The sequence below is a fragment of the Thalassovita mangrovi genome (assembly GCF_009857745.1).
Classification (GTDB): domain Bacteria; phylum Pseudomonadota; class Alphaproteobacteria; order Rhodobacterales; family Rhodobacteraceae; genus Thalassobius; species Thalassobius mangrovi.
On the sequence record NZ_WWEN01000003.1, the window covers coordinates 561,863 to 786,126 of the forward strand.

At 64.0% G+C, this 224,264-nt stretch carries 210 protein-coding genes and 3 tRNA genes (1 of these 213 cut by a window edge); 116 read left to right on the forward strand and 97 right to left on the reverse strand.

The features are described 5' to 3' along the window. The 3 genes from GR167_RS09230 to GR167_RS09240 all read right to left on the reverse strand — a co-directional run. Window positions 1-4,446 carry the 5' portion of a type I polyketide synthase gene (locus tag GR167_RS09230; RefSeq protein WP_160973177.1) on the reverse strand. Its footprint begins 1,935 nt before the window's first position, so only the first 4,446 of its 6,381 coding nucleotides appear in the window; the start codon lies at window positions 4,444-4,446; the stop codon falls past the left edge of the window. A gap of 124 nt (window positions 4,447-4,570) precedes the next feature. After that, complete coding sequence (locus GR167_RS09235) at window positions 4,571-5,929, reverse strand: oligosaccharide flippase family protein (protein ID WP_160973178.1); 1,359 nt, start codon at window positions 5,927-5,929, stop codon at window positions 4,571-4,573. A gap of 28 nt (window positions 5,930-5,957) precedes the next feature. Next, the gene (locus GR167_RS09240) at window positions 5,958-6,782 is read right to left on the reverse strand and encodes a glycosyltransferase family 2 protein (protein ID WP_160973179.1); all 825 of its coding nucleotides are present in this window, start codon (window positions 6,780-6,782) and stop codon (window positions 5,958-5,960) included. 200 nt (window positions 6,783-6,982) lie between these two features. Here GR167_RS09240 and epsE point away from each other — a divergent pair, with 200 nt between their 5' ends. Then, window positions 6,983-8,182: an exopolysaccharide biosynthesis GT4 family glycosyltransferase EpsE gene (gene epsE, locus GR167_RS09245; protein WP_160973180.1), complete on the forward strand. Its 1,200-nt coding sequence runs from the start codon at window positions 6,983-6,985 to the stop codon at window positions 8,180-8,182. 9 nt (window positions 8,183-8,191) lie between these two features. On the opposite strand, the gene GR167_RS09250 is transcribed toward epsE, so the two are convergent. Genes GR167_RS09250 through GR167_RS09260 form a run of 3 tightly spaced genes read right to left on the reverse strand, consistent with a single transcriptional unit; the run spans window position 8,192 to window position 13,730 of the window. Beyond that, window positions 8,192-10,987: a calcium-binding protein gene (locus GR167_RS09250; protein WP_160973181.1), complete on the reverse strand. Its 2,796-nt coding sequence runs from the start codon at window positions 10,985-10,987 to the stop codon at window positions 8,192-8,194. Beyond that, on the reverse strand, window positions 10,984-12,336 hold the full coding sequence (locus GR167_RS09255) for a glycosyltransferase family 4 protein (protein ID WP_160973182.1): 1,353 nt from the start codon (window positions 12,334-12,336) through the stop codon (window positions 10,984-10,986). Before GR167_RS09255 ends, GR167_RS09250 begins: the two co-directional genes overlap by 4 nt. A 2-nt stretch (window positions 12,337-12,338) precedes the next feature. Then, window positions 12,339-13,730, reverse strand: a complete 1,392-nt coding sequence (locus GR167_RS09260; RefSeq protein WP_160973183.1) for an O-antigen ligase family protein — start codon at window positions 13,728-13,730, stop codon at window positions 12,339-12,341. A 200-nt stretch (window positions 13,731-13,930) separates the two neighbouring features. On the opposite strand from GR167_RS09260, the gene GR167_RS09265 reads away from it, so the two are divergent. Then, window positions 13,931-15,121, forward strand: coding sequence for a glycosyltransferase family 4 protein (locus tag GR167_RS09265; protein WP_370741274.1), 1,191 nt, complete (start codon window positions 13,931-13,933; stop codon window positions 15,119-15,121). A gap of 6 nt (window positions 15,122-15,127) precedes the next feature. Here the strand turns inward: GR167_RS09265 and GR167_RS09270 are convergent, their stop codons facing one another. From GR167_RS09270 to leuS, 5 genes are all read right to left on the reverse strand, one after another. Beyond that, window positions 15,128-15,757: a sugar transferase gene (locus tag GR167_RS09270; RefSeq protein WP_370741275.1), complete on the reverse strand. Its 630-nt coding sequence runs from the start codon at window positions 15,755-15,757 to the stop codon at window positions 15,128-15,130. 1,212 nt (window positions 15,758-16,969) lie between these two features. Next, a complete protein-coding gene (locus GR167_RS09275; RefSeq protein ID WP_160973185.1) occupies window positions 16,970-17,557 on the reverse strand; it encodes a glutathione S-transferase family protein in 588 nt (195 codons plus the stop codon). A 72-nt stretch (window positions 17,558-17,629) separates the two neighbouring features. After that, window positions 17,630-18,655, reverse strand: coding sequence for a DNA polymerase III subunit delta (gene holA, locus GR167_RS09280; protein ID WP_160973186.1), 1,026 nt, complete (start codon window positions 18,653-18,655; stop codon window positions 17,630-17,632). Beyond that, on the reverse strand, window positions 18,652-19,146 hold the full coding sequence (gene lptE / locus GR167_RS09285) for an LPS assembly lipoprotein LptE (RefSeq protein ID WP_160973187.1): 495 nt from the start codon (window positions 19,144-19,146) through the stop codon (window positions 18,652-18,654). Before lptE ends, holA begins: the two co-directional genes overlap by 4 nt. After that, window positions 19,133-21,688 carry a leucine--tRNA ligase gene (leuS, locus tag GR167_RS09290; protein WP_160973188.1) on the reverse strand — a complete coding sequence of 852 codons (2,556 nt, stop codon included), beginning with the start codon at window positions 21,686-21,688 and terminating at the stop codon, window positions 19,133-19,135. The genes lptE and leuS overlap by 14 nt, the downstream gene beginning before the upstream one ends. A 147-nt stretch (window positions 21,689-21,835) precedes the next feature. Here leuS and GR167_RS09295 point away from each other — a divergent pair, with 147 nt between their 5' ends. Next, a complete protein-coding gene (locus GR167_RS09295) occupies window positions 21,836-23,095 on the forward strand; it encodes a glycosyltransferase family 4 protein (RefSeq protein WP_160973189.1) in 1,260 nt (419 codons plus the stop codon). 60 nt (window positions 23,096-23,155) lie between these two features. Here the strand turns inward: GR167_RS09295 and GR167_RS09300 are convergent, their stop codons facing one another. After that, window positions 23,156-23,668 carry a DUF3576 domain-containing protein gene (locus GR167_RS09300; protein WP_160973190.1) on the reverse strand — a complete coding sequence of 171 codons (513 nt, stop codon included), beginning with the start codon at window positions 23,666-23,668 and terminating at the stop codon, window positions 23,156-23,158. A gap of 286 nt (window positions 23,669-23,954) precedes the next feature. Between GR167_RS09300 and GR167_RS09305 the strand changes: the two genes are divergently transcribed. Next, window positions 23,955-24,839 (forward strand): porin, encoded by an 885-nt coding sequence (locus GR167_RS09305; protein WP_160973191.1) that lies wholly within the window; start codon window positions 23,955-23,957, stop codon window positions 24,837-24,839. Between the two features lie 97 nt (window positions 24,840-24,936). On the opposite strand, the gene GR167_RS09310 is transcribed toward GR167_RS09305, so the two are convergent. Continuing rightward, window positions 24,937-26,685, reverse strand: a complete 1,749-nt coding sequence (locus tag GR167_RS09310) for a tetratricopeptide repeat-containing sulfotransferase family protein (protein WP_160973192.1) — start codon at window positions 26,683-26,685, stop codon at window positions 24,937-24,939. A 131-nt stretch (window positions 26,686-26,816) separates the two neighbouring features. Between GR167_RS09310 and GR167_RS09315 the strand changes: the two genes are divergently transcribed. Continuing rightward, window positions 26,817-27,470, forward strand: a complete 654-nt coding sequence (locus tag GR167_RS09315; protein ID WP_160973193.1) for a YggS family pyridoxal phosphate-dependent enzyme — start codon at window positions 26,817-26,819, stop codon at window positions 27,468-27,470. Window positions 27,471-27,509: 39 nt separating this feature from the next. Here the strand turns inward: GR167_RS09315 and GR167_RS09320 are convergent, their stop codons facing one another. From GR167_RS09320 to GR167_RS09330, 3 genes are read right to left on the reverse strand one after another with little or no spacing between them, the layout of a single operon-like run. After that, complete coding sequence (locus GR167_RS09320) at window positions 27,510-28,634, reverse strand: CaiB/BaiF CoA transferase family protein (protein ID WP_160973194.1); 1,125 nt, start codon at window positions 28,632-28,634, stop codon at window positions 27,510-27,512. Further along, window positions 28,634-29,290, reverse strand: a complete 657-nt coding sequence (locus GR167_RS09325; RefSeq protein WP_160973195.1) for a DsbA family protein — start codon at window positions 29,288-29,290, stop codon at window positions 28,634-28,636. Before GR167_RS09325 ends, GR167_RS09320 begins: the two co-directional genes overlap by 1 nt. 17 nt (window positions 29,291-29,307) lie before the next feature. Continuing rightward, entirely contained in the window at window positions 29,308-29,820 is a 513-nt protein-coding gene (locus tag GR167_RS09330) for a DUF721 domain-containing protein (RefSeq protein WP_160973196.1), read from the reverse strand. A gap of 108 nt (window positions 29,821-29,928) precedes the next feature. Here GR167_RS09330 and mutY point away from each other — a divergent pair, with 108 nt between their 5' ends. Together mutY and GR167_RS09340 are read left to right on the forward strand one after the other, a co-directional pair. Then, window positions 29,929-30,990 (forward strand): A/G-specific adenine glycosylase, encoded by a 1,062-nt coding sequence (mutY, locus tag GR167_RS09335; RefSeq protein ID WP_212769893.1) that lies wholly within the window; start codon window positions 29,929-29,931, stop codon window positions 30,988-30,990. A gap of 39 nt (window positions 30,991-31,029) precedes the next feature. After that, on the forward strand, window positions 31,030-32,166 hold the full coding sequence (locus tag GR167_RS09340) for an alkane 1-monooxygenase (RefSeq protein ID WP_160973197.1): 1,137 nt from the start codon (window positions 31,030-31,032) through the stop codon (window positions 32,164-32,166). Window positions 32,167-32,460: 294 nt separating this feature from the next. On the opposite strand, the gene GR167_RS09345 is transcribed toward GR167_RS09340, so the two are convergent. The 3 genes from GR167_RS09345 to GR167_RS09355 all read right to left on the reverse strand — a co-directional run bounded on the left by GR167_RS09345 (window position 32,461) and on the right by GR167_RS09355 (window position 34,814). Beyond that, entirely contained in the window at window positions 32,461-33,555 is a 1,095-nt protein-coding gene (locus GR167_RS09345) for a site-specific DNA-methyltransferase (RefSeq protein WP_160973399.1), read from the reverse strand. Window positions 33,556-33,669: 114 nt separating this feature from the next. After that, window positions 33,670-34,287 carry a ribonuclease HII gene (rnhB, locus tag GR167_RS09350; protein ID WP_160973198.1) on the reverse strand — a complete coding sequence of 206 codons (618 nt, stop codon included), beginning with the start codon at window positions 34,285-34,287 and terminating at the stop codon, window positions 33,670-33,672. A 41-nt stretch (window positions 34,288-34,328) separates the two neighbouring features. After that, window positions 34,329-34,814 carry a hypothetical protein gene (locus GR167_RS09355; RefSeq protein ID WP_160973199.1) on the reverse strand — a complete coding sequence of 162 codons (486 nt, stop codon included), beginning with the start codon at window positions 34,812-34,814 and terminating at the stop codon, window positions 34,329-34,331. Between the two features lie 182 nt (window positions 34,815-34,996). On the opposite strand from GR167_RS09355, the gene GR167_RS09360 reads away from it, so the two are divergent. Together GR167_RS09360 and GR167_RS09365 are read left to right on the forward strand one after the other, a co-directional pair. Beyond that, entirely contained in the window at window positions 34,997-35,290 is a 294-nt protein-coding gene (locus GR167_RS09360; RefSeq protein WP_160973200.1) for a hypothetical protein, read from the forward strand. Further along, window positions 35,262-35,966, forward strand: coding sequence for a winged helix-turn-helix domain-containing protein (locus tag GR167_RS09365; RefSeq protein ID WP_160973201.1), 705 nt, complete (start codon window positions 35,262-35,264; stop codon window positions 35,964-35,966). Before GR167_RS09360 ends, GR167_RS09365 begins: the two co-directional genes overlap by 29 nt. Before the next feature lie 94 nt (window positions 35,967-36,060). Here GR167_RS09365 and GR167_RS09370 read toward each other — a convergent pair whose 3' ends face one another. Then, window positions 36,061-37,086 carry a LacI family DNA-binding transcriptional regulator gene (locus tag GR167_RS09370; protein ID WP_160973202.1) on the reverse strand — a complete coding sequence of 342 codons (1,026 nt, stop codon included), beginning with the start codon at window positions 37,084-37,086 and terminating at the stop codon, window positions 36,061-36,063. Window positions 37,087-37,180: 94 nt separating this feature from the next. Here GR167_RS09370 and GR167_RS09375 point away from each other — a divergent pair. Both GR167_RS09375 and GR167_RS09380 read left to right on the forward strand, forming a co-directional pair. Continuing rightward, window positions 37,181-37,257: transfer RNA gene (locus GR167_RS09375), tRNA-Arg, on the forward strand. A gap of 283 nt (window positions 37,258-37,540) precedes the next feature. Further along, entirely contained in the window at window positions 37,541-38,908 is a 1,368-nt protein-coding gene (locus GR167_RS09380) for an aminotransferase (protein WP_160973203.1), read from the forward strand. Between the two features lie 13 nt (window positions 38,909-38,921). Here the strand turns inward: GR167_RS09380 and GR167_RS09385 are convergent, their stop codons facing one another. The 4 genes from GR167_RS09385 to pncA form a co-directional block, all read right to left on the reverse strand. Further along, a complete protein-coding gene (locus GR167_RS09385) occupies window positions 38,922-39,593 on the reverse strand; it encodes an NnrU family protein (protein WP_160973204.1) in 672 nt (223 codons plus the stop codon). Window positions 39,594-39,595: 2 nt separating this feature from the next. Continuing rightward, the gene (pncB, locus tag GR167_RS09390) at window positions 39,596-40,888 is read right to left on the reverse strand and encodes a nicotinate phosphoribosyltransferase (RefSeq protein WP_160973205.1); all 1,293 of its coding nucleotides are present in this window, start codon (window positions 40,886-40,888) and stop codon (window positions 39,596-39,598) included. Window positions 40,889-40,982: 94 nt separating this feature from the next. Beyond that, window positions 40,983-41,315: a TfoX/Sxy family protein gene (locus tag GR167_RS09395; RefSeq protein WP_160973206.1), complete on the reverse strand. Its 333-nt coding sequence runs from the start codon at window positions 41,313-41,315 to the stop codon at window positions 40,983-40,985. Continuing rightward, window positions 41,315-41,911 (reverse strand): bifunctional nicotinamidase/pyrazinamidase, encoded by a 597-nt coding sequence (pncA, locus tag GR167_RS09400; protein WP_160973207.1) that lies wholly within the window; start codon window positions 41,909-41,911, stop codon window positions 41,315-41,317. The genes GR167_RS09395 and pncA overlap by 1 nt, the downstream gene beginning before the upstream one ends. A 90-nt stretch (window positions 41,912-42,001) precedes the next feature. Between pncA and GR167_RS09405 the strand changes: the two genes are divergently transcribed. The 4 genes from GR167_RS09405 (at window position 42,002) to trhO (ending at window position 44,872) form a co-directional block, all read left to right on the forward strand. Continuing rightward, a complete protein-coding gene (locus GR167_RS09405; protein WP_160973208.1) occupies window positions 42,002-42,256 on the forward strand; it encodes a hypothetical protein in 255 nt (84 codons plus the stop codon). Continuing rightward, window positions 42,249-42,629 (forward strand): hypothetical protein, encoded by a 381-nt coding sequence (locus GR167_RS09410; protein ID WP_160973209.1) that lies wholly within the window; start codon window positions 42,249-42,251, stop codon window positions 42,627-42,629. The genes GR167_RS09405 and GR167_RS09410 overlap by 8 nt, the downstream gene beginning before the upstream one ends. Window positions 42,630-42,691: 62 nt before the next feature. Then, window positions 42,692-43,927: an Hsp70 family protein gene (locus tag GR167_RS09415; RefSeq protein WP_160973210.1), complete on the forward strand. Its 1,236-nt coding sequence runs from the start codon at window positions 42,692-42,694 to the stop codon at window positions 43,925-43,927. Window positions 43,928-43,957: 30 nt separating this feature from the next. Further along, the gene (gene trhO / locus GR167_RS09420; RefSeq protein WP_160973211.1) at window positions 43,958-44,872 is read left to right on the forward strand and encodes an oxygen-dependent tRNA uridine(34) hydroxylase TrhO; all 915 of its coding nucleotides are present in this window, start codon (window positions 43,958-43,960) and stop codon (window positions 44,870-44,872) included. Between the two features lie 74 nt (window positions 44,873-44,946). Here the strand turns inward: trhO and GR167_RS09425 are convergent, their stop codons facing one another. The 7 genes from GR167_RS09425 to GR167_RS09455 all read right to left on the reverse strand — a co-directional run bounded on the left by GR167_RS09425 (window position 44,947) and on the right by GR167_RS09455 (window position 51,323). Beyond that, window positions 44,947-46,158: an MFS transporter gene (locus GR167_RS09425; RefSeq protein WP_160973212.1), complete on the reverse strand. Its 1,212-nt coding sequence runs from the start codon at window positions 46,156-46,158 to the stop codon at window positions 44,947-44,949. Window positions 46,159-46,222: 64 nt separating this feature from the next. Further along, complete coding sequence (gene arfB / locus GR167_RS09430; protein ID WP_160973213.1) at window positions 46,223-46,642, reverse strand: alternative ribosome rescue aminoacyl-tRNA hydrolase ArfB; 420 nt, start codon at window positions 46,640-46,642, stop codon at window positions 46,223-46,225. Between the two features lie 252 nt (window positions 46,643-46,894). Further along, window positions 46,895-47,518: a queuosine precursor transporter gene (locus GR167_RS09435; RefSeq protein WP_160973214.1), complete on the reverse strand. Its 624-nt coding sequence runs from the start codon at window positions 47,516-47,518 to the stop codon at window positions 46,895-46,897. A gap of 68 nt (window positions 47,519-47,586) precedes the next feature. Further along, window positions 47,587-48,504 (reverse strand): esterase-like activity of phytase family protein, encoded by a 918-nt coding sequence (locus tag GR167_RS09440; RefSeq protein ID WP_160973215.1) that lies wholly within the window; start codon window positions 48,502-48,504, stop codon window positions 47,587-47,589. Continuing rightward, window positions 48,477-49,403: a penicillin-insensitive murein endopeptidase gene (gene mepA, locus GR167_RS09445; RefSeq protein ID WP_160973216.1), complete on the reverse strand. Its 927-nt coding sequence runs from the start codon at window positions 49,401-49,403 to the stop codon at window positions 48,477-48,479. The genes GR167_RS09440 and mepA overlap by 28 nt, the downstream gene beginning before the upstream one ends. Continuing rightward, entirely contained in the window at window positions 49,376-50,722 is a 1,347-nt protein-coding gene (locus tag GR167_RS09450; protein WP_160973217.1) for an MFS transporter, read from the reverse strand. The genes mepA and GR167_RS09450 overlap by 28 nt, the downstream gene beginning before the upstream one ends. A gap of 64 nt (window positions 50,723-50,786) precedes the next feature. Next, window positions 50,787-51,323 (reverse strand): acyl-CoA thioesterase, encoded by a 537-nt coding sequence (locus GR167_RS09455; RefSeq protein WP_160973218.1) that lies wholly within the window; start codon window positions 51,321-51,323, stop codon window positions 50,787-50,789. 131 nt (window positions 51,324-51,454) lie between these two features. Between GR167_RS09455 and GR167_RS09460 the strand changes: the two genes are divergently transcribed. The 5 genes from GR167_RS09460 to pbpC all read left to right on the forward strand — a co-directional run bounded on the left by GR167_RS09460 (window position 51,455) and on the right by pbpC (window position 62,318). Continuing rightward, window positions 51,455-51,739 carry a YggT family protein gene (locus GR167_RS09460; RefSeq protein WP_160973219.1) on the forward strand — a complete coding sequence of 95 codons (285 nt, stop codon included), beginning with the start codon at window positions 51,455-51,457 and terminating at the stop codon, window positions 51,737-51,739. Window positions 51,740-51,855: 116 nt separating this feature from the next. Beyond that, complete coding sequence (gene recQ / locus GR167_RS09465) at window positions 51,856-53,895, forward strand: DNA helicase RecQ (protein ID WP_160973220.1); 2,040 nt, start codon at window positions 51,856-51,858, stop codon at window positions 53,893-53,895. Between the two features lie 33 nt (window positions 53,896-53,928). Continuing rightward, window positions 53,929-54,708 carry a peroxide stress protein YaaA gene (yaaA, locus tag GR167_RS09470; RefSeq protein ID WP_160973221.1) on the forward strand — a complete coding sequence of 260 codons (780 nt, stop codon included), beginning with the start codon at window positions 53,929-53,931 and terminating at the stop codon, window positions 54,706-54,708. A 144-nt stretch (window positions 54,709-54,852) separates the two neighbouring features. Beyond that, window positions 54,853-60,288: an alpha-2-macroglobulin family protein gene (locus GR167_RS09475; RefSeq protein WP_160973222.1), complete on the forward strand. Its 5,436-nt coding sequence runs from the start codon at window positions 54,853-54,855 to the stop codon at window positions 60,286-60,288. Continuing rightward, complete coding sequence (pbpC, locus tag GR167_RS09480; protein WP_160973223.1) at window positions 60,285-62,318, forward strand: penicillin-binding protein 1C; 2,034 nt, start codon at window positions 60,285-60,287, stop codon at window positions 62,316-62,318. Before GR167_RS09475 ends, pbpC begins: the two co-directional genes overlap by 4 nt. Here the strand turns inward: pbpC and rsmD are convergent, their stop codons facing one another. Both rsmD and GR167_RS09490 read right to left on the reverse strand, forming a co-directional pair. Then, entirely contained in the window at window positions 62,319-62,876 is a 558-nt protein-coding gene (gene rsmD, locus GR167_RS09485) for a 16S rRNA (guanine(966)-N(2))-methyltransferase RsmD (RefSeq protein WP_160973224.1), read from the reverse strand. Next, window positions 62,873-64,084: an NAD(P)/FAD-dependent oxidoreductase gene (locus GR167_RS09490; protein ID WP_160973225.1), complete on the reverse strand. Its 1,212-nt coding sequence runs from the start codon at window positions 64,082-64,084 to the stop codon at window positions 62,873-62,875. The genes rsmD and GR167_RS09490 overlap by 4 nt, the downstream gene beginning before the upstream one ends. A 92-nt stretch (window positions 64,085-64,176) precedes the next feature. Here GR167_RS09490 and GR167_RS09495 point away from each other — a divergent pair, with 92 nt between their 5' ends. From GR167_RS09495 to GR167_RS09505, 3 genes are all read left to right on the forward strand, one after another. Then, window positions 64,177-64,662, forward strand: a complete 486-nt coding sequence (locus GR167_RS09495) for a peroxiredoxin (protein WP_160973226.1) — start codon at window positions 64,177-64,179, stop codon at window positions 64,660-64,662. 250 nt (window positions 64,663-64,912) lie between these two features. After that, a complete protein-coding gene (locus GR167_RS09500) occupies window positions 64,913-65,992 on the forward strand; it encodes a hypothetical protein (protein WP_160973227.1) in 1,080 nt (359 codons plus the stop codon). Window positions 65,993-66,141: 149 nt separating this feature from the next. Then, a complete protein-coding gene (locus tag GR167_RS09505; RefSeq protein ID WP_160973228.1) occupies window positions 66,142-67,029 on the forward strand; it encodes an EF-hand domain-containing protein in 888 nt (295 codons plus the stop codon). An 81-nt stretch (window positions 67,030-67,110) separates the two neighbouring features. Here the strand turns inward: GR167_RS09505 and GR167_RS09510 are convergent, their stop codons facing one another. The 7 genes from GR167_RS09510 to GR167_RS09540 all read right to left on the reverse strand — a co-directional run bounded on the left by GR167_RS09510 (window position 67,111) and on the right by GR167_RS09540 (window position 73,866). Beyond that, a complete protein-coding gene (locus GR167_RS09510) occupies window positions 67,111-67,956 on the reverse strand; it encodes a mechanosensitive ion channel family protein (RefSeq protein WP_160973229.1) in 846 nt (281 codons plus the stop codon). Then, a complete protein-coding gene (locus GR167_RS09515; protein WP_160973230.1) occupies window positions 67,953-68,249 on the reverse strand; it encodes a 4a-hydroxytetrahydrobiopterin dehydratase in 297 nt (98 codons plus the stop codon). Before GR167_RS09515 ends, GR167_RS09510 begins: the two co-directional genes overlap by 4 nt. After that, window positions 68,246-69,433: a GNAT family N-acetyltransferase gene (locus GR167_RS09520; protein WP_160973231.1), complete on the reverse strand. Its 1,188-nt coding sequence runs from the start codon at window positions 69,431-69,433 to the stop codon at window positions 68,246-68,248. Before GR167_RS09520 ends, GR167_RS09515 begins: the two co-directional genes overlap by 4 nt. 49 nt (window positions 69,434-69,482) lie before the next feature. Further along, the gene (locus GR167_RS09525) at window positions 69,483-70,250 is read right to left on the reverse strand and encodes a glycerophosphodiester phosphodiesterase family protein (RefSeq protein ID WP_160973232.1); all 768 of its coding nucleotides are present in this window, start codon (window positions 70,248-70,250) and stop codon (window positions 69,483-69,485) included. Next, window positions 70,247-70,711, reverse strand: coding sequence for a RidA family protein (locus GR167_RS09530; RefSeq protein WP_160973233.1), 465 nt, complete (start codon window positions 70,709-70,711; stop codon window positions 70,247-70,249). The genes GR167_RS09525 and GR167_RS09530 overlap by 4 nt, the downstream gene beginning before the upstream one ends. Before the next feature lie 105 nt (window positions 70,712-70,816). Then, window positions 70,817-72,136 (reverse strand): HlyD family type I secretion periplasmic adaptor subunit, encoded by a 1,320-nt coding sequence (locus GR167_RS09535; RefSeq protein ID WP_160973234.1) that lies wholly within the window; start codon window positions 72,134-72,136, stop codon window positions 70,817-70,819. After that, on the reverse strand, window positions 72,133-73,866 hold the full coding sequence (locus GR167_RS09540) for a type I secretion system permease/ATPase (RefSeq protein WP_160973235.1): 1,734 nt from the start codon (window positions 73,864-73,866) through the stop codon (window positions 72,133-72,135). Before GR167_RS09540 ends, GR167_RS09535 begins: the two co-directional genes overlap by 4 nt. A 195-nt stretch (window positions 73,867-74,061) precedes the next feature. On the opposite strand from GR167_RS09540, the gene GR167_RS09545 reads away from it, so the two are divergent. Beyond that, window positions 74,062-74,871, forward strand: coding sequence for an MlaA family lipoprotein (locus tag GR167_RS09545; RefSeq protein WP_235915891.1), 810 nt, complete (start codon window positions 74,062-74,064; stop codon window positions 74,869-74,871). Then, window positions 74,861-75,466 carry an MlaC/ttg2D family ABC transporter substrate-binding protein gene (locus GR167_RS09550; protein ID WP_160973236.1) on the forward strand — a complete coding sequence of 202 codons (606 nt, stop codon included), beginning with the start codon at window positions 74,861-74,863 and terminating at the stop codon, window positions 75,464-75,466. The genes GR167_RS09545 and GR167_RS09550 overlap by 11 nt, the downstream gene beginning before the upstream one ends. Window positions 75,467-75,532: 66 nt before the next feature. Here GR167_RS09550 and GR167_RS09555 read toward each other — a convergent pair whose 3' ends face one another. Continuing rightward, window positions 75,533-77,713, reverse strand: a complete 2,181-nt coding sequence (locus GR167_RS09555; RefSeq protein WP_160973237.1) for a transglycosylase domain-containing protein — start codon at window positions 77,711-77,713, stop codon at window positions 75,533-75,535. 259 nt (window positions 77,714-77,972) lie between these two features. Between GR167_RS09555 and GR167_RS09560 the strand changes: the two genes are divergently transcribed. The 7 genes from GR167_RS09560 to GR167_RS09590 all read left to right on the forward strand — a co-directional run bounded on the left by GR167_RS09560 (window position 77,973) and on the right by GR167_RS09590 (window position 88,658). Further along, on the forward strand, window positions 77,973-78,311 hold the full coding sequence (locus GR167_RS09560) for a P-II family nitrogen regulator (RefSeq protein WP_160973238.1): 339 nt from the start codon (window positions 77,973-77,975) through the stop codon (window positions 78,309-78,311). A gap of 29 nt (window positions 78,312-78,340) precedes the next feature. Further along, entirely contained in the window at window positions 78,341-79,678 is a 1,338-nt protein-coding gene (locus GR167_RS09565) for an ammonium transporter AmtB (protein ID WP_160973239.1), read from the forward strand. Between the two features lie 264 nt (window positions 79,679-79,942). Continuing rightward, window positions 79,943-82,255, forward strand: coding sequence for a Tex family protein (locus GR167_RS09570; protein ID WP_160973240.1), 2,313 nt, complete (start codon window positions 79,943-79,945; stop codon window positions 82,253-82,255). A 190-nt stretch (window positions 82,256-82,445) separates the two neighbouring features. Then, the gene (gene ade / locus GR167_RS09575) at window positions 82,446-84,140 is read left to right on the forward strand and encodes an adenine deaminase (RefSeq protein WP_160973241.1); all 1,695 of its coding nucleotides are present in this window, start codon (window positions 82,446-82,448) and stop codon (window positions 84,138-84,140) included. Between the two features lie 149 nt (window positions 84,141-84,289). Then, complete coding sequence (locus GR167_RS09580) at window positions 84,290-86,389, forward strand: 3-hydroxyacyl-CoA dehydrogenase NAD-binding domain-containing protein (RefSeq protein WP_160973242.1); 2,100 nt, start codon at window positions 84,290-84,292, stop codon at window positions 86,387-86,389. Between the two features lie 3 nt (window positions 86,390-86,392). Continuing rightward, window positions 86,393-87,580, forward strand: a complete 1,188-nt coding sequence (locus tag GR167_RS09585; protein ID WP_160973401.1) for an acyl-CoA dehydrogenase family protein — start codon at window positions 86,393-86,395, stop codon at window positions 87,578-87,580. 4 nt (window positions 87,581-87,584) lie between these two features. Beyond that, the gene (locus GR167_RS09590) at window positions 87,585-88,658 is read left to right on the forward strand and encodes an acyl-CoA dehydrogenase family protein (protein WP_160973243.1); all 1,074 of its coding nucleotides are present in this window, start codon (window positions 87,585-87,587) and stop codon (window positions 88,656-88,658) included. A gap of 222 nt (window positions 88,659-88,880) precedes the next feature. On the opposite strand, the gene curA is transcribed toward GR167_RS09590, so the two are convergent. The 10 genes from curA to GR167_RS09640 all read right to left on the reverse strand — a co-directional run bounded on the left by curA (window position 88,881) and on the right by GR167_RS09640 (window position 97,959). Continuing rightward, complete coding sequence (gene curA / locus GR167_RS09595) at window positions 88,881-89,924, reverse strand: NADPH-dependent curcumin/dihydrocurcumin reductase (protein WP_160973244.1); 1,044 nt, start codon at window positions 89,922-89,924, stop codon at window positions 88,881-88,883. Between the two features lie 23 nt (window positions 89,925-89,947). Next, the gene (locus tag GR167_RS09600; RefSeq protein WP_370741283.1) at window positions 89,948-90,367 is read right to left on the reverse strand and encodes a PaaI family thioesterase; all 420 of its coding nucleotides are present in this window, start codon (window positions 90,365-90,367) and stop codon (window positions 89,948-89,950) included. 15 nt (window positions 90,368-90,382) lie between these two features. Beyond that, window positions 90,383-91,417: a phosphotransferase gene (locus tag GR167_RS09605; RefSeq protein WP_160973245.1), complete on the reverse strand. Its 1,035-nt coding sequence runs from the start codon at window positions 91,415-91,417 to the stop codon at window positions 90,383-90,385. Between the two features lie 9 nt (window positions 91,418-91,426). After that, the gene (locus GR167_RS09610) at window positions 91,427-92,095 is read right to left on the reverse strand and encodes a histidine phosphatase family protein (RefSeq protein ID WP_160973246.1); all 669 of its coding nucleotides are present in this window, start codon (window positions 92,093-92,095) and stop codon (window positions 91,427-91,429) included. Window positions 92,096-92,159: 64 nt separating this feature from the next. Next, a complete protein-coding gene (locus GR167_RS09615; protein ID WP_160973247.1) occupies window positions 92,160-93,362 on the reverse strand; it encodes an acetyl-CoA C-acyltransferase in 1,203 nt (400 codons plus the stop codon). A 24-nt stretch (window positions 93,363-93,386) separates the two neighbouring features. Then, the gene (locus GR167_RS09620; protein ID WP_160973248.1) at window positions 93,387-94,316 is read right to left on the reverse strand and encodes an SDR family NAD(P)-dependent oxidoreductase; all 930 of its coding nucleotides are present in this window, start codon (window positions 94,314-94,316) and stop codon (window positions 93,387-93,389) included. Continuing rightward, the gene (locus GR167_RS09625; RefSeq protein WP_160973249.1) at window positions 94,313-94,792 is read right to left on the reverse strand and encodes a MaoC family dehydratase; all 480 of its coding nucleotides are present in this window, start codon (window positions 94,790-94,792) and stop codon (window positions 94,313-94,315) included. Before GR167_RS09625 ends, GR167_RS09620 begins: the two co-directional genes overlap by 4 nt. 1 nt (window position 94,793) lies before the next feature. Next, window positions 94,794-95,612: an SDR family NAD(P)-dependent oxidoreductase gene (locus tag GR167_RS09630; protein WP_160973403.1), complete on the reverse strand. Its 819-nt coding sequence runs from the start codon at window positions 95,610-95,612 to the stop codon at window positions 94,794-94,796. 17 nt (window positions 95,613-95,629) lie between these two features. Further along, complete coding sequence (locus tag GR167_RS09635) at window positions 95,630-96,751, reverse strand: acyl-CoA dehydrogenase family protein (RefSeq protein ID WP_212769894.1); 1,122 nt, start codon at window positions 96,749-96,751, stop codon at window positions 95,630-95,632. Window positions 96,752-96,762: 11 nt separating this feature from the next. Further along, a complete protein-coding gene (locus tag GR167_RS09640) occupies window positions 96,763-97,959 on the reverse strand; it encodes an acyl-CoA dehydrogenase family protein (RefSeq protein WP_160973250.1) in 1,197 nt (398 codons plus the stop codon). A gap of 133 nt (window positions 97,960-98,092) precedes the next feature. Between GR167_RS09640 and GR167_RS09645 the strand changes: the two genes are divergently transcribed. From GR167_RS09645 to GR167_RS09670, 6 genes are all read left to right on the forward strand, one after another. Beyond that, a complete protein-coding gene (locus GR167_RS09645; protein WP_160973251.1) occupies window positions 98,093-99,331 on the forward strand; it encodes a branched-chain amino acid ABC transporter substrate-binding protein in 1,239 nt (412 codons plus the stop codon). Between the two features lie 72 nt (window positions 99,332-99,403). Continuing rightward, window positions 99,404-100,336 carry a branched-chain amino acid ABC transporter permease gene (locus tag GR167_RS09650; protein ID WP_160973252.1) on the forward strand — a complete coding sequence of 311 codons (933 nt, stop codon included), beginning with the start codon at window positions 99,404-99,406 and terminating at the stop codon, window positions 100,334-100,336. Continuing rightward, a complete protein-coding gene (locus GR167_RS09655; protein WP_160973253.1) occupies window positions 100,333-101,613 on the forward strand; it encodes a branched-chain amino acid ABC transporter permease in 1,281 nt (426 codons plus the stop codon). Before GR167_RS09650 ends, GR167_RS09655 begins: the two co-directional genes overlap by 4 nt. Continuing rightward, window positions 101,610-102,383: an ABC transporter ATP-binding protein gene (locus GR167_RS09660; protein WP_160973254.1), complete on the forward strand. Its 774-nt coding sequence runs from the start codon at window positions 101,610-101,612 to the stop codon at window positions 102,381-102,383. Before GR167_RS09655 ends, GR167_RS09660 begins: the two co-directional genes overlap by 4 nt. Continuing rightward, window positions 102,380-103,087 (forward strand): ABC transporter ATP-binding protein, encoded by a 708-nt coding sequence (locus GR167_RS09665; RefSeq protein WP_235915892.1) that lies wholly within the window; start codon window positions 102,380-102,382, stop codon window positions 103,085-103,087. The genes GR167_RS09660 and GR167_RS09665 overlap by 4 nt, the downstream gene beginning before the upstream one ends. Window positions 103,088-103,538: 451 nt before the next feature. Next, on the forward strand, window positions 103,539-104,273 hold the full coding sequence (locus tag GR167_RS09670) for a hypothetical protein (RefSeq protein WP_160973255.1): 735 nt from the start codon (window positions 103,539-103,541) through the stop codon (window positions 104,271-104,273). A 4-nt stretch (window positions 104,274-104,277) separates the two neighbouring features. On the opposite strand, the gene GR167_RS09675 is transcribed toward GR167_RS09670, so the two are convergent. Continuing rightward, window positions 104,278-104,712 (reverse strand): PaaI family thioesterase, encoded by a 435-nt coding sequence (locus tag GR167_RS09675; protein ID WP_235915893.1) that lies wholly within the window; start codon window positions 104,710-104,712, stop codon window positions 104,278-104,280. 136 nt (window positions 104,713-104,848) lie between these two features. Here GR167_RS09675 and GR167_RS09680 point away from each other — a divergent pair, with 136 nt between their 5' ends. Further along, entirely contained in the window at window positions 104,849-105,337 is a 489-nt protein-coding gene (locus tag GR167_RS09680; protein ID WP_235915894.1) for a MarR family winged helix-turn-helix transcriptional regulator, read from the forward strand. 34 nt (window positions 105,338-105,371) lie between these two features. Here GR167_RS09680 and GR167_RS09685 read toward each other — a convergent pair whose 3' ends face one another. Next, a complete protein-coding gene (locus GR167_RS09685) occupies window positions 105,372-107,003 on the reverse strand; it encodes a long-chain-fatty-acid--CoA ligase (RefSeq protein ID WP_160973257.1) in 1,632 nt (543 codons plus the stop codon). 292 nt (window positions 107,004-107,295) lie between these two features. Between GR167_RS09685 and GR167_RS09690 the strand changes: the two genes are divergently transcribed. Continuing rightward, window positions 107,296-108,261 (forward strand): NADPH:quinone oxidoreductase family protein, encoded by a 966-nt coding sequence (locus tag GR167_RS09690; protein WP_160973258.1) that lies wholly within the window; start codon window positions 107,296-107,298, stop codon window positions 108,259-108,261. Window positions 108,262-108,532: 271 nt separating this feature from the next. Here the strand turns inward: GR167_RS09690 and GR167_RS09695 are convergent, their stop codons facing one another. From GR167_RS09695 to GR167_RS09705, 3 genes are all read right to left on the reverse strand, one after another. Next, window positions 108,533-109,360 carry an IclR family transcriptional regulator gene (locus GR167_RS09695; RefSeq protein WP_160973259.1) on the reverse strand — a complete coding sequence of 276 codons (828 nt, stop codon included), beginning with the start codon at window positions 109,358-109,360 and terminating at the stop codon, window positions 108,533-108,535. Window positions 109,361-109,455: 95 nt separating this feature from the next. Beyond that, window positions 109,456-111,144: a long-chain-fatty-acid--CoA ligase gene (locus GR167_RS09700; protein WP_160973260.1), complete on the reverse strand. Its 1,689-nt coding sequence runs from the start codon at window positions 111,142-111,144 to the stop codon at window positions 109,456-109,458. An 18-nt stretch (window positions 111,145-111,162) separates the two neighbouring features. After that, complete coding sequence (locus tag GR167_RS09705) at window positions 111,163-111,939, reverse strand: SDR family NAD(P)-dependent oxidoreductase (protein WP_370741291.1); 777 nt, start codon at window positions 111,937-111,939, stop codon at window positions 111,163-111,165. Between the two features lie 217 nt (window positions 111,940-112,156). Between GR167_RS09705 and GR167_RS09710 the strand changes: the two genes are divergently transcribed. Beyond that, window positions 112,157-113,119: a class 1 fructose-bisphosphatase gene (locus tag GR167_RS09710; protein ID WP_160973262.1), complete on the forward strand. Its 963-nt coding sequence runs from the start codon at window positions 112,157-112,159 to the stop codon at window positions 113,117-113,119. Between the two features lie 51 nt (window positions 113,120-113,170). Next, window positions 113,171-113,854, forward strand: coding sequence for a ribulose-phosphate 3-epimerase (gene rpe / locus GR167_RS09715; RefSeq protein WP_160973263.1), 684 nt, complete (start codon window positions 113,171-113,173; stop codon window positions 113,852-113,854). A 45-nt stretch (window positions 113,855-113,899) separates the two neighbouring features. On the opposite strand, the gene GR167_RS09720 is transcribed toward rpe, so the two are convergent. After that, window positions 113,900-114,457 (reverse strand): PAS and helix-turn-helix domain-containing protein, encoded by a 558-nt coding sequence (locus GR167_RS09720; protein WP_160973264.1) that lies wholly within the window; start codon window positions 114,455-114,457, stop codon window positions 113,900-113,902. 131 nt (window positions 114,458-114,588) lie between these two features. Between GR167_RS09720 and GR167_RS09725 the strand changes: the two genes are divergently transcribed. The 5 genes from GR167_RS09725 (at window position 114,589) to GR167_RS09745 (ending at window position 119,900) form a co-directional block, all read left to right on the forward strand. Beyond that, on the forward strand, window positions 114,589-115,053 hold the full coding sequence (locus GR167_RS09725) for a hypothetical protein (protein WP_160973265.1): 465 nt from the start codon (window positions 114,589-114,591) through the stop codon (window positions 115,051-115,053). Window positions 115,054-115,066: 13 nt separating this feature from the next. Continuing rightward, on the forward strand, window positions 115,067-115,807 hold the full coding sequence (locus GR167_RS09730; protein ID WP_160973266.1) for an SDR family oxidoreductase: 741 nt from the start codon (window positions 115,067-115,069) through the stop codon (window positions 115,805-115,807). A gap of 84 nt (window positions 115,808-115,891) precedes the next feature. Next, window positions 115,892-117,070 (forward strand): MFS transporter, encoded by a 1,179-nt coding sequence (locus tag GR167_RS09735; RefSeq protein ID WP_160973267.1) that lies wholly within the window; start codon window positions 115,892-115,894, stop codon window positions 117,068-117,070. Window positions 117,071-117,142: 72 nt separating this feature from the next. Then, a complete protein-coding gene (locus GR167_RS09740; RefSeq protein ID WP_160973268.1) occupies window positions 117,143-118,165 on the forward strand; it encodes an aspartate-semialdehyde dehydrogenase in 1,023 nt (340 codons plus the stop codon). 106 nt (window positions 118,166-118,271) lie between these two features. Then, the gene (locus GR167_RS09745; protein WP_160973269.1) at window positions 118,272-119,900 is read left to right on the forward strand and encodes a DUF4139 domain-containing protein; all 1,629 of its coding nucleotides are present in this window, start codon (window positions 118,272-118,274) and stop codon (window positions 119,898-119,900) included. A 6-nt stretch (window positions 119,901-119,906) separates the two neighbouring features. Here the strand turns inward: GR167_RS09745 and GR167_RS20125 are convergent, their stop codons facing one another. Together GR167_RS20125 and GR167_RS09750 are read right to left on the reverse strand one after the other, a co-directional pair. Next, a complete protein-coding gene (locus GR167_RS20125; protein WP_212769926.1) occupies window positions 119,907-120,344 on the reverse strand; it encodes a hypothetical protein in 438 nt (145 codons plus the stop codon). Between the two features lie 46 nt (window positions 120,345-120,390). Then, a complete protein-coding gene (locus tag GR167_RS09750) occupies window positions 120,391-121,041 on the reverse strand; it encodes a carbonic anhydrase (protein ID WP_160973270.1) in 651 nt (216 codons plus the stop codon). Between the two features lie 165 nt (window positions 121,042-121,206). On the opposite strand from GR167_RS09750, the gene GR167_RS09755 reads away from it, so the two are divergent. The 3 genes from GR167_RS09755 (at window position 121,207) to GR167_RS09765 (ending at window position 123,895) form a co-directional block, all read left to right on the forward strand. Next, complete coding sequence (locus GR167_RS09755) at window positions 121,207-121,587, forward strand: hypothetical protein (RefSeq protein WP_160973271.1); 381 nt, start codon at window positions 121,207-121,209, stop codon at window positions 121,585-121,587. A gap of 66 nt (window positions 121,588-121,653) precedes the next feature. Further along, entirely contained in the window at window positions 121,654-123,039 is a 1,386-nt protein-coding gene (locus tag GR167_RS09760; protein ID WP_160973272.1) for a leucyl aminopeptidase family protein, read from the forward strand. A 4-nt stretch (window positions 123,040-123,043) separates the two neighbouring features. Continuing rightward, window positions 123,044-123,895 (forward strand): C40 family peptidase, encoded by an 852-nt coding sequence (locus GR167_RS09765; protein ID WP_160973273.1) that lies wholly within the window; start codon window positions 123,044-123,046, stop codon window positions 123,893-123,895. A gap of 93 nt (window positions 123,896-123,988) precedes the next feature. On the opposite strand, the gene GR167_RS09770 is transcribed toward GR167_RS09765, so the two are convergent. After that, window positions 123,989-124,333, reverse strand: a complete 345-nt coding sequence (locus GR167_RS09770; RefSeq protein ID WP_160973274.1) for a DUF2794 domain-containing protein — start codon at window positions 124,331-124,333, stop codon at window positions 123,989-123,991. Window positions 124,334-124,436: 103 nt separating this feature from the next. After that, window positions 124,437-126,458 carry a phenylacetic acid degradation bifunctional protein PaaZ gene (gene paaZ, locus GR167_RS09775; RefSeq protein ID WP_370741284.1) on the reverse strand — a complete coding sequence of 674 codons (2,022 nt, stop codon included), beginning with the start codon at window positions 126,456-126,458 and terminating at the stop codon, window positions 124,437-124,439. 113 nt (window positions 126,459-126,571) lie between these two features. Between paaZ and paaI the strand changes: the two genes are divergently transcribed. From paaI to GR167_RS09800, 5 genes are all read left to right on the forward strand, one after another. Beyond that, window positions 126,572-127,000: a hydroxyphenylacetyl-CoA thioesterase PaaI gene (gene paaI, locus GR167_RS09780; protein ID WP_160973275.1), complete on the forward strand. Its 429-nt coding sequence runs from the start codon at window positions 126,572-126,574 to the stop codon at window positions 126,998-127,000. Between the two features lie 36 nt (window positions 127,001-127,036). Beyond that, window positions 127,037-128,347, forward strand: coding sequence for a phenylacetate--CoA ligase PaaK (gene paaK / locus GR167_RS09785; protein ID WP_160973276.1), 1,311 nt, complete (start codon window positions 127,037-127,039; stop codon window positions 128,345-128,347). Continuing rightward, window positions 128,348-128,923 carry a TetR/AcrR family transcriptional regulator gene (locus tag GR167_RS09790; protein ID WP_160973277.1) on the forward strand — a complete coding sequence of 192 codons (576 nt, stop codon included), beginning with the start codon at window positions 128,348-128,350 and terminating at the stop codon, window positions 128,921-128,923. 278 nt (window positions 128,924-129,201) lie between these two features. Next, complete coding sequence (locus GR167_RS09795; RefSeq protein ID WP_160973278.1) at window positions 129,202-130,332, forward strand: S-(hydroxymethyl)glutathione dehydrogenase/class III alcohol dehydrogenase; 1,131 nt, start codon at window positions 129,202-129,204, stop codon at window positions 130,330-130,332. A gap of 130 nt (window positions 130,333-130,462) precedes the next feature. Continuing rightward, window positions 130,463-131,173 (forward strand): NYN domain-containing protein, encoded by a 711-nt coding sequence (locus GR167_RS09800; RefSeq protein ID WP_160973279.1) that lies wholly within the window; start codon window positions 130,463-130,465, stop codon window positions 131,171-131,173. A 9-nt stretch (window positions 131,174-131,182) separates the two neighbouring features. On the opposite strand, the gene GR167_RS09805 is transcribed toward GR167_RS09800, so the two are convergent. Further along, the gene (locus GR167_RS09805) at window positions 131,183-131,809 is read right to left on the reverse strand and encodes a TetR/AcrR family transcriptional regulator (protein ID WP_160973280.1); all 627 of its coding nucleotides are present in this window, start codon (window positions 131,807-131,809) and stop codon (window positions 131,183-131,185) included. A 116-nt stretch (window positions 131,810-131,925) separates the two neighbouring features. On the opposite strand from GR167_RS09805, the gene mbfA reads away from it, so the two are divergent. From mbfA to GR167_RS09840, 7 genes are all read left to right on the forward strand, one after another. After that, on the forward strand, window positions 131,926-132,900 hold the full coding sequence (gene mbfA / locus GR167_RS09810; protein ID WP_160973281.1) for an iron exporter MbfA: 975 nt from the start codon (window positions 131,926-131,928) through the stop codon (window positions 132,898-132,900). Between the two features lie 310 nt (window positions 132,901-133,210). Next, window positions 133,211-134,134 carry an AEC family transporter gene (locus GR167_RS09815; protein WP_160973282.1) on the forward strand — a complete coding sequence of 308 codons (924 nt, stop codon included), beginning with the start codon at window positions 133,211-133,213 and terminating at the stop codon, window positions 134,132-134,134. Between the two features lie 64 nt (window positions 134,135-134,198). Continuing rightward, on the forward strand, window positions 134,199-135,029 hold the full coding sequence (gene fghA / locus GR167_RS09820; protein ID WP_160973283.1) for an S-formylglutathione hydrolase: 831 nt from the start codon (window positions 134,199-134,201) through the stop codon (window positions 135,027-135,029). Continuing rightward, a complete protein-coding gene (locus tag GR167_RS09825) occupies window positions 135,026-135,478 on the forward strand; it encodes a YaiI/YqxD family protein (protein ID WP_160973284.1) in 453 nt (150 codons plus the stop codon). Before fghA ends, GR167_RS09825 begins: the two co-directional genes overlap by 4 nt. Next, entirely contained in the window at window positions 135,475-136,095 is a 621-nt protein-coding gene (locus GR167_RS09830) for an HAD family hydrolase (RefSeq protein WP_160973285.1), read from the forward strand. Before GR167_RS09825 ends, GR167_RS09830 begins: the two co-directional genes overlap by 4 nt. Next, complete coding sequence (locus GR167_RS09835) at window positions 136,092-137,009, forward strand: ornithine cyclodeaminase family protein (RefSeq protein WP_160973286.1); 918 nt, start codon at window positions 136,092-136,094, stop codon at window positions 137,007-137,009. The genes GR167_RS09830 and GR167_RS09835 overlap by 4 nt, the downstream gene beginning before the upstream one ends. After that, window positions 137,006-137,926 carry an alpha/beta fold hydrolase gene (locus GR167_RS09840; protein WP_160973287.1) on the forward strand — a complete coding sequence of 307 codons (921 nt, stop codon included), beginning with the start codon at window positions 137,006-137,008 and terminating at the stop codon, window positions 137,924-137,926. The genes GR167_RS09835 and GR167_RS09840 overlap by 4 nt, the downstream gene beginning before the upstream one ends. Before the next feature lie 25 nt (window positions 137,927-137,951). On the opposite strand, the gene GR167_RS09845 is transcribed toward GR167_RS09840, so the two are convergent. Beyond that, on the reverse strand, window positions 137,952-139,190 hold the full coding sequence (locus GR167_RS09845) for an MFS transporter (RefSeq protein WP_160973288.1): 1,239 nt from the start codon (window positions 139,188-139,190) through the stop codon (window positions 137,952-137,954). Window positions 139,191-139,339: 149 nt separating this feature from the next. Between GR167_RS09845 and zapE the strand changes: the two genes are divergently transcribed. Continuing rightward, window positions 139,340-140,395 carry a cell division protein ZapE gene (gene zapE, locus GR167_RS09850; RefSeq protein ID WP_160973289.1) on the forward strand — a complete coding sequence of 352 codons (1,056 nt, stop codon included), beginning with the start codon at window positions 139,340-139,342 and terminating at the stop codon, window positions 140,393-140,395. Window positions 140,396-140,486: 91 nt separating this feature from the next. Here zapE and GR167_RS09855 read toward each other — a convergent pair whose 3' ends face one another. The 5 genes from GR167_RS09855 to GR167_RS09875 all read right to left on the reverse strand — a co-directional run bounded on the left by GR167_RS09855 (window position 140,487) and on the right by GR167_RS09875 (window position 145,293). Further along, window positions 140,487-140,873 (reverse strand): DUF302 domain-containing protein, encoded by a 387-nt coding sequence (locus GR167_RS09855; protein ID WP_160973290.1) that lies wholly within the window; start codon window positions 140,871-140,873, stop codon window positions 140,487-140,489. 347 nt (window positions 140,874-141,220) lie between these two features. Then, window positions 141,221-142,492, reverse strand: a complete 1,272-nt coding sequence (locus tag GR167_RS09860) for a bifunctional folylpolyglutamate synthase/dihydrofolate synthase (RefSeq protein ID WP_160973291.1) — start codon at window positions 142,490-142,492, stop codon at window positions 141,221-141,223. Then, window positions 142,489-143,427: an acetyl-CoA carboxylase, carboxyltransferase subunit beta gene (gene accD / locus GR167_RS09865; RefSeq protein ID WP_160973292.1), complete on the reverse strand. Its 939-nt coding sequence runs from the start codon at window positions 143,425-143,427 to the stop codon at window positions 142,489-142,491. The genes GR167_RS09860 and accD overlap by 4 nt, the downstream gene beginning before the upstream one ends. Window positions 143,428-143,491: 64 nt before the next feature. Further along, a complete protein-coding gene (locus GR167_RS09870; RefSeq protein WP_160973293.1) occupies window positions 143,492-144,391 on the reverse strand; it encodes a CPBP family intramembrane glutamic endopeptidase in 900 nt (299 codons plus the stop codon). A gap of 8 nt (window positions 144,392-144,399) precedes the next feature. Next, window positions 144,400-145,293, reverse strand: coding sequence for a CPBP family intramembrane glutamic endopeptidase (locus GR167_RS09875; RefSeq protein ID WP_160973294.1), 894 nt, complete (start codon window positions 145,291-145,293; stop codon window positions 144,400-144,402). Window positions 145,294-145,478: 185 nt separating this feature from the next. Between GR167_RS09875 and GR167_RS09880 the strand changes: the two genes are divergently transcribed. From GR167_RS09880 to GR167_RS09930, 11 genes are all read left to right on the forward strand, one after another. Next, complete coding sequence (locus GR167_RS09880) at window positions 145,479-146,357, forward strand: hypothetical protein (protein WP_160973295.1); 879 nt, start codon at window positions 145,479-145,481, stop codon at window positions 146,355-146,357. Between the two features lie 49 nt (window positions 146,358-146,406). Continuing rightward, window positions 146,407-147,183 carry a DUF6478 family protein gene (locus tag GR167_RS09885; RefSeq protein WP_160973296.1) on the forward strand — a complete coding sequence of 259 codons (777 nt, stop codon included), beginning with the start codon at window positions 146,407-146,409 and terminating at the stop codon, window positions 147,181-147,183. A gap of 12 nt (window positions 147,184-147,195) precedes the next feature. After that, entirely contained in the window at window positions 147,196-147,573 is a 378-nt protein-coding gene (locus GR167_RS09890; protein WP_160973297.1) for a hypothetical protein, read from the forward strand. Between the two features lie 116 nt (window positions 147,574-147,689). Further along, the gene (locus GR167_RS09895) at window positions 147,690-148,022 is read left to right on the forward strand and encodes an ArsR/SmtB family transcription factor (protein WP_160973298.1); all 333 of its coding nucleotides are present in this window, start codon (window positions 147,690-147,692) and stop codon (window positions 148,020-148,022) included. A gap of 19 nt (window positions 148,023-148,041) precedes the next feature. Next, on the forward strand, window positions 148,042-148,524 hold the full coding sequence (locus tag GR167_RS09900; RefSeq protein ID WP_235915895.1) for an arsenate reductase ArsC: 483 nt from the start codon (window positions 148,042-148,044) through the stop codon (window positions 148,522-148,524). Between the two features lie 49 nt (window positions 148,525-148,573). Next, the gene (locus GR167_RS09905) at window positions 148,574-149,080 is read left to right on the forward strand and encodes an arsenate reductase ArsC (protein WP_160973300.1); all 507 of its coding nucleotides are present in this window, start codon (window positions 148,574-148,576) and stop codon (window positions 149,078-149,080) included. After that, a complete protein-coding gene (locus tag GR167_RS09910) occupies window positions 149,077-149,766 on the forward strand; it encodes an aquaporin (RefSeq protein ID WP_160973301.1) in 690 nt (229 codons plus the stop codon). Before GR167_RS09905 ends, GR167_RS09910 begins: the two co-directional genes overlap by 4 nt. Then, the gene (gene arsC / locus GR167_RS09915; RefSeq protein WP_160973302.1) at window positions 149,763-150,185 is read left to right on the forward strand and encodes an arsenate reductase (glutaredoxin); all 423 of its coding nucleotides are present in this window, start codon (window positions 149,763-149,765) and stop codon (window positions 150,183-150,185) included. The genes GR167_RS09910 and arsC overlap by 4 nt, the downstream gene beginning before the upstream one ends. Then, window positions 150,178-150,894 (forward strand): arsenical resistance protein ArsH, encoded by a 717-nt coding sequence (arsH, locus tag GR167_RS09920; protein ID WP_160973303.1) that lies wholly within the window; start codon window positions 150,178-150,180, stop codon window positions 150,892-150,894. The genes arsC and arsH overlap by 8 nt, the downstream gene beginning before the upstream one ends. Before the next feature lie 26 nt (window positions 150,895-150,920). After that, on the forward strand, window positions 150,921-151,223 hold the full coding sequence (locus GR167_RS09925; protein ID WP_160973304.1) for a monooxygenase: 303 nt from the start codon (window positions 150,921-150,923) through the stop codon (window positions 151,221-151,223). 140 nt (window positions 151,224-151,363) lie between these two features. Continuing rightward, the gene (locus tag GR167_RS09930; RefSeq protein WP_160973305.1) at window positions 151,364-153,388 is read left to right on the forward strand and encodes an NADPH-dependent 2,4-dienoyl-CoA reductase; all 2,025 of its coding nucleotides are present in this window, start codon (window positions 151,364-151,366) and stop codon (window positions 153,386-153,388) included. Between the two features lie 71 nt (window positions 153,389-153,459). Here the strand turns inward: GR167_RS09930 and GR167_RS09935 are convergent, their stop codons facing one another. Both GR167_RS09935 and GR167_RS09940 read right to left on the reverse strand, forming a co-directional pair. Then, window positions 153,460-153,798 (reverse strand): antibiotic biosynthesis monooxygenase family protein, encoded by a 339-nt coding sequence (locus GR167_RS09935; protein WP_160973306.1) that lies wholly within the window; start codon window positions 153,796-153,798, stop codon window positions 153,460-153,462. Beyond that, the gene (locus GR167_RS09940) at window positions 153,795-154,118 is read right to left on the reverse strand and encodes an NIPSNAP family protein (protein ID WP_160973307.1); all 324 of its coding nucleotides are present in this window, start codon (window positions 154,116-154,118) and stop codon (window positions 153,795-153,797) included. Before GR167_RS09940 ends, GR167_RS09935 begins: the two co-directional genes overlap by 4 nt. 74 nt (window positions 154,119-154,192) lie before the next feature. On the opposite strand from GR167_RS09940, the gene GR167_RS09945 reads away from it, so the two are divergent. The 3 genes from GR167_RS09945 to GR167_RS09955 all read left to right on the forward strand — a co-directional run bounded on the left by GR167_RS09945 (window position 154,193) and on the right by GR167_RS09955 (window position 156,950). Then, window positions 154,193-154,885 (forward strand): ArsR/SmtB family transcription factor, encoded by a 693-nt coding sequence (locus GR167_RS09945; RefSeq protein ID WP_160973308.1) that lies wholly within the window; start codon window positions 154,193-154,195, stop codon window positions 154,883-154,885. 62 nt (window positions 154,886-154,947) lie between these two features. Beyond that, complete coding sequence (locus GR167_RS09950; RefSeq protein WP_160973309.1) at window positions 154,948-155,856, forward strand: AEC family transporter; 909 nt, start codon at window positions 154,948-154,950, stop codon at window positions 155,854-155,856. 188 nt (window positions 155,857-156,044) lie between these two features. After that, window positions 156,045-156,950, forward strand: coding sequence for a LysR family transcriptional regulator (locus GR167_RS09955; protein WP_160973310.1), 906 nt, complete (start codon window positions 156,045-156,047; stop codon window positions 156,948-156,950). A 167-nt stretch (window positions 156,951-157,117) separates the two neighbouring features. On the opposite strand, the gene GR167_RS09960 is transcribed toward GR167_RS09955, so the two are convergent. Next, window positions 157,118-157,531, reverse strand: coding sequence for a c-type cytochrome (locus GR167_RS09960; RefSeq protein WP_160973311.1), 414 nt, complete (start codon window positions 157,529-157,531; stop codon window positions 157,118-157,120). A gap of 239 nt (window positions 157,532-157,770) precedes the next feature. Here GR167_RS09960 and GR167_RS09965 point away from each other — a divergent pair, with 239 nt between their 5' ends. Further along, window positions 157,771-158,907: an acyl-CoA dehydrogenase family protein gene (locus tag GR167_RS09965; protein ID WP_160973312.1), complete on the forward strand. Its 1,137-nt coding sequence runs from the start codon at window positions 157,771-157,773 to the stop codon at window positions 158,905-158,907. Window positions 158,908-158,919: 12 nt separating this feature from the next. On the opposite strand, the gene ureG is transcribed toward GR167_RS09965, so the two are convergent. Genes ureG through GR167_RS09980 form a run of 3 tightly spaced genes read right to left on the reverse strand, consistent with a single transcriptional unit; the run spans window position 158,920 to window position 160,725 of the window. Continuing rightward, entirely contained in the window at window positions 158,920-159,540 is a 621-nt protein-coding gene (ureG, locus tag GR167_RS09970) for an urease accessory protein UreG (RefSeq protein ID WP_160973313.1), read from the reverse strand. Then, a complete protein-coding gene (locus GR167_RS09975; protein WP_160973314.1) occupies window positions 159,537-160,181 on the reverse strand; it encodes an urease accessory protein UreF in 645 nt (214 codons plus the stop codon). Before GR167_RS09975 ends, ureG begins: the two co-directional genes overlap by 4 nt. Next, on the reverse strand, window positions 160,171-160,725 hold the full coding sequence (locus GR167_RS09980) for an urease accessory protein UreE (protein ID WP_160973315.1): 555 nt from the start codon (window positions 160,723-160,725) through the stop codon (window positions 160,171-160,173). Before GR167_RS09980 ends, GR167_RS09975 begins: the two co-directional genes overlap by 11 nt. Before the next feature lie 109 nt (window positions 160,726-160,834). Here GR167_RS09980 and GR167_RS09985 point away from each other — a divergent pair, with 109 nt between their 5' ends. Further along, the gene (locus GR167_RS09985) at window positions 160,835-161,158 is read left to right on the forward strand and encodes a hypothetical protein (protein WP_235915897.1); all 324 of its coding nucleotides are present in this window, start codon (window positions 160,835-160,837) and stop codon (window positions 161,156-161,158) included. Window positions 161,159-161,306: 148 nt separating this feature from the next. Here GR167_RS09985 and ureC read toward each other — a convergent pair whose 3' ends face one another. From ureC to GR167_RS10005, 4 genes are read right to left on the reverse strand one after another with little or no spacing between them, the layout of a single operon-like run. Next, window positions 161,307-163,016 (reverse strand): urease subunit alpha, encoded by a 1,710-nt coding sequence (gene ureC, locus GR167_RS09990; RefSeq protein ID WP_160973316.1) that lies wholly within the window; start codon window positions 163,014-163,016, stop codon window positions 161,307-161,309. Next, window positions 163,016-163,321 carry an urease subunit beta gene (locus GR167_RS09995; RefSeq protein ID WP_160973317.1) on the reverse strand — a complete coding sequence of 102 codons (306 nt, stop codon included), beginning with the start codon at window positions 163,319-163,321 and terminating at the stop codon, window positions 163,016-163,018. Before GR167_RS09995 ends, ureC begins: the two co-directional genes overlap by 1 nt. Before the next feature lie 10 nt (window positions 163,322-163,331). Continuing rightward, window positions 163,332-163,634, reverse strand: coding sequence for an urease subunit gamma (locus tag GR167_RS10000; protein WP_160973318.1), 303 nt, complete (start codon window positions 163,632-163,634; stop codon window positions 163,332-163,334). A 1-nt stretch (window position 163,635) separates the two neighbouring features. Next, a complete protein-coding gene (locus GR167_RS10005) occupies window positions 163,636-164,496 on the reverse strand; it encodes an urease accessory protein UreD (protein WP_212769896.1) in 861 nt (286 codons plus the stop codon). Window positions 164,497-164,883: 387 nt separating this feature from the next. Between GR167_RS10005 and urtA the strand changes: the two genes are divergently transcribed. The 15 genes from urtA to GR167_RS10080 all read left to right on the forward strand — a co-directional run bounded on the left by urtA (window position 164,884) and on the right by GR167_RS10080 (window position 180,812). Further along, window positions 164,884-166,161 (forward strand): urea ABC transporter substrate-binding protein, encoded by a 1,278-nt coding sequence (gene urtA, locus GR167_RS10010; RefSeq protein ID WP_160973319.1) that lies wholly within the window; start codon window positions 164,884-164,886, stop codon window positions 166,159-166,161. Between the two features lie 66 nt (window positions 166,162-166,227). Next, window positions 166,228-168,183, forward strand: coding sequence for an urea ABC transporter permease subunit UrtB (gene urtB / locus GR167_RS10015; protein ID WP_160973320.1), 1,956 nt, complete (start codon window positions 166,228-166,230; stop codon window positions 168,181-168,183). Between the two features lie 102 nt (window positions 168,184-168,285). Continuing rightward, window positions 168,286-169,518, forward strand: coding sequence for an urea ABC transporter permease subunit UrtC (gene urtC, locus GR167_RS10020; RefSeq protein ID WP_160973321.1), 1,233 nt, complete (start codon window positions 168,286-168,288; stop codon window positions 169,516-169,518). Next, entirely contained in the window at window positions 169,515-170,255 is a 741-nt protein-coding gene (gene urtD, locus GR167_RS10025) for an urea ABC transporter ATP-binding protein UrtD (protein ID WP_160973322.1), read from the forward strand. The genes urtC and urtD overlap by 4 nt, the downstream gene beginning before the upstream one ends. Before the next feature lie 3 nt (window positions 170,256-170,258). Beyond that, entirely contained in the window at window positions 170,259-170,954 is a 696-nt protein-coding gene (gene urtE / locus GR167_RS10030) for an urea ABC transporter ATP-binding subunit UrtE (protein WP_160973323.1), read from the forward strand. 92 nt (window positions 170,955-171,046) lie between these two features. After that, window positions 171,047-171,123: transfer RNA gene (locus tag GR167_RS10035), tRNA-Met, on the forward strand. Between the two features lie 498 nt (window positions 171,124-171,621). Beyond that, window positions 171,622-173,226: a methyl-accepting chemotaxis protein gene (locus tag GR167_RS10040; RefSeq protein WP_160973324.1), complete on the forward strand. Its 1,605-nt coding sequence runs from the start codon at window positions 171,622-171,624 to the stop codon at window positions 173,224-173,226. Window positions 173,227-173,309: 83 nt separating this feature from the next. Beyond that, on the forward strand, window positions 173,310-173,603 hold the full coding sequence (locus GR167_RS10045) for a hypothetical protein (protein WP_160973325.1): 294 nt from the start codon (window positions 173,310-173,312) through the stop codon (window positions 173,601-173,603). Window positions 173,604-173,630: 27 nt separating this feature from the next. After that, window positions 173,631-173,996, forward strand: coding sequence for a response regulator (locus GR167_RS10050; RefSeq protein WP_160973326.1), 366 nt, complete (start codon window positions 173,631-173,633; stop codon window positions 173,994-173,996). Then, entirely contained in the window at window positions 173,996-175,987 is a 1,992-nt protein-coding gene (locus GR167_RS10055; RefSeq protein ID WP_160973327.1) for a chemotaxis protein CheA, read from the forward strand. The genes GR167_RS10050 and GR167_RS10055 overlap by 1 nt, the downstream gene beginning before the upstream one ends. Next, entirely contained in the window at window positions 175,984-176,481 is a 498-nt protein-coding gene (locus GR167_RS10060) for a chemotaxis protein CheW (RefSeq protein ID WP_160973328.1), read from the forward strand. Before GR167_RS10055 ends, GR167_RS10060 begins: the two co-directional genes overlap by 4 nt. Before the next feature lie 109 nt (window positions 176,482-176,590). Continuing rightward, window positions 176,591-177,097: a chemotaxis protein CheW gene (locus tag GR167_RS10065; protein WP_160973329.1), complete on the forward strand. Its 507-nt coding sequence runs from the start codon at window positions 176,591-176,593 to the stop codon at window positions 177,095-177,097. A gap of 13 nt (window positions 177,098-177,110) precedes the next feature. Then, window positions 177,111-177,947, forward strand: a complete 837-nt coding sequence (locus GR167_RS10070; protein WP_160973330.1) for a CheR family methyltransferase — start codon at window positions 177,111-177,113, stop codon at window positions 177,945-177,947. Further along, window positions 177,947-179,083 carry a protein-glutamate methylesterase/protein-glutamine glutaminase gene (locus GR167_RS10075; RefSeq protein ID WP_160973331.1) on the forward strand — a complete coding sequence of 379 codons (1,137 nt, stop codon included), beginning with the start codon at window positions 177,947-177,949 and terminating at the stop codon, window positions 179,081-179,083. The genes GR167_RS10070 and GR167_RS10075 overlap by 1 nt, the downstream gene beginning before the upstream one ends. A 4-nt stretch (window positions 179,084-179,087) precedes the next feature. Continuing rightward, complete coding sequence (locus GR167_RS10080) at window positions 179,088-180,812, forward strand: methyl-accepting chemotaxis protein (RefSeq protein ID WP_160973332.1); 1,725 nt, start codon at window positions 179,088-179,090, stop codon at window positions 180,810-180,812. Window positions 180,813-180,915: 103 nt separating this feature from the next. Here the strand turns inward: GR167_RS10080 and GR167_RS10085 are convergent, their stop codons facing one another. Further along, entirely contained in the window at window positions 180,916-183,828 is a 2,913-nt protein-coding gene (locus GR167_RS10085) for an ATP-binding protein (protein WP_160973333.1), read from the reverse strand. Between the two features lie 324 nt (window positions 183,829-184,152). After that, a complete protein-coding gene (locus tag GR167_RS10090; RefSeq protein WP_160973334.1) occupies window positions 184,153-185,097 on the reverse strand; it encodes a LysR family transcriptional regulator in 945 nt (314 codons plus the stop codon). Between the two features lie 99 nt (window positions 185,098-185,196). Here GR167_RS10090 and GR167_RS10095 point away from each other — a divergent pair, with 99 nt between their 5' ends. After that, window positions 185,197-186,420 carry a urate hydroxylase PuuD gene (locus tag GR167_RS10095; protein ID WP_160973335.1) on the forward strand — a complete coding sequence of 408 codons (1,224 nt, stop codon included), beginning with the start codon at window positions 185,197-185,199 and terminating at the stop codon, window positions 186,418-186,420. Window positions 186,421-186,502: 82 nt separating this feature from the next. Next, the gene (locus GR167_RS10100; protein ID WP_160973336.1) at window positions 186,503-187,615 is read left to right on the forward strand and encodes a THUMP domain-containing class I SAM-dependent RNA methyltransferase; all 1,113 of its coding nucleotides are present in this window, start codon (window positions 186,503-186,505) and stop codon (window positions 187,613-187,615) included. A gap of 183 nt (window positions 187,616-187,798) precedes the next feature. Here GR167_RS10100 and GR167_RS10105 read toward each other — a convergent pair whose 3' ends face one another. Continuing rightward, window positions 187,799-188,620, reverse strand: coding sequence for a metallophosphoesterase (locus GR167_RS10105; protein WP_160973337.1), 822 nt, complete (start codon window positions 188,618-188,620; stop codon window positions 187,799-187,801). 194 nt (window positions 188,621-188,814) lie between these two features. Here GR167_RS10105 and mutL point away from each other — a divergent pair, with 194 nt between their 5' ends. The 4 genes from mutL (at window position 188,815) to GR167_RS10125 (ending at window position 192,885) form a co-directional block, all read left to right on the forward strand. Next, the gene (gene mutL / locus GR167_RS10110; RefSeq protein ID WP_160973338.1) at window positions 188,815-190,680 is read left to right on the forward strand and encodes a DNA mismatch repair endonuclease MutL; all 1,866 of its coding nucleotides are present in this window, start codon (window positions 188,815-188,817) and stop codon (window positions 190,678-190,680) included. Beyond that, complete coding sequence (locus GR167_RS10115; protein ID WP_160973339.1) at window positions 190,677-191,849, forward strand: DNA recombination protein RmuC; 1,173 nt, start codon at window positions 190,677-190,679, stop codon at window positions 191,847-191,849. Before mutL ends, GR167_RS10115 begins: the two co-directional genes overlap by 4 nt. A gap of 76 nt (window positions 191,850-191,925) precedes the next feature. After that, a complete protein-coding gene (locus GR167_RS10120; protein ID WP_160973340.1) occupies window positions 191,926-192,252 on the forward strand; it encodes a DUF3775 domain-containing protein in 327 nt (108 codons plus the stop codon). A 333-nt stretch (window positions 192,253-192,585) separates the two neighbouring features. Beyond that, on the forward strand, window positions 192,586-192,885 hold the full coding sequence (locus GR167_RS10125; protein WP_160973341.1) for a hypothetical protein: 300 nt from the start codon (window positions 192,586-192,588) through the stop codon (window positions 192,883-192,885). A 70-nt stretch (window positions 192,886-192,955) separates the two neighbouring features. On the opposite strand, the gene GR167_RS10130 is transcribed toward GR167_RS10125, so the two are convergent. The 7 genes from GR167_RS10130 to GR167_RS10160 form a co-directional block, all read right to left on the reverse strand. Beyond that, the gene (locus tag GR167_RS10130) at window positions 192,956-194,098 is read right to left on the reverse strand and encodes a saccharopine dehydrogenase family protein (protein ID WP_160973342.1); all 1,143 of its coding nucleotides are present in this window, start codon (window positions 194,096-194,098) and stop codon (window positions 192,956-192,958) included. Between the two features lie 16 nt (window positions 194,099-194,114). Next, a complete protein-coding gene (locus tag GR167_RS10135; RefSeq protein ID WP_160973343.1) occupies window positions 194,115-194,363 on the reverse strand; it encodes a SemiSWEET family sugar transporter in 249 nt (82 codons plus the stop codon). A 2-nt stretch (window positions 194,364-194,365) separates the two neighbouring features. After that, complete coding sequence (locus tag GR167_RS10140; protein WP_160973344.1) at window positions 194,366-195,415, reverse strand: saccharopine dehydrogenase; 1,050 nt, start codon at window positions 195,413-195,415, stop codon at window positions 194,366-194,368. 29 nt (window positions 195,416-195,444) lie between these two features. Further along, window positions 195,445-196,104 (reverse strand): histidine phosphatase family protein, encoded by a 660-nt coding sequence (locus GR167_RS10145; protein ID WP_160973345.1) that lies wholly within the window; start codon window positions 196,102-196,104, stop codon window positions 195,445-195,447. A gap of 99 nt (window positions 196,105-196,203) precedes the next feature. Further along, entirely contained in the window at window positions 196,204-196,443 is a 240-nt protein-coding gene (locus GR167_RS10150; protein WP_160973346.1) for a WGR domain-containing protein, read from the reverse strand. A gap of 64 nt (window positions 196,444-196,507) precedes the next feature. Next, window positions 196,508-197,209: a response regulator transcription factor gene (locus tag GR167_RS10155; protein WP_160973347.1), complete on the reverse strand. Its 702-nt coding sequence runs from the start codon at window positions 197,207-197,209 to the stop codon at window positions 196,508-196,510. Continuing rightward, a complete protein-coding gene (locus tag GR167_RS10160; RefSeq protein ID WP_160973348.1) occupies window positions 197,206-199,128 on the reverse strand; it encodes a hybrid sensor histidine kinase/response regulator in 1,923 nt (640 codons plus the stop codon). Before GR167_RS10160 ends, GR167_RS10155 begins: the two co-directional genes overlap by 4 nt. Before the next feature lie 201 nt (window positions 199,129-199,329). On the opposite strand from GR167_RS10160, the gene GR167_RS10165 reads away from it, so the two are divergent. The 10 genes from GR167_RS10165 to GR167_RS10210 all read left to right on the forward strand — a co-directional run bounded on the left by GR167_RS10165 (window position 199,330) and on the right by GR167_RS10210 (window position 210,516). Further along, entirely contained in the window at window positions 199,330-201,303 is a 1,974-nt protein-coding gene (locus tag GR167_RS10165; RefSeq protein ID WP_160973349.1) for an AMP-binding protein, read from the forward strand. Next, a complete protein-coding gene (locus tag GR167_RS10170; RefSeq protein WP_160973350.1) occupies window positions 201,300-202,115 on the forward strand; it encodes an ABC transporter ATP-binding protein in 816 nt (271 codons plus the stop codon). The genes GR167_RS10165 and GR167_RS10170 overlap by 4 nt, the downstream gene beginning before the upstream one ends. Before the next feature lie 40 nt (window positions 202,116-202,155). Continuing rightward, window positions 202,156-203,157, forward strand: coding sequence for a branched-chain amino acid ABC transporter permease (locus GR167_RS10175; protein WP_160973351.1), 1,002 nt, complete (start codon window positions 202,156-202,158; stop codon window positions 203,155-203,157). Between the two features lie 3 nt (window positions 203,158-203,160). Beyond that, window positions 203,161-203,418, forward strand: a complete 258-nt coding sequence (locus GR167_RS10180) for a hypothetical protein (protein WP_160973352.1) — start codon at window positions 203,161-203,163, stop codon at window positions 203,416-203,418. Window positions 203,419-203,443: 25 nt separating this feature from the next. Beyond that, entirely contained in the window at window positions 203,444-204,520 is a 1,077-nt protein-coding gene (locus tag GR167_RS10185; RefSeq protein WP_160973353.1) for a branched-chain amino acid ABC transporter permease, read from the forward strand. A gap of 77 nt (window positions 204,521-204,597) precedes the next feature. Further along, entirely contained in the window at window positions 204,598-205,881 is a 1,284-nt protein-coding gene (locus GR167_RS10190) for an ABC transporter substrate-binding protein (protein ID WP_160973354.1), read from the forward strand. Window positions 205,882-205,957: 76 nt separating this feature from the next. Then, a complete protein-coding gene (locus tag GR167_RS10195) occupies window positions 205,958-206,782 on the forward strand; it encodes an ABC transporter ATP-binding protein (RefSeq protein ID WP_160973409.1) in 825 nt (274 codons plus the stop codon). Window positions 206,783-206,880: 98 nt separating this feature from the next. Next, window positions 206,881-208,101, forward strand: coding sequence for a phenylacetate--CoA ligase family protein (locus GR167_RS10200; protein ID WP_160973355.1), 1,221 nt, complete (start codon window positions 206,881-206,883; stop codon window positions 208,099-208,101). Between the two features lie 30 nt (window positions 208,102-208,131). Further along, entirely contained in the window at window positions 208,132-208,854 is a 723-nt protein-coding gene (locus GR167_RS10205; RefSeq protein WP_160973356.1) for a peptidoglycan-binding domain-containing protein, read from the forward strand. 258 nt (window positions 208,855-209,112) lie between these two features. Next, window positions 209,113-210,516, forward strand: a complete 1,404-nt coding sequence (locus GR167_RS10210; RefSeq protein ID WP_160973357.1) for a peptidoglycan-binding domain-containing protein — start codon at window positions 209,113-209,115, stop codon at window positions 210,514-210,516. A gap of 37 nt (window positions 210,517-210,553) precedes the next feature. On the opposite strand, the gene GR167_RS10215 is transcribed toward GR167_RS10210, so the two are convergent. The 3 genes from GR167_RS10215 to GR167_RS10225 form a co-directional block, all read right to left on the reverse strand. Then, on the reverse strand, window positions 210,554-212,401 hold the full coding sequence (locus GR167_RS10215; RefSeq protein WP_160973358.1) for a PHA/PHB synthase family protein: 1,848 nt from the start codon (window positions 212,399-212,401) through the stop codon (window positions 210,554-210,556). 205 nt (window positions 212,402-212,606) lie between these two features. Then, the gene (gene ykgO / locus GR167_RS10220; RefSeq protein WP_012177066.1) at window positions 212,607-212,732 is read right to left on the reverse strand and encodes a type B 50S ribosomal protein L36; all 126 of its coding nucleotides are present in this window, start codon (window positions 212,730-212,732) and stop codon (window positions 212,607-212,609) included. Between the two features lie 71 nt (window positions 212,733-212,803). Further along, window positions 212,804-212,878: transfer RNA gene (locus tag GR167_RS10225), tRNA-Val, on the reverse strand. Window positions 212,879-213,028: 150 nt separating this feature from the next. Between GR167_RS10225 and GR167_RS10230 the strand changes: the two genes are divergently transcribed. Next, window positions 213,029-213,889, forward strand: coding sequence for an N-formylglutamate amidohydrolase (locus tag GR167_RS10230; RefSeq protein WP_160973359.1), 861 nt, complete (start codon window positions 213,029-213,031; stop codon window positions 213,887-213,889). Here the strand turns inward: GR167_RS10230 and GR167_RS10235 are convergent, their stop codons facing one another. Beyond that, window positions 213,890-215,143 carry a DNA polymerase IV gene (locus tag GR167_RS10235; protein WP_160973360.1) on the reverse strand — a complete coding sequence of 418 codons (1,254 nt, stop codon included), beginning with the start codon at window positions 215,141-215,143 and terminating at the stop codon, window positions 213,890-213,892. Between the two features lie 38 nt (window positions 215,144-215,181). Here GR167_RS10235 and GR167_RS10240 point away from each other — a divergent pair, with 38 nt between their 5' ends. Beyond that, window positions 215,182-215,613: an NUDIX hydrolase gene (locus GR167_RS10240; RefSeq protein WP_160973361.1), complete on the forward strand. Its 432-nt coding sequence runs from the start codon at window positions 215,182-215,184 to the stop codon at window positions 215,611-215,613. Window positions 215,614-215,644: 31 nt separating this feature from the next. On the opposite strand, the gene pyrF is transcribed toward GR167_RS10240, so the two are convergent. Together pyrF and GR167_RS10250 are read right to left on the reverse strand one after the other, a co-directional pair. Further along, window positions 215,645-216,361 carry an orotidine-5'-phosphate decarboxylase gene (pyrF, locus tag GR167_RS10245; RefSeq protein ID WP_160973362.1) on the reverse strand — a complete coding sequence of 239 codons (717 nt, stop codon included), beginning with the start codon at window positions 216,359-216,361 and terminating at the stop codon, window positions 215,645-215,647. 54 nt (window positions 216,362-216,415) lie between these two features. Further along, a complete protein-coding gene (locus GR167_RS10250; protein ID WP_160973363.1) occupies window positions 216,416-216,685 on the reverse strand; it encodes a hypothetical protein in 270 nt (89 codons plus the stop codon). A 219-nt stretch (window positions 216,686-216,904) separates the two neighbouring features. Here GR167_RS10250 and clpB point away from each other — a divergent pair, with 219 nt between their 5' ends. After that, the gene (gene clpB, locus GR167_RS10255) at window positions 216,905-219,523 is read left to right on the forward strand and encodes an ATP-dependent chaperone ClpB (RefSeq protein WP_160973364.1); all 2,619 of its coding nucleotides are present in this window, start codon (window positions 216,905-216,907) and stop codon (window positions 219,521-219,523) included. Between the two features lie 93 nt (window positions 219,524-219,616). Here clpB and GR167_RS10260 read toward each other — a convergent pair whose 3' ends face one another. From GR167_RS10260 to GR167_RS10270, 3 genes are all read right to left on the reverse strand, one after another. Beyond that, window positions 219,617-220,195 (reverse strand): rhodanese-like domain-containing protein, encoded by a 579-nt coding sequence (locus GR167_RS10260; protein ID WP_160973365.1) that lies wholly within the window; start codon window positions 220,193-220,195, stop codon window positions 219,617-219,619. 261 nt (window positions 220,196-220,456) lie between these two features. Next, a complete protein-coding gene (locus tag GR167_RS10265; RefSeq protein WP_160973366.1) occupies window positions 220,457-221,566 on the reverse strand; it encodes a helix-turn-helix transcriptional regulator in 1,110 nt (369 codons plus the stop codon). Window positions 221,567-221,749: 183 nt separating this feature from the next. Further along, complete coding sequence (locus GR167_RS10270; protein ID WP_160973367.1) at window positions 221,750-222,193, reverse strand: DUF302 domain-containing protein; 444 nt, start codon at window positions 222,191-222,193, stop codon at window positions 221,750-221,752. Between the two features lie 226 nt (window positions 222,194-222,419). Here GR167_RS10270 and msrP point away from each other — a divergent pair, with 226 nt between their 5' ends. The 3 genes from msrP to GR167_RS20130 form a co-directional block, all read left to right on the forward strand. After that, on the forward strand, window positions 222,420-223,316 hold the full coding sequence (gene msrP / locus GR167_RS10275) for a protein-methionine-sulfoxide reductase catalytic subunit MsrP (RefSeq protein ID WP_160973368.1): 897 nt from the start codon (window positions 222,420-222,422) through the stop codon (window positions 223,314-223,316). A gap of 12 nt (window positions 223,317-223,328) precedes the next feature. Continuing rightward, on the forward strand, window positions 223,329-223,928 hold the full coding sequence (gene msrQ / locus GR167_RS10280; RefSeq protein WP_160973369.1) for a protein-methionine-sulfoxide reductase heme-binding subunit MsrQ: 600 nt from the start codon (window positions 223,329-223,331) through the stop codon (window positions 223,926-223,928). Window positions 223,929-224,047: 119 nt separating this feature from the next. Beyond that, a partial coding sequence (locus GR167_RS20130) for a hypothetical protein (RefSeq protein ID WP_212769897.1) occupies window positions 224,048-224,264 on the forward strand: 217 nt, incomplete at its 3' end.

Sequence of the window (224,264 nt, forward strand, 5' to 3'; positions counted from 1 at the left end):
ATCGGCGCTCTGGATTTCCACCTCGTAGCCCTGATCGCTGCGCGGCAGGCGCAGGCGCATCTGCCGCGCGCCCTGCGCGGCGACCTGCATCGGCGACAGGAAGAACAGATCGCGGAGCTCGTACGGCCCCGTTTCGCCCTGTGCCTTCAGCGCCTCGTTGATCAGCTCCAGATAGCCGGTGCCGGGCAGCAGGATATCGCCCTGTTTGGTGCGGTGTTCGTTCAGCACCCAGCACTCGCGGGCGTCGAGCGTGCTGGTGAAGATCCGGGCGCCATCGCTGTCGAAGCTTTTCAGGTCCAGCAGGGGTTGGCCCGCCGGTTTCGGTTCCGCCTGCTGCGCCGTGCCGGTGCGCGCGGCCATCGCATCGGCGGCCATGCCGGTATCGGCCCAGATACCCCAGTCGATCGCCAGAACCCGCGTCCGCCCGCCCGCGCGCGATTTGGCGAAGGCGTTGAGGTATTCGTTGGCGGCGACGTAATCGACCTGTCCGGCGGGCGCCGTTGCGGTGGAGGAGGAGGAAAACAGCACCATGAAATCCAGCGATCCGTCGGGGAACAGCCCGTCCAGCACCTGGGTGCCGTGGATTTTCGGGGTGAACACGTCCTCGATATCGGACAGGGATTTGCCCAGGATCGGCGCGTCGGCGATGACGCCAGCGGCATGGATGACGCCGTTGATGTCGCCGAACAGGTCCTTGGCCGTCTGCACCGCGCCGCGCATGTCTTCGACATTGCTCACGTCTGCGGGCAGGACCAGAACCTGCCCCCCGGCCTGTTCCAGGCTCTGCACCGCCCGGATGCGGCGCACCAGCGGATCGGTCGGCGCGGTGTTGTTCACGATCGCGTCCCATTCGACCCTATCGGGCAGCGGGGTGCGCGCCAGCAGCACGATATTGGCGTCCGCGCGGGTGATCAGCGCCTCGGCCAGCGTCGTGCCGATGCCGCCGAACCCGCCGGTGATCATGTAGGTGCCGCCCTGCCGGATCGGCAGGTCCTCGGCCGCGTTGAGCGGGGTTTCGTCGAAATCCAGTTCGAACCGCTTGTCGCCCCGGATCGCGGCGACGGTGTTGGCGGGGGTGGACAGCGCTTCTTCAAGCAGCTGATCGGCGATCTTTCCGCCTTGGCGTTTGCCGCCGCCCTGCGCCATGTCCAGCACCGCACAGGTGATGCCCGGAAATTCGCGCGGGATCACCCGGGCCGGGCCCATCACCGTGGCCTTGTCGGGGTAGCGCAACGCCTCATCTCGTACCTGCGCCGCGTCCGAGGTCGCCACCGTGATATGCAGCGGCGTGGGCGCGTTCTGTTCGCTGATCGCCTGCGCCAGGAACAGCAGCGAATAGAACCCGTGTTCCTGATTGCGGTGGAAGAAGCTGGACCCGGGGCGGAAGCTTTCATCCCCGGTCAGCAGCCACAGATGTAGGATGCGCGTGGGCAATTCGCCCCGCGCCGACAGGTCCTGCAGCAACTGGTCGTAACCGATGCGCCCCTGTTCGGGCGGCAGGACATAGCCGGTATCGGTGCGCGCAAAGGCATCGCCGGGCCGGACCGAGGTCACGGTGTGCCCCGCCATACGCAGGCGTTTGGAAATTTCCGCCCCCGCGCCGGTATCGTCTTCGAAGATCAGCCAGGTTTCCTTGGCGGCCTCGGACAGATCGCCCGCCACATCCACTGCGCAATCGGCATAGCGGGGCTTCCACACCGGGCGATAGGCCCAGCTTTCCATGTCGTCGCGCCGCATCAGCCAGGTGTCGGCGGGGGCGTCGCCCGCCACGGCCGGTTCGATGAAATATTCCTGCCGCTGGAACGCGTAGGAGGGCAGCACCACGCGGTTGCGCTTCGCCGCGCCCCAGATCTGGTGCCAGTCGAAATCGACACCCACGGCCCATGTGCGGCCCAGCATCGCGGCGAAATAGGTGTCGTCGGCGATATCGTCCTGCGGATGGCGCAGGGTGCCGATCACCTGGTTCGGGGTCACGTCGGGGTGCTGCCCGGTGAGCGATGACAGCGCCTTGCCTGGTCCGACCTCGATGAACACCTTGTCGCCGGTTGCGGCCAGCGTGCCGATGCAGTCGGCGAACATCACCGTGTTGCGCAGGTGGCCGACCCAGTAATCGGGATCGGTGGCCTGATCGGCGGTGATGAAAGCGCCGGTCCGGTTCGAGGTGAAGGGGATTTGCGGGGCGTTGAGTTGGATCGATTGCAGGTAGGCGCGGAAGCGGTCGAGGATCGGGTCGAGCATCCGGCTATGCGCCGCGACGTCGATTAGGATGCGCTGGCAATCCACGTCGCGCGATTTCAGCTCGGCTTCCAGCCGGTCCAGCGCCGCCTGCGGGCCGGAGGCAACTGAAAGCCCCGGCGCGTTGACGCCCGCCAGATCGAGGTCATCGCCCAGCAGCGGCTTCAGCTCCTCTGCGGGCAGCGACACGCTCAGCATCCCGCCTGCGGGCACCGTGTCGAACAACTGCCCGCGCAGATGCACCAGTCCGATGCAATCCTCGAAGCTCATTACGCCGGCCAGACAGGCGGCGGTGTTCTCGCCCATCGAATGGCCGGTCAGCGCCGAGGGCTTCACGCCCCAGCTGATCCACAGCTGCGCCAGCGCGTATTCCACGATCATGATCAGCGGCAGCTGGACCGAGGGCGTTTTCAGCTTTTCATCCGCCGCATCCTCGGTTCCCGGTTCGGGCAGCCACAGCGCGCGGATGTCGTAATCGATCTTGCCCTGCAGAACCTCCAGCCCGCGATCCATCCATTCGGCGAAGACCGGTTCGGTTTCATAGAGGTCATGCGCCATCCCGGCATATTGCGCGCCGCCGCCGGGGAACATGAACACGACATCGGGCCGGTCGCCCACCACCTGGTGGGTGAAAACCCGGCGGGGATCGTTCGCCTCCAGCAATTCGGCGGCTTCTTCGTGCGTTTCGGCCACGACCACGCGGCGGCGTTCAAAGGCGCGGCGGCCTTCCTTCAGGGTCCAGGCGACATCCGCAAGCGGCTGTTCGGGATGCGCGCGCAGATGGGTGGCGAGGTTGGCGGCATTGGCCTCCAACGCGGATTTGGTGCGGCCCGATATGGTCAGGATCTGGAACGGCCAGTCGCTTTCCTCCGAGGCCGCCCGTTCGGGGGCTTCTTCGAGCACAACATGCGCGTTGGTGCCGCCGACGCCCAGCGAATTGACCCCGGCCCGGCGCGGACCCTTATGCGACACCCAGTCGGTCAGACGGTCGTTCACGATAAACGGCGAATGGTCGAAATCAATCGCCGGGTTGGGTTTTTCGAATCCCAGGCTCGGCGGCATCTGCCGGTTATGCAGCGCCAAGCTCGCCTTGATCAGGCTGGCCACACCGGCGGCGGTGTCGAGATGGCCGATATTGGTCTTCACAGATCCGATGCGGCAGAACCCGGTCTCGTCGGTGGTTTCCTGAAACGCCTGGGTCAGCGCGGCAACCTCGATCGGGTCGCCCAGATAGGTGCCGGTGCCGTGGCATTCGATGTAATCGATGGTGTCGGCGGTGACATCCGACAGCGCCTGCGCATCGGCAATCGCCGCCGCCTGCCCGTCGACCGAGGGCGCCAGGTATCCGGCCTTGGCCGCGCCGTCATTGTTGACCGCCGATCCCTTGATCACGGCCCAGATGTGATCGCCGTCGGCAATCGCATCCTCCAGCCGCCGCAGTACCACGACGCCCGCGCCGGACCCGAAAACGGTCCCCTGCGCGCGGTGATCGAAGGCGTGGCAATGGCCGTCGGGCGACAGGATTTCGCCCTCCTTGTAAAGATACCCGCGCGCATGCGGCAGCTCGATCGTCACGCCGCCCGCCAAGGCCATGTCGCATTCGCCATTGAGCAGCGATTGGCAGGCGTAATGGGTCGCCACCAGAGAGGTGGAGCAGGCGGTCTGTACGTTGACCGACGGGCCTTTCAGGTCCAGCACGTGGCTGAGGCGCGTGACCATGAAATCCTTGTCATTGCCGGTATGGCGCAACAGGAACATGCCGGTGCTGTCGACCAGATCGCGGTTCGAACAGATGTTGAAATAGAAATAGCTGCCCATGCCGCAGCCGCCGAACACGCCGATGGGACCGGTGAAATTTTCCGGCATGTGACCGGCGTTTTCCAAGGCTTCCCACGACACTTCGAGGAATTGCCGGTGCTGCGGGTCGAGGATCGCCGCCTCTTTCGGGGAAAAGCCGAAGAATTCGGCGTCGAATTCCTTGAACCCGTCCAGAATCGCGGCGGCGGGGACGTAGTCGTCCCGCTCGATCAGGTGGGGCGCTTCGCCTGCAGCGAGTAAGTCTTCCTTCGACAGGGGACGGATGGATTCGATGCCGTCGCGCAGGTTGACCCAATAGTCCTGCACCGATTGCGCACCCGGAAGATGCGCTGCCATGCCAATAATGGCGATGTCCGCCGCGTGGGGCGGAGCAGGGTCCATTGTTTCCGACATTCAAACAAACTCGTTTCTTATAAACACTTATACTAACGATACGGGCAGATTTGGGTAGTTTTGAGGCGCGCGACCGGCTTTTTGGCCTCAATCACCGTGAATCAGGGATTCATTTGGCAACAATTCAGGGCAGAAGTTGCTGTACCTCCCCCCAATGCAGCCACAGGATGAACCCCGCCGCCACCAGGGCGGTCAGTGCGAAGATCGTGTCGTGCAGCGGGTCCCACGCGCCCTGATGGCGCGACAGCCACACCACGACCGGGTAGGCGCAGACATAGGCCGCCCCCAATCCCAGCAGCGCCCCCAGCATCCCGGCCAGTTCCAGCCCGATCAGCAGCCCGGCGAAGATCAGCACCCCGCGCGCCGCCGCCAGCACGAAGAACCGTTTCGAATCCCCCGCCGCCAGCGCCGCCTGATCGTAGGTCAGCACGATGATCTGCGGCATCTGCATGCAGGCCAGCACCACCACCACGGCGCCGGCGCTCTGATAGCGCGGGTCATAAAGCAGATCGACCAGCCACACGCCCAGCAGCGCCAGGGCGATCACCATCGTCATCAGGAAGGCGGTGGCGTAGATTCGCATCTTGCGCAGCCGCAGGAAGTTTTCGGCGGATTCCCGCGGCGGGTTTTCGCGGTAGATCGGGATCAGCACCTTGCGCGTCACCACCCCGCCCAGCAGCAGCGGGAAGGAGGCCAGGAAGAAGCCGATATTGTAGACGCCGAATTCGTCCAGCGACAGGTATTTGCCGATCACCAGCTTGTCGCTCTGGCCGATGAAGAAGCCGCAGATGGTGGACAGGAAAATCCATTTGCCGAAATGGATCAGTTCGTCCGCCGCGCGTTTTTCCCACCGCAGCCGGTTCGGCGCGCCGGGCAGGAAGGCGCCAAGGAACACCACCTGCGCGATGGCGCTGGCGATGCCGCTGATCACCAGCGCCCAGACCGACCCGGTGATCCAGGCGGCGGTGACGGCGACGATCAGTCCGACCACCTGCACGGCGATTTCGATCACCGTGACCCGGCCCGCCCGCAGGTGCCGGTTCGCGGTTTCCAGCTTGGTCGGGTTGAAGCCGTTGATCAGCAGCGTCAGCCCGGCCACCGGCAGCAGGTGCAGCAGCTGCGGTTCCTGGTAGAACAGCGACATCGGATAGGCCAGGAAGCAGGTAGCGATCCAAAGCCCGGCGCCGCGGATGATCTGGATCGTCCAGGCGGTGTTTAGGAAATCTTCGTCGTCGCCGCGCTCGGATTGCATGATCGACGGGCTGACGCCGACATCGGAAAACATCGCCAGCCCCATCATCACCACCGATACCAAAGCCATCAGGCCGAAGGCTTCGGGGAACAGGATGCGGGTCAGGATCAGGTTTGAAAGCAGCCGCAGGAATTGATAGGTGACAAACCCCATCGTGGTGATCGCCGAACTGCGCAGCGCGCGTTCGGTCAGGCTGCTGCCGAGGCTGAAGCGGCGAAACGTGTTGATCATGTGCGGGGAACCTTCGAACGGGGCGCTGTCATCTTCCACGGCTCCAGGCGGAATTGTTTGGGCCGATTTTCACCATCAGCGCAACCAGCGCGTAGACGGCAAAGCCCAGCGGGTGGCGCAGGATATTCGCGATCAGCCGGGCCAGTTCATAGCGCCGCTTGTCGTCATTGCGCAGAAGATCGGGGTATTTCGCGGCGATTTCGGCAACGCCGATATTCTGCCGCCGCCGCACTTTGACAAGGTTACCTAACCCTTCGACCAGCGGCCAGTCATAGGGCGCGGGCACCAAGACCCGTTCTTCGGGCGTGAAGGACAGGCGGGCGAAGGTATCGTCGGATATGATGTCGGGGAAGGCCTCCCAGCGGGCGCGCCCCGCCGCGTTCATCGCGAACAGCCCGCAGCCCGGCACGCCGTCGGTCATGAAGGGCACGGTCAGGTAAAAGGCGCGATAGGCGCGGCTGGCCCCGCTTTCCGGCACCGGGATATGGACCTCGCCGCTGGCATAGCGCGGCGCGTCGGTTTCAAGCGCCCCGGCGATCTGGCGCATCAGCCCGGGGCTGACCGTGACATCGGCGTCGAGATAGGCGCGGCTGGTCCCGGTGGCGACCAGATCGCCCGCGTTGAGCGCGCCGAGCTTGCCGCCCTCGGTCAGTTCGATCACCTCGAAGCCCCAGCCCTTTTCCTGCGCCTTATCCGCGAAATCGCGGGCGCGGTCGGCGGTGTCGTCGTCGCAGCCATTCGCGACGACAATGATTTCCATCCCGCCCGGCTGCATGTCCGAAGCCAGCAGGCCGGACAGGCAGGCGCCGATCAGCGCGCCTTCGTTATTGGCTGGGATGATTATTGAAATCATCGGTTTACCTAAACAATCTTTCAAATGGCCGCGGGTGCCCCGAGGCGCGGCGGAAGTTGATTCAATATTGCAACAGCGCCCCGTCGATTGCCAGCGTCGCCGATGTTCAACAACACTTTGTGGTTTAACTTTGACCCTGTCGTGGATTTCTTTGTTTTAAGTAATCGTTCATGAAGGTTTAACGCAGAAAGGGATCGGACGTGCCGCCTATTTCCAAGCTTGGATATCTTGTGCCGCAATTTCCGGGGCAAACCCATATCTTTTTCTGGCGCGAAATCCTGAAGATCGAAGAGGCCGGGGTGGAGGTCTGTCTGTTTTCCACCCGCCCGCCGCCGCCCGGTCTGATTTCGCATGCCTGGTCGCAGGCGGCGATGGAACGCACCGAATACCTGGCCAGCACCTCCGTCCCGTCGCTTCTGGCGACCCTGCTGCGGCTGCCCTTGGCGGAACTCTTGCGTGACGGGCTGGGCCGCGATTTCTGGCGCGACGTGTTGATTTCCCTGCCCGCCGCGCGCCGTCTGGCGCAGCAGTGCAGGGCGCGGGGCATTCCCCATGTCCACGCCCATTCCTGCGGCCGCGCGGCGTTGATCGCGGCCCTGGCGCACCGGCTTTACGGGATCAGCTACAGCATCAGCCTGCATGGCGCTCTGGAAGATTACGGGCCGGGCCAGCGCTTCAAATGGCGCGGGGCGAAATTCGCCGCCGTGATCACCGAGGCGTTGCTGGCCGACATCCGTCCCAAGCTGGGCGATGCCCTGCCCGACAGGGTGGTGATCCAACCGATGGGCGTCGATACCGACCGCTTGCGCCGCGATGCGCCTTACGAGCCGCCGCGCCAAGGTGAGACCCTGCGCCTGTTCACCTGCGCGCGGCTGCACATGGTGAAGGGACATCAGGACGTGTTGCAGGCGGTACGGATGATGCTGGATCAGGGGATCGACGTGCAGTTGGAAATCGCAGGGGAGGACGATGCGGGCGGCGGCGGTTTCCACACGGTTCTGGACGAAAAGATCGCGGAACTGGGATTGTCCGGTCACGTGACGCTGCTCGGCGCGGTGCCGGAAGAGGTCGTTCGGGACAAGCTGCTGGCGGCGCATATCTTCGTGCTGGCGAGCTGGCACGAACCGCTGGGCGTGGCCTATATGGAGGCGATGAGCTGCGGGGTGCCGACGATCGGCACCGATGCGGGCGGGGTGCATGAATTGATCAGCGACGGGCAGGACGGCGTCCTGGTGCCGCCGAAATCGCCCGAGGCGCTGGTCGGTGCGATCAAGGCGCTGGCGGAAGATCCCGAAACCTGCCGCCGGTTGTCGGCGGCAGGGCGGCAGACCGTGGTCGATCGCTTTGGCGCGGGACGGGGGGCGGAAACGCTGATCCGCGAAGCGTCGCGGGATTTGTAAGGCGGGGCCTTACCCCTTCGGCGTCACCGCGTAGAGCTGCCCCGGATCGCTGTCGAATTCCAGCCGTTCCACCGACAGCATCCGCACTTCGCCTTCGGGCCCATCCGCCATCAGGAACGGCCCGTCCCAGCTCAGCCGGTAATCGCCGGGGGCGCCGGGCAGGATGGCCGTGTCGGTGCCGTCGCCGCCATGCAGCGCATCTGACCCGCCCCGACCGGCCAGCCAATCGTCGCCCGCCCGCCCAACCAGGACGTCACGCAGCGGCGTGCCCTCCAGCAAGTCGTCACCGGGCAGCCCGCCAAGCACCAGCCCGTTCTGGAACTCGGTGACCGGGCGCGGATCCCAATCGGCTTTCCGTTCGCGGTTGTAGCGCATCAAGGCGTCCCAGCGGGGATTGCGATCGCCAAGGTAGCGCCGCGCGCCCCAGCTGCCCCATTGCGACGCGTTGGCGACATCGACGAACGCGTTGAACAGGGTGCCGCCGGCTTCCGTCCAGGCCGTCATCACCTCGCCGTAAATCGCCGCCATTTCCGGGGTGTAGTTGAAGCGGGTGTAGAAGCCGGTCAGGTCTTCGTCATTGATCCATTGGCCGTGCCCCACCACATGGGTGCCGCCCTCGTACATCACCAGGTCGAGCCCGTGTTCGCGGGCGACCTTGGCGTGATAGGGAAACAGCTCTTTGGTCAGTTCCCGCACCGATCCGCCCCTCAGCGCCTTGGCGACCTGTTCGATCGCTTCACCCTCGCCACGCTTCAGCCAGTCCTTGATGCGCGGCGCGAAATCGTCGCCACCCATCTCGAACCCGAAATACCCGGTCACCGCATAGGCATCGAAATGATCCGCGGGCGGGGTGTCGCCCTTGCCTTCCTCCAGCCAAAGCGGCGCTTGCAGCAACGCCTCCTCCAGCCCCGGCCATCCGGTATGGGTGGCGATCACCCGCACCAGCCGGTCCTTGGCCGCGTCGCCGTAAACCTCCGTCCAGATATTGGCCACCTGCGCCGCGCGCATCCCGGCGAATTGCATCCAGGCATCCTGAGCCTTGGTCCCCGGCCAGCGTTCACCCGCCCGTTCCTGCGCCCAGCGTGTTTGCGCGAAACCGAAATTCCACAGCTCGTTGGAATATTCGACATAGGCCTTCAGCCCCGGTTTCAGCCCCGCCTTGACCGTTTCGGCGAAGCGGCGGACAAAGCCGTCATCGGCCATATGCGGCATGTTGAACCACGGATCGGCGCCGATTTCATTGGCAAGCCGCAGCATCATTTCCAGCGGCACGCCGCGGCGCATGAAGGAATAGTCGGACATAACCGGACGGTCGTCCCACGTGGCGATGGGCGAGCCGTTGGTCCCCATCCAGTCCATGAACCGGACCGCGCGCAGGTCGCGGATCAGGGCGATCCAGTTCGGGTTGAACACCTCGCCCAACTCGTGAAACGGGATGTGGTTTTCATGGATGACCTGGATATCGCGGATCGGGTCGTCCGGGTCGATATCGGTCAGTGAAATCGCAACGATCCCTTCGCCCGGGGTGAAGGAAAACCAGACCTCGCCGGGCTTATATTCCACGTCCTTGGCCCGGCCCAGCAGTTCGAACCTGGCCTTGCCGTTGTAGGTCAGCCGGTAACGGCCGCGAAAACTGTCCGCCTGTTCCGGCAGGTCGGACAGGATGAAGCTTTCCAGCCGGTTGACGCCTTCGGGCATCCGCAGCGGCCAGCCGTTTTCATCCAGGTATCCTTCGGCCTGCAACCGGTCGGCATCCCAACCGCCCCATTGGTCGGGCAGATGGCCGATCCAGGGGCGGGCGGTCTTCATCACGTCGATGAAGGGATATTGGGTCGACCAGTCGGCAATCCCGTTGAGCCCCATCGCCAGCGCGGGCGCTGTGAGGGCCGGAACGGGCGGCGGCGGCACATGGGCGGGGCGCACCGCGGCGGATTTCCCGTCGGACAAGAACGCCGCGATGTCCCGGTAATTCTGCCGCACCAGCGGGTGGATCGTATCGGGCAGCGGCATCGCGCCCGGCAGGCTGTCCTGAAACAGCGGGCCATAGGTGATCAGCGCGGCGAGGAAATAGAGCGTCGGCGTCCCATGCGGCGCGTCGTCGGTGAACAGATCCTGTGCGCTCAGCCCCGACAGCGCGGTGTCGTTCAGCAGATCGGCCAGGGTCGAGGCGACCGGGATCAGCGTCAGGTCCAGGTCGGGGCGGGCCTTCTGCACTTCGCGGGCGTAGTCTTCGTACCAGTCGTGGTAATCACCCTTGTTGGCCCGAAGATAGGTCCGCAGTCCCTTTTCATCGGGCGGGAAAGACACCTTGCCGGCCATTTCCGTCCAGCCTTCGTAGATGAAGAACCGCGCCTCGGGGGCTTGTGCTGCGGCCCAGTCGAACACGTTCAGGGTCGCGCTGACCGGGGTTTCGCGGCGGGGATTGTCGCCATCGAACCGTTTGGTGGGGCGCTGGTATTGGATGAAATTCGCGGTGTTGATCACCACTGCGCCGATCCCGGCCTCGGCAAAACTCTGGCGTTCCGAATTCCACGCATGGGGCAGCGATTTGAACGACCAGTTCGGTTCCGGGGGCAGGTTGGCGCTGAATTGCTGCAAGAACCCCCATGTGCCGTCGGCGGCGAAGCCCCGGCCGCGCGCCTGTGCGATTTCATGCAGCCAATGCGGGACCGAGGTTTCGGGGCTGTCGCTGAGATGCTGAATCAGGGAATTGCCGAAGAAGAACGCCCTCAGGTCCGCCTGCTGCGCCCGCAGCGGCGCGGCGATCAGCAGGAAAAGCAGGCTGAACAGGGGGATAAGTTTCATCCGGTGTCGGGTCCCGTGCTGGCGTCATTGTCGAAAGGGTCCGGTTTGTCGGCGCGTTTGCCAAGGACCCAGTCATAGACTGCCAAGACCTGAGCGGCTTTTCTATCCCATGTGAAATATTCTTCGACCTTGCGGCGGGCATTTTCGCCCATTGCGGCCAGCGGCGCGGGGTCATCGGCCAGTTCGGTCAGCTTGGCGCGGAACCCCTGCACAATGTCATCGCGGCTGCCGATCGGGATCTTGAAGCCGGTATCGCCGGTCACCAGTTCCCCGGGGCCGGCGTAATCGACGATCAGCGGCACCAGGCCAAGCGCCATCGCCTCCAACACCACGCCGCCGCCGAATTCGCGCACCGAGGGGAAGGCCAGCAGTTGCGACCGGGTCGCCACGTCCTGCACCTGGGTGTGATCCAGCCAGCCGTGGAAGGTGACGGCATCGGTGATCCCGTGGCTTTCGGCGAAGAATTTCAGCTCGGGCATCAGGGGCCCGTCGCCGATCAGGTCCAGCTGCAGCTTGCCCGCCTGCAGCAAAGGCAGCGCCGCCTTCAGCAGCATGTCGGGCCCCTTGTAGGGCACCAAACGGCCAATGAAGCAGGCGCGCAATACGCCGTCCGCAGGCGCGGCGCGGGTGTTGAACCGGGCCGGGTCGATGGCGTTTTCGGGGATATAGACCACCTTGCCCTGAAACCGGGACGGGATTTCCGAGCGGGTATGGCGCGACCCGGTGATGATCGCGGCGGCATGGCGCAGCATCGCCTGCCGCCCCGGCAGCAGCTTGTAACCCGCGCGCAGATAGGACAGCCATTCGCGTTCGCGCCGACGTTCCGCGTCAAAACCCTTCGGCCAGGGCACGCCGCCATTCAGCGGGCCCACTACGAAGGGCACCCCTGCCTTGGCGCATTTGCGGGCGATCGGGCTGGAAATCGTCGGGCTGAGCGGGGTGACGCGGTGCACGATGTCATAGGACCCCGCGCGCAAATCGGCGCCGAAGCGTTTCCAGATCAGGTGCTCGAAATAAGGATAGGACAGCGCGTTGATCAGCTGCAGCGCGGTCCATCCCTTGCCTTCGCCCATCCGCAACAGCTTGCCCAGCGACCACAGGGGCCGGGCGATGGCTTCGGAATCCACGGCGGTGAAATCGCGGCCCTCGACCAGCCCCGCGTTCAGGAAGGACTCGTGGTTGCGGATCTGGGTGACGATATGGACCTCCACCCGACGGCCGATGGCGCGGGCCAGCGACCAGCCCACCAACGGCACGCTGACCCATTCGGGATTGGCGGCTTCGGCGATGATCAGAACGCGCAGGGGGCGGTCGGTTTCGCGGTCGGTGGGGGGCGGGGCGGGCGTCATCGCTACATCACGCTTTGCAGTTTCATCTTGGCGGCCTTCGGCGCCTCACGCTGCACCACGCCCTTTTCGGCATAGCCCAGCAGCGCCCCGGCCAGCAGCCAGGTGATCGGCGTCAGCGTCGCGTTGGGCAGCAGGTCCAGCACGTTGATGCCCAGCACCAGGCACATGCCGCCCACATAAGGCGGGATCAGCGCGCCCTTGTCGCCGCGGTGCCTTGCCCAGACCAGGAAGATCGGCGAGGTCAGCAACAGGAACTGCGCCAGGAACCCGACCCAGCCGTAAACGCCGAAGGTGATGACCCATAGACCGTCGGTCACGGTTTCGATCCGGCCGGTCACCGGGTCCAGGATGTGGTTGCGGCCCCAGCTGCCCCAGCCGAAGACGGGCCGTTCCAGCGCGCGGTCCAGCAGGATGTTTTCGTTTTCGAGACGGAACCCCAGCGACCCGGCGCGTTCGGGGTCGATCTTTTCGGCCTGGTGCAGGATGGCCTGTTCGGGCACCAGATCGACGGTTTTCAGAGTCGGGTAAGCGATTGCCAGCAGGGCCAGCACCACGGCGATCCTGATCTGCAGCCCGTTCGGTACGAACAAAAGCAGCGGCAGCAGGAACATCGCGTAAAGGATCGACCCGACCGATTTGCACAGCACCAGCACCAGCGCCATGTAGATCATGGTGATCAGCAGCAATCCCTTCCGGCCGCCCCGTTCCGACCGGAACAGGATCGCGGTCGAGGTCAGCGTGACCAGCGCGAAAAACGCCACCCATAGCCCGTGATACAGGAACACGATGGGCCGGAAGCCGCCATAGCGCACCATCTGGTCGAAATTGTGCTGGAAATAGCCATAGATCCAGAGGTTCAGCTGCGGGCTCAGCCGGACCTCCAGCAGCATCGGCAGGGAATAGACCAGCCCGGCGATGACCAGGGCATAGAGCAGCTCCTTCATGTCCTGTTCGTTGGCCAGCAGGGCGCGGGCCAGCAGCATCGGCGTGGCCAGCAGGATTTGCTGCAGCAGCAGCGACACGATGTCCTTGATCCCCATCCCCGGCAGCCCGACCTGGCCGTAGGAAACCGGGTCGAGATTGGCGAGCCCGGTCGGAATCGGCGCCAGGACGAAGACTACAAGCGCCCCGGCGGCCAGTTTGCTTTCAGGCAGCAGACGCAGCTTGCCCTGATACATCACCAGGCAGATCAGCAGAACCGACAGGCTGGGCAGGGTTTCCTTAGTCATCGGCGGCATCAGCGGTATATCCAAACCGGCGGGCGGCGGCGGCAGGAACAGGTAGGCGACGATCAGGCTGGCCAACAGCGCGCGCCAGGCGGGCAGGCTGCGGAACAGCCCGACCGATACCAGCGGCCACAGCGCCAGAACCAGCAATGCAAACGTGTTTGGCATTCAGCGCCTGTTCGTTCCCTCGGGCCCGATGTCACATTCTGACCCAGTTTCTTTCATATCTATTACGTGATCCGTTTATAGTCACGTTAGGGCAGAATGATGGCGTCGCAGCGGTTTTTCGGAAAAATTTCGCATTTTCCGCTGCTTTGCCGTCAGGATGATATCTACACTCGAATGACGGAACGTCGTAGAAAAGCCAGGTGATTTTGGACAGCCCCGCCACGATACGCCCCCTGAGGATCGCATATCTCTGCGATGCCGATCCGCGTGACCGGAACCTGTATTCGGGTGGGAACGCGCGGATTTTCGACGCGCTGAGTGGCCAGTTCGACGATATCCATATCATGCCGCTGAGCTGGGGATTGGCCGAACCGCTGCGCCGGCTGGTGCTGTCGATGCCCGAACCGATCATCCTGCGGGCCAAGTGGCGGCTGCATCTGCTGTTTTCCCGGGTGATTTCGCGGGCGGTGGCGAAGGAACTGAAGCGGCAACGCTTCGACGTTTTGTTCTGCGCCTACAGCCTGCATTCCCTGCACGGGCTGAAACCGCCCTATCCGATCATCACCGTGTTCACCTCGGACGCGACGCCGACGGTTTATAAGCATTCCGAGGTGGGGCAGGTGTTCGACAGTTTCTTCAGCCTGTCGCGCCGGTTCGACCCGCTGATCCGGCGGGCGGAATCCGAGGTGTTGCGCAACACCGACCTGCTGCTGTGGCCGTCGAAGTGGCTGAAGGCGGAAACCGAAAGCTGGTTCGGGCTCGATCCCTCGCATGGGCAGGTGGTGCCCTGGGGCGCGAATATTCCCGACCCCGGGACGGGCGGGACCGCGCCGCGGATCGGGGCGGGCCAGCCGGTGCGGATCCTGCTGGTGGGGCGCGATTGGTTCGCCAAGGGCGGCCCGGTCACCGTCGAGGCGGTGCAGCTGCTGCGCGACGCCGGCATCGATGCCCGGCTGACCGTTGTGGGCTGCACCCCGCCCGAAACCGGCCTGGGCGAGGCGCTGACCGTTTTCCCGTCGCTGGACAAATCGATCCCCGAGGAACTGGCCCTGTTCCAGGATCAGTACCGGCAGGCGCATTTCATGATGATGCCGTCCTTCGAATCCTACGGCTTCGCCTTCTGCGAAGCCTCGGCCTTCGGCCTGCCGTCGCTTTGCACCGATGTGGGCGGGGTGCCGGTATGCGACGGGGTGAACGGGTTCGCCCTGCCGCCCGATGCCAGGCCGCAGGATTTTGCCGATATCGTGCAGGACCTTATCGCGGCGCCGGAACGCTATGACGCGCTCAGGGCGTCGACCCGGCGCGAATACGAAAAGCGGCTGAACTGGGAAGCCTGGGCAAAAACGACCGCGGCCCTGATCGAGGCGGCGGTCGCTCAGCGCGGGGTATAGCGGCGGTTACCGGCCGGTTGCGGCCAGCACCACCGATACGGTCGCCAGGATCAGCTTGATATCGGTCGTCAGAGACTGGTCGCGGTGATAGGCAGTGTCGAAGCCGGCGCGTTCGCTGAAGCTGCTTTCGTTGCGGACCGAGGTCTGCCAGTAGCCGGTGATCCCCGGGCGCATGTCGTAATATTCGCTTCCGGGATACATCGCGCGCTGTTCGCACATCATCGGGCGCGGACCGACCAGCGACATTTCCCCCTTCGCCACGTTCCACAGTTGCGGCAGTTCGTCCAGCGAGGTGCGGCGGATGAAGCGGCCGAAACGGGTGATCCGGGGATCGTTGCTGAGCTTCTGGTCGCGGTCCCATTCGCGCCGCGCTTCGGGATTTTGCTGCAGGTGCTGTTCCAGCGCCTCTTCGGCGTTGTGGATCATGCTGCGCAGTTTCCACATGCGGAACACCCGGCCGTCGCGGCCGACGCGGTTCTGGGCGTAGAAGGGCGATTTGCCATCCAGCGCGACGCATGCGGCCAGTACGGCGACCACCAACAGGACGCTCGGGGCCATCAGGAACACCAGGACGAGGTCCAGGGCACGTTTGCCGATCGAGCGATACAGGCTGACCGGCGCGGTTTTGACCGACACGCGTGTGGGTGCTTTGACCGACACGCGTGTGGGTGCCGTATTCGCCGGAATCAACGTCGACATATCGATCCGGGCAGCGTCCATGGCTGCATTGACATGTATGTTCATCTCGCACCCTCCCCAGGGTCGTCAGAGCATCGGATGCGGTCTTGCCGTTTTCGGCAGAATGAATATTCCCACCCCGTTGCCGGGCAGTACGGCAACGAGCGACATGACCAATTTGTATTTCTGGACCGCGGGCAGTTAGGCAGCAGCTGCCCGGCAGCAAATCTTCCGGAGGCCAATCCGTAGCCGCCCCCGTTCCCGGAGGCTGTTTCACCCTCTTAATTCGAGTGAAGACTGGCGATAAATTTCAACGAATTTGAACCAATCGGTAAGGCTATTTATGCCCAGCAAACCGGTTTCAGTCAACGTGATCAGAGTATTTGCAACTCAGGGGATACCTTAGTCGGAAAGTACTATTTATCCTTAGATTGTACTATTTTACGGCGGGCCGGCAGGCCGCGGTTTCGCGGCTTTCAGGGCCATTTCGCGGCCTGTATCGCCCCCTTTTGGCCGCCCCTGGAACGGGTGAATGACCGAAAATTGACAGCCTTAACTTGGTTAATGTTGCCGGTTTGAAAACAATAAAGCTGCCGCAATAATTATTGGTAGAGCCAAGAATACAGTCGCGTTGCTTTAGGGTCGGGAAATTGTATGGCTGGGTATACGGGGGAAGGGGCGAAGTATTGACGGGAAATGTCAAAACGTCGTGGCGCGCCGAGCGGGGTGAAACGGCTTTCGCCGATCGGGCTAGGCCAATGGTGCAGCCTCAAGCACGACAAAATTGTGCCAAATTTCGGAAAAAAACAACTATAAGTCTATGAAAACCGGGAAACAGTGGCCTTAATTTCTCCCGATTGTCCGAAATGCGGGGCTGATTTTCTCGAAAGGTGATTCGAAAAACATCCAAAAGTGTAGATTTTGGGGCGGAAATCTGGCCTGATTCTCCCTGTTTCCGGCTATGTGGCGGAAGTGTGGCGACGACCCGGCAAATGTGGCGAAATCGGCCCAAATGTGGCGGCGGAGGCGGGTTCGCGCAGGACGCGCACGCGGTCAGGCCGAAGCGGGGGGGCGGATCGGGCAGATGGGGGTGAGGCTGCCCTTTGTCCGGGGCAAAGGCAGCCCGGGAGACCTGACCGCGTGGCGGCCCCCCGGGCGCTGGTGGGCCGGTCAGGATTTCCCGGTGGCCCGCTTATAAGCGTCGCGCGACCGCATCGCCTTGGCATAGGCGGTCAGCTTTTCGGGGGCGGCGGGGAATTTCGCCGCGAAGGCCCAGTTCAGGCAGTTGGTCAGGATGATGTCGGCGATGGTCATCTTGTCGCCCATCACGAAGGGGCCGACGAAACGATCGGCGATATGGCCGATATTGCGCTCGTATTCCCATTTCAGGCTGTCGATGACGGCGGGCACCCGGCGGTTTTCGGGGTGGATGATCTTGTGCCGTGTCGCCGTCCACAGCACCGCGTCCAGCTCGTCGATGATCTGATGGGTCACAGCATCCTGTTGCGCCCGTTCGATTGTGCCCGCCGGATAGGTCAGCTGCCCGTGCTTGTCGGCCAGATAGGTGACGATCGCGGTGGAATCGGTGATCACCTGACCGTCGACGCGCAGCGCGGGCACCTTGCCCGACGGGTTGCAATCCAGCGCCTCGGGCGAATGCGGCTTGGCGGGGATAAGGGTATAGGCTTCGCCCATTTCCTCCAGCATCCACAGCACCCTGAAGGCGCGGCTGGATGGATGTCCGATCACTTCATACATTTTGTTTCCTCCCTGTTGGGGATCAGCAGACCGTATCCGGGCCGCGAAATCCACCGGAACGCTTCGTTATAGTCAGCGCTTGGCCAGCATCGCCAGCCGGATCAGCATCCGTTCGACCAGGGCCATCGCCGGGGCGCGTTGCCCGGCGGACCGCAGTTGCAGGTCGGTGTCGGTCAGAAGCGTCAGCGCCGTTTCCAGCTTCGGCGCGCCCCAGGCCTGGGCCTGCCGGATCATCCGATCGCGGCGCGGGCCATAGATCGGCGGGCGCATCCGCGCCACGCCCTGCGCCGCGCCGCCAGGATCGGCGGCAGCTGCGTAAAGTGTGCGGAAATGTCGGGTGGCGTTGATGCACAGGCTGACCGCGTTGACGCCCTGCGCCTGCAGCTTGGTCAGCACCGGGCCGATTTCGCCCGCGCGCGCCTCGGCCACGATGTTGAGGATGTCGTCCAGCGCCGCTTCGGTCGTGGCGGGGGCGCAGGCGGCGACATCGTCGGAATTGGCGGGGCTGGAATCGTTCAGCTTGTACAGCGCCAGCTTTTCCAGCGTCTGGCGGAAATCGCCCGGCGACAATTCGCGCGACAGGTTGGTGAGGTCGGTCATCGCCTGCGGATCGACCTGGGTCAGGCCCGACCGGGCCAGTTCCGCCTCGATTTCCTCGCGGGTGGGCGGATCGTCGTAGAGCCCCACCGCATAGGCGTTGGGATGGCCCTCGAACAGCTTGCGCAGTTTCGAGGTGGCCTTGAGCTGCCCGGCGGTGACGATCACCTGTGCGTCGCCCGGCGCCCAGTCCTGCAGCGCGTTGGCGATGGCGGGGGCCACGGCGTCGGTCGCGGTTTCGACAAAGGCCACGCGCGGGCCGGGGAAGAAGCTGATCGACTTGACCGCGTCCAGCAGCATCGCCGGGTCCTTGCGCAGATCGCCCGCCGGAATGCGGGCCAGGCGCATTTCCTCTTCGCCATTGGGGCCAAGAAGAGCCTCGATCACCTCTTGCCGTTTCAGCGCCACCCGCATCGCGTCGGCGCTGTAGATCAGAAGGCCCGTGCGCGACGCATCGGGCTTGGCGAAATAGCGGTTGGCATCGCGGCCGGTCAGTTTCATGGCGTCAGGCCTGGCGAGGCTGCGATCAGCCGGGTCACGATCTGATCGGCCAGGATCTTCGCCAGCCGTTCATGCGCGTCGCGTTCGGCGGCCAGTGTTGCCACCGTGGTGCCGGTGGCGGAATAGCCGGTGAACTGTTCGACGCTGCCCTGGGTCATGACCAGGCCCGATCCCGCATCAGTCAGGGTGAATTGCGCCCGGCCCACCAGGTTGAAACGTGTAGTGATGTTGGTGGCCGAAATCGCCATCCGTTCTTCGCTGATGTCGAGCGTGTAGCCCAGCTGATAGCGGGTGACAGAAGGCCGCCCCAACCGGGTTTCGATTTCGCGCACCAGTATCTGTTCGTCGCGGGTTTCCGGCGCGTCCACCGCGATGGTGCCCAGCAGCGCGTTGCCTGATCCGCTCGGGGCGTAGACCGGCGCGAAGCCGCAGCCCGTCAGGGCCGCGGCGCCAAGCGTCAGAAGGAAATGTCTTCGGTCAGACAACCACATTCACGATCCGTCCCGGAACCACGATCAGCTTTTTCGGCTGGCCCCCGTCGAGGGCCTTTTGCACAGCTTCGTGTTCCAGAACCAGCTTTTCAACCTCTTCCTTCGGCATATCCTTGGCCACGCTGATTTCCGCGCGGCGCTTGCCGTTGATCTGGATCGGCATGGTGACGGTTTCGTCGACCATCAGCTTCTCGTCGGGAACCGGCCATGCGGCCTTCGCGATCAGGTCTTCGCCGCCCAGGATCTGCCAGCATTCCTCGGCCAGGTGCGGGGTCATCGGCGACATCAGCTGCGCCAGGGTTTTGGCCGCTTCTTTCTTCGCCGTCGCACCGGCGTTGGATTTCGCCAGGGTGTTGGTAAAGCCATAGAGCTTCGCGATCGAGGTGTTGAAGCCGAAACTGTCGATGCCGACGGTCACTTCGTGGATCGCCTTGTGCATCGCGCGCAGCAGCGCGTCGTCTTCCTTGGCGTTATCGGCGGCATCGCTGGCCGCGATTTCGGCGCAGATGCGATAGACGCGGGCCAGGTGCTTGCTGGCCGCTTCGGCGCCGCTCGCGGTCCATTCCACGTCGCGTTCCGGCGGGCTGTCGGACAGCACGAACCAGCGCGCGGTATCGGCGCCGTATTGTTCGATGATCTGCACCGGGTCGACGACGTTGTTCTTCGACTTCGACATCTTGGCCGAGGGGATGATTTCCACCTCGGTGCCGTCCTTCAGGAAGCCCTTGCCGTCGCGCAGGTCCACGTCTTCGGGGTAATGATAAACCGGACGGCCATCGGCGCCCTTGGTCTGGTAAATCGCGTGGGTCACCATGCCTTGGGTGAACAGCGCGTTGAACGGTTCCTTGGATTTCTCCGGCAGGTGGCCGCAGATGTGCATCGCCCGCGCGAAGAAGCGCGAATAGAGCAGGTGAAGGATCGCGTGTTCGATGCCGCCGATATACTGGTCGACATTCATCCAGTATTCGGCCTCGGCCGGATCGGTGGGCGTCTCGGCATGGGGCGCGGTGAAGCGGGCGTAATACCACGACGAATCGACGAAGGTGTCCATCGTGTCGGTTTCACGCAGGGCGTTGTCGCCGCATTTCGGGCAGGTGCAATGGCGCCAGGTAAGATGCCGGTCCAGCGGGTTGCCGGGCGTGTCGAAGCTGACATCGTCGGGCAGGGCGATCGGCAGGTTTTCCTTCCTCTCGGGCACCACGCCGCAAGTATCACAATGGACAACCGGGATCGGGCAGCCCCAGTAGCGTTGGCGCGACAGGCCCCAGTCGCGCAGGCGGAACTTGGTCACGCCTTGGCCGATGCCTTTCGATTCGCAGAAATCGACGGCGGCGTTCACCGCGTCTTCGCCTGTCTGGATTTCCTCGCCGGCGAAGCCTTTGGTGTAGCGCACCTTTTCGGATTTCAGCGGCACGTAGGCGGCGCCTTCGGGATAGTCGCCCTCGACCGGTTCAAAGGTCGGGGTGATCGGCAGGCCGTACTTGGTGGCGAAGTCGAAATCGCGTTCGTCATGTGCCGGGCAGCCGAAGACCGCGCCGGTGCCGTAATCCATCAGGATGAAGTTGGCGATGTAAACCGGCAGTTCCCAGCTGTCGTCGAACGGATGGCGCACTTTCAGCCCGGTGTCGAAGCCGAGCTTTTCGGCCTTTTCCAGCGCTTCCTCGGTGGTGCCGCCCTTGCGTGCCTCGGCGCAGAAGGCGGCGACGTCTTCGCGCTCGCGCTCCAGCGTCTTGGCCAGCGGGTGGTCGGGCGAAATGCCGACGAAGCTTGCGCCCATCAGGGTATCGGGGCGGGTGGTGTAAACCTCGACCCGGTCGGCGCCATGAGGGCCGTCGATCAGCGAGAAGGCGAATTGCAACCCGCGCGATTTGCCGATCCAGTTGGCCTGCATCAGCTTCACCTTGGCGGGCCAGTCATCCAGCCCATCGAGCGCGTCAAGCAGTTCCTCGGAGAAGTCCGAGATCTTGAAGAACCATTGCGTCAACTCGCGGCGTTCGACCTCGGCGCCCGAGCGCCAGCCCTTGCCGTCGATCACCTGTTCGTTGGCCAGCACGGTCATGTCGACCGGGTCCCAGTTCACCACCGCGTTCTTGCGATAGACCAGGCCCTTTTCGATGAAGTCGATGAACATCGATTGCTGCTGGCCGTAATATTCCGGGTCGCAGGTGGCGAACATGCGCGACCAGTCGAGCCCGAAGCCCAGCGGCTTCATCTGCGCGACCATCGTGTCGATGTTGGAATAGGTCCAGTCCTTGGGGTGACCGCCCGACGCCATCGCGGCGTTTTCGGCGGGCATCCCGAAGGCGTCGAAGCCCATCGGGTGCAGCACGTTATGGCCGGTGGAAATCTTGTAGCGCGCGATCACGTCGCCCATCGTGTAGTTGCGCACATGCCCGATATGGATGCGGCCCGACGGATAGGGGAACATTTCCAGCACGTAATATTTCGGCTTGTCCGCGCTGCGCACGGCTTTGAAGATTTCAGCCTTTTCCCAGGCCTCTTGCCACTTGCCTTCGATTTCGGCGGCCGAATAGCGGGTCATGTCGTATTCCTTGGCATTATGCATCGCGTCGTCGCTCAGGGTGATATGCGGGCTTTTTCTTGCGGTCCAGTGGGTAAAGGCAAAAATGCGGGTCTTTGCCGTGGCAAAAGGCGCGGTATAAAGGACAAAAGCATTGCAGGCGAGCAGATGAAGATCCTTTTCATTCACCAGAATTTTCCCGGCCAGTACAAGCATCTTGCCCCCGCGCTGGCGGCGGCCGGTCATCAATGCGTCGCCCTGACCCTGCGGGTGAAGGAACCCCAGACCTGGAAAGGGGTGCGGGTGCTGCCCTATGGCATCCGGCGCAAGCAGGGCAGCGGCACCCACCCCTGGGTTCTGGATTTCGACACCAAGGTGATCCGGGCCGAGGCCTGTTTCCACGCCGCCTGCGAATTGCGCGACCGCGGCTTCAGCCCCGATATCATCGTCGGGCATCCGGGCTGGGGCGAAACCATGTTCTTGCGTGATGTCTGGCCCGAGGCGCGGATCGGGCTCTATTACGAGCTCTATCACCTGTCCGATCCGGCCCATCTGGGATTCGATCCGGAATTCCAGGCCAAGACCGGCGAGACCGAAAAGCTGCGCATCCGGCTGAAGAACCTCAACAACCGGATACATTACAATGTCGGCGATATGGGGATCAGCCCGACCGAATTTCAGGCCGGGACCTTCCCGCCGGAATTCCGCGAAAAGATCAGCGTGATCCATGACGGGATCGACACCAACCACGTGGTGCCGAACCCCGACGTGGTGCTGGACCTGCCCGACGGGTCGCGGGTGACCCGCGAGGATGAGGTGATCACCTTCGTCAATCGCAACCTGGAGCCCTATCGCGGCTATCACATCTTCATGCGCGCGCTGCCGCGACTGCTGAAGGAACGGCCCAACGCCAAGGTGCTGATCGTCGGCGGCGACGAGGTCAGTTATGGGTCGAAGCCGCCCAAGGGGCAGACCTGGAAGCAGATTTTCATCGACGAGGTGCGTGGCCGAATCCCGACGCCGAACTGGGAAAGGGTGCATTTCCTGGGCCGCATTCCCTATGACACCTTTATCTCGCTGTTGCAGGTCAGCCGTGTGCATGTCTATCTGACCTATCCCTTCGTGCTCAGCTGGTCCTTGTTCGAAGCGATGAGCGCGGAGGCCGCCATCGTGGCCAGCGACACCGCGCCGCTGAAGGAAGCGATCCGGCACGGCGAAAACGGCCGGCTGGTGGATTTCTTCGACGGCGACGCCCTGGTCGATGAGGTTTGCGGCTTGCTGGAAGACGCCGAAATGCGCGCCGAGCTGGGCCGCAATGCGCGCCAGCACATCGTGCGCAATTACGACCTTCAATCCATCTGCCTGCCGCGCCAGATGGAATGGATCGGCAAGCTGGCGGATATGACCGCCGGGGTGGTCGGGGATTGAAAAAAGGCGCCGGGGTGCGGCGCCTTTTCTAATGCAATCTGAAATCCAACCGGTTGAGGATCAGTATTTTCCGGCCTTGATGCGCAGCTGGCGCGCGCGGGCCAGGATCGCATCCTCGACGGCGCGTTGGGTGTCGGCGCTGACCGGACCGCCGCCGCGGGTCTGCATCGCCACCACGAGCGAGCGCGCTTCCAGCGCCGGATCCTTGATATAGACGGTGGCGCGATAGGCCCGGCCGCCGCCCGGGGGCGTGCCGTATCCCATCACGATCACGCCGGTGAAGGGATCGACCGATTCCACCGGCAGGAAATTCAGCGTTTCGAGCGACGCATCCCAGATATAGCGGTTCACCGAAACCTGCAGGTCGCCGTTCTTCTTCTTGAAGACATCCCAGATGGAATTCGACGTGTCGGGGCGTTCAATCGGGTTCCCGATATTTTCGCGCTTATTATAGGCCTCGATATCGCCGGGAATCAGAGGGTCGCCCGGCGCGCGATTGCGATTGCCACAGGCGGTAACCGCGGCAAGCGCCATGCAGGCGATAATGATCTTTGAACTACGCTTGATGGTCATGCAGCCACCCGGTTTTTTCATTCGTATCCGTCCTACCGAAGGGGAGGAACAGGAGCAAGGGTTTTAGTCTTTTAAGCCCGGGCAGGGCGGCTTCCTCGCGGGATGTTCAGCTTCCTGTGCCGGGTGCAGCCCTGTCACTGTGGCAAAGCTGCATCATCTTCGGCGCGCTTTGCCGATAATCCGGCCGCATTGCTTGCAAACACACCCCGAAAAGAGCGAGAGAAACTGCATACCCAAATCGGATTCCCCGTTTTGGGGGCTTGATTGGAAAACCGAGGGAAAAACTATGAAAAAAGTTCTCTTCGCTACGACTGCTCTGGTCGCAACCGCTGGTGTTGCAGCAGCAGACGTTTCGTTCGGCGGCTACGGCCGTTTTGGTGCCTACTACCAGGAAAACGCAGCTGACGAAATCACTCTGGATTCGCGCTTCCGCCTGATCGTGACCGCAACCGCGGAAAGCGACAACGGCCTGAAGTTCGGTGCACAGACCCGCGTTCAGTTCGACGAAATGGAAGACTCGTACCAGGGCAACGGCGGCTTCAACCCCGTTCGTTTCTGGGTTTCGACCGGTGGTCTGGAAGTCTCCGTGAACCACGTTCAGGGCGCGATCGAATTCATGCCCGGCATGTATGACGGTTCGGTTGGTCTGACCGGCCTGGGCTATGCCAACGTTGTGTACAACTTCGGCGCCGACGCCTACACCTCGGGCAGCACCGGCCGTCAGGGTGTTGACGTTAAGTACTCGTCGGGTGCTTTCGGCGCTCACCTGTCGCACTCGTTCGACAACGCGTTCAACGGCAACGTTTCGAAAACCGCTCTGTACGTTTCGTACAGCATGAACAGCTACGAAATCGCTGCTGGCTTCCAGGACAGCGACGTTGCTGGCGACACCGAATGGGCCCTGACCGCATCGGGCAGCTTCGGCCCCGCAAAAGTGACCCTGCAGGTTGCTGACAACGATGGCGACATGAAGTACGGCCTGGCCGCTTCGGGCAAAATCGGCGCAGCCACCGAAATCCTGGGCTACGTCAACCACGACGAAGCCATCGACGACGAAAACTACGGTCTGGGCGTTTCGCACAGCCTGGGCGGTGGCACCTCGATCGTCGGCGGTGTTGCATCGCTGGCCGGCACCACCCGCGCCGACCTGGGTCTGAAGTTCAACTTCTGATCCCAGAAGTCAGAACGATCCAAAGAGGGGCAGGTCTTCGGACCTGCCCTTTCTTTTTGTCTGCGACTGATCGGGCAGAGGGACGATCCGCTTCGGGTCAGTCCTGCAATTCGGGCCAAAGGGCGGGGTCCAGCCCAGCGATGAACTCTGCCAGCATATCCTGATGTTTTTCCCAGCCGCCCAGCGAACGGGCATGCACGCCTTCGCGCACCTGCGCGGCGCTGGCTGTCAGGACCGGCGCGGTGTTCTTTTCCGGCAGCGCCATTTCGGGAAGCCAGTCGACTCCGCAGGTATTGGCCAGTTTCCGGCTCATCGCTTCGATATCGCGCACAAGCGCCCCGTACGGAACGTCGATCAGGCGATCCTGATACAGCCCGCCCCAGAAATCCATGTAGCGGCGGTACAGGTTTAACTGCGCCGCCATTGCCTTTTGATCGCAGGTAAAGGACATCGCCGGGCTGGAAAAAAAGGTGCGCCACATGGACAGGGCCACGTCGCGCGGATCGCGGGTGACGTGGAGGATGACCGCGTTCGGAAAGGCGGGCAGCAGGAAGCCGACATAGCGATAGTTCGCAGGCATCTTGTCGACGAAGGCGACCGTGTTTTCGGGCATCGGCGGCAGGGTCTTGCGGTAATCCTCGGCGAATTGCGCAGGGTCCAGGTCTTCCGGCGCGATATCCGCTTCGAGAAGATTACGGACGATGCGCCCTGCGGTGGCGAGTTCGCCGCAGCCGAAGATGCCGGGATGCGAGGTGATGATCTGTTCGGTCAGCGTGGTGCCTGAGCGCGGCAGGCCCAGGATGAAAATGGGCCGCGGCTCCGCAGGGTCGGCAGGATCGGGAAGCGATTGGAAAAGATCGGTGATCCGGTCGAATTCGCGTTCCGCCTCGGCGGTGTCGAAGGGGCGTTGTTTGGCCAGTGCCGCGTTGCCGGTCTTGAACCAGCGCGCGGCGTCCTCGCCCTTCCCCAGCTTGGTCAGCAACTGCGCTTTCGCTAGCGCCAGGAAGGGCAGGCCGGGCGCTGCCTTGGCGGTGTGCGACAGCGCGGCGTCCACCTCCGCCAGCAGGGCCTCCCTGTCCTGAGCCGGGGCGATCAGCGATAGGTCCATCATCGCCTCGGCATCCCCGGGGGCGGCCTCCAGCAACCGGCGATAGGCCGCGACGGCGTCGGATTGGCGGCCAAGTTCGTTGAGCAGAACCGCGCGCCGCTGCAGGGCGGCGAGATGCCGGGGATTGATCGACAGGGCGGTTTCGACCGCGCGCATCGCGTCATCCATGCGGTGCAGCCGGGTCAGGACCAGCGACATGTTGGTCAGCGTATCCGGAGCCTTAGGGTCCAGCCGCAGCGCCGCCTCGTAATCGCTCAGCGCCCCTTCTTCATCGCCATGATCCGCGCGCAGCATGCCGCGCAGGGTCAGCGCGCGGGCGTTGTTGGGGGTAAGGCTTAGGGCTTCGTCAAGCGCTGCCATCGCCGCGTCGGGATGCCCGGCATTCATCAGGGCCAGCGCCTTGAAATGCAGCACATTGGGGCGGTCGGGCCGTTTCGGCAGTATTTTCCCGATCAGCTCCAGCGCCTTTTTCGGCTGGCCGATGGAAATCAGCGCCTGGACGAGATTGTTTTGCGCATCCGGATTGTCCGGGTTCAGCCGCAGCGCCTTCTGAAACCAGGTGATGGCTTCGCGTTCGTTCCCCTGCTGCGCCAGGGCCGTGCCGGCGAGGTTGGCGAAAAAACTTTCCCGCGGATAGGACTTAGTCGCCGCCTTCGCCGCTTTGAAAGCTTGCTTGAATTGCCCCTGGTTCAGCAGGGCCAAGATCTTGTCGGCATCGGCGCGGGGGTTCAGGGCCATGATCGTCCTCGTGTTTTGCCGGACTATAGGCAGGCCAGATTGCGCCTTCAATGGCGCTTGCGCTTCTGCGGGGCGGGGTTTTCTTTTTCGGCGCAGTGGTGTTCTGTGCGGACAGGAACAAGAGGATTGCCATGTCTCTGAGTGAAATCAAAAACCGCATCGCCAAGGCCGAGAAAGACTCCGGCCGCGCCCCCGGCAGCGTCAAGCTGATCGCTGTTTCCAAGGTGCAGCCCAACGAGCGGGTCGAGGCGGTGCTGCAAGAGGGCCAGCGGCTGTTCGGCGAAAACAAGGTGCAGGAAGCGGCCGGGAAATGGCCCGATTTCCGCGAACAGTTCGACGGCGTCGAGGTGCATCTGATCGGGCCGCTGCAGACCAACAAGGCGCGCCAGGCGATGGAACTGTTCGAGGCGATCCATTCGTTGGACCGTCCGAAACTGGCCAAGACGCTGGCGCGGCTGGCGGAAGAACTGGGCCATTGCCCCGATCTGTTCATTCAGGTGAATACCGGCGAGGAAGAACAGAAGGCGGGCGTGATGCCGGGGGAGGCCGACGCCTTCATCGCCGAGTGCCGCGACCTGGGCCTGCCCGTTGTCGGGCTGATGTGCATTCCGCCGGTGGACGAGGAACCGTCGCTGCATTTCGCGTTGCTGGCCAAGATCGCCGAGCGCAACGGGCTCAAGGGCCTGTCGATGGGGATGAGCAGCGATTTCGAAAAAGCGATCGCCCAGGGCGCGACCCATGTACGGGTCGGGTCGGCCATCTTCGGCGAACGCGATTACGGTTGAGACGGCGAATTCCGGGGCGGACTTCGCCCCGGAACTGCGTCATTTTCCGCGCGCGTCATCCTCGCCGAGCTTGGGCGACGGGTGATCGAGCTTCAGCTCGGCATCCGAGAACCGGAACGGTGAGCGGATACCGGGCACCCCATCCAGTTCCACCTGCATCCCGCGTGCCTGCACATGCGGATCGGCAAACACTTCGGACATGTCGTTGATCGGCCCGGCCGGAATGCCGCGTTCCTCGCAGCCCGCCAGAAGCTCGGCCTTGCTGCGCTTGCGGGTTTCCCCCATCAGCAGATCGATCATCTTCGGCCGGTTGGCAACCCGGTCGGCGTTTTTCAAAAATTCCGGCGCCTCGGCCATCCAATCCAGCCCCAGCAACCCGCAAAGCCGCTGATACTGGGCGTCGTTGCCGGTGGCGATGATGATGTAGCCGTCGGCGCAGTCGAACACCTGGTAGGGCGTCAGGTTCGGGTGATAATTGCCGGTCCGGCCCGGCGGCGTGCCGGTGGACAGGTAATTCATGCCCTGGTTGGCGGTGACCGAAACGGCCACGTCCATCAGCGCCATGTCGATATGCTGGCCCCGCCCGGTGCGTTCGCGCTGGTAAAGCGCGGCCAGGATGCCCGCCACCGAATAGACGCCGGTGAAGATGTCCGTCACCGCCACGCCGACGCGCTGCGGCTGGCCGTCGGGATCGCCGGTGATCGACATCAGTCCCGACATGCCCTGAATGATGTAATCGTATCCGGCGCGGTGGGCATAGGGCCCGTCCTGACCGAAGCCGGTGATCGAGCAGTAGATCAGCCGCGGGTTCACTTCTTTCAGGCTGTCGTAGTCGAGCCCGTATTTCTTCAGCCCGCCCAGCTTGAAATTCTCGATCAGGATATCGGCGTCCTTGACCAGATCGCGCACCCGCTGCTGGCCCTCGGCCGTGCGGAAGTCGACGGTGATCGAATGCTTTCCGCGGTTGCAGGAATGGAAATAGGCGGCCGTCTTGTCGTCGCCCCGTTCGATGAAGGGCGGGCCCCATTGGCGGGTATCGTCGCCCGCCGGGCTTTCGACCTTGATGACGTCTGCGCCCAGGTCGGACAAGGTTTGACCGGCCCAGGGGCCGGCCAGGATACGTGCGAGCTCAACGACTTTGAGCCCCTCAAGCGGTGAGGTCATTACATTCCCAGTTCTTGGTCCAGAATCTTCTTCAGATCCTCATAGGACATATTGGAATACTTTTCACCGTTGATGATCAGGCTCGGCGTGCCGGTGATCCCGTCCGCGTCGGCATGTTCCTGCGACCAGGTGTAAAGCGTCTGCGCCTTGACGTTGTCCTTCAGGCAGACATCGAGCTGTTCCTTGGTCAGCCCGGCCACCAGCCCGATCTTGCGCAGGTTCTGTTCGATCGTGTTCAGGTTGCCCTTGCCGATCCAGCTGCGCTGATCGGCATAGATCAGATCGGCGATGCCGAAGAACCGGTTCGGATCGCAGCGCGCCACCATCGAGGCCCACAGGCCGGGTTTGTCGAAATAGACGTCGCGATAGATGAAGCGCACCTTGCCGGTGTTGACGTATTCCTGCTTCACCCGCTTCATCGGGCCGTTGTTGAAGTTGGCGCAATGCGGACAGGTGAAGGAAGCGTATTCGATCAGCGTGACCGGCGCGTCTTCGGCGCCCATCGTCATTTCGAGAACGCTCGAGGTATCCACCTTGGCGCCTTCCGCATAGGCGGCGCCCAGATCGCTCAGGCCCGAAGACCGGGGCAACAGCGACAGTGCGCCGGCGGAAAGGGTGGCGGCCCCGATGAGGCCCAAGGCGTATCTGCGGTTCATGTCGAACACCTTTCTTATTATCGTTTCGTCTTGGATAGAACGTTCTGTGCCAGCGCTTCAAGGGCGGCCCGCAAGGCCTGGTCCTCGGCGCCATGGGCGATTGCGGCTGCTTCGCGCCGGATTTCGGGATCGGGCCGCGCCGGTTCCGGCGCCGCTTTTTGCGCGTAGCTGAAATCGGCCTGACCTTCGGCAAAGCCGATGGGCGCGGTCTGGGTGATGCGAATGCGCGAAATCGCGCTGTAGCCATAGACGCTGTTGACCTTCTCGCGCAGCTGTTCCTTCTGCATCTCGACCATCGGGGCCTGGGCGCCGGTGGTCAGGATGGTCAGCGTCGCGCCAAATCCCTGGCGGCCATATTTGACCTCGACCGGGCGGGCGATCCCGGCCAGGTCCTCGCCGACGATTTCGGGCCAGTGGGTCAGCAGCCGGGTGACGGCGAACCCACGCGATTCCCCCGCCTTTCGAATCTGCTTTTGCAGAAGCGAGGCGGTGCGGGAAAATCCCTTCGTGGTGCTGCGTCTCGGGGTCATGGGTTGCATCCTGGTTTCGCGACCTATTCTAGTAGGGCGCGGGCAGGACGCCAGCGAATAGGACATGACAGGAAATAAAGTTTGCGTGACGCGGGAATGAATGGGGAAATGATCCGGGCCGAAGCCGGTGATCTGCTGGACTGGTACGATGTCCATGCGCGGGAAATGCCCTGGCGGGTGGGCCCGTCGGCGCGGCGCGACGGTATCCGTCCCGATCCCTACCGCGTCTGGCTGTCCGAGGTGATGCTGCAACAGACCACCGTGGCGGCGGTCCGGGATTATTTCCACCGTTTCACCGCGCGCTGGCCCACGGTCGCGGACCTGGCCGCGGCGGCGGACGAGGACGTGATGGGTGAATGGGCCGGGCTTGGTTACTACGCCCGCGCCCGCAACCTGCTGAAATGCGCCCGGGCGGTGGTGGCCGATCATGGCGGCGTGTTCCCGGCGACGCGCGAGGGGCTGCTGTCCCTGCCGGGCATCGGCCCCTACACGGCCTCGGCGATCTCCGCCATTGCCTATGACCTGCCCGAAACCGTGGTGGACGGCAATGTCGAACGGGTGATGGCGCGGCTGCACGACCTGCACGTGCCGCTGCCCACCGCCAAGCCCGAACTGACCGAAATGGCCGCCCGCCTGACGCCCGACGCGCGGCCCGGCGATTACGCCCAGGCGGTGATGGATCTGGGCGCCACGATCTGCACCCCGAAATCGCCCGCTTGCGGCATCTGCCCCTGGCGCGACCCCTGCGTGGCGCGCAGCAACGGCACCGCGCCGGAACTGCCGAAGAAACTTCCGAAGAAACCAAAACCGATCCGGCTGGGCATCGCCTATGTCGGGCGGCGCGCCGACGGCGCCTTCCTGCTGCAGCGTCGTCCCGACAAGGGGCTGCTGGGCGGCATGCTGGGCTGGCCCGGATCGGACTGGGCCGAAACCGTGCCGCAAGACACCCCGCCGGTCGCCGCCCAGTGGCGCGACGCAGGCGCGGAGGCGCGCCACACCTTCACCCATTTCCACCTGCGGCTGGCGATCCGGGTGGCGGACCTGCCGATGGGGGCCGAACCGGATACCGGCGAATTCCTCGGCCCGGATCGGTTCCGCCCGTCGGACCTGCCGACGGTGATGCGAAAGGCGTTTGACCTCGCCCGCGCTTCGTTCAAAGATGGCTTCTGACGCGCGAAACCCTGTTTTGATCGGGAAGGACATGCCCGGATGATCGCCGCCGAAAACCTGAGCCGTTTCCGCAATGCCCTGCCATTCTGGCTGTCGCTGAGCCTGGTGCCGGTGGCCGTGTTCAGCGCCGGCATGGGCGGATACTGGGCCATCCTTCTGCCGCTCTGGGCCTGGTGGCTGTTCACGCTGCTGGACGCGGTGCTGGGGCTGAACTTGGAAAACGCCGATCCACAGACGCCCGATGCCGATCTGTTCTGGTACCGGCTGATCACGCTGATCTGGTTCCCGGTGCAATTCGCGGTGATCTACGGGATGATCTTCTATGCCACCCGTGCGGACCATCTTGGATGGACCGAAAAGCTGGTGCTGTTCTTCGGGGTCGGGGTGATTTCCGGCACGGTGGGTATCGTCTACAGCCACGAACTGATGCATCAGAAGAACCGTTTCGAACGCTGGCTGGCGGACCTTTTGCTGGCCTCGGTGCTCTATTCGCATTTCCGTTCCGAACACCTGCTGGTGCATCACCGCCATGTCGGCACCCCGCGCGACGCGGTGACGGCGCGCTATAACGAAGGGTTCCACCGGTTCTTTATCCGGGTGCTGCGGGACTGCCCGGGATCGGCCTGGGCGGCGGAAAAGGCGATGCTGGCGCGGCGCAAGCTGCCCGTTCTGCACCGCTCGAACCCGTTCTGGCGCTACGGCGCGCTGCAACTGGCGGCGATCTTGCTGGCGCTGGCGGTCGGCGGCTGGGAAGGGGTGGTTCTGTTCGCGGTGCAGGCTTTCAGCGCCATCTGGCAGCTGGAGCTGACCAATTACGTCGAACATTACGGGCTGACCCGCAAACATCTGGGCGACGGCAAATACGAACATGTCAAACCGCATCACAGCTGGAACGCGGCGCATAAGGCGACCAACTGGCTGCTGATCAACCTGCAGCGCCATTCGGACCACCATTACAAACCCGACCGGCGCTTTCCGCTGCTGCAGAATTACGCGGAAACAGAGGCGCCGCAATTGCCCTACGGCTATCCTCTGATGGCGCTGATCGCGATGGTCCCACCGCTGTGGCGGCGCCGGATGAACCCGAAGGTGCGAGACTGGCGGCGGACCTTCTATCCCGAGATCGAGGACTGGGCCCCCTACAAGGCCGGCACCCTGCCGCTGCCGCGGCTCTGACCGGGAGGTTGCCAGATTGTCTGCGCCAGGGCGCAGTCATGATATGTCACGAATTCGCCTGCGCCGAATTCGCTCCGGTTTTGCCTCCGGCGGGAGTATTTGGACCAAGAAGAAACAAGGAATGGCCCTGCGTTTCCTCTGTTTAAAAATATCCCGGGGGGAGTCGTGGCTTGCCACGATGGGGGCAGCGCCCCCCTGACCCACCAAGAAAAAAGCCCCGCCGGAAGGGCGGGGCAAGTGAGTGCCATGCGTCAGGTCACAGGCACCGGCGGTAACTTTTGATTTCGGAATGCCTCAGTGGCCCATTTCCGACCGGATCTGCTGGCGCAGCAGGTCGATGGGCACTTCCTTGTCGTCGCGCTTGATGCTCCAGTAGGTCCAGCCGTTGCAGCTGGGCGCGCCTTCCAGCGCCGCGCCGACCTGGTGGATCGAGCCGCGGGTTTCGCCGGAGATCAGCGTGCCGTCGGCGCGCACCTTGGCGGTCTTACCGCGCGGATTGACCAGGGTTTCGCCCGGGCGCAGCATGCCGCGTTCGACCAGCTGGCCGAAGGGGATGCGCGGCTGGGCGCGTTTGCTGGCGGTCACCTGCAGCGCGTCGCGGTCGTATTTACGCGTCGCCGCCAGGCGTTTTTCGGCCACCTTGCGGTAAGCTTCCTCGCGTTCGATGCCGATGAAATCGCGGCCCAGCATCTTGGCCACGGCGCCGGTGGTGCCGGTGCCGAAGAACGGATCCAGGATGACGTCGCCCGGGTTGGTGGTGCCCAGGATCACCCGGTGCAGCAGAGATTCGGGTTTCTGCGTCGGATGCGCCTTTTCGCCGTCCTCGTTCTTCAGCCGCTCGCCGCCATTGCAGATCGGCAGCACCCAGTCGGACCGCATCTGGATGCCTTCGTTCAGCGCCTTCAGCGCCTCGTAGTTGAAGGTGTACTTGGCGCCTTCCGATTTCGACGCCCAGATCAGCGTTTCATGCGCGTTGGTGAAGCGCTTGCCGCGGAAATTCGGCATCGGGTTGGATTTGCGCCAGACCACGTCGTTGAGAATCCAGAAACCCTGGTTCTGCAGCTCGGCGCCCATGCGGTAAACGTTGTGATAGGATCCGATCACCCAGATCGCGCCATTGGGTTTCAGGATGCGGCGCGCGGCGGCCAGCCAGTCGCGGGTAAACTGATCATAAGCGGCGAAGGACGAAAACTGGTCCCAGTGATCGTCGACCGCGTCCACCTTGGAATTGTCGGGGCGGTGCAAATCGCCCTTCAGCTGCAGGTTATAGGGGGGATCCGCGAAGATCAGATCGATCGAGTTCTCGGGAAGACTGTTCATCCTCTCGATACAGTCGCCATCAAGAATCGCGTTTAGAGGGAGCGCTGGCGCGCCCTTTTCATTGTTCATCGGTTTCATTCTCTGCCTCAATACCCGGCGCATTTTTGCGCTCTGTGGTTGGGGACAAAGATGAGTCAAACCGGATTCCGGGTCAATTTCTTTTTTGAATCAGAGGGTTACGATTTACTCTTGATACAAGATATTGTGTACCGGCTTGAAGGAACGCCTATGATGTGGGGTCACGCCCAGATTTCGCAGCGCATCGGTATGCGCTTTGGTCGGATATCCGGCGTTTGTTTCCCATCCATAACCGGGGAACTGTTGCGCCAAATCCCACATCACCTGATCGCGCCTTATTTTCGCCGCAATTGAGGCCGCCGCGATCGACAGCGACAGCGCGTCGCCCTTGACCACCGCGCGCGACGGCAGGCTCAGACCCCGGGGGATCATGTTGCCATCGATCAGGGCGAAATCGGGCGGCACCTTCAGCCCCTCCAGCGCGCGGACCATGGCGATATGGCTGGCGCGGAGGATGTTGTGCTGATCGATCTCCTCGACCGTGGCATGGGCGACCGATATGTCGGCCCGTTCCAGCAGTTGTTCCAGCAGCGCCTGCCGTTTCTTCGCGGTCAGCTTCTTGGAATCGTTCAGCCCCACGGGGATTTGCGCGGGGTCCAGCACCACGGCGGCGGCGGTCACCGGCCCGGCCAGCGGCCCGCGCCCGACCTCGTCAACGCCGGCAACGCGCAGGTATCCCTGCGCGTGCGCCTCTTGTTCGATCGTGTAATCCGGTTTGCTCATGGCTTGGTGAAAGCCTGTTGCAATGGGATTTGCAAGCGCGATTAGTTGCGGGCGATCTCGAAGCCGTTCCGTTTCAGGCAGGGGATCGAATAGCCGCGGCGCTTGTGATCGGCTCCCTTGCCGACGGTGATCCGGCATTGTTGCGGCAGGTCGCGGGCCTGGGAATAGTTTTGCCGCAGGCAGCGCCCGTCGAGGAAACGCTGACGCCCCTGATCGGTCCAGACCGAAGACCGGCAATAGCCGGGCAGCGGGGCGTTGTAGGCGTGGCGCTGCCGGTGCTGGTATTCGTGACGGCGATCACCGTCATACGGGCGGGTGTATTCCGGGCGGGTGTAATCGTAGTTGCGGCTTTGCGGTGCGGCGGCGCGCGCCGGTTTGTCGTTGATCGCCTTACCGATGATGAAAAGCGCAGTGGCACCAGCCAGCAGTTTGACCAGGTCATCCTCCCCGGCCCGCGCCGGGGCGGCGGAAATCGAGGTCACGGCAAGAGAGGCGGCAAGGACGGTTGCGATGAATTTGCGGGACATGGGGCAGTTCCTTTGCTGTATCATGTTGCATGCGCATCGGGCGGGAAGGCCGCGATGGTTGTGCCGCCACGATCGGGCCGGGGCCGCAAGACAGGCAATAACGCTTGGCTGTTATCGGATAACACCACGCGCAAACCCCTTTGGTTATTGAATAACGCCGCCACGGGGCGCATGTTGGCGGCATGAAACAGATCGTCTTTACATCCCTGATCGCATTGGGCTTTGCCCTCGCCGCCCCGGTGCAGGCGCGGGCGGAATGCTATGCCGATTACAAGGCCAAGCAGGACGCGCCGCTGCGGCTGCATTATGGCGTGGCGCAGATCCGCGGCGACTGCAGCAAATCCGCCGCCAAGGCCGAACTGAAGCCGAGGCTGGCCGCCGAGGGCTGGACCCTGCTGAACGTGTTGTCGGTCTTCGGGGCCGAAGGGCTGGAGGAAAGGAAAGGCAGTGCCGGACAATACTTCCTCCGCTACTGAGATACGCCGCTCGGGCAGCCGGGTCGTCACCCTGGGTATCGCCGCCATCGTCGGGCTTCTGCTGGCGGCGGCGGTTTTGCTGTTCTTCACCCTGCCGGACGCCAATGCGTTCAACGCGCGGGTGGAACGGATTTTCGTTGAGAACGACGACCTGACCACGGCCGCCGAAATCAAGCTGCTGGAGATTCTGGCGCAATCGGGTACCGCTTTTGCCGATACGCTCACCAGCTACCGGATGGTGATCTTCGTGTTGCTGATCTTCGCCACCGCGATGCTGATCGCCGCCCTGGTGTTCCTGGTCATGCTGGTGGGCATGAACCGGCGCATGGCGCAGATCGAACAGGCCGGGATTCAGGTGTCGTCGCTGCTGATCAGCCGCGATGAGAACACGGTCTATCTCAACAACATGGGCTTCAAGCTGACCGCCGCCGCGATGGAAACCCTGTCGGTGCTGGCCGAGGCGCGGATGGACGAGGACGTGCTGTCGGGCGCCGAGATCGAAGCGATGGTATCGGGCCGCGACAGCGCCGATTGCGAGGAAGCGGCGGGCGCGACGCGGATCAAGCGGCTGCGCGACACGCTGGGTAACCAGATGGTCAGCGAGCTTCTGGTCAAGAACATCACGCGCAAGGGTTACATGCTGGCGGTCGACAAGGACGTGATCCGGATGATCTAACCGCGCTCCCGCGGGATTCGCTCATCCGTTTCTTCTTGGTCCAAATACTCCCGCCGGAGGCATCCCCGGCCGCCGCAAAACGCAGGCCGCGCTGTCAGCCGCGCCGCAGCGTATCGCCATAGCTGATCGTCGGGGTCAGCTCGATCCGTTCCTCGATCTCCACGTTGGGGTCCTCGGTCCGCGCCACGATGATCTCGGCGGCGCGGCGGCCGATTTCCGACCGGCAGGCATCCATCGTCGCCAGCTTCATCGGCAGCCCTTGCAGCAATTCGACCCCGTTGAACCCGGCCAACCCGATCTGCGTCGGGATGTCATAGCCCTTTTCGATCAGGTAAAGCAGCCCGCCCGCGCCGATCATGTCGTTGGAGTAATACAGGAAATCCAGGTCCGGGGTGCGTTCCAGCATGGCTTGCGTCATTTCACGCCCCTTGGCCAGCGCCGATCCGCCGGAATAAAACTCGTGATCGGCCACTTCGATGCCGCCCTTGGCCAGCGCCTGGGTCATGCCCTCGAACCGTTTGCGGGCGCGGTGATCCAGCGGCATCTTGGTGCCCATGAAACCGATCCGCTTGTAGCCGGCCTTCAGGATCGCCTCGCCGATCTCCTTTCCCGCGCGGCGGTGCGAAATGCCCACCACCGCGTCGACCGGATCGCCGTCTGTATCCATGATCTCGACCACCGGGATACCGGCGGCGCGCAGCATGGCGCGCGACGCCTCGGAATGTTCCAGCCCGGCGATGATCACCCCCGAGGGCCGCCAGGACAGCATTTCGTAAAGAACCTTCTCTTCCTTCTCGGGAAGGTAATCGGTGATGCCCACGACCGGTTGCAGCTCGGTGTTTTCCAGCACCTTGTTGATGCCGGTCATCACCTCGGGGAACACCATGTTGGACATCGACGGGATGATCACCGCGACCAGGTTCACCCGCTGGCTGGCCAGCGCGCCGGCAATCTTGTTGGGCACGTAGCCCAGTTGCTTGGCCGCCCGCAGCACCTTTTCCCGCGTCGCCTGCGATACGTCGCTGCGGTTGCGCAACACGCGGCTGACGGTCATTTCCGAAACGCCCGACGCTTCGGAAACATCGCGCAGGGTCAGGGGGCGGGGGGGCGTGCGGCTCAAATCCGGTGTCCTGAAATGGGAAAGAATGTCTAACAGTTAGCGCGAAGCGCGGGGCTTGTTCAAGTCAGACGACCGGGCTAAGACGAAAGCGCGCGGCCCCGTGGCTCAACTGGATAGAGCAGCCCCCTCCTAAGGGGCAGGTTACAGGTTCGAATCCTGTCGGGGTCGCCAGTTCTTCCATACATGCAGGTCAGAGCGGTGACGCACGGTCGCCGCGGCTTCGTCGAGGGGCGAATGGCACGCAGTTCAAAGCGGCTTGTGTCCGCAAACAGAAACGTGTCAGATTTGATCATATTGTGTTCATGTCCCGTGCAAGACGGCGGGGCAACGACGATCCGCAAGTTGCCGGGGACCTCGAGCAAGGTGCTATCAGTCCCTTGGAAATTGACTCCGCAGGCGCAGCGGCGCGGCTCACCGGAACACGGCAGGTAGGTCAGAAACAGGATGAAACGTCATGACGAATAATGCCAGCGAACATACGCAAAGCTTGCAGTGCAAGGACCGGCATTTCCTGCATCCCTGGGAGGACGTCACCGCGACCGGAACCGCTGCGCGGACGGTGATAGCGAAGGGGGACGGCATCTACATCACCGACAGCGATGGCAAGCGGATGATCGACGGGCCCGGCGGCATGTGGTGCGTGAATGTCGGTTACGGGCGCGAGGAAATCGTTGCCGCCGTCGCGGCGCAGATGCGTGACCTGAGCTACTTTTCACCTTGGTCCGTCACCGCGGCGCCCGCGGCGATTCTGGCCGAGCGGCTGGCCGCGCTGGCGCCCGGTGATCTCAACAATGTGTTTTTCACCACTGGCGGTTCGACCGCGGTCGACTCGGCTCTCCGCTTCGCGTTCTTCTACAACAATTGCCTTGGCCGGCCGGAGAAAAAGCACGTCATCGCCCGGGTCGGCGCCTATCACGGCAGCACCTATCTGAGCGCCTCGTGTTCGGGCAAGATGCTGGAAAAGGCCAACATGGACATGATCGAGGACCGGGTTCACCTGATCCCCAATCCCAACCCCTCGCGGCGTCCCGCGGGCATGTCGGTCGAGGATTTCTGCGATGCGAAGGTTGCCGATCTCGAAAACAAGATTCTGGAACTTGGCCCCGACAAGGTCGCGGCTTTCATCGCTGAACCGGTTCTGGCATCGGGTGGCGTCATTATCCCGCCAAAGGGCTATTTCGAACGTTGCCATGCGCTGTGCAGGAAATACGATGTCCTGTTCATCGCCGACGAGGTGGTGACCGCCTTCGGTCGTTTGGGCAGCTACTTCGCCAGCAAGGATGTTTTCGGGGTCGAACCCGACATGCTGACCACGGCCAAGGGGTTGACCTCGGGCTATTTGCCTCTGGGGGCGCTGTTCATTTCCGATCGGCTGCTGGCAGAGATCAAGGCCGCGGGTAATTCCGCCAAGCCCTTCTTCAGCGGGTTCACCTATTCCGGTCATCCGGTCGCGGCGGCGGCCGGGCTGGCCAATCTCGACATATTTGAAAGCGACGGCCTGCTTGATCACGCCCGCAGCGTAGCCCCCCATTTCAGGAAACGCCTGCAAGAGCTTGCCGATCTGCCGGTGGTCTGCGACGTCCGGGTGGCGGGGTTGATGGGTGGGGTTGAATGCAGTCTCGATACCGACCAACCGAACGAGGAGCGCGACATGAATTTCCTGCTCAAGGTCGACAGGATCTGTCAGCAGAACGGTCTTCTGTTGCGGCCGATCTATGCCACTGCCGTGATGTCTCCGCCGCTGACGATCAGCAAGGCGCAGATCGACGAGATGGTCGATATTCTCAAGCACGGTCTGCAGGCTGCCGCGGCCGACTTGTGACGGCGTGCCGGTGTCATCCCAGATAGGGTGCCACGCCGAACAAAGCCGGGTGCAGATGCAGTAGCGCCGCATAGGTCAGGATGCCGAGGATCACCCGGATTGACAGGTCGAGAAGCGATGCGGGGCTGTGGAACGGCGGCCCCGCCCGCAGCTCTGAGCGCAGCCGGTCCCACTCCGCCCCTATCTCGCGCCGCTTGCGGCGGTCGATCAGGCGCATTCCCAGAAAAGCGAAGCCTGCGAAGGTGCCAAACAGGATCACATGGGCCAGATCGCCATTGGGCACGATATGCGCGACGGCCCAGATCGCCAGCGCGGCCAGGATCGGGTGGCGGGTCCAGCGGATCAGGCCGGGGTGGTCGGTGGAAAACCTGTCATTCTGCGCCCCCCCGAAGGAAAACGGATTGGGCCGGGCGATGGTGAGCGCCAGGATGGTGCAGGCGATCCCCATCGCGATCAGCGGCACCTGGTTCTGCCACGGCGCCCAGTCCCACAGGGGCACGACCGGCGCGCGCCCTGCCGCCATTAGCAGCCAGTAGAGCACCGCCAGCGACAGCATCGAATAGGCGATGGTGTAACCGCGCGCGCCGATCGCGGCGGTCAGCCGCGATTTCACCCCGGGCCGGGTCGGCAGGCTGTGTGACAGGAAGAACACCGCGAAGGCCGCGATGAATTCCAGCCAGCCCATTTTCAGACCTCGACCTTCATCGCCTGTTGCGCGCCCACTTCGAACACCCGCTTGTAGCGCTCGATCTCATCCGCCGGGCCCATTGCCTTGTTGGGATTGTCCGACAGTTTCACCGTCGGCCGCCCGTTCGCCGACACCGCCTTGCAGACCAGCGAAAACGGCGCCAGCGCGTCATGCGGCGTCAGCCCGCGGAAATCGTTGGTCAGCAACGTGCCCCAGCCGAAGGAGGGCCGCACCCGGCCCGCGAACTGGGTCTGCAATTCCTCGATCTTGTCCACGTCCAGCCCGTCGGAGAAGATCACCATCTTCTGGCGTGGGTCTTCGCCGCGCGATGCCCACCAGTCGATGGCGGCCTCGGCGCCCTGCGCCGGGTCGCCGCTGTCGATCCTGATCCCGGTCCAGCCGGCCAGCCAGTCGGGGGCATTTTCAAGAAACCCTTCGGTGCCATATGTGTCGGGCAGGATGATGCGCAGATTGCCTTCGTGTTCTTCGTGCCAGTCGGCCAGCACCTGATAGGGGGCCTGCGCCAGTTCCGCGTCACTTTCGGCCAGCGCCGCGGTGACCATCGGCAATTCATGCGCGTTGGTGCCGATCGCTTCGAGGTCGCGTTTCTTGGCGATCAGGCAGTTCGATGTGCCGACGAATTTGTCGCCCAGACCTTCGACCATCGCCTGCACGCACCAGTCCTGCCACAGGTAGGAATGCCGCCGGCGGGTGCCGAAATCGGCGATCTTCAACCCGTCGATCTGGCGCAGCCGTTCGACTTTTTCCCACAGCTTGGTCATCGCCCGGGCATACAGCACCTGCAGTTCGAACTTCTTCATGTGGTTCAGAACCGCGCGACCGCGCAGTTCCATCAGTACCGCCAGCGCCGGGATTTCCCACAGCATCACCTCGGGCCAGTTGCCCTCGAAGGTCAGCTCGTACTGGCCGTCTCGTTTTTCCAGGTGGTAATCGGGCAGGCGGAGGTTTTCGAACCATTCCATGAAATCGGGGCGGAACATCTGCCGCTTGCCGTAAAAGGTGTTGCCGCGGAGCCAGGTGCTTTCGCCGCGGGTCAGCGACAGCGACCGGATATGGTCGAGCTGTTCGCGCAGCTCGCCCTCGTCGATCAGATCGGCCAGGCGGATATCGGTGGTCCGGTTGATCAGGCTGAAGGTCACCTGGGTGTCGCGGCTGTTGCGGAACACCGACTGGCACATCAGCAGCTTGTAGAAATCCGTGTCGATCAGCGACCGGACGATCGGATCGATCTTCCATTTGTGGTTCCAGACGCGGGTGGCGATATCGACCATTCCGGGGCTCCTCACTCGACCGGTTCGGGTTTACGGGACGGCGGCCGGGCTTGGCAAGCGCCCGTCAGTAAGACGTTGGGTCCTGAATAAAGGGCTACAGCCCCTGCAGGCGTTTCGGGATTTTCTTCGGATCGGGCCGCGCGGCATAGGTCGCCCGGACCAGCGGCAGCAGGGTGTCGGGGTCTTCCAGCGCTTCTTCGTCGACCAGGAAATGCGGTTTCGCGCCGGGATAGGGCGGGGCCTGTTCCAGCCCGGCATCGCGGGTGTCGTCGGTGATCTTCAGATACAGCCGGTCGTCGCAGACCAACCCGATCAGCCGCACCCCGCAATACAGCCCGTATTCGCCGAACATCGGCAGGGCGCGGATCGGCCCAGCCGGGGCCAGGATATCGGCGAGGTGGTCGATGGTCGATTGCGCGGTGGCCATCAGCCGATCCTCACCCCGGCGTCCTGCATCCCCGCCATCGCCGCCGCCAGCGATCCGTCGAGGTCTATGGCGCGGCAAAGATCCGTGCGGACAGTGACGTCGAAACCCAGCTTCGCAGCGTCCACGGCCGAAAAGTTGACGCAGAAATCGGTGGCCAGCCCCACCAAGGTCAGCTTTTCGATGCCGCGCGTGCGCAGGTAGCCCTCCAGCCCCGTCGGCGTCGTTTGGTCGTTTTCGAAGAACGCCGAATAGCTGTCGATGGTGCGGCGGAATCCCTTGCGAAGGACCTGATCGGCCCGGTCGGTGTTCAGCCCGGCATGAAACGCCGCGCCTTCGCTGCCCTGAACGCAGTGATCGGGCCACAGTACCTGCGGGCCGTAAGCCATGTCGATCATCTCCAACGGCGCCTTGCCTGCGTGTTGCGAGGCGAAGGAGGAATGATCAATGGGATGCCAGTCCTGGGTCAGCACCACCGCGTCGAAATCATCCATCAGCGCGTTGATGCCCGGAACGATGTCGTCGCCACCGGGAACCGCCAGCGCGCCGCCGGGGCAGAAATCGTTTTGCACGTCGATCACGATCAGGGCTTGGGTCATGGGCGTCTCCTTTGCTCAAGGGGTAGCAGGCTGCGGCAGCGGGTCAAGCGGCGGATTGACTTGTGAATGGTACCAAGGTACCCAAATAGTATGAAGAGAATCGAGAGAGTACAAACCGGGCTGCGGTTGGAAAAGCGCATGCTGAAGGTTCTGAAGGGGCTGGCCGAGCATCTGGACATCAGCATGGCGGAACTGGTCGAGGGCATCACGCTGCACGCGCTGGAGGGCAAGGCACCGCCGTTCAGCTCGACCGTGCTGGAGAAGATCGAGATGTTGAAGCAGGTCTATGATCTGGACCTGACCTCGGAGGATGCCCACAAGATCGGGGAGGCGGAAGATGAGTGATTACGCAGCAAAACTTGCCGCGCTGGATGACGGCACGCTGAACCCGGCCGAGTTTTCCCATCGCGATCATGTCGGCGTCGCCATCTTGGCCCTGCAGCAGGGGGATTTCTACGACGCTCTGGCGCGGATTTCGCGGGGATTGCGTGATCTGACCAGGGCGGCGGGCGTGCCGGAGAAGTTCAACGCAACGCTGACCTTCGCCTTTGTCAGCGTGATCGCCGAGGCGCTGCCGGAAGAGATCGGCGATATCGACCGGGTGATCGACGCCCACCCGGAAATGACGACGCCCGGCGCGATTTCCGCCCTTTACGGGGCCGAGCGGATGCGATCTGATATCGCCCGCAAACTGCCGGTGCTGCCACTGGCCGGCTGACCCCTTGCCGGGCGCGCGGGATTTGCCTAGAACCGGCTCTTTCGCAACAAGGGGTAGGGCACATGGCCGTCCTGGCAATCGACTTCGGAACCTCCAACACCGCTGCCGGGGTCTGCGTGAACGGCGCGCCCTACCTGATCCCGCTGGAGCCGGGCGAAACCACCCTGCCGACGGCGGTGTTTCTGGATTTCGCCACCCGCAAGACGGTCTATGGCCGCCAGGCCGCGCGCGCGATGATGGAGGGCAGCGATGGCCGCTTCATGCGATCGCTGAAATCCGTGCTGGGCACGCCGCTAGCGCGGGAAAAGCGGCAGTTCATGAACGAGAAGCTGACCCTGATCGAAGTGATCGCGCGGTTCCTGCGGGAAATCCGGACCCGGGCCGAGGCGGCGACGTATCAGAGCTATGACCGCGCCCTGTCGGGCCGCCCGGTGCGGTTTCATTCCAGTTCCGATGCCCGCGACGCGCAGGCGCTGGTCGACTTGACCGAGGCCTATCACCTGGCCGGGTTCAAGGACGTGTCCTTCCTGCCCGAACCCGAAGCGGCGGCGCTGGCGGTGGGCGGCGAGGGGCGCAACCTGATCGTCGATATCGGCGGCGGTACGTCGGATTTCACGCTCTGCGACCGGCAGGGCGGCGAAACGCGGATCATCGCCAGCCAGGGCGTGCGCATCGGCGGCACCGATTTCGACAAGGCGCTCAGCCTGTCCCACGCGATGCCGCTGCTGGGCTATGGCGCGCAGATCGGCAATGAAATGGGGCCGGGGCATCATTCAGCGCCGCGGGCGCTGTTCCAGGACCTGGCGACCTGGGAAAAGATCACCTTCGTCTATGGCGCGCCATTGCTGCGCGACGTGCGCAAATGGGAACGGTTGGCGCCGCAGCCCGAATTGTTCGCGCGGCTGGGCGAGGTGCTGGAAATGCACCTGGGCCATGACGTGGCCTATGCGGTCGAGGCGGGCAAGATCGGCGCGAACGGGGCCGAGGACGGCACGATCCGGCTCGACGCGATCGAACGCGGGCTGGCGGTGCCGCTGCCGCGCGGCGACATGCGGGCGGAGCTGGCGGAGTTCGCCGATCAGATCGGTGCATACGCGGTGCAGACGGTGGTGGACGCCGGTTGCGATATGTCCTCGGTGGACCGGATCGTCTATGTCGGCGGGTCGAGCCTGATGTCGGTGATCCGCGATAAGGTCGAAGCGCAATTCCCCGACGCCACCCCGGAAACCTCGGAAGTGTTCACCGCCGTGGTCGACGGGCTGGCGCTGGCGGCAGACGGCGCTTTCGCGCGCTTGTAGGAAAGCGGCAGAAGGCTTAGATCATCCGTCATGTATACCGTTTGCGCGCTCTATCACTTCACCCGGTTTCCCGATCCGGCGGCGTTGAAACCCGCCTTGCTCGACCTTGCCCTGTCGCAGGATGTGACCGGATCGCTGCTGCTGGCCCAGGAAGGGATCAACGGCACCATCGCCGGGTCGCGGGCGGGCATCGATGCGATGCTGGCCCATATCCGGGCGCTGCCGGGCTGCGCCGATCTGGAATGGAAGGAAAGCACGGCGTCTGAACCGCCGTTTCCGCGCATGAAGGTGAAGCTGAAGCGCGAAATCGTCACCATGGGGCAACCGGACGTCGACCCAAAGGCACGAGTGGGCCATTATGTCGAGCCGCAGGACTGGAACGACCTGATCCGCAGCCCCGACGTGGCGGTGATCGATACCCGCAACGATTACGAGGTGGCGATCGGCACCTTCGAGGGCGCGGTCGATCCGCATACCGAAAGCTTCCGCGATTTTCCCGCCTGGTGGGAGGAAAACAAGCAGCGTTTCCACAACAAGCGGATCGCGATGTTCTGCACCGGCGGCATCCGCTGCGAGAAATCGACCAATTTCCTGCTCGGCCAGGGGGTGGAGGATGTCTATCACCTCAAGGGCGGTATCCTGAAATACCTTGAAGAGGTGCCGCAGGAAGACAGCAGCTGGGAAGGCGAGTGTTTCGTCTTCGACGGCCGGGTGTCGGTCGGGCATGGATTGAAAGAAGGCCCGCATCTGCTGTGTCACGCTTGCCGCAGGCCGATCCTGCCGCAGGATCGGCAGCGTCCCGAATACGAACACGGTGTGTCCTGCCATCACTGTATCGGTGAGACCAGCGAGGGTGACAAGGCGCGGTTCCGTGAGCGGCAGAAGCAGATCGAACTGGCGCGAAAGCGCGGCGAATCCCACATGGGCGGATCGCGCGGGGTCTGAGCGGGTTCGGGGGCGCTGCCCCCGCCGCCCGTGTCGGGCGACTCCCCCGGGATATTTTTGAACAGAAGAAGCGCTCAGGCGGGCAAGGGCGTCGGGCGGATCGAACGGAACAGGATTGTCAGCGCGATCATTATGTTCAACAGGTTCCAGCCGATGCCGTTCCAGAAGGCCAGTTGATAGCTGCCGGTCATGTCGTAGATCCAGCCCGACATCCAGCCGCCAAGCGCCATGCCGATCACCGTGGTCATCAGCACGAAGCCGACCTTGCTGCCGGCATCTTTCGCGGGCAGGTATTCGCGCACGATCACCGCGTAGCTGGGCACGATGCCGCCCTGGGCCAGGCCGAAGATGGTCGATACGACATAAAGCGATATCAGCCCGTCGAAGGGCAGGTAGAGAAACAGCGCCATCATCTGCAGCGCCGATCCGATCAGCAGCGTGCGCAGACCGCCGAACCGGTCGCTGAGCAGACCCGAAAGCAGCCGTGACGCGACCCCGCCCAGCAGCATCAGCGACAGCATTTCCGCCCCTACCGCCGGACCGTAGCCGAGATCGACGCAGAAGGACACGATATGGACCTGCGGCATCGACATCGCCACGCAGCAGCCGATCCCCGCGAGGCCGAGCAGGACCACCAGCGCGCCGTTGCTGAAACCGCTCGACCGTGCCCGTTCGTTCGACACCGCGTCGGCGCGGGCGGTGGCCTCGACCGGCACGCGGCGGCGCAGCAGCTGGGCCAGGGCGAGCACCGAAACGGTGCAGATCACCGCCAGCAGCAGGTAGGTGGCGCGCCAGCCATGCGCGGCCTGGTAATCCGACAGCACCACAGGCCAGAACGCGCCGGACAGGTAATTGGCGCTGGCGGCAACCGCCACCGCTATGCCGCGGCGTTTGAGGAACCATAGCGATACATCGGCGATCAGCGGGCCGAAACTGGCCGCGGTGCCGAGTCCGATCAGCAGGTGCAGCGCCGACAGCAGGAACATCGTCGGGCTGATCGCGGCCAGGGCGAAACCCGCCCCGATCAGCAGGGCCGATCCGCTGAGCGCCAGGGTGATGCCGAGCCGGTCGACCACGGTGCCGATCAGGTAATTGCCGAGCGCAAAGCCGATCATGGTCAGGATATAAGGATAGGAGGCCTCGGCCCGGTCCAGCCCGAAATCCGACTGGATGCTGGGCATGACCGTGATGACCATCCACATCCCGGCGCTGCCGATGATGCCGATCAGCAGGGACAGGCCCAGCCGGGCCCAGGAATAGCGGCTGTCGAGTGCGTTTTCTCCCATGCCGGGACTATTGCCCGGAATGCCAGCGGGCGGAAAGACCGTAGTAACCCCGTATCGCCTTTGGTTAGTCGTCGCTGATCTTGCCGCGCAGCGCCTTGACCTCGCCGCGCTGTTTCTTGGCCTCGATGCGGCGGCGCTGGCTGCCCTTGGTGGGTTTGGTGGGGATACGCCGCTTCGGCCTTTCCAGCGCCTTCAGGATCAGATCGGCCAGCCGTTGCCGGGCGATGTCGCGATTGCGCGCCTGGCTGCGGGTTTCGTCGCATTGGATCACCAGCGCGCCTTCCTTGGTCCAGCGCCGCCCGGCCAGCCGTTTCAGCCGCGCCTTCACCGGGCCGGGCAGGGACGGGCTGCGATCTGCCTCGAAGCGCAGTTCGACCGCGGTGCTGACCTTGTTCACGTTCTGCCCGCCCGGCCCCGAGGCGCGGACGAACTGTTCGGTCAGTTCCCAATCGGCGATGGAGATTTGATCGTTGATCCTGAGCATGGCGGGACTCTAATGCGCGGGGGATAAAAGAGTAAGGGCCGCCCGGTTTGGGGCGACCCTCAAGAGAAAAGGAGGTGGGCCGGTTAGGCGCTCACCAATCCGGGAGATTTGCACCCAAGGGCTGCCTCAGATGCTAGCCTTCCGAACTGTTCCGACACCTCTCTCCGCTATCCCATTAGACACTAGAGCACCTCCTTTCTGAGTTTTCGATAGGAGAATCGTGCCACAGAATTCCGATATGTCAAAACAAAATCATGTGGCAGGTGCTGTAAGTTTCCCCACGATGATGCGGAAAGGCACAAGTGCTATCAAAGCGAGCGAAAGTTTCACCAACCAGTCGGCAAAGCCCAGGCTGACCCAGAGCGGCACCATCGGCCCGGCGCCCAGAAGCGGCAGGGCCTCGTTGGCCCAGGACACGTCGTTGGCGGGTTCGATGAAGCTCAGCCCGGACGCAAAAGCGATGCTGAAGAAGATCGCCGTGTCGAGCGAGGACCCGAACAGGGTCGAGACCAGCGGCGCGTGCCACCATTTGCCACCGCGCAGCCGGTCGAATACCGCCACGTCGGTCAGCTGCGCGACGAGGAAGGCCAGGCCCGAGCCGATGGCGATGCGCAGGGTGACCAGCGGGCCGAATTCGCCGATGATCTGGGTGCCGATCAGCGAACAGATCACGCCGGTGACGAAACCGGCGACGACGACCTTGCGCGCGGGGCCTGCGCCATAGACGCGGTTCATCACGTCGGTCACCAGGAAGGCGAAAGGATAGGTGAACGCCCCCCAGGTCAGCCATTGGCCGAACAGGAACTGGACGAGGATATTGGAGGCCAGCACGATGGCGGCCATGGCAAGGATGCCAGGAATATGTGTGCGGTTCATTTTCTCGATCCGTTTTTACATGGTAGCGGCGACATGGTTCCCTTTGCGCGGGAACGAACGGGCGGGCTTTAATGGCTCAATGGGGCTTTGGCAAGCGTTTCCGTCAGGGCGTATTCGACGATCTCGGTGCGCTGGAAGAATTTGAAATTGTCGTCCGACACCATGGTCAGGCGGATCTGTCCGGTCCCGTCGCGCCAGACCGACAACCCTTCGAGATTGTCGTGCTGGCCGAGAGCGGAGGTGAACAGCACCTCGCCCTTCGGGTCGAAATCGGCCAGATCGAAGCGCCGTACCCGGCTGCGAAACCCGATGCCGCCGAAGTTCCGTTCCAGCAGGTAGAATAGCCCGTCGGGCCCGAAATCGGCGCCGACCGGAGCGAAGCGGTCGGACGGTGTGATGTGTTGCACGATGCGCCATTCGGTTCCGTCATAGCGGTAAAGCGGCAGGTCTTCGGAACGGCGCAGCGGCGCTTCGGGAACGGTGTACAGGTGCCCCCGGGCGTCGATGGCCAGGGCTTCCAGTGCCGCATTGCCGGGCATGTCGTTGAAATCGGGATGGTCCGGCAGCCGGGTGGCCGGGCCTTGCGGGTCGGGATAGGCCCAGACCTTGGCCCCGGCTTCGAAGCTGACATAAAGCAGCCCGTCGCCGCGCAGCGCCAATCCTTCGGAATCGCGGCGCCAGCCGGTCAGCGGTTTGCCCGCGGGAGTCAGCAACTCATGCGATCCGGTCAGGGTCACGCCGGTCACCTCGCCACTGTCGCCGCGCTGCAACCGGCCCTGCAGCAGCAGGGTGCGGTCGGTGACGGCGAAGAAGCTGCTGCCGTCGGGGCCAAGTTCCAGCGCCGAAATGCCGCCGAACCCGTCCAGCTCTTCGCTCCAGCCATAGGCGGTCAGCAGGCGCGCCTTTTCCGGCGGCCGGGCGCTGCCCGATACGGTCAGGCCGAAGGCGGCGAGCGCCGTTATTGCGATTGCAAGACGGATACGCATTGGTTCGGCAGGTCGGCCATGGTCAGTTCGCGGCGCGGTTTCGGCGGCGGCGCGTTGGGATCGGGCGGTTTCGGATGCAGGATGTCGTCGACCCAGTCTTCGGCGTCCTTGCAGCCGTCACCGGGCGGCGGCGCGTCCTGATCGACGCAGCCGGTCGCGCCTGCGGGGCAGTTCAGCCGCACATGGAAATGGTAATGATGCCCCCACCAGGGCCGGATTTTGCGCAGCCAGGCGCGATCGCCCTTTTCGTCCTTGCACATCTGCACCTTGGCGCCGGGGAAAACGAAGATGCGCGACACGCGCGGGTCCTGGGCGGCGGCCTTGAGGATTTCGTGATGCTGGCGGGTCCAGTTTTCGTTCACATAGGCGCCCTTGGCGCGGCGCATCGAAATCGACGACAGGTTTTCGCGCTCCTGCGCGGTCAGGTTCAACCGCTTGGGCGGCAGCATCCAGATATCGACATCCATGCCGATCTGGTGGCTGCGATGCCCGGTCAGCATCGGCCCGCCGCGCGGCTGGCTCATGTCGCCGACATACAGCCCCGCCCAGCCGGGTTGGCTTGCTGCCTTGGCCGACAGGTCGCGGATGAAATCGACGGTTTCGGGATAGCCCCAGTTGCGGTTGCGGCTGAGCCGCATCGCTTGCCAGGTCGGCCCAGTTTCGGGCAGCTGCACGGCGCCCGCAAGGCAGCCCTTGGAATAGCCGCCATGCGGTTCGGGCCGCTGCGCCGATCCGTGATCATGCGCGCCGAACAGCTGCTTGGCGGGGACGCCGACCATGGCCTTCGGGATCGCCTGCTGGGTGGAAACGGCAGGTGTCGCGTTGTCGGTCTGCGGGCTGCTTTCGCAGCCCGCCAGGAGCAGCGAAAGCGCTACGAATTTGAGGAATCGTCCTGCCATGCCTTCGGGTCCCCTTCCGGTTTGACCCAGCGTAGCAAGATCAGCCCGATAAGGAAAAGCGCGATCAGCGGAGAAACGCCCAATTGCTGGCTTTGGGTGATCGCGGTTGCCACCCCGATCAGCAGCGGCGCCAGGAAGGACGTCGCCTTGCCCGCCAGCGCATAGAGCCCGAAGCTTTCGGCCATCTTGTGCGGATTGGCCTGGCGCACCATCATCGTGCGACTGGCCGACTGGATGATCCCGCCCGCCGCGCCGATCAGCGCGCCGAGGACATAGAACACGATATCGGGCAATTTCGAATCCGCCCCGACCGGGATGCCATAGACGCTGTCGCGCGATACGAGGACGATGGAGATGCCGACGAAGGTCAGCACCAGGATGCAGACGGTGATCACCGGCTTGGGCCCGAAGCGTTCATCCGCATGGCCGCCGAGCCAGGCAAAGATCGCCCCGGCGATGATGGCGATGATGCCGAAGATGCCGGTGTCGACCACGCTCCAGCCCAGCACGCCGGCGGCGTAGATGCCGCCGAACACGTACATCCCGTTCAGCGCGTCGCGATAGAACATCGACGAGATGAGGTAGGCGAAAAGCGACGGCGTCCGCGGCAGCCGGGACAGGGTGTGCACCACTTCGTTCAGCGCTTGTTTTACCGCACCTTTCGGCGCCCCGGCGGGTTTCGGATCGCGCACCCACAGGAAGAAGGGGATCATGAACACCGCGTACCAGATCGCGGTCAGCGGGCCGACGAAGCGGGTGCCCTCGCGCATTTCGGGGTCCAGCCCGAACAGCGGCGACAGGCCGACGAATGTTTTGCCGGTCGCGGCGCTTTCGGCGAAGAAGACCAGCATCAGGATCAGCGTGATCAGCCCCCCGACATATCCGAAGGCCCATCCATTGCCGGAAATCCGGCCGATTTCTTCCTTGGTCCCGAGGTCGGGCAGCATCGAATTGGTGAAGATGGTGGCGAATTCCATCCCGATCAGCCCGATCGCAAACAGGATCAGGGTCAGGGTCAGGTTGAAATGCCCGGGCGCGGCGATCCACAGGCCCGCGGCGCCGACCACATACATGACCGAAAACAGCCAGATCCAGCGCAGCCGGTTGCCCGACGTGTCCGCCATCGCGCCCAGGATCGGCGCCAGCAGCGCGATCACGATTCCCGCCGCGCCGATGCCGAAGCCCCAGGCCGATTGCGCGGCGGTGCCGTCGCCCATCATTTCCTTCACATATGGCGCGAAGATGAATGTCAGCAGCAGCGTGTTATACGGCTGGCTGGCCCAGTCGAAGAAAAACCAACCCCAAATACGTTTCCGCATCCCTGTCCCCAAATCTCTTATCTCTTGCAATGTGTTATGACAGGCGAATTAACCGTGAGGCAAGTCAATCCTGAATTGGGGGCCATGGACGTGCCTTTTCGGCCTCGATCCATTTCAGCACCCAATCGGGCAATTCCATCGCGACGCCCTCAACCCCAAGCGCGCGGCGCACCCTGTCGGTGCCGACAATACCATCCGTATCGGTGACGGCGGCGCGGTACACGACGTGGTTGGCGCAATCGCCGTTCTTCTTCCACATCGTCTGATCGATATAAAGAAACCGGTCGTCCCAGCCCAAGGCGCGCGACCGCATTTCAAAGCGGTCGAACATGCGGATGCGGCGGCGGTATCGCACGCAGGACCCGGCCATGGTCATGCCCCAGCCTTCGCGCTTGAGCGTGGCGATCAGCCCGACCCGTTTCGCCAGTATCAGCCGGCCCAGATCGAACAGGGTCAGGGTGCGGCCGTTATTGAGCTCCATGAACGGATCGATATCCCAGGGCAGGCACATATGCTGCGACACATGGGTGCCGTCATAGGGCAGGGCGGGGGCGTTGCGGAATTTGACGAATTCCTTGCCCAGGCGGATCAGCGGAAACATTGCGGGCTCCTGTCAGACCGGGCCTGTCTGTCGCCGCACTGCGGCAGGGTCAACAGAAACCCCGCGTCAAAGCTTGCGTCTTGGCCGCGCCGCGCTTACCTGTTGAGCGACCCAAGAAAGAGGTGCCGTCGATGATTTCGCTGATCCAGATCCTGATGCTTGTGCTGGATGTCGTTTGGTTCTTCGTGATCGCCCATGTGATCATGAGCTGGCTGATTAATTTCCAGGTGCTGAACCTGCATCAGCAATTCGTGGCGCAGATCTGGTACGGGCTGAACCGTCTGCTGGAGCCGCTGTATTCGCGCATCCGCAAGATCCTGCCGCCGATGGGCGGGATCGACCTGGCGCCGCTGGTGGTGCTGCTGGGCATCATCGCGATCCGCATCGTGGTGCAGAACAACTTCGGTTACTACTGATCCCCGTCTGACGATCCTGTTCGCAAGCCCCGCGCGTCGCCGCCGGGGCTTGTTTACCGATTCTTAGTGTGGGACAACTCCTGTAAGAGCAGAAACAAACAATCTTACAGGTCCTCATGCCAAGCGCTGCCACGCTTCTGAGCGATGTTTTCGGTTACGACGCCTTCCGCCCCGGGCAGGAAGAGGTGGTCGAGGCTGTCGCGGCGGGCCGCAACGTGCTGGCCATCATGCCGACCGGCGGCGGCAAATCCCTGTGTTTCCAACTGCCCGCGCTGATGCGCGAGGGCGTGACGGTGGTGATTTCCCCGCTGATCGCCTTGATGCGCGACCAGGTGCGCGGCCTGCGCGAAGCGGGGGTCGAGGCGGGCGCGCTGACCAGCGGCAACACCCCCGAAGAAACCGATGCGGTCTGGCAGGCGCTGGAGGAAGGGCGGCTGAAGCTCTTGTACATCGCGCCCGAACGGTTGGGCGCGGGATCGGCCCTGGGGATGCTGCGGCGGATCGGGGTCAGCCTGATCGCGGTGGACGAGGCGCATTGCGTCAGCCAATGGGGCCACGATTTCCGCCCCGATTACCTGCGCATCGGCGAATTGCGCCGCGACCTGAACGTGCCGCTGGCTGCCTTCACCGCAACGGCGGATGCCGAAACCCAGGCCGAAATCGTCACCCGCCTGTTCGACGGGCAGCAGCCCGAAACCTTCCTGCGCGGTTTCGACCGGCCCAATATCCACCTCGCCTTCGCCGCCAAGAACAATCCCCGCAGTCAGATCCTGAACTTCGCCGCCGCCCGCAAGGGCCAGTCCGGCATCGTCTATTGCGGCACGCGGGCCAAGACCGAAACGCTGGCCAAGGCGCTGCGCGATGCAGGCCACGCCGCCTGCCATTATCACGGCGGGATGGAGGCCGAGGATCGCCGCCTGACGGAACAGCGCTTCCAGCAGGAGGACGGGCTGATCGTCGTGGCGACGGTGGCCTTCGGCATGGGGATCGACAAGCCCGATATCCGCTGGGTCGCCCATGCCGACCTGCCGAAATCGATCGAAGCCTATTATCAGGAAATCGGCCGCGCCGGGCGCGACGGGGCGCCGGCGGAAACCCTGACCCTTTTCGGCGCCGACGACATCCGCCTGCGCCGCGCCCAGATCGACGAAGGGCTGGCGCCGCCCGAACGGCGCATGGCCGATCATGCGCGGCTGAACGCCTTGCTGGGCTTGGCCGAGGCGCTGAAATGCCGCCGCGAAACCCTGCTGGGCTATTTCGGCGAGACTGAGGTCACTTGCGGCAAATGCGACCTGTGCGACAGCCCGCCCGAGGTGTTCGACGGGACCCAGCCGGTGCGCATGGCGCTGTCGGCGATCCTGCGCACCGGGGAATGGTTCGGGTCGGGCCACCTGATCGAGATTCTGCTGGGCAACACGAACGACCGTATCCGCGCCAAGGGGCATGACGACTTGCCGACCTTCGGGGTGGGCAAGGAGTACAGCCGCCCGCAGTGGCAGGCGATTTTCCGGCAGATGATGGGCCATGACCTGATCCGCCCCGATCCCGAACGCCACGGCGCATTGCGGATGACGGACACCGCCCTGCCGATCCTGCGCGGCGAGGACACGATCATGCTGCGCAAGGACACCATCGTTTCCGCGCAGCGCCGCCCGGCGGTCAAGGCATTGGTCAGCGACGAAGACGCGCCGCTGCTGTCCGCGCTCAAGGCCAAGCGCCGCGCGCTGGCCGAGGCGGCAAGGGTGCCGGCCTACGTGATCTTCAACGACCGCACCCTGATCGAAATGGCCGAAACCCGACCCGCGACGCTCGACGACATGGCGCGGATCAGCGGCGTGGGGGCGAAGAAGCTGGAACGCTACGGCGCCGATTTCCTCTCCGTGATCACCGGCGCGGTCGAGGAAATGCACCCCACCCGCCGCAAGCTGGCGGGCCGCGATGCCGGGGCAGTTTACGACCGTCTGCTTGAGGTTCAGGCAGATCTGACCCGCGGCAGCGACGGGTCGGAAAAACCGCTGAGCTGTTCGGCGTCGCTGCTGGCCAAGGTGGCGCAGGTCCGGCCCGGCGACGAAGGCACGATGGCGCGTCTGCTGGGCGAAAAGCGGGCCGACCGTTTTGCCACCGCCTTTCTGGACGTCCTGCGCGAAGCAGGTTAGAAACGTTCTAAACAACATTTCTGAGGACCCGTCATGCTGATCGTCGTTTCCCCGGCCAAGAAGATCGACACCACCCCGGTTGAGGGCATCACCCCCACCCAGCCGCAATTTGCCGACAGGGCCGAGGAACTGGCGGGCGTGGCGCGCGACCTGACGGTCGATGACCTGATGAAGCTGATGCATATCAGCGAAAAGCTGGGCAAGCTGAACGCCGAGAGGTTCCGCGATTTCGGCGAAATGGAGGCCAAACCCGCCGCGCTGGCCTTTGCCGGTGACACTTACGTCGGGCTGGAAGCGGGAACGCTGGACGACGACGAAATGGCCTGGGCGCAGGATCATTTCCGCATCCTGTCGGGGCTTTACGGGCTGCTGCGGCCGCTGGATAAAATCCAACCCTACCGGCTGGAAATGGGCAGCCGTTTGCAGAACCCGAAGGGCAAGAACCTCTACGATTACTGGGGCGGTGACATTGCCGAGGCGCTGAACGCGCAGGCGACAGACATCGGCACCGACACGCTGATCAACTGCGCCAGCCAGGAATATTTCGGCGCGGTGGATCTGGGCGCGCTGAAGCTGCGTGTCATCACCCCGGTCTTCATGGAAGAAAAGGCGGGCGTGCCGAAGATCGTCAGCTTCTACGCCAAGCGCGCCCGCGGCGCGATGGCCCGCTTCATCATCCAGCGCCGCCTGACCGATCCCGAGGGGATCAAGGATTTCGACACCGGCGGTTACCGCTTTAGCCCCGACCTGAGCGAAGGCGACCGTTGGGTGTTCCTGCGCAGCGCCGAGGCGGCGGAGGCTGCCGCGGCCTGATCCCGGCCACGCCCCGTAAACACGCGCCCCGTAAATAGGCGCAATCCTTCGCAATCCCCCGCAGCGGCGGGGGGTGTTGCCCTTGCCGAATCCTCGGCCCGCGTGTCACCATCACGGCAATTGATTTGATCAGGAGCCGTTTTGATGCGCCGCGTTCTTTCCGCCGTTTTCGCCGCCCTTTGTCTGTTGTCGCCCGCCGCCGCCGAAGAGGCGGTGCCGCAGCGCCATTACATCCTGACCCGCGATGTGGATTTCTACGGCTCCGACCTGCAGGCGCTGTTCGATACCGATTTCGACGCCTGCGAACGCGCCTGCCTGGCCGATCCGAACTGCAAGGCCTTCACCTTCAACGAAAAATCCAACGCCTGTTTCCCCAAATCCGACATCACCGACCGCCAGCCCTATGCCGGCGCCTGGTCGGCCGAAATCGTCGAGAGTCCGGCGGGTCTTGGCGCGGATGCGGCGGCGCGCGCCGCCGCGGCGCCCTTCCTCGGGGACAGCGACATAAAGGCGGCGCGGGATCAGGCGCAGCGGATCGGCTGGACCCACCCGGCCGGGCAGTATTCGCTGGAAGCTTTGCTGAACGCGGCGCAGGACCGGCGCCAGCAAAAGGACTGGATCAACGCAATGCGCTGGATGGGCGGGGCGGTATCGCATAGCGATGCGCCCGATCAATGGCTGGAATATGCCCGCCTGTCGTTGCTGGCCGCCGAGGCCGACAAGAACAACAAGTACCGCTATCGCAGCCGCGCGCTTTCGGCGGCGATCAACGCCTATCTGCGGGCCGCCAACCCGGCGCTTGCCGCCAACAGCCTGCAGCTGATGGCGCAGGCCTTCGAGGCCAATGATCGCGGCCGCGACATGATCCCGGCGCTGCGTCTGGCGCTGGACAGGCAACCGAACTGGGCCGAGCTGAGCGATGCGTTGGACGACGCCATCGGCAAATACGGCTTCCGCATCACCGAACATGTCGCCGAAAGCGACAGCGCCGCCCCGCGCATCTGCGCCGAATTTTCCGACCCGCTGGTGAAATCCGGGGTCGATTACACGCCCTTCGTCAAGCTGCCTGCCACCGACATGGCGGTGACGGTCAGCGGCAACCGGCTTTGCGTCGACGGGCTGGATCACGGCCAGCGCTACAGCCTGACCTTCCGCGAAGGCCTGCCTGCCGCCAGCGGCGAAACCATGGCCAAGGATGTCACCATCACCCAATACGTGCGCGACCGCAGCGCTTCGGTTCGCTTCTCGGGCCGCGCTTACGTGCTGCCGAAATCGCCCGACGCGGCGCTGCCGGTGGAAACGGTGAATGTCGATGTGCTCGACCTGACCCTGCGCCAGGTCAGCGATCGCAACATGCTGCGGGTGTTCCAGTCGCACTATTTCGGGCGGCCGCTGAATTACTGGGAGGAAACCGATTTTGGCGCCCTGATCGGCGAACAGGTCTGGACCGGCAAGGGTGAGGTTCAGAACGAACTGAACCGCGACATGACCACCCGCCTGCCGCTGGGCGATATCATCGCCGACCTGCCCGCCGGGATCTACGCGCTGTCGGCCGAGGTGCCCGGCGCGGACCCCTACGAGGACCCGCTGGCGACGCAATGGTTCGTGCTGTCCGATCTGGGCGTGACCACGCTGAGCGGCGTGGACGGGCTGCATGTCTTCGTGCGCGGGCTGGGGGACGCCGAACCGGTGACCGGGGCCACGGCCACGCTGATTTCGCAATCGAACCGGGTGCTGGGCGAGGTGCAGACCGACGCCGAGGGCCACGCGCATTTCGATGCCGGGCTGACAAGGGGGCTGGGCGCGGCGGCGCCCGCGCTGCTGACCGTGGCGCAGGGGGATCGGGACCTGACCTTTCTGTCGCTGAAGGACCCGGCGTTCGACCTATCGGATCGTGGCGTCGAGGGCCGTGAACCCAGCCCGCCGATCGACGTCTTCCTGACCACCGATCGCGGCGCCTACCGCGCTGGTGAAACCATCCACGCCACCGTTCTGGCCCGCGACGGCACCGTGGCGGCGATCGGCGGCCTGCCGGTCACCGCGATCCTGACCCGGCCCGACGGGGTGGAATATGCCCGATCGCTGTCGTCGCAGGACAAGGCGGGCGGTCATGTCTTTGCCTTCGGTCTTGGCGACAGCGTGCCGCGCGGGTCGTGGCGGCTCGATATCAAGGCCGACGTGGATCAACCCGCGCTGGCCAGCCAGACCGTTCTGGTCGAGGATTTCCTGCCCGAGCGGATCGATTTCACCCTGTCGCTGCCCGATTACGACCTGCGCCCCGGGGACGAACCGCCGCTGACGGTAGAGGCGAAATACCTCTTCGGCGCGCCGGCGGGCGGGTTGTCGGTCGACGGGTCGGTGGTGCTGTCCGAGGCGGAGGAGCTGAAGGGTTATCCCGGCTATCGCTACGGGCGGCAGGATGAAAGTTTTTACAAACGCACCGAATTCTTCGGTGGCGGCGAAACCGACGATCAGGGCGTCGCGGTGATGCCCTTGCCGCTGCCCGCGATGGAAAATGCCGACCGGCCGCTGACGGCCGAAGTGCGGGTCAACGTCGCCGAAGGATCGGGCCGCCCGGTCGAACGGCGGCTGAAACGCGACCTGGCGCCCGCGAACCCGATCATCGGCATCAAGCAGATGTTCGACGGCGTGGTGCCCGAGGGCGGCGAGGCGCAGTTGCAGGTGATCGCGCTTGGCCCCGACTTGAGCCAGATCGACATGCCGGTGCGCTGGACCCTGAACCGGGTCACCCATCGATACCAATGGTATCAGCAATGGGGCAGCTGGAACTGGGAACCGATCACCACCCGCAAACCGATCAGCAGCGGCGAAGCGATGCTGGGCGCCGATCCCCTGACGGTCAGCGTACCGGTCGAGTGGGGCAATTACGAATTGGTGGTGGAACGGCAGGGTGGCGACTACGTGTCGGCCAGCAGTTCCTTCTATGCCGGATGGTACGCACCCGCCGATGTCAGCACCACGCCCGATACGTTGGAACTGTCGCTGGACAAACCGGCGTATGGAAGCGGCGAGGTCGCGCAATTGCGGCTGGTGCCGCGCTATGCGGGCAAGGCGCTTGTCACGGTGATGTCGAACCGGGTGATCGCGATGAAGGCGGTCGAGGTCAGCGAGGGCGAAAACCTGATCCCGCTCGACGTGACGGATGACTGGGGCGCGGGGGCTTACGTGACGGCCTCGGTAGTCCGGCCGATGGATGTGAGCGCCGGGCGCAACCCGGCGCGGTCGCTGGGGCTGAGCTATGCCAAGGTCGATCCCGGCGACAAGCAGTTGCAGGTGCGCCTCGACGCCCCGGCGGAGGCCGATCCGCGCGGGACGCTCGCCGCATCGGTGCAGGTCGAGGGCGTGAAGGAGGGCGAAACCGCCTATGTCACCGTCGCGGCGGTCGACGTGGGCATCCTGAACCTGACCGGATTCCAAAGCCCCGATCCGTTCGGCCACTATTTCGGTCAGCGCCGTCTGGGCGTGGAGATCCGCGATCTGTATGGCCGGTTGATCGACGGGATGAACGGCGCGATGGGGCAGGTGCGCTCGGGTGGTGATGCCGGGATGGGCGCCGGGTTCCAGTCGCCGCCGCCGACCGAGGAACTGGTCGCCTATTTCACCGGCCCGGTCGAAATCGGCGCGGATGGCAAGGCAAGCGTCAGTTTCGACTTGCCCGCCTTCAACGGCACGGTGCGGCTGATGGCGGTGGCCTGGTCGCCAACCGGCGTGGGGCAGGCCGAGGCGGATGTTCTGGTGCGCGACCCGGTGGTTGTCACCGCCAGCCTGCCGCGCTTCCTGTCGCCAGGCGATGAAAGCCGTCTTCTGCTGGAAATCGTCCACGCCACCGGCCCGGCGGGGCGGATGGGGTTGGACGTGACCGCCGATGGCGTTGTGCTCGATCCCGCCTCGGTGCCGTCGGGCGTGACGCTGGCCGAGAAGGGCAAACAGGTGCTGAGCCTGCCGGTCACGGCGGGCGAGGTCGGCGATCACGCGATCCGGGTGGCGCTGACCACGCCGGAGGGGCGGCAGTTGATCAAGGACCTGACCATCGGGGTGCGCAACAACGATCCTGAGGTGTCGCTGACGCAGCGCTTCACGCTCGACGCGGGCGATACCTTCACGCTGGACGGCGATGTCTTTGCCGGGCTGCGCCCGGGCAGCGGATCGGCGGTGGTGACGGCGGGGCCGTTGGCGCGGCTGAACGCGCCGGCGCTGCTGGCCTCGCTCGACCGCTACCCCTATGGCTGCACCGAACAGGTGACCAGCCAGGCGATGCCTTTGCTGTATCTCAGTCAGCTCAGCGACGCCTTGGGGTTGGGCAATCGCGATCGCATCAACAAGCGGGTCGATCAGGCGGTGGAAAAGGTGCTGACGCGGCAATCCTCCAACGGGGCCTTCGGGCTGTGGCGGGCCGGGTCGGGGGATTTCTGGCTCGACGCTTACGTGTCCGATTTCCTCAGCCGGGCGCGCGCCGAAGGGATCGCGGTGCCCGATACCGCCTTCCGCATGGCGATGGACAACCTGCGCAACCGGGTGAATTACAGCCCCGATTTCGACGAGGGCGGCGGCGACCTGGCCTATGCGCTGATGGTGCTGGCGCGCGAAGGCGCGGCGGCGATGGGCGATTTGCGCTACTATGCCGACGTGAAGGGCGATGCCTTCACCACGCCCTTGGCGGCGGCACAGCTCGGTGCGGCTTTGGCCTCCTACGGGGATCAGACAAGGGCCGACGCGATGTTTGCCCGCGCGGCAAGGATGCTGCAGCGCCTGCCGGATGAAGGCGCGCGTGTGCTGCGCGCCGATTACGGCACCCACTTGCGCGATGCCGCCGGTGTTCTGTCGCTGGCGGTCGAGGCGGGCAGCATGGCGGTGGATCGCGACGCGCTGGTGCAGCGTGTCGGGGCCGCCGGGAGGGCGATGTCGACGCAGGAAGCGTCCTGGTCGCTGTTGGCGGCCAAGGCGCTGGTGCAGGACCCGTCGATGACCGGGCTGGAAATCGACGGGCAGCCCGCGACAGGCCCCTTCGCCCGGATGTTTGAGGATCGGGTCGGCGCGCAGCCGATGGCGATCCGCAACGTGTCGGGATCGGCCACGCCGATCACCCTGACCACCACCGGCGTGCCCGAGGGCGGCGTGGATCAGGGCGGTTATGGCTTCCGCATCGACCGCAGCTATTACACGACAGAGGGCCAGCAGGTGACGCTGGATCAGGTCGAAACGGGGATGCGGCTGGTGACGGTGCTGAAGGTGACCCCGTTCGAGGATGGCGGCGCGCGGCTGATCGTCAACGACCCGCTGCCGGCGGGGTTCGAGATCGACAACCCGAACCTGCTGCGACAGGGCGATATCGGGGCCTTGGATTGGCTTGACCCGGCAGACACCGAATACAGCGAATTCCGCGCCGACCGGTTCCTTGCGGCGGTGGATCAGGACGGCAAGGATGCGTTCGAACTGGCCTATATTGTGCGGGCGATTTCGCCGGGCGAATTCCATCACCCGGCGGCCACGGTCGAAGACATGTATCGCCCGCAATACCGCGCCAATACCGCATCGGGCCGGGTGCGGATCGCGGAATGAAACGGCTCTGGCCGGTCCTTCTGGTGGCCCTGCTGCTGGGTGGGGCGGGCTTGCGTGACGGGTTTGACCGCTGGGTGGACCGGACCGAGCTGCCGCCCTTGATAGTCGACACCTCGGCCGAGGCGCGTGATCGGAACGGCGTGCTGCTGCGCGCCTATACGGTGGCGGATGGTCTGTGGCGGCTGCCGGTGGCGCGGGGTGGGGTCGATGACGGCTATATCGCGATGCTGCTGGCCTATGAGGACAAGAGGTTCTGGACCCATCGCGGCATCGACCCGCGCGCCCTGGCGCGGGCCGGGGCGCAGGCGCTGTGGAACGGGCGGATCGTGTCGGGCGGATCGACCCTGACGATGCAGGTGGCGCGGTTGCTGGAGGATGGCAGCACCGGGTCCTGGGCGGGCAAGCTGCGGCAGATGCGGGTGGCGCTGGCGCTGGAACGGCGGGTCGGCAAGGGGGCGATCCTGGACCTTTACCTGCAACTGGCGCCGTTCGGCGGCAATATCGAAGGAGTGCGGGCGGCGTCGCTGAGTTATTTCGGCAAGGAACCGGGGCGGTTGACCCCGGCCGAGGCGGCGTTGCTGGTGGCCCTGCCGCAATCGCCCGAGGCGCGCCGCCCCGACCGCCATCCGCAAGCGGCCGAGGCTGCGCGGGGCCGGGTGCTGGCGCGGGTTCAGCAGGCGGGGGTTTTGGGCGCCGAGGATGTTGCCGCTGCGGTTTATGACCCGGTGCCCCGGACCCGTCGCGCCTTCCCGGCGCTGGCGGCCCATGCGGCGGACCATGCGCGGGCCTTGCTGCCGGATCGCGGACGGATCGACCTGACGCTGGATGCCACGTTGCAGGCGGGGTTGGAGGAGCTGGCCGATCTGTCGCTGCGCGGCAAATCCGAGCGGTTGTCGATCGCGATCCTGGTGGCCGATCACCGCAGCGGCGAAATCCTGGCATCGGTCGGGTCGCGCCGCTTCGCGCCGGGGCGGGGGCAGGGGTTCGTCGACATGACAAGCGCGATCCGCTCGCCCGGATCGACGCTGAAACCGCTGGTCTATGCGATGGGGTTCGACCGGGGGCTGATCCATCCCGAAACCCTGATCAACGACCGGCCCGTCGCCTTCGGGTCCTACGCGCCGCAGAATTTCGACGGGCGGTTCCGGGGCGAAATCAAGGTGTCGGCGGCGTTGCAGGAATCGCTCAACATTCCCGTGGTGCTGCTAACCGATGAAATCGGGCCGGGCCAATTGATGGCGGCGCTGCGCCGGTCGGGCGCCGATCCGGTGATCCCGGGCGGAAAACCGGGGCTGGCGGTGGCGCTTGGCGGCGTCGGGGTCACGCTGCAAGACCTGGTGCAGCTTTACGCCGGGATCGCCAATGGCGGGCAGTCGGTGGCGCTGCACATGACCGGGGGGGCGGATGGCGGCGAGAGGATCGTCAGCCGGTCGGCCGCCTGGCAGGTCGGGCATATCCTGTCGGGGCTTGTCCCGCCTGACGGCGCGCCGCGCAACCATCTGGCCTACAAGACCGGCACCTCTTACGGCCACCGCGACGCCTGGGCGGTGGGGTTCGACGGGGCGCATGTGATCGGGGTCTGGATAGGGCGGCCCGACGGCACGCCGGTGCCGGGCGCCTTTGGCGGCGATCTGGCAGCACCCGTGCTGTTCAAGGCGTTCCAGCGGCTGAAGCCCGCGCTGGACCCGCTGCCGCCACCGCCGCCCGAAACGCTGATCGTCAGCACCGCCGACCTGCCCCAGCCGCTGCAGCGGTTCCGTGGCCGCCACGCGGTGTTCGAGGCGGAACCGGACGCACCGAAGCTGGCCTTTCCGCCCGACGGGGCGCGGCTGGCGCTGGACGGTGGCGGGCTGGTGCTGAAGCTGCGCGACGGGGCGCCGCCCTTTACCGTGCTGGCAAACGGAGCGCCGGTGCTGACCGGGTATCACCAGAGGCAGGCCGATCTGGGGCAGGTCGGCAAGGGGTTCCTGCGGCTGTCGGTGATCGACGCGAAGGGCCGGTCGGACCGGGTCGACCTGCTGGTCGAATGATCAGGCTTCCAAGAGCGTGATCGTGGTGTCGCCGTATCTGCGCGCGTCGATCTGGGTCAGGCCCTCGGGCACGGTCACGGCGGCGCTTTCTTCCCAGACGATCAGAGCGCCCTCGGCGATCCAGTTGCCCCGCAGCGCCGCTTGCAGGGCGATTTCGCCCAGACCCTTGCCATAGGGCGGATCGAGGAAGATCAGGTCAAAGGGATCGCCCGGGTTTTCCGGCAATTTGCGCGCATCACGGCGGATCATCTTGGTCTGCTTCTGCGCCCCGCAGATCGCGATATTCTGCTTGATCAGGCTGCCCGCCTTGGTGCCGTCATCGACGAAGGTGACGTGGGACGCGCCACGCGACAGCGCTTCCAGCCCCAACGCGCCGGTGCCCGCGAACAGGTCCAGCACCCGCGCATCGGTCACCGGATCGCCGAAGCGCCCGCCCATCAGCATGTTGAACAGGCTTTCGCGGGTGCGGTCGGTGGTCGGGCGCAGATGCGCGCCGGGGTCGCCCTTGCCGACCGAGGCCAGCGCGCGGCCCTTGAAGGCGCCGGCGACGATCCTCATGCCTGCATCAGCGCCTTGAGGTCGGTTTCCGGGTCGGCCACCAGATCGGGCGCGGGCGATTTGCCGCCGTCGATCAGCCGCTTGCCGACCATATAGGCGCGCGGATCGTTGGCGGCGTCCACCGCCAGCAATTCATCGCCCTTGTAATACCAGAAGGACACCGATCCGTCCTTATCGCCGGGCCGCGTGATCACCCGGTCATAGCCGGTGTTCAGTCCGGCGATCTGCAGTTTCACGTCGTATTGGTCGGACCAGAACCAGGGTTTCGGGACGTAGGTCTTGCCCGCGCCCATGATGTTTTCGGCGATGCATTCGGCCTGGTCGATCGCGTTGGGCACCGATTCCAACCGGATACGCGCGCCCTTGTAGGGGAAGGAGGCGCAATCGCCCGCCGCCCAGACATGCGGATCGCTGGTCTGGCCCAGTTCGTTCACCTTGATGCCGTTTTCGATCTCGATCCCCGCCGCTTCGGCCAGGGCGGTGGCGGGGCTGATGCCGACGCCGACGATGACGAAATCGACGTCCAGCTCGCTGCCATCCGACAGTTTCGCGCCCGAAACCCGGCCCTCGCCGGTCAGGGTGTCCAGCCCGACGCCTTCGAGGATGTTCACCCCGTGCGATGTGTGCAATTCGCGGAAGTAATCCGAAGTTTCGGGCGACGCGACCCGCTGCAGGATGCGGTCTGCCATTTCCACCAGCGTCACCTGCAGCCCCTTCTTGGCCGCCACCGCCGCCGCTTCCAGCCCGATATAGCCGCCGCCGACGATCAGCACCTTGGCGCCTTCGCGGAATTCCGGCGCCATCGCATCGACGTCCTTCAGCCCGCGCACCACGTAAACGCCGTCAAGTTCGCCGCCGATGGCGCCGGGCAGGCGGCGCGGCACCGACCCGGTGGTCAGCACCAGTTCGTCATAGGGGATTGCTTCGCCCCCCGCGATCACCACCTTGTCCTTGAGGTCGATCGCCTGCACGGTTTCGTCGAGATGCAGGGTGATGCCGTTTTCCGCGTAGAAGCTTTCGGGCCGCAGATACAGCCGTTCCAGTTCCATTTCGCCCAGCAGGTATTTCTTCGACAGCGGCGGGCGCTGATAGGGGGGAACGTGTTCTTCGCCGATCAGGGTGATGGAACCGGTGAATTCCATATTGCAGAGCTTGGCTGCGAGGGCAGCGCCCGCCTGTCCGGCGCCGACGACAACGACCTTTTTCATGATGGTTCTCCCGGTGAGAAATTGCTGGCTGGTCTTGCGGCGAACCCTATATGAGCGTCTGTAGGAAACGCAATCAGGGACATAAACAGACAATGACCATTTCAGTAGGCGATCACCTGCCCGAAGCCGTTCTGTCGCGGCTGGGCGACGAGGGCCCCGAAACCGTATCGCTGGCCGACAAGACCAAGGGCCGCAAGGTGGTGATCTTCGCGGTGCCGGCGGCCTTTTCGTCGACCTGCCAGACGGCGCATATGCCCAGCTTCATCCGCACCAAGGACCAGTTCGCGGCGAAGGGCGTGGATGAAATCATCTGCGTCGCGGTGAACGATCTGTTCGTGGTGAAGGAATGGGATCAGGCCACCGGCGCGGGCGCGGCGGGGATCACCCTGCTGGCCGATGCCGACGGGTCCTTCACCAAATCCATCGGGATGGAATTCGACGCCCCCGCCTTGGGGTTCTTCGGCCGCTCGAAGCGTTACGCGATGCTGGTCGAAGACGGCGTGGTGACCCTGTTCCAGCCCGAACAGACGCGCGGTTGCGAAACCTCCAGCGGCGAGGCCTTGCTGGCCGCGATGTGACGATGACCGCCCGCAGACCGGAATGGCCGGTTTGCGGGCGATCCCGGACCGGGGCGCGAGCGCCATCGCAAGCCCGTCGAAAATTCAATTAAAGATTTCAGAATAAATACCGTTGCTCGCCCATAGGTAAACTTGTCGGGCTTTCAGCGATCCCCTAGCCTTTCAATTCAATATCCTTTTCCGGCTCCGCTTGCGGGGCCTGCCCGGTCTTTCAGGGGCTTGCATGTCTATTTCAAAAAGGAAAATTCCAATGTCATACATTTCGAAACTCCTTTCGCTTTCCACCGCTGCCGTGCTGTCGCTGCCGACGCTCGCCCAGGCCCAGGATTGGCTGACCATGTCGGACGCGGATTTCGCGATGGCCTATGTCGATCAGGCTTTCGGCGGCAGCCCGGAGGAACGCTACGAGGTGGCCTGGATGCTGTTCGCCCGGGTCAATCAGCAGATCGAAAGCGGCGGTCACACCCTTTCCACTTGGGAAACCTGGCCCAGCGATCCGGACACGTTCCAGCCATCGCCGAAATTCGTCCTGGGGCAGGTCAAGCGCGAAAGCCCCGCCTTCGTGACCAGCAAGGCGGTGCGGTCCGGCATGGTCGACACCAAGGATGTCGGCGTCGGCAAGGAGGAAGTGACCCGCAACATGCTGGGATACGATTACATCGTCGGGCACGGGCTGAACGCGGCGGCGGGCGTGACCGCCTATCTGTCGGCGGGTAACATGGTGCAGATGCCGATCGGGTCGGTCGAGATCAAGGCGCGGTGGGAAGCCGCGAACACCCCCGAAACCGAAGGGGCCTACCTGTTCTACAGCGGGCAATACGCGCTGACCGGCCTGCATATCATGGTGAAGATGCAACAGACCCCGGAAGCGGTCTATACCTCGGACGATCCCAGCTGGTTCTGGACCACCTTCGAATTCGACAAGAACCCGGGCCTTGCCCATGCCCGAACGCTGATCGACCAGCCGCATGACAGCGCCACGGCGGCGCGGGCGGCGATCCTGCAACAGGCCGGGCTGGGCGGGTCGCCGTTCGAGATGTATTCGCCCAACGGTACCCAGATCACCTTTGAAGAAGATGGCGCGTTCAAGGTGCTGGGCCATACCATGATGGAAGATTTCGCCGGGGTGCCGCAGGGGCCGGTGGTCGATTGGACCTCGTGGAATTCTTCCTGCCATGCCTGCCACGCCACCGCGTCCTGGGACATCAAGACCAGCAAGGGCAACGACATGCCCGAACCGGTGGGCAAGCTGACCGCGCAGGACCTGGAGAATCTCGAAGGCTACACGCCGCTCGATTTCATGTGGCCGATTGCATTCAACGCCAAGTGACAATCTGAACCTGCATGGCGAAAGGGGCGGGCGCGCCCCTTTTTTTACTTGGCGATAGGGGGTTAGGGGATCGTCCGGAAATTGACCTAAACTCACCCCGCGTCAGCGCCGTTAGCCTGACTCGTAAGGTTTACGGTGAGGGTTTAACGATGAACATATCGATTTCGGTGTCTATGCCCACGATGATGCGGCACGGCCATTCGCAGGGGCGCAGCGAAGACGCAGCGGCGACGACGATCGGCGACAAGCTGGTGTCGAAACTGGATCAGGATCAGGATGGCGGTCTGTCGGCGTCCGAACTGGAAGGCACCAAGCTGGGCAAGAAGCTCAGCATCGACCAGTTTTCCAAGATCGACGGCGACGGCGATGGCAAGCTGACGGCGGACGAGCTGAATTCCAACCTGAAGGAGGCCGGGCTGCCGGGCCGCCGCGAAGGCTGGGGACGGCACCCGCATTGGGGTGGCGGCCGGCATGGCGGCGATACGGCGAACGCGATTTCGCAGCTTGCCGATCTGCAGGCCGCAACGACGGAAACGACCACCACGGTGGTGGCGTTCGAACAGACGGTAAGCGACGGGACCAGCGAAACGACGACGAGCTTCGTCGCGATCCAGTCCACCACCACCACGACCGGCGCCGCGGGTGACACGGTCGAGGGCACCGCCGTTGCGGCGGATGAACCGGCAGAGACCAGCGACGCCATCGAACTGGCCAACGCGATCGATGCGACGGATGAGCCCGACAACGCGGTCGAGCTGGCTGAGGAAGTCGAAGCGGAAGCCGCGGCTGCAGCGGCCACCGAGGCCGAAGGCGGCGAGGCGGTCGCGGACCCTGCAGTGGCCGAGGTTCTTGCCGAAGCCGCGGCCGAAGAGCTGGGCGATGAAGCGGTGGTTGCCGATCTGGTCGAGGATCTTGCCGAGGACGACAGCGGCGCGGAGACCACGTCCACCGCAGCCACCGCCGCCGGAACCACGACCGTGACGACCAATATCCTGGCGCTGTCGGTCTATTCCAAGACCACTGCCGCCGCCGCGTAAGCGGGCAGAACGGACTGGCGCAAAACAAAACCCGCCCCGGATGCGTTCCGGGGCGGGTTTTTCGTGTCTGTCAGGGTGTCTTTACGATTGGATGACGGTGCGGGTGGGGAAGGGGATGTCGACCCCGGCCTCGTCCAGCGCTTCCTTCACCTTGCGCTTCATATCGGCCTGATAGGCGAAGTAATCCGACGATTTCACCCAGGTTCTGGCCAGGAAATCGACCGAAAAATCGCCCAGGTTGTTGACCTGCAGGAACGGCGCGGGATCGCTCAGCGAGCGGGGATCGTCCATCAGCACCTTGCGGATCGTGTCCTCGGCCAGTTTCAGATCGGCGCCGTAGCCGACACCGAACACCCATTCGGCGCGGCGGGTGTCATAGACCGAATAGTTGGTGATCGTGTTGCCCCAGACCGCGGCGTTGGGGATGATCGTCTGCACGTTATCGGGGCTGGTCAGTTCGATATAGTTGAGCGAGATGTTCTTGACCGTGCCGGTCTGGCCACCCACCACCACGAAATCGCCCAGCTTGATCGGGCGGAACAGCACGATCATCACCCCGGCGGCGACGTTGGAAAGCGTGCCCTGCAGCGCCAGGCCGATGGCCAGGCCGGCGGCACCGATCACCGCCACGATCGACGTGGTCTGCACCCCGAAGGTGTTCAGCACGAACAGGACGGCAAAGCCCATGATCGCGTAACGGGTCAGGTTGCCAAGGAAGTTGAAAAGCGTGTCGTCCAGGTCTTCGTATTTTTCGCCCAGATGGATCAGCCGCCGCCGGGCCCAGCCCGACAGGATGCCCCCCAGCACGAGGATCGCGATGGCGGCCAGCACCGACCCCGCGACAGAGGCGAGGAAGTCGATGGTCAGAAAATCGCCGAGGGTCTGGCCGTTCCAGACCTCGACATTCAAAATATCGGAAAAGGTCATTCTGCGAGTTGATCCATTTTGCGTGCAAGTTTCGCGTCAAGCGCGCTGAGCCCGCCGACATCGTGGGTGGATAGCGTCACTTGAACCGTCTTGTAAACATTGAACCATTCCGGATGGTGCCCCCATTTTTCCGCCCAAAGCGCGGCGCGGGTCATGAAGGCGAAAGCGGCGGTGAAATCGTCGAAGGTGTAGGTCTTTTCGATCGCGTCGCGCCTTTCGACCATCGCCCACCCGGCCTCGAACAGCGGTTCCAGCATGGTCTTGCGACCGGTATCGCTCAGCAATTCACTCATTCCTGTTCCTCCCCTTGTGTCTTGCGAAACGGGCCATAGGCGGTGAGGATCTCGATATCCTCGGCCACCGCGGCCCGTTCGGCCTGCAGATATTGTTCGACCGCCTCGGCAAAGCCGGGGTCGGCGAACCAGTGCAGCGAATGGGTGGTCGCCGGCAGATAGCCGCGCGCCAGTTTGTGTTCGCCCTGTGCCCCCGCCTCGACCCGTTGCAAACCGGCGTCGATGGCGAACTCGATGGCGCGATAATAGCACGCTTCGAAATGCAGGCAGGGGTGATCTTCGATACAGCCCCAGTAACGGCCGAAAAGCGCTTCGGCCCCGATGAAATTCAGCGCCCCGGCGATCGGCACCCCGTCGCGGTTGGCGATCACCAGCAGGATGTCGTCGCGCATGGTGTCGTGGATCAGGTCGAAGAAGGATCGGGTCAGGTAGGGCGATCCCCATTTGCGCGCGCCGGTGTCCTGGTAGAAGGTCCAGAACGCATCCCAATGATGCGGCTGGATGTCGTCGCCGGTCAGCATCTCGATCGTGCCGCCGAAATCACTGGCGACGCGGCGTTCCTTGCGGATGGTCTTGCGCTTGCGCGAACTGAGAGAGGTGAGGAAATCGTCGAAGCTATGATAGCCCCGGTTGACCCAGTGGAATTGCTGGCTGGTGCGGTGCATCAGCCCCATGCGTTCGCCCGCCAGCGCCTCGGCCTCGGTGCAAAACGTGATGTGGAGCGACGACAACCCGTTATCCGACGCCACCTGCACCGCGCCCTGGATCAGCGCTCCCATCCCTGCCGCGTCGAAACCGGGGCGGGTCAGGAAGCGCCGCCCGGTGGCGGGGGTGAAGGGCACCGCGATTTGCAGTTTCGGGTAATAGCGCCCGCCGGCGCGTTCGTAGGCATGGGCCCAGTTGTGATCGAAGATATATTCGCCCTGGCTGTGCGATTTGGCGTAAAGCGGCGCGCAGGCGATGACCTGACCTCCGGCGCGCGCGACGAGGTATTGCGGCTGCCAGCCGGTGCCGGGGCCGACCGATCCGCTGTCTTCCAGCGCTTTCAGGAAACGGTATGTGGTGAACGGGTCCCTCGCCCGCCCGCCTTGGGCGGTCTCGGGGCAGGCGCAGGCATCCCAATCGGCCGGATCGATCTGATCCAGCGATCCAATCAGTTGAATTTCCACGGTTTGATCCGTCATGCCCCGACCCTTTGCGCCCGATCACTATCTGGGGCGGGTGGGGTTTGGATCAACCCGGGATTTCCGCAGCGTAGCCTTCGAAGGTGATATTGTCGGCGATTTTGCGCGCCTCTGCCTCGGCTTCGGGCGACCGGATGGTCCAGCACAGCAGGTCCGCGCCGCGCCGTTTCAGGTCCGTTACCCGGGGCCGGTCCAGATCGCAGGCTTCGTGGCTGATGAAGCAGCAGCCCAAGGCGTCGTAATCGGGAATCTCGCGCAGCCGGTCGCGGGTGCCGCCGGGCAGCAGTTGCCAATCGTCCGACCGGTAGGCCGAGGTAGTCAGCCCGCGCGGAATGTCGGGGCAAAACCCGGCCATCTTCTGTATCGAATGCGGGTTGAAGGACATCAACGCGACCGGGCCTTCGTAGCCCTGCAGCGCGCGCGCCGTGGCCTCTTCGAGCTTGCCGACATTGCCGCCCATCTGGCCGTCCTGATCCTTGATTTCGATCAGCAGCGGTGAGCGGCCCGCGACCTGTTCCAGCACCTGCGCCAGCGTCGGCACGGTGTCGGTGCCGCCCAGCAGGGCGATCTGTCCCAGCTCGTCGGCGCTGCGGCGCTGGATCGGGCCTGTTTCGCCGGTCAGCCGGCCCAGGTCGTAGTCGTGAAACACCATCGCCTGGCCGTCGGCGGACAGTTGCAGGTCGATTTCGATCCCGTATCCGGCCGCGATTGCGGCATGAATGGCCGCCGGAGAATTTTCCGGCCGGCCCTGGGCGATGTCGTGCAACGCCCGATGGGAAATCGGGCGCTGCAGGAAAATGTCGGGAAGCCGGGTCATTTGATCTGGAAAATCGCTTCGATTTCCACCGCGACGTTCAGCGGCAGCGCGGCGGCGGACACGGCGGAACGCGAATGGCGGCCCTGATCGCCAAGCGCTTCGACCAGGAAGTCGGAACAGCCGTTGACCACCTGCGGCTGTTCGGTGAAATCGGCGGTCGAGTTGACGAAGCCGGTCAGCTTGACCACCCGCACCAGACGGTCCAGATCGCCCCCGCAGGCCGCCTTGCATTGCGCCAGCAGCGCGATGGCGCAGGTCTTGGCAGCGGCGGCGCCGTCGGCGGTGGTCATGTCGGCGCCCAGCTTGCCGGTGATCAGCCCGTCGGGGCCGTTGGAAATCTGACCCGAAACGAAGACCAGATCGCCGACCTGGACGAAGGGCACGTAATTGGCGGCGGGCGCCTGGGCCTCGGGCAGTGTGACCCCCAGTTCGGCGAGGCGGGATTCGATTTGTCCGGTCATGATCTTTCTCCTGTCAGGGAATTTCTGGCGGCGACGCTAACGCGCTCAGCCGCGAATGCAACGCCAAACCGGGCGTAACCGGGCCCGGTTCGCGTTGCAGGGGTATCATTCGCGGAAGGCCTTGGCGAAATAGTCGGTCACCGGCTTCAGGAGATAGGCCAGCGGTGTGCGGTCGGCGGTGCGGATGAAGCTTTCCACCGGCATGCCGGGCACCAGAGTAACCCCTTCGGGAAGCTTCTCGATCTCGCCGTCTTCCATCACGATTTCCGCCCGGTAGTAGGAATGCCCGGTTTTATCGTCGGTGAAGGCATCGGCGGACACCTTCGACACGTGGCCCTTCAGTTCCGGCGTCGTGCGCTGGTCCAGCGCCGGGAAGCGCAGCACCGCTTCCTGGCCGGGATAGACCTGGTCGATATTGATCGTCTGCACCTGGGTCGCGATCACCAGCGGGCGGTCCTGCGGCACCAGGTACATGACCGGATCGGCGGGCCGGATCACCGAGCGCGGGGTGTAGAATTGCAGCCCGTAGACCACGCCGGAAACCGGCGCGCGAATGTCCAGCCGGTTCAGCCGGGTCAGCAGCGCCCGGCGCCGTTCGGCCAGTTCCAGTTCCTGGTATTGCAGGTCGCGCAGCCGGGCGACCGCCTCTTCGCGCCGCGCGGTGTCGAGCTTCAGGATTTCGATCTGGGTTTCGGTGATCCGCCCTTCGGCCTGCGCCGACTGGGCGATCAGGTTGCCGACCTGGCCGCTGAGCCGGGCCTCTTCGCGTTGCAGCGACAGCACGCGGGACGCCTGGGCAAGCCCGCGGTCGAGCAGCGATTGCTGGCTGGTCAGTTCTTCCTCGATCAGCTCCAGCTGCCGCGACAGCGCCACGCGCTGCGCTTCCAGCCCTTCGATCTGGCTGCGGATCTGCGCCACGCGCTTTTCAAGCTGGTCGGTTTCCTGCCGTTCGGAATCGTCGCGCGCGCGCAGCAGCCGTTCCTGACCCTCGATCAGGTCCTGTACTTCTTCGTTGTCCTGCGCCGCCTGCAGCAGCACCGGGTCGAAATCGATTTCCGAATTGCCTTCCTGTTCGGCCTCGAGCCGGCCGCGCCGCGCCATGAGTTCGAACAGCTGGCCTTCGACGATGACCAGTTCCGATTTGAGCTCGGTCGGGTCGAGCCGGATCAGCAGCTGGTCGGCCTCGACGAAATCGCCCTCGTCGACCAGGATTTCCTGGATCACGCCGCCATCGGGGTGCTGCACGACCTGGCGGTTCTGGTCGACCTCGATCTGGCCGCTGGCGACGATGGCGCCGGCGATCTGGGTCACCACCGCCCAACCGCCGAAGCCGCCGACCAGCAGGGTCAGGGCCAGCAGGCCGATGAAAAGCGGCCCGCTGACGGGAAAGGTTTTCGGGGTCTTGTTCGGGGTCTGGGCGGTCATTGCACGCCCCCCTGTCCGGCGGTTTTCTGGATCTGCTGGGCGTTTCTCACCACTTCGTTGAGCACTTTATCCTTCGGGCCGAAGGCCTTGACCGCGCCGTTTTCCAGCACCAGCAGCAGGTCGCATTCCTGGATCGCCGCCGGGCGGTGGGCCATGATGATCACCGATTTTCCTTCGGATTTGAGCGTCTTGATCGCCGAGTTCAGGGCCTTCGATCCTTCGTTGTCGAGGTTGGAATTGGGTTCGTCCAGCACCAGGATCACCGGGTCGGAATACATCGCGCGGGCCAGGCCGACGCGCTGAATCTGCCCGCCCGACAAGCGGCCGCCCGAAGCGGTGACGCGGGTGTCATAGCCGTTGGGCAGTTTCAGGATCATGTCATGCGCATCGGCGCGCTTGGCGGCGGTGACGATCTTGTCGGGGTCGGGTTCGGGCGCCAGCCGGGCGATGTTTTCGGCGATGGTGCCGTCGAACAGTTCCACCCGCTGCGGCAGATAGCCGATCAGCTGGCCCAGCACCGTCGCGTCGTATTGATCCAGCGTCGCGCCATCCAGCCTGATCTTGCCGCCCGCCGGGCGCCACAGCCCGGTGATGGCGCGCGCCAGCGACGATTTGCCGGCGCCCGAGGGGCCGATCACGCCCAAGGCGGTGCCCGGCGGCAGCATGAAATTGACCACCCGCAGGGTCGCCTGCGCCTCGCCCGGGGGCACCACGGTCAGGCCCTGGACTTCCAGCTTGGCCTTGGGCGCGGGCAGCGGCGTGCGCGGAACCTCGGCCGGGACCATCGACAGAAGCTCGGCCAGGTTATTCCACCCCTTCGAGGCGCGCTGCACCACCGACCATTGGTTGATCAGCATCTCGATCGGCGCCAGCGCCCGGCCCATCAAGATCGACCCGGCGATCATCGCGCCCGGGGTCATTTCCCCGTGCAGCACCAGATAGGCGCCAAGCCCCAGCATCGCCGATTGCAGGAACTGTCGAAACACCTTGGAGGCGACCGAAAACCCGCCGCCGGAATCATTGGCCGAGATGAATTCGCGCAGCGCCTTGTTGCGGCTTTTCTGCCAGCGGTGGAAGGTCGCGTCGCGCATCCCCATCGACTGCACCGATTCCGCCTCGGCCTGCAATTGCGCGGCGATATGTTCGGATTGCACCACCGCCTGGTTCGCCTGCGCCATCGGCCGCCGGGTGAAGGCCTGGTTGGTGACGGTGATCAGGATCAGGACGACGCCGCCGCTGATCGCCAGATAGCCCAGCCACGGGTGGAAGATCATGATGCCGAACAGGAAAAACGGCGTCCACGGGATGTCGAAGAAGGCGGTCAGCGCCGGGGAGCTGATCAGCCGCTGCACCGATTCCAGGTCGCGCAGCCCGGTGGCGGAATGTTCGTCCGGCTTCACCGCCGCCTTGCGAATCACCGCGTCGAACACCCGCCGGTCCAGCTTTTGCTGAAACCGGGCGCCGACCCGCGCCATGATCCGGGTTCGGGCGATGTCCAGCATCCCCATCATCAGGAACAGGAAGGCGACGAGAAGCGTCAGGCTGAACAGGGTTTCGACCGAGCGGCTGCCCAGAACGCGGTCATAGACCTGCAGCATATAAAGCGGGCTGGTCAGCATCAGAAGGTTTACGAAGAAGCTGAATAAAGCGACGATCCAGTAAAGTCCGCGGCTTTCGCGCCGTGCTTCCAGAAGTTCCTGCCTGCCTTTTTCGGTTTGTCGTTGCTGCATCCGCGTCATTTCGCCATTTTTTCAAAATACTCTCGTTCGCCTCATGGTCGGATAAGACCCACTAGGATATAAAGCGTGCGAAGTATCCCGATGTCTCTAATCTGCCACAGAGGTCGGTTAACCGCTTGAGGCGGGCTGAGATCGGAATATGCATGAATTACAAACGCGTTCAAAGATCAGAGTTTGGTTGAACAATTGACTATTGATAGCAGCAAACACAAGCGTTCCTTTGCGGTTAAGTCGATCCTGTTGTGTTTCGGCTTGGCTGTGGCGGGATGCACCCCGATAGACCCGGCCGAACTGAAGGCTGGTGGCGTGTTCGATCCCTATGAGAAGGCGAACCGCCAGACCCATGAATTCAACCGCGCGATGGACCGCGCCCTGATCCGGCCGGCGGGCAAGGGCTATGCCAGCGTGGTGCCGGACGAAATTCAGACCGCGGTCGGCAATTTCGCCGACAACCTGTCCGAACCCAGCATGGCGGTGAACCATCTGCTGCAGGGCGATCCGAAAGGCGTCGGTGTCAACCTGTACCGCTTCCTGGTCAATGCCACACTGGGCTTTGGCGGCTTGTTCGACGTGGCCGCCGATTTCGGCGTGCACGAGGGCGATACCGATTTCGGCGAAACCCTGCATGTCTGGGGCGCGCCCGAAGGCGCCTATGTCGAATTGCCGCTGCTGGGGCCGTCGAACGAACGCGACGCGGTGGGCAAGTTTGTCGATCTGTTCACCGACCCGCTGTCCTATGTGATTCCCCGTCCCGAGAAATATTACGGCACCGCGGCGCGGGTGGTGGCCAAAGTCGGCGATCGCGGCCGTTATGCCGATACGGTGGATTCGATTCTGTATGAAAGCGCCGACAGTTACGCGCAGGGCCGGCTGATTTATACGCAAAATCGCCGCTATGAACTTGGCGGCGGCGGGGCGGATACCTATGTGGATCCGTATTCGGACCCTTACTCTGACCCCTATTCCGATCCGTATGAGGACCCCTATGCTGAATAAACCGTCTCGCCGGTCGTTCCTGTCGCAGATCAGCGCCGTCGCGCTGGCCGCAGCGATCCCGATGCCGGCCTTCGCGCTCAGCCCCTCAAACGCCAAATCGCTGGTCGACAAGCTTGTCGCTGAAATCAACGCGGTGATCGATTCGGGCAAACCCGAATCCGCGATGCTGCGGGATTTCGAAGGCATCTTCGCCCGCTATGCCGACGTGCCGACCATCGCGCGCTACGCGCTCGGCGTCGATGCCCGCAGCGCCAGCCCTGCGCAGATGCGGGAATTCACCGGCGTGTTCCAGCGCTATATCTCGGTCAAATACGGCAAGCGTTTCCGCGAATTCATCGGCGGTCGCATCGTGGTGGATTCGGCGCAGGCGATCAAAAGCTTCATCGAGGTGAAGACCACCGCCCATCTGCGCGGCGAGGAACCGTTCGAAGTGATCTTCCTGGTGTCGGACCGCAGCGGATCGCCGCGGTTCTTCAATATGTTCATCGAAGGCATCAACATGCTGCTGACCGAACGCACCGAAATCCAGGCGATGCTGGACAAGCGCCGGGGCGATCTGAACGCGGTGATCGCGGATCTGCGCAATACCGTCTGATCCGGGATATACAGGACATGATAAGGGGGGCTCGCGCCCCCCTTTTTCATGCCACGATGGCTTTTCTTACCGATCGCGTGTTCCCAGCAGGTCGCGCAACAGCTGGTTGATCCCGTTGCGCGTGTCGCCGCCGCCCGAAGTGCGGCCATTTCTGGCCGGTGCGCCGTCGCGCAGCATCGGCAGCGGCTTGGGGTCGATCCCTTCATGTACGCGGGTCATGGTTTCGTGCCAGATTTCCGCAGGCAGCCCCGATCCGGTGACCCCGGTCAGCGGCGTGTTGTCGTCATAGCCCATCCAGACCCCGGCGACGTAATCGGCGCTGAAGCCGATGAACCAGGCGTCCTTGGCGCTGGACGAGGTGCCGGTTTTGCCCGCGACCTCGCGGTCGTCCAGGTTGGCGCGGCGGCCCGACCCGCGGGTCGCCACGTTATACATCATCCAGGTCAGTTCGCGCGCAGCGTCTTCGCCGATCACCCTTTCGCGGATGCCGCCCGTCGCGGTCATCAGCGGATCGGCGTCATCCTGCATCCGCAGTTCGACCAGCCCGTAGGGCACCACCGAACTGCCGCCGTTGAGGATGCCGGCATAGGCGCCGGTCATTTCCAGCAGCGTGGTTTCCGACGCGCCAAGCGCCAGCGCCGGGCCCTGCGCCAGGTCCGACTTGATGCCGAAACCTTCGGCCACCCGGCGGACGTTATCCAGCCCCACCGCGCGCGCCACCTTGACCGCCGGGATGTTGAGCGAACTGCGCAACGCCTCGGTCAGGGTGACCTCGCCGTGGAATTTCCGGTCGTAGTTCTGCGGCGTCCACGGCCCCGATCCGGGAATGTCGATGGTCAGCGGTTCGTCCATCACCGTGTCGTTCGACGACCAGCCCAGTTCCAGCGCGGTGGCATAGACGAAGGGCTTGAAGGCCGAGCCCGATTGCCGTTTCGCGGTGGTGGCGCGGTTGAACACGCCCGCGACCTTGGTTTCGCGCCCGCCCACCATGCCGCGCACCGCGCCGTCGGCCGACATCACCACGATGGCGGCCTGCGCCTTGGATCCTTCCTTCACCTTCTCGGTGAAGATGTAGGTCATCGCGTCTTCGGCGGCTTTCTGGATGCGCTGGTCCAGCGTGGTGCGGATCACCACGTCGGAGCGGGTGTTGCGGGTGAAATATTCCGGCCCCGAGGACATCACCCAGTCGGCGAAATAGCCGCCCGCCCGCGCTTCGGCGGCGGAAGACAGTTCGGCAGGGTGGTCCAGCGCGTCCTGCGCAGCAGAGACCGACAGGTAGCCCTGGTCACGCATCAGCCCGACCACAACGGCGGCGCGGTTCTGCGAGCGTTCCAGGTTGTTGGTCGGCGCCAGCGAGGTCGGCGCGGTCAAAAGCCCCGCCAGCATCGCGCCCTCGGCCGGGGTCACAGCGGCGGCGGGTTTGCCGAAGAATCGCTGCGACGCGGCCTCGGCGCCATAAGCGCCGCCGCCCATATAGGCGCGGTTGAGGTAGATCGAGAGGATTTCGTCCTTGCTGTACTTGGCTTCCATCGCCATGGCGAAGATCGCTTCCTTGATCTTGCGCCACAGCGATCCCTGGCGGCAGTCGGCCTCATAGGCGGCTTCGCTTTCCCATTCGTCGGCATCGTATTCGACGCCCAGGCACAGCAGTTTCGCGGTCTGCTGGGTGATGGTCGACCCGCCATGGCCCGACAACGGGCCGCGGCCTTCGCGCAGGTTGATGCGGATCGCGCTGGCGACGCCGCGCGGGGAAATGCCGAAATGGCTGTAGAAACGCTTGTCCTCGGTGGCGACCACGGCGTTTTTCAGATGCGGTGACACCGACGACGCTGTGACAACGCCGCCGAACTGATCGCCACGCCAGGCGAAGACCTCGCCGTTGCGGTCGGTCATGGTGACCGATCCGTTGGCGCGCCCGTCCAGCAACGTGTCAGCGGCGGGCAGGGTGGAATAGATATAGCCCACCGACAGCGCGATGATCAGCGCCGTGACCGTGCCGACGCGCCAGCTGAAGCCCCAGACGATGCGCAGGATCAGACCGATGAGCCGCTTGAAGAAGCGCGTGACCATGTTGCCGCCGCTCTTGGCCGCCGGTTTGCGCTTGGCCGCGCTGCGCTTCGGCTTGGCGGTTTTCGCCGTCTTCGCCTTCGCGGGTTTTGCCTTCGCCGCTTTCGGCTTGGTCCGGGAAGATGCCGGATACCGTCGATCGGCCACAAGGGGCGGCCTTTTGCGACCTGAATCACTCATGCTCTCGTCCTGCTCGGCTCGTCGTTTTGGTCATGATACAGGCCGCGCCTTGGAATGTTGAAGCCCTCAATTCGCCCTAATCGTGTTTTCAGAATGATTGAAAATTGTGCAATTTGCTGTTATCGTCTAAATATTAATCATTGGGCCGCGAGTTTTGACGAAAAATCGGGCTAGTAACTTCACGCAACGCCCCGGACCCGTCTTCCTTGGCCCTGCAATCTGGCGGGTACTCCCGCTGCATAAGGACAAGGGGATCAAGGTGAAACTCATCATTGCAACAATCAAACCGTTCAAGCTGGAGGAGGTCCGCGAGGCGCTGACCGATATCGGCGTGCGCGGCATGATGGTGACCGAAATCAAAGGTTTCGGTTCTCAGTCGGGTCACACGGAAATCTATCGCGGTGCCGAATACGCGGTGAATTTCGTGCCGAAGGTCAAACTGGAAATCGTCGTGGGCGCCTCGATGGCCGACCAGGTGGTCGAAACCATCACCAACACCGCCCGCACCGGCAAGATCGGCGACGGCAAGATTTTCGTGTTGGACGTGGCGCAGGCCGTTCGTGTCCGCACCGGCGAAACCAACGAAGACGCGCTGTGAGTCGCGGAGAGGGGAATAAGGAAATGCAAATGAACCGTATCACGAAACTTGGTCTGGCGGCGGCGCTGATCGCACTGCCCAGCCTTGGCCTGGCCCAGGACGAAGGTCCGGTCCCGGGTGTCAATCCCTCGACCGACATGGTCTTCATCATGAACTCGCTGCTGTTCCTGGTCGGCGGTTTCCTGGTGTTCTTCATGGCGGCAGGCTTCGCCATGCTGGAAGCGGGCCTGGTGCGTTCCAAGAACGTGACCATGCAGCTGACCAAGAACGTCGTTCTGTTCGGCCTGGCGTCGATCTTCTACTACCTGATCGGTTATAACCTGATGTACCCGCTGGGCACCTGGTCGATCGAAGGCGTTCTGTCGGGCGTCTGGGGCCCCGGTGTCCTGGAAGCCGTCGGCGTGACCGCGGATGCTGTTGACGACTACTCCTACGCAGCGACCGGTTCGGACTTCTTCTTCCAGCTGATGTTCTGTGCCGCAACCGCATCGATCGTTTCGGGCACCCTGGCCGAGCGCATCAAGCTGTGGCCGTTCCTGATCTTCACCATCATCCTGACCTCGATCATCTACCCGCTGACCGCGTCGTGGAAATGGGGCGGTGGTTTCCTGGACGAAGCTGGCTTCCTGGACTTCGCAGGCTCGACCGTTGTGCACTCGGTCGGTGGCTGGGCGGCTCTGACCGGCGCGCTGATCCTCGGCCCGCGTATCGGCAAGTACAAAGACGGCAAAACCATCCCGATGCCCGGTTCGAACCTGACCCTGGCAACCCTGGGTACGTTCATCCTGTGGCTGGGTTGGTTCGGCTTCAACGGCGGTTCGCAGCTGGCCATGGGTTCGATCGGTGACGTTGCCGACGTGTCGCGCATCTTCTCGAACACCAACGCTGCTGCTGCAGGTGGTGCCGTGGCTGCCATGATCCTGACCCAGCTTCTGTACAAGAAGCCCGACCTGACCATGATCCTGAACGGTTCGCTGGCAGGCCTGGTGTCGATCACCGCAGAACCGCTGACCCCGACCCTGGGTTCGGCAACCCTGATCGGTATGGTCGGCGGCGTGATCGTGGTCTTCGCGGTTCCGATGCTGGACAAGCTGAAGATCGACGACGTTGTCGGCGCGATCCCGGTTCACCTGGTCTGCGGTATCTGGGGCACTCTGGCCGTGGTTCTCACCAACGGTGACGCAACCATCGGTGCGCAGCTCTACGGTATCGTGGTCGTCGGTATCGCCACCGTGGTCATGTCCGCAGTGGTCTGGTTCATCCTGAAGGCCATCATGGGTCTGCGGGTTGACGAAGAAACCGAGATCAACGGTCTGGATATGGCCGAACTGGGTATGGAAGCCTATCCCGAATTTTCCAAAGGCTGATATCTCCTTCCTATTCAGTCTTTTATCACCTGGCCCGGGCGACTTGTTCGCCCGGGTTTTTTCTGTCCGGGGCTTGTCGAATTGTGCGCCTGCGGCGCGCAGGATGAGCGCTGGCGCGCGGGTGCGAGGCGCTGCCTCGCGCTCCGAGGTATTTGAGCCAAGAAAAAGCGGAATGCGCCGTCAAGAACGGGTGGTTTTCGGTCTTGCGCGGGGAGACGGTAAGGCTATGGTGGCGATCCCTTGTTGCAATATTTTGGGGTTTCCATGGCCACAGCACCCGCGTCGCGCATCCATCGTACCATCGCCACCGACATCGGCGCCCGTCCCGAACAGGTGGGGGCCGCGGTGCAATTGCTGGACGAGGGCGCGACCGTGCCCTTCGTGGCGCGCTACCGCAAGGAAGTCACCGGGGGGCTGGACGATACCCAGCTGCGGCTGCTTGCCGACCGGCTGTCCTACCTGCGCGAGCTGGAAGTACGGCGCGCCGCGATCCTCGAATCGATCAAGGGGCAGGACAAGCTGACCGAGGAGCTGGCCAAGTCGATCGCCGGGGCCGAAACCAAGGCGCAGCTGGAAGACCTTTACCTGCCCTACAAGCCCAAGCGCCGCACCCGGGCGATGATCGCGCGGGAAAACGGGCTTGGTCCGCTGGCAGAGGCGATCCTGGCTGATCGCACTGCCGATCCCGAGGCGTTGGCGCAGGCCTATGTCACCGATGAGGTGCCCAGCGTGAAGGACGCGCTGAACGGCGCGCGCGACATTGTTGCGGAATCCCTGAGCGAGGATGCCGACCTGATCGGGCGTCTGCGCGACTTCATGCAGAAGGAAGCGGTGCTGAGCGCGAAGGTGATCGAGGGACAGGAACAAAAGGGCGCGAAGTTTTCCGACTATTTTGACCATCGCGAAAAATGGGCCGACGTGCCCAGCCACCGGGCCTTGGCGATGATGCGGGCCAGCAACGAAGGCGTATTGAGCGTCGATATCGCCCCCGATCCCGAAACCGGCGCGGCGCGGGCCGAGGCGATGGTCGCCGCCGTGTTGCAGGTATCTGGTGACGGCCCCGGCGATCAATGGCTGCGCAAGACCGCCGGCTGGACCTGGCGGGTGAAGCTGAGCCTGTCGATGATGCTCGACCTGATGGGCGATCTGCGCAAGCGGGCGCAGGATGAGGCGATCAAGGTCTTCGCTCGCAACCTGAAGGACCTGCTGCTGGCCGCGCCCGCCGGGGCGAAGGCGACTATCGGGCTCGACCCGGGTATCCGCACCGGGGTGAAGGTGGCGGTGGTCGATGCCACCGGCAAGCTGCTGGATACCGACACGGTCTATCCGTTCCAGCCGAAGAACGATCTGCGCGGCGCGCAGGCGACCTTGGCGGCGCTGATCCGCAAACATGACGCGGCGCTGATCGCCATCGGCAACGGCACTGCCAGCAGGGAGACAGAAAAGATGGTCGCCGATCTGCTGCGCGACCTGCCCGGCGCCAAGCCCACCAAGGTAGTGGTGTCCGAGGCCGGCGCCTCGGTCTATTCCGCCTCGGAACTGGCGGCGCGGGAATTCCCCGATCTCGATGTGTCCCTGCGCGGCGCGGTGTCTATTGCGCGGCGTCTGCAGGATCCGCTGGCCGAACTGGTGAAGATCGAACCGAAATCCATCGGCGTCGGCCAGTATCAGCACGATGTCGACCAGTATCAGCTGGGCCGTGCGCTGGAAGCGGTGGTCGAGGACGCGGTGAACGCGGTGGGGGTCGATCTGAACATGGCCTCGGCGCCGCTTCTGGCGCGGGTGTCGGGGCTGGGCGAATCTCTGGCCGAGGCCATCGTCGCCCATCGCAACGCCAACGGCGCGTTCAGGACCCGCCAGCAGCTTCTCGACGTGGCCCGCCTCGGCCCGCGCGCTTTTGAGCAATGCGCGGGCTTCCTGCGGATCAGTGACGGGAACGAACCGCTCGACGCCTCCGCCGTGCACCCCGAAGCCTACGACGTGGCGCGCCGCATCGTTGCCGCCTGCGGCCGCGATCTGCGCAGCCTGATGGGCGACGAAAAGCGGTTGCAGGGCCTCGACGCGCAGGACTTCACCGACACCACTTTCGGCCTGCCCACCGTGCGCGACATCCTGTCGGAACTGGCCAAGCCCGGCCGCGACCCGCGCCCCAGCTTCAAGACGGCGAGCTTCGCCGAGGGGGTGGAGGACATCAAGGACCTCAAACCCGGCATGTCGCTGGAAGGCACGGTCACCAATGTCGCGGCCTTCGGTGCCTTCGTCGATATCGGCGTGCATCAGGACGGGCTGGTGCATGTCAGCCAACTGGCCGACCGTTTCGTCAAGGACCCGCATGAGGTGGTCAAGGCGGGCGATATCGTCAAGGTCCGGGTGACCGAGGTCGATGTGCCGCGCAACCGGATCGGGCTGTCGATGCGCAAGGATGGCGGCAAATCGGCCCCGGCGCGCGGCGGCGACGGGCGTGGGCGCGACAAGTTCTCCGGCAAGTCGTCGGCCAAGCCGCCGCAGCGCAAGGCGGAAAGCGCATCGAACGGCGCGCTCGGCGCGGCGCTGGCGGATGCCTTGAAAAAACGCTGAGGGCCCAGGCGGCCCCCTGCCGTTTCTTCTTGGCCCAAATACTCCCGCCGGAGGCGTACCCGAGCGAATTTGGCCCGGCCAAATTCGTGAGACATAAAGCGCGCGCATTTGCGCGCACCTTTTGATCGCGCCTCGCCTCCCCTCCGGTTCCGTGGCATCCTCGGCGCGCAACCGCAGACAGGAGAGCATGATGGCAGAACTGGACCAGCTGATCGATCAGGGGCGCGGCGTGGAGCCCGCCGATATCGTGCTGCGCGGGGGCAAGGTGCTGGACATGGTGACCGGCGAATTGCTCGACGGTGACGTGGCGATCTGCGGCGACACCATCGTCGGCACCTGCGACGCCTACGAGGGCAAGCGGGTGATCGACGTGTCGGGGCAAATCCTGGTGCCCGGTTTCATCGACACCCACCTGCATATCGAAAGCTCGCTGGTCACGCCGTTCGAATTCGACCGCTGCGTGCTGCCGCGCGGCGTCACCACCGCGATCTGCGACCCGCATGAGATCGCCAATGTGATCGGTCCAGACGGTATTCGCTATTTCCAAGAGGCTGCGCTGCGCACGCTGATGAGCATCAAGGTACAGCTCAGCTCCTGCGTGCCCTCGACCGAGATGGAAACCGCAGGTGCCCGCATCGAAGCTGCCGATCTGGCGCCGTTGATGGACCATCCGACCGGCATCGGGCTGGCCGAGTTCATGAATTTCCCCGGCGTGCTCTACAAGGACCCGGGGGTGATGGAAAAGCTGACGCTTTTCCGTGGCAAGCATATCGACGGCCATTGCCCGCTGCTGTCGGGCAAGGACCTGAACGGCTATATCGCCGCCGGGATCCGCACCGAACACGAAGCGACAACGGCCGAGGAAGCGCTGGAAAAGCTGCGCAAGGGAATGCGGGTGCTGATCCGCGAAGGATCGGTGTCCAAGGACATGCATGCGCTGGCCCCGGTGCTGACCGACCGCACCGCGCCTTACCTGTGCCTGTGCACCGACGACCGCAATCCGCTCGACATCGCCGAATACGGCCATCTCGATTACATGATCCGCAGCCTGATCGGGCTGGGCGCGCCGGTGCTGGCCGCCTATCGCGCCGCCTCCCTGTCGGCGGCCGAAGCCTTCGGTCTGAAGGATCGCGGGCTGATCGCCCCGGGCAAGCGCGCCGATATCGTGGTGCTGACCAGCCTCGAGGACTGTGATGTGCAGCAGGTTTTCTGCGGCGGTGTCGAGGTGAGAGAGGAAGCCTTCGCCGCGCGCGACACGATCCCGCCGGTGGGGCGCCATTCGGTCAAGGCGCCCACCGTCGCCGCACAGCATTTCCGCACCGCCGGAAACCGCGAAGATACCGACGTGATCGGCATCATCGAGGGCAAGATCATCACCGAGCACCTGCACGAGGTGATCCCGATCGAGGACGGCGACAAGCGCCCCGATCCGGCCCGCGACCTGATCAAGATCGCGGTGATCGAACGGCACGGCAAGAACGGCAACATGGCCACCGGTTTCGTGCGCGGCTTCGGGCTGCAGCAGGGCGCCATCGCCTCGACCGTCTGCCACGACCACCACAATATCGCGGTGGTGGGCGCCGATTACGATGACATGGCGCTGGCCGCCAACCGGCTGGGCGAGATCGAGGGCGGTTTCGTGGTGGCGCGTGACGGCAAGGTGCTGGCCGAACTGGCGCTGCCGGTGGCCGGGCTGATGAGCCTTGACCCGTTCGAGGCGGTGAAGGAAAAGCTCGAACACCTGCGCGCGGCGGCGCAGTCTTTGGGCGTCACGTTGGAAGAACCCTTCCTGCAGCTGGCTTTCCTGGCGCTGCCGGTGATCCCGAATCTCAAGATCACCGACCGCGGCCTTGTCGATGTGAACCGGTTCGAGATCATTTCGTAACCTGACGTCATAGCTGTCTTCTGCACTGCAAAACTATATTCCACGCGTTGACGCGCCCGCCGCTTGGCTTTAGCTTGGCGGCGAAGGAGGAGAAGGCTGCATTGCGGCCTGCATTCCTCTGTACGACTGCAGGATAGTGAGACAGCCAGATGACCGACGTCACCCAGGTGAATGAAAAGATTTCCATCGAAACCCAGGGCGATATTGCCCTGATCATCATCGACAACCCGCCGGTGAACGCCACCGGGCAGGTGGTTCGGCAGGGGTTGCAGGATGCGATCACCAAGTTGAACGACGAAGGCACCGCCAAGGTCATCGCGATCTATGCCGAGGGCCGCACGTTCGTTGCCGGCGCGGACATCACCGAATTCGGCAAACCGCCGCAGCCGCCGGCGCTGCCGGACGTCTATAACGTCATCGAAGACAGCGAAATCCCGGTGATTTCGGTCATGCACGGTACCGCGCTTGGCGGCGGGTTCGAGCTGGGTCTGGCGACCCATGCGCGGATCGGCATCAAGGGGCTGCGCGTCGGCCTGCCCGAAATCCTGCTTGGGCTGCTGCCCGGCGCGGGCGGCACGCAGCGGCTGCCGCGCCTTGCCGGTATTCCCTTCACCCTCGACATGGCGCTGTCGGGCCGTCAGGTGAAGGCCGAGGAAGCGCTGGAAAAAGGCGTGATCGACCGGCTGGTCGACGCCACCCCGCGCGAAGCCGCGCTTCAGGCCGCGCAGGACGTGCTGGACGGTAAGCTGGCGACCCGCCGCACCTGCGACGTGGATGTCGAAGCCGACGACAAGGCGCTGGAAGACACCGCCGCGATGCTGAAGGCGAAGCAGGCCCATCTCTATTCGCCGCACAAGATCGTCGAAGCGGTCGCCGCCTCGGCCCTGCCGCGCACCGAAGGGCTGAAGATCGAACGCCAGGCCTTCGTCGATTCGATGCAGACCCCGCAGCGCGCCGGTCTGATCCACGCCTTCTTCGGCGAACGCGCCGTGTCCGGCATCCCCGAAGCTAAGGGTGACACCCGCGAGATCGCCAAGATCGGGGTGATCGGCGGCGGCACGATGGGATCGGGCATCGCCACTTCCTGCCTGCTGGCGGGTATTCCCGTGCGCCTGGTCGAAGTGGCGCAGGACGGTCTGGATCGCGGCGTTGCGACCATCACCAAGAACCTCGAAGGCGCGGTGAGCCGCGGCAAGATGAGCGCCGATCAGAAAGACACGGCGCTGAAAATGCTGGAACCCTCGCTGGGTCTCGATGTGCTGTCCGATGTCGATCTGGTGATCGAGGCGGTGTTCGAACAGATGGACGTCAAGAAGGACATCTTCGGCAAGCTCAACACAGTCTGCAAGCCGGGCGCGATCCTGGCGTCCAACACCTCGTACCTGGACGTCAACGAAATCGCCGCCTGCACCGACCGTCCGCAGGACGTGCTGGGCCTGCACTTCTTCAGCCCGGCCCATGTGATGCGGCTGCTGGAAATCGTGCAGGGCGCGAAAACCGCGCCCGACGTCATTGCCACCGGTTTCGCGCTGGCGAAGAAGCTGAAGAAGGTCGGCGTGCTGGCGCAGGTCTGCGACGGCTTCATCGGCAACCGCATCCTGGCGCATTATTCGAAAACCGCCAGCTACCTGGTGCTCGACGGCGCCTCGCCGCAGCAGGTGGATGACGCTTTGGAAGGCTTCGGTTTCGCCATGGGCCCGCACAAGGTGGGCGATCTGGCCGGGCTCGACATCGGCTGGATGACCCGCAAGCGCAAGGCGGCGACCCGCGACCCCAACGAACGCTATGCCGGCGACGTGGCCGATAAGATCTGCGAAAACGGCTGGTTCGGCCGCAAGGCGGGACAGGGCTACTACATCTACGGTCAGGGCGCGCCGGTGCCCAACCCGGAAGTGGCCAAGATCATCGACGACGTGCGCGCCGAGAAGGGCATCACCCCGCGCGCGTTTAGCGATGAGGAAATCGTCGAACGCTACATGACCGCGATGATCGTCGAGGCCACCCGCGTGGTCGAAGACGGCACTGCCAAGCGACCCGTAGATGTCGATATGGTGTTCCTGTTCGGCTACGGCTTCCCGCGCTTCCGCGGCGGGCCGCTGCACTATGCCGACACGATCGGCGCCAAGGACCTGGTCGCCCGCATCACCGAATACGCCAAGGAAGACGCCAATTACTGGCAGGTGCCGCCGCTGCTGCAGAAGATGGCGGACGAAGGCACCACTTTCGCCGATCTGAACAAGGGAGCCTGAGTGATGGATCTGAGCTTTTCCGCAGAAGATATCGCGTTCCGCGACGAGGTACGCACATATCTTGCCGAAAATCTGCCCGCCCATATTTCCGACGCGGTGCGCGCCGGGGGTGAGCTGACCAAGGAAATCATGGAAGAATACCATGCGATCCTGAACGCTAAGGGCTGGCTTGCCACCACCTGGCCCGCCGAATTCGGCGGCCCCGGCTGGACCCCGGTGCAGCGTCACATCTTCGAGGAAGAATGCTGCCGCGCTTACGCGCCGCGCATCGTGCCCTTCGGGCTGTCGATGCTGGGGCCGGTGCTGCAGAAGTTCGGCACCAAGGAACAGCAGGATCACTACCTGCCGCGCATCCTGGACGGCACCGACTGGTGGTGTCAGGGCTATTCCGAACCCGGCGCAGGGTCGGACCTTGCCAGCCTGAAAACCAAAGCGGTGCGCGACGGCGACGAATGGGTGATCAACGGGCAGAAAACCTGGACCACCCTGGGTCAGCACGCCGACTGGATCTTCTGCCTGTGCCGCACCGATCCCGAGGCAAAGCAGCAATCGGGCATCAGCTTCATCCTTGTGGACATGAAAACGCCCGGCATCGAGCTGCGCCCGATCAAGCTGATCGAGGGCGGCCACGAGGTGAACGAGGTGTTCTTTACCGACGTCCGCGTGCCGTATGAAAACCTGGTGGGCGAGGAAAACAAGGGCTGGACCATCGCCAAGTACCTGCTGACCCATGAACGCACCGGCATCGCCGGGGTGGGGTTCTCGATGCAGGCGCTGGAAGAGGTCAAGGCGCTGGCCCGCAAGGTGCAGCGTAACGGCCGCCCGCTGATCGAGGACCCGCTGTTCGCTGCCCGCGTGGCGCAGGCGGAGATCGACCTGGAAGCGATGAAGATCACCAACCTGCGGATGCTGTTCAAGGCGCAGCAACAGGGCGCGCCGGGGCCGGAAACCTCGATCCTCAAGATCAAGGGCACGGTCATCAACCAGGAACTGAAGGACCTGGCACGCCGCGCATTGGGCCCGGCCGCCGCGCCCTTCCCGGGATACGTCAACGACGGCAACCTGATGTTCGGCCCGGCCGACACCGCCAACAACGCGGCGCGGTATTTCAACAACCGCAAGACCTCGATTTTCGGTGGATCGAACGAGATCCAGCGCAACATCCTGACCAAGACCATGCTGGAGCTGTGAGACGATGGATTTCAATCTGACCGAAGACCGCCAGATGCTCAGCGATACGTTGAACCGCTACCTGGCCGAGCAATACCCGGTGGAGCACCGCAACAAGGTCGCCTATGAGGCGCCGTTCCACGATCTCGCGAAATGGGATGAATTGGCCGAACTGGGCGCGCTTTTCGCGCTGGCCCCGGAAGAAGCGGGCGGCTTCGGCGGCACCGGTTTCGACATCTCGGTGGTATTCGAAGCGATGGGCCGTCAGTTGACCCCGGAACCGCTGCTGGGCGCGCTGATGGCTTCGCGCCTGCTGGCGGCGGCGGGCGAAGACCAGGAAGCGCTGCTGTCTGGCGCCACGAAATACGCGGTGGGTGTCACCGAGATCGACGCGCCCTATGAGCTCGACCAGATCGCCTGCACGGCGACGGCGAAGGGCGACGGCTACGCCCTGTCGGGCCGCAAGAGCACCGTCTATGGCGGCCAGGCCGCCGACGTGCTGCTGATCGCGGCCAAGCTCGACGGCAAGCTGGCGCTGTTCGAGGTGCAGGCGTCGGACGCCAACGTGACCGGCTACGCCATGATGGAAGGCGCCGGCGCGGCCGAGGTCCTGCTTGACGACACGCCGGCGCGTCTGCTGATCGCAGACGCAGGCGCTGCCCTTGAGGACGCGATTAATGCCGGCATCGTCGCGCTTTGCGCCGAAGCTGTGGGCGCGATGGATGTGACCCACGCGACCACGGTCGATTACCTGAAGCAGCGCAAGCAGTTCGGCGTTCCGATCGGCAAGTTCCAGGTGCTGCAGCACCGCGCGGTCGATATGCTGACCGAGATCGAACAGGCCCGCTCGATCACCATCAAGGCGGCGGCGGAACTGGGCGGCGACGACGCCTCGCGCTATGCCTCGATGGCCAAGAACATGATCGGCCGCGCCGCACGGCTGGTGGCGGAGGAAGCGATCCAGATGCATGGTGGCATCGCGATGACCTGGGAATACCCGATTTCGCATTACGCCAAGCGGCTGGTGATGTTGGACGCGCAGCTGGGTGATACCGATTATCACCTGTCCCGGGTGATGGCCGCAAACCGCGCCGCCTGACCGGAATTGTGCGCCCTTTCAGGGCGCGCAGTTTTCGCTTCGCCCAAGGGCGAAGCAGATGGGGGCGCTGCCCCCAAACCCCCGGAGTACTGGGGCCAAGAAGAAACGGGAAGATAGTCTCTGTTTCTTCTTGGTGAAAATACTCTGGGGGGTGAATTGGCCAGAGGCCAAGAGGGGGGCAAAGCCCCCCTTTCTCCCGCCCGCGGCACGCGCAGGCGGATTTTAATCCGCCACTTTGACGATCTGCTTGCCGAAATTGCCGCCCTTGAGCATGTTCATGAAGGCGCGCGGGGCGTTTTCCAGACCTTCGGCAACGTCCTCGACCGTCTTGATCTTGCCGCTGGCCACGCGCGGGCCGGCATCGGACAGGAAGTCCGGGAAACGGGCAAAATGGTCGGAGATGATGAAGCCGTGCACGTGCAGCCGGTTGACCAGGATGGTGCGCCACATCTTCGGTAGCTGATCCTTTTCGCCCTGCTGATTGCCGCCGAGCGCCCCGGCATTGTACCAGGCGATCATGCCGCAGACCGGAATCCGGCCGCCGACATTCATCAGCGGCAGAACCGCTTCCAGAACCTTGCCCGCGACGTTTTCGAAATAGATGTCGACGCCGTTCGGGCAGGCCTCCTGCAGTGCCGCGCGCAACGCCTTGGCATTGGCATAGGCACGGTGATCTAGGCACTCGTCGAAGCCGAAAGTGTCCTTAGCGAGCTTGCATTTCTCGGCCCCCCCGGCGATGCCGACGACGCGCAGGCCCAGATCCTTGGCCATCTGGCCGACCATCGATCCGACCGGGCCAGTGGCGGCGGCTACGACCAGGGTTTCACCCGCTTTGGGGCGGCCGTATTCCATCAGCCCGAACCAGCCGGTGAAGCCGGGCATGCCCAGCACTCCGAGCGCGTTGGTCACCGGGCCGTGGGCCGGGTCTAGCTTGCGCAGCTCCTTGCCCGGCAGGCAGCCGTGGCTGGCCCAGCCGAACATACCGAAGGCGAAATCGCCCGGCGCGAAATTGGGGTGGTTGGAGGCGATCACCTCGCCCACCGCGCCGCCTTCCATCGTGTGATCGATCTCGACCGGCTTGGCATAGGATTTGGCGTCGTCCATACGGCCCCGCATATAGGGGTCGAGCGACATGTTGGTGACGCGGACCAGCACCTCGCCGTCGCCGGGGGTGGGCATCGGCGCCTCTTCGAGCCGGAAATCTTCGTCGACCGGTTCGCCCTGCGGGCGGCGGGCCAGCACGATTCTTTGCATCGTTTCTGTCATGGGTCTCCTCCTGTTTTGCGGGCTTAATCCTGCCTTGCGCGGTATCTGAATACGCCGGTTCCCGTCGCGATCAGGGTGCCCAATTCGTCGGTCACCTTGGCTTCGGCGAAGAAGGTCTTGCGGCCGCCGCCGGTGCGGACCCCTTCGCAGATCAGCCGTTCACCCTTCAGCTGGCCGACGTAGTTCACGTTCAGCGACAGCGTCATCGCCAGCTGTTTTTCCCCCGGCACCCCGGTATAGCAGCCAGCGAACCCCATCGCGGTATCCAGCAGCGTCGCGTGCACCCCGCCATGCGGGATGCCATAGCGGTTGCCCAGGTGATCCTGCATCGGCAATTCGACCCGGGCGTAATCCTTTTCCCAGCCGGTGATCTCAAACCCCAGGTGCTTTTGCAGCGCATAGGGGGCTTCGGCCAGGGCGGGGTCGATCTGACTGTCTCTCACATCCGTTCCTTTTCGTTACACGGTCTTGGCGGCGGCCAGCCCGTTTTCGGCGAAGGTGGCAACGTAGCTGCCCAGCGTCTTCGCCCGTTCCGGGTTGGAGGCGTTGCCGTCCAGCGCGCGTTTGTAGACGCCCTGGATGATGCCAGCCATACGGAAGAAGGTGAAGGCCAGGTAGAAGCCGAACTTGTCGATGCCGGGCAGGTCGCGGCGGGCGCAATAGGCGTCGACGAAGGCTTCGTCGCTCATCAGCCCCTGCGCGGCGCGGTCGACGCCGCCCAGCCCGCGGCCTTCGGGGCCCGGCGGCATTTTCCATTGCATGATCACCGCGGCCAAGTCGGCATAGGGGTGGCCGATGGTCGACAGTTCCCAATCCAGCACCGCTGCGCATTCGGGGCGGTCGGCATGGAACAGCATGTTGTCGATGCGGTAATCGCCATGCACCAGCGTGCGCTGGCCGTCTTCCTCGGGGATATTGGTGTCGAGCCAGGTGATCAGCTCCTCCATCGCCGGGATATTGTCGGTTTCCGAGGCGCGGTATTGCTTGGTCCAGCGGTCGATCTGGCGACGGTAATAATTGCCCTGCGGGCCGTAGTCGGACAGCCCGGTGGCGTCGAGATCGACATTGTGGATCGCCGCCAGCACCCGGTTCATTTCATCGACGATCGGCAGCCGGTCTTCCATCGCCAGGTCCGGCAGGCGCGGGTCGTTGAAATGGCGCCCGACGATTTCCTCCATCACGTAGAAGGCCGATCCGATCACACCGTCGTCTTCGCACAGCAGGTACATCTTGGCGACCGGCACGTCGGTGTTCTGCAGCGCGCTTTGCACCCGGAATTCGCGGTCCACCGCATGGGCCGATTTCAGCAGCACCCCCGGCGGTTTGCGGCGCAGCACGTAATTCTTCTTTGGGGTGCGCAGCCGGAAGGTCGGGTTGGATTGGCCGACGTCGAATTTTTCCGCCTCGATCGGGCCTTCGAACCCGTCGAGGTGATCACGCAGGTAAGCGGCGATGACATCGGTATCCAGCTTGGTGGGATCGGTTTTTGTCATGATGGGTTCTCAGCTATAGGTCAGCAGCGGGTCGGCATTGGCGGCGGTGATATGCGGGGTTTCATTGAACCCGTGCAGATAAAAACTGCGGGTCGAAAAGACGAAACGGTTCACCGCACAGTTCTTCATCTGCAGTTGCAGGCGGATCTGTTGTTCGGCCGGGGTGTTCAGCGTGGCCGCGATCATCTGGCCGATGGCGCCGCCGGAACTGACCGCGATGATGGTCTTGGCGCCGCTGTCGACCATCGCCTGGCGGGCGGCTTCGACCCGGCCGGTGAAATCGGCCCAGGTTTCCGGCGGGTCGGTGATTTCGTCGCGCTGCCAGGCCAGCACCGTGTCGCGCAGGGTGCGGAAATGGGATTTGCGTTCGCTGTGCATGTTTTCCGGCGCCGGGCGGTCGCGGTAATGGGCGTCTAGCAGGTTCTTGAAATCGAATTCGTTCAGCCCTGCGTGCATCTGCACATCGGGCAGGTCGCGGCCCAGACCCTTGAAAATGCCTTCCAGCGTTTCGCGGTGGCGGCGCTGCGCCCCGATGAACAGCGTGTCCGGGTCCACCCCTTGCAGGGCCAGCGCCTTGCCCAGGGCCTCGGACTGGTCATGGCCAAGATCGGACAGGACATCGTAATTCGCCGCGCCGAAGGACGCTTGGGCGTGACGGATCAGGTAGAGTTCGGGCATGGCGCTTTCTTCTTGCTGACGGGACCGCACAGGATGCGGCCCCGTATGTTTCTGGTCTTTGGGATCAGAGCACTTCGAACAGGCCTGCGGCCCCCATGCCTCCGCCGACGCACATGGTGCAGACGACGTATTTGGCACCGCGGCGCTTGCCCTCGATCAGGGCGTGGCCGACCATGCGGGCGCCCGACATGCCATAGGGGTGGCCGATCGAGATCGCGCCGCCATCGACGTTGAGCAGTTCATTGGGAATGCCCAACACCTTGGCCGATTGCAGCACCTGGCAGGCGAAGGCTTCGTTCAGTTCCCACAGGCCGATATCGTCCATCTTCAGCCCGTGCGCTTCCAGCAGCTTCGGCACCGCATAGACCGGGCCGACGCCCATTTCATCGGGTTCCAGACCAGCGGCCATCACGCCGACATAGCGGCCCAGCGGCTGCAGCCCGCGCTTTTCGGCTTCCTTGGCTTCCATGATCACCGCGGCAGATGCCCCATCGGACAGCTGCGACGCGTTACCGGCGGTGATGTATTTGCCTTCCTTCACCACCTGGCCGTCCTTGAAGACCGGCGACAGCGAGGAGAGGTTTTCCAGCGTGGTGCCGGGGCGGTTGCCTTCGTCCTTGGAAATGGTGATTTCCTGGTCGGACACTTCGCGGGTTTCCTTGTTCACCACTTTCATCACGGTGGTCAGCGGCACGATTTCATCGTCGAACTTGCCCGCCTCCTGCGCCGCGGCGGTGCGCTGCTGCGATTGCAGGGAATAGGCATCCTGGTCCTCGCGCGACACGCCATAGCGTTCGGCGACGATTTCGGCGGTTTCCAGCATGGACATGTACAGCTCGGGCTTATGTTCCATCGTCCAGCTGTCGCGCAGCCAGTCGGTGCGCATCTTGTCGTTCTGCACCAGGCTGATCGATTCGACGCCGCCGCCGATGACGATATCCATGCCGTCATGCACGACCTGCTTGGCGGCGGTGGCGATGGCCATCATGCCGCTGGCACATTGGCGGTCCATCGACATGCCGGCGATGGTCACCGGCAGCCCGGCGCGGATCACCGCCTGACGGCCGATATTGCCGCCGGTCGATCCCTGCTGGATCGCGGACCCGATGATGCAATCCGAGATTTCGGACCCGTCCAGACCGGCGCGGCTGACCGCGTTGGACACGGCATGGCCGATCAGGGTCTGGGCCGAGGTGTTGTTGAAGGCGCCGCGAAAGGCCTTGCCGATCGGGGTGCGGGCGGTCGAAACGATAACTGCGTCACGCATTTTGAAATTCCTTTTGGTCAGGGGTTATTCGCCGGGCAGGGTGACGCCGCGCGCCGCCGCTGCATTCCGGACGTATTTATTTGTTTGGTCGAAGGCGTTGCCCATCACCTGCTGATCGGCCGGGTCGCGGATTTCCGCCATCCGGGCCAGCACGGTTTCGGGGCTCAGGTCTTCGTCCTGCAAGGTGATGCCCGCGGTTTCATAGACCTTGGTTTCGGTGAAACAGCCCGCACCGGCGCCAAGGATCATCTTGGTCGGGGCATCTTCGCTGACCAGCGCCAGCAGGCCCGGGGTGATGGTTTCGGGCTGCAGCAGCGCCAGCAATTCGGCGGGGATCAACCCTTCGGTCATCCGGGTCGCGGCGGTGGGGGCCAGCATGTTGGCGCGCACGTTGTATTTCGCGCCCTCGATGGACAGCACGTTCATCAGCCCCAGCATCGCCGCCTTCGCCGCGCCATAGTTCGACTGGCCGAAATTGCCGTAAAGCCCCGAGGCCGAGGTGGTGAAAACGATGCGGCCGTATTCGCGTTCGCACATATGCCGCCAAAGCGCATGGGCGGTGTGCACCGATCCCATCAGGTGCACATCCATCACCATCTGGAAATCTTCCAGCGACATCTTGGCGAAGGTTTTATCACGCAGGATGCCCGCGTTGTTGACCAGGATATCGACGTGGCCGAATTCGGCGATCGCTTCATCCACCATCGCCTGTACCTGCGCGGCGTCGGCGACGTTTGCGCCGTTGGCGATCGCCTTGCCGCCGCCTGCGCGGATTTCATCGACCACCGCGCGGGCGGCGTCGGACCCCGACCCGCTGCCGTCGGTGGCAGCGCCCAGATCGTTGACCACGACCCTGGCGCCACGGGCGGCAAGGCCAAGCGCATGGCTGCGGCCCAGACCGGCACCGGCGCCGGTGACGATGGCCACCCGGCCGTCAAAACTTACTTCGCTCATGATTCTCCTCCCATGTAGCGGCGGCCCAGCCACTGGGCCACGAGCGCGGGTTTTTCCTGTCCTTCGATTTCGACGGTCACATCCATCGTGGTCTGGAATTCGCCGGGCTTCAGTTCGTCGAACTTGGCCAGAGCGAAGCGGCCGCGCACCCGCGCGCCGACCTTCACCGGCGATACGAAACGGACCTTGTCGAACCCGTAGTTGACGCCCATCGCGATGCCCTCGATCGAGGGCATCTGGTAAACCATGGCCGACAGCAGCGACAGCGTCAGGAACCCATGCGCGATGGTGCTGCCGAAGGGGCTTTTGGCGGCCGCTTCGGGATCGACATGGATGAACTGATGGTCATGGGTGCAATCGGCGAACTGGTTGATCTGGTCCTGGGTGACGGTGAACCAGCTGGACACCCCCATTTCCTGACCCAGCAGCGCCTCGAATTCGGCGCGGGGCAGCTTTTTGCCTGAAGGAAGCGTCATCTTACAGGTCCTCGTTGAACAAGGACCCCGGCGCGTTCGACTGCATCCCGCCCGACAGCGGCAGGATCGCACCCGACAGATAGGCACCGCCCTTGCCGCAGAGATATTGCAGCGTGCCCGCGATATCCTCAGGGCGGCCGACGCGGCCCAGCGGCACGCCTTGCGCCGATTTCGCCTGGCCTTCCTCGGTACCGATGGCGAAGGCGGTCATTTTCGACACGAAGGGACCCGGCGCGATGGCGTTCACGGTGATGCCCTCGGGCGCCAGATCGTTCGACAGCACGCGGGTCATGTGATGCACGGCGCCTTTCGACACGGCATAGGAATAGGTGCGGGTGCCCTTGGGAATTTCGCCCATGACCGATCCGACATTGATCACGCGGGCCGGATCGTCCGGCGTGCTGGCAGCCTTCAAGAGCGGCAGCAATTGCTGGGTCAGGTGGAACATGCCGGTGACGTTGAGACGCAGCAGCTTGTCCCAGGCCTCGTAGGGGTGTTCACCCATCGCCGCGCCCCAGGTGCGGCCGGCGTTGTTCATCAGGATATGCAGCTTGTCGGTGCGCTTGCCCACTTCGGCGACCAGCGCGTCGATGCCTTCCTCGGTGGCGACATCGCCGCCGAAGCCTTCGGCGCTGCCGGCATAGCCCTTGCCGTTCAGCTCCGCCGCCACAGCTTCGCAGGCGTCGGCCTTGCGGCTGGCGATCAGCACCCGTGCGCCCGCGGCGACAAGCCCTTCGGCAGCCATGCGGCCGATGCCGCTCGACCCGCCAGTGACCAGCGCCACCTTGCCGGTCAGATCGAAAAGATCACTCGGTTTCATCATGTCTTAATTCCCCCTCAAAATCCACGTGCCGCAGCGACCTGCGCGGCGTGATATCCGTAATCGCCCAGCCATTCGGCCCCGACACGGGCGCGCTTCATGAAGAAGCCCATGTCGAATTCATCGGTCATGCCGATGCCGCCATGCATCTGCACCCCTTCCATCACCGCCAGTTTCGCGGTGGCGGTGGCGCGGGCCTTGGCGACGGACACCGCCAGTGTGGCCTGATCCGGCGCCTCGTCCAGCATCCGCCCGGCATTGATCACGGCCGAGGCGGTGACCTCGATTTCGCTCCACAGATGGGCGGCGCGGTGTTGCAGCGCCTGGAAGCTGCCGATGGTGCGGCCGAACTGCTGGCGTTCCTTCAGGTAGCTGACGGTCATCGCATAGGCGCCGCCGCTCAGCCCGGTGAGTTCGGCGGCCAGCGCCGCCTGACCCGCCTGCAGCCCGTGACGCAGCGTCGCCAAGCCGTTGTCCAGTTCGCCGACGACATCTTCGCCGGTGGCTTCCAGCCCGTCGAAGGTGAACCGCGCGTGATCGCGCGAATCGACCGTGCCGGTGACGTCGCGCTGCAGCCCGGCGCGGGTTGCGTCGATATCGAACAGGGTCAGCCCGTCGGCTTCACCCGCGGCCCCGGCGGTGCGTGCCAGCACCAGAACCCGGTCGGCCGATGCGCCGTCGGCGACGAAGGTTTTCGCGCCTGACAGCCGGAAGCCGTTGCCGGATTTTTCTGCCTTCAGAGCGGTTTTCAGCGGCGCGTGCTTGGCCCCTTCATCCACCGCGACGGCATAAATCGCATCGCCCGAGGCGATCTTTTCCAATCCGCCATTGCCCGACCCGCGAAGGGCGGTGGCGGCGATGACGGCGGTGGAAATGAACGGCGAGGCGGCCAGAACGGTGCCCATTTCCTCGGCCAGGATGCCCGCCGCGCGGTGGCCCATATCGGCGCCGCCCTGTTCTTCGGGCACCAGCACGCCGGTCCATCCCATCTGCGCCATTTCCCGCCACAGGGCCGGGTCGAAGGCGCGGCCCTGATCACGGTTGGCGCGCAGGGCGGAAACGGGGGAGGCTTCGCTCAGAAACCCGCGCGCTGAATCGCGCAGCAGGGTTTCGTCTTCGGTTTCAAGAAGACTTGTCATCTGTCAGATCCCTATTTCGACGGCAGTTCGAGGACACGTTTGGCGATGATGTCGAGCATCACCTCGGACGTGCCGCCCTCGATCGAGTTGGCCTTGGTGCGCAGCCATTCCGCTGCCAGCGATCCGTAAGGGCTGTCCCATTCGGCGCCTTCGCTGCCCGAGGCCGACATCAGCAGTTCGTAGCGGCGCTTGTTGATCTCGGTGCCGTAGTATTTCAGCATCGCGCTGGCATTGCCGACGCCGCGCCCCGATTGCGCCTGGTCCTTGTAACGGTCCAGAGTCATGCCGAAGGCCAGCGTGTCCACTTCCAGTTCCATCGCCTGCGACCGGATCACCGGATCGGCCAGCGTGTCGGCGTCGAGATTGCCGAGGAATTCACCGGTGGAGCGGCCCCCCAGCAATCCCTGCGCGCCGCCGCTGATCATTTCGCGTTCATGGGTCAGCAGGTGTTTCGCCACATCCCAGCCGCGATTGATTTCGCCGACCTGCGAAGGAATGCCCTCGCCATAGGATTTCGGCACTTTGACGTTGTCGAAGAAGGTTTCGCAGAAGGGCGACTTGCCGGAAATCAGCCGGATCGGCTTGGTCGTCACGCCGGGCGAGGTCATGTCGATCAGCATGAAGGAAATGCCCAGATGCTTGGGCGCGTCGCGGTCGGTGCGGACCAGCGCGAAGATCCAATCGGCCTTGTCCGCATAAGAGGTCCAGATTTTCGACCCGTTGACCAGCCAGTGATCGCCCTTGTCCTCGGCCCGGGTCTGCACGCTGGCCAGGTCGCTGCCCGCGCCGGGTTCGGAATAGCCCTGGCACCAGCGGATTTCGCCGCGGGTGATCTGCGGCAGGAAATGCAGTTTCTGTTCCTCGGTGCCGAAGGCCAAGAGCGCCGGACCCAGCATCCACAGCCCGAAGCTTTCCAGCGGGCTGGGCGCTTTCAGGCGGGTCATTTCTTCGCGAAAGATCTTTTCCTCGGCCCGGCTCAGCCCGGCACCACCATAGGTTGTGGGCCAGCGCGGCGCGGTCATGCCACGGGCGATGGCGCTTTCCATCCAAGCCCGCTGATCTTCGTGTTTGAAGGTCCAGTTACGGCCACCCCAGACGATCGAATCCTCGTCGATCGGGCGCTTGCGCAGCGACTCGGGACAATTCTCGGTGATCCATTTCGCGATATCCTCGCGGAAGCTGGACAGCTCCGTAGGCTCGTCGGTCATTCAACCCTCCCTTGTTGAATGTTTCGCATTGCAGAATAGAGTTTCACAAAATGATTGACAAGAAGCGAGTAGCCCATTTTGATCGGGGTCGGAAATGACGTTGCGGCGTCATCCACTGACGGGAGGAAAATCTATGAAACGTATTACGTCGGCTGCTTTGGCGGCCGCTATGAGCATGATTGCCGTGTCGGGCGCTTCGGCCGAGACATTGAAAATCGCCTTCATCGACCCGCTTTCGGGGCCGTTCGGTCCGTCGGGGCAGGCAGGTCTGAACGAATGGATCTATGCCGCCGATCAGATGAACGCCAAGGGCGGCATCAACGGCAACCAGGTCGAAGTCACCGGTTACGACAACAAGATCAACCCGAAGGAATCGCTGGTCCAGCTGCAGAAAGCGCTCGACAGCGGTGTGCGGTATATCGCGCAGGGCAACGGGTCCTCGGTGGCCTCGGCGCTGATCGACGCGATCGAAAAGCACAACAAGCGCAACCCCGGCGAGGAAGTCATGTTCCTCAACTACGCCGCGGTCGATCCGTCCTTCACCAATGACCGCTGCACCTTCTATCACTTCCGCTTCGACGCGGATGCCGACATGAAGATGGAAGCCGTCACCAACTGGGTGAAGGGTCAGCCGGACATCAAGAAGGTCTATATCATCGGCCAGGACTATTCCTTCGGTAAGGCGGTTGCCGCCGCAGCCGTCAAGGGCCTGACCGAAAAGCGCCCCGATATCGAAATCGTCGGCAACGAACTGCACCCGCTGGGCAAGGTGAAGGATTTCACCCCCTATGTGCAGAAGATCATCAGCTCGGGCGCCGATGCGATGATCACCGGCAACTGGGGCGCCGACATGGTGCTGCTGATCAAGGCGGCGGTCGATTCGGGCTTCGAAGGGCCGATCCTGACCTATTACGGCGGCTCCAAGGGCGCGGCCACGGCAATGGGTGAAGCGGCGGTTGGCCAGGTCAAGGCGATCGTCGAGAACAACACCAACCTGCCGATGTCGGACGAACAGGCGGCCTATGTCGACGGCTATGAGGCCAAGTACACCGAAGACAACTACTACTATCACCGTATCCACAACGCGATGCACATGCTGGCGATGGCGGCCGAAAAGGCCAACAGCATCGACCCGACCGATGTCGCATTCGCGATGGAAGGCCTGGAATACGAAAGCCCCAACGGCGTCGTCACCATGCGTGCGGACAACCACCAGATCCTGCAGCCGATGTTCATGTCGACCTTCTCGGACGACGTGACCCGCGGCGTCGAGCATCTGACCTTGGGGTGGAAATCGGGCCCGAACGACCGCATCGAAGCGGAAGACACCCGGACCGAAACCACCTGTAAGATGCAGCGCCCGAAGAAATAAGGCCGCCTGAATCTTATTCCAAGAACGGTGCCGCGTGAAACCCGCGCGGCACCTTACTGCTAAGAGGTTTTCATGGAAACGATCGTATTTTCACTCCTCAACGGGGTGATTTACGGGCTCCTTTTGTTCATGCTGTCGAGCGGTTTGACCCTGATCTTCAGCATGATGGGCGTTCTGAACTTCGCCCATGCCAGCTTTTACATGCTGGGAGCCTATTTCGCCTACACCATCTCCGAAGCCAGCAGCTTCTGGCTGGCGCTGGTCTTTGCCCCGATCCTGGTCGGGCTGGTCGGTGCCTTGGTGGAAAAATACGGATTGCGGACCGTTCACGTGAACGGACACGTGGCCGAATTGCTGTTCACTTTCGGGCTCGCCTATCTGATCGACGAGGTGGTCAAGATCGTTTGGGGCCGCAATGCAGTTGACTACCGGGTTCCCGAATTGCTGGATTTCCCGCTGTTCGAATTGTTCGGGGCGCAATACCCGGCTTACCGGATTTTCACCCTGTTCGTGGCGTTGGCCATGCTTGCGGGGCTTTGGTTCATTCTCAACCGCACCCGCTGGGGCCTGATCATCCAGGCGGCGCTGAGCCATCCGCATATGGTGGGCCATCTGGGCCATGACGTGCCGCGCATCTTCATGACAGTGTTCGGCGTCGGCTGTGCGCTGGCCGGGCTGGCGGGCGTGATCGGCGGCAACTACCTGGTCACCGATCCGGCCATGGCGGTGCAGATGGGGCCGATCGTTTTCGTTGTCGTCGTCGTGGGCGGCTTGGGCAGCCTGATGGGGGCCTTTCTGGCCGCCATGCTGCTGGGCCTGCTGCAGACCTTCGCGGTCGCCATCGACGCCCGCTTTGCCGATATCTTCGGCTGGCTGGGGCTGAGCGAGACCACCGAACTCGGGAGCATCACCATCGCTTCGCTGGCGCCGATGATTCCCTTCCTGATGCTGGTGCTGATCCTGATGATCCGCCCGCGCGGCTTGCTGGGGGACCGTGAGCTATGAGCAATGTTGCAACCAATTCCGTAAACGTGCTGGGCCCGACCGGTAGCGAAAAATTCATGCGCCGGATCATGCCGCTGATCGCGCTGGCCGTGGTGCTGGCGGTGATCCCGGTCTTCGGGCCGTCGCGCACGGTCTATTCGCTGCTCAACGCAATGGGCGTGAATATCGTCTTCGCCATGTCCTATAACATGCTGCTGGGCCGGGCCGGTCTGCTGTCCTTCGGGCATGCGGTCTATTTCGGGCTGGGCGGTTACGCCGCCGTGCACGCAATGGGCGCAATCGAAGCGGCATCCTATGGCGACGGCGGGTTCTGGGCGTCCTACCCGGTCTTCTTCCTGCCGGTCGTCGGCTTTGCCGGCGGCGCGCTGGCGGGGGCCGTGATCGGCTGGCCGTCCTGCCGCCGCGCGGGCACGCCCTTCGCGATGATTTCGCTTGGCGTGGCCGAGCTGATCGCGGCGGCCGGCTTCATGTTCGGATCGATCTTCGGCGGTGAAGAAGGCGTGTCGGGCGACCGGATGAACGGGCCGGAACTGTTCGGCCTGTCGCTGGGCCCGATCGAGGAAGTCTACTGGTTCATCGCCTTCTGGACCTTCATCGGCGTGCTGGGCACCTATGCCTTTACCCGCACGCCCTTGGGCAAGATGTCGGAAGCGACCCGAGACAATCCCGAACGGGTGGAATTCGTCGGCTACGACCCGCAGAAGGTGCGCTATCTGGTGTTCATCTTCTCGGGCGGGTTCGCCGGTCTGGCCGGTGGTATGGCCGCGGTCAACTATGAGATTTTCACCCCCGAGGCGCTGTCGCTGGCCCCGTCGGGCATGGTTCTGCTGATGGCTTATATCGGCGGTATCCGGTATTTCGCCGGGCCGATCCTGGGTGCCATTCTGCTGACCTATATGCAGTCGATGATGTCGGATTATTCCGAAGCCTGGCTGCTGTATCTGGGGCTGCTGTTCATCGTGATCGTGATGTTCGCGCCGGGTGGTCTGGCCGGGATTTTCGTCGGGCTGTTCAGCGGGTTGCGCGGCGAAGACGCGGGGGAAAATTTCCGCCGCTGGGCCGTTCAGGTCGCCGGGATCGTGCTGATGATGATCGGTATCATCACCCTGGTCGAAGTTTCGGTGCACTGGTCGAACAATTACGGCGAAGTGTTCCATCCCTTCGGCGTGCAGCTGCCGCATGACGGCGTGCTGACCTGGGCCGTGATCTTCATCCCCTTCGTTGCCGGTGTCGGCATCCTGCGCATGGCGCATAAAAACAAGGAGGGCCAGGCATGAGCATTCCGGCGCTTTCCATCAACGACCTGCACAAAAGCTTCGGCCCGGCGCATATCATCCGGGGCGTGACCCTGGATATTGAACCGGGCGAACGCCACGCGATCATCGGGCCGAACGGGGCGGGCAAATCGACCCTGTTCAACCTGATCTCGGGCGGCTACCACCCGAGCAAGGGCAGCATCAAGCTGCGCGGCGAGGAGATCGGCGGCATGAAGCCGTTCAAGATCAACCGCAAGGGATTGTCGCGCAGTTTCCAGGTGTCGAACATCTTTTCCAACATGACCGTTCGGGAAAACGTGCGCTGCGGCGTGCTGTATTCGATGGGCTATGGATACGGGTTCTTGCGCAATGTCGGAAACCTGCATGACGTGCAGCGCAAGACCGCGGAAATCCTTGAAAGCGTTGATCTTCTCGATAAGGCCAACCTGCCTGCGGCGCTGCTTCCCTATGCCGATCAGCGGACGCTTGAGATCGCGATCACCATTGCGGGGGGGGCGGATGTGATCATGCTGGACGAACCCACCGCCGGCATGTCGCATTCGGAAACCGAACGCGCGGTGGCGCTGATCAAGCAGGCCACCGAGGGCAAGACGCTGCTGATCGTGGAACACGACATGGGCGTTGTCTTCAACCTGGCCGACCGGATCAGCGTGCTGGTCTATGGCGAAATCATCGCCACCGGCAAGCCGACGGAAATCCGCGGCAACGAAAAGGTGCGCGAGGCCTATCTCGGCGACGAGGCGGACGCGATCGAAGGAGATGCGGCATGACCCAGGCGATGCTGTCCGTGAAGGACCTGAACGCGTTTTACGGCAAATCCCACGTGCTGCGCGGGGTGAACATGGAAATCATGCCGGGCGAGGTGATCGCGCTTCTGGGCCGCAACGGGGTGGGCCGGTCCACCACCGCCAAGGCCATCATGGGCGAGGTGCCGCCCAAGGGCGAGATCCTGTTCAAGGGCCAGCCCATTTCGGGCATGGAAAGCCACCAGATCGCGCGGCTGGGGCTGGGATACGTCCCCGAAAGCCGCGATATCTTCCCCTCGATGACGGTGCGGCAGAACCTGATCCTTGGCATCAAGGATATGCGCCATCCTGGAAAATACACGGTGGATCAAATGCTTGACATGTTCCCCAACCTGCGGGCCCGGGCCGATAACTTGGCCGGCGTGTTGTCGGGCGGGGAAAAGCAGATGCTGACCATGTGCCGGACCCTGATGGGCGATCCCGACCTGATCATCATCGACGAACCGACCGAAGGTCTGGCTCCGAAGATCGTGCATCAGATCGGCGACATGATCGCCGAGATCGCCAAGACCGGGGTGGCAATCCTGCTGGTCGAACAGAAGCTGTCGATCGCGCTTCGGATCGCCGATCGGGTCTATGTGATGGGGCATGGCGAAATCGTCTATTCCGGGACCCCGGAGGAGTTCAAGACGCGCGATGACGTCCGCGCCGAGTGGCTAGAGGTCTGAGGCGAGGGCCATCCGAACACGTCAGAAAATTGGCATCGCGTTTTCGCTCCTAAATTTTCGTTGCAATGTGACACTTTGACCTTAAGGTGTGGGAAATTCTGCGGAACGAGGATTTGGGAGGAGACTCGTTTCGCCTTCCCCCATCTTGGGGAATACGCCCGGCTGGTTGAGGGGCCAGCCGGGCGTTTTTACGTCTTGTGACCGGGGCGCGCTTAACCAATTCACGATACAGAAGTTTGTCGGCATTTGCGGGATTTGTATGGCGAAACGGTACGGATGCCCGGGGGTGGCGAATCGGGGGTTTTATTCGTTTCGGTTTGTGCAGGAACCCGGCCCGGAACAGCGGCATCAGCGGCCCGGGCAGTAACCCACCCGCGGTCGGGTGCTGCCCTCTGTTGTGGCCGTGGTTCCGGGCGGGTAGCGTGCGTTCAGCGAAAAGGGGGGCCGGATCATGGCGCTTTGCAGCGACGCGGCGATGGTGCTGTTCTACGACATCGAGGGCGACACGGCCGATCACGACGATTGGCACAGTTATGAGCATTTTCACGAACGGCTGTCGGTGCCGGGGTTCCTGCGGGCGACCCGTTGGGTGGCGACGGATGGCGCGCCGAAATATATGGTCACCTACGAGGTCAGCGGCGTCGAGGTCGCGACCTCGGACGGATACCTTGAGCGGCTGAACGACCCGACGCCCTGGACCAGCGAGATGATGCCGCGTTTCCGGGGCATGATCCGCGGGTTCTGCGGGGTCAGGGCCAGCGCCGGGTTCGGCTTCGGCCGGGCGGCGGTGGCGTTGCGGTTCCTGCCGCAGGACGGGGCGGAGGAACGCCTGTCTGACTGGATCGCGCGCGATGTCCTGCCTGCGATGGCATCACGGCGCGGGATCGTCGCGGCGCATCTGCTGCAACCGGCGCCGCCGCCGATGACCCGCGAACAGGCGCTGCGCGGCCGGGATCAGGCAATGCCGTGGCTGGTGATCGTGTCGGGCTATGACGCGGCGGCGCTGGGCCGGGCCGCGGAGGCGCATCTGGACCCGCAGGCGTTTGGGGACAACGGGGCGGCGGGTGACATGACCCTTGGCCATTATGCGCTGGATCACACCGCGAGCGCGGACGAGGTGGCGCGCACGGCCAAGCCACCGGTTCTGGTACCGGAGGGGCGCAGGGAGGACGGGCCGCGCCGGTAGCCTGTCAGCTGGCGATCTGCAGCGGCTGGATGAAGCAGCTCGTCGTGGCGAGCGCAAGGACCCGGCCTTTCTGATCCTCGATCCGGCCCTCGGCATGGGCGATGCGGCGGCCGCGCGATTGCAGCTTGCCCAGGGCGCGAACCTGCCCGGTATGGGGCGTGATCGGGCGGAGGAATTTCACGCTGGTATCCAGCGAGGCATAGCCTTCGCCCAGTGCCATGACGGTATGGACCGCCGAGCCCAGGGCCGAGTCGAGCAGGGTCATCGCCCAGCCGCCATGCACCTGCCCCATCGGGTTGAGGACGCGGGCCGAAGGTTCGCCGCGAAATTCGGCTTCGCCTTCGGCCACGGCATGCAACCAGAAATCCAGCGCCTGTGCCATCGAGGGGGCGGGAAATTCGCCGCGCAGCAGGGCTTGCAGCTGTTCCAGGCCGGTCATCTTGGCAGCCTGTTCGATGGGCGGGAGTCCGATCGGGAGGTCGGGTCTTGGCACTGTGTCGAACATGACGTAGTCTCCAGGTCGATGCATATGCATGCATAATCCATGCATATGCATGGAGTCAACAGGAGGCCGTATGACGTCGCGTGAAATGCCGCAGGAAATGTCGGAGGACATGTCGCCCGAACTGGCCGAGGTTCTGGCCGGGAACTGTTACTGCCTGGCGATGCGGCGGGCGTCGCGGCGGCTGATCCGGCTGTATGACGCGGAGCTGGAAGAGCAGGGTTTGACGATAACCCAGTTCGCGACACTGGCCTGGATCAAGGCGTTGCGGCGGCCGACGGTGCAGAAAATCGCGGATTACATGGATATCGACCAGTCGGCGCTGTCGCGCGGGTTGGTGCCGCTGGAACGCAAGGGGTTCATCGGGTCGAAGCCGGATGAAACCGACGGGCGCAAGCGGGTTCTGCTGCTGACGCAGGAAGGCGAGGCCAAGCTGGAGGCCGCGTCGAAATCGTGGAAACGGGCGCAGTTGCGGGTGGCCGAGGAACATCCCGATATCGACATGAAGCAGTTGCTGGCGGGTTTGCAGGACATATCGGGCGGCATAGAAAAGGGCGCCTGACGGCGCCCTTTGTCGTTCCCGGTATGACCGGCGCTCAGCGCAGGTCGGGCAGTTTGTAATCCGCGAATTGCTGGCGCAGGGTCAGTTTCGAGGTCTTGCCGGTCGCCGTCATGGGCAGCGCCTCGACCCAGATCACATCGTCGGGCAGCTGCCACTTGGCGAAATGTTCCGACATGTGCTCGTGGATGTCCGCCAGGCTGGGCCGTTCGTCGCCCGAGGGCACCGCGATCAGCACCGGGCGTTCGTCCCATTTCGGGTGCGGCATGGCGATGGCGGCGCAATTGGCGATGGCCGGGTGCGACATGGCGGCGTTTTCCAGGTCGATCGAGGAAATCCATTCGCCGCCCGACTTGATCAGGTCCTTGGAGCGGTCCTGGATCGACAGGAAGCCGCTGGGATCGATGCTGGCGATGTCGCCGGTGCCGAACCAGCCTTCGGAATCGATGGCCTTCTCGGAAGCCTCGGCATTGTTGAAATAGCCGCCGACGATGGTGTTGCCGCGCACATAGAGTTCGCCGATGGCCTTGCCGTCATGCGGCTGGCGGTTGCCGTGATCGTCGACGATCTTCAACTCCACCCCGAAGACGCGGCGGCCCTGCAGCGCCTTCTTGTCGATCATCTGGTCGAAGGGCAGTTCCTTGACCCAGGTCGGCATCACCCCGTGGGTGCCGATCGGCGACATTTCGGTCATGCCCCAGGCATGGCCGACCTCGACGCCCATCTTTTCGAATGCCTCGATCATCGAGCGCGGCGCGGCCGAACCGCCGACCACCACGTCGGCGAAGCCTTCGGGTTTCTTGCCCTGCGCCTCGATTTCCGCCAGCAGGCCCATCCAGACGGTGGGCACGCCCCAGGCCGAATGGACCTTTTCGTCGTTCATCAGTTTATACAGGCTGGGCCCGTCCAGCGCGGGCCCGGGCATCACCATGTTCAGGCCGAGGATCGGCGCGGTATAGGGCAGGCCCCAGGCGTTGACGTGGAACAGCGGCACCACCGGCAGCACGCCCGACCCTTCGGGCAGGGTGCAGCCCATCACCGAGGTCACCAGCAGCGCGTGCAGCACGGTGGAGCGGTGCGAATAGAGCGCGCCCTTGGGGTGGCCCGTGGTGCCCGAGGTGTAGCACAGGCCCGAGGCGGTGTTTTCGTCCAGCAGCGGCCAGTCGAAGCTTTCCGGCTGGCCGGTCAGCAGTTCTTCGTAGCACAGCGCGTTCAGGCTGTTTTCCGGCATGTGGTCGCGGTCGGTCATGATCACATAGACCATGTCCTTGGGCAGTTCGTCCTTCACCGCTTCGAGCACCGGCACGAAGGTGGTGTCGGTGAACAGCAGCTTATCCTCGGCATGGTTGACGATATAGATCAGCTGTTCCGCCGACAGGCGCGGGTTGATCGTGTGGCAGACCCCGCCGACGCCGGAAATCGCGTAATAGAGTTCGACATGGCGGTAGCCGTTCCAGGCCAGCGTCGCCACCCGGTCGCCGAGCCGGACGCCGTGGCCCTGCAGCGCGTGGGCCAGTTGCGACACCCGGGCCAGGGTTTCGGGATAGGTCTGTCGGTGGATGTCGCCCTCGGTCCGGGCGGAAACGATTTCCGCTTTTGGATGCGCCTCGGCGGCATAGGTCAGAATATCGCTGATCATCAGCGGACGATGCATCATCATGCCAAGCATGATCTCCTCCCGAATTGTAAAATCTCCCTGGGCGGAGACTAGCGCGGGGCTTGGGTTTACAAAAGCAGATTCGTCAGGGCGGTCTGGAATTCCGATTTGCGCTCAAGGGATTGTGAGAAAACGGAAAATTATTCCGCAATTGGGTTTGGCGGTGCCAAGGGGCTGGGGAAGTGCCGCACCGTCACTTTGGGCGGCAGCGGCGGAATGATTGCCGGGGCGGGGCGGCAGGCCTAGACTTGCGCCCAGGAAAATCGCCCGGGAGGGGGCGTTTTGCGATCCGGAGGACCCCTGAATGAAAGCCATTATCTGCAACGATTTCGCCCCCTTGGAGCAGCTTGAGTACGGCGACATGCCGGACCCGGAGGCCAAGGGCAGCGAGGTGGTGATCAAGGTCGAGGCCGCCGGGGTGAATTACCCCGACGGGTTGCTGGTGCAGGGGCTGTACCAGTCGAGACCCGAACGTCCCTTCGTGCCGGGGATGGAAGCGGCCGGGGTGGTCGAAACTGTCGGGCCGGATGTGAAGGGGCTGAAGGTGGGTGACCGGGTGGCGACGATTTGCCAGCTCGGCGGTTATGCCGAAAAGGTGGTGGCCGACGAGGGCCGGGTGTTCCCGATCGGCGACATGGATGGCGGCGACGCCTGCGCGCTGATGGTGGCCTATGGCACCTCGCATCACGCGCTGAAGCAGCGGGCGGACCTGAAGGCTGGCGAAACCCTGGTGGTTCTGGGCGGTGCGGGCGCGACCGGCGTGGCGGCGATCCAGATCGGCAAGATCATGGGCGCGCGGGTGATCGCGGTCTGTTCCAGCGACGAAAAGCGCGCCATCGCGCTGAAGGCCGGGGCGGATGAGGCGATCGGGTACGAGAACCTGAAGGACCAGCTGAAGGAGATGACCGGCGGCAAGGGGGTCGATGTCGTGTACGACGTGGTCGGCGGCGAGGCGTTCGACGCCTGTTCGCGGTCGATGGCGCGCAACGGGCGGTTGCTGATCATCGGGTTTGCCAGCGGCACCATCCCGAAATTCCCGGTCAACCTGGCGCTGGTCAAGGAATACGCCGTGGTCGGCGTGTTCTGGGGCAATTTCACCCGGGCCGAACCGGAGGTCTATGCCGACAACATGAAAGAGCTGATCGGCTGGTATCAGAGCGGCAAGGTCAAGCCGGTGGTCGAGGGGCGTTATCCGCTGGCGGAGGCTGCGGAGGTGCTGAAGCGCGTGCTGGGGCGCGGGGCGACGGGGAAGCTGGTGCTGGAGCCGTAAGCTCTCCGGTTGGGAGTGCCCGACCGCGCGGTCGGGCGGGCGCCCGGCGCGCGCCGGGCGTTTTGCTTAGGTCCGGGATTTTGCTTTAGCCCGGAACAAGGCCGTCAGGCCGCCGGGCCAGCGCCAGTCCGCCCGGACGGGCTGGCGCTTTCGAGGGGGGGCGTTCTGTAATAGATGGGGCGCATGAGCTTGGCTGGCATAAACTGCCATGCTCAGAGGCGCGCAGCGCCATCCCGCGGACTGGCACTGGCCCGGCTTGCGCTGGTTTGGCTCAGACGCCCGTTCTGGCGATGTTGTCGCGCATCTCGACCAGTTTCGGGCCCAGTTCGTTTACCAGCCGTTCGCGCGGCAGAATGTAACCCGGACCGCCGAGGTTGAAGGCCAGCATCGGCGTGTCGCCATGCATCGAGCGATAGGGCACCGACACCGCGTGCACGTCGGATTGCCAATTACCCAGGCTGACATAGAAGCCCTGTTCGCGGATCTGTTCTTGGGCCTCGTAAATCTCGTCGCGGATTTCCGGCCATTCCTCGGGGCCGTAGCGTTCCTCGGTCAGGTCCATGATCTGCTTGCGCTCGGCCTCGTCGGTGCCGGCGATATAGGCGCGGCCCATCGCCGAGCGGGCCAGCGAAATGCGCGACCCGACATTGAGCTGCAGCGAAATCATCCCCTTGGCGGCGCGGGCGCAGGCGATATAGGTCATCGCGGTGTCGTCGCGCCCGCCGAGCGCCACCAGAACCCCGTCGCCGCATTCGTCGGCCAGCCGCTGCATGAAGGGCTGCGCGGTTTCGCGGATCTTCATGCCGCCGAGGCAGGCATAACCGAGGCTGAGCACCGGCACGCCCATCTTGTAATGGCCGGTGCCTTCGTCATAGGCGAGATAGCCCAGTTTCAGCAGCGTGTAGGTCAGCCGCGACACGGTGGAATTTGGCAGGCCGGTGCGTTCGGCCAGTTCGCGGTTGCCCAGCCCGTGGACATCCGAGGGCCGGAAGGCGCGCAGGATTTCCAGCCCGCGATGCAGGGCGGTGACGAATTGGCGGTCGCCGCTATGTTCGTTCTCGGACAGCTCGGCTGCCGTATCCGCTGTTCTCTTTCTCACGCTGCTTCCCCGATCTGGCTTGTTTTCATGGCCTTTTCTACCGGCTGGGTGCTCCTACTTGACCGGGTGCGCGCCGGTCAAGCGGGGTAAATGTCTCAGCCCGCTGCTTTTTGTCCGTTCTGCTGCATTTCCAGTTCCTGCTGCTGCAATTCGCGCCACAATACCTTTCCGCTGCCCGATTTCGGCAGGCTTTCGGTAAAGGCGATGTCGCGCGGGCATTTGTAGGCGGCCATTTCGCCGCGGCACCAATCGATGATCTGATCCGCGGTGGCGTTGGCCCCTTGGGCGCTGCGCACCACGTAGGCCTTGACGGTTTCGCCGCGGCGCGGATCGGTGGTGCCGATGACGCAGGCCTCGGCCACGTCGGGGCATTTCAGCATCAGCATCTCGACCTCGGCGGGCCAGACCTTGAAGCCGGCGGCGTTGATCATCCGCTTCACCCGGTCGACCATGAAGAAATAGCCGTCTTCGTCGTAATAGCCGAGGTCGCCGGTGCGCAGGAAGGTCTTGCCGTCATGTTCGATGAAGGCTTCCTGCGTGGCCTTTTCGTTGCGCCAGTAACCCTGGAAGATCTGCGGGCCCGACACGATGATTTCGCCGGTTTCATTGGGGCCCAGTTCGTGGTGGTCGCTGACCGCGATCACCCGGCAATCGACGTCGAAGACCGGGATGCCGAGGCATTGCCGTTTCGGTGCCTGCTGCGGGTTGATATGGGTCGCGGCGATGGTTTCGGACATGCCGTAACCTTCGAGGTAATCGAGCCCGGTCATGTCCTTGAGCTTCCTGGCGATCGCGTCGGGCATCGCGGCGCCGCCGCCGCCGATGGCTTCCAGGCTGGACAGGTCGTAGCTTTCGATATCGGGATCGTTGACCAGGTCGATCGCCATGGTCGAGATCGAGCGCCAGCGGGTGATCCGGTAGCGTTCGATCAACTTGGCGGCCACGGCGCGGTTCCAGCGGGTCATGACCACTATGGTGCCGCCCGACAGCAGCGGCCCGTTCATCGAGGCCTGCATCCCGGTGACGTGGAAGAAGGGCAGCACCGACAGGCTGAGGTCGTTGCCCTCCATCGGGTTCCATACAATGCCGCCATAGGCGGTGACCAGCAGGCTGCGATGGGTATGAACGCAGCCCTTGGGTTGCCCGGTGGTGCCGGAGCTGTAGGGGATCACCGCCAGATCATCGAGCGTCGCCTGCATGTCGCCGGGGATCAGCCCTTCGGCGATCGCATCGGACCAGCGGGTCACGCCGGGGCCCGCGATGTCGGCGGGGTCGAGGGTGCCCAGCGGGTCGGGCAGCGCGATGTCGTAGCCGGGATCGGCCAGTTCGCCGTAATGGGCGGCGATGACCGTCTTGATCAGCCCTTCCTCGACCACGGGGATCGCGAAGGGCAGCAGTTCCTGCCCGGTCAGCATCACCGTGGCGCCGGAATCGCGGGCGTAATGCTGCAGCTCGGCGTGGCGGCTCATCGGGTTGACCGGGATCACCACCGCGTCGGCGCGCAGGATGGCGTAATAGGCGATCACGTATTGCGGCGCGTTCTGCATGTAGAGAAGCACGCGGTCGCCCTTGGCCACGCCGCAGCGCTGTTGCAGGTACCCGGCCATGCGGTCGACCTGATCCCAGAATTCGTGGTAGCTGATGCTGCGGCCGTGATAGACGATCGCCGGGTGATCGCCCTGTTCCGCGGCCTTGTCGGCGACCAGCCGGACCATGGTTTGTTTCGGCAGGTCCAGGTGAAGCGGCACCCCTTCGGGCCAATGTGCGAAATGTCGGTCGAACATGTCTCCCCCCTTCAATGTTCAGAATTTCATGCCGGGCATGTTCAGCGAGGCGGTATTGCCGCCATCCGCCGCCAGCGCCTGACCGGTGACGAAGCTGGCGTCGTCGGAAGCGAGGAAGGCGATGACAGAGGCGATTTCGCTCGGCTTGCCAAAACGGCGCAACTCTGCGCGCGATCCCAGCTTGTGTTCCTTGCCCTTATCGCGGGCATAGTCGAACACTGGCTTGGTCATGCCGGTTTCCACCAGACCGGGGCAGACCGCGTTGACCCGGATGCCGTATTGGCCCAGGTCGCAGGCGGTGGTCTGGGTCAGGTTGATGACCCCGGCCTTGGAGGCGGAATAGGCATTGCCGCCCGCGCCCGAGCGGATGCCCGCGACCGAGGCGGTGTTGACGATGGCGCCGCCGCCCTGATCGATCATCGGCTTGGCGCCGTGCTTGATGAAATACATCTGGCCGAACAGGTTGACCTCGAACACGCGTTTCATCCGGTCGCTGTCCAGCTCGGTGATCGGATCGTGGGTGCAGACCATGCCGGCATTGTTGCAGATCACGTCGATCCGGCCGTAACGATCCAGTACCGTATGGATGCAGTCCTTGACCGCCGCCTCGTCGGCGACATCGCAGCGGATCGTCATGTGCGGTCCGCCGGTCGTGGGCAGGGCCTGTTCCAGCGCCTGTTCGTTGATATCGACCAGCACCACCGATGCGCCCTCGCTGGCCAACCGCTGCGCGGTCGCCTTGCCGATGCCGCTGGATGCACCGGTCACGATGGCGGTCTTGCCCGCAAATCTCACCAAATTGTCCTCCCTATTGCAACGAAGAGTGGCACAAAGATATGGGCCGATCAATAGAGTGCGGAAGTTAGTTCCGCATTGTGGGAATTGAAAAGCGCCGGGACGGGCGCAAAAGCCGGGCAATAAGGTCGCAAAAGCCAAATGAGGCATTCAAATTTGCGCCAATCTCTGAAATAGCCTTTGGGGTAAGTTTTTCCTGCCCGGAGCGGACATCCACATGACCACGCAAGCCACCGTAATCGCCCCCGACCTCATCCCCGAAGCGCTGTACCCGACGCTGAACGCACTGTGCGCCGTGTCCATCGACGTGGCCGGGGTGATCGCGCGCGGCGCGCTGGGCGGGGCGCTGGCGGCGCAGGTGGGTGAAAACACCGATGGCGACCAGCAGAAGGCGCTGGACGTGATGGCCGACGAGATGTTCGAGGCGGCCCTGCGCGGCGGCGACGTGCGCTGGTACGCGTCGGAGGAACAAGAAGAGGCGCTGAAGACCTCGGAAACCGGCCGCTACGCGCTGGCGATCGATCCGCTGGACGGGTCGTCCAACATCGACGTGAACGTGTCGATCGGCACGATCTTTTCGATCTTCGACGCAAAGGAAGGCGCCGAGGAAAGTTTCCTGCGCCCGGCCAGCGAACAGATCGCGGGCGGTTATGTGCTTTACGGCCCGGCGACCTGCCTGGTGGTGAGCTTCGGCAACGGCACGCAGCAATATGTGCTGGACCCGGCGAAGCGCGAATTCGTGCTGGTCGCAGAGGCGATGCAGGTGCCCACGACGTCGAAGGAATTCGCCATCAACGCGTCGAACGAACGGCACTGGACCAAGCCGGTGAAGGCCTATATCGACGGCTGTCTTGCGGGCAAGGACGGCCCGACCGGGATGGAACACAACATGCGTTGGGTTGGATCGCTGGTGGCCGAAACCCACCGTATCCTGACCCGGGGCGGGGTGTTCCTGTATCCGGGCGATTCGCGGCCGGGCTATGAAAACGGACGGCTGCGGATGGTCTATGAATGCGCGCCGATCGCGATGGTGATCGAACAGGCGGGCGGCAAGGCCACCGATGGCGCCACCCCGATCCTGGAGCGGCAGGCCGACGGGCTGCATGCGCGGGTGCCGCTGGTCTTCGGCAGCGCCGAGATGGTGCAGCAGGTGACCGATCAGCACGTGATGGACCACTAACGGACGGCGTTTTCTGATTCAGAAAACGCGCTCTCAACCGGAGAAACAGACATGACTTTCGACCGTTCCCTCAAGATCGCGCCGTCGATCCTGTCCGCCGATTTCGCCAATTTCGGCAAGGAAATCGAAGCCATCGAGGCGCAGGGCTGCGACTGGGTGCACGTGGACGTGATGGACGGGCATTTCGTGCCGAACCTGACCTTCGGCCCGCCGCTCTGCGCCGCGATCCGCAAGCACATCAACACGGTGATGGACGTGCACCTGATGATTTCGCCGGTCGATCCCTATATCGAGGCCTTTGCCGAGGCCGGCGCCGACGTTCTGACCGCGCATCTGGAAGCCGGGCCGCATATCCACCGCACGCTGCAGGCGATCCGCGGCGCGGGCTGCAAGGCTGGGCTGGCGCTGAACCCGGGCACGGGCGTGGAAGATATCGACTACCTCTTGGACATGGTGGACCTGGTCTGCGTGATGACCGTGAACCCCGGCTTCGGCGGGCAGAAGTTCATCCACAGCCAGATCGAGAAGGTGCGCAAGCTGCGCGCGATGATCGGCGACCGGCCGATCCATATCGAAATCGACGGCGGCGTGACGCCGGAAACCGCCCCGCTGGTGGTGGAAGCCGGGGCCGACGTTCTGGTCGCCGGGTCGGCGGTGTTCAAGGGCGGGTCGGTGGAAAACCCGGCGCCCTATGGCGACAACATGCGGGCGATCCGCGAAGCCGTTAAGGGCTGATCAGCCCAAGCAGACAGAGGGGCGGCGCAAACGCAATGCGCCGCCTCAGGCCGTTCCGCCTTCGCCGAAACCCGACAGCCGGGCCAGCAGGACGGCCACGTTTTTCACCTTGAATTTGCGCAACAGCCGCGCGCGCACGTCTTCGATGGTGCGCGGCGACAATTCCAGCAGCTGGGCGATTTCCTTGCTGGTGCGGCCGCGCGACAGCCAGGTCAGCACCTCGCGTTCGCGCGGGGTCAGGCTGGGCCCGGCGGGGGTGTTGTCGATCGGGGTGAAGCTCAGCACGATGCGCGCCAGCGGGTCCTCGGGGGTCAGGGTGCGGGCGCGGAAGCGGCACCACAGATGGCCGCCATCGGCGGTCAGCATCAGACGTTCGTCGCTATAGGGCAGGTCCTGTTTCAGCGGTTCCAGCCCGATATCGCGGATCTGGTGGAATTCCTGGTCGGTGCCGTAAAGCAGCCGGAAGCTTTGCCCCAGAAGCTGCGATTTCTCGAATCCGAACATTTGTGCGAACGTGTCGTTGCAGGCCCGGATCACCCGGTGTTCGGTCAGCGCCAAACCCATCGGCGCGTTTTCGAAGGCAAGTTGGTCGAGGTCGTGCATGTGTCACCGTGATCCTACGGTATTGGAACCGTAACGGGACTGGAGCATGGTTTTGCTCCGATATGCAAGCGGTGACCCCCGGTCAGGCTGGGGCGCTGCATTGGAACAGAGTAACAGCGGGGGCGGTTGCTATGGGGGGAGGCAGACAGGGGATCGCGACGGTCGTGGTCGACGCGCGCTTGCGCGATCTGACCGGGCGGGTGCGGCAATTCCTGGAACCGCGCTGGACGGCGTGGCTGCGGAGCCAGGGCTGCCCGAAGATGGTCACCCCGAGTCAGGGCACCTGCGGCCGGTCCAGCCTGTTCCTGAGCCGGGTGTTGCAGGACAACGGTTACCCGGCGGAATTCGCGGCGGGCCACCCGGCAGAGGGGCGCAAAGGGTTCCTGACCTCCGAGGGCTGGAAGGGCCATGCCTGGGTGGAAAGCGGCGGTTTGATCCTGGACGTGACGGCGGATCAGTTCGGCCTGCCGCCGGTGGTGATCACCGGGGCGGGTGATCCGCGCTTTGGCCGGGGCACCGACTGGACCGCGCCGGAATTCATTTCCAGACGCCAGCGCATGGTCGAGGAGCTGCTGGCCGACTGGGCGCAGCAATAGCGGGAGGGAAAAGATGAGACTCAAGGGCAAGAGCGCCATCGTTACCGGCGGCGCATCGGGGTTCGGCGCCGGGATCGCGCGCAAATTCGCGGCCGAGGGCGCGCGGGTGATGGTGGCGGACCTGAATATCGACCTGGCGCAAGAAGTGGCCGGGGATATCGGCGGCATCGCCTATCACGTGGACGTGTCGCAAAATGGCAGCGTCGCCAACATGGCGGCGGATGCGAAGGCGGAACTGGGCACGCCCGACATCCTGGTCAACAATGCCGGGATCACCCATCTGCCGACGCTGATGGAGGATGTGAGCGAGGCGGATTTCGACCGGGTCTTCGCGGTGAACTGCAAATCCGTCTACCTGATGGCGCGCCATTTCGTGCCGGTGATGAAGCAGGCGGGCAAGGGGGCGATCCTGAACGTGGCCTCCACCGCCGGGATCAGCCCGCGGCCGCGGTTGAACTGGTACAACGCCTCGAAGGGATGGATGATCACCGCGACCAAGGCGATGGCGGTGGAACTGGCGCCTGCGGGCATCCGGGTCAACGCGATCTGCCCGGTGGCGGGGGAAACGCCGCTGCTGCCGTCCTTCATGGGCGAGGATACGCCGGAGATGCGCGAGAAATTCCTGTCCACCATCCCGCTGGGCCGGTTTTCCACCCCCGAGGACATGGGCAACGCCGCCTGTTTTCTGTGTTCGGACGAGGCCAGTATGGTCACCGGCGTCGCGATGGAGGTCGATGGCGGGCGCTGCATCTGATCCCACCATGCGGTAACGCATGGTTCGGGGCTTGCCGGGCGGGGCGGTTTTGCCCTAGCTGGCCCGGTCTGAGGGAGGAATGAGATGCGGGTCGGATTGGCGCTGCTTTGCGCGGCTTATGTGCTGAGCCAGTTTTACAGGTCGTTTCTGGCGGTATTGACCGAGGCGCTGAAGACCGATGTGGGCGCCAGCGCCGAGGATCTGGCCAATGCATCGGGCCTGTGGTTCCTGGCCTTCGCCCTGATGCAGATCCCGGTGGGTGAGGCATTGGACCGGATCGGGCCGCGCCGCACCGCCGGCATCCTGCTGCTGATCGGCGGCGCGGGGGGCGCGGCTTTGTTCGGCTTGGCGACGACGCCTGCGCATATCTCGGTGGCGATGGTGCTGCTTGGCATCGGGTGTTCGCCGGTGCTGATGGCGAGCTATTTCATCTTCGCACGGGTCTATCCGGCGGCGGTCTTCGCCACGCTGGCGGCGGTGCTGCTGGGGGTGGGCAGCCTGGGCAACCTGCTGGGCGCGCTTCCGATGGCGATGGCGGCCGAGACGTTCGGCTGGCGCGGCACCCTGTTCGGGCTGGCGGCGGTCAGCGGCGTGGTTGCGGTTGGATTGCTGGTCACGGTGAAGGACCCCGAACGGGTGGTGCATGATCTGCGCGGGTCGGTTCTGGACCTGCTGAAGATGCCCGCCCTTTGGCTGATCTTCCCGCTGACGCTGGTGCAATATGCCCCGGCGGCGGGGCTGCGGGGCTTGTGGATCGGGCCCTATATGGCCGATGTGTTCGGCTTCGACACCACGGCGATCGGCAATGTCACCCTGATCATGGGCGTTGCGATGATCCTGGGCACCTTCGCCTATGGCCCGCTGGACCGGCTGCTGGGGACGCGCAAATGGGTGATCTTCGGCGGCAACGCGGCGGCGATGGTGGCGCTGGCGGGGCTGTGGGCGCTGCCCGCGGGGCATGCGTGGCTGTCGGTGGCGCTGTGCGCGGCGGTAGGGTTCTTCGGCGCCAGCTACCCGATGATCATGGCGCATGGGCGCAGTTTCGTGCCCGACCACCTTGTCGGGCGCGGCGTGACGCTGATGAACCTCTTTGCCATCGGCGGGGTCGGGATTTTCCAGGTGGTCACCGGTCGGCTGCACGCGGCGGTGGCGGAAGGGGCCGGAACGGCGGCAGCGCCCTATGGCGCGCTGTTCGGATTTTTCGCGGCGTTGCTGATCGCGGGTTTGTTACCCTATCTGTTTTGCCGCGACCGCACGGATTGACGCGAATCCCCTTTATTTCCTTGGGGCGCTCATGTATGTGCACGTCGTCTTAAGGAAAGGAGACGACCCAAAATGGGCTATAAAGTCGCTGTAGTCGGCGCCACGGGCAATGTGGGCCGCGAAATGCTGAACATCCTGGCCGAACGCCAGTTCCCCGTCGATGAGATTGTCGCGCTGGCAAGCCGCAAATCTCTCGGCACAGAAGTTAGCTTTGGCGATGAGACACTTAAGACAAAGGACCTCGACACTTTCGATTTCACCGGCTGGGACATGGCGCTGTTCGCCGTGGGCTCCGAGGCGACCAAGAAATATGCCCCGAAAGCGGCCGCTGCCGGTTGCGTGGTGATCGATAACTCGTCGCTCTACCGCTATGACCCGGATATCCCGCTGATCGTGCCGGAAGTGAACCCGCAGGCGATCCACGGCTATGCCAAGAAGAACATCATCGCCAACCCGAACTGTTCAACCGCGCAGATGGTCGTGGCGCTGAAGCCGCTGCACGACCGCGCCAAGATCAAGCGCGTCGTGGTGTCGACCTATCAGTCGGTGTCCGGTTCGGGCAAAGAGGCGATCGATGAGCTGTGGAACCAGACCAAGGGCATGTATGTGCCGGGTCAGGAAGTGGAACCGAAGGTGTATCCCAAGCAGATCGCCTTCAACGTGATTCCGCATATCGACGTCTTCCTCGACGACGGGTCGACCAAGGAAGAATGGAAGATGGTGGCCGAAACCAAGAAGATCGTCGATCCGTCGATCAAGCTGACCGCGACCTGCGTTCGGGTGCCGGTGTTTGTCGGCCATTCCGAGGCGATCAACATCGAGTTCGAGGACTTCCTCGACGAGGACGAGGCGCGCGACATCCTGCGCGAGGCGCCGGGCATCATGGTGATCGACAAGCGCGAAGACGGTGGCTACGTGACGCCGGTCGAATGCGTTGGCGATTTCGCCACCTTCATCAGCCGCATCCGCCAGGATTCGACCATCGACAACGGTCTGAACCTGTGGTGCGTGTCCGACAACCTGCGCAAGGGCGCGGCGCTGAACGCGGTTCAGATCGCCGAGCTGCTGGGCCGCGAGGTTCTCAAGAAGGGCTGATTTCCGCCCAAAGCTGAGGTCACGGAGGGCGCCCCTTGGGCGCCCTCTTGTGTTTTGCACCCATTCGGCGAAATGTTGGGCAACTGATTTTACCGGGAGGAATTTCATGCACCGTTTTGCCGCCATCTGTGTCATCCCCGCTTTTGCCCTGATCCCGCTGGCCGCCGCGGCCGATGTGATCCGCGTCGACAGCCGGATCACCGATGTGACCGTCTATCCCGAAGGGGCCAAGGTGACCCGGGTGGCCGCTTATTCAGTTCCTGCCGGCGAACACCGGCTGCGGCTGCTGGACCTGCCGGATACGGCGCTGCTGGACATGGTGCGGGCCAAGGTCGAGGGCGCGCGGATGGGCAGCGTGACGATGCGCGAGGATTTCGTGCCGCCGCGGGGCGATCAGGACAGTGACGTGGTGAAGGCCGCGCGGGCCGAGGTCGAGCGGGCCGAGGATGCGCTGCGCGGCAAGCAGGACGAGGCGGCGGCGCTGCGGCTGGCGCGGGACGCAGCCGAGACGCGGATCGGGTTCCTGAAACAGCTGGGCCAGGGCGAAACGCTGGACGGCGTGTCGGCGGAAACCCTGCGCGACATGGCGCGGATGGTGGGCGAGGAAACCCTGGCCGCGCGGCAGGCGGTGCTGGAGGCCGAGGCCAAGGCGCGGCTGGTCGACCGCGAGATCGACGATCTGCAACAGGCGCTGGACGAGGCGCGCCAGGCGCTGGCGGCGCTGGAAACCGGCGGTGACGATTACAACCTTGTCGAGGTGTCGGTCAGCGCCGAGGCCGCGACCGAGGGCGTGCTGAGCGTGACCTATTTCACCCGCGACGCCGGCTGGGCGGCGGTCAACGACGCCTATCTGTCGCTTGGCGATGCGCCGGGGCTGCGGCTGGATCGTGGCGCAATGATCTGGCAGGGGTCGGGCGAAAACTGGGACGACGTGGCGCTGACCCTGTCGACCAGCGAACCCAGCGGCCAGTTCGAACCGAGCGAGGTGCATCCCTGGCGGCGCCGGATCGAGGAACCGTTCCAGCCGGTGCTGAAGCGCAGCCTGGCGATGGACATGGCCGAGGCGCCGATGGCGGCGCCCGAGCCGATGATCGAGGAAGCGCGCGTGATGTCCTTTCACGGGCTGATCTTCAACTACGCCTATCCCAAGCCGGTGTCGCTGGCCTCGGGCGCCGACGGGGTGCGGATCGCGCTCGGCGCGCTGGACTTCGCGCCGGAGATCAAGGCGGTCGCCGCGCCGCTGTGGGACAGCACCGCCTTCCTGACCGCGGGGTTCACCAACGGGTCGGGTGAGCTGCTGTTGCCGACGCAGGCGACGCAGCTGTTCCTTGAGGGTGAATATGTCGGATCGATGGCGACCGACCAGGTGGCGGCGGGGGCCGAGGCCAGGCTGCCCTTCGGGGCGATCGACGGGCTGCAGGTCAGCCGCGTGGTGACCCGCAACGAGGGCGATACCGGCATCCTGAGCAAGTCCAACGAGGAGAAGGAAACCGCCAGGATCGAGGTGGAGAACCTGACCGGGCGGGCCTGGCCGGTGCGGGTGCTGGACCGGGTGCCCTATTCCGAGCAGGAAGACCTGGTGATCACCTGGCAGGCGCGGCCGACGCCGAGCGTCACCGATGTTGACGACAAGAAGGGCGTTTTGGCCTGGGATTTCGACATCGCGCCGGGCGCGTCGCGGCAGATCGAGCTGAGCCACCGGATTCAGTGGCCGCAGGACATGGAACTGCGCTGAGCCGGGTCAGTGTCGCGCGGGCGGGTTTGACGGCGACAGCCAGTGATGCGGGTGGCCGGGAAAGGGCGCGTTGAGACGGCGCATCAGTTTGAGATAGCTGAAGCCGAGTTCGGACGCCTTGCAGACGCGGCGATTACCGCGCAGCGTATGCAGCGCCAGCCCGCCGCCGGCGGCGCGCAATGCAAAGTCATGTGCGGCAAGCGCCCTTTGCATTTCGTCCCAGGTTTCGGCCTTGGCCAGGATCGGCGCGAGTCGCGCCCGCAAGGGAGCGACGAGCCGCTCATCCGCCCGGCTGGGCGGCCTCGCTTGTCTTGCCTTGGAAATCTCGCGCGCCAGCAGGTCGCGCACCAGTTGCCCCACGGTGATGTCGCGGTCGCGCGCCAGCGCCGCCGCGGCGCGCAGCATTTCAGGATGGAGTTTGAGTTCGACGGGAGTCATGGCCATGCGTCCAGCCTGTGGACGCATGGTTAAGATCGCATGAACGGCAGCGTCAGACCGCTTTGAACACGCCTTCCTCGGGCAGGTAATGTTCCAGGCTGCCTTCGCCGATATTGTGCCAGACGCCGTGCAGCGACAGCTGGCCGCCCTCGACCGCCTGCTGCACGAAGGGGAAGGTCATCAGGTTTGCCAGCGAGGTCAGCACCGCTTCCTTTTCCAGTGCGCGTTTGCGTTCGCTTTCGTCTTCGATGTGCTTCACCTTCTCGTAGCCGGGGCGCAGGATGTCCATCCAGCGGCCCACGAAGGAAGATTTCTCCTCCAGCTCGGGCGCCTTGCCGGAGCACATGTCATGGCAGCCCTGCACACCGCCGCAGCTGGAATGGCCCATCACCACGATATGGGCGACCTTCAGCGCGGTCACCGCGTATTCGACGGTGGCCGAGGTGCCGTGCCGGTCGCCATCGGGTTCATAGGGCGGCACCAGGTTGGCGATGTTACGGTGGATGAAGAATTCGCCCTGATCGGCGCCGAAGATCGAGGTCACGTGGACCCGCGAATCGCAGCAGGAAATGACCATGGCGCGCGGGTGCTGCCCCTCTTCCGCCAATCGGCGGTACCAGCTTTCGTTTTCCTTGTAGGAGGTTGCTTTCCAGCCTTGATAGCGCTGGACCAGGTAGCTGGGCAGGGGTTTGGCATTTTGCATGTCATTTTCCTTGCGTTTGCGTCGTTGCGACGGGGTCATTAGCGGGGGTCATTAGCGCGGATTTAAGCAGCTTTCGAGGGAAAACAACGAAAGCCTCAACCTTTTAAGAACCTGTCGCAGCCTAACCTGCCCCTGCGGGAGGCGTCGATGTCCGGGAATGCCAGCATGAAACAGGTCGTTTTTCTGACGCCGGAGGAAGGTGTCCGGATGAACCGGGACCGGTTGTCGGAGCTTTCTCGCCGCTTCGGCGACAGCGGCGCGGAGGATGTGATCGCCCGCGCGGCGGAGGCCCTGGTGCTGCGGATGGGCAAATGCCAGCGGCTGTACCAGATCGGCGCGCGGGCCGAGATGCGCCGCAACCTGCGTTCGCAGATCGTGATTTCCGAACGGATCGGCATGGTGTCGCTGGCCGAGGCGGCGGACAATGTTCTGCTGTGTCTGGACCGCGACGATCCGGCGGCGCTGGCGGCGACGATGGCGCGGCTTTTGCGGATCGGGGAACGGTCGGTGTCGGAGCTGTGGGAATTGCAGGATCTTTCGGTCTGATCCCCTTGCAGGCGGCGATGGTTGGCGTAGGCTATGGCGGACGATCCGACAGAAAGGCCCGATCCGATGACGCCCCGATTTGCCAATTCCAGCGAAGCCCCGATCCCCGTGCATGTGGTCGACAAACATGCGTTGCAGGATTGGATCGACCGGCAGCCCGCCCGGGTCCAGACCTGGGTGCATGGCAGCGGCTTCAAGCCCGCGATCGGCAAGACCCTGTTGATCCCCGGACCCGAGGGCATGCCCGAGGCGGTGCTGATCGGTTACGGCTCTGAGGCGGAGCGCAAGCGCGGTCGGTTCCACCTGGCCGCCGCGGTGCCGTCGCTGCCCGACGGGGCTTATGAGATTGCTTCGGGTCTGCCCGCCGAGAAGGCCGAGGAAGAGGCGTTGGGCTGGCTGCTGGCGGCCTATGCCTTCGATCGCTATGCCGGCAATGGCGGCGCCAAGGCGCTTCTGCTGCCGCCCGAGGGGGTCGATGCGGCGAAGCTGGAAATCATCGCGGCCGGCGAATGCCTGACCCGCGACCTGATCAACACGCCCGCCTGCGACATGGGGCCGGAAGCCTTGGAAGCGGCGGCGGCGCAGCTGGCCGCCGAGCATGGCGCGCGCTTCGCGGTGGTGCTGGGCGAGGACCTGCTGGACCGTAATTTCCCGATGATCCACGCGGTCGGCCGGGCCAGCGACGAGGACCCGCGCCTGATCGAACTGACCTGGGGCGAGAGCGGCCCGAAGCTGACCCTGGTGGGCAAGGGCGTGTGTTTCGATACCGGCGGGCTGAACCTGAAACCGGGCGCCAGCATGGGGCTGATGAAGAAGGATATGGGCGGCGCCGCCACGGTTCTGGGGCTGGCCCATATGATCATGGCGCTTGGCCTGCCGATCCGGCTGCAGGTGCTGATCCCGGCGGTGGAAAACGCCGTGTCGGGCAATTCCTTCCGGCCGCAGGATATCCTGATGTCGCGCAAGGGGCTGACGGTGGAAATCAACAATACCGACGCCGAGGGCCGGTTGGTGCTGGCCGACGCGCTGGCCTATGGCGCCGAGGGCGAGCCGGACCTGATGCTGTCGATGGCCACCCTGACCGGCGCGGCGCGGGTCGCGGTGGGGCCGGACCTGGCGCCTTATTTCACCGATGACGATGCGATCGCTGCGGCGCTGGATGCGGCCGCGCGCAAGGTGGCCGATCCGGTCTGGCGGATGCCGTTCTGGGACCCCTACGAAAAGGATATCGAACCGGGCATCGCCGATCTGGACAACGCGCCGTCGGGCGGCTTCGCCGGTTCGATCACAGCGGCGCTGTTCCTGCGCCGCTTCGCCGGGGACAAGGCGCGGTACACCCATTTCGATATCTATGGCTGGCAGCCGAAACCGGCGCCGGGGCGGCCCAAGGGCGGCGTCGGCATGGGCGCGCGGGCGCTGCTGGAGGCGTTGCCGGGCGTTTTGGGGCTGTAAGACAATGGACAAACGTCTGATCCCGGCCAATTCGCGGGTGGCCGCCGCATCCTTGCGCGGGCAGGTCGAGGCCCCGCTTTACACCGAGGGCGAAAGGCGGCTGGTGGCGCGCGCGGTGGTCGATATGCTGAACGCGCCGCTGGGGCGGCGCGAGCGGCAGCTGGTGATGGGCGAGGCGGTGCAGCGATTCGAATCGCGCGACGGCTGGGCCTTCGTGCAATGCGAACGCGACGGCTATGTCGGGTACCTGCGGGCACAGGACCTGGAGGATCGCCGCCCGACCACCCACAAGGTCACCGCGCGCTCGACCCATGTCTATTCGGCACCGCATTTCAAATCGCCCGAGCGGCTGTCGCTGAGCCTGGGGTCGAAGCTGCGGGCCACCGGCGAAGAGGACGGGTTTTTGGTGCTGGCCGAGGGCTATGTCCCGCTGCAGCATGTCCAGCCGCAGGATCATTTTGGCTCGGACCTGGTGGAAGAGGCCGAGGGCTATATCGGCGTTCCCTATCTGTGGGGCGGCAACAGCATCTGGGGCATCGATTGTTCCGGGCTGGTGCAGGCGGCCTGCCTGGCCTGCGGCATCGATTGCCCCGGCGACAGCGATCAGCAGGAGGCCGGTCTGGGCCGGTTGCTGCCCGCAGGGACCAAGCCGCGGCGCGGCGATCTGTTGTTCTGGAAAGGCCATGTGGCGCTGGTCGCCGGGCGCGGGCAGATCCTGCATGCCAATGCCTATACGATGACGGTGGCCTATGAGGATTTGGAGGCCGCGATCGTGCGGATCGAGCAACAGGGCGACGGGCCGGTGACGGCGCATCGCCGGTTACCGAAGCCGAAAGGGGCGCAGGGCGAAGGCTAAGCGCCGTTTCGGGTTTGAGGGGCAAGGATTTTCGAAAATCCTTGCTCAAGCGCCTTTGAAGGCACTTTCAAGCCGTTTCGAAACGGCTTGGGTTCATTCCACCGCGCGGATCAGCTTGCGTTCCAGCACCCGCAGCACCGATTTCAGGTCCTGGCCGCGTTTGAGCACCTGCCCGTCGATGCCGACGACCGAATACTGCCCCTGCTTGTTGCGCAGCTTGGGGCGTTTTTCGATCCGGTAGAGCGGGTTTTCGGCGGTGCGGCGGAAGATCGAGAACACCGCCATGTCGCGCAGGCAGGAAATGCCGTAATCGCGCCATTCGCCGGCGGCGACCATGCGGCCGTAAAGGCCGAGGATGATGCCCAGTTCCTTGCGGTCGAAGGCGACTTGTTCGGGAATGCCCTGTCTGGGAAAGGGCGTGGGGTTCTGCACCGTCATACAGACAGATTTGCGCCAAAGCGGGCGCAAATCAAGGGGTTTGGGCCGGGGCGGGGGGTGGCCGGGCCTGAACGGCCCGGCCAGCGTTGTTCTTTGTCGCGCCTCAGCGCTCGTAGCTGACCATGGTCAGCAGTTCGTATTCGGCGACCTGATCACCGTCCTGGTTGGTCAGCGTCACGTTCCAGGCGACCTCGCCATAGGCGTCGGTGCGCTTGGTCTTGCGCTTGCAGGTCAGGCGGACCTTGATGCTGTCGCCGGGGCTGACCGGTTTCTGGAAGGACAGGCCATTGAGGCCGGTATTGGCCAGAACCGGACCCGGATCGGGCTGCACGAAGAGCCCCGCCGCGAAGGACAGCAGCAGGTAGCCATGCGCGACCCGGCCGGGAAAGAACGGGTTCGCCTTGGCCGCTTCTTCGTCCATGTGGGCATAGAAGGTGTCGCCGGTGAAATGGGCGAAATGTTCGATATCGTCGAGCGTGACCGTGCGCGGATCGGTGTGGAGGGTTTCACCGATGACGATCTCATCGAAGGTGCGCTGGAACGGGTGCTGCGGCCCGGTGGTTTCCGCCGCGCCCTTGATCCAGGTGCCGGTGATGGCGCTGATCATGTCGGGGCTGCCCTGGATCGCGGTGCGTTGCATGTAATGCAGCACGCCGCGCACGCCGCCCAGTTCCTCGCCGCCGCCCGCGCGGCCGGGGCCGCCGTGGACCATGTGGGGCAGGGGCGAACCGTGGCCGGTCGATTCGTCGGCCGAGGCGCGGCCGTTGATGTAGATGCGGCCGTGCCAGGCGGCGCTGCTCAGCGTGACGTCGCGCGCGACCTGCGGTTCATTGGTGAACAGCGAGCTGACCAGCGACCCGCCGCCGCGATTGGCCAGCTCGGCGGCATGGGCCAGGTCGCGATAGGGCAGCAGGGTGGACACCGGGCCGAAGGCTTCGACCGAATGCACCACCGTGGCCGCGTCGGGATCGTCGCAGGCCAGCAGGGTCGGCGGCAGGAAGGCGCCGTTCGCGAGGTTGTCCGACAGCGCATCGGGGCCGCCGCAGATCACACGCGTTTCCGGCGCGAGCTGGGCGAGCTTTTCCAGCACGTCCGCTTTCTGATCCAGCGAGGCCAGCGCGCCCATGCGGGTTTCCTTGGACGAGGGATCGCCCAGCACGATATTGCCGAGCTTGTCCGACAGCGCCTTGGCCACCGCTTCCAGCTGCGATTCGGGCACGATCAGACGGCGCATGGCGGTACATTTCTGCCCCGCCTTGGCGGTGATTTCGCTGGTCGCTTCCTTGATGAACAGCGCGAATTCCGGGCTGTCCGGATCGGCATCGGGGCCGAGGATCGCGGCGTTCAGACTGTCCTGTTCGGCCAGGAACCGGGTCGAGTTCTTCACCAGATTCGGGTTCGACCGCAGCATGGTCGCGGTGTCGGCGGAACCGGTGAAGCTGACCACGTCCTGCGCGCCCAGCCGGTCCAGCAGGTCGCCGGTGCGCCCGACGATCAGCTGCGCCGCGCCCTCGGGCAGCAGGCCCGATTCGATCATCATGCGGAAGCAGGCCTCGGTCAGGTAACTGGTCTGGGTCGCCGGTTTGACGATGGCGGGGACGCCCGCCAGCAGGGTCGGGGCGAGCTTTTCCAGCATCCCCCAGACCGGGAAGTTGAAGGCGTTGATATGCACCGCGACGCCCTGCAGCGGCACCGCGATATGCTGGCCCAGGAAGGTGCCCTTGCGCGACAGCTGTTCGACCTCGCCGTCGATATAGACATGGCCGTCGGGCATTTCGCGCCGCCCCTTGGAGGCGAAGACGAACATGGTGCCGATGCCGCCGTCGATGTCGATTGCGCCGTCGCGGCGGGTGGCGCCGGTTGCTGGGTTGAGCGCGTAAAGTTCTTCCTTGCGGGTATCCAGATAGGTGGCCAGCGCCTTGAGCATCTTGGCGCGTTCGTGGAAGGTCATCGCACGCAGGGCCGGGCCGCCTTTGGTACGGGCGTGATCCAGCATTTCTTGCATGTCGAGCGCGGCGCCGCCCGCCACGGCGATCGGTTCACCGCTGACCGGGCCGATGATGGTGGTGGCGGTTTCGCCCGGCGCGATCCAGCGTCCGGCGGCGTAGCTTTCGGGTTTCAGCATATTCAGCTCCTCCTGTTGGCGCGCATCCTGCGCCAAAGCGGAGAGGATTTCAACACTATTGACCGACCGGTCGGTTATGTGTCAGGGTTGCCCCGGGAGCGAGGAGGAAAGCCATGACGCCGCAAGAACGCGCCGAGCGCAGTGCCGAACAGATGTGGTCGACCGACAAGGCGACGCAATTTCTGGGGATGGAGATCACCCATATCGCCCCGGGCGAGGCGGTGATGACCATGCGGGTGCGCGACGAGCACCTGAACGGGCACCATATCTGCCACGGCGGCTATATCTTCACCCTGGCCGACAGCGCCTTTGCCTTTGCCTGCAACAGCTACAACACGCTGGTCGTGGCGCAGCAAAATTCGATCACCTATCTCAGCCCCGGCAAGGCCGGCGAGCTTCTGACCGCCACTGCGACCGAAGTGTCGCGCACCGGCCGGTCGGGCGTTTACGACGTGGTGGTGACCGGCGAGGACGGCCGCAAGGTTGCACTGTTCCGGGGGCTGTCGCGGCAGATCTCGGGCCAGCATTTCGAGGAAGACTGACGCCTGCCGAAGGGCGGCGTTAAGGGAGGAATTCACATGGAAGACCTGTCACCCAAACCGGGCGATCTGGAACATATCGAAACCGCGTCGCGCGACGAAATTTCGGCGCTGCAGCTGCAGCGGATGAAATGGTCGCTGAAACACGCCTATGACAACGTGCCGTTCTACAAGGAAAGCTTCGACAAGGCCGGGGTGCATCCCGACGACCTGAATTCGCTGTCGGACCTGGCGAAGTTTCCCTTCACGGTGAAGCAGGACCTGCGCGACAACTATCCCTTCGGCCTGTTCGCGGTGCCGCGCCAGCAGATCGCGCGCATCCATGCGTCGTCGGGCACCACCGGGCAGCCGACCGTTGTCGGTTACACCAAGAACGACCTGGATATGTGGGCCAGCGTGGTGGGCCGGTCCTTGCGCGCCTCGGGCTTGCGGCCGGGCGACGTGTTGCACAACGCTTACGGTTACGGGCTGTTCACCGGGGGCTTGGGCATCCATGGCGGGGCCGAACAGATGGGCCTGACCGTGGTGCCGGTATCGGGCGGCATGACCCAACGCCAGGTGCGGGTGATCGAGGATTTCGGCGCCACCGGCATCACCGTGACGCCGTCCTACGCTTTGTCGATCCTCGACGAATACGCCAAGCAGGGGCTCGACCCGCGCAAGAGCCCGCTGAAAGTGGGGATTTTCGGCGCCGAACCCTGGACCAACGCGATGCGGCTGGAGATCGAGGACGCCTTCGACATGCACGCGGTCGACATCTACGGCCTGTCCGAAGTGATCGGGCCCGGCGTGGCGAACGAATGCGTCGAAACCAAGGACGGGCTGCATATCTGGGAAGACCACTTCTACCCCGAAGTGATCGACCCGGAAACCGGCGAGGTCCTGCCCGATGGCGAGCTGGGCGAGCTGGTCTTCACCTCGCTGAGCAAGGAAGCCTTCCCGATCATCCGCTACCGCACCCGCGACCTGACCCGGCTGTTGCCCGGCACCGCGCGAAGCATGCGGCGGATGGAAAAGGTCACCGGGCGCAGCGACGACATGATCATCCTGCGCGGCGTCAACGTGTTCCCGACCCAGATCGAGGAACAGCTGATGACCGTCGAAGGCCTGGCGCCGCATTTCCAGATCGAACTTGCACGCCCCGACCGGATGGACGAAATGACCGTCCATGTGGAACTGTCCGATGGTGCGTCGGTCGATATCGTCGAAACCGCCGCCAAGGACCTGAAGGGCAAGGTCAAATCCAACGTGGGCATTTCGATCAAGGTCAACGTGGCCGAGCCGGGCAAGGTGGTGCGCAGCGAAGGCAAGGCCGTGCGGATCATCGACAACCGCCCCAAGGAGAGCTGAATGGCGCGCGGACTGGCACGCGATCACGATGAAAAACGGGCGGCGCTGAGAAAAGGCGCCGCCGCCTATTTCGCCACGCATGGGTTCGACCGCGCCTCGATGACCGGGGCGGCGAAATCCTGCGGCGTGTCGAAGGCGCTGATCTATCATTACTGGGCGTCGAAGGAAGACCTGCTTTACGACATCCTGGACGAACACCTGACCGAGCTTGCCGAGGTGGTCGAAGCGGCGCGGTCGGAGGGAATGCGCGGGCTGATCCGGGTGATCCTGGAAGCCTACGCCGATGCGGATGCCGAACATAAGCTGCAGCTCGACGCGCTGAGCGTGCTGCCCGAGGACAAGCAGGTGCCGCTGATCGGGGCGCAGCGCCGGCTGGTCGAAACCATGTCCGACGCGGTGCTGCAGGAAGCGCCGCAACTGGGCGATGATCCCGACCGTTTGCGCGCCGCGACGATGAGCGTCTTCGCGGTGCTGAACTGGTTCTACATGTGGCACCGCCCGGGCAAGGGGCTGAGCCGCGAAGCCTATGCCGAACTGGCGGCGGATTTCGCCATCGGCGGGCTGAAGGCGCTTTAAGCATCGGAATTCGGACGGAGGAAGCCCCGGCGCGCGGCGGGGCACTGCCCGAGCGCGCGCTCGGGCGTCCCCCCGCGGCGCAATCCGCCGCTTGATGTCGGGTTTGACCCTTGCCGCGCCCGCCGCGTCCTCTAGGTTGCCTCCGAGAACGGATCGATCAATCCGAAGCGCCCGGCCTGGTTCATCGACAAATTCGATGGACCCCATCGAAGACGCTTTTGTTGATCCTTCACCGTATCTGGGGCAGTTTGCCCGCAGCAATTATTGGAGGACGCGAGATGCGCACTACAGCAGCCGTCGCACTTGAAGCAGGCAAGCCGCTTCAAGTGATGGAAGTGAACCTCGAAGGCCCGAAAGCGGGTGAGGTTCTGGTCGAAATCAAGGCCACCGGCCTGTGCCACACCGACGAATTCACCCGTTCAGGCGCCGACCCGGAAGGGATTTTCCCCTGCATCCTCGGCCATGAGGGCGCGGGCGTGGTGCTGGAAGTGGGCGAGGGCGTCACCACGCTGAAGCCCGGTGATCACGTCATTCCGCTTTACACGCCCGAGTGCCGCGAATGCCCGTCCTGCCTGTCGGGCAAGACCAACCTGTGCACCGCGATCCGCGAAACCCAGGGCAAGGGGCTGATGCCCGACGGCACCACCCGTTTCTCGATGCTCGACGGCACGCCGATCTATCACTACATGGGCTGCTCGACCTTCGCCAATCACACCGTGATGCCGGAAATCGCGCTGGCCAAGGTGCGCGAAGACGCGCCGTTCGACAAGATCTGCTATATCGGCTGCGGCGTCACCACCGGCATCGGCGCGGTGATCAACACCGCAGGGGTCGAAATCGGGTCGACCGCGGCGGTGTTCGGTCTGGGCGGCATCGGTCTGAACGTGATCCAGGGCCTGCGCATGGCGGGCTGCGACATGATCATCGGCGTCGACCTGAACGACGACAAGGCCGAGATGGCGAAGAAATTTGGCATGACCCATTTCGTCAACCCGTCGAAATCGGACGTGCCGGTGGTGCAGCAGATCGTCAACCTGACCAAGCGCGGCGCCGACCAGATCGGCGGGGTGGATTATTCCTTCGACGCCACCGGCAACGTGCAGGTGATGCGCGACGCGCTGGAATGTTCGCATCGCGGCTGGGGCGTGTCGGTGATCATCGGCGTGGCGCCGGCGGGGGCCGAAATCGGCACCCGTCCGTTCCAGCTGGTCACCGGCCGGGTCTGGAAGGGCACCGCCTTCGGCGGCGCCAAGGGCCGCACCGATGTGCCGAAATTCGTCGACTGGTACATGGACGGCAAGATCGAGATCGACCCGATGATCACCCACAAGCTGACGCTGGAGGAGATCAATCACGGCTTCGAGCTGATGCATGAGGGCAAGTCGATCCGCGCCGTGGTGGAATACTGATCAGGTAGCTGATAGCGGAACGCGGCGGCCCCCCGGGCCGCCGTTTTTCTTTGCGGGAAAGCGATCGGTTTCTGCCGGGCGGTTTTTGCCCTAGTGTGGCACACTGACAAAGCGGAATGGGAGGACCCCGATGGAAGACAAAAGCGCAAGCCAGTTGCTGGCGGTCCTGATCGACGCCGACAACACATCGCCGAAATGGACCAAGGCCATTTTCGATGAAATCGCCACGCTGGGCGAAGCCTCGGTGCGGCGCTGCTATGGCGATTTTTCCAGCCAGCAGATGAGCGGCTGGAACAAGGTGCAGGCCGAATTCGGTCTGGTGCCGCATCACCAGCCGGCCAACACGGTGGGCAAGAACGCCAGCGACATTGCGCTGGTGATCGACGCGATGGACCTGCTGCATTCGGGTCGCTTCGACGGCTTCGTCCTGGTGTCGAGCGACAGCGATTTCACCCGCCTGGCCAGCCGCATCCGCGAACAGGGGCTGAACGTCTACGGCATCGGCGCCAAGAAGACGCCCGAAGCCTTCCGCAAGGCCTGCCGCCGCTTCATCTTCCTGGAAAATATCGGCGAGGCGCCGCAGCAGGCCGGCGCGGCGGTCTCGAAGGCGCCGGCATCGGCCGATGCGCGCGACCTGATCCTGAAAGCGATGGATGCGATCGGGCAGGAAGACGACTGGTACACGCTGGGCCAGCTGGGCCAGTATATCACCCAGGCCAATCCCGATTTCGACGTCCGCAGCTATGGCAAGAAGAAGCTGAGCGACCTGGTGGCCGAATTCCCGATTTTCGAAGTCAAGAAGACCGGCGGCAACCAGTTGATGGTGCGGCGCCGGGATTGAGGCCGGTAATCAGGCCTCGGCGCCGTAGCGGGCCATGAACATGTCGACCGCGCCGTCCACCACCCGGTCGATTTCATCTTTCGAAAATTCGGTGTCGATGCCGAAGATCAGGCGCGGGAAGATGTCGACCTTGCACAGTTCGATGAACTGGTCGGCGGCGAGATCGAAATCCTCGATCCGCAATTCGCCGCGGGCGCAGCTGCCGCGCAGGTAGTCGCCCAGCCGCTGCCGCCCCATCATCGGGCCGGTCTGGTAGAATTCGCGGCCCAGTTCGGGGAAGCGTTCGGATTCGCCGACGCAGATCCGGAAGATGCGCTGCGAAAACTCCGAGATGAGGATTTCGATCATCTTCTGTCCGGCGAGGTGCAGGATCTTGCGCGGCGGCGCGTTGAAATCGGCCAGGTCCAGCGCTTCGTCGGCCTGCCTGTCGCATTCGCAGCGCGCCACTTCCATGAACAAAAGCCGCTTGTCAGGGAAATAGCTGTAAAGCGTCGCCTTGGACACGCCCGCGACCTTGGCGATATCGTCGACGCTGGCGCCTTCGAACCCGTCGGTCATGAACACCTGCCGCGCCCCCTGCAGGACCTGTTCGAACTTGCGTCCGGTGCGGATGACGGCTTTGGTAGTGGTGGTCATGGGCGTCCTTTGCTTGGAAGAGCGACTATAAACTGATCGGTTCAGTTTCAGCAAGGCGCGACTTGCAGGCCAGACCGGAACCGGATAACTTAGAATCGTTCTAAAAGAGGTGAGCCATGCGTTTTTCCATTCAGCGGCGGCATTTCAAGGATCTGAGCGAACAGGAAATCCTGGCCCTGGCGATTTCGTCGGAGGAAGACGACGCGCAGATCTATCGCAACTATGCCCAGCGGCTGCGCGCCGAATATCCCGATTCCGCGAAACTCTTCGATGCGATGGCGGCGGAAGAGGACGAGCACCGCCAGCTGCTGATCGACCTGCATGATCAGCGGTTCGGCCCGGTCATCCCGCTGATCCGGCGCGAACACGTGGCCGGCTATTACGCCCGCCGCCCGGTCTGGCTGATCGAAAATCTCGGCCTCGACCGGATCCGCGAAGAGGCCGAGGCGATGGAACACGACGCCGAACATTTCTACCTGGCGGCGGCCAAGCGCACCACCGACGCGGCGACGCGCAAGTTGCTGGGCGACCTGGCGGCGGCCGAGGCGGGCCACGCGCATCACGCCGAGGGTCTGGCGGAGGAAATCCTCGACGAAGACACCCGCGGCGAGGAAGACCGCGCCGCGCACCGGCAATTCGTGCTGACCTGGGTGCAGCCGGGGCTGGCGGGACTGATGGACGGGTCTGTGTCGACCTTGGCGCCGATCTTTGCCACCGCCTTCGCCACCCAGGACACATGGACCACCTTCCTGGTCGGGCTTGCCGCGTCGGTCGGCGCGGGGATTTCCATGGGCTTCACCGAAGCGGCCTCGGATGACGGCGAATTGTCGGGCCGCGGCTCGCCGACCAAGCGCGGCTTTGCGTCGGGCATCATGACCATGGTGGGGGGCTTGGGCCACGCGCTGCCCTATCTGATCCCGGATTTCTGGACCGCGACGGTGACGGCTTTCATCGTGGTCTTCCTGGAACTTTGGGCGATCGCCTGGATCCAGAACAAATACATGGATACGCCGTTCTGGCGCGCCTCGATGCAGGTGGTGCTGGGCGGGGCGCTGGTCTTCGCCGCCGGTGTGCTGATCGGATCGGGCTAGGGGGCGCTGCCCCCGTCGCGGCAAGCCGCGACTCCCCCGGGATATTTGAAAACAGAAGAAGTGATAGGATCACCCCCTGCGCTGGAAACGAAACGCAGGGGGCTTCTCCTGTTGCGGTCATCGGCGTCCCCGCCTGTACCGCCTGTCTTGCCTAGCGCATTAACGTTAATGCTTCGTTTCTTCTTCTGTTCGGAAATATCCTCGGGGGTGAATTGGCCGGAGGCCAAGAGGGGGCAGACAGCCCCCTTTCCCCGCCCGCAACAAGCGCAATGGGATTTGACCGGGCGCCAAGCCGTGCTAGGCAGTCGCCATGATTGAAATCTTTCTCAAGACGCTGCCGTTCTTCCTGATCATCGGATTGGGCTATGGCGCAGGGCGGATGCGGTTTTTCCCCGAGGAGGCCACCGCCTGGCTGACCCGCTTCGTGTTCTATTTCGCGCTCTCGGCGATGCTGTTCCGGTTCTCGGCCAACCTGTCGCTGGGCGAGATCTACGATACCGGTTTCGTGCTGGCCTACCTTTGCGGCACGGCGGCGATTTACCTGCTGGCCACCGCCATCACCCTGCTGCGCGGGCGCGGGATCGAGGAGGCGGCGGTCGAGGCGCAATGCGCGGTGATCGGCAATGTCGGGTTTCTCGGCGTGCCGATGCTGGTGCTGCTCTTGGGCGAACAGGCGATCGGGCCGGTCATGCTGGTGCTGGCGGTGGACCTGATCGTGTTCGGCAGCCTGATCGTGATCCTGATCACCGGGTCGCGCGACGGGCGGGTATCGCTGGGCGTGTTGCGCACCGTGGGGCTGGGGCTGCTGAAGAACCCGATGATCGTGTCGATCGCCGTCGGGCTGAGCTGGGCGGCGCTGCAAATCCCGATCCCGGACCCGCTGAACGAATTCGTGTCGATCCTGGGGGCTGCGGCGACGCCGGGGGCGCTGTTCGCGATCGGCGCTTCCTTGGCATCGAAATCGGCCGAGCGGCTGACCACGGCGGGCTGGCTGTCCTTTTGCAAGCTGGTGCTGCATCCGGCGGCGGTGGCCGTTGCGGCGCTGGTCCTGTTCGAGGTGGAGCGCTATGCGGCGGGCGTGATGATCGCCGCCGCCTCGCTGCCGGTGGCGGGCAACGTCTATATCCTGGCGCAGCATTACGGGGTGGCGCCGCACCGGGTGTCGGCGACGATCCTGATTTCCACCGCTTTGAGCATTTTCACCGTTTCGGCGGTGATTGCCTGGATCGGCTAGCGCATAAGCTTGCCGCGCGCCCGGTGCTGGGTTAGCCATGGGGCAAACCGGATCGGAGGGCGCGATGGAAACCATTTCTGAAAACAAATGTTTCGGCGGCATGCAGGGGGTTTACAAGCACCCGTCCAAGGCCACGGGGTGCGACATGACCTTCGGGCTGTTCCTGCCGCAGGAGGCCGAGGATCATCCGGTGCCCGTCCTGTGGTACCTGTCGGGGCTGACCTGCACCCATGAAAACGCCATGGTCAAGGCGGGCGCGCAGGCCTGGGCGGCCGAGCAGGGGATCGCGCTGGTCTTCCCCGATACCTCGCCCCGGGGCGAGGGCGTGGCGGATGACGACGCCTACGATCTGGGTCAGGGGGCGGGGTTTTACGTCAACGCCACCCAGGATCCCTGGGCGCCGCATTTCCGCATGTGGGATTACGTCGCCGACGAACTGCCGCGCCTGATCACCGCGAATTTCGATATCGACGAGGATCGACAATCGATCACCGGCCATTCGATGGGCGGGCACGGGGCGCTGACGCTGGCGATGTCCTTGCCGGGGCGGTTCCGCTCGGTGTCGGCCTTTTCGCCGATCTGCCATCCGACGGCCAGCGATTGGGGTAAGAAGCAGCTGGGCGCCTACCTGGGCGCGGATGAAAGCAAATGGGCGACGCATGACGCGACGCTGCTGATGCGCGACAAGGGGCTGGATATCCCGCTTCTGATCGATCAGGGCACCTCGGATCAGTTCATCGACCTGCTGATGCCCGAAGCATTGGCCGAGGCCGTCGCCGCGCGCCGGGTGCCTGCCGATCTGCGGCTGCAGAAGGGATACGATCACAGCTATTTCTTCGTCTCCACCTTCATGGAAGACCACGTGACCTTCCACGCCGAGGCGCTGTACGAATGACCGTCTACATCGACGCCGATGCCTGCCCGGTGAAAGCCGAGGCCGAACGGGTCGCGACCCGGCATAAGGTGAAGATGGTTCTGGTCAGCAATGGCGGTATCCGGCCACCGGCGAACCCGCTGGTCGAAACGGTGATCGTGCCCGAAGGCCCGGACGTGGCCGATATGTGGATCGCCGACCGGGCGGGGCCCGGCGACGTGGTGGTGACGCAGGACATTCCGCTGGCGGCGAAATGCGTGGGCAACGGGGCGCTTGTGCTGAAACCCAATGGCGAGGCGCTGACCGAGGCCAATGTCGGTAACGCGCTGGCCACCCGCGACCTGATGTATGACCTGCGCGCCGCCGATCCGTTCCGGCAGGGCGGCGGCAGGGCCTTTTCCAAGGCGGACCGGTCGCGGTTTCTCGATGCGCTGGAACGGGTGCTGCGCAAGGCGAAGGGGGCGGGATGATGCCCAAGGCGGTGGTTTTCGATATCGGGCGGGTGTTGATCGAATACGACCCGGAACGGTTCTATGACGCGGCCATCGGGCCGGAGCGGCGCAAGGCGCTGTTCGATGCGGTCGATCTGCATGGATTTAACCTGCGGGTGGACCGGGGAGAACCGCTGCATGACACGATCGGCGAGGCGGCGCGGGCGCATCCCGAGTTCGGCGAGGAAATCGGTCTTTGGGCCAGCCGCTGGATCGAAATGGCCAGCCCCGAAATTCCGCACTCGGTGCGGGTGCTGCGGGCGTTGAAGGCCAAGGGCATCCCGGTTCTGGCGCTGAGCAATTTCGGCACTGAGACCTTCGAAATCGCGCGGGCGCATTACCCGTTCCTGGACCTGTTCGATCAGCGCTACGTGTCGGCGCATCTGAAGGAAATCAAACCCGATCCGGGCATTTACCACGCGCTGGAACAGGGTAGCGGGTTCGCGCCCGGGGACTTGCTGTTCACCGATGACAGGCCCGAAAATATCGATGCGGCCAAGCGGCGGGGTTGGCGGGTGCATCTGTTCGAACACCCGCAGGGCTGGGCCGATTGCCTGGTCGATCATGGATTACTGAGCAAGGAGGAAGCGGCATGAGCATTCCCATTATTCCCTTCGACGAGGGCGAGGCGCTGCTGGACTGGCTGGATTTCATCGAGGCCCTGGCGGCGGGTCACAAGCTGCCCAAGGCCGAGGTGGCGGACAGTTTCCTCTATCGTGGCGAAGACACGCTGCTGAACCGGGCGGCCTGGATCGATGGGCTGGGTCTGGCGGTGAAATCGGCCACCGTGTTCCCCGGCAATCCGAAACAGGACAAGCCGATGGTCAACGGCGGCATGGCGCTGTACGGCGATCGCGACGGCATGCTGGAGGCGATGGTCGATTTCCACCTGGTGACCAAGTGGAAGACCGCCGGAGACAGCCTGCTGGCGGCGACCCGGCTGGCGCGGCCCGACAGCCGCAACATCCTGATCATCGGCGCGGGCACCGTCGGGCGGTCCTTGCGGCAGGCTTACGGTGCGGCCTTCCCGATGGCCGAATTCACCGTCTGGAACCGGACCGCGGCGAATGCCCGGTCGATGGCCGAGGATTTCCCGGGCATGACAGTGGCCGAGGATCTGGAACACGCGGTGCGCCAGGCCGACATCATCACCAGCGCCACGATGAGCACCGAACCTAATCTGAAGGGTGCATGGCTGCAGCCGGGGCAGCATGTCGACCTGATCGGCGCCTATCGCCCCGACATGCGCGAGGCCGACGACGAGGCGCTGCAGCGCGCCCGGGTCTTCGTCGACAATTTCGGCACCACGATCGGCCATATCGGCGAAATCGAGATTCCGCTGAAAACCGGCGCGATCAGCCGCGATCACCTGGTGGCGGATTATTACGATCTCGATGCCTTCAAACGGCAATCGGATGACGAAATCACCCTGTTCAAGAATGGCGGCGGCGCGCATCTGGACCTGATGACCGGGCGCTATATCCTTGACCGCTGGCAGGCGGCGCGGTGACCTGGGTCCTGATCCTTGTCGCGGTCGTGCTGGCCGCGCCCTTCTTGCGCGAGGCGCTGCGCCCGCGCATGGGGGCGCAGGCGCGGCAATCGGCACCGGGGCAGTTCGCGGAGCTGTCGCAGGGCGTCACCCATTACATCTGGCAGGGGCCTGAAAACGGCCCGGTCGTGGTGCTGGTGCACGGGCTGACCACCCCTGCCTTCGTTTGGGGTGGTGTCGCCGAAGGGTTGGTCGAGCAAGGATACCGGGTGCTGAGCTACGACCTCTATGGGCGCGGCTATTCCGACCGGCCCGGTGGCGCGCAGAACCGCGCCTTCTTCCTGCGCCAGTTGCAGGACCTGCTGAAGGATCAGGGCGTCGCGGACGGGTTCACGCTGGTCGGCTATTCCATGGGCGGGGCGATTTCCGCCGCCTTCGCCGCCGCCCATCCCGGCCGGGCCGGGGGGCTGATCCTGCTGGCCCCGGCGGGGACCGAACCCTTGCTGGACCCGACGGCGCGCTTCGTGCGCGGGGTGCCGGTGCTGGGCGACTGGTTGATGCTGACCAGATTCCCGAGCGGCCATCGCAAGGCGACCGAGGCCGAACGCGACCTGCCGACATCGGTGCCCGGCATCGTCGATCTGCAACAGGCCGAGCTGCGCTGGCGCGGCTTCATCCCGGCTGTCCTGTCATCGCTGCGCCACATGCTGGGCCAGGTGCAGGAGGAGGATCATCGCGCCATCGCGGCTTCGGGCCTGCCGGTGCTGGCGATCTGGGGCGCCGAGGACGTTACGATCCCGATCCGCGCCAAGGCGGCGGTGGAGCGCTGGAACCCCGCCGCGCAACACGTGGTGGTCGCGGGCGCAGGCCACGGCGTGACCTATACCCACACGGGCGAGGTGATGGCGGCGATGCAGGCGTTTCTGGCGGAAAGCTAGGGCGCGGCCCTTCGTTGCGCCTGCCTCAGGCCACCGCTGCCGCCCGCTTTTCCCGCACCGGCAGGTGAATGAGCGCCGAAAACGCGCCGACGCCGACCCCGATCCACCAGACGGCCTCGTAAGAGCCGTAAAGGTCATACATCCGCCCGCCCAGCCAGACGCCCATGAAGCTTCCCAGCTGGTGGCTGAAGAACACGATGCCGTAAAGCGTTCCCATGTAGCGCAGCCCGTAGAGATGCGCGATCAAACCGGATGTCAGCGGCACCGTCGCCAGCCACAGCGCCCCCATCGAGACCGAAAACAGGATCACCGTCGCGGGCGTCATCGGGGTCAGGATGAAGGCGGCGGCGACGAAGGTGCGCAGCGTGTAGATCCCCGCCAGCAGGTATTTCTTGGAATAGCGGTTGCCGAGCCAGCCGGCGAACAAGGTGCCGCCGATATTGGCCAGACCGATGAGCGAAATCGCCACCGCGCCAAGCGCCGAGGTCGAGGTGATGCCGACCGAATGCAGCACCCCGCCGGGCAGGATCGGGCCGCACATTTCGGTCACGAAGGCGGGGAAATGCGCGGTGATGAAGGCCAGCTGATACCCGCAGGAAAAGAACCCGAGGAAGATCATCGCATAGGACGGATCGCGCGCGGCGCGCAGCAGGATCGCCCCCATGCTTTCCTGCAATTCGGCCTTGGTGGCGACCGGGGTCGGCGCCCGCATCAGCGGCAGGAACATCAGCACCAAGAGGATCGAGGCCGCGAAGGCGAGGAACACGTTCTGCCAGGACATGAAGCTCAGCAGGTATTCCGCCAAGGGCGCGCCGAACACCTGCCCCGCCGACCCGGCGGCGGTGGCGATGGCAAGCGACATCGACCGGTTTTCGTCCGAGGACGCGCGGCCCACTACGGCCAGGATCACCCCGAACCCAGTGCCCGCGATGCCGAATCCCACCAGGACCTCGTACATCTGATGCGCCTGCGGGGTCGTTGAGAACGACGACAGCACCAGCCCCAATGCGTAGGTAAGCGCCCCCATCACGATGGCGCGGCGGTCGCCCAGCTTCTCGGCGACGGCGCCGAAAATCGGCTGGCCGATGCCCCAGGCCAGGTTCTGGATCGCGATGGCGAGGCTGAATTCGCTGCGCAGCCAGCCGAATTCCTCGGCGATCGGGATCTGGAACACGCCGAAACTGGCGCGGATGGCGAAACCGGTCAGGATGATGATGCAGCCCACGATCAGGACCGGGTTCATCAGGGGGGTGCGCTGTTGCATCGGGGGCTCCTCTTCGCGGCGGAGTGTGTTGGCAAAGCGGCACGGGGTCAATTCACCATTCGGCATACGGAACGTCACGAAACGTGAACGGTATGCCGTGGTGGACTTCGCCCCTTTCGCTTGCCCCATGCTTTGGTTATGTCGATGCCATGACCCGGATTCAGGACATATATGCTTCCCGCGCCGCCGCTGGCGAACTGCACCACGACCCGGCGCAGGAAGCGGTGCTGCCCGAACTGGACCGCATCCGCGCGGCGCTGGACAAGCCGGTGAAGAAGGGGCTGTTCCGCAAGCCGCCGGAACCGCCGAAGGGGCTTTACCTCTGGGGTGGGGTCGGGCGCGGCAAGTCGATGCTGATGGACCTCTTCGTCGAAAGCCTGAACGTGCCGGTGCGCCGGGTGCATTTCCACGCCTTCATGCAGGAAATCCAGGACGGGATTCACCAGGCGCGGCAGCAGGGCGTCGAGGATTCGCTGGCCCCGGTGGCCGAAAAGGTCGCCAAAGAGGTCAAGGTCCTGGCTTTTGATGAGATGCAGATCACCGACATCACCGATGCGATGATCGTCGGCCGGCTGTTCGAGATCCTGTTCAAGGCGGGCGTCGTGGTGGTGACCACCTCGAACCGCGTGCCGGACGACCTGTACAAGAACGGGCTGAACCGGCAGCTGTTCCTGCCCTTCATCGGCATGCTGAAGCAGAAGATGGTGGTCTGGGAACTGATCAGCCCGCGCGATTACAGGCAAAACCGGCTCAGCGGTGCGCCGGTCTATTTCACCCCGGTCAACGACGACAGCCGGCAGAAGATCCGCGAAGTCTGGGAACATCTCAGCGGCGGCGAGGCGGAAAAGCTGGTGCTCAAGGTCAAGGGGCGCGAGGTGGAAATTCCGCAATTCCGCAACGGGGTGGCGCGGGCCGGGTTCTATGACCTGTGCGGAAGGATGCTGGGCGCGGGCGATTACCTGGCGCTGGCCGAGGCGGTGAAGGTTCTGATCCTCGAAGACATCCCGCGGCTGGGCCGCAGCAATTTCAACGAGGCCAAGCGCTTCGTCACCCTGATAGACGCGCTCTACGAGGCGAAGGTGCGGCTGATCTGTTCCGCCGCCGACGTCCCCGAAAGCCTTTATATCGAGGGCGAGGGCGTGTTCGAATTCGAACGCACCGCCAGCCGGTTGCGCGAAATGCAGTCGGAAGACTGGGCCAGCTGATCTTCCTCAGCTCTTCTTCTGTTCAGAAATATCCCGGGGGTTTGGGGGCTGGCCCCCAATCCGCCCTTCCTGCGGCACTACCCGGCCCGGATCAGGCCGCGTCGACCGCGGTTTTCAGCATGTCCCGCACCTGACCGGCGACGCGGTGAAGCTCCGCGTTGTCCACCGCCGCCATCGACGCGACCGGATCGATCGCGCTGACTTCGGTGCCGCCCTCGACTTGGCGTAGGATGACATTGCAAGGCAGCATCGCGCCGATCCGCGCTTCCAGACCGATGGCTTCCCACGCCATCTTGGGGTTGCAGGCGCCAAGGATGCGGTAGCCGTCCATGTCCTGGTCGATCTTCTTCTTCATCGTGGCCTGCACGTCGATTTCGGTCAGAACGCCGAAACCGTTTTCCATCAGCGCCGCGCGCACGCGTTTGTCGGCGTCGTCGATCGCGGTGCCCGCAAGCAGGCGGTCATAGGTGTAGGCCATATCGAATCTCCTGAGCTGTCATTCGCCCTGTCCGGCCAGCTGATGGTATCGCAGGCCGCGGCGATGAAAAGCGAGGGGATCGTAAACTCGTCGTGAGGGCGAGGATTGGGTTTCGCGGAAAACTGTCGCCCAAAAAAGAAAGGGGGCCGTTGGATCGGCCCCTCTTTCCTGTCCTGCCTGTCAACCTGTCGATATTCCGTTCCGGCAGAGTGTGGAACGGAAAGGGCGATGCCCCGCGCCCTCGAATTCCGATGATTCGAATCTAGGCGAATCAGTGCGAATCAGTCAACAGGCACCGATTCGATTTCCCCGAATCGGCGCTGATAATTCGTATAGGGTGCTCTCTTTCAGCCGTTTTCGCGCAGAATGGCGCCCGCGAGGTAGAGCGATCCGCAGATCAGGATGCGGGCATGGGGGTCGGTGGCGGCGATTTTCGCGACGGCCTCGGTGACCGATCCGGCGGTGCTGGCCGTCATCCCGGCGCGGGTTGCGGCGTCTGCGGTGACCTCGGCGGGCAGGGTGTTGGCCTCGCCCGGGATCGACACGGCGGTCAGGCTTGCCGCATGCGGGGCCATCGGCGTCAGGTAGCCCGCGATGTCCTTGGTGTTGAGCATGCCGCAGACCAGATGGGTCGGGCGGTGCGGCAGGGTGGCCAGATGCGCCGCCAGCGCCTGCCCCGCGGCGGCGTTGTGCCCGCCGTCGAGCCAGAGTTCGGCCTCGGGCGCGGCGTCGATCAGCGGGCCCTGTTTCAGCCGCTGCATCCGGGCGGGCCAGAAGGCTTTGCTGACGGCGGCCTCATAGGCGGCTTCACCCATGTTCAGGTGGCGCAAAGCGGCCAGGGCGGCGCTCGCGTTCTGGATCTGGTGTGCGCCGGGCAGGTTCGGCAGCGGCAGGTCGAGAAGCCCGTTCTCGTCCTGGAAGATCAGCCGCCCGCGTTCCTCGAACGCGTGCCAGTGCTGGCCATAGGCGATCAGCGGCGCGCCGAGGCGGGCGGCGGTGGCTTCGATCACATCCATCGCCTCGTCCTGTTGCGGACCCACCACGCAGGGGACGCCGCGCTTGATGATCCCGGCCTTTTCGCCTGCGATCTTGGTCAGCGTGTCGCCGAGGAACTGTTCGTGGTCGATGGACACCGGCGTGATGATGGTCAGCGCGGGTTTTTCGATCACGTTGGTGGCGTCCAGGCGACCGCCGAGGCCGACTTCCAGCAGGGTGTAATCGGCTTCGACCCGCGACATCGCCAAGATCGCGGCGCAGGTGGTGATTTCGAAATAGGTGATGTTGCCGCCGTCGTTGGCGGCATAGCATTCGTCCAGCACCTCGCTCAGGTGCTGTTCGGAAATCAGCTCGCCCGCCAGCCGGATACGTTCGTGGAAGCGCGCCAGGTGCGGCGAGGTATAGGCGTGCACGCGCTTTCCTGCGGCTTCCAGCCCGGCGCGGATCATCGCCTGGGTCGATCCCTTGCCGTTGGTGCCGGCGATATGGATCACCGGCGGCAGCTTGTCCTGCGGATTGCCGAGCGCATCCAGCAGCCGCCACATCCGGTCCAGCGTCAGGTCGATGATCTTGGGGTGCAGCGCCATCATCCTCTCAAGGATGGCGTCGGAACCACTTGTCATTTCTTGGCGTTTTCGGCAGCGGGCTCCTCCGCCGTTTCCGGCGGCGTCGCCTCGTCGGGGGCGGGCAGGTCGCCCTTGATCGCGGGGGGCTGGCCCATCAGCATGCGGATGATGGTGACCAGTTCGTCACGCATCTCGGTGCGCTTGGTCACGCGGTCCAGCATCCCGTGATCCAGCAGGTATTCGGCGCGCTGGAACCCTTCGGGCAGCTTTTCGCGGATCGTCTGTTCGATCACCCGCGGACCGGCAAAGCAGATCAGCGCGTTGGGTTCGGCGATCTGCACGTCGCCCAGCATCGCGTAGGATGCGGTGACCCCGCCTGTGGTCGGATGGGTCAGCACCACGATGTAAGGCAGGTTCGCTTCCTTCAGCATCTGCACCGCGACGGTGGTGCGCGGCATCTGCATCAGCGACAGGATGCCTTCCTGCATGCGGGCGCCGCCGGCTGCGGAAAACAGGATCAGCGGGCGTTTCAGTTCGACCGCCTTTTCGGCCGCCGCGATGATCGCGTTGCCGACATACATGCCCATCGAGCCGCCCATGAAGGAAAAGTCCTGCGCCGCGGCGACTACGGGCGTGCGGCCAATCTCGCCCATGGCGACCAGCATCGCTTCCTTTTCGCCGGTCTTCTTTTGCGCGGCCTTCATCCGGTCGGGATATTTCTTCTGGTCGCGGAAATGCAGCGGGTCGGCGATCGGGTCGGGGACCTCGACCTCGGTGAAGATGCCGCCGTCGAACAGCCCGGTGAAACGGTCGCGCGGGGTGATCGCCATGTGGTGGCCGCAATTGGTGCAGACGTTGAGGTTGTCGCTCAGTTCGCGGTGGAACAGCATGGTTCCGCATTCGTCGCATTTGGTCCACAGATTTTCAGGCACCTCGCGGCGCGAGAAGATCGAGTTGATCCGCGGGCGGACGTAGTTGGTGATCCAGTTCATGAGCTGTTTGACCCCTTGGTCTCGTTTAGAGCAGTCAGATAAGCCCCGCGCGGCGGAAATGCAATCAGCGCCTTAGCACCATTCGCGTCGCAAGCCACATGACCAGCAATGTTCCCAGTTCGACGACCAGCCCCAGCGACGGGAACGGTTCGGCGGTGACAGAGGGCGGCAACAGGTCGGTGGAGGGCGGGAACAGGAACAGCGCCAGCCCCGAATCCGGCGCGCCGCGTTCGGAAAAGAACAGGAAGGCATAGACGTTATTGGCCAGGTGGAACCCGACCGCCGCGCCCAAGCTGCCGGTGCGCGCGGTCAGGTCCGAGGCGACCAGCCCGAAGAAGAAGGCCCAGGTGACGTATTCCATCGCGTCAACTGGATCGGTGCCGCTTTCCCAATGCGCCGCGGCGAACAGGAGGTTCGGCCCGATCATCCAGATCCAGGTCGACGGGAAGCGCGCGGCCAGCTGTTGCTGGATATAGCCGCGATAAAGCAGTTCCTCGGCGGCGACCTGCACCGTCAGACCGGCCAGGGCGAAGGGCAGCAGCAGCAGCCAGCGCCCCACGCCCAGCGTATCGGCCCCGGCGGTGGACCAGTAGGGCGGCAGAATCTCGATCAGAAGGAAGGTGCCAAGCCCGGCGAAAAGCGCCAGCATGAAGCCTTCCTTCGCAGGCTCGACCGGGCCGACCAGGCTCATCGGCGGGCGGAAATTCAGGTAGCGGGCGACCAGCATCACCGACCCGCCCAGCAGCGCGAAGCTGAACAACTGCGCCAGCAGGCCGGCAGCGGTGGTGCCGTAGTAATAGGCGTCGCCGATCTGCGGCGGGAACGAGTCCAGCACCGCGCTGATGATATCGAGCCCCAGCCCGTAAAGCAGTTCGATGGCGATCACGCCGAAGATCAGCCGCGACACTTCGGGGGTCAGCCGGGCAGTGGCGATGAAATCGGAATGGGGGCGATAGGCGCGCATGATCCCCCCTAGCGCCGCAGCGCCAGCCGCGCGGCCAGCCAGCTGACGAAAAGCGTGCCCAGATCGACCAGCAGCAGCGGCGTCACCGTGTCGGCATCGGCAAGGTCGATCGGCTGATGATAGAGCGACAGGCCCGACAGGGTTTCGTCCTGCGAATAGATCAGGATCGCCCAGGCATTGGCGGCGAAATGCAGCGCGATGGCCGGGCCCAGCGTCCCCGCCCGCGCGGTCAGGTCCGACGCGGCCAGCGAAAACGCCGCCGCCCAGCCGATGAAGAGCCAGGCGTTCGCCCCCGCCTCGGGGCGGTAATGCAGCAGCCCGAACAGCAGCGCCGGGCCCAGCATCCACACCGCGGTCGCCTTGAACCGCGCCGCCAGCTGTTGCTGGACATAGCCGCGAAACACCAGTTCTTCGGTCCCGGTCTGGATCAGCAGCGCGGGCAGGGCCAGCGGCAGCAGCAACACCCAGTCGCCGAAAGGCCGTTGCGGCACCAGGTCGGCGGACCATTCGGCGGGCGGCAGCAGCCAGATCGCCAGGAATATCAGCGCGTTCACCCGCAGCACCCGCCAACCCTGCCGCAGCGCCAGCCGGGGCGGCCCCAGCAGCGACAGCGGCGACCGCCCGTGCAGCTGATGCGCCACGGCGCTGACCGCGACGGCCATGCAGACGAAGCTGCCCAGCAGGTACAGCGTACCCGCCGGGCTGTTGCCGGTCTCAAGCATGGTCCTGAAATCGAAATAGCCGTCATCGCCCAGCACGATCATCACGCACGCGTCGAGCGCCTGCAGCAGCCCGATATAGATCACCGTCGCCATGATCAGCCCGGCGATCAGCCGCCAGGCTTCGGCCCGGGGCCGGGCCGGGCTGACGAAAGCCGCGTGGGCGGAATAATCTGGGTGCATGCCTGTGGTCCTGGCGGCGGCGCCGTCTGATTTGCTTTGGCGGTGATCATAGGGGGGAACGGTGCGCCGGAACAGGGGCGCTTTGCGACAAACGGACTTGTGCGGTTGGGGCGGCTTGGCTATCCCAAAGAAAAGACGAAGAAAACACCATGCGGCGGTGTCTGGTGGACCGGCGCATAACGGGTATGGCAGACAGGTATGGCACCGGGGGGATGGCCGCTGCAATGATCGACGGCAAGGCAAAATCCGCATTGCGCGCGGTCGTGGCGGGCGTGTTGCTGATGTCCCTCTCGGGCTGCCTGTCTCTGAGTGGTTTCGGCGGCGAAGAAGACGAGGCGCCGGACCTGGGGCTACACCGGGCCGAACTGGCCGGGGGCGACGTGGTTGTGGTGGCGCCGCAGGGCTATTGCATCCAGCGCGAAACCCTGCGCAGCGGCGCGACGGGCGGTTTCGCCCTGCTGGCCAGCTGCGAAACCCTGACCGGATATATCAGCGGCTACGATGTCGAACCGGTGGTGATGACTATCGCCGCGGTGCCGCGCCATTCGGAGGCGCCGGAACCCGATGCCGAAGAAATCGCCGCCGCCCTGGGCGACCGCAAGCTGCTGCGCCGGATACATGGCGACGGGCTGACCATCGTGCAGGTCGAAGCGCCCGAGGGGCTGACGCCCGAAGACGACCCGCGCCACTGGCGCGCGATGATGGTGCTGAACGGCAAGATGGTGGGGCTGGCGGTCTATGGCCCCAAGGGCAGCGCGGTGACCGGCGAAAAGGGGCTGACCATGCTGAGTTGGCAGGCCGAGCAGTTGCGCGAGGAAAGCCCGCAGATGCAGCCGGTCTATGGCCCGCCTGCCGGGGCCGTGCCGGTGATCGCGGCGGCGGTTGAGCCGCTGCCGGCGGTCGACCCGGCGATCGATGCCGTGCCTGATCCTGCCGCCGATCCGCTGGCGGCGATCCGGCCGGTGGCCCGGCCCGGCACTTCGGATGGCATGGAAGATGAAACGACACCGCCCGGGCGCAAGCGCCGGGGCGTGAAAAAAATCTTTGCGGATTTGTTTAGTTGATCCCTAATCGCTAGAACGGGGCAAGAGCAGTCAGAATGGGGCGGAACAGATGGCAGGCATGAGCGGCCGCAAATTCCTCAGGGACGTCATTGCCAAGCGCGCCCTGCGCCGCTGGGCCAAGACCGCGCGCGACGCCAAGGACACCGACCTGCCGGTGCTGCGGCGGCAGCGGACCCGGGCGCGCGAACTGCGCTATCACCTGAACGAACTGATCCACGTGGCCGACAGCCGGCTGGCGCTGCCGATGATCGGATCGACCAGTTTCCACAAGCCGCAGGGGTCGGACTGGGCCTGGCGGCCGCAGCTGTGGCGCGGGCCGCTGCCGGTGCCGGGCCTGTCCACGGTGCAGAACAAAAGCCAGCTCGGCGACGAGGTGACGCTGTTCCACGATTGCGCCTTTTCCGAACTGACCCTGCGCCAGCTGCGCAATACGCGCGCCGCCGACCTGGCGCCGTTCGGGCTGCGGATGGACGTGTTCAAGTTCGACGGGTCGTTCCTGTCGGTGGTGATCGACCTGCCGCCCGAGGCGGTGCAGGGGCTGAAGCGGCGGCACCTGCTGCGGATGGATACGATCGTGGAAATGGAACAGCCGCTGGAGATTTTCGCGCGGCTGAACATCCGCCACGGCCCCAATACCGAACAGATCGTGCGCGAATTGCCGCTGCACGAAGAGGAAATCATGGTCGAATTCGACCTGGCCTATACCAAGATGAACGAAAAGCGGGTGGAACGCGCCTGGCTCGACCTGATTTTCGAAGGCCCCCAAATGAACCAGGTCATCCTGCGTGACCTGACATTCAGCCGCCGCCCCCGGGCCGAACTGTAAGGACCATCCGCGATGACCGACCTGACACTGACCAAAACGCGCCTGTTCGAAGGGGTTTGGGAAGGCGTGCTGAGCAGCAGCGCGCAGTTTCGCATCCAGCCGCAGATCGAGGTGACCCATCTGGAAAAGCCGCTGTCCGGGGTGGAGCTGATCGAGGATGGCGAAAAGGACCATTGGGTGTTGCGGGTGCCGATCCCGGCCGAACTGCTGTCGGACGGGGTGCAGAGCTTCCTGATCCGCGATGCCGACAGCGGCGAGACGCTGGAAAGCTTTTCGATCCTCGCGGGCGAAGCTTTGGCCGACGATATCCGCGCCGAGATCACCCTGCTGCGCGAAGAGCTGGACATGCTCAAACGCGCCTTCCGGCGCCATTGCCTGGAAACGATGTAGGCGATTGTTTGTAGGGCCGCCCGGTCTGAAACCTGAAAGCACTGTCACAGAAGTTTCACCTTGCGGGGTGTAGTCTGCTGTTGCGTTCCGCCAGTCATATCCATATATCATGAATTATGGATAAAGAAAAAACACTCGCCGCTTTCGCCGCCCTGTCGCAGGCCAGCCGCCTGGATGCCTTCCGGCTTCTGGTGCAGGCCGGACCCAAGGGCATGGCCGCGGGCGAAATCTCGGACGCTTTGGGCGTGAAACAGAACACCATGTCGGCAAACCTGTCGGTGCTGTTCCAGGCCGGGCTGGTGCGCAATCTGCGCGAAGGCCGGTCGATCCGCTATTTCGCCGATATGGAGGGGCTGCGCGGGTTGCTGACCTTCCTGATGGAAGATTGCTGTGGCGGCGAACCCGATCTGTGCCGTCCGGTGCTGGATTCGATTGCCTGCGAGTGCTGAGAAAACTGTGATGGATGAAATGAAGAACATTCTGTTTCTGTGCACCGGAAATTCCGCCCGTTCGCTGATGGCCGAAGCGATCATGAAGCGCGAAGGCCGCGGGCGGTTCCGCGCCTATTCCGCCGGGTCGCAGCCGGCGGATGCGCCCCATCCCTATACGACCGACCTGCTGAAGCGGCTCAATCACGGCACCGAAAGCGTGCGGACCAAGAGCTGGGACGAATTCGCCGGTGTCGGTGCGCCCGGGATGGATTTCGTGTTCACCGTCTGCGATCAGGCCGCGCAGGAGGTCTGCCCGGTTTGGCCCGGCCAGCCGATGACCGCCCATTGGGGTGTGCCCGACCCGGTCAGGGCGGAAGGCAACGAGGCCGAGAAACGGCTGGCCTTCAGCGAAGCCTACCGGATGCTGAACAACAGGATTTCGATCTTCGTGAACTTGCCCTTCGAGGAGTTGGACAAGCTGAGCCTGCAGCACAGGTTGGACGAGATCGGCAAGGGCTGAATGTCCCGGCAACGGGCGCGACATAATCAAGGACAACGGTGAGGACCTCATGGCTGAGACCAAGAACGTGCTGTTTCTGTGCACGGGAAATTCCGCCCGCTCGGTTCTGGGCGAAGTATTGCTGAACGAATTGGGCGAGGGCCGGTTCCGGGCCTATTCGGCGGGATCGAAACCGACCGGGACGCCCAATCCCTTCGCGATCGAGCTTTTGGACGGGCTGGGATACGACACCGGCTATGTCCGGTCGAAAAGCTGGGACGAATTCGCGGGTGAGGACGCGCCGGAGATGGATTACGTGATCACCGTCTGCGCCTCGGCGGCAGGGGAAACCTGCCCCTACTGGCCCGGCGCGCCGGTCGGCGCCCATTGGGGCATCCCCGATCCGGCAGGCGCCGGGGAAACGGATGAGGAAAACCGCGAAGCCTTCCGCGTCGCCTACGCCCGGATGAAGCAGCGGGTCGAGGCCTTCCTGGCGCTGCCGCTGGAGGACATGGACCTGACTGAGCAGAAGGCGGCGTTGGCCAAGATCGGCACGGATTCGGAGGGCGCGGCATGAACCAGGACCTGACACGCCGGTTGCTGGCCGAAGCCTTGGGCACGCTGCTGCTGGTCTGCACCGTGGTCGGGTCCGGCATCATGGCCGAAACCCTGACCGAGGACGTGGCGCTGGCGCTGCTGGGCAACACGATCCCGACCGGCGCGATCCTGGTGGTGCTGATCACTATCCTGGGGCCGATTTCGGGGGCGCATTTCAACCCCGCCGTTTCGCTGGTCATGGCGATCAAGGGCAATCTGAAATGGGTCGAATTCACTCCTTACGTGGTGGCGCAGGTCGTGGGCGCGGTGCTGGGCAGCGTGGTGGCCCACGCGATGTTCGCGCAGGAGCTGATCCAGGCCTCGACCCACTTGCGCAGCGGCGGGCCGCAATGGTTCGCCGAAGGGGTGGCCACGTTCGGGTTGCTGCTAACCATTCTGGGCGGCGTGCGCTACAAGGTCGAAGCGGTGGCGTGGCTGGTGGGGCTGTATATCACCGCCGCCTATTGGTTCACCGCCTCGACCTCCTTCGCCAACCCCGCCGTCACCATCGGGCGGGCCTTCACCGACACGTTTTCGGGCATCTACCCGGCCCATGTGCCGGGCTTCATCGCGGCGCAGATCATCGGCGCTTTGATCGGTCTTGGCGTCGGCGCGATCCTGTTCGTGCCCGACCGCGATCCCGTCAGCGGAAGGAAAGCCGCATGAGCGTCGTCATCCATCACAACCCGGCCTGCGGCACGTCGCGCAACGTTCTCGATATCATCCGCAAGGCGGGCTACGATCCGGTGGTGATCGAATACCTCGAAACTGGCTGGACCCGGCCGCAATTGCTGGCGCTGTTCGCCGCCGCCGATTTGACCCCGCGCCAGGCGCTGCGCACCACCAAATCGCCCGCCGAGGAACTGGGCCTGCTGGACCCCACGGTGCCCGACGAGGTACTGCTGGATCACATGCTGGACCACCCGGTTCTGGTGAACCGCCCCATCGTCTGCACGCCCAGGGGCGTCAGGCTGTGCCGCCCGTCCGAGGTGGTGCTGGACCTTCTGGACAACTGGCCCGAAGGCCCGCTTTACAAGGAAGACGGCCAGATGATTTTGAACGAAAACGGAGACCGCGTTGACTGACACGCCGAATATCGAAGAGCAAAGCTTCGCCCCGATTGATGAAAACAGCCTGTTCCCGACCGAGCGCGCCACGCACAAGCCGCGCATCCTGCTGCTCTACGGATCGCTGCGCGAACGGTCCTATTCCCGGCTGATGGTCGAGGAAGCGGCGCGCATCCTGGAACGGTTCGGCTGCGAGACGAAGATTTTTAATCCCTCCGGCCTGCCGCTGCCCGACGACGAACCTGCCGATCACCCCAAGGTGCAGGAATTGCGCGACATGGTGATGTGGTCCGAGGGCATGGTCTGGTGTTCGCCCGAACGCCACGGCGCGATGACCGGGATCATGAAGGCGCAGATCGACTGGATTCCTCTGGCGCCCATCGGCGGTATCCGCCCGACGCAGGGCAAGACGCTGGCCGTGATGCAGGTCTGCGGCGGATCGCAAAGCTTCAACGCGGTGAACCAGATGCGCATCCTCGGCCGCTGGATGCGGATGATCACCATCCCGAACCAATCCTCGGTCCCCAAGGCGTTCCACGAATTCGACGACGATGGCCGGATGCTGCCCAGCCCGTTATACAACCGCGTGGTGGACGTGATGGAGGAGCTGGTGAAATTCACCCTGCTGACCCGTAGCCAGTCGTCCTATCTGACCGATCGCTATTCGGAGCGGGTGGAGAGCCTGGAAGAGCTGTCGAAACGGGTGAACATGAAATCCGCGACCTGAGCGCGGGTTTCTGTTAACCTCGATTCATGATTACAGAGATCGTGACATTCGACCTGCCCGAGGGCATGAGCCGCGAAGAGGTCCTGGCCAAATACGAGGCCACGCTGCCGCGTTGGCGCGCCAACCCGGACCTCATTCGCAAGACCTATCTCTACGATCCCGCCGGCAATCGCGGCGGCGGGATTTACCTGTGGCCCTCGGTAGAGGCTGCGAAGGCGGCGCATGACGCCGACTGGTGCAGGCTGGCCGAGGAAACCTATGGCAGCGCGCCGCGTTTCGATTATTTCGAGACGCCGCTGATCGTGGAAAACGTCGTGGAAGCGGATTGAGGCCGCGCCCGGCGCGCGCCGGGCGATCCCCCGCCCGCGCGGGCGGGGATGCCGCACCGCCGCTAACCCTTACGCTGCGTTTGGGATGACAAGCCTGCCGCTCTCTGGCCAGATGCGGCCCGAATGCAGGGAGGCACGTCATGACCACATATCCGCACCTACTTGCCCCGCTCGACCTGGGTTTCACCACGCTGAAGAACCGCGTGCTGATGGGGTCGATGCATACCGGGCTGGAAGAAACCAAGGACTGGAACCGGGTTGCCGAATTCTACGCCGCGCGCGCGCGTGGCGGGGTGGGCCTGATGGTCACCGGCGGCATCGGGCCCAACCTGGAAGGATCGGTGCTGCCCGGCGCCTCGATGATGGTCAGCGACGAAGACGTGGCGAACCACAAGGTCATCACCAGCGCGGTGCATGACGCGGGCGGCAAGATCGCGATGCAGATCCTGCATGCGGGCCGTTATGCCTATGGCCCGAAATGCGTGGCGCCCTCGGCGATCAAATCGCCGATTTCGCCCTTCCCGCCGACCGAGCTGGACGAGGACGGGATCGAGAAGCAGATTTCGGACATCGTCAACGCCGCCGTGCTGGCGCAACAGGCCAGCTATGACGGGGTCGAGATCATGGGGTCGGAGGGCTATTTCCTCAACCAGTTCCTGGTCACCCATACCAACAAGCGCGAGGACCGCTGGGGCGGGTCCTACGAGAACCGGATGCGCCTGCCGATCGAGGTTGTGCGCCGCACCCGCGAGGCGGTGGGCACCGATTTCATCATCATTTACCGGCTGTCGATGATCGATCTGGTGCCCGAAGGGTCGACCCATGAGGAAGTCGTGCAGCTGGCGCGGGAGGTCGAAAAGGCCGGCGCCACCATCATCAATACCGGCATCGGCTGGCACGAGGCGCGGGTGCCGACCATCGCGACTAGCGTGCCGCGCCGCGCCTTTGCCTGGGTCACCAAGAAGCTGATGGGCAAGGTCGGCATTCCGGTCGTGACCTCGAACCGGATCAACATGCCCGACGTGGCCGAGGACGTTTTGGCCGAAGGCTGCGCCGACATGGTGTCGATGGCGCGGCCCCTGCTGGCCGATGCCGATTTCGTGGTCAAGGCGGAAACCGGCCAGGCCGATCACATCGCGCCCTGCATCGGTTGCAACCAGGCCTGCCTGGATCACACCTTCGGCGGCAAGCTGACTTCCTGCCTGGTCAATCCGCGCGCCTGCCATGAAACCGAACACGCGATCACCCCTGCCGAACAGCCCAAAAGCATCGGCATTGTCGGCGCGGGCCCGGCCGGGTTGTCGGCGGCGCTGACCGCGGCCGATCGCGGCCATGCGGTGACCCTGTTCGACAAGGCGGACCGGATCGGCGGGCAGCTCAACATGGCGCGCCAGGTGCCGGGGAAAGAGGAATTCCACGGGCTGGTCGATTGGTTCGCCACGATGGTCGCCGATGCCGGGATCACCGTGAAGCTGAACACCGAGGCCGGGGTGGACGACCTCAAGGGCTTCGACGAGGTGGTGATCGCCACCGGTGTCGTGCCGCGCGACCCGGGCATCCCGGGGCAGGAGCGCGACAACGTGCTGTCCTATATCGACGTGCTGCGCGACAAGGCCGAAGTCGGTAACAAGGTCGCCGTCATCGGCGCCGGCGGCATCGGGTTCGACGTGGCCGAATTCCTGGTGACCGGCGACAGCCCGACGCTGGACCTGCCGGAATGGATGCGCGAATGGGGCGTTGCCGACCCCGAGGCGGTGCGCGGCGGGCTGGCCCCGGAAGGGCCGCAGCCGGAACCGCCCGTGCGCCAGGTCACGCTGATGCAGCGCAAGGCCAAGGCCCTGGGCAAGGGGCTGGGCAAGACGACGGGCTGGATTCACCGCGCCGAGCTGAAGATGAAGCAGGTCGAGATGATCGGCGGCGTGAATTACGAGAAGATCGACGACGCAGGCCTGCATATCAGCTTCGGTGAGGCGCGGGAAAATCCCCGGGTGATCGACTGCGACACGGTGGTCCTGTGCGCCGGGCAGCTGAGCGAGCGGTCGCTGGCCGACGCGCTGGAGGCCGAGGGCATCGCCTGCCACGTGATCGGTGGCGCCGACGTGGCGGCGGAGCTCGACGCCAAGCGCGCGATCAATCAGGGCACCCGGCTGGCGGCAGCGCTGTAGGGCGAGGGGCAGGGTGACCCGACCGCGCGGTCGGGTCGTCGCCCGGCGCGCGCCGGGCGGTCCCTGACGGGTTAGGCCGACGCGCTGTCCTTCGGCGCCTGATCCCGGTCCGTCATCCCGTAATCGCGCAGCACCTGCACCACTTTCAGCCGGTAATCGGCAAAGATGCCGGCGCGGCCCTTGGCCTGCGCCACGCGGTGCTCGGCCAGGTTGCGCCAGGTCTGCACCGCCTCTTCATCGCGGAAGAAGGACAGCGACAGCAGCTTGTCGGGATCGTTCAGGCTTTGGAACCGTTCGACCGAGATGAAGCCGTCGACCTGTTCCAGCAGCGGCTTCAGGTCGGCGGCGATGTCGAGGTATTCGGGCTTGCGCCCCTCGGCGATGTGGACTTCGAAAATGATCGCGATCATGGCTGTTCTCCGTGCGGGGTTGAGGCCAGTTTGAAAAAGCAGCGGTCTTCGCGCAACAGGAAGCCTTCGCGTTGGGCGAATTCATAATTTTCCCGCCCCAGCGGATCGGCGGCCAGCCGGGTGCGGTAGGATTCGTAATCGGCAAGGCTGGGGATGTTGTAGATGCCATAGGCGAGCGTCGTCGATCCTTCGTGCGGGGCGTAATAGCCGATCAGTTCGGCGCCGTTGCGCGGGATCGCCTGGCCCCAGTTGCGGGCATAGGTTTCGAATTGGGCCTTCTTGGTCGGGTCGATCTGGTAGCGGATGATGCAGGTCAGCATTTGCGGTCTCCTTTGTCGTGACAGCCGACCTATAGCGGCTTGCCCGAACGCAATGCTTCGGCCATGATCGAACTATGAAAGAAGGTCCCGATATCGCCCGCATCGCCGCTTTGATCGGCGATCCCGCCCGCGCCAATATCCTGACCGCGCTGATGGCGGGCAAGGCGCTGACCGCCAGCGAATTGGCGCAGGAGGCGGGGGTCAGCCTGCAGACGGCCTCGGCCCATCTGGCCAAGCTGGACCAGGGTGGACTGATCGCCATGCGCAAATCGGGGCGGCACAAATATTTCCGGCTGGCGGGGGACGAGGTCGCCGGGGTGCTTGAGGCGCTGATGGGGCTGGCGGCCGGTACCGGGCATCTGCGCACGCGGACCGGGCCGCGCGACGCAGCGATGCGCCGGGCGCGGGTATGCTACAACCATCTGGCCGGGGAAATGGGCGTGCGGATGTATGCCGCGATGCTGGATCGCGGATACCTGCGGCAGGAGGGCGAGGCGCTGGCGCTGACCCCGGCGGGGGCGGATTTCGTCGCCTCGCTGGGGATCGACTTGGGCGCACTGCCGCGCAGCAAGGCGCCGCTATGCCGCGAATGCCTGGATTGGAGCGCACGGCAATCGCATCTGGCCGGGCAGCTGGGCCGGGCTATGTTGAGCCATTTCATCGCCCAGGGCTGGGCCCGGCGGGAGGAGGGCAGCCGGGTGGTCCGGTTCGGCCCGGCGGGCGAGGCCGCCTTCGACAGGTTGTTCGGCGCGGCGGAACCGGCCTGAGCCCGGGCGCTTTGCCCTTGTTCGCGCCCGGCCCGCGCCGTTAGATGCCAACAGGGGGCATCATGGTTTTCATCTCGATCCTTTTGGGGCTGTTGCCCAGTTTCCTGATGGTGGTTCTGGGCGGTCTGATCCGCAACCGTCTGCCGGTGAGCGCCTGGCAGGGGCTGGACCGGCTGAATTTCGAAATCCTGTTCCCGGCGCTGATTTTCGTCGCGGCCTCCAGCCGCCCGATCGCGGTGCGGGATATGGCCAGCATCGGGCCGGCGGTCTGGGCGATCCTGCTGTTCGCGCTGTCGCTGGGATACCTGGCGCGGCGGTTCGGGCCTGACAGTTTCCGCGATTTCGCCGGCGCCTGGCAGACCGCGTGGCGGTTCAACACGGCGCTTGGTTTCGTCGCGGTGGAAACGCTGAGCCCGGCACCGGTGGGCGAATTGGCGGTGGCGGTGGGGCTGGCGATCCCGATGGCCAATGTCTTTGCCGTCACCGCCCTGTCGCGCGGTAGCGGCGATCTGCGGCAAACCGTGCTGAAGGTGGCGAGTAATCCGTTCCTTCTTGCCTCGGTCTCCGGCGTGTTGGTGGGGGTGAGCGGCATCACGATCCCGGCCCCGGTGATCGCGCCGTTGGAAATGCTGTCGCGCGCGGCGATCCCGGTGGCGTTGATTTCCGTTGGCGCAACAATGAACTGGGGCGCGCTGGCGCGGCTGAACCGGTTCAGCGGTATCATCGTGGCAACCAAGCTGATCGCCGCGCCCGCCGCCGCCCTGACCCTGTGCCTGATCCTGCAGCCGGGCGAGGCGGTGGCGCGGACGCTGGTTCTGTTCGCGGCGCTGCCCACGGCGTCGGCGGCGCATGTGCTGGCGGCAGGCTTCGGGGCCGACCGGGAACTGGCGGCGACGCTGGTGGCGCAGTCGACACTGCTGGCGGCGGCGACCCTGCCGCTGTGGATCACCGCGATTGCGCTGGTGTTTTAAGGCGTCGCATCCTGAAGCGGACAGGGGGCAGTCCCCGGGCCACCCCATCCACCGCCGCATTGTTTCGTCGTTTCCGTGTCATTAACGATCCCCGACAATACCGCGATATTGTCCTGCGCCTGCCCCAGTGCTGCCCGATTTCACCCCGATACAGGATCGCAAGAGCAGAACACGTGAAGGGTAAGAACATGGACCGCCTGACTGAAATGGAAGCTTTCGCCACCGTTGTGGATCAAGGTGGGTTCACCGATGCCGCCAAGAAGATGGGTATTTCCAAATCGGCCGTGTCGAAACATGTGTCCAGCCTTGAGGCCCGCCTTGGCGCCCGCTTGCTGAACCGCACCACCCGCCGCGTCAGCCCGACCGAAATCGGCCTGGCCTATTACGACCGCGCCCGCCGGGTGCTGACTGATGCGGGCGAAGCCGACGCGCTGGTCACCTCGATGCAATCGGCGCCCTCGGGTCTACTGCGGATCAGCGTCGCCACCGATTTCGGCGTCAATCACCTGTCGCCGATCCTGGGCGATTTCCTGTCCGATTTCCCCGACATCACCGTCAACATGGTGCTGAACAACCGCTACGTGGAACTGATCAGCGAAGGTTTCGACATGGCGATCCGCATCGGCGAGCTGGAAGACAGCACCCTGCGCGCCCGCAAGCTGACCGAAACCACCAAGCGGATGATCGCCGCGCCCGGCTATTTCGAAAAATACGGCCGGCCGCAGAAGATCGACGATCTGAACGAACACAAGCTGCTGCATTATTCCAACCAGTCGAACGGCAATGTCTGGAAACTGACCGCGCCGTCGGGCGAAAAGCGCCAAGTGCGCACCGCCGGCTGGCTGAGCGTCAATGACGGCCAGTCGCTGCTGAACGCCGCCGTGGCCGGGCTGGGCATCGCCTATCTGCCCAGCTATCTGTATGCCGACGCGATGAAGCAGGGCCTGGTCGAGGATGTGATCCCCGAGCTGCCGATGGAAACCCAGGGCATCTATGCGGTCTACCCGCCGGGCCGTTTCACCCAGCCCAAGGTCCGCGCCTTCATCGATTTCCTGGCCCATGCCTTCGCCGATACCGGCCCGACAGATTGGTAAGTTTTCCCCCCGCGTTTTCCAAGCGCCCCTCTGCCCCGGCTTCGGCCGGGGTTTTTCTTTGGGGGGATGAAGCGTGGTGGTTGGCGATGATCCCGAACGGCAAAGGGCGCCCGTCGGGGCGCCCATCAAGGCCGGTTGGCCTTCTCTCTACGCGAATGAGCCGGGGATCATTCCTGGATCGAGCCCAGGTAATAGACCAGCGACAGGATGCGGCCGCGCACCACCAATTCGCGCGATTCGGGCGTTTCGCTTTCGGCCTCCGACGCGCGCGCCGACACCATGTAGCGATCCCCCCAAACCGGCATGTCGCCGCCGTGGAACTTGATCATGTCGCGCCCGTCCACGATCCAGAGCGCATATTCGAACGGAAAGGTGCCGCCGCCCTTTTCGGAAGTCAGCTTGGTCAGGTCATAGGGTTTGGTCGTCATCGACGCCGCGGCCGGGCCGTCGCCCTTGCCGGTTTCGCCGTGGCAGCCGGCGCAGGCGATCATGTATTCTTGCTGGCCGGTTCGTTCCTCGGCAAGTCCCGCGGTGGCGAGCAGGCTCAAAATCGCGCCTGCGGCTAGTATCGACTTGGTCATAGTAATTCCTCCCATGAAGCGATCACCGGTTCAAAATGAAACCGTAAAATTAAGTTTACCTTGGGTAAGGTTCGGCGCATTGACTTGCATCAAGATCGCGAAGGTGGGTGCGGCCTGCCCCATACGGGGTGCCTTTTGCAAAACTCACGTAAGGTTTTGCGCCGATACCCCCTTTGCGTCGGACCGGTTCTCTGACATTTTTCCGGCCGATCAGGCGATGCCAAGGGAGGGGTTTCAACATGAGCGTCATCACCGAAGACCAGCAGATGATTCAGGACATGGCGCGCGGGTTCGCGCGCGACGTGCTGGCACCGGGGGCGGCGGCCCGCGACAAATCGAAGGTCATCGAACCGGAGGTTCTGGCGCAGATGGGCGAGCTGGGATTCCTTGGCATGACCGTTCCCGAGGAACTGGGCGGCGTCGGGGCCGATTACGTGTCCTATGCGCTGGCGCTGATGGAAATCGCCGCCGGGGACGGCGCGATTTCGACGGTGATGAGCGTGCATAACGCGCCCTTCAACGCGATCCTGCAACGCTATGCCAGTGCCGAACAGCAGGAACAGGTTCTGCGCCCGGCCGTGCAGGGCAAGTTCATCGGCGCCTTCGCCCTGACCGAACCGCATGCCGGGTCCGATGCCTCGGCCATCCGCACCCGGGCGCGGCGCGATGGCGACGATTACGTGATCAACGGCGAAAAGGCCTTCATCACCTCGGGCAAGATCGGCGAATGGGTGGTGGTCTTCGCCCGGATGGAGGGCAGCGAGGGCAAGCGCGGGATCACCGCGTTCCTGGTGCGCACGGACAATCCCGGCTATCACGTCACCTCGGTCGAGGAAAAGCTGGGTCAGCGTTGTTCGGATACCTGCGCCTTGCGGTTCGAGGATATGCGCGTGCCCGCCGCGATGCGGATCGGCGAGGAAGGCGACGGATACCGGATCGCGCTGTCCAGCCTGGAAACGGGCCGCATCGGCATCGCGTCGCAATCGGTCGGCATGGCGCAGGCGGCCCTGGATATGGCCATTGACTATGCCAAGGACCGGCAGTCCTTCGGCCAGCCGCTGATCGCTCATCAGGCGGTCGGTTTCCGCCTGGCCGATGCGAGCACCCAGCTGGAGGCGGCGCGGCAGCTGGTGCTGAACGCGGCGCGGATGAAGGATGCGGGCATTCCCTGCCTGACCGAGGCGGCGATGGCGAAGCTGTTCGCATCGGAAGCGGCCGAGCGGATCATTTCCGACGCGATCCAGACTTTCGGCGGCTATGGCTACATGCAGGATTTCGCGGTGGAACGGATCTACCGCGACGCGCGGGTCTGCCAGATCTACGAGGGCACCAGCGACATCCAGAAACTGATCATCACCCGCGCCCTGGCGGGCTGAGCCTGGCTGAAATCAGGCGGGCACCAGCCCGCCGATTTCCTCGATCAGTTCGACCACCTTGTCGATGCCTTCGCCCTTGCGCAGCGCGGTGAACACGAAGGGCTTTCCTGCGCGCATCCGGGTGGCGTCGCGGTCCATCACCTCGAGCGAGGCGCCGACGTAAGGGGCCAGGTCGGTCTTGTTGATGATCAGGATGTCGGATTTGGTGATCGCCGGGCCGCCCTTGCGCGGGATTTCTTCGCCCGCGGCCACGTCGATCACGTAAAGCGTCAGGTCGGCCAGTTCCGGGCTGAACGTGGCGCTGAGGTTGTCGCCGCCGGATTCGATCAGCACGATTTCCACCTCGGGGTGGCGTTTGCGCATTTCGTCCACGGCGGCAAGGTTGATCGACGCGTCTTCGCGGATCGCGGTATGCGGGCAGCCGCCGGTTTCCACGCCGATGATCCGGTCCTGCGGCAGCACCTGCAGCCGCATCAGCGCCTCGGCGTCTTCCTGCGTATAGATGTCATTGGTGATCGCGCCGATGGAATATTTGTCCGACAGCGCCTTGCACAGGGCGGCGGTCAGCGTGGTCTTGCCCGCGCCGACGGGGCCGCCGATGCCGATGCGCAGAGGTCCGTGAGGGGAAGTCATGATCGGAAAAGCCTCGTGTATTGGGTTTCGTGTTTCATCGCGGCGATATCGGCCATGAAGACCGATCCGCCCAGATCGTCCGGGGTCAGGGCTTCGGTTTCGGCCGCGAGGGTTTCGCACAGCGGCGTGAGAGCAGTCAGCACCGCCTGGCCCTCGGTCTGGCCCAGCGGCACCAGACGGATCGCCGCCGAGGTCAGGTTGCTGGCAAAGGCATGCAGATACATAGCTGAGGTCTGGCGCAGCGGGAAGCCATGCGCCCGGGCCGCGTATCCCACCGCCACCGGATAGGTCAGGTCGGGCATGTCGTCGCCCCAGATCGCCGCGGTGGTCCGGCAGAAGGCGGCGCCCTGCGCTTCGGTTTCCAGCAGCCGTTCCTTCGAGGGCGCATAGGCGCGGGCCAGGTCGTCCAATTCGCGAAGCGCGCCGGGATCGGAGCGATGCGCGCAGGCCAGCAGGATCGCGTCGTTGCGGCCGGTGCCATGACGCAGGATGTCTTCCAGCCAGTCGCGGAAGCTGTCGGCATCGCGCACCTGTCCGGTCTCCACCGCCCATTCCAGACCATGGCTATAGCTGAAGGCGCCCACCGGATAGGCGGGCGACAGCCATTGCGCCAGGGTCAGAAGGGCGGTGTCAGTGATCATGGCCGTGGTCGTGGCTATGCGTGTGGCTATGGTCGTGCGTGTGGTCATGCCCGTGCGAATGATCGTGGTCATGCGCATGGGTGTGCAGCGTCGCCCCGTGTTCGTGGCTGTGGGTGCGGCCATGGCCATAGGCGCCGCCTTCGGGGATGAAGGGTTCGCTGACCTCTTCCACCGTCGCGCCGAGATGCGCCAGCATCGCCTGGATCACGTGATCGCGCTGGATAAGCAGCCGCTCGGCCTCGATCTGGCAGGGGGTGTGGCGGTTGCCGATATGCCAGGCCAGCCGGGGCAGATTGTCGCCGGTGACCTGCAGCAGCGCCTCGGCGGCGGCGGTGACGGCGACGAAGCGCCCGTCCTCCAATTCGAACGCGTCGCCATCGTCCACCGAGGTGGTTTGTTCCAGATCGACGAGGAATTTATCGCCCTCGAGCGTGTGCAGAACTTTGCGGCGCAGGAATCTTTGCTCATAGGTCAGGGACACTCGGTCGCAGGCATCGGCCCAATCGCCCTTTTTTCTCAACATATACGCATTCGGTAGACTCATTACGTCATATCCTGTGTCTTTTCTGGTTGGAGCGGGGTAAATTCCGAGACCCTCGTGCCGTATTAAGAGGATGATAAGCCACTTCTAAACGGTATCTGGGGATATACTTATGATGATGAAATTCGGCCTTGCCGACGATCTTGCTGAAATTCGTGAAGAAATCGCTCGCCTGCGTGCACGGGAAGCCGCCATTCAGGCTGCCATCCTGAGCTTCGAAGGCGGCATTCCGTCCGGGCGCGAACACCGCGTCGAACTGGTGGAGCACCGCGAAATGGTGTTCGACAAGGACCGGCTGCCCGAAGAGGTCCGCGACAATCCGCGTTACTGGTCCGAACGGGTCACCCAGAGCGTGCGCTGCCTGCCGATCCGGTCGCAGACCGACCGTCCCGGCTGGCCGATCCGCCGCCTGATGTCGGATGCCCTGGCGCACTGAGACCGCCTGTCTGATTTCCCGGATCGCACGCGATCCGGCCCGCGCTCGGCCATGTCCCCTCGGCCGGGCGCGACATATTTCGGGGGCGGCGAAACCTGTTTCGCGCACCCCCCGCTGAAGGCTGTCGAAGCTCTTCACGCCTTTTTCCTCAGAACATGAAATACCGCTGCGCCATCGGCAGCTTTTCCGCCGGCTGGCAGGTCAGCAATTCGCCATCGGCGCGCACTTCGTAGGTTTCGGGGTGCACCTCGATATGCGGGGTGGCGTCGTTCAGTTTCAGGTCCTTCTTGCCGATGCCGCGGGTGTGCTGCACCGCCACGGTCTGCTTCGCCAGCTCCAGCGTTTCGCGAATGCCCTCGGCCTCGGCCGCGGCCGACACGAAGGTGACGGCGGAATGTTCCACCGACCGGCCATAGGCACCGAACATCGGGCGCGAATAGACCGGCTGCGGGGTGGGGATCGACGCGTTCGGGTCGCCCATCTGCGCCATCACGATGGTACCCGCCATCAGCACCATTTCCGGCTTCACGCCGAAAAAGGCCGGGTTCCACAGCACCAGGTCGGCGCGCTTGCCTTCTTCGATCGACCCGATTTCATGGGCGATGCCATGCGCGATGGCCGGGTTGATGGTGTATTTGGCGATATAGCGGCGGACGCGGAAATTGTCGTTGTCGCCGGTTTCCTCGGCCAGACGACCGCGCTGTTTCTTCATCTTGTCGGCGGTCTGCCAGGTGCGGATCAGAACCTCGCCCACCCGGCCCATGGCCTGACTGTCCGACGCGATGATCGAAAAGGCGCCGATGTCGTGCAGGATATCCTCGGCCGCGATGGTTTCGCGGCGGATGCGGCTTTCGGCGAAGGCCACATCCTCGGGGATCGCCTTGTCCAGGTGGTGGCAGACCATCAGCATGTCCAGGTGTTCGTCCACCGTGTTGACGGTGAACGGTCGCGTCGGGTTGGTCGAGGCGGGCAGCACGTTGGGTTCGCCGCAGACCTTGATGATGTCGGGGGCGTGGCCACCGCCCGCGCCTTCGGTGTGGAAGGCGTGGATGGTGCGGCCCTTCATCGCCGCCATGGTGTGTTCGACAAAGCCCGATTCATTCAAAGTATCGGTATGGATCATCACCTGGATATCCATCGCGTCCGCCACCGACAGGCAGCAATCAATCGCCGCAGGGGTGGTGCCCCAGTCTTCGTGCAGTTTCAGGCTGCAGGCGCCCGCCTTGACCTGTTCCTCCAAGGCGGCGGGCAGCGACGCGTTGCCCTTGCCGGCAAAGGCCAGGTTCATCGGAAACGCATCGGCGGCCTGCAGCATCCGGCCGATATGCCAAGGGCCTGAGGTGCAGGTGGTCGCCAACGTGCCATGCGCCGGGCCGGTGCCGCCGCCCAGCATGGTGGTCAGCCCCGAATGCAGCGCGTCGTCGATCTGCTGCGGGCAGATGAAATGGATATGGCTGTCGAAGCCGCCGGGGGTCAGGATCTTGCCTTCGCCCGCGATCGCCTCGGTCCCCGGTCCGACGATGATGTCGACGCCGGGCTGGGTGTCGGGGTTGCCCGCCTTGCCGATCTTGTGGATGCGGCCGCCCTTCAGCCCGACATCGGCCTTGTAGATGCCGTTGTGATCGACGATCAGCGCGTTGGTGATCACCGTGTCCACAGCGCCGTCCGCGCGGGTGACCTGGGATTGGCCCATGCCGTCGCGGATCACCTTGCCGCCGCCGAATTTCACCTCTTCGCCATAGGTGGTGTAATCCTTTTCCACCTCGATGATCAGGTCGGTATCGGCCAGGCGCAGCCGGTCGCCGGTGGTGGGGCCGTACATGGCGGCATAATCGGAGCGGGAGATTTTAGCGGGCATCAGAGGTCCCCCATGATTTTCTGGTTAAAGCCGTAAACCTTGCGCGCCCCCGCGATCGGGATCAGCGTCACCTCGCGGCGCTGGCCCGGTTCGAACCGCACCGCGGTTCCCGCCGCGATGTCCAGCCGCATGCCGCGCGCCGCTTCGCGGTCGAAGTCGAGCGCCGGGTTGGTTTCATAAAAATGGTAATGCGACCCGACCTGCACCGGGCGGTCGCCGGTATTGGCCACCATCAGGGTGATGCTTTCGCGGCCTTCGTTCAGGGTCAGGTCGCCTTCGGCGGGGAAAAGCTCTCCGGGGATCATGTCAGCCTCCTCAGCGGATCGGGTCGTGCACGGTCACCAGCTTGGTGCCGTCCGGGAAGGTCGCTTCGACCTGCACTTCGGGGATCATTTCGGCGATGCCCTCCATGCATTGCTCGCGGGTGATCACTTGCGCGCCCGCCTGCATCAGGTCGGCCACCGAACGGCCGTCGCGGGCGCCTTCGACCACCGCGTCGGTGATCAGCGCGATCGCTTCGGGGTGGTTCAGCTTGACGCCGCGCGCCAGCCGCTTGCGCGCGACTTCAGCCGCCATCGCGACCAGCAGTTTGTCTTTTTCTCTGGGCGTGAGTTGCATGTCAGATCATCCAGGTTCGGGGAAGGTTGGCCCCGTTCAGCCGCTGCAGAACGGGGATCAGGGTCTTGCGCAGCTCGAACCCGTCGGGCGCGAGCAGGCGCAGGTATAGCAGGCCGGGCCGGATCACCGAAGCCCCGGCGGTATCGGGCAGCAAGGCGCGGATCGGGGCCAGATGGCTGTCGGCCTCGGAGTCCGACGTCGCCAGCAGGACCGAGGCCATCGCGCCCGCGCCGCCGCCGGTGGCCGTGCGCGCCATGTGCGCCACCAGGTCGCCCGACAGCCGCATCGTGTCGGCAAAGACCGGGCGGCCGTCGCGGGTCACCCGTATATGATCGGTCAGCCGGGCGTCGCGCACCGTTTCGCCCATCGCGGCGCGGCCCAGGATCAGCGGTTCCACCATCAGGAAACGCGCCGATCCGGTCAGGTCGATCCGCAGCTGGCGGTCAAGTGCTGCGCGGTCGAACAGGATGGTTTCCTGCGGCAGCCAGTCGAGCCGCGCACCGTCTTCGACGCAAAGCCGGGTGTCGATCCTGCCCACCTCTCCGGGCTGGGCACGGTAAATCCGTTCCGCCGCCTGGGTCGACAGCCGCAGATGGCTGCCCGCCTGCGCGCTGGCGCTCAGCGCGATGCGGTCGCCGCCGGTGACCCCGCCCGCGGTGTTGACCTGGATCGCGGTCAGTTCCGGCGCGGCGCTGCGCGGGAACAGCATCTTGAGACAGCCCGAGGTGCGGAAATCGGCCAGGGCGGAGCGGTCGCCGCGCGGCTTGGCGGCGATCAGCGCCGTGCCCTGGGCGCGGGGCTGCTGCGAAACATGCCCCTCCGATGGTATTTTGGCCGCGATAGTGATGGTCCCCTCCGGCAATTGCGCCTTGTTGCAGGATTCGGTTGCACAATGTGAAGCCGCTTGGAAGTGGAGCGCTCAAAAATCGGGCTGAGAGCGGTTTTTCGCGAATGTATCGATTAATTGTTATGCATGAAGGGCTTTGCCTGCCTGCAAATTCATCAACTCCGGCGGGTTTGCCGCTTGGCTGCGCTGCAGCAATTGCGCGGTGACGCGCTTCCGACCTCTGCTGAGACTGCCGTCGGGGAAGCTTGGCCCGGATGGCGTGTGACGGCCGCAAGTATGTGGAAATCGAACGGCCGCCACACAGTAGCAACAAAAAACAGATGTTGCGGGGGAAGACGTAGGGAGTGCGGCACTGCCGTTCAAGGCCTGCGTAAATTTCAAATCCCCGCCTGGAGGATTACCATGACCATTCTGAAATCCACACTCGCGGGGGCGATGGTGCTGACCATGTCGCTGCCGGCCTTTGCCGCCGAAGACACGATCAAGGTCGGTGTGCTGCATTCGCTGTCCGGCACGATGGCGATTTCCGAAACCACCCTGAAAGACACGATGCTGATGCTGATCGACGAACAGAACGCCAAGGGCGGCGTTCTGGGCAAGCAGCTCGAAGCGGTCGTTGTCGATCCGGCCTCCGACTGGCCGCTGTTTGCCGAAAAGGCGCGCGAATTGCTGACCGTGCAGGATGTCGACGTGATGTTCGGCTGCTGGACCTCGGTGTCGCGCAAATCGGTTCTGCCGGTGATCGAGGAACTGAACGGGCTGTTGTTCTACCCGGTTCAGTACGAGGGCGAAGAAAGCTCCAAGAACGTGTTCTACACCGGCGCCGCGCCGAACCAGCAGGCGATCCCGGCCACCGACTATTTCCTCGACGAACTGGGGGTCGAGAAATTCGCGCTGCTGGGCACCGACTATGTCTATCCGCGTACCACCAACAACATCCTGGAAAGCTACCTGAAGTCGAAGGGCATCGCCGAGGAGGACATCTTCGTCAACTACACCCCGTTCGGCCATTCGGACTGGTCGAAAATCGTGGCTGACGTGGTGGCGCTCGGCGCCGACGGCAAGAAGGTCGGCGTGATTTCCACCATCAACGGCGACGCCAATATCGGTTTTTACAAGGAACTGGCGGCGGCCGGCATTTCGGCCGACGACATCCCGGTCGTGGCCTTCTCGGTCGGTGAAGAGGAACTGTCGGGTCTGGATACCACCAACCTGGTCGGTCACCTGGCGGCCTGGAACTACTTCCAGTCGGCCGAATCCGACCTGAACGACGAATTCGTCGCCGCCTGGAAGGCCAAGATGGGCGACGAGCGCGTCACCAACGACCCGATGGAAGCGCATTACATCGGCTTCAACATGTGGGTGAACGCGGTCGAAGCGGCCGGCACCACCGATGTTGACGCGGTTTCCACCGCCATGATCGGCCAGGAATACCCGAACCTGACCGGCGGCACCGCCGTGATGCTGCCCAACCACCACCTCGCCAAGCCGGTGCTGATCGGCGAAATCCAGGCCGACGGCCAGTTCGACATCATCAGCCAGACCGCGGAAGTGCCGGGCGACGCCTGGACCGACTTCCTGCCGGAATCGGCGGTTCTGAAATCGGATTGGAAGGACCTGGGCTGCGGCATGTACAACACCGAGACCAAGAGCTGCGTGCAGCTCAAGTCGAACTACTGATCGACTGAACGGGCGGGCGCTGAGCGCCCGTCCACCCCAATTTCAGACTTTCCCGGGTTTCCCCTCATGCGGCCATTTCTGACCCTGTTCGGCGCAGCCATTCTGCTTGCGCTCTCTCTTCCGGTGCAGGCCGGTCCGGTGCAGGACATCCTGCAGGAACACGGCGCGATCATCGAAAAATCATCGCGCAAGACGATCGAACCGGCGATCGATGCCTTGGCAAACAGCGGTCTGCCGCAGGCGCAGCAGGTGCTGGAGGACTGGCAGGCCAAGGACATGTGGCTGCGCAAGGAAGACGGGTTGTTCTTCAAGGGCGAGGTGCTGCCCTCCAAGGCAATCCGGCTGAGTGATTTCGATACCGGCGAGGTGGTCGGCGAGGCCGACAAGACCGCGCTGAAACAGCTCAAACCCAATTCCGGCATTCGCGCGCTGATCGCCACCGCCCTGGTGCAGTTTCAGCTGTCCGATCCCGACCCGGCCCGGCGCGCCGAGGCGCTGATCGCCATCACCCGCGCACCCGATGCGTCCACGCTCGCGCCGCTGCGCGGCTCCATCGAGGGCGAGGTCGATCCGGGGCTGAAGGCGCGCAAGCTGCGGCTGGAACGGCTGCTGACGATTTCCTTCGACCCCGATGAGGCCGCCCGGATCGGCGCCATCGAAAGCTTTGCGGGCGATCTGGGCGTCGATGTGCGCGCCGCGCTGAACCCGATCCTGACCACCAAGCGCCGGGTGTTCGCGGGCGACCCGCCCGGTGATCTCAACATCGCCCGGATGCTGAAACCGGGCTCCGACGCGCTGCCCGAAGCGGAAGCCTACGACCTGATCGTCGCGGCCAAGCTCGGCCCGCCGCGGCTGACCCCCGACGATCTGCGCGCCGCGATGCTGGCCAATATCGAAAACGGCGCGGTCGGCGGCGTGCCGGTGGCCGAGCTGAGCACCGACGCCGCCCGCATCCGCGCCTATGCCGCGCTGGCAAACGCGGGCGCCGTGCCCGCCGCCGTCACCGATGCGCAGGCGGCAGAGGCGGTGAAGGCCCACCGTTTCGCCGATATCTACGACGAGCCGTCAAAGCCGGTGACCGATGCCGCAAGCGCCACGCTGTCGGCGGTTGAGACCAAGGTGGCGCTGAACCAGGCGCTCGACCTGGGGCTCGACGCTCTCTCGCTCGCCTCGATCTATTTCCTCGCCGCCATCGGGCTTGCCATCACCTTCGGCGTGATGGGGGTGATCAACATGGCGCATGGCGAATTCATCATGATGGGCGCCTATACCGGCTACGTGGTGCAGCAGCTGATCCCGAATTACACGCTGTCGATCATCGTGGCGATCCCGATGGCCTTCGCGGTCACCTTCGGCGCCGGGGTGGCGATGGAACGGCTGGTGATCCGCTGGCTCTATTCGCGCCCCTTGGAAACCCTGCTGGCCACTTTCGGCATTTCCATCGCGCTGCAGCAGATCGCCAAGAACATCTTCGGCACCCAGGCGCGGCCGCTGACCTCGCCGGGCTGGCTCGACGGGGCCTGGGTGCTGAACGACGTGGTGTCGATCAGCTATATCCGCATCGCGATCTTCGTGCTGGCGCTGATTTTCCTGGGTTTCTTCCTGTTCCTGATGAAGAAGACGCGGCTGGGGCTGGAAACCCGCGCGGTGACGCAGAACCCGCGCATGGCGGCCTCGATGGGGATCAACCCGGATCGGGTCAACATGCTGACCTTCGGGCTGGGATCGGGCATCGCGGGGATCGCGGGCGTCGCCATCGGGCTTTACGCCAAGGTGACCAGCGAACTCGGCGCCGATTACATCGTGCAAAGCTTCATGACCGTGGTGGTGGGCGGTGTCGGCAATATCTGGGGCACGCTGCTGGGCGCGACCATGATCGGGTCGCTGCAGAAGGGCATCGAATGGCTGAACCCGTCCAACACGCTGGCGGCGCAGACCTACATGATCATCTTCATCATCATCTTCATCCAGTTCCGCCCGCGCGGGATCATCGCCCTCAAGGGCCGCGCCGCAGGAGACTGATATGACCAACATTCCTTCTTCTGTTCACAAATATCCCGGGGGGTGTGGGGGGCTGGCCCCCCACCGGCGCGACGCCAGACAAGCCGCGAAAGGGGCCGGAAAATGAAAAACAGCTTCCTGATGCGCAACCCTTCGGTGCTGATCTTCCTCGGCCTGCTGGCGCTGTTCACCCTCGCCGTCACCCTGATGTCCGAAGCGACCGGCGCCGGGCTGATTTCCACCAGTTTCGTCAAGACGCTGGGCAAGACGCTCTGCCTGTGCCTGATCGCCATCGCGATGGATCTGGTCTGGGGCTATACCGGCATCCTCAGCCTTGGCCATTTCGCCTTCTTCGGCCTCGGCGGCTACATGATCGGCATGTGGCTGATGTATGAACGCACCCGGCAGATCGTCGAAGCGTCGCTCGCCAATGCCGAAATTCCCCCGACGCCGCAGGAGGTTTCCGACGCCATCGGCACGCAGATTTTCGGCGTGGTGGGCGGCAGCGACTTTCCCGCGATCTGGGCCTTCGCCGACAGCCTGACGATCCAGCTGATCCTGGTGGTCGCGGTGCCCGGCCTGCTGGCGCTGATCTTCGGCTGGCTGGCCTTCCGCTCGCGCGTCACCGGCGTCTACCTGTCGATCCTGACCCAGGCGATGACGCTGGCCCTTGCCCTCTACCTGTTCCAGAACGACAGCGGCTTGCGCGGCAATAACGGGCTTTCGGGGCTGCAAAACCTGCCCGGCGCCGACGGCATCCCGCAAAGCGTGGTGTCAATCTGGTTCTTCTGGGCCTCGGCGCTGGCGTTGGCGCTTGGTTATCTGCTGGCCGCCTTCGTGGTGTCGGGCAAGTTCGGCAGCGTCATCCGCGGCATCCGCGACGACGAGGCACGGGTGCGGTTCCTGGGCTATTCGGTCGAGGGCTATAAGCTTTTCATCTTCGTCATCACCGCGATGATTTCGGGCATCGCGGGCGCGCTTTATTACCCGCAGGCGGGGATCATCAACCCGGCCGAAATCGCGCCGATCGCGTCGATCTACCTCGCCGTCTGGGTCGCCATCGGCGGGCGCGGGCGGCTTTACGGCGCGGTGATCGGGGCGGCTCTGGTCAGCCTGGTGTCGACATGGTTCACCGGCGGGCAGGTGCCCGATCTGCCGCTCGGGTTTACCACGATAAAATGGGTCGACTGGTGGCAGGTGCTGCTGGGGCTGAGCTTCGTCCTGGTCACCCTGTTCGCGCCCAAGGGGATCGGCGGGCTGTTCGACCTGTTGGACGGTATCCGCAGCCCGAAACGCCACGGCGCACCTTTGGGCCCCGATGCCGGGGCGCTTCGGGAAAGGGAGGCACAGGAATGAGCACGCTTCTGGAAGTGTCGGGCGTTTCCGTCAGTTTCGACGGGTTCAAGGCGATCAACAACCTGTCGTTCCAGATCGGTCCGGCTGAAATGCGCGCCATCATCGGTCCGAACGGGGCGGGTAAGACCACCTTCATGGATATCGTGACGGGCAAGACGCGCCCCGACGAGGGCCGCGTGCTGTGGGGCGAAAAATCCCTGTCGCTGCTGAAGATGTCCGAGGCGCGGATCGCCCGCGAAGGGGTCGGCCGCAAGTTCCAGCGCCCCACCGTGTTCGAGGATCAGAGCGTTCACGACAACCTGCTGATGGCGCTGAAGAACGACCGCACGCCGTGGTCGGTGCTGTTCTTCCGGCCCAAGTTCAAGGACCTGGCGCGGGTCGAGGAGCTGGCCAGCGAAATCGGCCTGTCGGATGAGCTGAACCGCAAGGCGGGCGAGCTGAGCCACGGGCAGAAGCAATGGCTGGAAATCGGCATGTTGCTGGCGCAGGAACCGCGGCTGTTGCTGGTCGATGAACCCGCCGCTGGCATGACCCTGTCGGAACGCGAACACACCACCGATATCCTGGTCGAGGCGGCCAAGACCCGCGCGGTGGTGGTGGTGGAACACGATATGGAATTCGTCCGGCGGCTCAATTGCAAGGTCACCGTGCTGCACGAAGGCAGCGTTCTGGCCGAAGGATCGCTGGACCATGTCACCCAAAACCAAGACGTCATCGACGTGTATCTGGGGCGCTGAAAGATGCTGAAGATCGACAATCTGACCCTGCATTACGGCAGTTCGCAAATCCTCAACGGCATTTCGATGAGCGCCGAAACCGGCAAGGTGACCTGCGTGATGGGCACCAATGGCGTGGGCAAGACATCGTTGTTGAAGGCGATTTCCGGCAGTCATCCCCGCTCGGGCGGCACGATGGCGTTGGACGGGGAAGACATCGGCAGGCTGCAGGCGCATCAGCTGGCCCAGAAGGGCATCGGGTATGTGCCGCAGGGGCGGATGATCTTCCCGCTGCTGAGCGTGCAGGAAAACATGGAAACCGCCTATGCCTGCCTGCCCCGGTCGGAGCATTTCATCCCCGATGAAATCTATGAACTGTTCCCGATCCTGAAGGATTTCCTGCACCGCCGCGGCGGCGACCTGTCGGGCGGGCAGCAGCAGCAATTGGCGATCGCGCGGGCGCTGATCACCAAGCCGAAATTGCTGCTGCTTGATGAGCCGACCGAGGGCATCCAGCCCAATATCATCCAGCAGATCGGCCGGGTGATCGAATATCTGCGCGAACAGGGCAACATGGCGATTGTGCTGGTCGAACAGTATTTCGATTTCGCCTATGGGCTGGCTGACGACTTCTTGGTGATGCGGCGCGGATCGGTGCTGAAAAGCGGCGCCAAATCCGAATTGACCCGCGACGAACTGGTCGAGGCGGTTTCGGTCTGACGGGTTTGGGGCAAGGGGATGAAAAAGTGCGCCGAAGACGCATTTTCGCCCTTGACGCCAGCGCCCGGCTTGCGTAATTCGCATCCCACTTCGGCGGTGTAGCTCAGTTGGTTAGAGCAGCGGAATCATAATCCGCGTGTCCGGGGTTCAAGTCCCTGCACCGCCACCACTTCCCCCAGATGAAAACAGTTACCGACCCCGGGATTTGCCGTGGGCGGTCATTTTTTTTGTCCAATATCCGAAAATTTTTTTCCACCCTGCCGCCCGTCGTCGCGGCTGGTGGCGCGGCTAGGACTTTGGTCCTGTGCCGTACCCCCCGATTCCAAGTTTCCCATTGGTAGAATCTCCCCTCAATAAGTCGGTATCGATACCGACTATTTCCTGTGAAGCTATTCCGCGGGATGGGGTCCGGTCACATTGGTAAATCGCTGTAAAATCCCAGGAAATATGCCGTTTTTAAGGTCACAGCGCCTCGTGCGTCCGTGTGATTGTAAAAAATAGAGTAAAGGTTTTTCCGGATGTTCGGGGCCGCAGTTTCTTCTCGATTTCTTCGTTTGCCCCATGTGGAGGAAGGCCTCAATTCATGTGGTGGGAGGAGCCCGTCGCATTTCCTTGGAACCCGGCCTGTCCGCCGCGCCCTGACCCCAGCAGCTCTTAAGGATTAAAGATGCGCTTTACGCTCAATGCCCGACTGGCATTCACCTTCCTGTTCATTTTCGCCTCGTTCGCCGGCAGCATGTTCTTTGCCGTGCGCCAATTGCAGAACGCCAATGAGAGTTTCGATCGCGTTGTGAACGGCGAAATGGTCAAGGTGGGCCTGATCGATGAAATCGCCGCAATCGAACAACGCATGCGCAACCAGGTCGCCGAGGTTCTGATCCCGCTGCGGATCGACTCGGATGAACGCATTCCGAACCTGGTGAAACAGATCGAGGCGGAAAACGAACACTTCGGCAAGGTGATCGCCGAGCTGGAGGGGAAGATCGACGAGGAGCAGAAGGAGGCGCTGTCCACCCTGCAGACCATGCATGACCTGGCCTACGAGACCAACGAGTCGGTGCTGCAATACAGCATGAGCGACAGCAAGGCGAAGGGCATCGCGGCCAACACGCTGTTCCAGAACAAGTCGCGTGAATACACCTTCACCTCGCTCGAAGTGACCGCGAAGCTGACCCAGGACCTGAACGAAGGCATGCAGGCCGCCGTGACCGCGGCGGGCGACGCGTTGCGGGAAACCATTCGCAACCTGACCGTCTTCGTGGCCGTCGTCTTCGCGCTGAGCGGTCTTTCGGCGCTGCTGGTGCTGCGGCAGATTTCGCAGGGCTTCAAGCGGTCCATCGACCTGGCCCGCCGCGTTGCCGGCGGCGATCTGCGCGACACCGCCGAGGTCAAGGGCGACAACGAAATCAGCGATTTGCTGAACGCACAGAACGACATGGTGCTGCGGTTGCGCGAAACCGTCGGCAACGTGGCTTCGGCCGTGCGCAACCTGGCCGCTGGCGCGACCCAGATGGCCGGAACCTCCGAAAGCCTGTCCGAGGGCGCCTCGGTCCAGGCCGGATCGACCGAGGAAGTGTCGACCGCGGTGGAGCAGATGTCGGCCAACATCTCGTCGAGCTCGGAAAACGCCGCCACGACCGAGGAAATCGCGGCGAAAGCCGCGCATGACGCCAAGCTGTCCGGCACCACGGTGTCCGAGGCGGTCGCGGCGATGCAGACCATCGGCGAACGCATCATGGTGCTGCAGGAAATCGCCCGCCGGACCGACCTTCTGGCGCTGAACGCTGCGGTCGAGGCCGCCCGCGCCGGCGAACATGGCCGCGGCTTCGCGGTAGTGGCCTCGGAAGTGCGCAAGCTGGCCGAGAACAGCCAGCAGGCGGCGGCCGAGATTTCGGCGATGTCGGCCAATACCGTGACCACCGCGACCAAGGCGGGCGAGATGCTGGAAGCCTTGGTGCCGAGCATCGAAAAGACCTCGAGCCTGGTCAGCGGCATCACCGGGGCGACGCGCGAACTGGCGATCGGATCGACCCAGATCAATGAATCGGTGCAGCGGCTGGACAGCGTGACCCAGTCGAACAATTCCGCCGCCGAGGAATTGTCGGCAGCCGCCACCGAATTGTCGAGCCAGGCCGAACAGCTGGCCGAGGTGATTTCCTTCTTCCAGATCGATGAAAGCGCCGTGGTGCAGGAGGTCGTGATGAAAGCCGAAGAAGGGGCCGAGCTCGATCTCGGCGAAGAAGAAGAGGTCGATTTCAAATTGGCTTCGTAATCGCAGACCCGGCGGCGCTTCGCGGCCGCCGGGTTTGCCGACCACTCTTGAATGAACGCGACGGACATAACGAGGAACCTTCAATGCCCGAAACTGCCCTGCAAATCACCCTCGACGGGTCCAGCACTTTCGACGTCCTGGTGCCGCTCAGAGACGAACTTGCCGGTTTGCCGGAGGGCGAAACGGCCGAGCTGAGCATGGATGTGGCCGAGGACGTGCCGCAATCGGTGCTGTTCGCCCTTGGCCAGCTGCTGTGCGCCGCAAAGAAGGAATCCCGCGTGAGCCCCGAAAACATGTCCTCGCTTGCGGAAACGAATGTGCCGTTCGGCACCCTGCTTGCCCGTACCGGGCTCGGCGCCGAACTGACTGCGGAATAAAACAGAAACCCCTGAAGGTTGACCAAAATGAGCAAAGAAATCCTGATCATCGACGATTCCCCCTCCGTCCGGCGCATGGTGGCCATGACGCTGCAGCAGGAAGGGTTCGAAGTGACCCAGTGCGAAGATGGCGCGCAGGGTCTGGAAACCGCGAAAGCCAAGCGTTTCGACATGGTCATCACCGACCAGAACATGCCGAACATGACCGGTATCGAATTCATCCAGGCCTATCGCAACGATCCCAGCAGCAGCGGCGTGCCGATCATTTTCCTGTCGACGGAAAGCGAAGGCAACCTGAAGGACCAGGCGCGCTCGGCCGGGGCCCTGGGCTGGATCATGAAACCGTTTGAACAGGCCAAACTGCTGGCCGTGGTGAACAAGGTGGTAGGTTAATGATTGATGCAGAAACCCAGGAAATTTTCCGGCAGGAAACCGAGGCTCTGATCGAGAGCCTGCAGGATGCCCTGCTGTCTCTGAACAAGACGCCCGACGATGCCGAACTGGTGACGCAGGTGTTCCGCGATCTGCACACGCTCAAGGGCACCGGCGCGATGTTCGGCTATTCCCGACTGGCCGAGTTCATCCACGATTTCGAAGCCGCCTTCGAAGCTGTCCGTTCGGGCAACGCGACGGTGACGCCGGATCTGATCGCGGTGTCGCTGCGCGCCTATGACCTGATCGTCGCCCTGCTGGAAGGCGAGGAACCGCCGCTGGAACGCGATGCCGAGCTGAAGGCGGCGCTGGCCGCCGTGACTGCGGGCGGCGCGCCGGCTGCGGTTGCGGCCGACGCCCCGGCGGAGGAAGCCGCGGAAGATGGCGAGGTCGAAGCCTGGGTTCTGACATTCAAACTGCCGCCCGATTTCATGGAAATCGGCGGCAACCCGATCGCCATGCTGGACGAGCTGACCGAAATCGGCGGCCCGGACACCAAGGTGCGGGCGCTGACCGACGGGCTGCCGGCGCTGGCCGATCTGAAACCGGCCGCGATGCATACCGGCTGGGAAGTGACGCTGCCGGGCGACGCTTCGGAATCGGACATCATGGATGTCTTCATGTTCCACGAAGATCAGATGGAACTGTCGCTGAAACCGGTGATGAAGGCGAAGCCCGCGGCGCAGGAAGCTGCCGCCGAAGAGGCCAAGCAACCGGAAGCCAAGGCACCCGAAGCCGAGAAGAAGGCAGCCGCCGGGGATCGCAAGGGCGGCACCGCCAAGGTGCAGATGCGCGTTGCCGCCGAACGGCTGGACGACATCATGGACCGGGTCGGCGAACTGGTGATCGCCGAGGCGCGGCTGACCGATCTGGCGTCGAAGCTGGGCGATTCCGACCTGATGGAAGTGGTGGAAACCATCCAGCGCCTGGCGCTTGGCCTGCGCGACACCACCATGGCGATCCGCCTGACCCCGGTGTCCAGCATCACCGGCCGGTTCCAGCGCCTGGCGCATGACCTGGCGGGCAAGACCGGCAAGGATTTCGACTTCGTGATCGAGGGCGAAGAAACCGAGCTGGACAAGACGGTGATCGAAAAGCTGTCCGATCCGCTGGTCCATATCCTGCGCAACGCGGTCGATCACGGTTTGGAAAACCGCGAAACCCGGATCGCCAAGGGCAAGCCGGAACGCGGCACCGTCACGCTGAGCGCGCGCTATTCCGGCGCCGACGTTCTGATCAGCGTCAAGGATGACGGCAAGGGGCTGGACCCCGACTTCATCCGCGGCCGCGCGATCGACCGGGGCCTGATCACCGAGGATGCCGTGCTCAGCCGCAGCGAGATTTTCGCGCTGCTGATGGAGCCGGGTTTCTCGACCGCCGAACAGATCACCGATCTGTCGGGTCGCGGTGTCGGCACCGACGTGGTGAAATCCACGGTCGAAGGGCTGCGCGGGTCGGTGGAAATCGAATCCGAACTGGGTCAGGGCAGCTCCTTCACCCTGCGCCTGCCGCTGACGCTGGCGATCATCGAGGGCCTGCTGCTGCAGGTGGGTGATGAACGCTTCACCGTGCCGCTGGCCGCCGTCAGCGGGATCGTCGAGCAGCCCGAGGAGCTGAAGAAGGGCACCGAGCCGACCACCGTGATCGAGCTGCGCGAGGAACTGATTTCGATCCTGCGCCTGCGCGAAATCTTCGAAGTCGAAGGTCCGACCAACGAGCACCCCAAGGTGGTTCTGGTCGAAACCGGCGGCAGCCAGGTCGGCCTGGCGGTGGACCGGATCATCGGCTCCTACCAGACGGTGATCAAGCAGCTGTCGCCGATGCACAGCCGCCTGAACGTCTTCTCCGGCGCCACCATCCTCGGCGACGGCGATGTCGCCCTGATCGTCGATGTGGCGCAGCTGGTCCGCTCGCAGGGGCTGGACACTCAGAACAAGGAGCAAGCAGCATGAGCCTTGCATTGGTTTCGAACGAAGACGAGTTGAAGGACCTGGTCGCCTTCGAAATGGGCGGCGAGCTGCTGGCGGTTCCGACCCTGATCCTGCGCGAAGTCATCGAGCCGCCGAAGATCACCCGGGTGCCGATGGCCGGCGTCTATTCTGCCGGTCTGATCAATGTGCGCGGCGTGGTCATTCCGGTGACCGACCTGCGCCCGCTGTTCGGCATGCCGCAGAAGGAATTCGACATCGATACGCGCATCCTGGTTCTGGAACTGAACCTCGAAGCGGGCCCGATGACGATCGGTCTGATCGCCGAAAAGGTTCATGCGGTCATGTCGATGGACCCCGCAACGGTGCAGACCGTTCCGACCGTCGGCACCCGCTGGCCGGCGCAGACCGTCAAGGGCATCGGCCGCTGGAACGATCGCTTCGTCAACCTGATCGACCTGGCGCGCGTCGCCGAACAGCATCTGGGCGCGGACCAGGCGGCCGATCACGCAGCATGAGGAAATCCGGTCATGAAAGATCTGTTTTCCCGCCCCATGAATCCGGTCCGGCCGTCGCCCGCAGCGGCTGCCGTCACCGCCCACGCTAACGCAAGACAGGACGTCGAACATGTTTGATCAGCAGAACAAGACGGACGAGCTTCAGAAAACCTACCTGACCTGCAGGCTGGGCGATGAATGCGTCGGTCTGTCGGTGTCGAGGGTGATGGAAATCCTCGATCCCAAACCCGTCACCAAGCTGCCGCGCGCGCCCGAGTTCCTTCTCGGCTATATCGACCTGCGCGGCGAAAGCATCCTGGTGGCCGATATGCGCCTGCTGCTGGCGCTGCCCTACAAGGAAGACACGCCCGACACCCGGATCATCGTGTTGTGGGTGCAGACCGGCGGCAAGGAAGTGCCGATCGGCCTGCGCGCCGACCAGGTGTTCGAAGTCACCCGGCTGGACGACGACAAGCTGGAAACCTTCGCTCAGCAGGGTCTGCTGAACTGGGACACCCGCATGGTCGCCGGTGTCGGCCGCCGCAACGGCAATTTCGTCACCGTTCTGGATCTCGACCGGATGCTGAGTTCGGAAGTGATTTCGGAACTTCATCAGACCGTCGCAGACGCAGCCTGACAGAGGGGAAGCCATGACGTTACCCATCGTAGCCGTCGATCGTGAATTGCGCCAAAAGCTGTGTTCGATCGTAACGCAGAAAACGGGCATCCAACTGCCCGAAAACAAGTCCGCGATGATCGAGGGGCGGCTGCGAAAACGGATTCGCGCCGTTGGGGTGCCGGATATCAGGACCTATCTGGAAATGGTGTTCGACGGTGGTCACCTGGCAAATGAATTGCCGCATATCATCGATGTGCTGACCACCAACAAGACGGATTTCTTCCGCGAGAGCCCGCATTTCGACTTCATGGTGAAACATATCCTGCCGGCACATAGGGCCGGCCGCGCCTTCCGGTTCTGGAGCGCGGCGAGCTCGACCGGAGAAGAGGCCTATACCACCGCGATGGTCATGGCCGAACATGCCAAGCGCCAGCCGGGATTCCAGTTCTCGATCTTGGGCACCGACATTTCCTCGACCGTGGTGACCAAGGCCCGCCAGGGCGTCTATAGCCGCGACGATATCGTCGATATCCCCCGGCCGATGCAGGACGAATACCTGGAACTGGGACATTCCAGCGACGGGCGCGCCCTGGCGCGGGTGATCAAGCCGCTGCGCGAGCGGGTGAAATTCGCCCAGATGAACCTGACCACCGCGCCTTATCCGGTGGAAAAGAACATGGACGTGATCTTCCTGCGCAACGTGCTGATCTATTTCAACGACGCGATGCAGAAACAGGTGGTTTCGGCGGTCACCGATCATCTGCGGCCGGGCGGTTACCTGTTCGTCGGGCATTCCGAATCCGCCGCCGCCACCGATCCCCGGTTGGTTCAGAAGGCCGCCGCCGTCTATCGCAAGGAGGCCGATTGATGACCGTGCATTTCCAGACCCAGGACCAGGTGCGGGTGATGATCGTCGAAGATTCGCTGACCGCGCGCACCATGCTGAAACACATGGTCGAAACCGCGCCCGACCTGCGCGTGATCGACATGGCCAAGGATCCGTTCGACGCGGCCGAGAAGATGCGCAAGGTGCTGCCCGACGTGATCCTGCTGGACGTGGAAATGCCGCGCATGGACGGGCTGACCTTCCTGCGCCGGATCATGTCGCAGCACCCGATCCCGGTGGTGATCTGTTCCAACCACACCCAGCAGGGGTCGGCGGCCTCGATGAAGGCGCTGGAAATGGGCGCGGTCGAGGTGCTGTCGAAGGCCGATATCGGCGCGCTGTCGAAGAATGACGAAGGCACCCAGCGGGTCTGCCACGCGGTGCGCGCCGCGTCGCAGGCGCGGATCACCCCCAAGGCGAAAGCCCGCAAGAAGGTGGTGCGCGACTTCAACCCGCAGAAGAAGCAATCGCCCGACGTGATCATGCCGGCGCGGCTGCCCAATGCGCCGGCGGTACTGAAGACCCCGCCGATCGTCGGCATCGGCGCCTCGACCGGCGGCACCGAGGCGCTGGCCAAGGTGCTGAAGGAAATGCCGAAGGATTGCCCGCCGATCGCGATCGTGCAGCACATGCCGGAAAAATTCACCGAAGCCTTCGCCAATCGGCTGAACAAGCTGTGCGATGTCGAGATCCGCGAAGCCCGCGACGGCGACAAGATGGAACGCGGTCTGGCGCTGATCGCGCCGGGCAGCCACCACATCGTCATCGAACGCCAGGGCCGCGCCTATGTCTGCCGGGTGATCGACGGGCCGCCGGTGACCCGGCACAAGCCGTCGGTGGACGTTCTGTTCCGGTCGCTGTCGATCCAGGCCGGCGGCAACGCGATGGGCGTGATCCTGACCGGGATGGGCGATGACGGCGCCCAGTGCCTGCTGGAAATGCGCCAGGCCGGGGCCCGGACGCTGGCCCAGAACGAAGAAAGCTGCGTCGTCTACGGCATGCCGCGCGAAGCCGTTGAACGCGGCGCCGCCGAAAGCGCGGTCCATCTGTCCAAGATCACGTCGCATATCATGAAGTTCGACGCTGAGCACCAAGCCAAGGCAGCTCTGAAAGGGTAATGAGATGAAACAATTCCGTATGGTGTCAGTGAATGCGCGCGGCCTGAACGATGGCCCGTTCCAGCGCATCGAAACCGTTCTGAGCGACATCCTGGACAAGCTGTTCTTTGCCTTCGACGAGACCAAGAAACTGCGCGAAGGGGTGGCCGATCTGGACCGGCTGCTGGACCCGTCGAACCTGACCCGGGTGAATGCGCGGCTGCGCGCGGTGGCCGACCTGATGGATCAGATCGACGACAACAGCGGCGAGGCCAAGAACTTCGTGCAGGACCTGCGCGACAACAGCCGGCAGATGTCCTCGACGCTCAAGGACCTGTCCAAGATCATCCAGTCGTCGAATATCGTGTCGCTGAACGCGCGGATCATCGCGCAGGGCCACCGCCACCGCCCGCTTGGCGATCAACTGGTGCGGCTGGCCGAAAGCCTGTCGGATATTTCCAATGATGCCTCGGTGCTGGTGAAGGAAATGTTCGAGGTGATCGACAGCATCGTCGATTCCACCCAGGACATGGGGCGCAATGTCGAACAGCGCGCCGCGGCGCTGTTTTCGACCCTGAAGCCCAAGGCGCGGGCGCTGGAATCGGCGCTGACATCGCTGGAAAAGGGGATGACGGCGGCGCGCTCGGCCTCGGTTTGGCTGTCGGAATATGTCGAAGTGGCCGAACGCGACGTGTCGGCGGTGATTTCGGCGCTGCAGGTCGGCGACCGCAGCCGCCAGCGGGCCGAACATGTGCGGCTGATCACCAGCCGGGCATCGCTGTACCCGTCGCAATCGACCGAGGCGCACAGCCTGATGCTGCTGGCGCGGGCGCAGATGCAGCAGACTGTGAACGAAGCGGTGACCGATACCCGCAAGGCCAGCATGCAGTTCGCCTCGCTCGCCGGGCGGCAGCAGGAATTCCTGGCCCGGTGCCGGGAAATCGCATCGTCCTTCTCGGATTGCGAACAGACTCTCGACGGGGGCGCGCCGACCGGCGCGTATGGCGGCTACGGCGCCTCCGAGGGCAAATTCGACTTCGCCGCCAGCTCCGTGGCCGAGGAAAAGGCGCAGCAACGGCTGCAGGATGCCGATAACGCGCTGGTGGAGCGCAGCAAGACCCTGTCCGACTGCGCCTTCCAGATGAAGCTGGCCGCGCTCAACACCATCATCACCTGCGCCCGCGGGTTCCGCGAAGCGATGGACATGATCATGATTTCGCAGCAGATCAACGAAGTGATTTCCGAGGTGCCTGACACGTTCAGCCACTTCGCCGGGATCATGGAACAGACCAAGCAGCGGATGCATGAATGGTCGTCGCGCGAAGCCGGGGCGGTGGATGACGAAATCGAAGGGATGGACGACGAAGACCCGACCCTGACCGAGGCGCGCAAGGTGCTGGGCAAGCTGCTGCCCAGCCTGAACAACGACGCGCCGCAGATCGCACAGGCGATTTCGTCCAGCGCCGACACGTTCTTTTCCTTCTTCCGCGAACTGGAACAGCTGGCCGAGGACGACCCGGTCGCGGTGGCGCCGCTGCCGCTGGCCGACGCGGTGACCTCGGAGGTCTTCGCGCTGCACTTGGAAGAATTGCACAACTGCTACACGATGCAGGCCGAACGCGACATTCAAGACATCATGTTCGCCGAGCTGAAAGGCGAGGCGGAACCGGAAGCGCCGGTGGCGCAACCGGTCGCCGCGCCGGAACCGGCCGCAGCCGCCGAAGACGACCTGTCGGATATCTTCTTCTGATTTCCGCTAGCTGCCCTGCAACGGCCGCCCTGTCCTTCGGGACATCGGGCGGCCGTTCGTTTTTTGGGCTCGGGTTCGTCAGTGCCGGATCGGCGCTATCCGCTCAGGCGTCGGGATGGGCCTTGCCGTTCGAGGCATAGGTCGCCATCAGGGTCCTGAGCTTGTCCGGCGTCAGCGGCTTGGGGACATATTCGTCGATGTCGCAGCGCTGGCACAGCTGCTTGATTTCCATCGTCAGGTCGGCGGACAGGGCGACGATCGGGGTTTTCGGCAGATGCTTGTCGGTTTCCTCGGCGCGGATGTTCGAGGCCATCTGGAACCCGTCCATGATCGGCATGTGGCAATCCGACAGCAGCAGCGTGTACTTGCCGCTGCGCCACAGGTCCAAGCCTTCCTTGCCGTTTTCCACCGCATCGGCCGCGATGCCCAGCTTGTCCAGCATCCGCATGGTGATTTCGCGGGTCATCCGGTCGTCTTCGATCAGCAGCACCTTGCTTTGCGGGATCGCAGCCCCGGCGGGTTTCCTGGCCGGTTTCGCACTCAGCGCGTTTAGCCTGTCGATCAGCAGCGACGGCATCAGTTCGGCCAGCGCGATCCGGTTGCCGTGCGGGTCCTGTTCGGTCGGATCGGGGAGCCCCACGATTTCCAAGCGCGGCGCGCCGGAGCCGCCGACCGACAGCATGTCCAGATCCTCGGCGGTTTCGCCGTAGAGGATGACATAATCGGGTTTCAGGTGGCGGTTTTTCTGCGTCGGCATGTCTTCGGTCACCAGAACGGCGCCGGCGTTTTCGACATAGCAGCGCAGGATCGCGGCGACATCGGGATCGTTGCCGTAGAAAAAGACGGCCTTGCCATGCAGCGCCCGGGCGGCGCCGATATCATGCCCGCTGCGATCCGCGATCGCCTGCATCGGGATATCGATTTCGACGGTCGTGCCTTCGCCGGGGACGCTTTTGACGTCGATCCGGCCATCCATCAGATCGACCAGCCGCTTGGTCAGCGACAGGCCCAGCCCGGTCCCGCCATAGCGGCGGCGGATCGATCCGTCGCCCTGGGTGAACGGGCGGAAGATTTCCGCGATCGTGTCTTCGGTCATGCCGATGCCATTGTCGCGCACCTGCAGCACCACATGCTGGATGCCGTTGCGCATGGCGCCGTTCTGCAGCGATATACGGACCTCGCCGTCCTGTTGCTTCTGCGAACTGAACTTGACCGCGTTACCGGCGACGCTCAGCAGGATCTGCCGCAGCCGCAGCCCGTCCGCATGCACCATCGGCAGGTCGGGGGCGCAGAACGGGATCAGCTTGGTATGGCTGCTCTGGCTTTGCCAGCGCAGCGTATCGACGGTGTCCTGCAGGATGTTTTCCAGCGAAACGTCCTGCGGCGTCAGTTCGAAATTGCCGTTTTCCATACGGGCAAAATCCAGCACGTCGTCGATCATGCTCAGCAGCAGCTTGGCCGACCGCCGGGACGATGAAATCAGGCTGGCGTCCTCGTCCCTGCCAAGCCGGTCGCCGATCAGGTCGAGCGCCGAAATCACACTGATCAGCGGCGAGCGCAATTCGTGGCTGATGGTGGACAGGAAGGACGATTTGGTGCGGTTGCCTTCCTCGGCCTTTTCATAGGCGTCGCGCAGGGTGGCTTCGCGGCGTTCGATGTCACGGTAATCGTGGACCACGACAAGGTAGTTTTCGTCGCTGCTGTCGCTGTCGATGGGATCGACGCGCAGGCCGATGGGAATCCCAGCCTTGCCCTTGCCGATGCCCTGGCCGCGGATCATGGTGTCGGACGGGTAGGCCGCCAGCGCTTTCAGGCCCTTTTCGGTCAGATCGCCCTTGGTTTCGTCCTCGACCCTGGCGAATTCGCCGATCTCGGACCCAAGCGCGAATTGCGGGTCCAGCCCGAACACCGAGCGGAAGGCCGGGTTCACATTGGTGATGGTGCCGCGGGCGTTGACGATGAAATTGACGTCCTTGTTGGCGGCCATCAGCGACATCACGAAGCGCTTTTTGTGCTCGGCCAGCCGGGTGACCCGCAGCGCCGCCAGCGCCGCGAGGGTCGACACCACAATGGCCGCGAAAAGCGACACGATGTCCAGCGTCTTGAAGAAATCGCGCAGCCCATAGGCGGTTTCCCTGTCGATTTCGGTGACAAATCCAAGCCCCAGGTCGGCATTGTACAGCCAGGCCCCGACGACGTCTTCGCCGGCATGGTTCAGGTAACCGTCGGTGGATATGTCGTTGTTGCCCTGTAACGCCTGCCGCACCGGCAGGGTGCGTAGCAGCGGGGTCCGGGATTTGGCGGCGGCCTTGGACAGAAGATTGCCGTCGGAATCGAAGGCATAGGCATTCAGCCGCATCTGCAGCGAGGCGCTTTCGATCAGCGGCAGCAGGTCGTCGCGCGGCGACAGGCGCAGCGCGATCAGGGCGCTGACGACGCCGTCCTTGTTCCAGATCGGCGCGATCACGAATTGCGTCGCGGTGCCGCGCGGGCTGGTGTCATCGTTCAGCGGCACGTCGGAGGGCTGCAGCCGGGTGATCAGCGTCGCCCCGGCGAAGGCTTCGAGAAACTGGTCGGATTGGTCCAGCAGCAGGTTGGGCGTGCCGGTATTGGCGATCCGCGACGAGGCAAGGCTGATCCCGTTCGGGGCAATGATGAAATAGCCCTCGATATGGCCGCTGGCCAGATAGGGGCCGAAATGGTCGCGCAACCGCTGCTGATCCGGATGGTCGAGCAGCGCCTCGCGGTCGTCGGAAACGTCCATCAGGCTGTTGGCCGCGTCCCTGACTATGTCCAGCGTCGAGGCGGCGATCGCTTCGCGCTTGCGCCGGTCGGCCCATTGGTTCACTGCCGCCTCGGTCGCGATCATGTTGTCTTGCAGGCGGGAAACGAGGTTGGCCTGGTATTTGCGGTCAAGCGCGCTTTCGACAAGCAGGTAACCGGTGATCAGGGCAAGGATCACCAGCAGGTAAATCAGCGCGATCAGCGGAACGATGGGGCGAAAATTACGTTCCATGAAACCCCCTGCGGCGGCCTGCAGGCAGGGCCGGGATCGTGGGGCGGTGCGCCACGAAAGGCCCTGAATAGGGTCTGGGTCCTTGCAAATTCTTCACTCCCAAAAACGGGCAAAACGGTAACGCGATTCAAACAACCGCCACCGGAACCGAAACTATCTTCTTTGACTGCTTTAACCATTTCTGACGTTTCGCGAAACGAAATCCTTCGCGAAGGCGCCAACATCAAAACAGACGCATAAAGTTTAGCTGATCTCCGGGAGTCTGCAAAGCGGGTTAGTCGCTATTGCATATGTCTTTTATTATAGATCGTGGGGCGGAATCGCTTATCCTGCCTGTCCCGGTTCCGGCCTGTAGGAGGCGTGCAGTTCCGCCAGTTTATCGCGGCAGTTTTTCACCATGAATTCGGCAAACAGCTGCACCTTCGGATCGCGCAGCCTGCGGCTGGGCGACAGGCAGACAAGCGGCACCGGCAGCGGCGGATTCTTGACCGCCACCGGCACCAAGGCGCCCGCGGCCAGGTGGTCGGCCACCTCGAAAATCGGTTTCATCACGATCCCAGCCCCGTCGAGCGCCCAGCCCGTCAGCACGTCGCCATCGTCGGATTCGAACGGACCGGTGATTTCGAACCGCCGCTGGCCGTTGTCGGTCTGCAGCGTCCACTGGAATTCCCGGGCGCCGGGAAAGCGCAGGTTCAGGCAGTCGTGATCCTGCTCGATCAGGTCGTCGCCGGTTTCGGGCATGCCGCGCCGGGCGATGTAATCGGGCGCCGCGCACAGCACGCGCGGGCAATCGGCGATCACCCGCACCTTCAAATCGCTGTCCTGCAGCGGCCCGAGCTGAAAGGCCAGGTCGAGCCCTTCGCCGGTCACGTCGATGACCCGGTCCGACAGCCGCAGCCGCACGTCGATATCGGGGTAGAGTTTCTTGAACTGCGGCACCAGCGGCGCGATGAAGCGCCGCCCGACGCCCAAGGGGGCCGCGGCGAACAGCGTACCGCGCGGCGATTGGGTGGCGAGCATGACCTTGGCCTCGGCGTCCTCGATCGCCTCGACGATCTTGCAGGCGCCTTCATAGAACAGCTTGCCGTGCTCGGTCGGGTGCAGCGCGCGGGTGGTGCGGTTGAACAGCCGCACCCCCAGATGCCGTTCCAATTCGGCGATGCGCGACGACGCGACCGCGGGCGAAGTGCGCTGATCGCGGGCGGCGGCGCTCATGCTGCCCAATTCATAGACACGCAGGAACATACGGATGTTGTTTACATAGGCCATTTTCAAAGGGTTCTTGAAACTGTTCTTTCGATTTGAAGAATTAACAAACAAGTGCGGCGGGCGATAGCCTGCACGAAACCCAATCCTCAGGAGGTCCCGATGTATGATTTTGCCGCCATGGGCGCATGGCTGGAATTCGCGGTGCGCTGGCTGCACGTGATCACCGCGATCGCGTGGATCGGATCATCCTTCTATTTCATCGCGCTGGATCTTGGTCTGCACCGTGACCGCAACCTTGCCACCGGCGCCGATGGCGAGGAATGGCAGGTGCATGGCGGCGGATTCTACCACATCCAGAAATACCTGGTGGCGCCCGCGAACATGCCCGACGGGTTGGTGTGGTTCAAATGGGAAAGCTATTCGACCTGGTTGTCGGGTTTCGCCCTGCTGGCGGTGGTTTACTACATGGGCGCCGAATTCTACCTCGTCGATCCGGCGGTGATGGAGCTGGCCAGCTGGCAGGCGGTGCTGATTTCCATGGCCTCGCTGGCGTTCGGCTGGGTGGTCTACAACACGCTGTGCAAGCAGTTCGTGAACGCCAACCAGACCGCGCTGATGGTGGCGTTGTTCGTGGTGCTGGTGGGCATGGCCTATTTCTACACCAGCGTGTTCTCGGGCCGCGCCGCGATGCTGCATCTGGGGGCCTTCACCGCCACGATCATGAGCGCCAACGTCTTCTTCATCATCATCCCGAACCAGAAAATCGTGGTGGCCGACCTGATCGCCGGGCGCAAGCCGGACGCGAAATACGGCAAGATCGCCAAGCAGCGGTCGACCCATAACAACTACCTGACGCTGCCGGTCATCTTCATGATGCTGTCGAACCATTACCCGCTGGCCTTCGCCACTGAATACAACTGGATCATCGCCAGCCTGGTGTTCCTGATGGGCGTCACCATCCGGCACTATTTCAACTCGCTTCACGCCCGCAAGGGCAATCCGACCTGGACCTGGCTGGCCACCGCTTTGCTGTTCATCGCGATCATGTGGCTGTCCACCGCGCCGATGTTCCGCACCGAGGAGGTCGAGGAAGCCCACGGCCCCGCCCTGCGCTTCGCCGAGGCCGAAGGGTTCGAAGACGTCGCCGATATCGTCATGGGCCGCTGTTCGATGTGCCACGCCGAGGAACCGGGCTGGGAAGGCCTGCACTGGGCGCCCAAGGGGGTGCGGCTGGAAACCCCGCACCAGATCGCGATGCAGGCGCGCAACATCTATCTGCAGGCGGGGCTGAGCCACGCGATGCCGCCCGCCAACTTGAGCTTCATCGAACCCGAGGAACGGGCGAAGATCGTCGCCTGGTACAAGGCGGCCACCGAAGGGTAAGCCCAAGCCGTTTCCTTGCCCCCGGTTCGCCGGGCGCAAAATACCTGTCGCGCCGGGCCTTATTCCCCGCTAATCAGGCGCAATGGATCAAACCTTCGAAATCTTTCTCGTCGGCCCTCCGGGGCTGGAACCTGTGCTGGCGGATGAAGCCCGCGAAAAGGGCTTTGCCGACGCCGTGGCGGTGCCCGGCGGCGTCACGCTGACCGGCGGCTGGGCCGATGTCTGGCGCGCCAACCTGACCCTGCGCGGCGCGACGCGGGTCTTGGCGCGGATCGGGTCGTTCCGCGCCTTCCACCTGGCGCAGCTCGACAAAAGGGCGCGGAAATTTCCCTGGGGCGATGTGTTGCGCCCCGATGTGCCGGTCCGGGTCGAGGTGTCGACCAACAAGAAATCCAAGATCTACCATGCCGGGGCGGCGAAACAGCGGCTGGAAACCGCGATCGCCGAGGAACTGGGCGCGCCGATTTCGGAAGACGCCGAGGTCCAGATCAAGGTACGGATCGACGACAACCTGGTGATCGTCAGCGTCGATACTTCCGGTGAATCGCTGCACAAGCGCGGCTACAAGGCCGGTGTCGGCAAGGCGCCGATGCGCGAAACCATGGCGGCGCTGCTGCTGCGCGCCTGCGGTTACGACGGGACCGAACCTGTGGTCGACCCGATGTGCGGCTCGGGCACCTTCCCGATCGAGGCGGCGGAGATCGCCAAGGGGCTGCTGCCGGGCCGGGCGCGGTCCTTCGCCTTTGAGAAACTCAACGGGTTCAATGACGCACTTTGGCAGGACATGCGCGGGGCCAGCCAGCCGCATGAAACCGACCTGCTGTTCTATGGCTCGGACCGCAACGTCAACGTGATCGGCATGGCGCAGGACAATGCCACCCGGGCCGGGGTGGCCGATTGCACCCGCTTCCACTGTGCTTCTGTCAGCGATTTGCAGCGCCCCGACGGGCCGCCGGGTCTGGTCTTCGTCAACCCGCCCTACGGGGCGCGGATCGGCAAGAAGAAGGACCTGTTCGCGCTTTACGGATCGCTGGGCAAGGTGCTGACGGAACGGTTTTCCGGCTGGCGCGTCGGCATCGTGACCAGCGAAACGCCGCTGGCCAATGCGACCGGGCTGCCGTTTGAGCCTTCGGGGCCGCCGATTGCTCATGGCGGGTTGAAGGTGAAGCTGTTCAAGACCGGGCCGCTGGCCTAGTTTCTGCAGTCCGGCCCGGGACAAGGCCGAAGGCCGCCGGGCCAGCGCCAGTCCGCCCCCCGGGCTGGCGCTTTGGAGGGATTCGCTCCGATGCTGATGGCTAGCACGGGTTAGGCTGGCATAAACTGCCAAACTCAACCGTCGCAGCGCCACCCCGCGGACTGGCGCTGGCCCGGCTTGCCGTCATTCGGCGGGTTTGGCCCAGTCTTCCCAGTCGTTGCCGTGCATTGCGACATCGCCGTCCCAGGCGAAGGGGATCTGGTGGATCACGACGTCTTCGTCCCGGACCAGCACCACGCGATAGGCCGGGTCCATCGCGGCCATCGGCGACACATCGGACGGGGCCAGGTTCGGAATGGTCTGGTGCAGGGTCGAGGGCACCCCGGAAAACGGAATCCCCGCCAGCGTGCCGCTCAGCGGTTCGTGCACATGGCCGAAGAAGAGATGCACGATCTTGTCGCGGTTTTGCTTCAGCAGCTCCCGCAGCGGGGCCTGATCGGCATCGTTCAGCGACAGCATGTCGGAGGACGGATCGCCCAGATGCAGCGGGTTGTGATGGAAGAACAGGTAAGCCTTTTCGCAGCCCGCCAGTTGGTCCGCCAGCCAGTCGCGGCGGGCGGCGCAGAAATGCCCGGCATGGGTTTGCGGCTCCACCGTGTCGCAATAGATGAAACGCCCGGCGCTCAGGTCCTCGGCATGGTTGACGAAACCGTTGGCGTCGCGCGGGTGATCGGGAAAGGCGGCCAGGAAGGCACCGCGTTCGTCATGGTTGCCGACCATCAGGCGGGTTTCGACCGGCATGGTTTCCAGCGCGTCCTGCAGCGCCGCATAGGCGGCGGGATCGGCCCAATGGGTCAGGTCGCCGGTGATGATCAGACGCTCGGCATCGGCGTGGTTTTCGGCGATATGGGCGAAAGCCCGTTGCAGCCGCTCATGCGGGTCGAGCCCTTCGACCAAGACGCCGGGTTCGCCGAGATGGATGTCTGACATGTGGATGAATTTCATTTCCGGTCCTCGGGCGGCAACGCCTGCCGCGCCCTCTTTCGTGTTGCGATTCGGCGGCTGGATACCGCGCGGGTTTGTCGCTAGGATGACAAACCCCGGCCCCGGCTGGCAGTATTTATACAGGCGCCCCGGGGTGAATTCCGGCGCAGATCGGCAATGGTCGAATCGCGTGCAACTATGCTAGGTCTTGTAACATGGCGCAGGCATCCCCCAACATAAGCGAAAATCAGCCCGTTATCCGGCAACTGGACGAAGGCACGATCAACCGCATCGCCGCGGGCGAGGTGGTGGAACGTCCGGCATCCGCCGTGAAGGAGCTGGTGGAAAACGCCATCGACGCGGGGGCGCGGCGGATCGAGGTGGCGATTGCCGATGGCGGCAAGACCCTGATCCGGGTCACCGACGATGGCTGCGGCATCACCGCCGAACAATTGCCGCTGGCGCTGTCGCGCCATGCGACGTCGAAGATCGACGGGTCGGACCTGCTCGACATCCACAGTTTCGGGTTTCGCGGCGAGGCTTTGCCATCGCTTGGCGCGGTGGGGCGGCTGACCATCACCAGCCGCGCGGCCGGGGGCGATGCGGCGCAGATTTCCGTCACGGGGGGCGCGATGGGGCCGGTGAAACCGGCGGCGCTGAACCAGGGCACGGTGGTGGAACTGCGCGACCTGTTCTATGCCACGCCTGCGCGTTTGAAATTCCTGCGCACCGACCGGGCCGAAACCCAGGCGATCGGTGACGTGGTCAAGCGGCTGGCGATGGCCGAACCCTTCATCGGTTTCACGCTGCGCGACGTGTCGGGCGGCGGCGAAGGCCGGGTGACCTTCCGCGCAGACCCCGAAAGCGGCGATCTGTTCGACGCGTTGCATGGCCGTCTGGCCCGGGTGCTGGGCGCGGAATTCGCCGAAAACGCGCTGAAGATCGACGCTGAACGCGAAGGTTTCATGCTGACCGGCTACGCCGCTTTGCCAACCTATTCGCGCGGATCGGCGGTGGCGCAGTTCCTGTTCGTCAACGGCCGCCCGGTGAAGGACAAGCTGCTGATCGGGGCGTTGCGCGGGGCCTATTTCGATTTCCTCAGCCGTGACCGGCACCCGGCGGCGGCCTTGTTCGTCGAATGCGATCCGCACAAGGTCGACGTCAACGTGCACCCGGCGAAATCCGAGGTGCGGTTCCGCGATCCCGGCATGGTGCGCGGGCTGATCGTGTCGGCGCTGCGCCATGCTTTGGCCGAGGCGGGGCATCGGGCATCCACCACCGTCGCCGGGGCCACCCTGGGCGCGTTCCGGCCGGAACCGGTGCAGCCGGGACCGGCGCGGGTCTACCAGATGGATCGCCCGTCGCAATCGGCGCTGACCCAAAGCTACCGCGCGCAGGCCCCGGAGCCGGGTTTTGCCGAGATGGCCCAGAGCTACAGCGCGCGGGTGGAAGAGGTGATCGAGACCGGCGCGGAAGCCCCGGGCGAGACCCCGATCGAGGCGCTGCCGCTGGGCGCTGCGCGGGCGCAGGTGCATGAGAATTACATCGTGGCGCAGACCGAAACCGGCATGGTGATCGTCGATCAGCACGCCGCGCATGAACGGCTGGTCTATGAGAAGCTGAAGCGCCAGATGGCTGAAAACGGGGTGGCGGCGCAGGCCTTGCTGATCCCCGAGATTGTCGAGCTGTCCGAGGGCGATTGCGCCCGGATCATGGAGGTCGCAGGCGACCTGCAACGCTTCGGGCTGGGCATCGAACCCTTCGGCGGCGGCGCCGTGGCGGTGCGCGAAACCCCCGCCATCCTGGGCGAGGTCAACGCGCGGGCGATGGTTCTGGACATCCTGGATGAACTGGCCGATCTGGGCGACAGCCAGACCGTGCAGGCCCGGATCGAGGCGATCCTGAGCCGGGTTGCCTGTCATGGATCGATCCGGTCTGGCCGCCGGATGCGGGCGGAAGAAATGAACGCGCTGCTGCGGGAGATGGAGGCGACGCCCCATTCCGGCCAGTGCAATCACGGGCGGCCCACCTACGTGGAGCTGAAACTGAGCGATATTGAGCGGTTGTTTGGACGGACATGATCGAAATTAACGGGCAGGTTTACGGTTTGGGCGATCCTCTGGGGATCGCGGTTCTGGCGGCGGCGGGGGCGCTGTTGCTGGTGGTGATCCTGCTGATCATGGCGGTGCGGGCGTCCGGCCGCTCGGCACGGTTGGCGGAACCCTTGGCGATGCAGATGGGCCAGCTGGGCCAGCGGGTGCAGGCGCTGTCGGACGGGCAGCAGCAGCTGGCCGGCGGGCTGACCCATGTGGCCGAGGCGCAATCGGCGTCGCAGACCAACATGCTGCAGCTGATGGAAAAGCGCCTGGCGCAGGTGCAGCAGCAGATGACCGAAAACCTGCACGGCGCCGCGCGCAACACCGCCCAGTCGCTGGGCGAATTGCAGCAGCGGCTGAAAACCATCGACAAGGCGCAGGAAAACATCACCAAGCTGTCGGGCGATGTGCTGAGCCTGCAGGATATCCTGTCGAACAAGCAGACCCGCGGCGCCTTCGGGGAAATCCAGCTGCGCGATATCGTGACCAAGGCGCTGCCCAGCGACAGCTTCACCTGGCAGGCGACGCTGTCGAATGGCAGGCGGGCCGATTGCCTGATCCACCTGCCCAATCCGCCGGGCCCGATCGTGATCGACAGCAAGTTCCCGCTGGAAGCCTACGAGGCGCTGCGCCGCGCCGAAACGCAGGACCAGCTGACCCGCGCGGCGCAATTCCTGCGCCAGACGGTGCGCACGCATATCAAGGCGATTTCGGAAAAATACCTGATCGAGGGCGAAACCGCCGACGGCGCCTTGATGTTCCTGCCCTCGGAGGCGGTCTATGCCGAACTGCACGCCAATTTCCCCGAACTGGTGCGCGAAGGGTTCGACAAGCGGGTCTGGATCGTGTCGCCCACCACCTGCATGGCGACGCTGAACACGATGCGGGCGATCCTGAAGGACGCGCGCATGCGCGAACAGGCGGGCGCGATCCGGCGCGAATTGGCGATGCTGTTTTCGGATGTCGAACGGCTGGGCACGCGGGTGGAAAACCTCGACCGGCATTTCGGCCAGGCGGCCAAGGATATTGCCGAGATCAAGATCAGCGCCGACAAGGCAGGCCGCCGCGCCCGGCGGCTGGATAATTTCGATTTCGAGGAACTGGCCCCCGAAAGCGAAAGCCACGTGGTGCCGCTGGAACGGCCGAAGAGCTGAATTAATCCAAATCAAGGTACTGTGCTGCGCCGCTCTGCATGGTATATTCAATGAATGCGCGTGCAGGAGAATGAACATGCTTGAAATCAGTGTCCGCAAAGTGGCCAACGTGATCCTGATGGCGCGGGAACTGAACCGCGCCGAGGGCGAGCTGCGGGCCTTCATCGACCGGCTGACCGAAGAGGAACAGATCGACCTGGTCACCCTGATGTGGGTCGGCCGCGGCAGTTTCGAAGCCGAGGAATGGGCCGAGGCGCGCGCCACCGCTGCGCACGAGGCCACGACGCCCACCGCCGATTACCTGATCGGCACGCCGCACCTGTCCGATCACCTGGAAAACGGGCTGGATGCCCTGGGGATTTCGGCGATCGACGACGAAGACGACCTGATCCGCGGCGGCTGATCCCGCAAAACGGCAAGATTTTTGAAGGCCCCGCCCTGACAGGCGGGGCTTTTTTATTCTCAAAGCCGTGAACTTTGGCCGGATTTGCGCGATCCGCCTGCATGATCGCGCGTGATCGAAGGCGGCATTCCGACCCCTGTCCCGCCGCTAAGCCGCTGAGTTCCAACATTTTGTGTCATCACGCCTATGTGACGTGCAATTCTGCGCGGTGGGGGTCTGCTTTGTGCACATATTTCAAGGGGTTATCTTCATTGAAGCGCGGGGTTGGCGGAACCATCTCAGGCTCAGGTCGCAACCAGCGACGTACCAAACCAACCCAAGAAAGGACTTGAAATGAAACTTGTTATTGCAACCGCCGCCTTCGCCCTGACCGCCGTTTCCGCCGCCTCCGCGGCTCAGAACTACGCCGCAGATACGGTCATGACCCGCAGCGTGCCGGCCGCCTCCTATCAGGAAGCCCGTGAAAATGCGGTTTACCCGTCGGAGATCGTGACGGTGACCGTGGGTCACAAATCGGTTCTCAACGCGGTTGATTCCCTGTCCGCGCGTGACCAGGCGCAGATCGTCGGTGACAGCGTGAACGTGTACACCTTCGCGTCGAACGGCCTGGGCGAGGTCCGCCCGTCCCGCTAAGTGTCAGCGCGACACTAAAAAAGACGCCCGCCAAATGGCGGGCGCCTTTGCGTCTCAATCCCGGCGGTGATTAGCCCAGGTGATCGACCACTTCCATATGCTGGGCCAGCCCGGCGATTTCGCCCAGCCATTCCTGCACCAGCGGCGCATCGGCAGGCGCGGCGGATACGCCCGGCGCGATCTTGCCCTGCAGGACCGATTCGATGGCCAGAGACACCGGCACCGACACCAGCCGCGCCATCGCGTTGCCGCGCTCGTCGCCCCAGGCATCCATGGTGTAGGTCTTGTGCCAGACTTCCTTGCCGTCCTTCTTCGCGCTCAGCGCGACGCAAAGGATGACGCGGTCCGGTTCGCCGTCGTCATAGGCGTTTTCGGCCCAGAACTGATCCGACATTTCCTTCAGCCGCGCATCGCCCGCCGCGCCTTCCAGCGTTTCGATTTCCTTGAACACGTCCGCCCAGGCCTCGGCCCAGCCGTTCAGCCGCAGGGTGCCGCGCACGAACTGGCGCACCGGCCAATCGGCGTCGAAACCGTATTCGGCCATGAAGGGGATCGAATCGCGGTTCGGGTAGACTTCGAAATCTTCCGCGGTGGGCAGCGGCGCGGTGTAGCTGCTGATCGCGTCCCAGGGGCGGTTCACGTCGAAGGGTTCGAAATCGCGGATCGAGCGGGAGGGCGAGCGCAGCGCCTTCAGCACGCCCAGCGGCGACCAGCTGAATTTGTAGCGGAACGGGTTTTCATTCTTCGGCACGCCGCCGCAATAGGAAATGAAGGACAGCTCGTTGGCCGGATCGAAGGCGTCCGACGCCTTGTAATCGGCCATCAGCGCATGCGCCATCAGGTGGTCGATGCCGGGGTCGAGCCCCACTTCGTTCACCAGGCACAGGCCCTTTTCCTTCGCCGCATCGTCCAGCGCGCGCATTTCCGGCGCGATGTAGGACGAGGACACGAAATGCGCGCCCTTATCCAGGCACAGCTTGGCCAGCGGCACGTGGTGATCGGCGGGCAGCATGGAAACCACCACGTCGCCCTCGGCAACCGCTTCGGCCAGCGCGTCCATGTCGAAGGCGCGGATATCGTCGGTCAGGTCGCCCACGGCTTCCTTGGCTTTTTCGACGGTCCGGTTCCAGACGGTGACCTTGTGGCCGTTATCGATCAGGCGACGCAGGCCGGGAATGGCCGACAGGCCGGTGCCGCACCAGTGAATGGTCATGGATAGCTCCCCTTGTTTATTTATATTTCAGTTTCGCCGCGACGATGCTCAGCACGATCAGAAGCGCGCAGCCATTGGCAAAGATCAGCGGCCAGTCGGTGACCAGCAGACCATAGACCAGCCAGAGTGTCACGGTCAGAAGAAACAGAATGTTCGCCGCCAGCGACAGGCCGGAGGTGTCGCGGGTCGCCCAGGCCTTCCAGGCCTGCGGCACCCAGCAGACGGTGCCGAGAAAACCGGCGAAATACCCGATATAGAGTTCCATGATCAGCCCATGTGACTTGCGAAGGTGGCCTTGGCCCGGCCCCAGACGCCGCTGTCCAGATCGGTCAGCGTCAGAAGCGACGGCAGCAGTTGCGCCGCGTAGTCTTCGGAGCTTTCCACCGGCAGCATCGAGGGCAGGTTGTCGATCGCCATTACGTCCATCACCGGATCGGTCGCCACGCGCAGCGCCGGTTCGGCCCAGCTGGTGGCGCGGTCATAGACCGGGATCGGGTTGTAATCGCTGTCCGGATCGCAGGCCACGTCGCCGATGGCGCTGAGCTTGCGCGGCTGATCCAGCGCTTCGCGCGGGACGAAAACCGGGGTGCCGGGGCGGGCGAAGATGCAGTTGAGGAAAATGTCGTGGTCGAGGATTTCCGGGAACGGCCCGCCGCTGGCGGTCTCGGCCATGTCCCACTTGGTGACCTCGACCCCCATCGCGGTGCACAGGTCCGACGCGCCGGTGCCGACGCGGCCAAGCGCGCCGATCACGATGGCGCGGGGTCGGTCGGTGCCGGTCGCGTCCAGTTCGGCCAGCAGTTCGGCGTTCAGCGCGTCCTTGCTGGGATAGACACCGACGGGCCCACAGATTTCGCCGCGCTGCTGCGCCGCCCAGGTTTTCAGCGTCACCGCCGCCCCGGCATACCCCGCCCAGTATCCGAAGGCCGCAACGCGGCGGCCGTTCTCATCGACCAGGTATTCCAGATCGTAAAGCGTGCCGCCGCCCGCCTTGAACCGCTCCAGCAGCGCCTTGCCCGAATGCTGCCCCTTGAAGGCATGGCCGAACATGATGTGGCGATGGGGCAGGGGCGTGCCGTCCTCGGGCAGTTCCTTCAGCCCGAAGATGATGGCGTCAGCGGGGGCGTCGGGCCAGGAATTTTCCGGCGCGATCTCGGCGCCCGCGTCGCGGTAGCCTTTCAGAGGGATGGCGCGCACGCTGCTTTCCTCGACGGTGACGCGGATGCCTGCCTTGATCAGCGCGGCGGCGCCTTCGGGCGTCAGGCCGACCCGGTCTTCGTTCGGGCGCTGTTCGGCGCGGACCCAGAGATGTGTCATGGTGTCTGTCCTTTCGGTCGGGCAGGGCGTCAGAGATGGGTTTGGGCATATTGCCGGTCGGGATGGTCCAGGTGCGGCACCGCGTTGAACTGGGTCAGCGCCAGGTCGTCGCCGACGCGATGCAGACGATGGACCGAGGTGTTTTGGATGGCAATACAGGCCTTGGCGAAGGCCGGGATGCCGAGCCCCATCACGTGCCGCATCACCATGCCGATCAGCCCTCCGGAAGTGACGACGATGGCGGGGCCGTGGCCCGCGTTGATGTCGCTGATCACCGCGTCGACGCGGGTTTCGAAATCCTGAAACGTCTCGGGCGTGTCGGCGATTTCACCGGCCTGCCACTTGCCCAGCAGCATCGGCATATAGGCGACGAAACCTTCGCGGCTGTCGGGCAGGTTGATGCCCTGCTGATCCTTCAGCAGGGTGGCGAGGGTGAAGAATTCCATCTCGTTGAGCCGTTCGTCCTGCACGATCTCGCCATGCGCGTCGGCCTTCATCGCCTGGGCGGTTTCGATATGGCGGGTCAGGGTGCCGCAATAGACCCGTTCGAAATGTTCGCCGGTGGCGCGGATGTGATCGCCCAGCCAGGCCGCCTGCTGCGCGCCCAGATCGCTGAGCTTGTCATAGCTGGTTTCGTCCTGCGCCGTGGTGTTGGCCTGGCCGTGACGGATAAGCATGATGGTGGACATGGCACTGCCTTTTTCGGTTCGCCGAATGGGTAGGCAAAGCAGGCCGTGGGTGCAATGGCCCACGTCGCGGAAACGGCAGAAATCGGCGGGGTTTGACGATCAGGCCGCGTCGGTGCGGTGATAGCCGCGCTTCAACGCCGCATTGCGCAGCCGGTCGGCCTGTTCCGAGGCTTGGCGCAGATTGCCGAACAGGTCGATCCGCGATTGCCCCTTGCCGCCGCTGATGCCCCATTCGCGCATCACCGACACTTCTTCGAGCAGGTTCATGGCGATTTCGACCCGGTAATAGCGCGGGCGGAAGGATTGGGGTGTTGGACGATAGAGCAGGCAGCTGGTCATGCGGTGATTCTAGGCGGGTGATTCGGGCGGATCAAGCCCGTCCCTACGCCGCCGTAGGGAATTTTCAGCCCCAGTTTACATCGCCCAGGAAAATATAGCCCGCGCCGTAGATCGTCTTGATCAGGCGGGGGTTTTTCGGGTCCTCGCGCAGCTTGGTACGCAGCCGCGAAATCCGCACATCCATCGCCCGGTCGAAGCTTTCGCCCGCAGCCCCGCCCAGCGTTTCCTGCATCACCGCGCGGGAAATCAGCCGTTTCGGGCGTTCCAGGAACAGCCGCAGAACTTCGCCTTCGGCATGGGAAAACGGGGTTTCCACGCCCTCTTCGTCTTCCAGGATGTAGCTGTCGAAATGCGCGGTCCAACCGTTGAACCGGGCGGTGTTGCCCGATTGCGGTGCTGCCTGCCCACGGCGCAGCCGGGCGCGGATGCGGGCCACCACCTCGGCGGGGTCGAAGGGTTTGATGATGTAATCGTCGGCGCCCAGTTCGAGGCCCGTCACCCGGTCCTGCACCTGCGCGCGGCCCGAGATGATGATCACCGTCGCGCCCTGTTCCAGCGCCAGCCGGTGCACCAGGGTCAGCCCGTCCTTGTCCGGCAGCGACAGGTCGACCAGGCAGACATCGGGGGTGGCGGTTTTCAACGCCGCTTCGAATTCGGTGGCACGGCCGAACCCCATGGTGCGGAACCCGGCCTCGTTCAGCGCGTCGGCCAGCATCGACCGGATTTCCGGTTCGTCGTCCAGGATGGTGACAAGGGGCGCGGTCATTCGGGCAGGGCTTCCTGTTGCAAGAAGGTGGTCAGCTGCGACTGGGTAAAGGGTTTACGCAGCAAAGGCGCCCGCGTCGAGGCGATTTGGCAAATCGGGTGGTCGGGCGGCAGCGAGGTCATCAGCGACAGCGGCGGGTGACCGGAGGGCAGCGCGTCGAGAAGATCGAGCCCGGTCTTTTCCCCCGCCAGCGTGATGTCGGACAGGATGCGCCCGATGTCGGGCAACCCGTCGAGCAGCGCCAGCGCCTCGTCCACGGTTTCGGCCTCGATCACCGTGTTGCCGAGCGCGGTCAGCATCGAGCGCACGGTTTCGCGCAGGTCGGGGCTGTCTTCGACCAGCAGCACCAGGCCCGGTTCCAGCGGCGGCGGCGCGGGTTGCAGCGGCAGCCGGATCACCACCCGCCCGCCGGTTTCGGTGTTGGACACGCCGATGCGGCCGCCGGCGAGTTTCGTCATGTCATAGACCATCGACAGGCCCAGCCCCGACCCTTCGCCGCCCTTGGTGGTGAAGAAGGGCTCCAAAGCGTGTTCCAGCGCGGTGTCGGAAAACCCCGGGCCGGTGTCGTCGAGGATGAATTCGGCCCACAGGTTCTGCACCGGGGCGACGGTCAGGCTGATCTGGCCGGATTTGCCGCAGGCATCGCGGGCGTTCAGGATCAGGTTCAGCAGCGAATCCTGCAACATGCCAGTATCGAGCATCAGCCGGTTGTCATGCAGAAGGTTGCTGATGTTGAGCGAAAAATTGGCCGGAAGCGCCGGGGCGGCGAGGATTTGCAGATCGTCCAGCATCAGCCCGACATCGGCCGGGACCGGGTTCCATTCGCGCGCGCCGGTGATGTCGGCGATCCGGTTCAGCAGCGATCCGCCGCGATGCGCAGCCGACAGGGTGGCTTCGATCTGGCGTTTGGCGTCGGCGGGCAGGTCCATTTTCTGCAACCGCGACTGGCTGCCCAGGATGATGGTCAGCAGGTTGGAAAAATCATGCGCCATGCCGCTGGTCAGCTGCGCTGCCATTTCTCGGCGGCGGGTCTGCTGCAGGGCGGTACGGGCCTGGGTTTCGCGGGTGATATCCATCGACAGGATGTAAACGCCGTCGTCGCCGCCATCGGTATCCTGCGCCGGGGTGAAGGCGGCGCGGATGCGGCGGGAACTGGATTCGTCGAAGAATTCGAAGACAGAAGGCGTGCCCGAGTACGCCTCTTCCAGATGCGGGCGGATCGCGGCGTAGATATCCTTGCCCAGGGCGTCGGCGATATGCAGCCCGACGATGTTCGACGGCCGTCCCGGCATCACCGAAGACAGTTTCCGGTTGGAAAAGGTGTAATACCGGTCCAGCCCCACATGGGCGATATGGGCGGGCATCATTTCGGTGGTCTGGCGTGTGCGGGCCTCGGTTTCGGTCAGCTGGTGCTTGGCCTCTTCCAGCGCGGTGACGGTCGCGGCAAGCTTGCGGTTGGCGGTGGCCAGCTGTTCGGCATAGGTCAGCACCTTGTCGGACAGTTCCTCGGACCGGGCGCGCAGCAGTTCCTCCTGCTGCTTGGCGCGGGTGATGTCGGTATAGACCGTGACCCAGCCGCCCTGCGGCAGCGGCGATCCTTCGACCGAAATCCAATGACCGTTGGCGCGTTTGCGTTCCATGTAATGCGGGGTGAAGGTCTTGGCCTGTTCGACCCGGACGCGGATCGCTTCCTCGATATCGTCGATCTCGCCATATTCGCCGCGTTCGACGAGAAAGCGGATGGTGCCCTCGAAATCCGCGCCGGGGCGGACCAGCGCGCTGTCGAGGTCGAACATTTCCCGGAATGGTCGATTGCAGGCGACCAGTTTCAGGTCGCGGTCGTAAATTGACAGGCCCTGCTGAATCAGATTCAGCCCGGCCATGGTCATCGCTGCGGTATCAAAGGGTTTCCGGCCCATGAATTTTCCTCCCGGTATCATGGCTAACATCCTGGGAGGGCGGCGAAAAGCATTGTGATTGCGGCTGTTACAATTCGTTACAATTGGGAAATGATCAGGAAAAAGTTGACGGTGAATTTTTAATTCGATCCCTTGGAGGAGGGAGAATCGCGGCTACTCGGTCGCACGCTCGGACTTATCGAGCATTTGGGAGGAATAGAATTGGCACAACCGTCACAGGCGGCGGGTGGACTTGCGTCCATCCCGGCGTTGTTGCACCGTAACGCCACCGAATACGGCGATCGCCCCGCCTATCGCGAAAAAGAATTCGGCATCTGGCAAAGCTGGACCTGGAAAGAGACCGAAACCGAGATCACCAATCTCGCGCTGGGTCTGATCAATCTTGGCGTCAACGAGGGCGATTTCATCGCGATCATCGGGCGCAACCGTCCTTACATGTACTGGTCGATGGTGGCCGCCGAATCCGTCGGCGCGATCCCGGTGCCGCTGTATCAGGACGCCGCCGCCGAAGAGATGGCCTATGTTCTGGATCACTGCGGCGCGCGGTTCGTGATCGCCGAGGACCAGGAACAGGTCGACAAGGTGATCGAGATTCAGGATCGCCTGCACCAGTTCGAGCACATGATCTATCTCGATCCGCGCGGGATGCGGAAATACGACCATTCCCGGCTGCACGAATTCGCCCATGTTCAGGAACAGGGCCATGCCGCTCGCGAAGAATTCACCCCGGAGCTGCGCCGTCGCGAGGCCAAGCTGGATTACGCCAGCACCTGCGTGATGCTGTATACCTCGGGCACCACCGGCAAGCCCAAGGGCGTGGTGCTGTCGAACCGCAACGTGATCGAAAGCGCCAAGAATTCCGCCGAATTCGACCATCTGCGCGGCAATGAGGAAATCCTCGCCTATCTGCCGATGGCCTGGGTGGGCGATTTCATCTTCTCGGTCGGGCAGGCCTATTGGTGCGGCTTCTGCGTCAACTGCCCCGAAAGCGCCGAAACCCTGACGGTGGACCTGCGCGAAATCGGTCCGACCTATTATTTCGCCCCGCCGCGGGTGTTCGAAACCCAGCTGACCAACGTGATGATCCGGATGGAGGACGCGGGCAAGCTGAAGAAGCGGATGTTCGATTACTTCATGGCCCTTGCCAAGAAGGTCGGCCCGTCGATCCTGGACGGCAAGCCGGTGGGCTTCGGCGACCGGTTCAAATACTGGCTGGGCAACCTGTGCGTCTATGGCCCGCTGAAGAACACCCTGGGCTTCAGCCGGGTGCGCGTGGGATATACCGCGGGCGAAGCGATCGGGCCGGAGATCTTCGATTTCTACCGCTCGCTGGGCATCAACCTGAAACAGCTTTACGGCCAGACCGAGGCGACGGTGTTCATCACCGTGCAGCCCGACGGCGAAGTGCGCTCCGACACGGTCGGCGTGCCGGCACCGGGCGTCGAGCTGAAGATCGATGACAGTGGCGAGGTGTTCTATCGCAGCCCCGGCGTGTTCGAGGAATATTACAAGAACGCCGAAAGCACCGCCTCGACCAAGGATGCCGAAGGCTGGGTCGCCACCGGCGACGCGGGCTTCATCGAAACCGATACCGGGCATCTGCGCATCATCGACCGCGCCAAGGACGTGGGCAAGATGGCCGATGGCAGCCTGTTCGCGCCGAAATACGTTGAAAACAAGCTGAAATTCTACCCCAACATCCTTGAGGCGGTGGTCTTCGGCAATGGCCGCGATCAATGCATGGCCTTCATCAACATCGACCTGTCCGCGGTCGGCAACTGGGCCGAACGCAACAACATCGCCTACACGTCCTATCAGGAACTGGCCGGTCATCCGAAGGTCCTAGAAACGATCCGGGACCACGTGGAAGAGGTCAATCGGTCGGTGGCGCAGGACGAAATGCTGTCGGGTTGCCAGATCCACCGCTTCCTGGTGCTGCACAAGGAACTGGACGCCGACGATGGCGAACTGACCCGCACCCGCAAGGTGCGCCGCCGGATCATCGAGGAAAAATACGAAGATCTGATCGACGCGCTCTATGGCGGCAAGGATGAAATCTACACCGAAACCGAAGTGACCTATGAGGACGGCCGCAAGGGATCGATCAGCGCGACGCTGAAACTGATCGACGCCGCGGTGGTGCCGGTGGCAACCCAGAAGGTGGCAGCGGAATGAGCAACGAAGAAGGATACGTCACCGCGGACGGCCGCAAGATCGGCGGCACCCTGATGGAGATGAAGAACATCACCTTGCGCTTTGGCGGGGTGAAGGCGATCACCGATATCAGCTTCGACATCAAGGAAGGCGAAATTCGCGCCATCATCGGCCCGAACGGCGCCGGTAAGTCGTCGATGCTGAACGTGATTTCCGGGTTCTACGTGCCGCAGGAAGGCGAAGTCTGGTTCAAGGGCGCCAAGCGCCCGCCGATGAAACCCTACCAGGTGGCCCAACAGGGCATCGCCCGGACCTTCCAGAACATCGCGCTGTTCGAAGGCATGAGCGTTCTGGACAACGTGATGACCGGGCGGCTGAACCACATGAACGCCGGCATGTTCCAGCAGGCGATCTGGAAGGGCAAGGCCGAGCGCGAAGAGGTGGAAAACCGCGAAGTGGTCGAAAAGGTGATCGACTTCCTGGAAATCCAGTCGATCCGCAAGACGCCGGTCGCGCGTCTGCCCTACGGTTTGAAGAAACGGGTCGAACTGGCCCGGGCGCTGGCAGCCGAACCGATGCTGCTGCTGCTGGACGAACCGATGGCGGGGATGAACGTCGAGGAAAAAGAGGACATGAGCCGCTTCATTCTCGACGTGAACGACGAATTCGGCACCACCATCGCGCTGATCGAACACGACATGGGCGTGGTGATGGACCTGTCCGACCGGGTGGTCGTGATGGATTACGGCAAGAAAATCGGGGACGGAACCCCGGATGAAGTGCGCAACAATCAAGACGTGATCGACGCCTATCTGGGGGTGGCTCATGACTGATTTTTCGCACGGAATTCAAAAGGGTAGGGGGGCATAACGGATGCCGACGCAATTACTTTTCGGGGCCGAGGTGTTTCTGAACGGCCTGATGGCGGGCGTTCTTTATGCCCTCGTCGCGCTTGGCTTTGTTCTGATCTACAAGGCCAGCGGTATCTTCAACTACGCCCAGGGCGTGATGGCGCTGTTCGCGGCGCTGACCCTGGTGGGGATCATGGATGGCCAGGTGCCGTTCAGCCACCTGATCAACGCCATGCTGGGCACCGACGTGCACCATTTCGGATGGCATGTGAACGCGCTGATTTCGATCATCCTGACCATGGGCGTGATGATCGTGCTGGCCTATTGCGTGCAGCAATTCGTGTTCCGCCACCTGGTGGGGCAGGAACCGATCATCCTTTTCATGGCGACCATCGGCCTGGCCTATTTCATGGAAGGCTTCGGCGACCTGATGTGGGGCTCGGACATCAAGAAGCTCGACGTGGGCCTGCCCCAGGGCGGTAGCTTCTGGATCGAGGAAAACAGCCAGTGGCTGGGCTTCGGCAACGAGGAATTCTACGGCTTCTTCCTGGATCAGCTCGACATCGTGGCGACCGGTATCGCCGCCATCCTGGTGATCGTGCTGGTGCTGTTCAGCCAGTACACCAAGCAGGGCCGGGCGATGCGCGCGGTGGCCGACGACCACCAGGCGGCGCTGTCAGTGGGCATCAGCCTGAACTTCATCTGGGTGATGGTGTGGTCGGTCGCGGGCTTCGTCGCGCTGGTCGCGGGCATCATGTGGGGCGCCAAGTCGGGCGTGCAGTTTTCGCTGTCGCTGATCGCGCTGAAGGCGCTGCCGGTGCTGATGCTGGGCGGCTTCACTTCGATCCCCGGCGCCATTGTCGGCGGCCTGATCATCGGGGTCGGCGAAAAGATGTTCGAATTCATCGTCGGCCCGATGGTCGGCGGCGCGACCGAGAACTGGTTCGCCTATGTGCTGGCGCTGCTGTTCCTGGTGTTCCGCCCGCAGGGTCTGTTCGGAGAGAAAATCATCGAAAGGGTCTAAGCCATGAGAAAGTTCCTCGCCGTGATCAACGTAATCGCATGGGCCGGTTTCTGGTCCTTCGGATATCTCGCGCTGGCCGGGGAGGACTTCTCTGAACGACAATTGATCATCGCGTCGGCCCTGGCATTCGTGGGCTTCGGTGTGGGGATCTTTGCCTACCTGAAACTGTGCTGCTGCGCCGAAGACTGCGGCTACGCCAAAAAGACCAAACAGCTGGACGCCGAGACCCGCAACCGGGCCCAGTCCGAGCATCCGCTCTGAGCGCGGAATTCGAAGAGGATTAAACATGTTCTATCGTGAGGCGGGCGATTTCAAAACGTCCTATGTCGACGACAACCAGACCTTCCCGATCAAGTTCGACCGGTACCGGTATTACTTCGTCCTGTTTTTCGCCTTCCTGATCGTCCCGGTGGTGATCAACGATTACTGGGTGAACGCGGTCTTCATGCCGTTCCTTATCTATTCGATCGCGGCGATCGGGCTGAACATCCTGGTTGGCTATTGCGGCCAGGTGTCCTTGGGGACCGGCGGGTTCATGGCGGTGGGCGCCTATGCCTGCTACAAGCTGATGACCTCCTTCCCCGAGGTGAGCATTTTCTTCCACGTGCTGCTGGCCGGCGGGGTGACCGCGCTGGTCGGCGTGGCCTTCGGCCTGCCCAGCTTGCGGATCAAGGGATTCTACCTGGCGGTGGCGACCCTGGCGGCGCAGTTCTTCCTAGTGTGGCTGTTTAACAAGGTGCCGTGGTTCTACAACCACTCGGCCTCGGGGCAGATTTCGGCGCCGGAACGCACCGTGTTCGGCATCGCCGTGACCGGCCCGCATACCAGCGCCTGGGCGACCTATCTGTTCTGCCTTGTCTTCGTGACCATCTGCGCGCTGCTGGCGCGGAACCTGACGCGGGGCATGCAGGGCCGCAAATGGATGGCGATCCGCGACATGGATATCGCTGCGGAAATCATCGGGGTGGACCCGCTGAAGTCCAAGCTCAGCGCCTTCGCCGTCAGTTCCTTCTTCATCGGCGTGTCGGGCGCACTGTTCTTCTCGGTCTATCTCGGCGCGGTGGAAGTGGGCGAAGCCTTCGGCATCAACAAGTCGTTCCTGATCCTGTTCATGGTGATCATCGGCGGCCTGGGATCGATCTTCGGTTCCTTCGCCGGAGCGGCCTTCCTGGTGCTGCTGCCGGTGCTGCTGAAGAACGTGCTGGTGGGCATGCTGGGCTGGCCGACCGACCTGGCCGCGCATCTGGAATTCATGATCGTGGGGGCGATGATCATCATCTTCCTGATCGCCGAACCCCATGGGCTGGCGCAGCTGTGGCGCGTCGCCAAGGAGAAACTAAGGCTTTGGCCCTTCCCGCACTGAGGACGGGCCCTGCCATAAGTCCGGGGGCAAACCCCCGGCACCCAACCATCGGATATGCCAAGGGAGGAATTTTACCGATGAAAATGAAACTGATCACGGCAGCTGTGGCTGCTCTTGTGGCGGCATCGCCGGCCATGGCTGACCTGACCTTCTCGTCGCTCAGCTACCGGACCGGCCCCTATGCCGCGAACGGCATTCCGTTTGCCGACGGCTATGCCGACTACTTTACCCTGCTGAACGAACGCGATGGCGGCATCGGCGGCGAGAAGATCAACCTGGTGGAATGCGAAACCGGCTACAACACCGAGAAAGGTGTGGAATGCTATGAATCGACCAAGGGCAGCGGCGCTCTGGTCTATCAGCCGCTGTCGACTGGCATCACCTATCAGCTGATCCCCAAAGCAACCGCTGACGGCATTCCGGTGCACTCGATGGGTTATGGCCGGACCTCGGCCAAGAACGGCAAGGTGTTCAGCAACATCTTCAACTACCCGGCCAACTACTGGGACGGCGCGTCGGTTGCTATCAAGCACCTGCTGGACATCAACGGCGGCGACATCAGCGGCAAAAAGATCGCGCTGGTCTATCACAACTCGGCCTACGGCAAGGAACCGATCCGGACCCTGGAAGAGCTGTCGAAGAAGCACGGCTACGATCTGAGCCTGCTGCCGGTCGACCATCCCGGTCAGGAACAGAAATCGCAGTGGCTGCAGATCCGCCGCGAACGTCCCGACTACGTGATCATGTGGGGCTGGGGCGTGATGAACCAGGTCGCGATCCAGGAAGCCGTGAACATCCGTTTCCCGATGGAAAACTTCATCGGCATCTGGTGGTCGGGTTCGGAAAACGACGTGAAGCCCGCCGGCGAAGCTGCTGACGGCTACAAGGCGTTGACCTTCCACAACGTGGGTTCGGATTATCCGCTGTACGAGGACATCCAGGATTACGTCGTCGATGCGGGCCTGGCGGCCGGCGCTGGCGACCAGATCGGCACCGTGCTGTACAACCGCGGTCTTTACGCCGCGATGCTGGCAGCCGAAGCGGCCAAGACCGCCCAGAAGATCCACGGCACCTCAGCGATCACCCCCGCGATGATGCGCGACGGCATGGAAAACCTGGAAATGACCGAAGGCAAGATGACCGCTCTGGGTCTGCCGAACTTCGGCCCGTCCTTCAAGGTGAGCTGTGAAAACCACGGCGGCGACGGCTTCGGCGCGGTCACCCAGTGGGATGCGAAAGCCGGTGAATGGAAGATGATCACCGACTACATGCAGTCGGATCAGGACGTCCTGGCACCGCTGGTCGCAGCCGATTCCGAGGCTTACGCCAAGGAAAACAACATCACCCCGGGTTGTAACTAATCCTCCCGCTGTTCCGGCCGCGTGCCTTGGTGCGTGGCCGGAACCCTACCAACCGATAACCAGAAAGTTAATGCAGATGCTGGATGCAGGACCCACCGACGAGACCCTTCTGGAGGTCAGCAATATCGAGGTGATCTACAACCACGTGATCCTGGTGCTGAAAGGCGTGTCGCTGAAGGTTCCCAAGGGCGGGATCACCGCGCTGCTGGGCGGCAACGGCGCCGGCAAGACCACCACGCTGAAAGCGATTTCCAACCTGCTGCATTCCGAACGCGGCGAGGTGACCAAGGGCAACATTTCCTATCGCGGCAACCGCGTGCAGGATCTGAGCCCGGCCGAGCTGGTCGACAGGGGTGTGATCCAGGTGATGGAAGGCCGCCATTGTTTCGAACACCTGACGGTGGAAGAAAACCTGATGACCGGCGCCTATACCCGCAAGGACGGCAAGGGTGCGGTCGATGCGGACCTGGACATGGTCTATCAATATTTCCCGCGTCTGAAGGAACGCCGCAGAAGCCAGGCCGGCTATACCTCGGGCGGCGAACAGCAGATGGTGGCGATCGGCCGCGCGATCATGAGCCGCCCCGAAACCATCCTGCTCGATGAGCCGTCGATGGGCCTGGCGCCGCAGCTGGTCGAGGAAATCTTCAACATCGTGAAGAACCTCAACGAACAGGAAGGCACCACTTTCCTGCTGGCGGAACAGAACACCAATGTCGCACTGCGCTTCGCCCATTACGGCTATATCCTCGAATCGGGGCGTGTGGTGATGGACGGCCCCGCCGCGGAATTGCGCGAAAACCCGGACGTGAAGGAATTCTACCTCGGCATGTCCGACGAAGGCCGCAAGAGCTTCCGCGACGTGCGGTCCTACCGCCGCCGCAAGCGCTGGCTGAGCTGAGAAAAAAATGAAACGGGCAGGGCGCGGTCCCTGCCCCAGCTGGATGCCAATCAGCCGGGTGCAACAATGCGAAGACACCCGCACCGGAGAGTTTTGCTATGAGCCGCTTTTTTGACGATCTCGAAACCCGCAGCGCCGACGAACGCGCCGCCGCCCTGGCCACGGCCCTGCCCGGACAGATTGCCCGCGCGCAGGCCCTGTCCGGATATGGCGACAGCCTGAAGGATGTCGATGCGGGCGCGATCAAATCGGTGGCCGATCTGGCCGCGCTGCCGGTGCTGCGCAAATCGGATCTGAGCCGGGCGCAGGGCGGCGATTACCCGTTTGGCGGGTTGACCACGAAACCGGCCAGCGGATTCGCGCATATCTTCCAGTCGCCCGGCCCGATCTATGAACCGGGCGGCACCGATCACGATTGGTGGCGGATGGGCCGGTTCCTGCATGCCTGCGGCATCGGCACCGGCGATATCGTGCAGAACTGTTTCGGCTATCACCTGACTCCGGCGGGGATGATTTTCGAAAACGGCGCTCGCGCGGTGGGAGCGGCGGTGCTGCCCGCCGGGACCGGCCAGACCGAATTGCAGGCCCGCGCGGCGCATGACGTGGGCGTGACCGCCTATGCCGGCACGCCCGATTATCTCAAGATCATCCTCGATAAGGCCGAGGCGATGGGGCTGAAGCTGGACATCACCAAGGCCGCAGTCGGCGGCGGCGCTTTGTTCCCGTCGCTGCGGCAGGAATACAAGGATCGCGGCATCGCCTGCATGCAGTGCTATGCCACCGCCGATCTGGGCAACGTCGCTTATGAATCCGAGGCGATGGAAGGCATGATCATCGACGAGGGCGTGATCGTCGAAATCGTCCGCCCCGGCACCGGCGATCCGGTCGCCCCGGGCGAGGTGGGCGAGGTCGTGGTGACCACGCTGAACCCCGATTACCCGCTGATCCGCTTCGCCACCGGCGACCTGAGCGCGGTGATGGCGGGCGACAGCCCCTGCGGCCGCACCAATATCCGGATCAAGGGCTGGATGGGCCGGGCCGATCAGACCACCAAGATCAAGGGCATGTTCGTGCGCCCCGAACAGGTGGCGCAGCTGGTCGCCAAGCATGACGAGATCGTCAAGGCCCGCGTCATCGCCGGGCGCGACGGCGAAATGGACGTGATGACGGTGCAGATCGAAACCCAGGCGCAGGACCCCGATGCCTATGCCTCTTCGGTGGTCGATCTGCTGAAGCTGAAGGGCAAGATTCAGCTGGTCGCGCCGGGATCTTTGCCCAACGACGGAAAAGTGATCGAGGATCAGCGCACATACGACTAAGCTGGCAGTACAACCCAAGGGGATTCTGCCATGCAAAAAACAATCGTCTTTACCGGCCTTGTCGCCGCCTCTCTGCTTTGGAATTCTCATGCAGGGGCAGCGGGTTACGCGGTGGCCCTGCCCGCCGAACAGGTCAGCGCCCAGCTGAGCGCGCTGCGTGACCAAGGTGCGGCCGGGGTCCATGATTCTCATCCCAACCGTGTTTCTGGCGCGGTTCAGGCGAACAAGCAGGCAAACGAGCCGGAGCGGCTGATCCTGGCCGCTGCGTCGGGCGACCCGCGCGTCCGCGCGGAAGCCGAGGAACGGACCCTGCGCCTGACCCGCAACGAGCGGCTTACCCTTCAGCGCGAGCTGACGCTGCTGGGCTTTTCGACCGGCGGCGTGGACGGTGTGTTCGGACCCAAGACCCGGGCCGCCATCCGGCGGTTCCAGGCCAGCCGGAACTATGCCCAGACCGGATACCTGACCGCGCAGCAGGTGAGGCAGATTCACCGCGAGGCGGAGCAGCATCGTGTGAAACCCGTTCCTGTCCTACCCGTCCCCGTGCCCGTTCCTGTCGTGCCCAAGCCTGTTCAGCCCCAACCTGTCCAACCTCAGCCGGTACAGCCGCAGCCTGTGCAGCCCCAACCTGTCCAGCCTCAGCCGGTTCAGCCGCAGCCCACCCAGCCCCAACCTGTTCAGCCGCAGCCTGACCAGCCCCAACCCGGACAGCCTCAGCCCGGCCAACCCAAGCCGAAACCCGTTCAGCCTTGACCGTGTTCAGTCGGACGGGGATTGGCTCAAGCGCTCTCCGTCCGGCCAGAAGCTGATCGCCGGGCGCGATGGCGAAATGGGCATGATGGCGGTGCAGATCGAAACCGTGGCGCCTCTGTTCTGTCGCGCGTCGAGCTGCCGAAGACGACAGGCAAGATTCAGCGGATTGCGCCGGGATATTTACCCAACGACGGAAAAGTGATCGAGAATCCGCGCACATAGGACTAAGCTGGCGGCAGAACCCAAGGGGGAACTGCCATGCGTATACCATCCGTTTTCACCGCTATTGCCGCTGCGCTGCTGCTCTGGAGCCCCGATGCCAGGGCCGCGGATTACGCGTTGATCCTGGCCAACCGGACCTATGACAACGCCCCGGCGGAGCCGCAGGCGGCGTCCTTCGTCGAATGGCGGGACATGCTGCGCGACGCCGGGTTCGAGGTGTTCGGCGGTCCGAACCGGCAGACTGCGATCATGGTGAGTGCCGCGGAGGAGTTCCGCCACGCTATTGGCAGGGGCGATGCCGACCGGATCGTCGTGGTCGTTTCGGGGCGGGTTGTGGCCACTGCCACCGACAGCTGGCTTTTAGGCAAGGAATATAAAACGCCCTCGGCGCTGTCGGTCGGCCGCCTGGGCGTGTCGCTGGGCGGGCTGAACCAGGTGCTGGGCGATCACGAGGGGCATGGCCTGCTGGTGGTCGCGCCGACCTGGAGCAGCCGCGAAGCGGCCGGGCCCGGCTTGCGGGTGGGCGCGCGGGTCCTGGCGCCGGCAGAGGGCGTCGCGGTGATGGATGGGCCCGCCGACAAGCTGATGCCGCTGGTGCGCAAGGCGGTGACAGGCACCCGGCAGCCGCTGGGACAGATCGCGCGCAACTTGCCCAGTGGTGTCGCGCTGCGGGGCTATCTGCCCAACGACCGCCCACTGGGGCGGGAGGCGGTCAACCGTGTCGATGACAGCGACCGCGCCTATTGGAGCGCAGTGCGTGACCTGGGCACGGTGGACGCCTACCGGTCCTATCTCAACCGCTTTCCGAACGGGCTGTTCGCGGCAGAAGCGCGCCGCCTGATCGCGGCCGCACAGGACGATCCCCGCCGCCGTGCGGAAGCCGAGGAACAGGCCCTGGGCCTGTCGCGCAACGATCGTATTTCGATCCAGCGCGACCTGACACTGCTGGGATTCGGGACCGGCGGCGTGGACGGTGTGTTTGGCCCCAGAACCCGGGCCGCGATCCGAAATTTCCAGGCCAGCCGGCAATATGCCCAGACCGGATACCTGACCGCGCCGCAGGTGACGCAGATCCACCGTGAAGCGGCGCAGCGGCGCAGCGAACTGGAACGGGCGGACCGGGAGTATTGGGGCCTGACCGGCGCGCTTGGGACGATCGCGGGGCTGAACGCCTATCTGGATCGCTATCCCAACGGCATCTATGCCGACGGCGCGCGCCGCCGGCTGGATGAACTGGATCGCACGCGGCGGGAAGAGGCCGCCTGGGACAGGGCGCGGCGGCTCGATACCCTTGCCGCCTATCGCGACTTCGTGCGCAGGTTCCCCGCCAGCCGCCATACCGCCGCCGCCAGGAGACGGATCGCGGAACTGGAGCGGACGACTTTCCCCAATGTCATCCCGCTGGACCGGTTGCTGCTGGATCGCATCAAGCCCGATTGAGCCTAGCGCGGCTGGTCCGGGGACCGGCCGCGCTTATTTATTTCTGGAACACATAGGTGCCCGGCGCGGCTTCCATCGGCGGGTATCCCTTGCCGGGGGCGCCCATCTGCGGCGGCGCGACCAGCGTGTCGCTGCCTTGCGCCTTGCCCAGCCAGGCGGACCATTCCGGCCACCACGACCCGTCCTTGGTGTCATGCGCCGCGACCCAGCTGTCGGGGTCGGTGTAAAGCGCGTCGGCGGGCCGGAACCCGATGCGGTAATGCCGGTTGCGATGCCCCGGTTCGCTGACGATGCCGCCGTTATGGCCGCCCTTGGTCAGAACGAAGGTCAGGTCGCCATCGGTGAACAGCTTGGTCTTGTAGACCGACCGCCAGGGCGCGATGTGGTCCTTTTCGGTGGCGACGACGAAGAACGGCGCCTTGATGTCCTTCAGCGCGATCACCCGCCCGTCGACGGCGAAGCGCCCGGCGGACAGCCGGTTTTCCATGAACAAGCCGCGCAGGTATTGCGAATGCATCCGGTAGGGCATCCGCGTCGCGTCCATGTTCCAGACCGAAATGTCGGCCTGGTGGTCCTCGATCCCCATCAGGTAGCGCCGCACCGCGCGGGTCCAGACCAGGTCTTCGGCCCGAAGCGCCTGGAAGGCGCCGCTCATCTGCTGCCGGTCGAGATAGCCCTGCGACCACATCATGTCCTCAAGGAAGGCGACCTGGCTTTCGTCGAGGAACAGCAGCAATTCGCCCGCTTCGGAAAAGTCGGTCTGCGCAGCCAGCAGCGTGACCGAGGCCAGACGGTCATCGCCGTCGCGCGCCATGGTGGCGGCGGCGATCGACAGGATGGTGCCGCCCAGGCAATAACCGCAGGCGTGGATTTTCCGGTCCGGCACGATGTTGGAAACGGCGTCGAGCGCCGCCATCACGCCGTCCTGCCGGTAATCTTCCATCGACAGGTCGCTTTGATCGGCGGTCGGGTTGACCCAGGACATGGCGAAGACGGTGAAGCCCTGCGCCACCAGGTAACGGATCAGCGAATTGTGCTGGCTGAGATCGAGGATGTAATATTTCATGATCCAGGCCGGCACGATCAGGATCGGTTCGGCATGCACCTTTTCGGTCTGCGGGCTGTACTGGATCAGTTCGAACAAGGTGTTACGATACACCACCTTGCCCGGCGTCGCGGCCAGGTTTTCGCCGACGCGCAGGCCCTCGGGCGCCTCGAACGGTTCTTCGGTGATGTAATGTTCGATGTCCGTGGCCAGGTTCTGCAGCCCGTCGAAGAAGGATTGCCCCTTGGTTTCGCGCGCGGTTTCCAGGATTTCAGGGTTCAGCAGCGGCATGTTCGACGGCGATACCGTGTCCAGGATCTGCCGGATCATGAAGGCGGCCCGGTCGGTGTTCTTCTTCTGCGCGCCGGGGGTGTCGGTGGTGGCATGGTTCCACCAGTCCTGCATCGCAAGGAAGCTTTGCTGCATCATGGAAAACGGCGGCTTGGCCCAATCGGGATGGGTGAAGCGGTGGTCGTTGCCGTTGGGGCGGAACGGCATTTCCGGGTCGTCGGAAAACTGGTTCGCGGCAAATGCGGCGAGCTTGAACATGTTCTTTTGCGCATGGCCGATCAGTTCGGCCTGCCGCCCCGGGGACACGGCCAGATGCGCGGCCCAGTCGACCCAGGCCTCAGAAGCCGCATAGGGCGACACGCCGGAGGTGAGCTTGGCCATCGCCGCCCGCAGCGTCCGGTCCAGCGCGTCATGCGGGTGGATGTCGGGGGCCTGTGCCGCGGCGGGGGGGACCGGCGGCTTTTCATCGGCGACGGGCGGTTGCGGCTTCGCGTCTTTGGAAAGCGGCACAACGGTCGGCTTGGGGTGTTTGGAGGCAGGCGCGGTCATGTCGGATCTCGTTCGCTGAGGACTGCCCGAACATCCATGCGGTGATTCGGGTTATTCTTTTATGACACAGATCAGATGGCCGACGGGACGGTGCGCGGGGGATGCACCGGGTGTTCAAAGGCATAGCGAAACGCCCGCGAATCGCGCAAAGAAAAAGACCGCCCTGAAATCAGGACGGTCTTTTTTCAAGCTCTGGAAGCTTCGCTTAGCCCTGGCGGGCTTTGAAGCGGCGTTGCGTCTTGTTGATCACGTAAACGCGGCCTTTACGGCGCACGACACGGCAGTCGCGGTGACGCTGCTTCAGCGAGCGGAGCGAGTTCTTGACCTTCATGGCCTTTCTCCTTCATTCGCGGCGCGCCTTTGCGCCTTGGTTTGCGGGTCGCTTCCTGTGAAGCGAAGAAATGGTGGGCGATACAAGGATCGAACTTGTGACCCCTTCGATGTCAACGAAGTGCTCTACCGCTGAGCTAATCGCCCGTATTTGTCCGATTTGGCCCCGAGCCCCTAAAGAAAGGGGCGCGGAATTCCGCGCCGGTTCGCGCTCTATAAAAGGAGTCGGCGGGGGGATCAAGGGCTTTTGGCAACAAGAATAATCGGGCTATGATATTTCCTGTAAAGGAGCCCGTCTTGCCCCAGGTCGCATTCGAGATCGTTCACCCCGACAAACGCAGCACAAGCGTCGTTTTCGCGTCGCCCCATAGCGGGCGCGATTATCCCGCATCCTTGATGAAACGTACAGTGCTGGACCGTCTCGCGATCCGCAGTTCCGAAGATGCCTTCGTTGACAGGCTGTTCGACTGTGCGCCGCGGTTCGGGGCGCCGTTCCTGATGGCCGGGGCGCCGCGGGCCTTCATCGATATGAATCGCGCCGCCGAGGAACTGGACCCGGCGCTGATCGAGGGGGTGCGCGGCGGCGGCCACAATCCGCGAATCGCGTCGGGCCTTGGCATCGTGCCGCGCGTGGTGGCCAATGGGCGGGCGATTTATAACGGAAAGATATCGCTGGCCGAGGCGCAGCGGCGAATCAACGGCTACTGGGTGCCCTATCATCGGCAGCTGCAGAAGCTGCTGGACGAATCGCATGCCCGTTTCGGCGAAGCGATCCTGATCGATTGCCATTCGATGCCGCATGAGGCGCTGGACAATATCGTGCGTTCCGGCGCGCCGCGCCCCGATATCGTGCTGGGCGACCGGTTCGGGGCGTCGGCCTCGGCCGAGATTGTCGATCAGATCGAAGCGGCGTTCCGCGATGCGGGGCTGCGGGTGTCGCGCAATGCGCCCTTCGCCGGGGCCTATACCACGCAGCATTACGGCCGCCCGTCGCGGCGCCAGCACACGGTGCAGGTGGAAATCGACCGGTCGCTTTACATGGATGAAAAGGCGATCCGCCCGCGTGACGATTTCGCCGCCTTCCGCCGCTTGCTGCGCGGGGTCATCGCGCGGATCGCGGAAATCGGGACGCAGGACCGGCAACTGGCGGCGGAGTGATCAGCGCAGCGCCCGGCCTTTCCTGATCGCATCCTTGCCGAAGCGTTCGCGAATCGCGTCGGTGGCGCGTTCCGCCTTGCTGCGGGTCGCCGCATCGGGATCGAGCAGGTCACCCGACAGATCGGCTTGGGATTCGGGGCATAGCTCGGAAATGCCGACGCCGATCAGCCGGTACGGCCCGTCGCCGGGCACCTGATCGTAAAGCGCGCGGGCATTGCGATAGATCGCGTCGGCCAGCTGCGTCGCGCCGTGCAGCTTGTGACGGCGGCTAAGCGCCTTGAAATCGGCCCGCTTGAGCTTCAGCGTCACTACCCGGCCCGCCAGCCCCTTGGCCTTGGCCCGGTCGGCCACCTTTTCCGCCATCCGCCACAGATGCCCGTCGAGGATATCGGGGTCGGAGGTGTCTTCGGCGAAGGTCGTTTCGTTGGAAATCGATTTCACCGGTTCATGCGCGGTGACGCGGCGCTTGTCCTGGCCGCGCGCCAGGTGCCACAGCCGGTCGCCCATCGATCCGAAGCGCTGATTCAGATCCTCGCGGTCCCATCGCAGCAGGTCGGTGAAGGTGCGGATGCCCGCCTTGTCCAGCGCCGCCTGCGTCGCCTGGCCGACGCCCCAGATCATCCGCACCGGTTTGTCGCGCAGGAAGTCGGCGGTTTCCGCCTCGCCGATCACCGAAAATCCGCGCGGTTTCTGCAGGTCCGAGGCGACCTTGGCGAGGAACTTGTTATGGCTGAGCCCGATCGACCCGGTGACGCCCAGTTCGTCCTTCATCCGCTTGACCAGCCGCGCCAGCATCACGGCGGGCGGCGCACCGTGCAGCCGTTCGGTGCCGCTGAGGTCCATGAAGGCTTCGTCCAGCGACAGCGGCTGCACGTCCGGGGTCAGGTCCTCCATCATCCGGCGGATTTCGCGCGACACTTCGGCATAGACCTCCATCCGCGGCCGGATCACCACCGCGTCGGGGCAAAGCTTCAGCGCCTGGAACATCGGCATGGCGGACCGCACACCGCGAATGCGCGCGATATAGCAGGCGGTGGACACCACGCCACGCTTGCCGCCGCCGATGATCACGGGTTTGTCAGCCAGTTCGGGATTGTCGCGCTTTTCCACCGATGCATAGAATGCGTCGCAATCCATATGTGCGATGGACAGCGAAAACAGTTCAGGATGGCGCACGATTCTCGGGCGGCCGCAGGCGGGGCAACGCGGGCCGGTGTCATAACTGGTCAGGCAATCTCGACAAAGCGAAGGCATGGCGTCGGTGTTTCCCCGGGGCAGGCAAGGACAGGTATATGGGTATCGAAACGCAGGTTACAGCATTCGCCGGGTCCAAGCTGTTGCTTTTTATCGGTGACCAACTGGCAGTGATCCTGCGCGATGATTTCGCCCATATTCCCTGGCCGGATCACTGGGATTTCCCGGGCGGCGAACGCGACCCCGGCGAAACGCCGGAACAATGCGTGATCCGTGAAACCCGCGAGGAGCTGGCGATCGCGTTGCAGCCCCGCGATCTGGTCTGGAAACGGGATTTCCCGCGCGAGGGCAGCCTGCCGGTCTGGTTCTTCGCGGCGCATCTGGAGGCCTCGCGGGAGTCAGATATCCGGCTGGGCGACGAAGGTCAGTGCTGGCAACTGATGGCGGCGGAAACCTATCTGAACCATCCCCGGGCGATCCCGCATTTCGCCGAACGGCTGCGGCTTTATCTGGGGGAATGCGGGCGCTGAGAGGGGCGGGAAGCCCGCACCACGCTAAAGCTCAGCGGTTGGGCGCCTTCGCCTGCGGGCTGTTCATTTCGGCAAGGATCGCTTCGGCCGCGGCGCGCGGGTCTTCCGCCTGCCAGATGGGGCGGCCCACCACGATGTGATCGACCCCGTCGGCCACCGCCTGCGCCGGGGTGGCGATGCGTTTCTGATCGCCCAGGGCGGCGCCTGCGGGGCGCACGCCGGGGGTGACGATCAGCCGGCCTTGGGATTCGGGCAGGGCGCGGATCATCGCCGCTTCCCGCGGCGAGGCGATGACGCCGTCGGCGCCCGCCTCGAACGCGCGGGCGGCGCGTTCGACCACCAGGTCGGCCACCTTGCCCGGCTTGATCAGGCTGGCATCCAGGTCATCGCGGTCGAGCGAGGTCAGGATCGTCACGGCAAGGATTTTCGTGTCGCTGCCCGCCGCGCCTTCCTTGGCGGCGCGCACCACATGCGGGTCGCCATGCACGGTCAGGAAATCCAGGTCGAACTGCGCCAGCCCGCGCACCGCGTTTTCCACCGTCGCGCCGATGTCGAAGAGTTTCATGTCGAGGAAGATGCGCTTGCCGAAATCCTGCTTCAGCTCATTGGCCAGGGCCAAGCCGCCGCCGGTCAGCATGCCAAGGCCGATCTTGTAGAAGGACACCGCATCGCCCAGCTTTTCGGCCAGTTTCAGCCCTTCGAGGGCGTTGGGAACATCGAGGGCTACGATAAGACGGTCATCGGACATGGGGGGCGCTCCTGCTGGAAGGTTTCGCCCTTTTCGCGGGATATGGCGGATGCGTCAAGCAGCGGCCGGGATGGCAGCCAGAATCCCCAGAACCTCGGGCGCGAAGGACAGCTTGCGTGCGCCGCTGCGGAATTCCGGCATCCGTTCCAGTTGCCGAACCGCTTCGGCGATCAGCGCGTCGCGGCGGGTCGATGGGGTGGTGTCGGGAACCGCGCAATGCATCTGGACATGACCCTGATCCGACTGCAGCGATACGAAGCCCGCTGCCGGACCGGCCCCGGCGGGGCCGGTCACCTGCGATACTTCGATCTGCGTGATATACATGGCCACGCCCCCACACTGGTTCAAAATTGACTTAGCGCAGGGAATTCAGCCCCGGCTGTACATAAACTACGACACGAATCGACGTTAGTTGAGATCAGCCGCGGGTGAGGTCTTGAACTATCCTTAAGGAGTAACCACCTCACTCATGAGGCCCGAAAAAGGGGCGTGCCGCGAAGCGGGCGCAACACGGATTGGGCGCTTGTAGAAAAGGAGAGAAGGATGGACTTGAACAAGTTCACCGAACGGTCGCGTGGTTTCATCCAGGCGGCGCAGACGATTGCGATGCGGGAAAACCATCAGCGTCTGGTTCCCGAACATATTCTCAAAGCATTGATGGACGACGATCAGGGGCTTGCCGCCAACCTGATCAAGCGCGCCGGTGGCGCGCCCGAACGCGTTGTCGAAGCGGTCGAGGCCGCATTGGACAAGCAGCCCAAAGTGTCGGGCGATGCCGGTCAGGTCTATATGGACAACACCACCGCCCGGGTTCTGGACGAGGCGGAAAAGATCGCCACCAAGGCGGGCGACAGTTTCGTGCCGGTCGAACGTATTCTGATGGCGCTGGCGATGGTCAAATCCAAGGCCAAGGACGCGCTGGATGCAGGCGCGGTGACGCCGCAGAAGCTGAACGCAGCGATCAACGACATCCGCAAGGGCCGCACCGCCGATTCCGCATCGGCCGAAGAAGGCTATGATGCGCTGAAGAAATATGCCCGCGACCTGACCGAGGCCGCCGAACAGGGCAAGATCGACCCGATCATCGGCCGGGACGAGGAAATCCGCCGTTCGATGCAGGTGCTGAGCCGCCGGACCAAGAACAACCCGGTTCTGATCGGTGAACCCGGCGTGGGTAAGACCGCGATCGCGGAAGGCTTGGCGCTGCGCATCATCAATGGCGACGTGCCCGAAAGCCTAAAGAACAAGAAGCTGCTGGCGCTGGACATGGGCGCTTTGATCGCCGGTGCGAAATATCGCGGCGAATTCGAGGAGCGCCTGAAGGCGATCCTGAAGGAAATCGAAGCGGCAGCGGGCGAAATCATCCTGTTCATCGACGAGATGCACACGCTGGTGGGCGCGGGCAAGACCGACGGCGCGATGGATGCCGCCAACCTGATCAAGCCGGCGCTGGCGCGGGGCGAACTGCACTGCATCGGCGCGACCACGCTGGATGAATACCGCAAATACGTGGAAAAGGACGCCGCACTGGCCCGCCGGTTCCAGCCGGTGATGGTGGAAGAACCCACCGTCGAGGACACGATTTCCATCCTGCGCGGCATTAAGGAAAAGTATGAGCTGCACCACGGGGTGCGGATTTCGGACAGCGCCCTGGTGTCGGCGGCGACACTGTCGCACCGCTATATCACCGACCGGTTCCTGCCCGACAAGGCGATCGACCTTGTCGACGAGGCCGCCAGCCGTCTGCGGATGGAGGTCGACTCGAAGCCTGAGGAGCTCGATCAGCTCGACCGGCAGATTCTGCAGATGCAGATCGAGGTCGAGGCGCTGAAGCTGGAAGACGACGCCGCGTCGAAGGACCGGCTGGAAACCCTGGAAAAGGAACTGTCGGACCTGCAGCAGCGCAGCGCCGAGATGACCGCCAGCTGGCAGGCCGAGCGCGACAAGCTGGCTTCGGCCCGCGATCTGAAGGAACAGCTGGACCATGCCCGCGCCGAGCTGGAAATCGCCAAGCGCGAAGGCAACCTGGCCAAGGCCGGTGAGCTGTCCTACGGCGTCATCCCCGGGCTGGAAAAGCAGCTCGCCGAAGCCGAGGAGCAGGAAGAGCAGGGCATGATGGTCGAAGAGGCCGTGCGCCCCGAACAGATCGCCGCCGTGGTCGAGCGCTGGACCGGTATTCCCACCGCGAAGATGCTCGAAGGCGAACGCGACAAGCTGCTGCGGATGGAAGATGAACTGCACCGCCGGGTGATCGGCCAGAATGCGGCCGTCAAGGCGGTGTCCAACGCGGTGCGCCGGGCGCGCGCGGGTCTGAACGACGAAAACCGTCCGCTGGGATCGTTCCTGTTCCTGGGGCCGACCGGCGTCGGTAAGACCGAGCTGACCAAGGCGGTGGCCAATTACCTGTTCGACGACGACAACGCGATGGTACGCATCGACATGTCGGAGTTCATGGAAAAGCACAGCGTCGCCCGTCTGATCGGCGCGCCTCCGGGCTATGTCGGCTATGACGAAGGCGGGGTGCTGACCGAGGCCGTTCGCCGCCGTCCTTACCAGGTGGTGCTGTTCGACGAGGTCGAAAAGGCGCATCCGGACGTGTTCAACGTTCTGCTGCAGGTGTTGGACGACGGTGTGCTGACCGACGGTCAGGGCCGCACGGTCGATTTCAAGCAGACGCTGATCGTGCTGACTTCGAACCTGGGCGCGCAGGCGCTGAGCCAGCTGCCCGACGGCGCCGACGCGGCGGATGCCAAGCGCGACGTGATGGATGCGGTGCGGGCGCATTTCCGCCCCGAATTCCTGAACCGTCTGGACGAAACGATCATCTTCGACCGGCTGGGCCGGGCCGATATGGACGGGATCGTCGATATCCAGCTCAAGCGCCTGGCCAAGCGCCTGGCGGGCCGCAAGATCACGCTGGAGCTGGACGAGGCCGCGAAGAAATGGCTGGCCGACGAAGGCTATGATCCGGTGTTCGGCGCGCGTCCGCTGAAGCGGGTGATCCAGCGCGCGCTGCAGGACCCGCTGGCGGAACTGCTGCTGGCCGGCGACGTGAAGGATGGCGATGCGATCCAGGTGTCCGCCGGGGCCGAGGGGCTGATCATCGGCGACCGGGTCGGATCGTCGAACCGGCAACCGCCCGAGGATGCCGTGGTTCACTGATCCAGACACCTGAGAAATAACGAAGCCCGCCCCTGATCGGGGCGGGCTTTTTCATGGACGGGTCATGACCCTAAGGGGATGGGGAGACGGGGCTCAATCGGCGTCCATGATATAGTGTTGCGCCGGGGTGACCGAATAGCTCCAGTCGAGGCCGGCATTTTTCCAGCCGTTCACTTCGCGGTGGCCGGAATGAGGGCCGTCTTTCGCCTTGTCACCTTCGAACCCGTCGATGACCGAGTAGATGTTCTTGTAGCCCAGCTCGATCAGCATGTTCGCGGCCTTGGCGCTGCGCGACCCGGAGCGGCAGATCAGCACGATCGGCGCCTCTTCGTCATAATCGCGATCGGCGAGAAGGCTTTCGAAGGCGAAGATGAAATCGGGGTTGAGCTGCAGCTTGTAGGTCTGCTTCTTGGGATCATAGGCCGCGTCCTTGGGCATCAGCATCAGCGGGATATTGGCATCGACGCGGGTCGGCAGGCCGACGAAGGACACCTCGGCGCGGGTGCGCACGTCGACGAACAGGATATTCGGATCGGCCAGCATGTCGGCGGCTTCGAGGGCGGTCAGATAGAGACCGGCATTCGTCTGCTTCTTGGCTGATATGTCAGTCGTGGAGATGTGCGTCGCGGATGCGACACCGGTAGAAAGCAGGATGCCGGAAAGAACCAGCACCGAGAGGGGTCGTAGAGAGATAGGCATGGCACTCATGCGCCTCCTGTTGGAAGGGTTGCTTTTGTCCGTCACGTTCCGGAACTGCCGGGGGGGCGATGATCGGAGGCTTTGTTTTCCTCCAATCGCGATGCCCGGCCCCCTCCCATAGAGGGGGGGAATGGGCGTTAACGGCGCAAAGGTAAGGGATTCCCGACCTGATCCGGGCAGGCATTTCACGCTTTGATTTCAAGGGATTTTGGCGATCTCTCGCAAAAGGGGTGCTCAGGCGGGGAGGGATTGGAAGTTCCGCACCAGCGCCACGACCTGTTCGATTCGCGAGGTCCCGGTTTTCTGCTCGATATTCTTCAGGTGCCAGCGCGCGGTCGAGGGCGCCATGCCCGCCGCTGCGGCGAAATCGCAAAGCGCGGCGCCCGACCCGATGAAATTGGCCAGCCGGGCCTCGGTGTCGGTCAGATCGTAGGCCTGGGCCAGCAGACAGGCCACATCCGTTTTCGGGCAATCCACCGGGCGGACGACGGCGGCGATATGGCCCGCAGCGCCGCCGGTTCCCGGCTGGGGTAGCGGGATGAAATGCATCACCGCCAGTTGGCCGCCCTTGCCGTGGATGACCATCGATTCAAAGGGGGTGTCCGCGCTCTCCCCATCCGTCCGTGCCGCGCGGCGGAGCTTGCGCATCAGTATATCGTTCCGGGCCCCCTCGATCGTCAGCCGCCCGTCGCGCGACAGGTGGACGAAACAGTCGTCCGCCTGCAGGCTTTCGGCGGCGTCGTTCATGGCGGAGACCCTGAAATCCTGCTGCAACAGGAAAACCGGCAGATGCAGCCTGTCCAGCACGGCATAGGCTTCCATCCGTTCCTCGTCGGTCTGGAAAAGACGGCGGCGCAGCCGCATCATCCGCCGCAGATGCGGCAGAAGATCGGTGAGGAACCGTTCCTCGGACCCGAACCCGGGGCTGCCGCTTTCCCGCACGAATCCGATCCAAGTATATTGTCCCCGCGCGCAGTCCAGCACCGCGCCCAGCGACTGGTCGAAATGCTGCGGCCGGACCCATTCGTTGAAATAGCGGGTGTCGCGCAAAACCGGCGCGCGGTCCTCGACGGTGTGAAACCGGTCCGCCGGAAGACGGCGCAACGCGCCGAACCAGGTGTTTTCGCCAAGGAAATCGCTGTCGTAATTTTCCAGGAAGGCGGGGTCGAAGCCGAAACTGGAATGGGTGACGATCAGGTCGTCTTGCGGGCGTTCGGTCACGATGTCGCCGGCATCCGCGCCGATCATCCGGCCCAGCCGGGGCGCAAGGCGCGACAGCGCGGCGTCGTCATCGACCGAGCGGTAAATCAATTCGAGAGCGTCATTCAATACGGCGAGGGGCATGGGAAACACCGTCATGCTAATGCCGACAGAATACCATGAGGGGGGATGGTGCCCAAAGTAAGGTTTACCTTACGTTAGTCATATCCGCCGAAAATGGCCGATGCGATCTGGCCAGGCATGAAAAACCCCGCCGGTTCGGGCGGGGTGTTTCCAAGGCAATATATCTGTCCCGCTTCCGGGGGCTTAGTCCATCCCGATCGCCGAACGCACGATGGTATCCACCAGCGCCTGGACTTCCTGCATCGGACCTTCGGGGAATTGCCGGTAGCCGATGATGGTCTTGCCGTCGCCATCGGGCATTTCGGCGACGAAGATGTCATAGGGGCAGAACCGGATATTCATCGGGTCGGCTTCCATCACCTTGCGCGACAGTTTCGCCGAACAGAAGCTGTAGACATCGGCCCGGGTGAAGACTGTCACATCCGATCCCACATCCGCCTTGGTCCGTTCCAGCATCTCGCCGACATGGCTGGTGCCGTCGACCACCAGCCCTTGATCGAGGATCGCGTTTTCCAGCCCGAAGACGACATCGTCGAAACTGTCTTCGCTGGTATAGCTGATCAACCCGTCGGCGCTGACGGTGCTCGCGGCCAAAGCAAGGCCCGCGGCCAGAATGAAGGACTTCATATTAACTCTCCCTTGGTCGGCCGCCCCGGGCGGCGCTTCGGCGCAGGTTAACTTGCGCTTGGTTTACCTCTTTGACGCAGGTCAAAAAAACATCTGTCTTTAAGCATGTATCGAACAGGAAGGGGGAATATTTCAACCCCGCCACGGGAATGTGAGGCGAAGTGGTTTGGCAGAAAGGGGCGGTGCACGCTAGCGTTTGGCCGAACGCGAAACAAAGGACGGCCCGATGGCAGGACGCTGGAAAAACACTCTGACCGAAAACGAAGTCACCTCCGAGGCGGATTTCCTGAACCGCCGCCAGATCATGGCCGGACTGGCCGGGGTCGGTCTGGCAGGGATCGGCGGTGCGGCGCAGGCGGCGCCGCTGCAGCCCAACAGCTGGGAAGAGATCACCAGCTACAACAACTATTATGAATTCGGCACCGGCAAGGACGACCCGTCGCGCAATGCCCATACGCTGACCACAAGCCCCTGGACCGTGAAGATCGACGGCATGGTCGACAAGCCCGGAGATTACGACCTCGACGACATCCTGAGCAAGATGACTATAGAGGAGCGCATCTACCGCTTCCGCTGTGTCGAGGCCTGGTCGATGGTGGTGCCGTGGGACGGGTTCGAACTGGCCGATCTTCTGACGCTGGCCGGGGTGCAGTCCGGCGCCCGTTACGTGGCCTTCGAAACCCTGTACCGGCCCGAGGAAATGCCGGGGCAGAAAGCGCCGATCCTGGACTGGCCCTATGTAGAGGGTTTGCGCCTGGACGAGGCGATGCACCCGCTGACCATCATGGCGACCGGGATCTATGGCAAACCGATGCCCAACCAGAACGGCGCGCCGCTGCGGCTGGTGGTGCCGTGGAAATACGGCTTCAAGTCGATCAAGTCGGTGGTGCGCATCACCCTGACCGACCGGCAGCCGCCGACCACCTGGAACAAGACCAATGCGCGCGAATACGGGTTCTATAGTAACGTGAACCCGCAGGTGGATCATCCGCGCTGGTCGCAGGCCAGCGAACGGCGGATCGGGTCCGGGCTGTTTTCCAAGCGGGTGCCGACGCCGATGTTCAACGGCTATGATGAGGTCGCGTCGCTTTACGGCGGCATGGACCTGAAGAAGAACTTCTGACGCAGGCCGCCGATGAAGGACCTGATCAACAGATATGCCCGCAAGCTGCCCACATGGGCGCTCTATTGTATCGGGCTGCTGCCGATCCCATATATGTTCTGGCAGGGCTGGACCGGCGCGCTTGGCGTCGATCCGGTCAAGGCGCTGGAACATGCCTATGGCGAATGGGCGCTGAAACTGCTGATCGTTGGATTGGCGATCACGCCGCTTCGCCGGCACGCCGGGATCAACCTGCTGAAGTTTCGCCGCGCGATCGGGCTTTTGGCCTTTGCCTATGTGGTGGCGCATCTGTCGGTCTGGGCGGTGCTGGATGTGCAGACGCCCGGTCGGGTCTGGGCCGATATTGTCAAGCGCCCCTATATCACCGTCGGCATGGCCGCCTTCGTGCTGATGCTGCCGCTGGCGCTGACCTCGAACAATGCGTCCATCCGGCGGCTGGGGCAGGGCTGGCGCAGGCTTCACCGGCTGACCTATGCGGTGGCGCTTCTTGGGGCGGTTCACTTCATCCTCCTGGTGAAGGGTTTCCCGGTCGAGCCGCTCATCTACCTGGCCGTCGTGACCGGTCTGTTGCTGCTTCGGCTTCGAATCCCGCGCCGGACCCGTTTGGCCTGAGGTTCTTTCGCCGTCTCCCGAGTCGCCCCTGTTCCGGGTGGGAACCTGGGCCGCTCAACTCGATTCCGGGCGGAGTTTGGGGGTAACTCTGTGGGTAACCCAAGATGTAGTGAGGTCACGTGCTGCAAAGCGGCATTTTTAAAGGGCCAAGTCAGGCTGACCGAGAAAAATTAACATCTAAGCAATTGATTTCATTCGATTTCATAAAAAGTTCGAAAAAAATGCGCTTTAACTGGAAAAAGGGGTTGCGGGTCCCCCGGGATAACCTTAGAACCCCCTTCACCGGCGGCGCTGAGGCGCTGGACGGGACGCCAAGCGGAACGACGGAGCGATGCT

Excerpts from the sequence above, each read along its gene's own strand:
- GR167_RS09235 (WP_160973178.1), bottom strand. The coding sequence starts at position 5,929 with ATGATCAACACGTTTCGCCGCTTCAGCCTCGGCAGCAGCCTGACCGAA.
- GR167_RS09240 (WP_160973179.1), bottom strand. The coding sequence starts at position 6,782 with ATGATTTCAATAATCATCCCAGCCAATAACGAAGGCGCGCTGATCGGC.
- GR167_RS09250 (WP_160973181.1), bottom strand. The coding sequence starts at position 10,987 with ATGAAACTTATCCCCCTGTTCAGCCTGCTTTTCCTGCTGATCGCCGCG.
- GR167_RS09255 (WP_160973182.1), bottom strand. The coding sequence starts at position 12,336 with ATGACGCCCGCCCCGCCCCCCACCGACCGCGAAACCGACCGCCCCCTG.
- GR167_RS09260 (WP_160973183.1), bottom strand. The coding sequence starts at position 13,730 with ATGCCAAACACGTTTGCATTGCTGGTTCTGGCGCTGTGGCCGCTGGTA.
- GR167_RS09275 (WP_160973185.1), bottom strand. The coding sequence starts at position 17,557 with ATGTATGAAGTGATCGGACATCCATCCAGCCGCGCCTTCAGGGTGCTG.
- holA (WP_160973186.1), bottom strand. The coding sequence starts at position 18,655 with ATGAAACTGACCGGCCGCGATGCCAACCGCTATTTCGCCAAGCCCGAT.
- lptE (WP_160973187.1), bottom strand. The coding sequence starts at position 19,146 with ATGTGGTTGTCTGACCGAAGACATTTCCTTCTGACGCTTGGCGCCGCG.
- leuS (WP_160973188.1), bottom strand. The coding sequence starts at position 21,688 with ATGACCCGCTATTCGGCCGCCGAAATCGAAGGCAAGTGGCAAGAGGCC.
- GR167_RS09295 (WP_160973189.1), top strand. The coding sequence starts at position 21,836 with ATGAAGATCCTTTTCATTCACCAGAATTTTCCCGGCCAGTACAAGCAT.
- GR167_RS09300 (WP_160973190.1), bottom strand. The coding sequence starts at position 23,668 with ATGACCATCAAGCGTAGTTCAAAGATCATTATCGCCTGCATGGCGCTT.
- GR167_RS09305 (WP_160973191.1), top strand. The coding sequence starts at position 23,955 with ATGAAAAAAGTTCTCTTCGCTACGACTGCTCTGGTCGCAACCGCTGGT.
- GR167_RS09310 (WP_160973192.1), bottom strand. The coding sequence starts at position 26,685 with ATGGCCCTGAACCCCCGCGCCGATGCCGACAAGATCTTGGCCCTGCTG.
- GR167_RS09315 (WP_160973193.1), top strand. The coding sequence starts at position 26,817 with ATGTCTCTGAGTGAAATCAAAAACCGCATCGCCAAGGCCGAGAAAGAC.
- GR167_RS09320 (WP_160973194.1), bottom strand. The coding sequence starts at position 28,634 with ATGACCTCACCGCTTGAGGGGCTCAAAGTCGTTGAGCTCGCACGTATC.
- GR167_RS09325 (WP_160973195.1), bottom strand. The coding sequence starts at position 29,290 with ATGAACCGCAGATACGCCTTGGGCCTCATCGGGGCCGCCACCCTTTCC.
- GR167_RS09330 (WP_160973196.1), bottom strand. The coding sequence starts at position 29,820 with ATGACCCCGAGACGCAGCACCACGAAGGGATTTTCCCGCACCGCCTCG.
- mutY (WP_212769893.1), top strand. The coding sequence starts at position 29,929 with ATGATCCGGGCCGAAGCCGGTGATCTGCTGGACTGGTACGATGTCCAT.
- GR167_RS09340 (WP_160973197.1), top strand. The coding sequence starts at position 31,030 with ATGATCGCCGCCGAAAACCTGAGCCGTTTCCGCAATGCCCTGCCATTC.
- GR167_RS09345 (WP_160973399.1), bottom strand. The coding sequence starts at position 33,555 with ATGAACAATGAAAAGGGCGCGCCAGCGCTCCCTCTAAACGCGATTCTT.
- rnhB (WP_160973198.1), bottom strand. The coding sequence starts at position 34,287 with ATGAGCAAACCGGATTACACGATCGAACAAGAGGCGCACGCGCAGGGA.
- GR167_RS09355 (WP_160973199.1), bottom strand. The coding sequence starts at position 34,814 with ATGTCCCGCAAATTCATCGCAACCGTCCTTGCCGCCTCTCTTGCCGTG.
- GR167_RS09360 (WP_160973200.1), top strand. The coding sequence starts at position 34,997 with ATGAAACAGATCGTCTTTACATCCCTGATCGCATTGGGCTTTGCCCTC.
- GR167_RS09380 (WP_160973203.1), top strand. The coding sequence starts at position 37,541 with ATGACGAATAATGCCAGCGAACATACGCAAAGCTTGCAGTGCAAGGAC.
- GR167_RS09385 (WP_160973204.1), bottom strand. The coding sequence starts at position 39,593 with ATGGGCTGGCTGGAATTCATCGCGGCCTTCGCGGTGTTCTTCCTGTCA.
- pncB (WP_160973205.1), bottom strand. The coding sequence starts at position 40,888 with ATGGTCGATATCGCCACCCGCGTCTGGAACCACAAATGGAAGATCGAT.
- GR167_RS09395 (WP_160973206.1), bottom strand. The coding sequence starts at position 41,315 with ATGGCCACCGCGCAATCGACCATCGACCACCTCGCCGATATCCTGGCC.
- pncA (WP_160973207.1), bottom strand. The coding sequence starts at position 41,911 with ATGACCCAAGCCCTGATCGTGATCGACGTGCAAAACGATTTCTGCCCC.
- GR167_RS09405 (WP_160973208.1), top strand. The coding sequence starts at position 42,002 with ATGAAGAGAATCGAGAGAGTACAAACCGGGCTGCGGTTGGAAAAGCGC.
- GR167_RS09410 (WP_160973209.1), top strand. The coding sequence starts at position 42,249 with ATGAGTGATTACGCAGCAAAACTTGCCGCGCTGGATGACGGCACGCTG.
- GR167_RS09415 (WP_160973210.1), top strand. The coding sequence starts at position 42,692 with ATGGCCGTCCTGGCAATCGACTTCGGAACCTCCAACACCGCTGCCGGG.
- trhO (WP_160973211.1), top strand. The coding sequence starts at position 43,958 with ATGTATACCGTTTGCGCGCTCTATCACTTCACCCGGTTTCCCGATCCG.
- GR167_RS09425 (WP_160973212.1), bottom strand. The coding sequence starts at position 46,158 with ATGGGAGAAAACGCACTCGACAGCCGCTATTCCTGGGCCCGGCTGGGC.
- arfB (WP_160973213.1), bottom strand. The coding sequence starts at position 46,642 with ATGCTCAGGATCAACGATCAAATCTCCATCGCCGATTGGGAACTGACC.
- GR167_RS09435 (WP_160973214.1), bottom strand. The coding sequence starts at position 47,518 with ATGAACCGCACACATATTCCTGGCATCCTTGCCATGGCCGCCATCGTG.
- GR167_RS09440 (WP_160973215.1), bottom strand. The coding sequence starts at position 48,504 with ATGCGTATCCGTCTTGCAATCGCAATAACGGCGCTCGCCGCCTTCGGC.
- mepA (WP_160973216.1), bottom strand. The coding sequence starts at position 49,403 with ATGGCAGGACGATTCCTCAAATTCGTAGCGCTTTCGCTGCTCCTGGCG.
- GR167_RS09450 (WP_160973217.1), bottom strand. The coding sequence starts at position 50,722 with ATGCGGAAACGTATTTGGGGTTGGTTTTTCTTCGACTGGGCCAGCCAG.
- GR167_RS09455 (WP_160973218.1), bottom strand. The coding sequence starts at position 51,323 with ATGTTTCCGCTGATCCGCCTGGGCAAGGAATTCGTCAAATTCCGCAAC.
- GR167_RS09460 (WP_160973219.1), top strand. The coding sequence starts at position 51,455 with ATGATTTCGCTGATCCAGATCCTGATGCTTGTGCTGGATGTCGTTTGG.
- recQ (WP_160973220.1), top strand. The coding sequence starts at position 51,856 with ATGCCAAGCGCTGCCACGCTTCTGAGCGATGTTTTCGGTTACGACGCC.
- yaaA (WP_160973221.1), top strand. The coding sequence starts at position 53,929 with ATGCTGATCGTCGTTTCCCCGGCCAAGAAGATCGACACCACCCCGGTT.
- GR167_RS09475 (WP_160973222.1), top strand. The coding sequence starts at position 54,853 with ATGCGCCGCGTTCTTTCCGCCGTTTTCGCCGCCCTTTGTCTGTTGTCG.
- pbpC (WP_160973223.1), top strand. The coding sequence starts at position 60,285 with ATGAAACGGCTCTGGCCGGTCCTTCTGGTGGCCCTGCTGCTGGGTGGG.
- rsmD (WP_160973224.1), bottom strand. The coding sequence starts at position 62,876 with ATGAGGATCGTCGCCGGCGCCTTCAAGGGCCGCGCGCTGGCCTCGGTC.
- GR167_RS09490 (WP_160973225.1), bottom strand. The coding sequence starts at position 64,084 with ATGAAAAAGGTCGTTGTCGTCGGCGCCGGACAGGCGGGCGCTGCCCTC.
- GR167_RS09495 (WP_160973226.1), top strand. The coding sequence starts at position 64,177 with ATGACCATTTCAGTAGGCGATCACCTGCCCGAAGCCGTTCTGTCGCGG.
- GR167_RS09500 (WP_160973227.1), top strand. The coding sequence starts at position 64,913 with ATGTCATACATTTCGAAACTCCTTTCGCTTTCCACCGCTGCCGTGCTG.
- GR167_RS09505 (WP_160973228.1), top strand. The coding sequence starts at position 66,142 with ATGAACATATCGATTTCGGTGTCTATGCCCACGATGATGCGGCACGGC.
- GR167_RS09510 (WP_160973229.1), bottom strand. The coding sequence starts at position 67,956 with ATGACCTTTTCCGATATTTTGAATGTCGAGGTCTGGAACGGCCAGACC.
- GR167_RS09515 (WP_160973230.1), bottom strand. The coding sequence starts at position 68,249 with ATGAGTGAATTGCTGAGCGATACCGGTCGCAAGACCATGCTGGAACCG.
- GR167_RS09520 (WP_160973231.1), bottom strand. The coding sequence starts at position 69,433 with ATGACGGATCAAACCGTGGAAATTCAACTGATTGGATCGCTGGATCAG.
- GR167_RS09525 (WP_160973232.1), bottom strand. The coding sequence starts at position 70,250 with ATGACCCGGCTTCCCGACATTTTCCTGCAGCGCCCGATTTCCCATCGG.
- GR167_RS09530 (WP_160973233.1), bottom strand. The coding sequence starts at position 70,711 with ATGACCGGACAAATCGAATCCCGCCTCGCCGAACTGGGGGTCACACTG.
- GR167_RS09535 (WP_160973234.1), bottom strand. The coding sequence starts at position 72,136 with ATGACCGCCCAGACCCCGAACAAGACCCCGAAAACCTTTCCCGTCAGC.
- GR167_RS09540 (WP_160973235.1), bottom strand. The coding sequence starts at position 73,866 with ATGCAGCAACGACAAACCGAAAAAGGCAGGCAGGAACTTCTGGAAGCA.
- GR167_RS09550 (WP_160973236.1), top strand. The coding sequence starts at position 74,861 with ATGCTGAATAAACCGTCTCGCCGGTCGTTCCTGTCGCAGATCAGCGCC.
- GR167_RS09555 (WP_160973237.1), bottom strand. The coding sequence starts at position 77,713 with ATGAGTGATTCAGGTCGCAAAAGGCCGCCCCTTGTGGCCGATCGACGG.
- GR167_RS09565 (WP_160973239.1), top strand. The coding sequence starts at position 78,341 with ATGAACCGTATCACGAAACTTGGTCTGGCGGCGGCGCTGATCGCACTG.
- GR167_RS09570 (WP_160973240.1), top strand. The coding sequence starts at position 79,943 with ATGGCCACAGCACCCGCGTCGCGCATCCATCGTACCATCGCCACCGAC.
- ade (WP_160973241.1), top strand. The coding sequence starts at position 82,446 with ATGGCAGAACTGGACCAGCTGATCGATCAGGGGCGCGGCGTGGAGCCC.
- GR167_RS09580 (WP_160973242.1), top strand. The coding sequence starts at position 84,290 with ATGACCGACGTCACCCAGGTGAATGAAAAGATTTCCATCGAAACCCAG.
- GR167_RS09585 (WP_160973401.1), top strand. The coding sequence starts at position 86,393 with ATGGATCTGAGCTTTTCCGCAGAAGATATCGCGTTCCGCGACGAGGTA.
- GR167_RS09590 (WP_160973243.1), top strand. The coding sequence starts at position 87,585 with ATGGATTTCAATCTGACCGAAGACCGCCAGATGCTCAGCGATACGTTG.
- curA (WP_160973244.1), bottom strand. The coding sequence starts at position 89,924 with ATGACAGAAACGATGCAAAGAATCGTGCTGGCCCGCCGCCCGCAGGGC.
- GR167_RS09605 (WP_160973245.1), bottom strand. The coding sequence starts at position 91,417 with ATGACAAAAACCGATCCCACCAAGCTGGATACCGATGTCATCGCCGCT.
- GR167_RS09610 (WP_160973246.1), bottom strand. The coding sequence starts at position 92,095 with ATGCCCGAACTCTACCTGATCCGTCACGCCCAAGCGTCCTTCGGCGCG.
- GR167_RS09615 (WP_160973247.1), bottom strand. The coding sequence starts at position 93,362 with ATGCGTGACGCAGTTATCGTTTCGACCGCCCGCACCCCGATCGGCAAG.
- GR167_RS09620 (WP_160973248.1), bottom strand. The coding sequence starts at position 94,316 with ATGAGCGAAGTAAGTTTTGACGGCCGGGTGGCCATCGTCACCGGCGCC.
- GR167_RS09625 (WP_160973249.1), bottom strand. The coding sequence starts at position 94,792 with ATGACGCTTCCTTCAGGCAAAAAGCTGCCCCGCGCCGAATTCGAGGCG.
- GR167_RS09630 (WP_160973403.1), bottom strand. The coding sequence starts at position 95,612 with ATGAAACCGAGTGATCTTTTCGATCTGACCGGCAAGGTGGCGCTGGTC.
- GR167_RS09635 (WP_212769894.1), bottom strand. The coding sequence starts at position 96,751 with ATGACAAGTCTTCTTGAAACCGAAGACGAAACCCTGCTGCGCGATTCA.
- GR167_RS09640 (WP_160973250.1), bottom strand. The coding sequence starts at position 97,959 with ATGACCGACGAGCCTACGGAGCTGTCCAGCTTCCGCGAGGATATCGCG.
- GR167_RS09645 (WP_160973251.1), top strand. The coding sequence starts at position 98,093 with ATGAAACGTATTACGTCGGCTGCTTTGGCGGCCGCTATGAGCATGATT.
- GR167_RS09650 (WP_160973252.1), top strand. The coding sequence starts at position 99,404 with ATGGAAACGATCGTATTTTCACTCCTCAACGGGGTGATTTACGGGCTC.
- GR167_RS09655 (WP_160973253.1), top strand. The coding sequence starts at position 100,333 with ATGAGCAATGTTGCAACCAATTCCGTAAACGTGCTGGGCCCGACCGGT.
- GR167_RS09660 (WP_160973254.1), top strand. The coding sequence starts at position 101,610 with ATGAGCATTCCGGCGCTTTCCATCAACGACCTGCACAAAAGCTTCGGC.
- GR167_RS09665 (WP_235915892.1), top strand. The coding sequence starts at position 102,380 with ATGACCCAGGCGATGCTGTCCGTGAAGGACCTGAACGCGTTTTACGGC.
- GR167_RS09670 (WP_160973255.1), top strand. The coding sequence starts at position 103,539 with ATGGCGCTTTGCAGCGACGCGGCGATGGTGCTGTTCTACGACATCGAG.
- GR167_RS09675 (WP_235915893.1), bottom strand. The coding sequence starts at position 104,712 with ATGACCGGCCTGGAACAGCTGCAAGCCCTGCTGCGCGGCGAATTTCCC.
- GR167_RS09680 (WP_235915894.1), top strand. The coding sequence starts at position 104,849 with ATGACGTCGCGTGAAATGCCGCAGGAAATGTCGGAGGACATGTCGCCC.
- GR167_RS09685 (WP_160973257.1), bottom strand. The coding sequence starts at position 107,003 with ATGCTTGGCATGATGATGCATCGTCCGCTGATGATCAGCGATATTCTG.
- GR167_RS09690 (WP_160973258.1), top strand. The coding sequence starts at position 107,296 with ATGAAAGCCATTATCTGCAACGATTTCGCCCCCTTGGAGCAGCTTGAG.
- GR167_RS09700 (WP_160973260.1), bottom strand. The coding sequence starts at position 111,144 with ATGTTCGACCGACATTTCGCACATTGGCCCGAAGGGGTGCCGCTTCAC.
- GR167_RS09710 (WP_160973262.1), top strand. The coding sequence starts at position 112,157 with ATGACCACGCAAGCCACCGTAATCGCCCCCGACCTCATCCCCGAAGCG.
- rpe (WP_160973263.1), top strand. The coding sequence starts at position 113,171 with ATGACTTTCGACCGTTCCCTCAAGATCGCGCCGTCGATCCTGTCCGCC.
- GR167_RS09720 (WP_160973264.1), bottom strand. The coding sequence starts at position 114,457 with ATGCACGACCTCGACCAACTTGCCTTCGAAAACGCGCCGATGGGTTTG.
- GR167_RS09725 (WP_160973265.1), top strand. The coding sequence starts at position 114,589 with ATGGGGGGAGGCAGACAGGGGATCGCGACGGTCGTGGTCGACGCGCGC.
- GR167_RS09730 (WP_160973266.1), top strand. The coding sequence starts at position 115,067 with ATGAGACTCAAGGGCAAGAGCGCCATCGTTACCGGCGGCGCATCGGGG.
- GR167_RS09735 (WP_160973267.1), top strand. The coding sequence starts at position 115,892 with ATGCGGGTCGGATTGGCGCTGCTTTGCGCGGCTTATGTGCTGAGCCAG.
- GR167_RS09740 (WP_160973268.1), top strand. The coding sequence starts at position 117,143 with ATGGGCTATAAAGTCGCTGTAGTCGGCGCCACGGGCAATGTGGGCCGC.
- GR167_RS09745 (WP_160973269.1), top strand. The coding sequence starts at position 118,272 with ATGCACCGTTTTGCCGCCATCTGTGTCATCCCCGCTTTTGCCCTGATC.
- GR167_RS20125 (WP_212769926.1), bottom strand. The coding sequence starts at position 120,344 with ATGGCCATGACTCCCGTCGAACTCAAACTCCATCCTGAAATGCTGCGC.
- GR167_RS09750 (WP_160973270.1), bottom strand. The coding sequence starts at position 121,041 with ATGCAAAATGCCAAACCCCTGCCCAGCTACCTGGTCCAGCGCTATCAA.
- GR167_RS09755 (WP_160973271.1), top strand. The coding sequence starts at position 121,207 with ATGAAACAGGTCGTTTTTCTGACGCCGGAGGAAGGTGTCCGGATGAAC.
- GR167_RS09760 (WP_160973272.1), top strand. The coding sequence starts at position 121,654 with ATGACGCCCCGATTTGCCAATTCCAGCGAAGCCCCGATCCCCGTGCAT.
- GR167_RS09765 (WP_160973273.1), top strand. The coding sequence starts at position 123,044 with ATGGACAAACGTCTGATCCCGGCCAATTCGCGGGTGGCCGCCGCATCC.
- GR167_RS09770 (WP_160973274.1), bottom strand. The coding sequence starts at position 124,333 with ATGACGGTGCAGAACCCCACGCCCTTTCCCAGACAGGGCATTCCCGAA.
- paaZ (WP_370741284.1), bottom strand. The coding sequence starts at position 126,458 with ATGCTGAAACCCGAAAGCTACGCCGCCGGACGCTGGATCGCGCCGGGC.
- paaI (WP_160973275.1), top strand. The coding sequence starts at position 126,572 with ATGACGCCGCAAGAACGCGCCGAGCGCAGTGCCGAACAGATGTGGTCG.
- paaK (WP_160973276.1), top strand. The coding sequence starts at position 127,037 with ATGGAAGACCTGTCACCCAAACCGGGCGATCTGGAACATATCGAAACC.
- GR167_RS09790 (WP_160973277.1), top strand. The coding sequence starts at position 128,348 with ATGGCGCGCGGACTGGCACGCGATCACGATGAAAAACGGGCGGCGCTG.
- GR167_RS09795 (WP_160973278.1), top strand. The coding sequence starts at position 129,202 with ATGCGCACTACAGCAGCCGTCGCACTTGAAGCAGGCAAGCCGCTTCAA.
- GR167_RS09800 (WP_160973279.1), top strand. The coding sequence starts at position 130,463 with ATGGAAGACAAAAGCGCAAGCCAGTTGCTGGCGGTCCTGATCGACGCC.
- GR167_RS09805 (WP_160973280.1), bottom strand. The coding sequence starts at position 131,809 with ATGACCACCACTACCAAAGCCGTCATCCGCACCGGACGCAAGTTCGAA.
- mbfA (WP_160973281.1), top strand. The coding sequence starts at position 131,926 with ATGCGTTTTTCCATTCAGCGGCGGCATTTCAAGGATCTGAGCGAACAG.
- GR167_RS09815 (WP_160973282.1), top strand. The coding sequence starts at position 133,211 with ATGATTGAAATCTTTCTCAAGACGCTGCCGTTCTTCCTGATCATCGGA.
- fghA (WP_160973283.1), top strand. The coding sequence starts at position 134,199 with ATGGAAACCATTTCTGAAAACAAATGTTTCGGCGGCATGCAGGGGGTT.
- GR167_RS09825 (WP_160973284.1), top strand. The coding sequence starts at position 135,026 with ATGACCGTCTACATCGACGCCGATGCCTGCCCGGTGAAAGCCGAGGCC.
- GR167_RS09830 (WP_160973285.1), top strand. The coding sequence starts at position 135,475 with ATGATGCCCAAGGCGGTGGTTTTCGATATCGGGCGGGTGTTGATCGAA.
- GR167_RS09835 (WP_160973286.1), top strand. The coding sequence starts at position 136,092 with ATGAGCATTCCCATTATTCCCTTCGACGAGGGCGAGGCGCTGCTGGAC.
- GR167_RS09845 (WP_160973288.1), bottom strand. The coding sequence starts at position 139,190 with ATGCAACAGCGCACCCCCCTGATGAACCCGGTCCTGATCGTGGGCTGC.
- zapE (WP_160973289.1), top strand. The coding sequence starts at position 139,340 with ATGACCCGGATTCAGGACATATATGCTTCCCGCGCCGCCGCTGGCGAA.
- GR167_RS09855 (WP_160973290.1), bottom strand. The coding sequence starts at position 140,873 with ATGGCCTACACCTATGACCGCCTGCTTGCGGGCACCGCGATCGACGAC.
- GR167_RS09860 (WP_160973291.1), bottom strand. The coding sequence starts at position 142,492 with ATGACAAGTGGTTCCGACGCCATCCTTGAGAGGATGATGGCGCTGCAC.
- accD (WP_160973292.1), bottom strand. The coding sequence starts at position 143,427 with ATGAACTGGATCACCAACTACGTCCGCCCGCGGATCAACTCGATCTTC.
- GR167_RS09870 (WP_160973293.1), bottom strand. The coding sequence starts at position 144,391 with ATGCGCGCCTATCGCCCCCATTCCGATTTCATCGCCACTGCCCGGCTG.
- GR167_RS09875 (WP_160973294.1), bottom strand. The coding sequence starts at position 145,293 with ATGCACCCAGATTATTCCGCCCACGCGGCTTTCGTCAGCCCGGCCCGG.
- GR167_RS09880 (WP_160973295.1), top strand. The coding sequence starts at position 145,479 with ATGGCAGACAGGTATGGCACCGGGGGGATGGCCGCTGCAATGATCGAC.
- GR167_RS09885 (WP_160973296.1), top strand. The coding sequence starts at position 146,407 with ATGGCAGGCATGAGCGGCCGCAAATTCCTCAGGGACGTCATTGCCAAG.
- GR167_RS09890 (WP_160973297.1), top strand. The coding sequence starts at position 147,196 with ATGACCGACCTGACACTGACCAAAACGCGCCTGTTCGAAGGGGTTTGG.
- GR167_RS09895 (WP_160973298.1), top strand. The coding sequence starts at position 147,690 with ATGGATAAAGAAAAAACACTCGCCGCTTTCGCCGCCCTGTCGCAGGCC.
- GR167_RS09900 (WP_235915895.1), top strand. The coding sequence starts at position 148,042 with ATGAAGAACATTCTGTTTCTGTGCACCGGAAATTCCGCCCGTTCGCTG.
- GR167_RS09905 (WP_160973300.1), top strand. The coding sequence starts at position 148,574 with ATGGCTGAGACCAAGAACGTGCTGTTTCTGTGCACGGGAAATTCCGCC.
- GR167_RS09910 (WP_160973301.1), top strand. The coding sequence starts at position 149,077 with ATGAACCAGGACCTGACACGCCGGTTGCTGGCCGAAGCCTTGGGCACG.
- arsC (WP_160973302.1), top strand. The coding sequence starts at position 149,763 with ATGAGCGTCGTCATCCATCACAACCCGGCCTGCGGCACGTCGCGCAAC.
- GR167_RS09925 (WP_160973304.1), top strand. The coding sequence starts at position 150,921 with ATGATTACAGAGATCGTGACATTCGACCTGCCCGAGGGCATGAGCCGC.
- GR167_RS09930 (WP_160973305.1), top strand. The coding sequence starts at position 151,364 with ATGACCACATATCCGCACCTACTTGCCCCGCTCGACCTGGGTTTCACC.
- GR167_RS09935 (WP_160973306.1), bottom strand. The coding sequence starts at position 153,798 with ATGATCGCGATCATTTTCGAAGTCCACATCGCCGAGGGGCGCAAGCCC.
- GR167_RS09940 (WP_160973307.1), bottom strand. The coding sequence starts at position 154,118 with ATGCTGACCTGCATCATCCGCTACCAGATCGACCCGACCAAGAAGGCC.
- GR167_RS09945 (WP_160973308.1), top strand. The coding sequence starts at position 154,193 with ATGAAAGAAGGTCCCGATATCGCCCGCATCGCCGCTTTGATCGGCGAT.
- GR167_RS09950 (WP_160973309.1), top strand. The coding sequence starts at position 154,948 with ATGGTTTTCATCTCGATCCTTTTGGGGCTGTTGCCCAGTTTCCTGATG.
- GR167_RS09955 (WP_160973310.1), top strand. The coding sequence starts at position 156,045 with ATGGACCGCCTGACTGAAATGGAAGCTTTCGCCACCGTTGTGGATCAA.
- GR167_RS09960 (WP_160973311.1), bottom strand. The coding sequence starts at position 157,531 with ATGACCAAGTCGATACTAGCCGCAGGCGCGATTTTGAGCCTGCTCGCC.
- GR167_RS09965 (WP_160973312.1), top strand. The coding sequence starts at position 157,771 with ATGAGCGTCATCACCGAAGACCAGCAGATGATTCAGGACATGGCGCGC.
- ureG (WP_160973313.1), bottom strand. The coding sequence starts at position 159,540 with ATGACTTCCCCTCACGGACCTCTGCGCATCGGCATCGGCGGCCCCGTC.
- GR167_RS09975 (WP_160973314.1), bottom strand. The coding sequence starts at position 160,181 with ATGATCACTGACACCGCCCTTCTGACCCTGGCGCAATGGCTGTCGCCC.
- GR167_RS09980 (WP_160973315.1), bottom strand. The coding sequence starts at position 160,725 with ATGAGTCTACCGAATGCGTATATGTTGAGAAAAAAGGGCGATTGGGCC.
- GR167_RS09985 (WP_235915897.1), top strand. The coding sequence starts at position 160,835 with ATGATGATGAAATTCGGCCTTGCCGACGATCTTGCTGAAATTCGTGAA.
- ureC (WP_160973316.1), bottom strand. The coding sequence starts at position 163,016 with ATGCCCGCTAAAATCTCCCGCTCCGATTATGCCGCCATGTACGGCCCC.
- GR167_RS09995 (WP_160973317.1), bottom strand. The coding sequence starts at position 163,321 with ATGATCCCCGGAGAGCTTTTCCCCGCCGAAGGCGACCTGACCCTGAAC.
- GR167_RS10000 (WP_160973318.1), bottom strand. The coding sequence starts at position 163,634 with ATGCAACTCACGCCCAGAGAAAAAGACAAACTGCTGGTCGCGATGGCG.
- urtA (WP_160973319.1), top strand. The coding sequence starts at position 164,884 with ATGACCATTCTGAAATCCACACTCGCGGGGGCGATGGTGCTGACCATG.
- urtB (WP_160973320.1), top strand. The coding sequence starts at position 166,228 with ATGCGGCCATTTCTGACCCTGTTCGGCGCAGCCATTCTGCTTGCGCTC.
- urtC (WP_160973321.1), top strand. The coding sequence starts at position 168,286 with ATGAAAAACAGCTTCCTGATGCGCAACCCTTCGGTGCTGATCTTCCTC.
- urtD (WP_160973322.1), top strand. The coding sequence starts at position 169,515 with ATGAGCACGCTTCTGGAAGTGTCGGGCGTTTCCGTCAGTTTCGACGGG.
- urtE (WP_160973323.1), top strand. The coding sequence starts at position 170,259 with ATGCTGAAGATCGACAATCTGACCCTGCATTACGGCAGTTCGCAAATC.
- GR167_RS10040 (WP_160973324.1), top strand. The coding sequence starts at position 171,622 with ATGCGCTTTACGCTCAATGCCCGACTGGCATTCACCTTCCTGTTCATT.
- GR167_RS10045 (WP_160973325.1), top strand. The coding sequence starts at position 173,310 with ATGCCCGAAACTGCCCTGCAAATCACCCTCGACGGGTCCAGCACTTTC.
- GR167_RS10050 (WP_160973326.1), top strand. The coding sequence starts at position 173,631 with ATGAGCAAAGAAATCCTGATCATCGACGATTCCCCCTCCGTCCGGCGC.
- GR167_RS10055 (WP_160973327.1), top strand. The coding sequence starts at position 173,996 with ATGATTGATGCAGAAACCCAGGAAATTTTCCGGCAGGAAACCGAGGCT.
- GR167_RS10060 (WP_160973328.1), top strand. The coding sequence starts at position 175,984 with ATGAGCCTTGCATTGGTTTCGAACGAAGACGAGTTGAAGGACCTGGTC.
- GR167_RS10065 (WP_160973329.1), top strand. The coding sequence starts at position 176,591 with ATGTTTGATCAGCAGAACAAGACGGACGAGCTTCAGAAAACCTACCTG.
- GR167_RS10070 (WP_160973330.1), top strand. The coding sequence starts at position 177,111 with ATGACGTTACCCATCGTAGCCGTCGATCGTGAATTGCGCCAAAAGCTG.
- GR167_RS10075 (WP_160973331.1), top strand. The coding sequence starts at position 177,947 with ATGACCGTGCATTTCCAGACCCAGGACCAGGTGCGGGTGATGATCGTC.
- GR167_RS10080 (WP_160973332.1), top strand. The coding sequence starts at position 179,088 with ATGAAACAATTCCGTATGGTGTCAGTGAATGCGCGCGGCCTGAACGAT.
- GR167_RS10085 (WP_160973333.1), bottom strand. The coding sequence starts at position 183,828 with ATGGAACGTAATTTTCGCCCCATCGTTCCGCTGATCGCGCTGATTTAC.
- GR167_RS10090 (WP_160973334.1), bottom strand. The coding sequence starts at position 185,097 with ATGGCCTATGTAAACAACATCCGTATGTTCCTGCGTGTCTATGAATTG.
- GR167_RS10095 (WP_160973335.1), top strand. The coding sequence starts at position 185,197 with ATGTATGATTTTGCCGCCATGGGCGCATGGCTGGAATTCGCGGTGCGC.
- GR167_RS10100 (WP_160973336.1), top strand. The coding sequence starts at position 186,503 with ATGGATCAAACCTTCGAAATCTTTCTCGTCGGCCCTCCGGGGCTGGAA.
- GR167_RS10105 (WP_160973337.1), bottom strand. The coding sequence starts at position 188,620 with ATGAAATTCATCCACATGTCAGACATCCATCTCGGCGAACCCGGCGTC.
- mutL (WP_160973338.1), top strand. The coding sequence starts at position 188,815 with ATGGCGCAGGCATCCCCCAACATAAGCGAAAATCAGCCCGTTATCCGG.
- GR167_RS10115 (WP_160973339.1), top strand. The coding sequence starts at position 190,677 with ATGATCGAAATTAACGGGCAGGTTTACGGTTTGGGCGATCCTCTGGGG.
- GR167_RS10120 (WP_160973340.1), top strand. The coding sequence starts at position 191,926 with ATGCTTGAAATCAGTGTCCGCAAAGTGGCCAACGTGATCCTGATGGCG.
- GR167_RS10125 (WP_160973341.1), top strand. The coding sequence starts at position 192,586 with ATGAAACTTGTTATTGCAACCGCCGCCTTCGCCCTGACCGCCGTTTCC.
- GR167_RS10130 (WP_160973342.1), bottom strand. The coding sequence starts at position 194,098 with ATGACCATTCACTGGTGCGGCACCGGCCTGTCGGCCATTCCCGGCCTG.
- GR167_RS10135 (WP_160973343.1), bottom strand. The coding sequence starts at position 194,363 with ATGGAACTCTATATCGGGTATTTCGCCGGTTTTCTCGGCACCGTCTGC.
- GR167_RS10140 (WP_160973344.1), bottom strand. The coding sequence starts at position 195,415 with ATGACACATCTCTGGGTCCGCGCCGAACAGCGCCCGAACGAAGACCGG.
- GR167_RS10145 (WP_160973345.1), bottom strand. The coding sequence starts at position 196,104 with ATGTCCACCATCATGCTTATCCGTCACGGCCAGGCCAACACCACGGCG.
- GR167_RS10150 (WP_160973346.1), bottom strand. The coding sequence starts at position 196,443 with ATGACCAGCTGCCTGCTCTATCGTCCAACACCCCAATCCTTCCGCCCG.
- GR167_RS10155 (WP_160973347.1), bottom strand. The coding sequence starts at position 197,209 with ATGACCGCGCCCCTTGTCACCATCCTGGACGACGAACCGGAAATCCGG.
- GR167_RS10160 (WP_160973348.1), bottom strand. The coding sequence starts at position 199,128 with ATGGGCCGGAAACCCTTTGATACCGCAGCGATGACCATGGCCGGGCTG.
- GR167_RS10170 (WP_160973350.1), top strand. The coding sequence starts at position 201,300 with ATGAGCAACGAAGAAGGATACGTCACCGCGGACGGCCGCAAGATCGGC.
- GR167_RS10175 (WP_160973351.1), top strand. The coding sequence starts at position 202,156 with ATGCCGACGCAATTACTTTTCGGGGCCGAGGTGTTTCTGAACGGCCTG.
- GR167_RS10180 (WP_160973352.1), top strand. The coding sequence starts at position 203,161 with ATGAGAAAGTTCCTCGCCGTGATCAACGTAATCGCATGGGCCGGTTTC.
- GR167_RS10185 (WP_160973353.1), top strand. The coding sequence starts at position 203,444 with ATGTTCTATCGTGAGGCGGGCGATTTCAAAACGTCCTATGTCGACGAC.
- GR167_RS10190 (WP_160973354.1), top strand. The coding sequence starts at position 204,598 with ATGAAAATGAAACTGATCACGGCAGCTGTGGCTGCTCTTGTGGCGGCA.
- GR167_RS10195 (WP_160973409.1), top strand. The coding sequence starts at position 205,958 with ATGCTGGATGCAGGACCCACCGACGAGACCCTTCTGGAGGTCAGCAAT.
- GR167_RS10200 (WP_160973355.1), top strand. The coding sequence starts at position 206,881 with ATGAGCCGCTTTTTTGACGATCTCGAAACCCGCAGCGCCGACGAACGC.
- GR167_RS10205 (WP_160973356.1), top strand. The coding sequence starts at position 208,132 with ATGCAAAAAACAATCGTCTTTACCGGCCTTGTCGCCGCCTCTCTGCTT.
- GR167_RS10210 (WP_160973357.1), top strand. The coding sequence starts at position 209,113 with ATGCGTATACCATCCGTTTTCACCGCTATTGCCGCTGCGCTGCTGCTC.
- GR167_RS10215 (WP_160973358.1), bottom strand. The coding sequence starts at position 212,401 with ATGACCGCGCCTGCCTCCAAACACCCCAAGCCGACCGTTGTGCCGCTT.
- ykgO (WP_012177066.1), bottom strand. The coding sequence starts at position 212,732 with ATGAAGGTCAAGAACTCGCTCCGCTCGCTGAAGCAGCGTCACCGCGAC.
- GR167_RS10235 (WP_160973360.1), bottom strand. The coding sequence starts at position 215,143 with ATGCCTTCGCTTTGTCGAGATTGCCTGACCAGTTATGACACCGGCCCG.
- GR167_RS10240 (WP_160973361.1), top strand. The coding sequence starts at position 215,182 with ATGGGTATCGAAACGCAGGTTACAGCATTCGCCGGGTCCAAGCTGTTG.
- pyrF (WP_160973362.1), bottom strand. The coding sequence starts at position 216,361 with ATGTCCGATGACCGTCTTATCGTAGCCCTCGATGTTCCCAACGCCCTC.
- GR167_RS10250 (WP_160973363.1), bottom strand. The coding sequence starts at position 216,685 with ATGTATATCACGCAGATCGAAGTATCGCAGGTGACCGGCCCCGCCGGG.
- clpB (WP_160973364.1), top strand. The coding sequence starts at position 216,905 with ATGGACTTGAACAAGTTCACCGAACGGTCGCGTGGTTTCATCCAGGCG.
- GR167_RS10265 (WP_160973366.1), bottom strand. The coding sequence starts at position 221,566 with ATGCCCCTCGCCGTATTGAATGACGCTCTCGAATTGATTTACCGCTCG.
- GR167_RS10270 (WP_160973367.1), bottom strand. The coding sequence starts at position 222,193 with ATGAAGTCCTTCATTCTGGCCGCGGGCCTTGCTTTGGCCGCGAGCACC.
- msrP (WP_160973368.1), top strand. The coding sequence starts at position 222,420 with ATGGCAGGACGCTGGAAAAACACTCTGACCGAAAACGAAGTCACCTCC.
- msrQ (WP_160973369.1), top strand. The coding sequence starts at position 223,329 with ATGAAGGACCTGATCAACAGATATGCCCGCAAGCTGCCCACATGGGCG.